Origin of the sequence: Rhodococcus sp. BP-261 (genome assembly GCF_019835205.1) — a bacterium.
Lineage (GTDB): Bacteria > Actinomycetota > Actinomycetes > Mycobacteriales > Mycobacteriaceae > Rhodococcoides > Rhodococcoides kyotonensis_B.
In genome coordinates this window covers 1-161,993 of sequence record NZ_JABUCO010000009.1, presented here as the reverse complement: position 1 = coordinate 161,993, position 161,993 = coordinate 1, and the positions used below count along the sequence as shown (strand labels likewise).

Genomic DNA, 161,993 nt, shown 5'->3' with positions numbered 1-161,993 from the left:
ACGCCAGCAGGATCAGGATCGAGGTGACCAGAATGTTCCAGGTGAAGATCGGCATCCGGAACATCGTCATTCCCGGCGCCCGCAGACAGATCACCGTGGTGATCATGTTCACGCCACCCAAAATGGTACCCAGACCAGCAACCGCCAGACCCATGATCCACAGATCCGCACCCACACCCGGCGAATGCAACGCCGACGTGAGCGGGGTGTACGCAGTCCAGCCGAAGTCCGCCGCGCCACCGGGGGTGATGAACCCGGCCGTGGTGATCAACGCACCGAACAGATACAACCAATACGAGAACGCATTCAACCGCGGGAACGCCACATCCGGGGCGCCGATCTGCAACGGCAGAATGTAATTGGCGAACCCGAACACGATCGGCGTCGCATACAACAGCAACATGATCGTGCCGTGCATGGTGAACAACTGGTTGTACTGCTCGTTCGACAGGAACTGCATCCCCGGCACAGCCAACTCGGCGCGCATCAACAACGCCATCAACCCGCCGACCAAGAAGAACGCGATCGACGTCGCGATGTACATGATCCCCAACACCTTGGGATCAGTCGTCGTCACCGCCTTGTGAATGAAAGAACCCTTCGGTCCCATCCGCGGCGGAAACGGCCGTGCCGCTTCCACCGCGGGAGTCGGCCTAGGCGCTAGGGCAGTCACTGATCCTCCTGAAGATGCGTCCCGTCGGCGAGCATGCGAGGGCACGTCCGGGTGTCTTGCGCTACGTCGAATCGTAGACCTTGACTCGGCGCCTCGCCTCACCGGTCCTACCGAGTGTCGTACTCGAACGTCGCACCTGCCCGGAAGCGCGGCCGGATAGGGTGTGACGGCATCCGACTCCCGTTAGGAATTTCACGAGTTGTCCAGACAGTCGTTTCGGTCAGTCCCTGCTTCACTTCCGGCTCATCGCATCACCGCACTCGCGCTCGCGGTCGGTGTTGCACTGACCGTCACGGCATGCTCGGGCACCTCCGAGTCCGAGGACAACGCGTCGACCATCGTGCGTAGTACGACCAACATCGCGGGGGCAGGCGTCGTCGGAAACAATCGTCCGACGACCGGGCTGTGCCCCGCGACCGCGCCGCTCGACCCGACGGGCATCGAAGGTTCGGTGCGACCTGTCGGCCACAGCGAAGGAATCAGCGAGATCCCGGCGGACCCCATGCGCATCGTCGTGTTGGACGCGGCCGCACTGGACGCCACCTGCGCGCTGGGAGTGTGGGAACGCGTCGTCGGCGCGTCGACGCTGGATCCGGACTTCCGCGGTGACGGAGACCAGGAGTTGTATCTCGGTACCGGAATTGCCGAGATCCCCGGCGTCGGAACGGTCGACTCACCGGATCTGGATGCCATCGCCGGGCTGAACCCCGATCTGATCATCGGCGCCGACTCGCTGGGCACAGAGACCTACCGATCGTTGAGCGGGATCGCGCCGACGGTCTTCACCTCGTCGGATTCCGGGTGGAAGGGCACGTTTCTGCAGTCCGCAGCCGCGCTCGGACGTGGACAGACCGGTTTCGACGAGCTGGCGCGCTTCACCGCCGACGCCGAACAGGTCGGGCGCGATGTGAACGCCACCCAGACCCAAGCATCGGTCGTCCGATTCCTGCCCGACTCGATCGTCACCGACGGCCCGTCGTCGTTCGCGTCCGAGGTGCTCGCCGAGGTCGGCGTCGGCCGGCCGCCGTCACAGCAGGACGCCGAGAACACGGTGCCCGCCGACGATCTGTCCGCAGTCGAGGGCGACATCGTCTACGCCCGATTCGACGGAGACGACGGCGAGTCGTTCGGCACCGACGTGATGGACGGGGACGGCTGGAAGGACCTCGGCGCCGCGAAGGACGGTCGAGTGTTCGTCGTCGACGACACCGTCTGGTCGAGCAGCGGCATTGTCGCGGCTCGCGCGATGCTTGCGGATGTGACGAACTCGTTGAACGCGTACGTTTCCTGATATGCCGATCCCCGAGTTCGTCCTCGCCCTGCGCAGTCGGATCGGTACGTCGCCTCTGTGGCTGTCGGGGGTCAGCGCGGTGGTCCTCGACGCCGACGGACGAATCCTGCTGACGCGTCGCCGCGACAACGGGCTCTGGGCCATCGTGTCCGGCATCCTCGAACCCGGTGAAGAACCCGGGCCCGCCGCGCTGCGCGAGATCGCCGAGGAGACGGGCCTGGGCGCCGAACTCGTCCGACTCACGAGCGTCGACGTCACCGAGAAGATCACCTACCCGAACGGCGACGTCGCCCAATACCTGGACCTCACCTTCCTCGCCCGCCACACCGACGGCGAAGCCCGCGTCGCCGACGACGAGAACCTTGCGGTCGGCTGGTTCGACGTCGACGCATTGCCCGACGACCTGACCGACACCTCGCGGCTGCGAATCTCCAAGGCGCTCAGCGGGTCTGCGGAAGCCTGGTTTCGGCGCTAGCCCCCACCCCGCCCGGACCGAGGGCGTCCCCTGCTCACTCCGAGTGACCGAAGGCGCCCCTCGCTGGCATCCCGCGCCCAGCCCGCCCGGACCGAGGGCGTCCCTTGCTCACTCGAAGTGACCGAAGGCGCCCCTCGCTGGCATCCCGCCCCCACCCCGGCCGGACCGAGGGCGTCCCTTGCTCACTCCGAGTGACCGAACGTGACATTCGGTCGGTACGTGCGGCGGAAATGTGATATCACTTTAGTATCACTACGACGCAGGGAGACCGAAATGTCCACACCCACGACCGTCGCCGAGAAGCCGACGGGCACCCCCACGACGACGATTGCCGAACGCCCCGGTTGGGATCTGCCCGGTTGGTGGATGCTCGGGGCCGGCACCCTTCTCTTCCTCGGAAGCATCGCCGTGTTCGTTCCTGCAATCCTGTCCGAATCGATCCCGGGGGTCATCGGCAGCGTCGTGATCTTTCTGGTGGCGCTGACGGCATTGATGGGTCTCACCCTGGTGCAGCCGAATCAGGCTCGGGTGCTGCAACTTCTGGGCAGTTCGTACAGCGGAACGCTCCGCACGCCTGGGCTGCGATGGACGAACCCGTTGACCATCCGTAGAGCGATCTCCACCCGTATCCGCAATCACGAGACGGGTCAGTCGAAGGTCAACGATGCCGACGGCAACCCGATCGAGATATCGGCGATCGTCGTCTGGCAGGTGGCGGACACCGCATTGGCATCGTTCCAGGTCGACGACTACGAAGAATTCGTGGCCGTGCAGACCGAATCGGCGGTGCGGCACATCGCCGGCAGCTATCCGTACGACGCCGAAGGTCGAATGTCGTTGCGCGAGAACGCAGACGAGATCACGGCGGCGATGTCCGAGGAGGTGCACGCCCGGGTCAGGTCGGCAGGCGTCGAGGTCGTCGAGACGCGTATCAACCGTCTCGCCTATGCACCGGAGATCGCCCAGGCGATGTTGCGACGTCAGCAGGCCGGCGCCGTCATCGCAGCCCGTCAGCAGATCGTCGAGGGCGCCGTCGGAATGGTCGACATGGCGCTGTCGCGACTGGAGGAGAAGCACGTCGTCGAACTCGACGAGGAGCGAAAGGCCACGATGGTGTCGAACTTGCTCGTCGTCCTCTGCAGCGACCGGGATACTCAGCCCGTGGTGAACACCGGATCGCTCTACCAGTGACCCATGGCAGTCGAACGTAAGAAGCTGTTGCTGCGGCTGGACCCGGCGGTGCACGACGCACTGGCCCGCTGGGCCGCCGACGACCTCCGCAGCACCAACGCACAGATCGAGTTCCTGCTTCGTCGAGCGTTGACGGAGCAGGGACGAATGCCGAAGGACGCGGAGAAGATACGCAAACAGGGACGACCCCCGGGCTCGTGACGGCCCGGGGGTCGTCCCCGTCGCGACAACTACCGGAGGATCAGAAGTCCCAGTCTTCGTCTTCGGTGTTGACTGCCTTGCCGATGACGTACGACGAGCCGGATCCGGAGAAGAAGTCGTGGTTCTCGTCGGCATTCGGCGACAGCGCCGACAGGATCGCCGGGTTGACGTCGGTCTCGTCCTTCGGGAACAGACCCTCGTAGCCCAGGTTCATGAGCGCCTTGTTGGCGTTGTACCGCAGGAACTTCTTGACGTCCTCGGTGAGACCGATCTCGTCGTAGAGGTCCTGGGTGTACTCGACCTCGTTGTCGTACAGCTCGAACAGCAGCTCGAACGTGTACGCCTTCAGGTCCTCGCGCTCTGCCTCGGTGAGCTTTTCGAGTCCGCGCTGGTACTTGTATCCGATGTAGTACCCGTGCACTGCCTCGTCACGGATGATCAGACGGATCAGGTCTGCCGTGTTGGTCAGCTTTGCGCGCGACGACCAGTACATCGGCAGGTAGAAGCCCGAGTAGAACAGGAACGACTCGAGCAGCGTCGACGCGACCTTGCGCTTCAGTGGGTCGTCGCCCTTGTAGTAGTCGAGAACGATCTCTGCCTTGCGCTGCAGGTTCGAGTTCTCCTCGGACCAGCGGAACGCGTCGTCGATGTCGCGCGTGGAGCACAGCGTCGAGAAGATCGAGCTGTAGCTCTTGGCGTGCACCGACTCCATGAACGCGATGTTCGTGTAGACGGCCTCTTCGTGCGGGGTGACGGCGTCGGGAATGAGGCTGACGGCGCCGACCGTGCCCTGAATGGTGTCCAGCAACGTCAGGCCGGTGAACACCCGCATCGTCAACTGCTTCTCGGTAGCGGTCAGCGTCTGCCACGACGGGATGTCGTTCGAGACCGGGACCTTCTCGGGAAGCCAGAAGTTGCTGGTCAGCCGCTCCCAGACTTCCGCGTCCTTGTCGTCCGGGACGCGGTTCCAGTTGATCGCGGAGACGCGGTCGATGAGCTTGATCTTCGCCCCGTCCGCAGGCGAATGCGGTGCTGCTGTCATGAAATGTCCTTGCGTCGGTTCGACTCAGTCTAGATCAGTGAGCACTGCTCACTACAGCATGCAGCTGACGCAACCCTCCACCTCGGTGCCCTCGAGGGCCATCTGACGCAGACGGATGTAGTACAGCGTCTTGATCCCCTTGCGCCACGCGTAGATCTGCGCCTTGTTGATATCGCGGGTCGTCGCGGTGTCCTTGAAGAACAGCGTCAACGACAGTCCCTGATCGACGTGCTGCGTCGCCGCGGCGTACGTGTCGATGATCTTCTCGTAGCCGATCTCGTACGCATCCTGGTAGTAGTCCAGGTTGTCGTTGGTCAGGTACGGCGCCGGGTAGTAGACGCGACCGATCTTGCCTTCCTTGCGGATCTCGATCTTCGACGCCACGGGGTGAATCGACGACGTCGAGTTGTTGATGTACGAGATCGACCCCGTCGGCGGGACGGCTTGCAGGTTCTGGTTGTAGATGCCGTACTCCTGCACCGACTTCTTCAGCGCGGTCCAGTCGTCCTGCGTCGGGATGTGTACCTCGGCGTCGGCGAACAGCTTGGCGACGCGCGCCGTGCTCGGCTCCCACACCTGATCGGTGTACTTGTCGAAGAATTCACCCGACGCGTACTTGGACTGCGGGAAGCCCTTGAAGTACGACCCTCGATCCTTGGCGAGCTGATTCGACGCCTGGATCGCGTGGAACAGCACCGTGTAGAAGTAGATGTTCGTGAAATCGATGCCCTCGGTCGAGCCGTAGTAGATGCGCTCTCGAGCGAGGTATCCGTGCAGGTTCATCTGGCCGAGACCGATGGCGTGAGAGTCGTTGTTGCCCTGCTCGATCGACGGCACCGAGTAGATGTGCGTCTGATCGGAGACGGCCGTCAATCCGCGTATCGCGACGGCGATCGTCTTGCCGAAGTCGGGCGAATCCATCGTCTTCGCGATGTTCAGCGAGCCGAGGTTGCACGAAATGTCCTTGCCGACATGGCTGTACGACAAATCGTCGTTGAACAGCGACGGCGTCGAGACCTGCAGGATCTCCGAGCACAGGTTCGAGTGCGTGATCTTGCCCTCGATCGGGTTCGCCCGGTTCACGGTGTCCTCGAACATGATGTACGGGTAGCCGGATTCGAACTGCAGCTCGGCGAGCGTCTGGAAGAATTCGCGTGCCTTGATCTTGGTCTTGCGAATTCGCCTGTCGTCGACCATCTCGTAGTACTTCTCGGTGACGTTGATGTCGGCGAACGGGACGCCGTAGATGCGCTCGACGTCGTACGGCGAGAACAGGTACATCTCTTCGTTCTTCTTCGCCAGCTCGAACGTGATGTCCGGGATGACGATTCCGAGCGACAGCGTCTTGATACGGATCTTCTCGTCGGCGTTCTCACGCTTGGTGTCGAGGAACTTGTAGACGTCGGGGTGATGGGCGTGCAGGTACACCGCACCCGCTCCCTGACGCGCACCGAGCTGGTTGGCGTACGAGAACGAGTCCTCGAGCAGCTTCATGATCGGGATGACGCCGGAGCTCTGGTTCTCGATGCGCTTGATCGGCGCGCCGGCCTCGCGAATATTGCTCAGCAGCAACGCAACTCCGCCTCCGCGCTTGGACAGCTGCAGAGCCGAGTTGATCGAACGACCGATGGACTCCATGTTGTCCTCGATGCGCAGCAGGAAGCACGACACGGGTTCTCCGCGCTGCTTCTTTCCCGAGTTCAGGAACGTCGGCGTGGCCGGCTGGAACCGACCGGCGATGATCTCGTCGACGAGATCGGTTGCGAGAGCTTCGTCGCCGGCGGCAAGCGTCAGCGCGACCATGCACACACGATCCTCGAAACGCTCGAGGTAGCGCTTACCGTCGAACGTCTTCAGCGTGTACGACGTGTAGTACTTGAACGCACCCAGGAACGTCGGGAACCGGAACTTCTTCGAGTACGCGTGGTTGATGAGGAACTTCACGAACTCGCGCGAGTACTGGTCGAGCACCTCGGGCTCGTAGTAGTTCTCCTCGACGAGGTAGTCGAGCTTCTCGTCGAGGTCGTGGAAGAACACCGTGTTCTGGTTGACGTGCTGCAGGAAGTACTGGTTGGCCGCTTCGCGGTCCTTGTCGAACTGAATTTCGCCGTTGGGTCCGTACAAATTCAGCATCGCGTTCAGCGCGTGATAGTCCAGGTCGCTCGCCGACCGATCGGCCTTGACGGGTGCTGCCTCTGTGATGGTCGGTGCCACGGCGATCGCTCCAGTTCCTCGTGTGTTCCGGTGTGTGACTAGTGAATTTGTTCTGCGCGGCGGGACTCGCGTTCCCAGAAGTCCTCGAGCCCATCGCGTACTCGGTGAACATCCTCGGGCGTGCCCATCAGCTCGAATCGGTAGAGATACGGAACTGCGCACTTCTGTGAAATGACGTCGCCTGCAAAGCAGAACGAGTCACCGAAGTTGGTGTTGCCCGCTGCGATGACCGCTCTGATCAGAGATCGGTTGTGCTTCTGGTTGAGAAACTTGATGACCTGCTTGGGAACGTAATTGGTGTCACGTCCCAGGTACGTCATTCCCCCGCCATAGGTGGGCACGATCAGCACGTACGGCTGATCCACCACGAAGTTCTCAGGATGATGCAGGGGAATCCGACTGGCCGGAAGACCGAGCTTGACGACGAATCGGTGCGTGTTCTCGGACGCACTCGAGAAGTACACGATCGGATGCGTCGACCGGGGAGTGAGAGCGGAAGTCACACCTGCTCATCTCCATTTTCTGTTCAAGCAACGCTCGCGCTGAGCGCCTTGATGCGGTCGGGGCGGAAGCCCGACCAGTGCTCGTCACCGGCGACGACGACGGGAGCCTGCAGGTAGCCCAGCGCCATGACGTAGTCACGGGCCTCGGGGTCCTGCGAGATGTCGACGACGGTGTACTCGATGCCCTCTTTGTCGAGGGCGCGGTAGGTGGCATTGCACTGAACGCAGGCGGGCTTGGTGTAGACGGTGATGCTCATGAGGGGTCCCTTCTCCCTGGCCGAAATCGCGGTAAGTGTCCGAGATGTCGATATGCGCTGCGTGTTCTGTCGAGCGTTCGAGCCGACGCGTTCGTCTTCGAACTCGTCGACTTGCCCAGACCCGTGAACGTTCACAATTTCCGCGATCTCGGCAGGAGTTCCACCCGCTGCACAAGCCCATCGCCCGGTGGGATCAGCGGCTTGTCGCGTTGTGGCCTCTCGACGGTTCAAACACTACACCTAGTGGCCGACATATACCTACAACACGAGATGTTGCGAACAACATTGATGAAATTCCTGGTCATAGCCCTACGCATCTCGGAACGTCGTGGTCACGTCAGCGTGTCGCAGATCACAGGCTCGCGGTGACGTCGAACACAGAAGACGACGACTGCCGCCCGCCGTCGGCACGCAAGCCGACACGCCACACACAAAGGGTGAAAACTGCCTTCTCTCCGTCCGCACCGTCTCACTGGAGTGCCCCGAGCTCACCCGGCCCGAAACGTGCGAGACCCCCGAACTTCGCGAGTTCGGGGGTCCGGCAGAGGAAGCCCATTCAGCGCTGACGCGCTTCCACGTCTCAGCGCTGACGCGCTTTGAAGCGAGGCTCCTTCTTGTTGATGACGAACACCTTGCCGTGACGTCGCACGACCTGGGCGCCCGGCTTGTCTTTCAGCGATTTCAGCGAGTTGCGTACCTTCATGCGACAACCCTACCTGAAAACGATTGTCGTTATGCGCTGACCAGTTCGTTCGACGCCTTGACGAGCTCGGTGACGACCGTGGAGATCTGACCGGCCACCTCGGCGTTCTCCCGTGGGTGTCCCGTACCGAACTTGTCGATGGTGCCGCCGATGGTGAGTTCGACGTCCTCGAGCACCTTGCCGCCTGCGATGCCGACAGCCTTGCGGGCGTCGTCGTGCGCCCACTTCGCGCCGTTGCCACTGGGGGACGCGCTGATGACGGCAACAGGCTTGCCGACGACGGCACCCGCGCCGTACGGGCGCGACAGCCAGTCGATGGCGTTCTTCAGAACGGCAGGGATCGTGCCATTGTACTCGGGCGTCACCAACAGGAATGCAGTGGACTTCTCGGCGGCGGCGCGCAGCTCGAGAGCAGCGGCGGGAACTTTGCCGTCGACGTCGATGTCCTCGTTGTAGAACGGAACCTCGGCCAGGCCGGAGTAGACGACCACCTCGGCGCCCTCGGGGGCCAGCGATGCCGCGGTCTCGGCGATCTGCTTGTTGACGGAGTCGGCGCGGAGGCTTCCGACAAGTGCGAGTACCTGAGCGTTGCTCATGACGATCTTCCTTCGATGTATGGGTGAAAGCCGGTGTTCGATCAATTCCTACCACTCAACCGGACCGCGGTCCACTTTCATTCCCAACCGGGTAGACTGTCCGTTGTGACCGACTTCATGCTCCCCATCGCAGGCGAGGAGACCGAGCGCTGCGACGCGGCCCGCAACCGACGCCTTCTGCTGGATGCAGCTGCAGAGATGGTCGCGACCGTCGGCGCCGACGCGGTGACCATGGACGGCCTCGCCGCCAAGGCCGGTGTGGGCAAGGGCACAGTCTTCCGGCGGTTCGGAAGCCGATCGGGCCTGATGCAGGCACTCCTGGACCACACCGAGAAGGATCTGCAGGCCGCGTTTCTGTTCGGCCCTCCCCCACTCGGCCCCGGGGCCGATCCCATCGACCGCCTCGTGGCCTTCGGCCGCGCTCGCCTGGATTTCGTCCATGTTCAGGGCGAGGTGATGCGAGCGGCGGAGAATTCCCCGGGACTGCGCTATTCCGCGCCTGCCCACATGGTCAACTACACCCACGTGCTGAATCTGTTGCGCGCGGCGGGCGTCGACGGCGATCTCGAACTTCTCGCGTACGCATTGTTGACCCCGCTCGAGGCGACTCTCGTACTCCACCAGTTCCGCGACCTCGGAATGTCCATGGAACGCCTCGCCGACGGATGGGAAGCATTGGTGCGGAGGGCTACTCGCAACTGACGTGGTTCAGGAGAGTCGTGCGACGGCGTCGGCAGCCCGTCGTAGAGCAACTCCGTAGGAGGGTCCGTGACCGGCGGCATGCACGGCGAGTGGATGCAGCTGATGCAGTGGTACGCGCTGTTTCCAACCGTCCCGCAGCGGGTGCACCGACCGATATCCGTCGACGATGTCGTCCAGCAACGGCGCACCGAACAACGGGAGCATCGCGAGATCGGTCTCGCGGTGGCCGCCGTGCGCGGCCGGGTCGATCATGACGACACCCGATGCGGTCCACACGACGTTTCCCGTCCACAGGTCGCCGTGAATGCGCGCGGGCGGGTCGGCGTCGTCGAACACCCCGTCGGCCACCGGACCGCACGCGCGCTCGACGTCGGCCGCGTCCGAGGTGGAGATGTTGCCCGCGTCGACCGCGGTTCGGAGGAACGGAAGAACACGTTCGGCGATGTAGAACGCACCCCACGAGGGATGTTCGACGCTGGACATCGGCCGAGCGCCGATGAACATCTGACCCGTGAAACCCTCCGGCGGACAACCGAACTGACGCGCGCCTGCATCGTGTGCGCCGGCAAGCTCGGCTCCGAACCTGCGGGCGGCGTCGCCGGTGGGCGACGTCGGAATCAGCCGTTCCAGTTCGATGTGAGTTCGATCGACGTCCAGGACGTCCACCACGGTTGCTCCCCCGTCGCGAAGCCACTGCAAGCCAGCGGCTTCCGCAGCGAAGAAATCCGGGTGTGCACTGCGATCGGTCTTCGAATACGTATCGGCAGACATCGCGCACCAGCCTACCGACCGCCTTAGGATGGCCCGATGGCCCTTCTCCGTTCCGAGCTGCGTACGCGTATCCAACGCGAATTGGCAGTCCAGTCCACCATCGATCCCGCCACCGAGATCACCCGACGCGTCGACTTCCTCAAGGCGTACCTCCGGTCGACGCCCGCTAAGGGCTTCGTTCTCGGGATCAGCGGCGGCCAGGACAGCACCCTCACGGGCAAGCTGTGTCAGCGAGCCGCAGCAGAGCTGCGCAACGAGGGGGCAGAGGCCGAGTTCCTCGCCGTCCGACTGCCCTACGGGGTACAAGCCGACGAAGCCGACGCCGAGGTCTCGTTGAAGTTCATCGATCCCGACCGCACGGTCACGGTCAACATCAAGGACGCTGCCGACGCGTCGGCGGTGGCCGCGGCACGGGCGTTGGGCACCGAGGCGACACGAGACTTCGTGCGCGGCAACATCAAGGCCCGCGAGCGCATGGTGGCGCAGTACGCGCTGGCCGGGGAGCTCGGCTACGTCGTCGTCGGTACCGACCATGCAGCCGAAGCAATCACCGGATTCTTCACCAAGTTCGGCGACGGCGGCGTCGACATCACTCCGTTGACGGGGCTGTCCAAGCGTCAGGGCGCGGCATTGCTGCGCGAACTCGGAGCGCCCGAGAGTACGTGGAAGAAAGTACCGACTGCCGATCTGGAGGACGACCGCCCGGCCCTGCCCGACGAGGAAGCCCTCGGCGTCACGTACACCCAGATCGACGACTACCTCGAAGGCAAGGAGGTCGACGACGACGTCGCCGAGAAGCTCGAGCGAATGTTCTTGAACACCCGGCACAAACGAGCCGTACCGGTCACACCCTTCGACGACTGGTGGACCACCGAGAACTGAACCGTTCGGACCGAGCTCTCTAGCCCCCCGCGAACGGCGGCAGGACATCCACCCTGTCGCCGAACGTGGCGGTCTCCTCGCGCGTGAGGTCGTCACCGACGAGAAACGCCGAGACGCGCAGCACATCCGCCATGACGTCGCCGTGCCGGTGTGCCACAGCCGCTTTCAGCTCTGCGATCGTGCTGCCCGGCTGCAGATCGAACGTCTCTTTCGCGCATCCCGCCTTGTCGGCTGCTCCTGCGAAGTACCGAACCTCAACCACCGATCGCTCCCATGCTTCTGGCCGGCGGCACGAAATCGTCCGCATCTATTCCATGGCCCGCCCACTTGTTCCACATTGCACCGCGCCACAGATCTGCGATGTCCTCGTCCGACGCTCCCCCGCGCAGCGCCGCACGCAGGTCGGTTTCGGAATCGCTGAACAGGCATGACCGGACAGTTCCTTCCGCGGTGAGACGCGTGCGGTCGCACTCCGAGCAGAACGAGCGGGTGACCGACGCGATGATTCCGACGGTGTCGGAAGTGCCGTCGACAGCCCACTCCTCGGCAGGCGCCGACGGATCCTCACGGCCCACCTCGCGCAGATCGAATCGGGCGGACAGAACGTCGAGCAATCGAGCCGCGTCGAGCATGCGCGAACGTGCCCACTCGTGATCGGCGTCGAGCGGCATCTGCTCGATGAAACGGAGCCGGACTCCCTCGTTCAGACACCATTCGAGCAAATCGGCTGCACCATGCAGTGTTTCGGGCATGAGCACCGCGTTCACCTTGACCGGCGTCAGGCCTGCCCGCTTCGCGGCGCGGATTCCCGCGAGAACCGACGGAAGCCGATCGCGTCGAGTCAGCTCCGCGAAATGTGCTCGGTCGATCGAATCGAGCGACACGTTGACGCGGTGCAATCCGGCGGCGGCAAGGCGCTCGGCACGGTGTTCGAGGCCGACCGCATTGGTGGTCATCGCAAGCGGAACGCCGGGTGCACGGGCGGAGGTCTGCGCGAGTATGTCCGCGAGATCGGCGCGCATCAACGGCTCGCCGCCGGTGAACCGCACTTCCTCGACGCCGAGGCGGGCGACGGCGATACCGACCAGACGCGCGATCTCCTCGGCCGAGAGCAAGTCGGGCGCCGGGATCGGTGGCAGGCCTTCCTCCGGCATGCAATACGTGCAGCGCAGCGAGCATTTCTCCGTGATGGACACGCGAAGATCGCGAGCCACACGCCCGAAACGGTCCAACAAACCAGGGACGTTCGGTCGATCGTCGGTAGTCGGAACCGCGGTGTTCTTCACCGAAGGGATGCCGAGCCCGACGACGCTGCTGACGGTCATGCACACCTTCTTTCCACGCAGACGTGGTCGTCGAAACTTCTTCCAGTATGCCGTTCCCTTCGGAGCCTCGACGATCGCTCCCCCTAACGGGGTCGTTCCTGCAGGCTCCACTCCCGGCAGAATGGGGTCGTTCCTGCAGGCTCTACTCCCGGCACCATAGGGTCGTTCCTGCAGGCTCCACTCCCGGCCTAGGATCGGTCACATGACGAAATGTGTTGCTCGGACTGCCAGGACGTGTCCGGCGTGAGCGCGGCCTCGGTCGAGGACCACGCAGCCCACGTCCGCGAACTGTTGCAACCGATGACGAATCGGACCGCCGAATCGGTCACCGTCGCCGACGCGGTCGGCCGCGTCGCGCACACCGACGTCGCGTCGCCGGTGGATCTGCCACTGTTCGAGAACTCTCAGATGGACGGGTACGCCGTACGTGCTGCCGACATCGCCTCGGTGCCCGCGGTTCTGCGCGTCGTCGGCACCGTCGCGGCGGGCGGTGCGCACGATCGCACTCTTCAGCCCGGTACCGCGCTGAAGATCATGACGGGCGCTCCCGTTCCCGACGGCGCCGACGCGATCGTGCCCGTCGAGAACACGACGAGTGACGGCGACGACGTCACCATCAACGTGTCACGTGAGGCCGGCGAGTACATCCGTCAGCAGGGCAGCGACGTCCGCCGAGGAATGGTGCTGGTACGCGCGGGACAACTGCTCGCGCCCCGGCACGTCGCCGTCCTCGCCGCCGTCGGACTGTCGCACGTCGACGTGGTCTCGCGGCCGCGCGTCGCGGTGATCACCACCGGAGCCGAACTCGTCGACGCAGGCAGCGACCTGCAGCCCGGACAGATCTACGACTCCAACGGAATCACGCTCGCAGCGCACCTTCGCGCGAACGGTGCCGACGTCGTCGCGGTCCTGCGCAGTTCCGACGACCCCGAGGTGTTCCGAGGTGTTCTGGCGAGCGCCGTCACCGCAGCCGATCTCGTCATCACGTCCGGCGGCGTCTCGAAGGGCGATTTCGAGGTCGTCAAGGACGCACTCGAGCCCATGGGCGGCACGTTCGGATCCGTACGCATGCAACCCGGCGGACCACAGGGCACAGCCGTCGTCGACGGTGTACCGGTGCTGAACTTCCCGGGAAATCCGGTCAGCACCGTCGTCTCGTTCGTGGTGTTCGCGCGCGACATCGTCCGCGAGGCGGCCGGACTGTCGCCGCTCCCGAAACACACCGTGCCACTGAAGAATTCGATCGACTCGATCCGGGGAAAGAGACAGTTCCTCCGCGGCAGCGTGCAGGACGGTCATGTCTCGCTCGTCGCAGGACCGGGCTCACACCTCGTCGCCGCGATGGCATGGGCGGACGTGCTCGTCGACGTCCCCGCCGACGTCACTGCCCTCGATGCGGGCACCGAGGTATCGGTGGTGGCATTGTGAGCGGCTTCTCTCACCTCGACTCCGAGGGCCGGGCACGCATGGTCGACGTCTCGTCGAAGTCCGACACCACCCGAATCGCCGTCGCCGCAGGAGAATTGGCGACGACGGCAGAAGTCGTCGCTCTCGTACGCGCCGACGGTATGCCCAAGGCCGACGTGCTCGCCACCGCGCGCATCGCCGGGATCTCGGGCGCGAAGAAGACCTCCGAGCTCATTCCGCTGTGCCATCAGCTGGCGTTGTCGTCCGTCGATGTCCGGTTCGGGTTCACCGACACCACCATCACCGTCGAGGCCACCGCCAAGACGAAGGGGGCGACCGGCGTGGAGATGGAGGCTCTGACCGCTGTCGCCGTCGCCGGGCTCACGCTGCACGACATGGTGAAAGCCGTCGACCCCGCCGCGACGATGAACGGCGTCCGACTACTGACGAAGGAAGGCGGCAAACGCGGCCGTTGGTCGCGCGACGACGCGGCAGTCGCGACGTCGGAACCGGCAGGGCCGCGGTCGGCCGTCGTTCTGGTCGCATCGACCGGCGGCGCGCGCGGAACCCGCGAGGACACGACCGGCCCGGCGATCGCACGATGGCTGTCCGAGCGCGACTTCACCGTGCGCGGACCGTTGGTCTATGCCGACGCCGACATCGCAGCCGGCCTCGACGACGCCTTGTCGACGCGGCCCTCGCTGATCGTCAGCACCGGGGGTACCGGAGTGTCGCCCACGGACGCGACACCCGAGGCCACCGCGGCCGTTCTCGACCGCGAGCTTCCCGGCGTTGCCGACGCCATTCGGTCGAAGGGCACCCACGTCACCCCGCACGCGAATCTCAGCCGAGGGCTCGCAGGCCTGGCCGGGTCGACCGTCGTCGTCAACCTCCCGGGATCCCCGGGTGGCGTGAAAGACGGTCTCGCAGTACTGGATCCGATCGTCGACCACCTGCTGGCTCAGGTAGCGGGCGGCGGTCTCCACGACGACACAGAAGGACAGTGAAGTTCATGCTCGCCAGGATCTCGTCCGAACCGCTCGACGCCGCGGCCGTCGAAGCCGCCGTGTCCGGCCCGGAACACGGAGCCGTCGTCGTCTTCTCCGGGGTGGTGCGTGACCACGATGGCGGACAATCGGTCTCGGCACTCGAGTACCAGGCGCATCCCGACGCGGAGAAATTCCTCGAACGATGCTGCGCGGCAGTCGCATCGGAGTCCGGGCTACCCGTGGCCGCGGTACATCGAGTCGGCGATCTCGTCGTCGGCGACATCGCGCTCGTGGCCGCGGTTGCGTCCGCGCATCGCGCCGAGGCCTTCGCCACCTGTGCGACGCTCGTCGAGCGCATCAAATCCGAGGTGCCGATCTGGAAGCGTCAGCAGTTCGCCGCGGGCACGTCCGAATGGGTCGGACTGTAGGTCAGTTCTGCGACGTGTATCGATGCACCGGCAGCATCGCCGACGCATCGGTCGCGTCGCCGGGCCTGCGGACGCAATCGAGGAAACGCACCTCGGCGTACTCGGCGTCGATGTCGGTGCCGATCAGCACGATCCGCGTTGCCTCGACCTCACCCGGATCCCATCGCGCCGAATTCAGTCGGATATGTCGTCCGACCGTGTTCAGCACGTACTTGCCGCGGTACCCGTCGACATCGAAGTGCACGAAACCCTTGCTCCGATAGACGTCACCCGACGGATTCTCCAGTAACTCGACGAACCGACGAGGATCCATCGGCTCGTCGCTGAACAACGTCGTGGTCGAATAGCCGGCGTGGAGATGCGACGAGTGGTCGTCCTCCTCGTACAGAAGCTCGTCGAACGACAGCTGACGAGCCGCGGTGCGGTCGACGGTCCGTTCGGGAACGTCGAACAACAGTTGCGCGTCGACGCGTCCGTGTGCGGTCTCGAGGATCGGCACCTCCCCGACGATGTCGCGCACCACGTCTCGCACGACCGCACGCTCTGCGCTGTCCAGGCGGTCGATCTTGTTGAGCACCACCAGATCTGCGAGTCGGAGATGGTGGTCGATCTCGGGGTGCGACCGACGAGTGCCGGCGAACTCGACTCCGTCGACGACACCGACCAGGCCACCGTAGACGATGCGACGGTTCTCGCTGGCCAGGACGAGGCGGATCAGGTTTCTCGGCTCCGCGAGACCACTGGCCTCGACGACGATGACGTCGATGTTCGACGCGCTGCTCGCCAAGGCGTCGAACATCGTGTCCATCTCCGCCGCGTCGACGGCGCAGCACAGACACCCGTTGCCGAGGGACACCATCGAGTCGACCTGACCCGCGACCATCATGGAATCGATGTTGATCGACCCGAAGTCGTTGACCACCACGCCGATTCGGATCCCGCGGTTGTTGCGCAGCAGGTGATTGAGCAGCGTCGTCTTCCCTGAACCGAGAAAGCCCGAAACGAGAACGACGGGGATCTGACGGTCTTCTCGCGCGCGTGCCACGCACGAAGACGCTACTCGGGTGCCAGTATCTGCTGGAGCAGACCCTGAGCGAAGGTGGAGACGGCACCGACGTTGTCCTCGGTCACGAGGTCGGTCAGCCCGTCGACGCCGGCGGAATCGATGTAGGGCGCGATCCCGGCGAGCACTCGCGACAGCGCGCTCTCGCCGACGGTGGCACCCGCGGACGGAGACGCGGTCGTCGACGGAGACACCGACGCTGCCGGGCTTTTCGCGACGACGTCGGGTGTCTCGGACTCCAGCGACGACTCGGCGGATCCGGCGTCGGGACCGAGCAGATAATCGATGACGCCCGTCGACAGTGCGATCGCGTGCTTCAGCTGCCCCTCCGAGCTTTCGAGCACCGACGCGTCGTCCGGGTCGGAGCCGTTGCCCATCTCGACGAACACCAGCGGAACGCTCGTCAGGGCGGGTCCCGCGACGTCGGAGCGCTCCTGGATGCCGTCGACCGCTCCGGCGTAGTTCGCGGGCGAGAAACCGGCCCTGGTGTACGCGTCGCGCATCGCGTTCGACGCCGCGCGACCACCCGCGGACTGCGCGGCGTTCGCCGCCGCGTCGGGAATCGGCAGCGTCGGAACGATGAGGTGGAATCCGCGCTTGCCCGGATCGGATCCGGTGGACGTGGAGTCGGCGTGGATGCTGACGGCGACGTCGGCTCCGGACGCGCTGGCCGCTCTCGCTCGGTCGTCGACGCATCCGCCCCATCCGGAATCGTCGTCACGCGACAGAACGACGGTCGCTCCGAGGCTTTCGAGGCTCGACTGCACCAGCTTCGCCACGTTCCAGTTGATGGTGTGCTCGGCGACGCCGTTCACCGTCGTCATACCGGTCGTCTGGCAATCCTTCGTACCGCCGCGGCCGTCGTCGACCTGCTTGCCGAGATTCTCGCTGTGGCTCGTTCCCTGGCGCCCGGGGTCGAGGAACACAGTCTTGCCTGCCAATTCGGTGCCGGTGGCGGGTTCGGCAGCGGCAACGCCCGGTGCCAGAAGCGCAGCGGCGACCACGCCCGCGGACCACACGCCGAGCAGCGCAGTTCTCTTCATCGCGATGTGGACCCATCGACCGTCGCCGATGAGCCGCTCCCCTTCCGGATTCGAACCTCGACAGCCACTGCGGCGAACATGGGCAACAGCAGGCACTTGCGCACCAAGTGAAACAGACGTGCGGAAGCCACACCAGCCCGCCGAGTTTCGATGACCGATCGTGAGCATGCCGTGACCGAACTGTTGTCGAGGTTCCTCCGATCTCGACACGGGCGGAGTGACCCGAGCGGTAGAACGACTACATGACGTTCGTGATCCTCCAGCAGTGCTGCAACGACGCGTCGTGCACCGATGTCTGTCCCGTCGACTGCATTCATCCAACTCCCGACGAACCGGAATTCATGACGTCGGACATGCTGCACATCGAACCCGACGTCTGCATCGACTGCGGCGCGTGTGTCGACGAATGCCCGGTCGACGCGATTCGGGCCGATCACGAACTCGACGCCACCCAGGGTCGGTATCTCGATCTGAATGCCGACTGGTTCGAGTTGCACCCGTCGGGAGCCCGTGTCTACGACGAACCACGGAACTGGGCGGGAGTGGATTTCTCCGGCCGACGCGTCGCCGTCGTCGGTACCGGGCCTGCCGCGTTCTATGCGGCGACGGAATTGGCCGGCATTCGCGGCATCGAAGTCGAGATGTACGACCGACTTCTGACGCCGTACGGCCTCGTACGTTCGGGCGTCGCTCCCGATCATCCGGGCACGAAGGCCGTGACGGACCTCTTCCGCAGCGTTGCGGGCCGGAAATCCGTGCGGCTACACCTCGGCGTGGAGATCGGTTCCGATCTCACCCATGACGACCTGATCGCCCACCACGACGCCGTTCTGTACGCGACCGGAGCCGCCGACGACCGCACCCTCGGGATTGCGGGCGAAGAACTGTCGGGCAGCCATTCGGCCCGCGAGTTCGTCGCCTGGTACAACGGCCATCCCGAGTACGCAGATCGCACCTACGATCTGAGTTCGCCCCGTGCCGTGGTGGTCGGCAACGGCAATGTCGCCCTCGACGTCGCCCGAATCCTGTTGGCACCCATCACGGAACTGGAGAAGACCGACATCGCCGATCACGCACTGGAGGCGTTGCGTTCGAGTGCCGTTCGCGAGGTCGTCGTCGTCGGACGACGAGGTCCCTCGCATGCCGCGTACACCGGGCCCGAGTTGCTCGAGATCATGGCATCGCCGTGGATCGACCTCCACACGCCCGAGAACGACGTCACCACGGACGAGGCGACGAGGACTGCGATCGACGCCGGTTCCGCAGAAGCGACGACGGTGATGAAAGTGGCTCTAGCACGGGAGATAGCTGCTCGCCCGACATCGGACCCGGTCGACGAGGCGAAGAAACGGCTGATTCTTCGGTTCGGGTTGTCTCCCGCCGAGATCCTCGGGGACGAATCCGTCTCCGCCATCCGGTTCGTGCGTGCGACGTCGACCGTGCACGACGACGGAACGGTCACGACCGAACCGACCGGCGAGGAGGAAACGATCGACACCGGTCTCGTGCTTCGCTCGGTGGGATATCGAGGCCGCGCTGTCGAATCGGTACCTTTCGACCACACCCGAGGAATCATTCCGAATCGAGACGGACGTGTGATCGACGACGACGGATCGACGGTCCCGGGCGTCTACGTCACCGGGTGGATCAAAAGAGGACCGTCGGGTGTCATCGGGACCAACAGAAAGTGCGCCGCGCATACCGTCGCCGCCATTCTCGAAGACATTGCCGCGGAATCCATTCCGCGCGCCCCGCACGGACGCGTCGAACTCGATGCGATACTCGCCGAGAAATGCCCTGACGCGCTGGATTTCTCGGACTGGTCGCGAATCGACGAAGCGGAAAGAAACGCGGGCGCAGAGCACGGCCGCCCACGCATCAAGTACGTCGGAGTCGACGACTTACGTTCTGCCGTCGTGCGCGACCGTACCGATCGTTACTGATTCGCAATTGTTCCGTTCCGCGATCTTGCTATTTCGGATCGCGCGTCGGAAAGAAAAGCGTTCTGATGGAGACCGTGCATGGATTATTCGGGATCGCAGTCGTATAGTCGTTTCGTTCGCACCGACGCACCCCGAAAACATCATTGGAGAACTTCGGAAATGGCCAAGAAAGTCTATGTTCAACTCGTCGACGATATCGATGACAAGCCCATCGAGTCGGGCGGCGAACACATTGCATTCTCCGTCAACGGCGTCGACTACGAAATCGACCTGAGCGACAAGAACGCGAAAGAATTTCACCGCAAACTGAACTACTACATCGATCACTCGGCGCGGGTCGGTGGAAAACGAACCAAGAAGTCCGTCGGGACGGCGACTGCGGGCGGTAAACGCGACGCCAATCAGACCAAGGCAATTCGAGAATGGGCGAAAGCGAACGGCTACGCGATCTCGGCGCGAGGCCGAATTCCAGCCGACGTCGAGCACGCTTTCGACGCAGCGCACTGACGTAGCCACCCGACTCGGGTCGGACTCGGAGGCGTCGACGACAGGGGTGCGGGATCGCCGACGTCTCTGCAGTGCGAGACGAGCGTGAAAAACCAGAAAAGGGAGTCACCTCGCGGTGACTCCCTTTTCGGTGAAGCTTGTGTTCGAGTGGAGCTAAGGGGACTCGAACCCCTGACCCCCACACTGCCAGTGTGGTGCGCTACCAGCTGCGCCATAGCCCCGTACTTCGCTCCCGCACCGCAGTGCGTTTGCTTGAACGAAGTTACACCATGCCGACTTGGAGCTACAAATCAGCTGGTCGGAGCCGCGGTCGCCGTCAGCCGATCGACTCGACCCAGCCGGAGTCCCGGAGCGCGTCGACGAGCGAACCGTCGACGAGTACGCCCGGGGTCCCCGCAGCCCCGGTTGCCGCCAGAGCTTCACGGGCACCGTCGGCGTCGGCTGCCGCCTGCTCGGCCATCGCGCCCGACGTGATGCACTCGGCCGTGACATCCGATGCGCCGCTGCGACGCGCGAGATCGGCGAGTTCGGAATCGGACCGGTCCGAGTCCGCGTTCTCCTCGGGCTGGAAATCCGCCGCGAAAAGCCCGGAATGGAACGCCGAATAGACAACCGCGTTCTCCGAAGCAGCAACGCACTGCGACGCGGCCGCTGCGCGGCTCGAATAGTTGCCACTCGCCGACACCGCGTCGAGGCCCGGCAGAACGACCATGTGATAGCGGACGGCGACGGCGCCGTCGTCGATCTTCTGCGCGAGTTCCTGACCGTGCTTGATCTCGAGCTGGCCGCAGAACGGACACATCGGGTCCTCGAAGAGATCGACCGTCGTGGTCGCGCCCGGCCGTGCGAGCTGAACGACCCCGCCGTCCTGCACCGTCAGCGCGACGTCGGCGTTCTTGACGGAACCGTATCCGTCGTTGCGTGGTTCGTCTCCGCCGCGCTGCCACAGGATCGCGACGACGACAACGATCACCACGACGACGAGCGCGACGCCCGCCAGAATGTAGGTGGACGTGCTGGAGGTGGGTTGCGGCGTGTGCTTGACGCTGGACGGTCTGTTCTGACTCACAGTCCGAATAGTACGGATCTACATGCGTCGACGACTCGTCACGACGCGCGTTCGGCCGGTTTCGATCGATCCAGGGTGTCGGGAACGCACATCCACCACACCGCCGCGACGAACAGAATCACGCCGGACATGACGAAAGCCGCTCCGTACGAATAATGTTCGACGACGGCGCCTGCAATCACCGGACCGAGAATCGCGCCGACGTCCGCCACCATCTGGAAGGTCGACAGCACGGGACCACCGCGCGCCTTCGAACCGATGATGTCGGCGACCGACGCCTGCTGCGGCGGCGTCATCGCTCCGGATCCGACGCCCGCCACGAACGATGCGATCATGAACGGGACGATGTGCTCGGTCAGACCGATGGCCGCTGTGCCTGCCGCCGAGACGACGAGGCCGAGTACGACGAACGGCTTCCGTCCGCGTACGTCCGACAGACGACCCGACCCGATCAGGACGAGCGCGTTGCCGACCGCGAACACCGCGAGCGCGATCGCAGCCACGGCAGCGGACCGGTCGAGTATTTCGATGACGAACAATGGAATGAGCGCGACACGTACACCGAAGACCGCCCACCCCGTGGCGAAGTTCGACGAGAGCGCGGCTCGGTACGCGGGCACCTTCAACGCAGCCCGCAGAGACATCACCGGCACGGACGAGTCGTGTTCGTCTTGTCGTCCGGCGTCCTTTCCGAGACTGAAGAAGACGACCGCCGCGGCGACGACGAGGGCGACGGCATAGACGACGAACGGCACGCGCAGACCGAAGTCGACGAGAGCACCGCCGACCAGCGGGCCCCCGATCGACCCCATCAGGAAGCTCGTCGCGTACATGCCCGAGACCCGGCCACGGCTCTGCGGTGGACTCATACGAATCAACAGGCCGAGCGCCGACACCGAGAACATCGTCGATCCGATACCGCCCAGGCCACGGAAGATCAAGAGCTGCCAGTAGGTCTGAGCGACCGCGCACGCACCCGTGGACGCGGCGACGATGAGCAGGCCCGTCAGGTAGACGGGCCGCTCGCCGAGTTTCTGCACGAGTGCTCCACTCGCGGGCGCGAACACCAATCGCATCGCGGCGAACGTGCTGATGACCGCCGACGCCGCGACGACGCCGACACCGAACTCGGTAGCGAACTGCGGCAACGCAGGCGAGACGATGCCGAATCCCAGCGCGATGACGAAGCTCGCCGAGACGAGGACCCAGATCTCGGAGGGAAGTCGATCCGTGCGTTCCGAAGAGCTCGAAGGGTTCGAACTCGTCACGATTCCTTCAGAGCCTGCGACACGAGTTCTTTCGCGGCGGACTGAACTTCGGCCAGGTGCTTCTCACCGTGGAAGGACTCTGCGTAGATCTTGTACACGTCCTCGGTCCCCGACGGTCGCGCCGCGAACCACGCATTCTCCGTCGTCACCTTCAATCCGCCGATCGCCGCTCCGTTGCCGGGCGCTGCGGTCAGGGTGGCGGTGATCGTCTCGCCGGCGAGACTGGTCGCGGTGACCTGGTCGGGAGACAGCGCGGCCAGAACTGCTTTCTGCTCGCGAGTAGCGGGCGCGTCGACGCGCGCGTACGCCGGATTGCCGTACTGCGCGGTGAAATCGCCGTAGCGCTGCGACGGGGTCTTGCCGGTGACCGCGGTGATCTCCGACGCCAGCAGCGCGAGGATGATTCCGTCCTTGTCGGTGGTCCAGACACTGCCGTCGGTGCGCAGGAACGACGCTCCGGCGCTCTCCTCGCCACCGAAACCGAGGTCGCCGGTCACGAGCCCGGACACGAACCACTTGAAGCCGACCGGGACCTCGATCAACGACCGGCCGAGCCCCTGGACGACGCGATCGATCATGGACGACGACACCAGCGTCTTGCCGACCTTCGTCGCGGGCGACCAGCCCGGCCGGTGGGTGAACAGGTAGTCGATGGCAACGGCGAGGTAGTGGTTGGGGTTCATCAGACCACCGTCGGGTGTGACGATCCCGTGGCGGTCGGAGTCGGCGTCGTTACCCGTCGCGATGTCGTAGCTGTCGCGCGCCGCGATCAGCGACGCCATCGCGTTCGGCGACGAGCAGTCCATGCGAATCTTGCCGTCGGTGTCGAGCGTCATGAACCGGAAGCTGGCGTCGACGAGCGGATTGACCACGGTGAGGTCGAGGTTGTGACGTTCGGCGATCGCGGTCCAGTAGTCGACGCTGGCACCGCCCAACGGATCGGCCCCGATGCGCACGCCCGCAGCCCGAATGGCGTCGAGATCGACGACGCCCGGCAGATCGTCGACGTAGCTACCGAGGTAGTCGTACTCGCCCACCGTCGTACGCAGCGCCGTGGCGAGCGATACTCGCTTCACTCCGGCCAGATCGTTCTTCAGCAGTGCGTTCGCACGTTCCGCGATGACCTTGGTCGCGTCGCTGTCGGCCGGGCCGCCGTGCGGAGGGTTGTACTTGAACCCACCGTCGCGCGGCGGGTTGTGCGATGGGGTGACGACGATGCCGTCGGCCTGAGCCGACGGCCCGGATGCGTTGTGTCGCAGGATCGCATGACTGACCGCGGGCGTCGGTGTGTATCCCTGCCCGGAATCGACGAGAACCGAGACATCGTTGGCGGCAAGCACTTCCAAGGCCGTCGTCCATGCAGGTTCGGACAGCGCGTGGGTGTCGCGGCCGATGAACAACGGGCCGGTGATGCCCTGCGATGCCCGGTACTCGACGATCGCCTGTGTCGTCGCGAGAATGTGGGCCTCGTTGAATGCGCCGTCCAGGCTGGAACCGCGGTGTCCCGAGGTACCGAAGACGACCTGTTGACCCGGATCGGACACGTCGGGCGTGCGCGAGTAGTACGCCGTCACCAGGTGCGGAAGGTCGACGAGATCCTCCGGTAGGGCCACGGTTCCTGCTCTGTCGTGCGCCACGATGCGCCTCCCTCTGCCTTGCTCGATTCGCCTGCGGTCAACACTAGTTGCCCGCACCGACTTTCTCGTGGCTGGCGTCCCGAGAGCGGAGCGGCTACTTCGGAGGGCGCGGGAGGAAGTAGCTGGTCCGCTGTTGGTACTCCTCGTATCCAGGCCGCTGCGACATGCTTTTCTCCAACAACCGAGCACCGGTTGCGAAGACGAGGAAGTACGTCATGGCCACGGGTGACAGCACCGTGACGACGCCCGGCCACGCCGATGCCGCGATCAGGTAGATGCCCCACCACACGCACGCGTCGCCGAAATAGTTGGGGTGACGCGTCCACGACCAGAGACCGCGGTCCATGATCTTGCCCTTGTTCGACGGGTCGGCCTTGAACGCCTTCAGTTGCGCGTCGCCCGTGGCCTCGAACGTGAGCCCGACGGTCCAGAGGACGATTCCGACGAGTGCAACGACCACGACCGAGCCGTGTGCCGCCGAGGACACCTGGATCGGCAGCGACACGAACCACAACGCGAGGGCTTGGGTCAGATAGATCTTGCGCAGCGCATACAGGGTGCGGTTGCCGGACGCCTTCGACAACATCTCCTCGTACCGCGGGTCCTCGCCCTTCCCGCGTGAGCGCTGGAACATGTGCGACGCCAGTCGCAGTCCCCAGAGTGCGACGACGGCAGCCAGCACGAGCCGGCGCCACAGCTCACCCGTGCCGACCGCAGCCGCGACGGCCGCGATGAGCACGAAGCCGGCGCCCCACGTCACGTCGACGACGTTGTGCCGACCGATGCGGGACCCGATCACCGCAGTCACGATCATCAGCACCGCGGTCGCAGCAGCACTGCTCAGCGCGACGACCAGGAAATCGGACCATTCGAACGACGTCACGGTCTCGCGCCCACCCACTGTGGGCGCACCATGTCGATGCCGACGTGCCCACGCTCATCCGGTCGCACCGCGAGAATCTGGTCGACGCCCATGCGACCGTCCCGGAACGCCATGCCGCCGCCGACGAGGTAGAGGCGCCAGACCCGGGCGACCTCCTCCCCCACGAGCGCGACGACGTCGTCCCAGCGAGCCTCGAACCGTTCGGTCCACACGTCGACGGTGCGAACGTAGTGTTCCCGCATCGCGTGGACGTCGCGTACCTCGAGTCCGGATTCCTCGATCATCGCGACCGTTCGTCCCACCGGTCGCATGTACATGTCCGGTGCGATGAACGATTCGATGAATGCGCCGCCTCCGGGGTTGTCCCCCTCCTTGCGCGACATCTGCTGCACGAGCACACGTCCGCCGGGTCGGACATTGGAGAACAGCGCAGCCGCGTACGTCGGATAATTCTTCTCGCCGACGTGCTCACCCATCTCGATCGACGCGACGGCGTCGAACGGGCCGTCCGGGATCTCGCGGTAGTCCTGAATCCTGATCTCGACACGGTCCTGCAGTCCGCGGTTCGCGATGCGCTTGTCCACGAACGCTTTCTGCTCCCGTGAAATCGTGACGCCGACGACGCGTGCGTCGTAGTGCTCGGCGGCATGCAGACTCAGTGACCCCCAACCACATCCGACGTCGAGGAACCGCTGCCCCGGTGCGGCGTCGAGCCCGATCTTGCGACAGACCAGATCGAGCTTGTCCCGCTGGGCGTCGTCGAGGGTGTAGTCCGGTGCATCGGACGTCCAGTAGCCGGACGAGTACGCCATGTGCGAGTCGAGAACCAACTCGTAGAAGTCGTTCGACAGGTCGTAGTGGTGACTGATCGCGGCCCGGTCGCGCAGCAACGAGTGCAGTCGCCCCTTGACGACGGCCTGCGAGCGTGGGGGTGCGAGCGGCTTTCCCAGCGCGCCCAGGTCTTTCGCGAGCTTCGCCAGCTTCACCAGCGCCGCAGGCGTGGGACGCACAGCCGTCAGATCACGCGAACGCACTTCGGACCACACGTGATCCAGCGCGTCGGCGATACTGCCGTCGACGTCGAGTTCCCCGGTGACGTACGCCTGCGCGGCCCCGAGTTCCCCTGGGCTCCACAGCAATCGACGCAGGACGCTCGGACTGTTCACGCGAACGTGCGGAGCGCTCTCCGGACCCGCGACGCTGCCGTCCCACGCCTCGAGGTGAACGGGAAGCTCGCCCCCCACGAACGGCGCGAGAAGGTCGGCCAGACGTGGCGCGACGCCGGTCGGTGCAGTGGTGTTCATTCGCCTCTCCTTCGATCGAGCACGACTTGTTGGACGTCGAGGTACCCCGACCGGAAGCCTGCCTCGGAATAGCACAGATAGAAATGCCACATTCGGGCGAACACGCTGTCGAATCCGAGTTCGGCGACGTGCTCGGACTTGCGGCCGAACGCTCGATCCCAGTGACGCAACGTGCGAGCGTAGTGATCCCCCATCGACAATCGTTCGCGCACACGCAAGCTCGTGTGCTGCTCGGTCACCTCCTCGATCGCCCGGATCGACGGCAGGAATCCGCCAGGGAAGATGTACTTGTGCACCCACGTGTAGGTGTTCCTGGTGGCGAGCATGCGATCGTGCGGCATCGTGATCGCCTGAATGGCGACGCGTCCGCCCGGCGCGAGAACGCGGTCGATCGTCCGAAAGTACGTGCCCCAGTACTGATGTCCGACGGCCTCGATCATCTCGACCGACACGACCGCGTCGTATTCTCCGTCGACGAGCCGGTAGTCGAGCAGATCCACCTGAACACGCTCGGCACATCCGGCCGCTGCGATGCGCTTGTCCGCCAGGTCTTTCTGTTCGGTCGACAGCGTGACCGACCGCACCGTCGCGCCGCGCCGAGCTGCACGGATCGCGAGTTCGCCCCACCCCGTGCCGATCTCCAGCACACGGGTTCCTTCGCCCACTCCGGCCTTGTCCAGTAGCCGATCGATCTTGCGACGTTGGGCGTCGGCGAGCGATTCCCCGTCGTCGACGGTCCCGGTCGAAGCGAAGAGCGCACTCGAGTACGTCATCGTGTCGTCGAGGAACAACTCGAACAGATCGTTGGACAGGTCGTAGTGCCGCGAGATGTTCGACCGCGTGTTCTTCGTCGTATTGCGCTCGGTGCGTGGCGGTTTCGCAACGTACAGTCCTCGGAGCCGCTGCAGTGACGTCGGAATCAGGGTGGCCATGCGCGTCGCGAAGACCTCGAGAACGGCAGTGAGATCCTCGGCGTCCCAGTCCCCCGCCATGTACGCCTCGCCGAACCCGATGAGTCCACTGTCTCCGACACGGGCCGCGAAGTCCGCGGACCGCCGGATCGTCATCAGCGGCGATTCCGCGGTACCACCACCGATCAGCGTGCCGTTCTCCAGAAGGACCCTGATCGGAAGGCGGTTCACCGCACGGCGGAACAGAGCATCCGCGATGGGCCCGGCAACCGTGGCCTTCACCCCGGCAGGGGCACACGCGATCCCAGGCCACACGTCGCGGTCGATGTTCGAGACGTGTCGCGTCAGCGTTGTCGTCATCCGATTGCCTTTCCTACTGTCGAAACACGCGGGCGTGGACGGATGGGAAGTCCCCTCGCCCACAGACGAATTCCTTGAAGTCGTATCTGCATCACCACCCGCAGCGGCGCGAGCGGTACCGCGACTGCGGATTTCACGGCTGCACGGGTATCTGCTTCACGACGCGAGCCCGAAACGGTGGCGACGAAGGGCGGCGACCCCTCTCGCTCGAGCACGATCGACAGCCGAAGCGCGTCGTCGGGTTCGGGGAGCCGCATCCGATACTCACCGTCGACGTCGTTGAACGGGGACACGTAGAACTCCTTGCGCGTACGCGCACGGCCGGTGGAGTCCGTGTGGAGCAGGTATGCGTACCGTTCGCCGTACGTGTTGTGCACTTCGGCGACGACACACTTCACGTTCCCCTCCGGGTCGTGGCACCAGAACACACTGAGCGGGTTGAAGGTGTGCCCGAGCACTCGGGCGTTGGCCAACATCGTGATTCGTCCGCCGCGTAGATCGATGTCGTGTTCGGCGAGGAACGCGTCGATGTTCGCGCGGATGGACTTCGTCGGGTCGCCGATGTGGTCGCGGGGATCGAACACGGCCAGAGGCCGCGCCATCCGATGCAAGCGAGGCAGGTCGTCGAGGTCGACGAACCAGCTGTAGCTCCGGTATCGAAACCTGTTCCGAAGCGGCGCTGTCCGTACGTGCTCGATCGTGGTCGAGTAGATGGCGTTCGACGCCGTCACGTCCATCGTCCGCCGAGCCGTTCCGCCGCCGAGAGCCCCGATCTCGCGCCGTCCTCGTGGAAACCCCAGCCGTGGTAGGCACCCGCGAACGCGACGGTGTCGCTGTCCAGTTCGGGAAGCCGTCGCTGCGCCGCACGAGATTCCGGCGTGTACTGCGGATGCTCGTAGGTCATCTCGTCCACCACCTTCCGAGGATCGACGAGATGAGATCCGCCCAACGTCACCAGGTATCGACGCGGTCCGCCGAGTCGCTGCAGTCGAGTCATGTCGTAGCTGACCAGCACGGTGTCCGGTGCGGCACCACAATCGGGAATTCGGTAGTTCCACGACGCACGCGCCCGCTCCGTCGTCGGCAGTACCGATTCGTCGGAATGCAGTTGAGTTCGGTTGACCGAATAGGGCATGGCGCCGAGCACCGCGTGTTCGAGCGCAGTGGGCTCGGCCAGGATCTTCAGGGCCTGCTGCGGATGCACCGCCACGACCGCCGCGTCGAACCGTCGTAGCTCGTCACCGTCGTCCCTGATGTCGACGCCGTCGTCGTGGCGATACACGGCTCGAACCGGCGTGGAGACGCGGATCTCGTCGATGCGCTCCGCCACTCGCCGTACGTATTCGACCGATCCGCCGGTGACCGTCCTCCACACCGGCGACCCGGAGACGCTGAGCATTCCGTGGTGGTCGAGGAACGAGAACAGATAACGCGCGGGATAGTTCAGTGCGGTGACCGGGTCACACGACCACACGGCCGACACCAACGGCGCCATGAAGTGCGACGTGAAGTAGTCGGAGAACTCGGTGCGGCGGAGAAACCGGTCGAGCGTCTCGTCACGGTCCGGCGAATCGGACTGCAGCACAGCCGTCGCCTCGCGGTGGAATCGCTTGACCTCCACGAGCATTCCGAGATACCGCGGGCGCGTCGCCGTGCGCACCGACGGCAGAATCCCGCGGAGTCCCTGTCCGCCCGAGTATTCGAGGCCGCAGCCGTCGCATCTGATCGACATGCTCATGTCCGACTCCTGCGTCGGCACCTCGAGTTCGGCGAACAACCGCAGCAGCGTGGGGTACGTGCGGTCGTTGTGCACGATGAAGCCGGTGTCCACTGCGGTCGGCCCGTCCGGACCGTCGACCATGTGCGTGTCCGCGTGCCCGCCGAGCCGAGAGTCGGCCTCGAACAACGTCACTCGCGCCGATTTGGACAACACGTACGCAGCGGTCAGTCCCGCCACGCCGCTACCGACGACGGCGATGGAACGAGTGGTCATCGCGTCGCCTCGTCACGGTCCGTCGTCGACCGTCCGGCGGCGGCCATGACGAACTCCTGCGTGATGCGCACCCATCGGCGCGCACCGCGAATCATGAAGTGCCCACCCGGCATCGACACGAATCGGGCGTCGACACCCCGCTCGGCGGCAGCCTCGGTTTCGCGGCGCGCCCGCACCGGGTCGGTCCACGTGTCGTCGGCGCCGTGCACGACGCGCACGACCTGGTTCGCTCGCATCGCGTTCAGCTCACCTCCGTCGGGCCACCAGGGCGCCAACGCGACCACGCCACTCACCAGAGGATCGTCGGCGACGGCGGCAGCCGTCCGGCCGCCCATGGAATGGCCGACGACCACGACGTGAACGTCCGGGTGATCACGGTGAATCTCCCGAAGTGCCCACCGCGCGTCCTGGACGGGGCTCTGCTCCACCCCGTTCCATCCGCGGAATCGGTACTGGAGTTGAGCGACGACGACGCCCTCGGACCGGCCTGCCCGTCGAAGCGCGCACGTGAACTGCCACATGCGAATTCCCGACAGATGCCACGGACGACTGCGCCTGACGCTCGTCACCTTGCCGCCGTGCAGAACCAGTACGACACACGTCACCGGTGTCGATGACTTCGGTGACGGACCCGTCCACAATCTCGGTCGTGGGCTGTTGCTCATATCCGCTATTCGGCACCGAGGCGGCCCCGGGTTGGATTCTGTACCGATGTGACGTGGGATACGTCCGTGAAGACGCACAACGAACCCCTACGGACGAAAAAGCCGGGCCGGTGAGCTTTCGCTCTCCGGCCCGGCTGTTTCAGTGGAGCTGCCGGGAATCGAACCCGGGTCCTCCGCTGTATCGGCAGGGCTTCTCCGTGTGCAGTTTGCTATGTCTCTACTTGGATCTCCCGATCTCGCAAACAAGTCAGGATGACGATCCCAGCCACTGTTTGATGTTCCTCACCACTCCGTAGCCGAGTGATTCGGTAAGCCCTCTAGCTGATGCCAGTACCCGGACCGAGGGCGAATCCGGACTGACAGACACGCAGTCGCTACTTAGGCAGCGAGTGCGTAGTCGCGCTGATTGGAATCGGCGCTTATATGTTTGCGATGACGCTTACGGTGGTCTCTCGCCTGCACCGACACGCTTCCCCTGACTCAACATACAGAGTCGAAACCGTTCAGCCCCGTACGTCCCCAGCACCTTGCTCGGGCTGTTCAGTGTAACAAGCGACCCACGAAGAATCATCCCGATATCTCCGCGTGGCCTTCGTCTCCGGTCAGGCCCGGTCGATGTCGCCGACGACCCGAGCCAACATGCGTCCGGTCAGCACCTTGCGGAGCGGGAAGGACCCGTACCAGACCGCCCGGCCGGCGAGACCGCGGGGAAAGTAGTCGATGCGCTGCTCCACACGCGTTCCCCCTCCTGCCGAGGTCGCGCGGTAACGGAGCCATGCGGTGCCTGCGATCCGCGCGGTCGAACGCAACCGAACGTCGTCGGATCCGTCGTCGTCGAGCCGCCAGCCTCTCGTGTCGTCGGAGTGGATCACGTCCCCCAGCCTGCGACGAATGACGCTGGGTTCCGATCCGAGGAACGCACCCTTGACGTCCGAATAGACGACCTCCCCCGCCCAGTGCGGGTCCGACGGGAGCGGATCCGCGGGAGCGGTGACCGTATCCGCCCACGACGACTCCGTCTCCCCTTCCTCGATGTTGCGCAACGCAAGGCGAACGGACTCGCGGTAGGGCGTGAGACCTCCCTCCGGCCGGTCGACGACGTCGTCGATGTCGTGTTCGTGTGCCACGGCGTCGTACTGGAGCGACTCGATGAGGGGCATCGCGAGTCCACGCGGCATCGGGGTCACCAAGCCGATCCAATGCCCGGCGAGCCGCGGGGTGAGTACCGGTAGAACCAGGATGCGTCGCTGGCGAAGCCCCGCGACGTCGGCGTAGATGTTCATCATCTCGCCGTACTCCATGACATCCGGTCCTCCGACGTCGTACGCACGACTCTGCGGCAGCTTCGCCTCGGCAGCGCCGAGGAGATAGTGCAGCACGTCCCGTACCGCGATCGGCTGAATTCGGTTGTGCACCCAGCGAGGTGTCGTCATGACCGGGAGGCGGTTCGTCAGGTGCCGGATCATCTCGAACGACGCCGAACCCGACCCGATGACGACGCCTGCCTGCAGCACGAGCGTCGGCGTCGGGGACTCCATGAGAATTCGGCCGACTTCTGCGCGCGACTCCAGATGTGGAGACAGATCGCCGCTCTGCGGATGCAACCCGCCGAGATAGACGATGCGGCCGACGCCCGCATCGGCGGCCACCGCCGCGACGTTCTCCGCGCTTTCCCGTTCGGTTTTCGCGAAGTCGTCGTGACCTGACGTCCCCATGGAGTGCACGAGGTAGTAGACGACGTCGACGTCGGCGAACGCCGACTTCAGCGAATCACGGTCTCCGAGATCGCCTTGCGCGACCTCGACCTTCTCGGCCCACGGGACGCCACGAAGCTTGTCGGGGTTACGGGCCAGAACTCGCACCGTGTAGCCGGCGTCGAGCAGTCGTGGGGCGAGCCGGCCACCCAGATAGCCCGTCGCACCGGTGACGAGAACTCTGGATGGTCGTGGGGTCTGTTCGGCGGTCATTGCGGGTCGATACCCTCGCCGAGCCCGGTTCAACCGGGCGTGCGCGCCGCGGCACTAGGCGACGGCGATCAGCCCGACCGCCCCGAGAGCCAACAGCATTCCGGCCTGCTGCAACCGACCGACGCGCTCGCCGAGCATGACCATCGCGAGCATGACGGTCGCCGCCGGGTACAGCGACGCGATGACGCTGACGAGCGACAGCAAACCACCTTGATAGGCGTACAGCAGTGCGGCATTCGCGACGACGTCGAGCACACCGACGAATGCGGCCAACTTCAACACGCTGCCGTGGGGCAGGACGAAGTGACGGGACGCCACGGCGACGCACCAGACGACCGCGGTGGCCGACGCCCGCGACGCCGCGAGCGGCCACAGGCCAGTACCGTCCTCGATCTGGTGGAGACAGATGAACGCGATCGCGAACGTCACCCCGGACCCGATCGTCAACCATGCGACCGAACGGGTGAACTTCATCTCGCGGCCGCCCGCCACCTCGCCGGTGGTTTCGTCGGGCGACTCCTTGCTGACGAGAACGACGGCGACGAGCGCCAACGCGATTCCGACGAAGGCGAGCGCGCCGGGTCGCTCGCCGATGGCGAATCCGGCGACGACGGGAATGCCCGCGACGAGCACCGCGGTCAACGGCGACACGACGGCCATGGGCCCGGTCGCGAGTGCCAGGTAGAACCACCAGACGGCCAGTGCACCCGCGACGCCCGACGCGAGACCCCACAGGATCGGCGTCCACGAGATCGTCCCTCCGACGAACGGCGCGATCAGGAGGACGACGACGAGCGAGAACGGGTACGAGACGATGACGACCCGGAGAGCTGCCACTCGCCTGGACGCGACACCGCCGACGAAATCACTGACCCCGTATCCGACAGCTGCGACCAGAGCGAGCAGAACGGCGGTCAGCGCATACCTTTGATGCGACGCCCGAGCTCGCGGGTCACTTCGCGCTCGGCGGTACGACGCGCCAGATCCTGACGCTTGTCGTAGTCCTGCTTACCCTTGGCCAACGCCAGTTCGACCTTCACCTTGCCGTCGGAGAAGTACATCGACAGCGGCACGAGGGTGAGACTGCCTTCCTTGACCTTGCCGACGAGGCGTTCGATCTCACGCTTGTGCAGCAACAGCTTCCGGGTGCGACGCGGGGCGTGGTTGGTCCAGCTGCCCTGCGTGTACTCGGGGATGTGCAGCCCGCGGAGCCAGATCTCGCCGTCGTCGACCGTCGCGAACGCATCCGCGAGCGACGCCTTGCCCTCTCGCAGACTCTTCACCTCGGTGCCGACCAGCGCGATGCCGGCCTCGTAGACATCGAGAATCGAATAGTTGTGTCGCGCCTTACGATTGGTCGCGATGGCCTTACGGCCCTTTTCCTTCACTGCAGGGCCCTTTCCTTCCGAGCGCCGTCTAGGTCGTGCACGCGTCGTGCACAACCGCTCCAGCATAGAACTGCACGGCAAGTGGATTTACTCCCGCACGTACAAGCGCAGGGTGATGTACGCCGTGACCGCTGCCATGCCGACGCCGACGAGTACCAGGAAGGGCGAGACGAGCAGTACGTCACTGTTGGAGATACGGGCGAGGATGTTGGCGTCGTACACCTCGGAGAGCACGTCGTCGATGAAGAGGTTCTTGGCGGTGAACAGTCCGGCGATGGCAAGCACCGATCCGATCAACGCGGCGACGACGGCTTCCAGCAGGAACGGCAGCTGCGTGTACCAGCGGGTCGCGCCGACGAGCCGCATGATGCCGACTTCGGTGCGCCTGGTGAACGCGGCGATCTGCACCATGTTGGCGATCAGAAGAATCGCGGCGATGGCCTGCACGACCGCGATCGCGAACGCCGCGTTGCGCACACCGTTGAGGACACTGAACAACCGCTCGACGAGGTCGCGCTGGTTGAGAACGCTCTGCACGCCGGGCCTGCTGCCGAAGTTGTCGTTGATGACGCCGAAGCGTTCGGGGTCGTTGAGCTTGACCTTGAACGACGCCGGGAAGCTGTCCGGACTGACCAACTCCGCGAGTTCGGGCTGATCCTTGAACACGCGCTCGGTGGCGTCCTTCACCGCGTCGTCGCGGTTCAGGTACTGCACGGTCTCGACCGACGGCGTCTGCTCCAGATCGGACCGCAGCGTACGGCAGGTGTCCTGCGCGCAGTCGGGGTCGCCCGACGAGATGTCGTCGGTCAGAAAGATCTGTACCTCGACGCGGTCCAGGAAGATCTGCTGGGTCTTCCCTGCCATCTGCACCACGAGCAGTCCCCCGCCGAACAACCCCAGCGAGATCGCGGTCGTCAGGATCATGGCAATGGTCATGGTGATGTTGCGGCGAAGTCCGGTCAGAACCTCACTGGTGATGAAACTGGCGCGCATCGCGGTATCGGGCCCTTCGGTAGTGCAGAACGAGAATGTCGGCGGGAGTCGGTCCTACGTCTCTACCTGCCGACGCCGTAGACGCCGCGGGCCTCGTCGCGCACCACTCGTCCGTTGTCCAACTCGACGACACGTCGACGCATCGAGTCCACGATGTGGTTGTCGTGGGTTGCCATCAACACCGTCGTACCGGTGCGGTTGATGCGTTCGAGCAGCATCATGATGTCCTGGCTCGTATCCGGGTCGAGGTTTCCGGTCGGCTCGTCGGCGAGCAGGACCAACGGGCGGTTGACGAACGCGCGTGCGATGGCAACACGCTGCTGTTCTCCGCCGGACAGTTCCGTGGGAAGCCGGTCGGATTTGCCGCCGAGACCGACCAGATCGAGCACCTCGGGGACCGTACGTTTGATCACCGAGCGGGGCTTGCCGATCACCTCGAGCGCGAAGGCCACGTTCTCGACGACCGTCTTCTTCTGCAGCAACCGGAAGTCCTGGAACACGCACCCCATGCTCTGGCGCAGACGAGGGACGCGGCGCGACGACAGTCGATTCACGTGGAAATCGGCGACGTGGATGTCACCCGACGTCGGCGTCTCTTCCTTGAGCAGCAGCCGCATGAACGTGGACTTGCCCGAACCGGACGGACCGATGAGAAAGACGAACTCGCCCTTGTCCACGGATACGGTCACGTCGTCCAGAGCAGGCCTGGTCGACGTCTTGTAGGACTTGGACAGTTTCGTCGTGCTGATCACGGGTCGCCAGTGTAGCCCCTACCGGCCGGTAACCGTCCCAGGCTCACTCAGGGCGTGCCCGTCGCGCTCGGCGGCGCAGGTAGCAGCGATCGCAGCTCCGGCGGCACCGTCATTCCGGGGAGATAGGTGGGGGCGGTGGTCGTCGACGTACCCGTGTCGCTGGTGCCCGTTCCCGGCGCGCCAGGAACCCCTGACGTCGTGGTGGGCACGTCCGTCGGCGTCGGAGAGACCGTCGTCGTCGGGGCGGGCGGAGTCGTCGTCGTGTACTGCTCGGTGTACTCCTGCTGGGCGCTCGGTCCGGGACTCACCAGCCCGGGGTCGACGGCCGTCGGTCCTGCGGCCGGCGCGTCGTTGCCCTCCTGCAGTTGGTTGTAGAGCAGGCCCGTCAACACGAAACACAGTGACAGAATCGCCGTCGACGTCCGGATGCGGCCGAACAGTTTCGCCGGCGGCCGCCAGGCTCGCCACGACGACCGCTCCTCGGGCTCGGCGATAGGGTTCTCGGTCACAACGGCTCACCTTCGTTACGACTGCGCCCTTCGGCCGCCACCCCTGCCGTCGACACGTCGGGTGTGACGCGAATGCCTTCCGGCTGCAGCGCGGCGGCGACGCGGACGCGTAGTTCACGGCCGACCTGGAACTGTTTGCCCGGCAGTGTTCGGGCCACGAGACGGACGTTGACCTGATCGACCTCGATGCTCTCCACACCCATGACCGTCGGCTCGTCGAGCAACAACGGCCGCAGGTTCGAGTCCTCGTAGGCGGCGTGCCCGACGCGTCGGAGCACCTCGTTGACACGGTTGAGGTCGGCGACCGACGGCACCGGGACGTCGACGACGGCCCGGGCCCAGTCCTTCGACAGGTTGATGGCCTTCACGATCTGCCCGTTGGGAACGGTGATGACCTCGCCGTCGACGCTACGGATCCGCGTGACGCGCAGCGTGACGTCCTCGACCGTGCCGACGGCGTCCTCCGCCGACCCCGTGACCGCGATCTGCACGACGTCACCGAACCCGTACTGCCGCTCGGTGATGATGAAGAAGCCCGCGAGAATGTCCTGCACGATGCGCTGCGCACCGAAGCCGAGCGCCGCACCGAGGACCGTCGCCGGAGCTACGAGTCCGGTGACAGCGAAGCCGAGTCGCCGAAGCACCTCGATCGTGACGAGGATGTAGACGATCGTCACGGCGACCCACGTGATCACCTGCGCGAGAGCGTGCCGATGCTTGGCCGCCTCGGTACGCACGAGCGCGTCGCTGTGCTGATAGTTGGCGTCGATCCGAGACGTGATGCGCGAACCGAGCCAGGAGATGAACCGGGCCAGCAGCACGCCGCCCAGAACGAACAGCACTATTTCGAGCCCACGAAGACGCAGGTAGAGCGGAACGCCGAAGTCGAGTGCCGAGTTCACCGGGGTGACCTACTCTTCGCCGCGCATCCGCCAGCGGATGCCGGATTCGAGGAAACCGTCGATGTCGCCGTCGAGGACGCTGGACGGGTTGTTGACCTCGTACTCGGTCCGCAGATCCTTGACCATCTGGTACGGATGCAGCACGTAGGACCGCATCTGGTTGCCCCAGGAGCTGCCGCCGTCGCCTTTGAGGGCATCCATCTCGGCGCGCTCTTCCTTGCGCTTGACCTCGAGCAGTTTGGCCTGGAGGACGCGCATCGCGGACACCTTGTTCTGCAACTGCGACTTCTCGTTCTGGCAGGTGACGACGATGCCGGTCGGAATGTGCGTCAGGCGCACCGCCGAGTCGGTCGTGTTGACCGACTGTCCGCCCGGTCCACTGGATCGGTAGACGTCGACGCGAATGTCGCCTTCCGGGACGTCGATGTGATCGGTCGTCTCGACGACGGGAAGTACCTCGACCTCGGCGAAGGACGTCTGACGCCGACCCTGGTTGTCGAACGGGCTGATGCGAACGAGGCGGTGCGTGCCCTGTTCCACCGACAGCGTTCCGTACGTGTAGGGCGCCTTGACCGCGAAGGTCGCGCTCTTGATGCCTGCTTCTTCCGCGTACGACGTGTCGTACACCTCGACGCCGTAGCCGTGCTTCTCCGCCCAGCGGATGTACATACGCATCAGCATCTCGGCCCAGTCGGCCGCGTCGATCCCGCCTGCACCGGACCGGATGTTGACGAGCGCGTCGCGCTGGTCGTACTCACCGGACAGAAGAGTCCGCACCTCGGCCGCCGCGATGTCCTCGCGCAGCGACGCGCGCTCGGTGTCCGCGTCGGCAAGGGCCGACGCCTGCGCGTCGCCCTCCTCGCCCTCCGCGAGTTCGTACAGAACCGGCATGTCCTCCAGCCGTTGACGAAGCTCTTCGACGCGACGCAACTCGGCCTGCGCATGCGACAGCTGACTGGTCACCTGCTGCGCGTGTTCCTGGTCGTTCCAGAGGTCCGGAGACGCGGCCTGGTGTTCGAGTTCGTCGATCCGGCGACGCAGTTCCTCGACATCGAGCACCGACTCGATGGTGGTGAGGGTGATGTCGAGTTCGTTCAGATCTGCGGAGACGTCAGGATGCACGAGATACAAGGTTACCGGCACACCGATCGTGGTCGAACTCGAGTCGTGGTCACTGCTGGTTCCGGCCCGGGACGGGGTGACGATGCGACTGTCACCCTGTCTAGGCTCTCCTGGTGACCTTCTCCGCCGCTGACCTGCAACTCGCTCTGTCCCTCGCCGACCAGGCCGACGTCATCACCCGCGATCGATTTCTCGCGCTGGACCTGAAGGTCGACGACAAGCCCGACCTCAGCCCGGTCAGCGACGCCGATCTCGCGGTCGAGCGGCACGTGCGCGCCGTGCTGGCCGAACAGCGCCCGGACGACGCCGTCCTCGGTGAGGAGTTCGGCGGCGACGCGGTCTTCGAGGGCAGGCAGTGGGTCGTCGATCCCATCGACGGCACCAAGAACTTCGTACGAGGAGTGCCGATCTGGGCGACGCTCATCGCACTACTCGAGGACGGCGTGCCGGTCGTCGGAGTGATCAGCGCCCCAGCCCTGAACCGGCGGTGGTGGGCCGCCGACTCCATGGGCGCGTTCACGTCGTACGACGGCGGCGACGCCCGCGCGATCACGACGTCGTCCGTGCGTGACTTGAGTTCTGCGAGTTTGAGTTTCGCGAGCCTCAGCGGTTGGAAGGACCGCGGAATCCGTGAGCAGTTCGTCGCTCTGACCGACACCGTGTGGAGGACGCGAGGGTACGGCGACTTCTTCTCCTACTGCCTCCTCGCCGAGGGCACGCTGGACATCGCCGCCGAGCCCGAGGTCTCACTGTGGGACCTGGCCCCACTCGACGTTCTCGTCCGCGAGGCGGGCGGGCGTTTCACCGGTCTCGACGGCACCGCCGGACCGCACGGCGGCAGCGCGGTCGCGACGAACGGACTGCTGCACGACGAGGTCCTGGCCGCGCTGCAGCACGGCTGACGCTCAGAACAGAGCCGCGATCACGAGGGCGACGAGCGGAGTGACGCCCTGCGTGACCGCCGCTCGGAAGTACGTGCGTCCGCCCGTCGCCAGAACGACGGCCGCGCCGACGATGCTCAGGCACGCGAAGATCACGACGGCGTGGCCTGCAGATCCTCCGACGATCAGGCCGCCGACGATGCCGAGTGCGAGGAAGAGGTTGTAGAAGCCCTGGTTGAAGGCCATCGGCCGGACGGTGTCGGCGTCGGCCTGGCTGGCGACTCCGAACCGCTTCCACACCGTGGGCCTGGTCCAGACGACGCTTTCCATGACGAAGATGGCGGCGTGGAGCACGGCCGCGAGTGCGGCAAAGATCTGGGCAAGTATCGGCACGGTACGAAATCGTGCCATATCGGCGTTGACGTGCGCGGATGTTCCCGTTCTTACCGGGGAGTAGACAGCTATCTTACTCGGGAGTAAGGTTGGCGGAGTCCGAGCCCGACACCGAGAAACAGCTGGTGATCATGAGCAAGCAAGACAGTGTGATCGAGACGAAGCGCAAGACGCCTCGCGACACATCCGCAATCGGCCTGAACCCGATCAAGCGAGATGCCATCGGCACCGCCATGCGCGTGCTCACGGCCATCACCGGATCGGAACTGGCGGAGAAGTACAAGATCCGGCAGACCATCGATCGCGTCACGTACGAGGGCACCAAGTCCGGGTTCAAGACACTCGGCGCGGCCACGCGTACCTTCGCGAAGGTCACCGGCGGCGGCAAGCCCAAGCGCCTCGACGACGCCGCGGTCAAGAACCTCGACTACTTCGACCTGACGCCCGACGACGAGCAGCGCATGATCGTCGAGACGGTCAAGGAATTCGCCGACGAGATCCTGCGCCCTGCCGCGCACGACGCCGACGCCTCCGCGTCGTCACCCGAGGATCTGGTTCGCCGTAGCGCCGAGCTGGGCATCACGCTCATCAACGTTCCCGAGGAGCTCGACGGCGCCGCCAGTGAGCGTGGCGCGGTGACCAACGCGCTCGTCGCCGAGGCCCTCGCACACGGCGACATGGGTCTCGCGCTTCCGATTCTCGCTCCGAGCGGCGTCGCAATTGCATTGACGCAGTGGGGAACCGACGCTCAGCAGCAGACCTACCTCCCGGCGTTCGTCGGCGAGAAGGTCCCGAACGCGGCGGTCGTCGTCAACGAACCTCGCGCACTCTTCGATCCGTTCTCGTTGCAGACCAAGGCTGTTCGCTCCCCCAGCGGATACAAGCTCAACGGAGTCAAGAGCGTCGTGCCTGCCGCGGGCTCGTCCGAATTGTTCGTGGTGGCTGCCGAGCTCGACGGACGGCCGTCGTTCTTCATCGTCGAATCGGATTCCAAAGGCCTTGTCGTCGAGGCGGATCCGAGCATGGGTCTGCGCGCCGCAGGACTCGGACGGCTGCATCTGACCGATGTCGCCGTTCCCGAATCGGCCCTGTTGGGTGGCGGTGACGCCGACCAGCGCGCGCTCGATTACGCCGACGCCATCAGCCTAGCTCGGCTCGGCTGGTCCTCTCTCGCCGTCGGCATCGGCCAGGCAGTCCTCGACTACGTGATCCCTTACGTCAACGAGCGCGTGGCATTCGGCGAACCGATCAGCAACCGACAGGCGGTCGCGTTCATGGTCGCGAACATCGCGATCGAGGTGGACGGTCTGCGTCTGGTCACGCTGCGTGGCGCATCGCGGGCGGAGCAGGGCAAGTCGTTCGCCCGTGAGGCCGCACTCGCACGACGCCTTGCATCCGAGAAGGGAATGCAGATCGGCTCCGACGGAGTGCAGTTGCTGGGCGGCCACGGTTTCACCAAGGAGCATCCGGTGGAGCGTTGGTACCGCGATCTCCGCGCCGTCGGCGTTGCCGAGGGCATCGTACTCATCTGATTCGTCTCAACGCGCGAACGAAAGACTCGAGGACACACGATGATCAATCTCGAACTCCCCAAGAAGCTTCGGGCACAGGCGAATCAGGCGCACCAGGTCGCAGCCGAGATCTTCCGGCCCATCTCCCGTAAGTACGACCTGGCCGAGCACGCCTATCCTGTCGAGCTGGACACGATGGCGTCCATGGTCGAGGGCATGTCCGACGCGGGCAACGAGATCGGCGGGGCCGCAGGCGGACGCGAGAAGGACAGCGAATCCGCCCCGAAGCCGAGCAAGACGGCAAATGCAAACGGCGGCAACATGTCCGCACTCGTCAACGTCATCGAAACATGCTGGGGCGACGTGGGCCTGACGCTGTCCATCCCCTACCAGGGCCTCGGTAACTCGGCGATCGCTGCAGTGTCCACCGACGAACAGCTCGAGCGGTTCGGCAAGGTGTGGGCGTCCATGGCGATCACCGAACCCAGCTTCGGTTCGGATTCGGCCGCCGTCACCACCACCGCCGAGCTCGACGGCGACGAATGGGTGCTCAACGGCGAGAAGATCTACGTCACCGCCGGCGAACGCTCCACCCACATCGTCGTCTGGGCCAGCGTCGACAGGTCCAAGGGCCGCGCGGCGATCAAGTCGTTCGTCGTCCCGCGGGACGCTCCTGGTCTGAGCGTCGCGCGACTCGAGCACAAGCTGGGCATCAAGGCGTCCGACACCGCCGCACTGCTGCTGGAGAACTGCCGTATCCCGAAGGACAACCTGCTCGGATCGGCCGAGGTCAACACCGAGAAGGGCTTCGCGGGCGTCATGCAGACGTTCGACAACACGCGCCCGCTCGTCGCAGGCATGGCGATCGGTGTCGCGCGTGCGGCCCTGGAGGAGCTCCGGTCCATTCTCGACGAGGCCGGTGTCGAGATCTCGTACACGACCCCCGCGTACAACCAGCACGCAGCGGCAGCCGAATTCCTGCGTCTCGAAGCCGACTGGGAGGCGTCGCACCTTCTTGCCCTGCGCGCCGCCTGGATGGCGGACAACAAGGAGCCCAACTCTCTGCAGGCGTCCATGGCGAAGGCCAAGGCGGGACGGTCGGCCACCGAGATCACGCTCAAGGCCGTCGAACTCGCCGGCAGCTACGGCTACTCCGAACGACTTCTGCTCGAGAAGTGGAGTCGCGATGCCAAGATCCTCGACATCTTCGAAGGCACGCAGCAGATTCAGCAGCTGATCGTCGCCCGTCGCGTACTCGGTAAAACGTCCGCCGAATTGAAGTAGCAGAACCGACCGACGAGAGCCCGCTGCATTCGTGCCGCGGGCTCTCGTCGTTTCTCCGAAGTTTTTTTCTCGGCCGTGTCGAAAGCGCAGCATTCCGTTCGTCTTACATCATGTAAGCCGAGAGAAACGACCGAGGAGACACCATGAAGTACATGCTGCTGATCAACGCACCGAGCGCCGACTTCGACAACGGCTGCACGCCGGAGGACTGGATCCAGTTCGGCAAGGAGATGCAGGACGAAGGCGTCTTCGTCACCGGATACTCGCTGGCCGATCTGACGAGCGCCACCACCGTTCGGGTCGACGACGACGGACGCCGCAGCATCACCGACGGGCCGTTCGCCGAAACACGCGAAGTACTCGGTGGTTTCGAGGTCATCGACGTCCCCGACCTCGACGCGGCCCTCGACTGGGCCGCTCGGTGCCCCGGTTCGCAGGGCGGCGGGACCGTCGTCGTACGCCCGATCGCCGAGTACTGACCTCGTGCGGCGCACGGGCGTGGACAATTCCCTGGACGCGGTGTTCCGCGAAGAACACGGCAGACTGTTGGCCACACTCGTGCGTCGTTACGGCGATCTCGACCTCGCCGAGGATGTGGCGTCGGACGCGATCGAAGCCGCCCTGGTGCACTGGCCGGTCGACGGCGTCCCGAAAGCTCCCGGCGCCTGGCTTCTGACGACGGCAAGGCGTCGAGCCGTCGATCGTCTTCGTCGGGACTCGACCTACGCGTCGAAGCTGGCCTTGCTGCATGTGGATCGCGACCGGGCGGAGTACTCGTCGCCGCCAGACGTGACCGACGCCGAATTTCCCGACGACCGTCTGCAGATGTTCTTCACGTGCGCGCACCCGGCGTTGGGACCCGACGACCGCGTCGCCCTGACGTTGCGGTGCCTGGCAGGGTTCACGACGCACGAGGTCGCGCGAGCGTTTCTCGTCAGTTCGACTACCGCAGGTCAGCGAATAACGAGGGCGAAGAAGAAGATTCGCGACGCGCGCATCCCCTTCCGAGTCCCCGGCGTCGACGAGTTGCCCCACCGCCTCCCCGGGGTGCTGCAGGTCGTCTATTCCATCTTCACCGAGGGGTACGCCGCATCGACCGGTGACGATCTGATGCGCACCGACCTCGCCGACGAGGCGATACGCCTCGGCCGCATTCTTCGCGCGCTGCTACCGAGTCAGCGCGAGACGACCGGGTTGCTGGCATTGATGCTGCTGACCCATGCACGGCGTGCCGCTCGCACCGGCCCGGGCGGTGCCATCGAGATGCTGGAGGAACAGGATCGCACGCTGTGGGACCAGGCCATGATCGACGAAGGGACTGCTCTCGTCGTCGAGGCACTGTCCGGGGATACCCCTGGGCCGTATGCCGTGCAGGCCGCCATCGCTGCGCTGCACGACGAGGCACGCACCCCCGACGACGTCGACTGGCCACAGATCGTCGCCCTGTACGGCGTACTGTCCGTCGTCGCACCGTCTCCTGTCGTCTCGCTGGGCCGTGCGGTGGCCGTCGCGATGCGCGACGGGCCCGAGGTAGGACTTGCACTACTCGACGACATCGCCGATGAGCCGATGCTGGCGAACTACTTTCCGTACGCCGCAGCCCGTGGCGACCTGCTGCTGCGGTCGGGCCGGAACGCCGAGGCTGCCGCAGAGTTCCGACGGGCTCTCGACCTGGCCGGCTCGAACCCGGAACGAGATCTGATGCGACGGCGGATCATCGACGCACGATCCGCAGAGGGCTGAACCCCATTCGCGCTTTCCACCCGAGCTTTGTGATCGTTCACTACCATCGTTTCTCGACGAACACTGCTGGATCACCGGAACGTTCTCGGGGGAGACGATCATGTCGGTACGACACAGAGTCGAACGCCACCGCACACTGACGCACATCGTCGACAGTCTGGGCGCGGTACGCGTGATGAACCGCTCGGGGCTCCTCCCGTTCCCCCGAATCGATCAGGGGATCGCGTCTCTCCGAGCCGTGCGCAAGTACGGGCCGTTCGCCGGTCCTGTTCACGCGCATGCACACTCGGACACCGATGCCGACACCGTCGCGCTGATCGACGAGGCGGGCAGCCTCACATATGCGGACCTCGAACGTATGTCGAATGCGCTCGTCCGAGGGTGGCGCGCCGACGGTATCGGAGCCGGGTCGGTCATGGGTGCCATGGCGCGTAACCACCGACTCCTGGTCACGACGATGCTCGCGGCGGCCAAGGGAGGCGTCCGGCTCGTCATGATGAACACCGGCTTCGCCGCCCCGCAGCTGGCCGACGTGGCAGCCAGGGAGCAGGTCGGCGCATTCGTCTTCGACGAGGAATTCTCGGACGTCGCCGCCGCCCTCTCCCCCGCAGTCACCACATATCTCGCATGGACCGACACGGCGAGCCCGCGCTTGCGGACGCTGGCGTCGATCATCGAGCGAGAATCGACCGCGGCAGTGCCGGCACCCAAGATCCAGGGGGGATTCGTACTGCTGACCAGCGGAACGACGGGCGCGCCGAAGGGGGCTCCTCGGGATCACACGTCGCCGCTGGCGTCGGCGCAGTTCCTCGATCGAGTGCCGTTGCGCCGCAACAAGACCATGGTGATGGCGGCACCGATCTTCCACGGCACCGGTTTGTCCCAGTTCGCGCTCGCACTCGCGCTGGCCGACACCGTCGTGATGCATCGCAAGTTCGATCCGAAGAACACCGTCGAACTGCTCGCACAGCACAAGGCGGACACGCTCGTGCTGGTACCCACGATGTTGCAGCGCATCGTCGACCTCGGTCCGGACGTTCTCGATCGGTTCGACACATCCGCTCTGCGCGTCATCTTCGCGGCGGGCTCGTCGATTTCACCGGATCTGTCGCGTCGGACCGCCCGCGCCTTCGGCCCGGTGTTGCACAACCTGTACGGATCGACCGAAGTCGCCGTGGCGACGGTCGCCACACCCGACGAGCTCGAGCAGGCTCCCGGCACGGCGGGCCGACCACCGGTGACGTGCCGCGTTCAATTGTTCGATCACGACGACACACCCGTGACGACCGCAGGAACCGTGGGACGCATCTTCGTCTCCAGTGGCCTCAGCTTCTCCGGTTACACCGACGGACGAGACAAGGAACGCATCGACGGGATGCTGTCGACCGGTGACCTCGGACATTTCGACGAAGGCGGTCTGCTCTTCGTCGACGGGCGTGACGACGACATGATCGTGTCCGGCGGCGAGAACGTCTACCCGATCGAGGTGGAGAACCTACTGGCCGACCGCGACGACGTCGTCGAGGCCGCCGTCGTCGGTGTCGCGGATCCCGACTTCGGACACCGCCTCCGGGCGTACGTCGTGCCCACGCCCGCGTCCCATCGAGATCCCGACGACATCAAGACCTACGTGAAGGCACATCTCGCGCGGCACAAGGTCCCTCGTGACGTCGTGTTCGTCGACGACCTACCGCGCAACGCCACCGGCAAGGTCCTCCGACGTCTACTTTCCGACCCTGACTAGCCCGCAGGCGTCGACTGGGCCGAGAATGGTTGGCGGAGTATCGGGTACACGTGCGTCGAATGCTCGACGGGTAGCGGAGGAGAAGTGACCATGTCCGAATGGACGAAGAAGATAAAGGACGAGGCCAGGGGTCTGATCGCCGAGGCCGAGCAGGAGCTGACCGCACTCGAGGGTGCCGACACCGTCGACCTGACAGCCGACGAGACCGATGCCGATTCCGACGCGGTCGACACCGACACGTCCGAGAAGAACTAGATCTTCACCGCTGCCAGAAGGGCGGCGACGTAAGCGTCGCCCTTCTGCTGCTCCAGAATCCGGCTGTCCTTCTGCGCGTCACCGGTGCGGCGGTTCGCCGGTCACCCGGTGATCCGCATAGTTGAAGCCCTCGCGAACCAGTCGTGCGAGGTGCCCGTCGACGATCCGGTACACGACGCGTCGGCCGTCCCTGGTCGTCTCGACCATTCCGGTGAAGCGCAATTTCGCGAGATGCTGACTGACCGCTGTCCGCGATGCACCGGTAGCCTCTGTCAGAGTCGACACGTCGGACGGGTCGTGCGACAGAATCCACAGCAGGTGAAGCCGTGTGGGATCGGCCAACATGCGGAAGATGTCACTGGCGGATTCCAGCCGGACGCGGTCCGGGTTCGTCCCGTGGTCGAGACTCGGACTTCGAGTCGGCACCGATTCGGTCATCGCCACCTCCCTCACTCGACCTCCACAGCAACGAGGCTGCAATCGTCGCCAGTGTAGCGAGCACGGCCGAGATCGCCGTCGAGACCGATTGTCCCGCTGCCGCACCGACCCACCCGACGATCGGGTAGGTCAGAAGAAAGCACGCATGTGACAGCGAGAACTGAGCCGTGAACAGCGCTGTCAGCTCGTCGTCGGCGGCGCAGCGACGGATCACGCGGGCCGTCGGAGTGCCTATTGCCGACGCCGCTGCTCCCGCAGCCACCCACAGGACGGCGAGACAGATCCAGGCGGTCGGGCCGGTGGTGACGACGACAGCGAAGATCGCCGTACAGGCGGTCGTCAGCGCTGCTACCGCGCATCCCGTCAGCATGACGGTGCGGTCCGAGACCCGCTTCAGCAGACGGGGAAGGCATACTGCAACGGCGATGGAGCCTGCGCCGAAGCAGCCGAACAGCAGCGCTACCTGATCCGAAGACCCACCGAGCCGCGCACGGACGTACACGACCGTGTCGACGACGACGACACTCGTCACCGCGGCCGCGACGAGGTTCATCGCTGCCACTCCCCGCAACGGTGCTCGAGTCGCGAAGTTGCGTGTGCCCGACGTGATTCGCGTGCGAAACGGCACCGGGTCGACCGATCTCATCGACGGTAGCCGGGCGCTCAGGACCATACTCATCGACGCGACGAAGCCGGCAGCCGTTCCGACGAACAGCACGTGGTACGAAACCACGGTCAGCAGAGCTGCCGCGACCATCGGACTGACGATCGACTCGAGGTCGTACGCGAGCCGGGACAGTGACAATGCCTTCGTGTACGCGACGTCCTCCCTCAGTAGCGCGGGAATGGTCGACTGGAACGCAGGAGTGAACGTCGCCGACGCGGACTGCAGGACGAACACGAGCGCGTAGATCTGCCAGGGATGGTCGACGAACGGAAGTACGAGCACGGTCGCCGCACGCACCGCGTCGGCGGCGACCAGAACCGTCGTACGGTTCACGCGTGCGGTCAGGGCCGACGCGACGGGTGACACCGCGACGTAGGCGACCATCTTGACGGCCAAGGCCGTGCCGAGGACGGCACCCGCGTCGGATCCGGCGAGGTCGAATGCCGCGAGTCCGAGTGCAACCGTCGTCAGCCCGGTACCGATCAGAGCCAGGATCTGGGCGGTGAACAGGCGTCGGAACCGCGAGTCGGCAAGAGGCACGACGTTAGACTAGCCAATTATGTGCGCACATGAGCACGCATTTGACCGCCCGAAAACGAACAAGACCGACACTCGTAAGAGTGCCGGTCTTGTCGGTGGTAGCGGGGACAGGATTTGAACCTGCGACCTCTGGGTTATGAGCCCAGCGAGCTACCGAGCTGCTCCACCCCGCGTTGCGAACGCAAAGTTACAGGACGGTGTCGAGGATAAGCAAATTCGCGGCCCGGGCCTGCTTCCCGATCGCCGACGGCGCAGAACAGCCTCGATTCATCGTCGAAAATGCACAGAAATGGGTGCGCTGCATCACGGTTTACCGGTGATCTGCGTCACATCACAACGGTGTAACGAAGCGGAAACGAATCCGTCGCAACCCGGATCGACCTGCGCGAACGCCGTTCTTTGTCTCAACATGTGGACAAGGCAGCCACCAAATCTCTGTGTGACGTCACCAGATTACTGGACTACCTTCACGATCGGTCCTAGAAACCAGGGCCGAAACCGCCCCCGCCGCTGCGACTCTCTGCCCCGCGGGGACCGGTTCCCCGATTGGCACGGGGGCAGAGGCGCGATAAGTACGAACCCGTGACCGTTCGTACACCGACGCGAGACACATCGATCGATGTTCGTCTTACGAGATGCGCAGGCTAGCGCGGAGAGGATTCACCCGCATGACCACACACACATCATTCGGCAAGCGTGCTTTGGGATGGGCTGCCGTGACCGGCGCCGTCGTTGCGATTCCCCTCGGCGTCTCCATGGGCACCGCGAACGCTGCCGGGCACAACTGGGATGGCGTCGCACAGTGCGAGAGCGGCGGCAACTGGAGCATCAACACCGGAAACGGCTACTACGGCGGTCTGCAGTTCACGCAGAGCACCTGGGAGGCCAACGGCGGCTCGGGATCACCCGCAGGCGCATCGAAGGCCGAGCAGATCCGCGTCGCCGAGAACGTCCTCGCGACCCAGGGCGTCGGCGCATGGCCCGTCTGCGGTCAGCACTTGACCAGTGGCGAGTCCACGTCCGTTGCACCGGCGGCCGCGATCGAGGAAGCCCCCGTCCAGGAGGCGCCCGCACCCGTCGGCCCGGCAGTCGAGGCACCCGCAGCACCGCAGCTGCCGGTCGCACCCGAATACCAGGCGACCGCTCAGCAGTACATCGATCACGCCACCGCTGTCGCACAGCACGGCTTCGACCAGGCCTCGGCACTGGCGAGCCAGTACGGGCTCAGCGCGCAGTTCGATCAGGCAGTCGCCGCCGCACAGCCGGCGCTGGCTTCGTTCGGCCGGTAACACGTTCGGCCGACATCTTCTCGGCTGACCGCAGTTCGGATCGCGTCGACGATCCGACGACGAAGCGGCGCCGTCACTGTGGAAGACAGTGACGGCGCCGCTTCGGTTTTCGCAATTCAGTTGTCGTGTTCGGTTGCAGCTCAGTGAATTACCGAGCTTCCCGGGCGCAGAGTCAGCGGCCGTTCTGGTACGCGTCGATCGCCTGCTGAAGCGCCTCGAACGCGGTACCCAACCGTCCCAGATCACCACTCTGCTGAGCGGAGCGCACCTCGGTCAACGCAGCGTCGAGTCGTTGCACCGCATCGGAGTTCGGCGGCTGACTCTGCGTCGGCGCGTTGGCAGGCGGTGGAGTGGTCGCCTGCGTGCCCGACTGTGTCGGCTCCTCCTCCGTGGACTGCGGATTCGACGCGTCACCACCCGGTGCGGTCGCCGCGGAGCCGGTGCCGGAACCGAACACCTGGTCGAGCGCCTCGGACAGCGTCGCCGCATACCCGACGCGCACGCCTCCCCCGGCTCCCGGTTCCCGGTAACTGACGAGCACTCTCGTCAACTGCGGGAACGTGGACGTCGACGCAGTGTTGCGTTCGGTGTACAGCGGTTCGACGTACAGGATTCCGCCGTCTGCGATCGGCAGAGTCAACAGATTTCCGTACTGGATGTTGTTGGACTGCTGCAACAGAGTTCGGTCCGATGCCACACGAGAGTCCGATGTCATCGAGTTCTGCGCCTGCTGCGGACCCTGTGTCTGCGTGTCCGTCGGTAGCTGCAACACCGTGAACTTGCCGTAGTTCTCCGGGTCGGATCGCACCGAGATGTACGCGGACAGCAACTGTCGGTTGAAGCCGACCATCGCGCTCGTCAACCGGAACGACGGTTCACCGGTCTCCGGATCACCGATCAGCACGTAGTAGGGCGGCTGATTCAGATCCGTTCCACCGTCGACCGTCGGGTCGCTCGGGACGGACCAGAACGCGTTGTTGGTGAAGAATTCGTTGGGGTCGTCGACGTGATACTTGGCGAGCATCTCGCGCTGGACCTTGAACAGGTCTTCCGGGTAACGGAAGTGGGACCGCAGATCGTCCGGGATCTCCGACGACGGCTTGACCGAGTCGGGGAACACTCCCATCCACGCGTTCAGCACCGGATCCTTGTCGTCGACCTGGTAGAGCGTGACGGTTCCGTCGTAGGCGTCGACCGTGGCCTTCACCGAGTTGCGGATGTAGGACACCTCTTCCTTCGGAAGCGGGCGACCGGTAGTGGGTTCCAAGCTGTCGACGGTCAGGCCGTCCAACGACGCGCGCTGCGCGTACGGGTAGTCCTTCAACGTGGTGTAGCCGTCGACGATCCACACGATCTTGCCGTCGACCACTGCCGGGTAGGAGTCGCTGTCCGTCGTCAACCAGGGAGCGACCTTCTGTACACGCTCACGTGGATCGCGGTTGAACAGAATCTTCGAATTGTCGCCGATCGCACCCGAGAACAGGATGTTTCGTTCGGCGTACTTCGCAGCGAACGCCAACCGGTTGAACCAGTTGCCCACCGACACGCCACCCGCACCGGTGTAGGTGTAGCGAGAGGTGTCGGTGTCGTATTCACGGTCCTCGCCCTCGCCGCCGGTGCCGACGATCGCGTAGTCGGGATCCGACTGTGCGATGACCTCGCCGTAGTAGATGCGCGGTTGATCGACGGGGATGACCTGTTCGGTTCCCTGCGACGCGATGTCACTGACGGTGTAGATCGGGTAACCGCTGTTGCTGTTGGCGCCCTCGGCCGTCGGATCCTGCACGGCCGCGTTCACGCGGTTCGCCGGAGCAGCGACGAAGCCGTTGCCGTGGGTGTACACCGTGTGCTTGTTGATCCAGTCGGTCTGGTTGCCCGTCAGGCTCTCGGGCGACAGCTCACGAGCCGCGACGATGTAATCCTGCAGCTGGCCGTCGATTTCGTACCGGTCGACGTCGAGCGTCGCCGGGAAGCCGAAGAAGTTCTTCAGCTGCTGCTGCTGAGTGAACGTGCGAGACAACACGTTCGGGTCGAGGAGCCGGGTGTTCGCGATCGTCGTGATGTCGGCTTGACTCTCGCGTGGGTTCTGGGAACCCTCTCCCGAGTAGGCCTGGTATTCGACGACGTCGTCACCGATGCCGTACGCGTCCCGCGTCGCGGCGATGTTCCGCTCGATGTAGGCGCTTTCCTTCTCCGCCGCGTTGGGGCGCACCGAGAACTGCTCCATCAGCAGCGGGAAGATGGCACCGACGAGGATCGACGACAGCACGAGCAACGCCGTCGCCAACGCGGGGACGCGTAGATCACGCAGGAAGATCGCAGCGAAAAACGCTGCAGCACAGATCAATGCGATCGCCAGCAGAATCAGCTTGGCCGGCAGGACCGCGTTGATGTCGGTGAAGCCTGCGCCGGTGAACGTCGGTTCCTTACGGCTGCTCGACAGCAACGAGTAGCGGTCCAGCCAGTAGGCGATGGCCTTGAACAGAACGAAGGCGCCCGCCAGGACTGCGAGCTGTACGCGCGCAGCACGCGTCAGTGCACCTTCGCGTCCCGCGAGGCGGATTCCGCCGAAGACGTACTGCGTCAACAGATTGGCGAAGAACGCGATGAGTGTCGCGACGAACAACCAGTTCAGCACGAAGCGGTAGAACGGCAGATCGAACGAGTAGAAGCTGACGTCGAGACCGAACTGCGGATCGACGCGACCGAAGTCGCCGCCGTGCAGAAACAGTTGCACGACAACCCAATTGGTCTGCGCGATCAAACCGGAGATGACGCCGAACGCGACCGGGATTCCGATTCCGAACAGACGAAGCCTGCTCATGACGGTGGTCCGGTACCGAGCGATCGGATCGTTCGGGCCTGCAACGGGTACGAACACCGGGCGATTGCGATACGCCAGCAGCAGTGCCAGGAACACGACACCGCCGACGAGCACGCCGACGATCAGGAACAACAACGCCCGGGTGACCAGCATCGTCGTGTACACCTGGCGGAAGTCGACTTCCCCGAACCACAGCCAGTTCGTATAGGTGTCGATGAGGCGCGGACCGACAAGCAGCAACGCTGCGAGGACCAATGCCAATACGAGCAGAATCCGGCTCCGCCGCGACAACGACGGTAGACCGGTGGGGGCCCTCATGCCCACGTGCCACACTCCAACTTCGGGCGATACAGCGTGTACCGCAGATGGCTTCGGCGACGCACAACGTGCGTCGCCTGTCCGATTTGTGAACCACTGTACGGAACCGCTCGGTCGCCCGGCCACACCCGTCCTGTCGGCAGTGGCCGGGGGACGTCGATCGGCACGTCGATGCGAGGATGAGCAGGTGAGCGATTTCGACGACCACCGATTCGACGGCAGTGACATGGACATGAGCCCCGACGAGCTCGAGGCGGCACTCGCGCGTTGTGCGCGCGAGGTCGCGGATTTCGTCGACGCCGAGGGGTGGGGCCAATCTCCGCAGATCTTCGCCCTCGTGCCGACGTCCGTCCTCGCCGCGGCGGAGCCGGGCCTGCTCGACGACATCGCCGACGGCTCGGCGTTGACGCCGATCCAGCAGCACTCGCTTCCCGAGGACATCGAGGGCGGTTCACCCGCGCTCGAGGAATTTCTCGCCACCACCAGCTGGCCCGACGGCGTCGTCGGCTGCGCGCTCGTTCAGGAGATCGTCGTGCTGCCGCCGACGGCGGAGTCCGACCTCGACGAGGCGTTGACGCCGTTGCTCGCCGATCGCGACGCAGCCGACGAGGCCGCCCGGTTGACTGCACACGCGCATCCCGAACGGAAGGACGGCCGTCTGATCGCGGCCGTCGTCAAGGACGGTCCGTCGTTGGCACTGCTGCAGATGCAGCCCGACGACGACGCAGACCCGTTCGGTGCCGCCGAGTTGCTCACCTACGAGGATCTGGCGCCGAACATCGTGCAGGCCCTGTACGCGACTTTCGACAACGAATCCGATGACTGACGACGCCGCCTGATTCGCAAGCGGTCAGCTGCACGACGGCGCGTCGCCGCCCGCTCCGATCGATTCGAGCGCGTCGATCGCGCCGTCGAGTGAGTCGACCTTCACCAGACGCAGACCGTCGGGCGTGTTCGCACTGGCCTCGTCGCAGTTCTGCGACGGCACCAGGAATGTCGTCGCACCCGCATCACGCGCGGCGATCAACTTGTACGGAATGCCTCCGATGGGTCCGACCGCCCCGTCATCGGCGATCGTGCCGGTGCCGGCGACGAACTCACCGTTGCTCAGCTCCCCCGGACTCAGCTTGTCGACGACGGCGAGGCTGAACATCAAGCCCGCCGAGGGCCCGCCGACGTCGGCGAGGTTGAACGTGACGTCGAACGGAACGTCGGGTTCCTCGGTCGGTGTCACACCGAGGTACCCCTTCTCGGCGTCGTCGGGCCGGGCGCCCAACGTGACGGACTCGTCGCGTTCGACTCCGTCGGTGGACACCCGCACGACGATCACGTCGCCCGGAGAGTGGGCGCTGACGACGTCGCGCACCCCCGTGACGGTGTCGATCGGAGCGCCGTCGATCGACACCACACGGTCGCCCTCGTTCAGCAAGCCCGAGGCAGGACCGTCGGGCGCCACGGTTCCGACGGTCAGCACCACCGGATAGCCCAGGTGTCGCAGTGCGGCGAGTTCGGCGCTGTCCTCGGATTGTTCGAAGTCCGCCTGGTTGCTCTGCTGAACCTCTTCCTTCGACTTGTCCGGCGGGTACACCTCTTCGCGAGGAACGAGGCCCTGCCGTCCGCTCGCCCAGAAGCCGAACGCCTCGAAGATGTTCAACTGGTCGCGGACCGCCACGGTCGTCATGTTCAGATGCCCGGTGGTGGGGTCGACGTCGGTGCCGTCGATCTGTACGACCGGGCGACCGTCCGCGTCGCCGAGAGTGTTGTAGGTGGGTCCCGGGCCGAGCGCAGCGAACGGGACGGTGACGACGGTTCCTGCGACGCCGAGTACGACGACCGGCACGAGAGCGGCCACGAGAGTGGCGATCCTACGATTCACCCGACAAAGACTAGAACCGATGTCTGTGCAGCGGATGTGAGACCCCTCCCACTGGCGTGCCAGGCGGTGTTTCGCAGCGGCAATCGTGTTCGCCGTCAGCGTGAGAACCAGCGGTGCCACCGGCCTGCATGCCTTGTACCGTTGAACCATGAGCAATTTCGGTTTTCAGGGCCCCGACGACGATCCGGACAAGAAGAAGGATCAGGGCGGAGACGGCGGCCAGGCCGGCATGCCGGGCGGCTTCGGCTTCGGTGCCGAAGGCTTCGACCCCGCCGCGCTGGGCCAGATGCTCACACAGTTCGGTCAGATGCTGAGCGGCATGGGCACCGCGGGTTCCGCGGGCGCGGGCCCGGTGAACTACGACCTGGCCACCCAGCTCGCCCGACAGCAGATCGGCACGGTGTCTCCCGTGTCGGCCGGCAAGACCGACGCGATCGCCGACGCGGCACATCTCGCCGAGCTCTGGCTCGACGGATCGACGACGCTTCCCGCGGGTGCGTCGCGCACCGTTGCCTGGACGCCGGGCGACTGGCTCGACAACACCATCGACACCTGGAAGCGTCTGTGCGACCCGGTGGCAGCCCAGATCTCGAGCATGTGGACGTCCGGAATGCCCGCCGAGGCGCAGCAGATGGCCGGTCCCATGATGGGCATGCTGACGCAGATGGGCGGAATGGCGTTCGGGTCGCAGCTCGGCCAGGCGCTCGGGCAGCTGTCGAAAGAGGTTCTGACCTCGACCGACATCGGAATTCCGCTCGGGCCCAGCGGTGTCGCCGCGTTGCTTCCCGACGCCATCGCGAGTTTCACCGACGGGCTGGAGCAGCCCGAACGCGAAGTCCTCGTCTTCCTTGCCGCACGTGAAGCCGCCCACCAGCGTCTCTACAGCCACGTTCCGTGGCTGCGTCAACGGGTGCTCGCGACCGTCGAGGAGTACGCGCGTGGCATCAAGATGGACTTCTCGGCGATCGAGGAAGCGGCGTCCGGACTGGATCCGGCGTCGCTGACGGACCCGTCGAAGATCGAGGAGATTCTCCAGCAGGGTGCGTTCGAACCGCAGACCACCCCGGAGCAGAAGCTGGCACTCGAACGTCTGGAGACCATGCTCGCCCTCGTCGAGGGATGGGTCGAGGTCGTCGTCGCGGACGCTCTCGGCGAACGACTCCCCGGTGCCGTGGCGCTGGGCGAGACGATCCGCCGCAGGCGCGCGTCCGGCGGTCCGGCCGAGCAGACGTTCGCGACACTCATCGGCCTCGAACTGCGTCCTCGTCGCGTTCGTGAAGCCAGCGAACTGTGGCGCCGACTGACTGCAGCGGCAGGCATCGACGGACGCGACGGCGTGTGGGCCCACCCGGACCTGCTTCCGACGTCGTCCGACCTCGACGATCCGGCATCGTTCATCGACGGTGTCGTCGGCGGCGGAACCAGCGAGTTCGACGATCCCATCGCGATGCTGAAGGCGACGGAGGAGCAGGAACGCTCCGAACGCGACAAGCGCGACGGCGGCGACGAACAGGCCTGATCGCAGGAAGAAGAGGGGTGGATCCGACGTTGTCGGATCCACCCCTCTTTTTCGATGGAATGCCAGGTCAGCGGGTTGGCTGCCTGTGGACAACTCGTGTCGTAGGGCGGAAACGCCGAGCACCACCGTGTCATCGTTCTTTCATGTCCATAGGTGCACTCGTGCGCAGACCGAAACTGCGTGTCGGCGCGTTCGTCCTCCGAGACGGCTCCATCCGGCTCGGGCTGAATCCCGATCGCTCGTACGTGCTCACGGCTCTTCCCACCGTGCCGCCCGACGTCGTCCTCGACGTTCTGTCCCGCCTCGACGGCAAAGCCTCGCGAGCGAACATCGTCTGGTACGCCGGAACGCGGGGAATGTCCGCGCCCACGACATCCACGCTTCTGGCCGACCTCGCCGAGTTCGGGCTTCTCGTCGACTGCGCGACAACCCCCGAACCTCGAGTGTCGACACTGCACATCGTGGGACGTGGCCCGCTCGCCGACGCCGTCCAGCACGGTCTCACCGCGTCGACGATCGCCGTGACACGATCGTCGAACCCTCCTCGTCGTCTTCTGCGCTACGACGAGGGCCACTGGCAGAACGATCTCGTCGTGCTCGCGGACGATCTCGTGGCGGACCCGCAGACGATCACGGCGCTGGCTGCGACGCGCACCCCCCATCTGCAGATTCGGTTGCGCGACGGGGTCGGGATCGTCGGGCCGTTCGTCCTACCCGGAGTATCGACGTGCCTCCGCTGTCTGGAACTCACCCGCAGCGCGTTGGATCCGCAGTGGCCCTACGTGTCGGCGCAGCTGCTCGGACGCACGGGAGACGCGAGCGGACCGACCGTTCTCGCCACCGCGGCGTTCGCGTTGGCTCAGATCGACGCCTGCACGAAGCGTGACTCGACGCCGATGATCGACACGACGCTCGAGATCGACCTCGCGTCGAACCGTACGACGACGCGGCGATGGTCCCGCCACCCCAGGTGCGACTGCGCGCACGAATGACGGGCGTTCGTCCGAGTGCCGGCGCTCTTACCTGCACTATGGGCGAGATGGTCGTCCGTCAGCCATGATGGGTACGTGCCAGACATTCCTCGTCGGGGATCAGCCCGAACCGCCAAGCTCGCTCGAATCCCCATCGGTATCGCAGGACGGGCCGCGGTCGGTTTCGGCAAGAAGCTCGCCGGTGGCAATCGCGAGGAGATCGACTCGGATCTCGCGGCCAAGGCCGCCGAACAACTGTTCTCGGTTCTCGGCGAACTCAAGGGCGGCGCAATGAAGTTCGGCCAGGCGCTGAGCGTCATGGAGGCGGCCGTTCCGGAGGAGTTCGCCGAGCCGTATCGGGAAGCACTGACCAAGCTTCAGTCGTCCGCGCCGCCACTGCCGGCAGCCAAGGTTCATCGCATGCTCGATCGCCAGCTGGGCACGGCCTGGCGATCACGGTTCGAGTCGTTCGACGACACCCCTGTCGCATCGGCGAGTATCGGGCAGGTCCACCGCGCGGTGTGGACGGACGGTCGCGATGTCGCCGTCAAGATTCAATACCCGGGCGCCGACGACGCACTGCGCGCGGATCTGAAGACGATGTCACGTTTCGCGAGCACCTTCAGCGCGATCTTCACCGGCGCCGACGTCAAGCCCGTGCTCGACGAGCTGATCGCACGGACCGAGGACGAGCTCGACTATCGCATCGAGGCCGACAGTCAGCGCGCATTCGCGAAAGAGTTCGCCGACGACCCACAGTTCGCGATTCCCCGTGTCGTCGCGAGTGCTCCGAAGGTGCTCGTCAGCGAATGGATGACGGGTACCCCCCTGTCGTCGATCATCGCGTCGGGAACCGCCGACCAGCGCAACGACGCAGGCGCCCTGCTCGCGCTGTTCGCGTTCGCTGCGCCGGCTCGCGCCGGTCTGCTGCACGCGGACCCGCATCCAGGGAATTTCATGTTGCTGCCCGACGGACGCCTCGGCGTCATCGACTTCGGAGCTACGGCGCCGATGCCGAACGGGCTACCTCCCGTTCTGGGCAGGATGGTGCGACTCGCACGCGAGGAACGGTTCGACGAATTGGTCGCACTGTGCGTGGAGAGCGGATTCGTCATTCCCGGCCGGACGGTCACCGCGAAGGAGATCGCGGACTATCTGCGCCCGTTCACGGACCCGATCCGCACGGATTCCTTCCACTTCACTCGGTCGTGGCTACAGAAAGCGGCGGGAACAGCAGCCGACTTCGACAGCGCGCAGTTCCGAACGGCGCGAGCTCTGAACATGCCCGCCGAACACATCATGATCTTCCGGGTACTCGGAGGTCTCGTCGGCATCTGTGCGCAGCTCGACGCGTACGCCCCCTACATGGCCATCCTGACGGAATGGATGCCCGGCTTCACCGACGACGTCTGATCTTCCCGATCGTCGTCGAAAAGCCGGGCATCACAAGTGGACTCGCATCACGCAACCTGCTGATCGGCCCTGTTCTTACGGGGGCGGCCACGCGGGCGTTTGCGTGCGATGACGACACCCTGATCGAGGATCTCGCCTCCCCACACGCCCCACGGCTCGGCCCGATCGAGGGCCGCGCTCAAACAGGTCCGGCGGATCGGGCAGTCGGCACACAGTGCCTTGGCCTGCTCGAGTTCCCCCGGGGTTTCGGCGAACCACAGGTCGGGATCCGCCGCTCGGCACGGAACGGCCATCTCGTCGGCGGGGCGTGTTCCGCGCTGCGCGCCCATGGTCAGCGACGTGATCGAAACCGTTGTCGCGGTGGTGTTCTCGGTCTCGAATCGGCATGTCGTCCGGATCGTGGCGGTTGACACGTCGGTCTCCTCTACTTTTCGTGCGGCGTATTCACGGTTTCTGAAACTGGTGCGAACCCGGAGGCCGAACGTTCGAATCCGAGGGGACTCATCGAACGAAAAAGGCCACGGTCCGCGTCTGCGGGTCCGTGGCCTGTGGTGGCTGAATCGACGTGGTCTACCGAGAATGCTCTCGATATCTGTCGATCACGGACGCGCTGTATGCGCGGCGGAGACGTGTAGCTGGAATTGCGCTTTTCGCTGCTGCTGCGGTGCCGGCGAACGCGGCGGTGCCTACGACAGCCGTGCTGGCTGCTGCGGGTGCGACGCGACCGGACGCGAGGAGGTGGGCGGAATCCTGAACCATCCACGTGGACAGGTCAGCAGCGACAACGCCTGCGTACTGGGCAACGATCGAATTCTTCACGATTCTCCACCTCCTCATCTCGACTCGACACGGACACACTGCATGCTCGCGGCTTCCCGTGAGCGGTGAAAACAGACTAAACCCCGTGATCGACACCGCACAAGTTATTTTCTACCTGCGGTTTCGTGTCATCGAGGCACCACTTCGACTACCTGGTCGACGATTCCCGGACGACGGCGAGAACGTCCTCTCCGAACCGCTCCAACTTCTTGGCACCGATACCCGGAATGGCGACGAGCCCACGGTCGTCCTGCGGCTGCTGCTCCGCGATGGCCGTGAGCGTCGTATCGCTGAAGACGACGTACGCCGGGACCTTCATCTCGCGCGATTTGTCGAGACGCCACGACTTCAACGCGTCGAGAAGCGCGATGTCGACGTCGGACGGGTGTGACTCGCACCGCCCGAGCATGGTGGCGCCCGTTCCGATCAACGGCTTACCGCACAGGCGGCACTTGGGGCCGGACTTCTTGGCTGCAGGCGCTGCGATGCGCGACGCGGGCGAGTCGTCCGGAATCAACCCGTTGAGGAACCGCGACCTGCGCCTCGACTTGCGGCCACCCTGGTTGCGTGCCAGTGCCCACGACAGCTGCAGGTGCTCACGAGCGCGGGTGACGCCGACATAGAGGAGTCGACGCTCTTCCTCGACGGCCGCCTCGTTGTCGGCGCTGGGGTCGTTGCCGAGCGCGTGCGTGATGGGCAGCGTGCCGTCCGCGAGCCCGACGAGGAACACCGCGTCCCATTCGAGGCCCTTGGCCGCGTGGAGCGATGCCAACGTCACGCCCTGCACGACGGGTGGGTGACGCGCCTCGGCACGAGCGGCGAGCTCGTGCAGCAGACGACCGAGATCGAGCTCGGGGTCCTGACCGATCAACTCCTCGGTGACCTGCACGAGACCGCCGAGTGACGCCCACTTCTCCCGCGCTTGGGCACCGGTCGGCTCCGTGGCCGTCAACCCGAGCGGCGCGAGCACGGCACGCACCAGCGACGGCAGGCCTGCACCCGACTTCGATTCCTCGGGTAGGTCGTCGCGGCCGGACGCAGTGCGCAATGCCGAAATACCTTGGCGTACTTCGGGTCTGTTGAAGAAGCCTTCCCCGCCGCGAACCTGGTACGGAATACCCGCGTCGGTCAACGCCTGCTCGTGCACCTCGGATTGCGCGTTGATGCGATACAGCACGGCGATCTCGGCGGGTTCGACGCCTTTGGCGATCAAGCGCTTGATCGCCCGGGCGACGCCGTCTGCTTCGGCGGGTTCGTCGTCGTACTCGGTGAACTCCGGCTCCGGACCCGGGGGCCGCTGACCGATCAATTGCAGTCGCGTTCCGGCGATACGTCCCCGCGCGGCACCGATGACCCGGTTGGCCAGCGATACGACTTCCGGCGTCGAACGATAGTCACGTTCGAGGCGTACGACCGTCGCATCCGGGAAGCGACGCGAGAAGTCGAGGAGGTAGCGCGGCGTCGCACCCGTGAACGAGTAGATGGTCTGATTGGCGTCTCCGACGACGGTCAGGTCGTCACGCTCCCCCAACCACGCGTCGAGGACACGCTGCTGCAACGGCGTCACGTCCTGGTATTCGTCGACCACGAAGCACCGGTAGCGCTCGCGGAACTCGTCGGCGACCGCGGAGTGCTCTTCCAGTGCGGCAGCGGTGTGGAGCAGTAGGTCGTCGAAGTCGAGCAGGAAGCCGTCGTCACCGCGCGTCTTCAGGTCCTCGTACCCCGCATACACCGACGCGACCTTGCCCGCGTCCATGGGAACTTCACGTCGTACGCGGGCCGCGATGGCCGCGTAGTCCTCCGGCGCGACGAGCGAGCCTTTGGCCCACTCGATTTCGCCCGCCAGGTCACGCACCGCGTCCGTCGACGTCGACACGCCCGCGCGGTGCGCGGCCTGGGAGACCAGCGCGAATTTCCGATCGAGCAGCTGCCATCCCGTGTCTCCGACGACCTGAGGCCAGAAGTACTTCAGTTGCCGAAGCGCCGCCGCGTGGAACGTGCGGGCCTGAACCGGCGGTCCTTCTCCGCCGACACCGAGCTCACGCAGACGCCCACGCATCTCTCCTGCAGCACGGGCAGTGAACGTCACTGCCAGTACCTGGCCTGCGGAAACGTGGCCCGCGGACACCAGATGCGCGATGCGCCTCGTGATGGTGCGCGTCTTGCCTGTTCCGGCACCTGCAAGTACGCACACGGGCCCACGCGGTGCCGAGACCGCAGCGGACTGTTCGGGATCCAACCCGGCGAGCATCGAGTCCACTGGCATGCCGACCATCATGTCAGGGGGTGCCGACAACACCCGCGACCGGTCGAGCGGCGTCGACCGCGACGGAACAACCACCACGGTCGCCGTGTTGACTGGTGGCGTGACTACTACCGAGAACGCCGCAGCACTGACCATGTACTCCACCACGTGGTGCGGATACTGCCGCAGATTGAAGACGCAACTCGACGAGGCAGGAATCGCCTACGACGAGATCGACATCGAGCAGGATCCCGCGGCCGCGGAGTTCGTCGGCAGTGTCAACGGCGGGAACCATGTCGTCCCGACCGTCAAGTTCGCCGACGGTTCGACCGCTACCAACCCGTCGTTGGCCGCCGTCAAGCAGGCGCTGTCTCTCTGATTCCAACGCGTACGCCGTCGTCGCCCGCCTACGCGGCGGCGGCCCAGGCTTCGAGCATTCCTCGGGCGATCGAGATCGAGCCGGGCAGCAGCAGTCGGGAGTCCGCGTCGGCGGCCCAGTCTCCGAGTTTCAGTGCGGCCTGGACCTCTGCACGGTCGAACCAGAACGCCTCGGCGATCTCGCCGTCGACGAACTCGAGAGGCTCGTCGGGATCGCCGATCGCGGAGAAGCCCACCATGATCGATCGCGGGAACGGCCAGGGCTGACTGCCGAGATACGTGATGTCGGACACCGTGATTCCGACCTCTTCCTTGATCTCGCGCGCAACGCAGGTTTCCAGAGACTCGCCCGCCTCGACGAAACCCGCCAACACCGAGAAACGACGCTCGGGCCATGCGGGCGCGCGGGCGAGCAGGACCCGGTCCGCACCGTCGTGCACCAGACAGATGACCGCCGGGTCGGTGCGAGGAAACTCCTCGTGTCCGTTCGACGTGCTCGTGCGTGACCATCCCGCGGCCGACGGCGTCGTGGCGGCGCCGTCGAGCGCGCTGAAACTCGCCCCCGCGTGCCAATTCAGGATCGCGAGCGCGCTCGTCAGAATCGACAGTTCGGTCGCGTCGAGGTACTCCGCGAAGCTACGCAAGTCTGCCAGCTTCCCGGTGAGAACGCCGACGCGCTTGGCCCACAGATGGCGATCCTCGTGAATGCCGAGGAACACCGCGTCGAGTGCAGGTTCCGCCGAGATATCGGTGGCCGGCGTGTAGACGATGCCGGACTCGTCGACGCGCAGCTGACCGCGGTGATCGATTTCGATCACACGCGCGGTCGGCCAGCCTGCACGCAGCGCCGCGGTGTCTCTACGTAGTTCTTCCGCTCGATGCAACGGAGAACGGGACAGCAGCGGAGGCTGGGAAAGCTCGAAACGTGGCACGGTGAAGACACTATCGCGGACGGGCGACGTGCCGGCTTCGTGCGTCGTCACTCCCCCACACGTCGGATGTACAGCAACCGGTCCGTGGCTTCGACCGCGTCGACTTCCGGAGATCCGACGCGGAACAGTTTGCCGCCGCGTACCACTCCCAGCACGATGTCGGTGAGATGTCGAGGTGAGCCCCCGACCTCGTCGCGTTCGACCTCGCGCTCGGCGATGGCGAAGCCTGCCTCGGGCGTCAGCAGATCCTCGATCATCTCGACGACGCTCGGCGTCGACGTCGCGATACCCAGCAGTCGACCTGCTGTCTCCGACGAGATGACGACCGAGTCGGCGCCGGACTGCCGCAGCAGATGTGTGTTCTCGGCTTCACGAATGGCGACGACGATCTTCGCTTTCGGCGCGATCTCACGCGCGGTCAACGTCACGAGCACCGCGGTGTCGTCTCGGTTGGTGGCCACGATGATGGCCGCCGCATGTTGTGCGCCGGTGAGGCGCAACACATCCGATTTGGTCGCGGAACCGTGCACGGTCACAAGACCCATGTTCGACGCGGAGTCCAGGACCGCCTGATCGGTGTCGACGACGACGATGTCCGACGCGGCGACGCCGTCGCCGAGCATCGCGTCGACGGCGGTGCGGCCCTTGGTTCCGAAACCGATGACCACGGTGTGATTGCGCACGGTGCGCCTCCATCGCTGAATTTTGAATGCCTGTCGAGACCGCTCGGTCAGAACCGCGAGCGTCGTGCCGACCAACAAGATGAGGAAGAAGATTCGAAGCGGGGTGATGACCAGGATGTTCACCAGACGCGCCGACGGCGCGATCGGGGTGATGTCGCCGTAGCCGGTGGTCGACAACGACACCGTCGCGTAGTACAGCGCATCGAGGAACGACAGCTCGTTGTCCTGCGCGTCACGGTATCCGTCACGGTCGAGATACACGATCAGCGCGGCGACGAGCAGCGCGGCGAGCGCGATCAGGATGCGGCGATAGATGGCGCGCCACGGGCTGCTCTGCAGTTCGGGAACCCGAAGAACACCGACGAGCGCGAAATCCGGCCGCTCCGTCAAGGTGTCACCGGCGCTCAAGCGAGCACGCAATCTACCTGCCACGTCGCCTACCTAGTACGAGACTGTCCACGGCTGGCAGCGTAGCCCTCTTCTGCCGTACCGCGACGCCAGGCGCGACGAAACACCGTCGCGGACTTCGTGGACCGTGACGATGTGGCACGGTGTACCCCATGACACAGGACAAGAGCAGGGCACCTGCCGCGCGTCTCGCGGTGCTGCTGGGCGGAGCCGGGGTACTTCATTTCGCGACGCCGTCGTTCTTCGACATGCAGGTACCGTCCTTCCTGCCCGGTGAGGCTCGCACGTACACCTACGTGTCCGGCGTCGCGGAACTCGGTGTCGCTGCGGCACTGGCGGTCCCGCGTACGCGTCGTGTCGGCGGCACGCTCGCGGCCGCACTCTTCGTCGCCGTGTTCCCGGCCAATCTCGACCTCGCCCGCCGCCACGTGCTCAGCCGCACCGCGTCCCCTGCCGTCAAAGCTGCACTGCTCGCGCGGCTTCCTCTGCAGATTCCGTTGGTGACCGAGGCGTTGAAGGTGAGGCGTCGCGCTTCGTAGCGAATCATGGGGCGTCCGAATCGAACCGGACATCGGTCGGTCCCTCGATGAGTGCCGCCAACGCGTCGGCGTCGGGCAGCTCTGCGGGCGCCACGGTGCGGCCGCTGCGCACGTAGTGGAACGCGGCGCGCACTTTTTCCAATGGAACCGGTTCGGCGGACACCGCGGACATCAGTTCGGCCCAGGCAATGCGGTACGCCGCAAGCTGCATCACCACCGACTTCTCCTCCTTCGGAGTCGGCTCGGCGCCCGTCTTCCAGTCGACGACGGTCCAACCGCCGTCGGAATCGGCGAACACGGCGTCGATCCGGCCCCGCAGAACCGTTCCGGCGACCGAGGTCTCGAAGGGCACCTCGACTTCGACGGGACTGCGCAGAGACCAGTCCGAGTCGAGGAAGGCCTGCTGCAGGGTCTCGAGATCGACGTCCGTCGCAGCGCCCGTGTCCGCTGATCCGGGCAGTTCGTCGAGGTCGAGGAGCCGCGTCGCGCCGAATCTCCGCTCGATCCACGCGTGGAACGCCGTACCTCTGCGCGCCAATGGGTTCGGCGGGAACGGCAACGGACGACGCAAGCGCGACGCCAAAGCATCGGGATCGGCCGCGAGATCGACCAACTGACTGACCGACAAATTCTCCGGCAGCGCAACGGTCACAGTGGATCCGGCCCGTTCCGCTCGTTCGGCCAACAGAGCGTCCACGTCCGCCGCCCATTGCTCGGGATCGGCGTCGTGGTCATTCTGTGGCTTTTCGTCCTGCGGCTCGTCGTTCTGCTGCTCGCTCGTCCCGTCGGCACGACCGCGCAACGCCGCGAGTACGGCCCGGGCGCCGTTCTCCACCGCTGCCCGTCGCGCTCCGAGTGGGTCGCGCGGCCATGGCGCCGAATGTGGTTCGGCGGCAAGCGGATTGTCCACTCCGTCGTCGGGCGCGTCGGCCCACCGGTCGACGACCGCCACCGGAGCCGACTCGGTGTGCGCTCGCTCGTCGACCAACTCTTTCAGCTCGACCAGGAAGGGCGACGGTCCGCGCGGTTTGGTGGCGCTCTCGTCCCAGTGATGCGCCGACACGAACAGTGCACGCTCGGTGCGCGTGAGCGCGACGTAGAACAGACGTCTGTCCTCGGCGAGCCGGCGTCGCGCGAGCGCCTCCTTGTGGCGGTCGACGGCGTCCTGCAGGTCCTTGCGGTTGTGCAGGTCCTCCAGCTCCAGGACGGGGACACCTTCGGACATTCGGCCGTCCTCCTGGACGACGGACCTGTCACCGCGTAGCGACGGGGGAAGTTCGGCGAGCGCGCCGAGCCAGGTCGCCGACGCCGTCGTCGACGGGAACACTCCGGTTGCGACGTGCGGAACGGCCACCACCTCCCACTCGAGGCCCTTGGCCGAGTGCACCGTCAGCACCTGGACACGATGCGGCGCCACCTCGACCTCGCCCGGCGCCAACCCGTCCTCGACCGTCTCTGCAGCACCGAGGAAGGACAGGAACCCGGTGACGGTAGCCGTCGGATTGTCGGCGTAGTCGGCCACGACGCCGGCGAACTCGTCGAGGTGTTCGCGCCCGACCCCGCCGACCACGCCCGCCGCGGTACGCGCCTGCGCCTCGACACCGATGCCCATGGCTCGCTCGATGTCGGCCACCAGTTCGGTGAGCGGCTGGCCGATACGTTCGCGCAGCGAATGCACCTCGGCGGCCAGCGCTGTGATCCTGCGGTACCCGACCTCCGAATAATGCTCTGCCGGCCCGGGGTCCGCGATCGCGTCGGCGAGACCGGCTTCCTCAGATTGTTCACCGGGAAGCGAACTTTCGAGCGCGGCGTCGAGTGCGGCCCGATCGTCGACGCGTCCCGACGCGCCGAAACCACCTGCGATGGACAGTCGCTTCGCCCGCCGCGCCAACTGGCGTAGGTCGGCCGCACCGATCCGCCAGCGCGACCCGGTGAGGACACGCATCGCTGCGCTGCCCGCCATCGGATCGGCGACCAGTCGAAGCATCGCGGTGACGTCGGCGATCTCGGGTATGTGCAGTAGCCCACCGAGTCCGACGACCTCGACGGGGAGGCCACGGGACCGCAGCACCTCCGCGATCGGCTCGGCGTCGGCGTTGCGTCGAACGAGGACGGCCGCAGTGGGCGGAGGTCGGTCCTCGTCACGCGCACGTCGGTACTCGTCGGCGATCCGATCGGCGACCCATTCGCGTTCGGTCAGCACGGTGTCGGTGACGGCGAGGCGGACGTCACCCGGTGTTGCGCCCGGACGTGCTCGCAGCGTCGGGACCGGAACTCCCGTGCGCCTCAGCGGTTCGGTGATGTGATTGGCCAGTTCGAGCGCCTCGGGCGGGTTACGCCAGCTCGTGAGCAGCTCGAGCCGCGGCGCAGGCGTTCCGTCGGCGAGTGGGAAGTCGGTCGCGAAACGCGGCAGATTGGCTGCCGACGCACCACGCCATCCGTAGATCGACTGCATGGGATCGCCGACGGCCGTCAACGCGAGCGTCGGATCCGATCCGCCGCCGAACAGCGACGACAGCAGCACGCGTTGAGCGTGCCCGGTGTCCTGGTACTCGTCGAGCAGAACGAGTCGGAACCGTTCGCGTTCGGCTCGGCCGACCGGGGCGTGGTCGGCGGCCACACGCGCGGCGAGCGACATCTGGCTGCCGAAGTCCAGCGCGCCCTCGCGCCTGAGTGTCTGCGCGAGCCGCTCGACCAGTGGGAGCAACGCGATCCGATCGTGTTGCGCGGCAAGGATGTCGAGCAGCGCCTTCGACGGGCCACCGCGCTGCTTGGGGCCCGCGGGCAGACCGTGCACGAGTTTGTCCAGGTCGGTGTGCGCCTCGCGAAGATCGTCGGGATCGACGAGGTGTTCGGCGAGCTGACCGGACAGAGCCAGTACGGCTTCGGTGATCGACGTCGGGTTGCGATCGGTGTCGAGGTCACCGTCCCACGTGCTGACGACACGATGGGCCAGCTGCCACAGCTCGGTCTCGGACAGCAGTGTGGCCGACGGTTCGATCGGCAGCAGCAGGCCGTGTTCGGTCAGGAGTCGGCCCGCGTACGAGTGGTAGGTGCTGACCTCCGGCTCACCGGTCAGAATGCGCTCACGCAGGTGCAGACTCGGGTCGAGGGCACGGACGACATCCGATCCGGCAAGGCGGTTCAGCCGCGCACGAATACGAGTGGTCAACTGCTGTGCGGCCTTTCGTGTGAACGTCAGGCCGAGCACGCTGTCGGGGTCGACGAATTCGTTGGCCACCATCCACACGACGCGTGCAGCCATCGTCTCGGTCTTGCCGGCGCCCGCTCCGGCGACGACGAGGGTCGGACCCGAGGGCGCGGAGATGACCGCGGCTTGCTCGGCGGTCGGGGGATGTTTCTGACCGAGCGCACGGGCCAGCTCGATCGGATCGATGCGGGGTTCCGGTCGTTCCTGCCGCTTCTTCGGCGCGGATCGGGTGGTCAACTGTCGGTCACCTGCCTTCCGGTCTCGTGCGCGGGACAGCTCGACTTGACCGGGCAGTGCCTGCACCCGTCGTTGACGAAGGCCCTGAACGTGGGGCCCTTCGTCGCGGCGGCCGCGGCGTGCACGATGTCACGCCATTCCTCCAGCGTCTCGGGACTCGGCGGTTCCTGCATCCGCTGTGTCGCGCCGTCCTTGTTGTGCGGCTTGGCCACGTAGACGAGGCGTGCGCCTCCCGGTTGTGCTGCGGGCTCCCCCTCGATGGCACCGGCCGCAGCCGCGACCTGGTAGGTCGCGAGCTGATTGTGGCTCCGCGCATCTTCTTTCGACAGAGCACTCTTGGCCGTCTTGACGTCGATGATCACCGGCCTGCCGTCGGCGTCGTGCTCGAGACGGTCGATACGGCCACGTAACGCCACCGCCGGTTCGTCGTCCGTCCGTGCAGGCAGTACTCCCTGCACCGTCACTTCGACGCCGGCTTCGGTCAGTTCTCCCCTGGTGCCGCGCAGCCATGCTTCGAACGTCTCGAGCATCGTGGCGGTTCGATCGAGCTCCCGCCGCGAGAACCACTGCGACCCGAGATCCACGGCATCCCACGCTGTTTCGAGGGCACGTCGGACCTGATCTGGTGGCATGTTGCCGGCGACCGCCTGCACGAGCGTGTGCACGAGCGTTCCCGTCACGGCATGGGTGTTGGCACCGTCGTTGCCTCCGTGACGATCGAGCATCCACCGCAGCGGGCACGTCGTCAGCTGCTCGACCGTCGACGGCGACAGCGGAACCGGTCCGTCGTCGACGGTCCACAGCGGCGCATCGGTGCTGACATCCGCAAGCCCGAACCACTCGTCGGGGTGAGCTCCCTTGACCCCCGCGTCGGCGAGGCGCGCCAGTTGCGCCGCGGCGCGATGCCATTTCGCGGAATCCTGTTCTGCGACAACGGAATCACACACGACGCTGCGCAGTTCGGCCACCAACATGGGCAGCGCGAGCACCCGCTCGTTCGACTCCTTGTCCTGTGCGTGCGTCGACCAGTCGTCGGCGTCCTGGGAGCCCTGCTCGTCGGCGTCGCCCGCCACGAGCTCGTCGACGAACCGGGATCGGACGAGATCCGCGTCGCCGGTGCTCGAATCGACCGCCGAGACGATCAGGATGGATCGAGCGCGGCTGCACGCCACCATGAACAGCTTGCGTTCCTCCGCGAGCAACGGTGCCGTACGAGACAGTCTGCCGTCGATCAACGACGCGGCGTCGGCGATTCCCGACGTGAGGTCGACGAGCGACTCGGTACCGAGGAGACTGCCTCGGGCCCGCAGCCCGGGCCACAGCCCCTCCTGCACACCGGGGACCGCGACGAGTTCCCATTCCCGTCCCGCGGCCGAGTGCGCACTGAGGACGGTGACGGCGTCGGTTGCGGCCGCCGCCGAGATGCGGGTGCCCGGGATCTGCTGCTGGGTGATGTAGTCGACGAATCCGGCGAGCCGCGCCTGGGGCAACCGGTCGACGTAGGACGCAGCGGCGTCGAACAGTGCGACGACGGCGTCGAGATCCCGATCCGCCTGCGCACCCGCAGAGCCGCCCCACGCCGACACCGATGCCCACCGCCGTTCCAGACCGGTGCCCTGCCATGCCGCCCACAGCACGTCCTCGACGCCGCGCCCACGTCGAGCGACGGCAGCGGCCTTCCGTACCACCGACAGGACTCGACGCAGCGGCGCCGACTCGACGTTCGAGAGCTCGGACACCCACGCCGAATCCGACTGTGGCGCATCGCCTTCCGAGCGCCGGGACCCGGCGTCGACGATGACCGCCCGCAGGAGTTCCGACGAGTCGCGTTCGCCGCCCGCGGCCAACTCGATTCGCCGGACGCCACGGCGCAGCCGACGCAGCGCAACAGGATCGGCGCCGCCGATCGGACCGGACAGCAACGCGAGCGCGTCCTCACCGTCGAACGAGTCGTCGACCATGGACCGCAGCACCAACAGCAGACCCACGGCACCGTGCTGCCGATGCAGCGGCAGTTCCGACGCCGGGGTCACGACGGGAACACCCGCCGCCTGCAGTGCTCGTCGCAGCGGTGCGACGACCCTGGGAACCGACCGCACGACGACGGCCATCTCCGACCACGGCATGCCGTCGACCAGATGGGCGCGCCGCATGACGTCGGCGATGGCAGTGGCCTCCTTGGCCGCCGACGCGTGCACCCGAACGAGCGCCTTGGCCTCGCCGAAACGCGGTGCGCCGACTGCCTCCGCACCTCGATGACGCGCGAGACCCGGAAGTCGGCCCGCGATGGAGTGAGCGATCTTCGCAACGACGGGATCGCTACGAAAGTTGTGCGTCAGCACCACTCGGCGAGCATCCCCCGGCTCGGCCAGATCCGCGACGAACGACGGGTCGGCACCGCGGAACGTGAAGACCGATTGGTCGGGGTCGCCCGCGACGACGGTGGAGTCGGTGTTGCTGCCGATGGCCCGAATCAAGTGCGCCGCTTGTGGATCGAGATGCTGCGCGTCGTCGACGACGAGGTGCCTGATGCGGGCGCGCTCGGATTGCAACAGCTCCGGGTCGGTCGCGAAGGCCATCAGCGCGCTGCCGATGAGCTCCGCGGCGTCGAGCCCGGGCGCCGACGCCCCTGCTGCCTCCATTCCGACGGCACCGCGCAGCAACATGGCCTGCTCGTAGCGCGCCGCGAACTTGCCGACGGCGACCCATTCCTCGCGTCCGTGCTTTCGGCCGAGTTTGACGAGGTCCTCCGGGCCGATACCCCGTTCGGCCGAGCGCAGCATCAGATCGCGGACCGCCGTGGCGAAACCCGACATGCCGAGTGCAGGGCGCAACCTCTCCGGCCAGTCGGCAGCACCGTCGTCGATGTCTCCTCGCAGCATCTCGCGGACCACGGCGTCCTGCTCGGCGCCGGTGAGGAGCCGAGGAGGTGGGTTGCCGTAGATGGCCGCCTGCAGACGCAGGACGGCGAACGCGTACGAGTGGACGGTGCGCACCAACGGTTCACGCGTCGCTCGCATTGGAAGTTCGCCGGCGAACAGTCCCGCGGTGATCTGCTCGCGCATCCGGACCGAAGCCCGTTTCGACTGCGTCAGCACGAGCACCGATTCCGGGTCGCCGTCCGCGATGCGGGACACCGCGTAATCGGCCATCAACGAGGTCTTGCCGGTGCCGGGACCGCCGAGCACCTGCCACGGACGCCACGCCGCACCTCCGTCGGCTGCGGCTTCGGCGGCATCCGAGAAACTGGTCAACAACCGCTGGGCGTCGCCCGACCACGTGCGACGAGCCTGCGCGACGCGAGGCGCCCGCACGAGCGTCGCCCCGCCCTGCCTGTCACCGCCCTGCCTGTCACCGCCGCGTCCGTCCATGGAAGAAGATTGGATCACGCCCCACCGACACACTCGCATCCCGTGACCGTCCGACCCGGCGCCCTGCGATCGCATCGATGCGGCAGACTGAACCGGTGCCCCAGCTGAACCTTCACACGTACGGGCCGGTCGACGGGCCCGAGATCCTTGCCGTGCACGGCATGACCGGACACGGCGCCCGCTGGCGTGACCTCGCCGAGAATCATCTGCCCGAGGCCCGATTCCTCGCCCCGGACCTGATCGGCCACGGCCGATCGCCGTCGACTCCGCCGTGGGACATCGCCGCGCAGATCGGTGCACTGCGAACGCTCGTCGAGAACCACGCGCGTGGACCGGTCCTGGTCGTCGGCCATTCGTACGGCGGCGCGCTGGCCGTGCATCTGGCGGCGACGCATCCCGAGCTCGTGCGAGGGCTCGTTCTTCTCGACCCGGCGATCGAGATCGACCCGAACGACCTGCTCGAGGTCGCCGAGCTCACCGCCAAGTATCCCGACTACACCGATGCCGACGAGGCGAAGTCGGAGAAGATCAACGGCGCGTGGGCGGACGTTCCCGTCGAACTTCTGGATCGCGAGATCGAGGAGCATCTCGAACGGGCCGACAACGGCCGCGTCAAGTGGCGCATGTCGACGGCGGCGATCGTCGCGTCGTGGGGTGAGCTCGCGCGGCCGCTCGTCGTGCCCCCGGCGGGTACGAGGACCGTCGTCGTGCAGGCGATGCGCGTACAGCCACCGTACGTGACCGACCAGTTCAAGAAGGCGCTCGATGCACAGCTGGGTGACGACCTGACGATCGTCGAACTCGACTGCGATCACATGGTTCCTCAGGCCAAGCCCGCCGACGTCGCCGATCTGGTGCGTGAGCTGTTGTAGATGGCGCGCATCACGGACGAGCAGGTCGAGACCGTGCGATCGCTGGTCGCATCCATTCCCCCGGGCCACGTCGCGACGTACGGGGACATCTGCGCGGCCGCCGGGCTGTCCAGCCCGCGCATCGTGGGCTGGATCATGCAAACGGACTCTGCGGACCTTCCGTGGCATCGAGTGCTGTCGGCCAGCGGAAAGCCGGCCGCGCACCTGGCCACGCGGCAGCTCGAACAATTGCGCGCCGAGGGCATCCTGGCTCGGGACGGTCGAGTGGACCTGAAAGCAATCCGCTTCCCGTTCACCGACTAACCTCGTCAGGTATGGATCTCGGACAGTTCGACCCGCGGTCGACCGCGAAGTACGCCCTGAAGAAGGCAAGTCCGTTCGTCGCCGCTGCCGGTCTGGTCGTCGACGAGGTGTCGGGTACACGCGTCGTCGGCCACATCGAGCTGTCCGAGGAGCACTTCACCCCCTGGGGCGTCGTGCACGGCGGCGTCTACACGACGGCCGTCGAGAGCGCCGCCAGCATCGGTGCGAGCGAGGCCGTGAAGGAACGAGGCGAGTTCGCCGTCGGCGTGCACAACGGAACCGATTTCCTGCGCGCCAGCAAGGGCGGACGCGTCGACGTCGTCGCGGAACCGTTGCAGCAGGGCCGCGTTCAACAGTTGTGGCTGGTGACCGTCACGGCTTCGGACAGCGGCAAGACCATCGCGCGCGGTCAGGTTCGACTGCAGAACGTGCCGCTTCCGACGTGACCTCACACCCGGTCGGGTCGTCCCGGCAGGCGCAACTCCCGGATACCGGCTCGTTCCTGCAGGCTCCACTCCCCGATTTCGACGCCGTCGTACTCGCCGGCGGGTCGGCTCGGCGCATGGGAGGCATCGACAAACCCGGTCTCGGTGTCGGCGGGATGCCCCTCGTGCACAGGGCCGTCGAGGCCGTCGGAGACGCACGACGGATCGTCGTCGTGGGTCCTCACCGCGACGATCTCGCCGACGACGTCCTCCAGACACGCGAGGAGCCTGTCCGCTCCGGACCCGTCGCAGCCATCGCCGCGGGGCTGCAAGCACTGTCGCGGTCCACGGCCGACATCGTCGTGGTCATCGCGGCCGACCTTCCGTTCGTCGACACCCGCGCCATCACCACTCTTGTTGCAGCCGTGGGTGATTCACCCGTCGTGTTCGCGACGGACGACGCCGGAAGGACACAGTATCTCTTCGGCGCGTGGGCACGTTCGACACTGAACCACAAGATAAACGCACTCGAAGACGTTGCAGGACAGCCTGTTCGCTCCCTCCTCCCGGACGATTACCGCACCGTCGCCGTCCCCGGTACCGACGACTGCGATACACCGGACGACGTGCGCCGAGCACGGGAACGCACCGCCCTCCACGCGTCGGGCATCGAGGCATCACGGGCGAGGATTCGAGAACGGTTGTCGCCCATTGCGGTACGCCACGTACCTCCGGTGGAGGCCGAGGGAGGTGTCCTCGCCGACGCCCTCGTCGCTGCCGGTGCGCTCCCCCACGTCGACACGTCCGCGATGGACGGCTACGCGGTGGCAGGCGACGAGCCGTGGACGGTGCGAGGCGAGGTTGCCTTCGCGGGAACGTCGGATCTCGAAGACATGCACGACGGCGACGCCGTTCGCATCGCAACCGGAGCGCGGGTTCCCGACGGCGCCACCGCCGTCGTGCGGGACGAGCACGTCGTCGTCGGCGACGACGGGCTCCTGCGTCGACGTCCCGACGCACCGGTGCGGAACGACGCACGCCGACGCGGTGAGGACTGGCGACCGGGGACCGAACTGGTCTCTGCGGGAACGACCGTCTCGGCCGCCGTGGTATCGGTCGCTCTCAGCGCCGAGGTGGGCAACCTGCCGGTTCGCGGGCCGGTTCGTGCCCGAACCGTGTTCAGCGGGAACGAGATCCGCGCCGAGGGTCCACTCGACCCCGGTCAGACCCGTGACAGCATCGGCCCGGTCCTTCCGCGCTACCTTCGTTCGTGCTGCGTCGACACGGCGGACTCCGTGCACCTCCACGACACACCTGCCGCGTTCGACGAACTACTCGCCGACGCGTCGGACGTGGACCTGCTGGTCGTCGTCGGCGCGACAGGCGGCGGCGCGGCGGATCAACTCAGGTCTGCGTTGAACCGGGCGTCAGCGGAGACCATCGTGAGCCGGGTCCCCATCCGCCCCGGCGGATCTCAGATCACGGCGGTCCTGCCGAACGGGGTCGTCGTGCTCGGGCTGCCCGGCAATCCATTGGCGGCCGTCAGCACCCTGATGATGACGGCACCCGCGATCGTCGACGCGTTGACCGGCAGGATACCCACCACGCCGTGGCTCGGCTTCCTCACCAACGCTGCCGACGTCGCGTCCGACAGTGCGCGCATCGTTCCCGTCTCGCGCGATGGGGTGGGATGGCGCGCGGACACCGCCGTGCGCACCGCACACCTGCTTCACCTCGTGGGTCACGACGCGTTGGCGGTCGTCCCGCCGCATGTCAGCCCCGACGACCCCGTGGAGCTACTTCCGCTGTTTCGGTAGGAATCGAATCGTGGAGAACCGCTGCACCGGCACGGAATCGGTCGACGACGAGATCGACGATCACAGCGTGGACGCCGAGCGGATCGGCGACGCCGTCGCTGCCCGCGTCGACGAGCCTGGAGTGGAACAGCCCGCGTGCCAGCAGGTACGACGCCACGAAGACTCTCCTGTGGCCGTCTCGACGGAGCTCGGCGACTACGTCGGGCACCGCGGGCTGTGCGGTTGCGACGTACCCGATACGCACCGGCACCTGCGCGAGGTCGGCCAGCATCGCCGCCGCACGACGGTGGTCCCGTAGTGCTCGCTGGTCGGACGATCCCGCCGCGGCGAACACGATGGCGTCGCCGTCGTTCCAGCCCACTGCGCGCAGCCGCTCGAGCATGACCTGCGCGAACACCGGATCGGGACCGAGTGCACGCGTGACCGTCACCCGCGAGTGCTCGCTGTCGGCAACCTCGCGGGGAACGTCGGTGTGCACGTGATAGCCGGAGGCCAGGAACGCAGGTACCACGACAGCGGGAGCCGTGAGACCTCTCAGCACTTCGGACGGAGACGGACCGAGCACGTCGACGAACGCGACGCGCGTCTCGCCGACCTCGCGGCCGACCGCGTCGGCCAGTTCGGCGACCATCTCGACGCCGCGGGGATTGCGGGTTCCGTGCGCGACCAGCACGAGCGTCGGGTTCTTCACGTTCATCTAGTACTTGCTCCCCTCGGGAACTCGAATCGGTGGTGCGGAGGGGATGTGCGACCGGTCGTCGACGGCGACGTCGGCGGGATCGATCGCGAGGCGATATCCCCTCTTGACCACGGTTTGAATGGTCTTCGGTGCGCCCAGTGACGACCGGAGCCGTGTCATCGCGGTCTCGACGGCGTGGGTGTCGTCGCCACCGCCGGGCAGCGACGCCAGCAGTTCGTCGCGGGACACGACCTGCCCCGGCCTACGGGCCAGTGTCTTCACCAGGGCCATCCCGGCGGGTGAGATCGATCGCACGACGCCGTCGACGACGACGCATCGACCCCGGATACTGATCGAATGACCGCCCGCCTGCATCGGCCGCGCACGGCGCGGGAGTTCCTCGGCGATATGTCTGGCCAGTGCACCCAGGCGAGCGCGCGCCGGCTGCGTCGTCGCCACCTTCAGATGTTCGAGCGGCGCCGCCGTCACCGGACCCACGCACACGGGCAGAACCCGGGTGCGCAGCGAGTGCAGCAGCGGTTCGAGCACACCGTTCTCGTCCGCCCGCATCAGCAGCGACGCCACGGCAGGTGCACTCGTGAAGCTGACGGCGTCGAGATCGCCGACGAGCACCGCCTCGATCATCCGGTCCATCGGCGTGCCGTCGTCGGGGGCGGTCCACCGATACACCGGCACGGGCACGACGTCCGCGCCTGCGTCGCGCAGCGCCTCGCAGAAGTCCGGCACCGGTTCCCATTCGGTTGTCGCACCGTGCAATTGAACGGCGACACGCTTACCCGCGACGCCTTCGTCGAGTAGGTGTTCGAGCACCTCCGCCGACGACTCCGATGCGGGCGACCATTCCTCGCGGAGGTCGGCCGCTCGGATGGCACCCATGGCCTTCGGTCCACGAGCCAACAGCCTCGACGACGCGAGTGCCCGCCCCAGGCTTTCTGCCCTACCCCATCCGTCGGCGGCCTCGACCCATCCACGGAATCCGATTCCGGTCGTGGCGACGGTGATGTCCGGTGGCTCGGCGATGATGCTGTCGGTGACGCGTTCGAGTTCTGCGTCGTCGGCGAGCGGGATGATGCGGATCGCCGGAGCGTGCATCACCGATGCGCCTCGGCGCTCCAGCAACGTCGCGAACTCCTCGGCACGACGCGACGCGGTGACCCCGACGGCAAACCCTGCCAGAGGCGTAGCAGCCTCGGCGGCTTGGCTCATGTCGTCGCGCCCCGCACGAAGATCACACCGTCGACCACCTTTGTCTCGAACGAGCCGAGGCCGACCGACTCGTCGTCGAGGCAACGGCCGTCGACGAGCGAGAACACCTGCTTGAGCAGCGGCGACGCCACGGTCGGCTCCCCGGCGCGGTCACCGACCAGGCCACGGGACATGACCGCGGCGCGGCCGAACGGATCGATGTTCCCGACGGCGTACACGTCACCTCCGGGGAGAACGAACAGTGCAGCCTGCACGCCTCCTCGCAGCAGCACCGCAACGCCTCGGCCGGGAACCAGGGTGTCGATCGCGGCCGCTGCCGTCCATTCGCGAGCGGCGTGTGTGCCGGCCGAGACGGCCCGGTCCGTGCTGGTTCGAGTATCGATGACAGTCATTCGAGTACCTCCTGGTGCTATTGCACGTTGCCGATGTTTCTTCGTCGTTAAGCAGCCATTACTGCGGTGTGCACATGCGTCACGCGCCGACTCGGGGCATTCCCATCAACACGGGAACCTTGCGCTGACCACTGTCGTCGAACGAAATGGTCTGGTCCGCCTCGTCGGGTGCGTTGACGAACGAGACGAACCGGCTCAGCTTCTCCTCGTCCTCGAGGACGCCCGCCCACTCGTCCTTGTATCCCGCGACGTGGCGTTCCATGTCGGCCTCCAACTCGGCGCCGATTCCGAGGCTGTCCTCGACGACGACCGCCTTCAGATGGTCGAGCCCACCGTCGAGGGATTCGAGCCACGGGGCGGTGCGCTGCAGTCGGTCCGCGGTGCGCACGTAGAACATGAGGTACCGATCGATGTAGCTGACGAGCGTCGCGTCGTCGAGGTTCGACGCCAACAGCTGCGCGTGCTTGGGCGACTGTCCACCGTTGCCACCGACGTACAGGTTCCAGCCGCCCTCGGTCGCGATGACGCCGACGTCCTTGCCCCGCGCCTCGGCGCATTCGCGTGCGCAGCCGGACACACCGAACTTGATCTTGTGCGGGGAACGCAGTCCGCGGTAACGATTTTCGAGGTCGACGGCCATGCCGACCGAGTCCTGCACGCCGTAGCGGCACCAGCTCGACCCGACGCAACTCTTCACCGTCCGCAGCGACTTGCCGTACGCCTGGCCGGATTCCATCCCCGCGTCGACGAGTCGTTTCCAGATCGCCGGAAGCTGTTCGACGCGTGCGCCGAACAGGTCGATCCGCTGACCACCGGTGACCTTCGTGTACAGACCGAAATCGCGGGCGACCTCGCCGATGACGATGAGCTGTTCGGGCGTGCACTCGCCACCGGGCATGCGCGGCACCACCGAGTAGGTCCCGTTCTTCTGAATGTTGGCGAGGAAGTGGTCGTTGGTGTCCTGCAGCGACGCCTGCTCCCCGTCGAGAATGTGGTCCGACGACGTCGACGCGAGAATCGATGCGACGACGGGCTTGCAGATGTCGCAGCCGGTTCCCGTGCCGTACTTCGCGACGAGGGAGGAGAAGGTTCGCGTGTTCGTGGCACGGACGATCTCGAACAGCTCGGCGCGCGACTGAGAGAAGTGCTCGCACAACGACTTCGACAACACGACGCCCGACGCCGCGAGCAGCTGCTTGATCGACGGGAGGCAGCCGCCGCACGTCGTGCCTGCCGTCGTGCAACTCTTGACCGAGGCGAGGTCGCAGGCGCCGCCCTCGATAGCACCGCAGATCGCACCCTTCGTCACCCCGTTGCACGAGCAGATCTCGGCGTCGTCGGGCAGTGCACCGATGCCTACGGACTCGGCCGCGGGCGAGATCAGCGACCCGGGATCGCCCGGGAGTTCGCGTCCGACAAGCGGTCTCAGAAGTGAATATGCCGTCGCATCGCCGACGAGGATGCCGCCGAGCAGCGTCTTGGCGTCGTCGGACACGACGAGTTTCGCGTACGTACCCTTCGGTGCGTCGCTGAACACGACTTCGAGCGCACCGGGCGTCGCGGCCATCGCGTCACCGAAGCTGGCGACGTCGACGCCCATGAGCTTGAGCTTGGTGGACATGTCGGCACCCGGGAATTCGGCTGCGCCCCCGAGCAACCGGTCGGCGACGACCTCGGCCGTCGAGTATCCGGGTGCGACGAGACCGTAGCATCGACCCTCGACGGCAGCGCACTCACCGATCGCGTAGACGTCGGGATCCGCTGTGCGGCAACCGGTGTCGACCATGATGCCGCCACGTTCGCCGACCTCGAGACCACAATCGCGTGCCAGCTGATCCTGAGGCCGCACACCTGCCGAGAACACCACGAGGGCGGCGTCGATGACCGTGCCGTCGGACAACTCCACCGACAGTCCGGCGCTGTCGTTCTCGGCTATGGACGACGTACCGACTCCCGTGTGCACGTGCAGTCCGAGATCGGTGACGAGACGCGCCAGCAGTGCGCCGCCACCCTCGTCGACCTGCAACGGCATGAGCCGTGGTGCGAACTCGACGACGTGCGGCGTCATGCCCATCTTCTTCAGTGCATTCGCGGCTTCGAGCCCCAGGAGGCCACCGCCCACGACGATGCCGACGGCTCCCGGCCCGGCAGCGTCGGCGCGAGCGCGAATGCGGTCGAGGTCGTCGAGCGTGCGGTAGACGAAGCACCCGTCCAGGTCGTGGCCGGAGATCGGCGGTACGAACGGGTAGGACCCCGTCGCGAAGACCAGGGCGTCGTAGTCGACGGTGTCGCCGAGCGACGTCGTCACGGTCTTCGCCGCACGGTCGATACTGTCGGCGCGCACTCCGAGCCGCATCTCTACGGCCGTGTCACCGAGATAGTCGTTGCCCGCGAGTGCGAGCTCCTTGTGATCCCAGCTACCGACGTAGGACGACAGACCGACACGGTCGTAGGCCGGCAACGCCTCCTCGCACAGAACGGTGATCTTCCAGTCGGCGGCCTCGTCACGCGCACGCAGCGCTTCGACGAACCGGTGACCGACCATTCCGTGTCCAACAACCACCGCGTTCTTCACGAGAGGTCCTTTCGATGTGTCGAGTTCGAGAGTCATACCGCTGCAGCCGAATTCGCGGGGCGCTTGCGCAGGTAGACCGCCCAGGTGACGCCGCAGCAGAGGACGTAGAAGGCCAGGAAGACCCAGAAGGCGGTCGTCGCCGATTTCGCCTCACCCGAGTACGACGCGCGGAGAACGAGATTGATACCGACACCGCCCAGAGCGCCGATGGCACCGGCGATTCCGATGAGCGCACCGGACATCCTGCGGGACCAGTGCTGCTGCTCTTCGATCGTCGTTCCCTGCAGTTCGACCGACTTGGCGGCGAAGATGGCAGGGATCATCTTGTAGACCGAGCCGTTTCCTAGGCCGGACAGCAGGAACAGCAGGATGAATCCGACGACGAACAGCGCCATCATCGTTCCGCTCGCAGCGCCCGCGGTGTTGTCGTCCCACGTACTCGCGGCGACGAGGATGCCGGTCGAGAAGACCATGGCGACGAACGTGTACAGCGTGATCTTCCCGCCGCCGATCTTGTCGGCGAGTTTGCCACCGAACGGACGCGAGATCGAGCCGAGAAGCGGCCCGAGAAACGCGATCTGGGCTGCGTGCAGCGACGCCTGTGCCTGCTGCGCGGCCGTCGCGGGTGCGCCGTCGGTAAGCCCTGCCAGGAAGTTGATCTGCAGAACCTGACCGAACGCGAAGCTGAAGCCGATGAACGATCCGAACGTGCCGATGTAGAGGAACGCGATCCACCACGAGTCGGAGAAGCGCAGCACGTCGATCATGGAGCGACCGTTGGTCTTCTGGTTCTCCAGGTTGTCCATGAACAGAGCCGCGCCGACCGCGGCGATCGCGATGAACACGAGATACACGGCACAGACGATCTCGGGCGCGGTGTTGCCGACGGTTGCGATGACGAGCAGACCGATCAACTGGATGACGGGTACGCCGATGTTGCCACCGCCCGCGTTGAGGCCGAGCGCCCATCCCTTCTCACGCTGCGGGTAGAACGCGTTGATGTTGGTCATCGAGGACGCGAAGTTGCCGCCACCGAGTCCTGCGAACGCGGCGACGATCATGTACGTGGTGTACGACGCCGGATTCAGCATGAAGTACATCGTCAGCACCGTCGGGACGAGGAGCACGAGAGCGCTGAAGATCGTCCAGTTACGTCCGCCGAACTTGGCCGTCGCGAACGTGTAGGGAATGCGCAGAATGCCGCCGACGAGCGTCGGGACTGCGACCAGGAAGAACTTGCCCGCCGCGTCGATGCCGTACACCGACACCGGCATGAACAGCACCATGACCGACCAGATGGACCAGATCGAGAAGCCGACGTGCTCGGCGACGACCGACCAGATCAGATTCCGCTTCGCGATGTCTTTGCCGCCGGCCTCCCACGCCTCGATGTCCTCGGAGTTCCAGTAGCTGATGCGATGATTCTTCGACACCGGAACCGTGCCCGGTTTCGGCACTGCAGACGAAACAGCGTCGGCGGGGACAGTACCGGTTGGCAATGCCTCGGGGGTGCTTGTCACGTAGGCCTCCTGATCGGGTGTGTGCACCGAATCTAGGAAAGCCATGTTGCGCGGGCGCTGCCCGCGATGACCTCGCGATTAACTTGGTCTCACGTTCGACAGAAGCCGAACGTGAGATAGACCGCGACTTTCCGTCACCAGGTGTCCTCGAGCATCCGAGGCCTGCAGCAGAAGTAACCGGCGACGAGCAGCACGGCGACACAGACGGTCAGCACGAGGACGGGCACGCCCCATCCCCCGGACAGAGAATGCAGCAGACCGAACGACAGCGGGCCCATCGACGAGACGACGTAGCCGAGGCCCTGCGTGAAGCCGGACAGTCCCGACGAGCCTGCCGGGGTGCGGGTGCGCAGGTTCATCAGCGTCAACGACATCGGGAACGTCAAGGTGCCGAGACCGAGCAGACAGACCCAGACGACGGTGCCCGACGCCGGCGACCAGTGCAGACCGGCGAATCCGACGAGGTAGAACACGGCAGCCACGACGACGAGTCCGTACGGGTTGCGCAGACGCGCGCACAGCGACGGCGCACCGAGCGACGTGACGAGACCCATGGCACCGAACGCGGCGACGGATGCGCCTGCCGCAGCCTCGCCGATACCGGCGTCGGTCAACAGCGTCGGGAGCCAGGTGAGCATTGCGTAGGTGATGAACGAGGTCATCGCGAACATGCCGACCATTCCCCAGGCGAGCGACGAACGCCAGATGCGTCCCGTCGACTCCTCGTGGACCGCGGCCGACCCTTCTTCCCCCGACACGTCCGCCACGTCCCTGCCCCGACGCGCGAGAACGACTCCCAGCCACGGCACGGCCGCCGCGAGCCCGACGACGGCCCAGACTCCGATCGAGATGCGCCAGCCGTGTGCATTCGCGACCGGAACGGCGAGCAATGGAGGAGCCAGCGTGCTGATCTGCATCGCGCAGATGTACATCGTGCTGACGACGGCGAGCCGGTCGGAGAAGTATCGCTTGACGAGCGGCGGGATGACGACGTTGCCGATTCCCATGCCCGCCAACGCGAGAGCGGACAGAACCAGCAACGACACGGTACCGGGCGCGAACGCGCGCACGGCCATGCCCACCGTCGTCATCGTCATCGCGATCAGTGCAGCGCGCTCGAGTCCGGTGCGCTTCGCGATCACGGGAGTGAGCAGACCGAACACGGCGAACATCGCCGGCGGCAACATTCCCACGAGACCGATGACTCCGGACCCGAAGTGCAGATCGTCACCGATACGACCGAACAAAGGGCTGATACTCGTGACGGCCGCGCGCAGCGTCAGCGCCGAGACGATGATCGCCGCGAACACCAGAATTCGGCCACGAAGGAGTCGGGTCGATTCGGAGTGTTCGGAGGTCTCGGTGACGACGGCGCTGGTACCCACGCGTTGAATCATAGGATGACCGGATCATCGGCCGCAAAGCGTTAAACTAGCGGCCGATCGCGCAGAACCCGGGGCGCGAAGACCGACGGGGAGTCCAACGTGCAGCAGGTACAGCGTTCCAGCCTGATCTCTCAGGTGACGGCGCAGCTCCGTGACGAGATCGTCTCGAAGCGATGGCCTGTCGGGTCACGGATACCGACCGAGCCCGAGCTGTGCGAGATGACCGGAACGGGGCGCAACACTGTCCGCGAAGCCGTTCAGGCGCTCGTGCACGCAGGGATGGTCGAGCGTAGGCAGGGATCGGGGACGTTCGTCCTGGCCACCTCGGACCTCGGCGGCACTCTCGGAAAGTACTTCGCCGACGCTCTCGACCGCGACGTCACCGAGCTCCGACGCGCTCTCGAGGTCACCGCGGCGATGCTCGCCGCCGAACGCCGCGACGACGAGGACATCCGCGCGTTGACAGAAGCGCTCGCGAACCGGAACGAATCGATGAGCGGCGGCGTCACCGTCGAGGCGATCGCCGTCGACGCGCTGTTTCACCGTGCCATCGTCGCGGCCAGCCACAACGCCGTCTATCTGGAGTTCTACGACTCTCTGCTTCCGGTCATCCAGCAGGCCATGCTGCATCACCTCGTCGCACACGACCTGAACTACGACGCCGAACACATCGCCCTGGTCGACGCGATCGTCGACGGCGACGCCGATCGGGCGGGTCAGGCCGCCCAGGTGCTGTTCGACGAGCTCGTCCGCGAGGCCTGAACTCCCGTCGGCGAACCTAGAGCAACAGCCGAACGAGGTCGGCGCTGCGCGCCAGACCGGGAAACGCCTCGGGCGTCGACCGCGCGTGCAGTGCGTGCACCGCGAAGCGGAAGATCAACGCACGCAGCAGCATCTGCGGCCACTCGGGCAAGTCCTCCCAGCGACCGACCAGAGCATCGTCCGCACCGCCCCACGAGATCGCGTCGACGACGGACACCGCCGCCGCCCACGCCGCCGGTCGCCAGTACGGAGTGATGTCGGTGATGCCGGGGGCGTCGCTGCCCTCGAACAGAACCGTGCCGAACAGGTCGCCGTGGACCAGCTGATCCGGCGATTCGACGGGTTTTCGCAGGCTCGCGAGCTGTTTGATCAACTCCAGACTCTTTTTGCCGTCGTCGGAGGTCACTTCGGGCGCGCCTGCCCCGCGCGCGGCACGCAGTGGAACCGCCTCCCACGCGGCACGGTCGGCGACCGCGAAGACGTCGACGTCGGCCCACGGCGCGACCGGGAGCTGCGACAGGAACCGCGGCCTGTCCAGCTGAGCCGTCGCGGCGTGCAGGCGAACCGACACCGAGACGACCTCGTCGTGCCGCGGCTCGGGTGAACCCTCGATGAACGTGTCCGCGCGCCAACTGCTGACCACGTAACGCCCGTCGGTGGATCGCACCGGCCGGGCGAGTCGAACCCCGTCGACCACCAAGTTCTCGCGCACCTTGGCCGACCACGCCGCACGGGCGTGGTCGGCAACGGGCGACAGCACGACGTCGCCGAGCCTCCAACCACCGTCCCAGTCGGCCCCGAGCGGGATGGGAGGCACGTCGCGCAGCCCGAACGTGGAGATCACGTGCTGAGGGGGTTCCACAGAGCTCACGTCCGTCACGCTACCGTCGACCGCCCGCACCCCGGCGCAGGCGCGCGACGCACGAACCTCACGAGTAATCGACCCCACTCAGTACTGCGGCAGACTCGGATCCACCTGTGCTGCCCACGCGACGATTCCGCCCTGGAGGTGGACTGCGTCGCCGAAACCCGCCTCGTGCAGCACCGCGAGTGCCTCGGCCGAGCGGATACCGGTCTTGCAGTGCAGCACGATCCGACGGTTCTGCGGCAGCTCGGCCAGTGCCTCACCCGACAGAATCCGGCCCTTGGGCACGAGTGTTGCGCCGTCGATATGCGCGATGTCCCATTCGACCGGCTCGCGTACGTCGATGAGCGCCACGTCGTCGGAGCCCTTCATCAGCGCGGCCAGTTCCGCCGGGGTGATCGTCGAGCCGTCCGCGGCAGCCGCGGCCTCGTCGGACACGACCCCGCAGAACGCGTCGTAATCGACCAGTTCGGTGATCGGTGTTCGGTCCGGATCGCGTTGCACCCGTAACGTCCGGTAGTTCATCGACAGGGCGTCGTAGATCATCAACCGACCGAGCAGCGACTCACCGATGCCGGTGACGAGTTTGATCGCTTCGGTCACCATGACCGAGCCGACCGACGCGCACAGCACGCCGAGAACACCGCCCTCGGCGCAGGACGGCACCATACCGGGGGGCGGCGCCTCGGGATACAGATCCCGGTAGTTCAGGCCGACGCCACCGGGTGCGTCCTCCCAGAACACCGACACCTGACCTTCGAACCGGTAGATCGAGCCCCACACGTACGGCTTGTGCGCGAGGACCGCCGCGTCGTTGACGAGGTACCGGGTCGCGAAATTGTCCGTGCCGTCGAGGATCAGGTCGTACTGTTCGAACAACGCCACGGCGTTCGTTCGATCGAGTCGGAACTCGTGCAGCCGGACGTCGACGCCGTCGTTGATCTCGCGTATCGACTCGGCCGCGCTCTGCGCCTTCGATCGGCCCACGTCGGACCGACCGTGGATGACCTGACGCTGAAGGTTGGACATCTCGACGACGTCGTCGTCGACGATGCCCAGCGTGCCGACGCCTGCCGCAGCCAGATAGAGCAGTGCGGGCGAGCCGAGGCCACCCGCACCGATGACCAGCACACGGGCGTTACGGAGTCGACGCTGACCGAGAGTGCCGACGTCGGGAATGATGAGGTGCCTGCTGTAGCGCGCGACGTCCTCGTGGGACAGCGGCGCCGACGGCTCCACCAGCGGGGGCAGCTGGACCATGTCGTTCGTTCTCTCTTTCAGCGCGAGCGTCGACCAGGTCAGCTACGCGGGTAGGGCCACGGATTGAACCGGCAGGTCTTGCCGTCCATCGGCACGACGCCTTCCGGATCGAGCCGGGCGATGTCGTCGTTGGCGGTTCCGAAGGTCTGCTGCATCATCACCGGCGCCAACCCTCCCTCGGTCTCGCACGGCTGGTGCTGCTGATAGCCGATGGCGTGGCCGACCTCGTGATTGATCTGATACTGACGATACGAGCCGATGTCGCCCTGGAACGCGATGGCACCGCGCACCCAACGCGGCTCGTTCAGCACGACACGTCCGATCCCGGGGTTGTAGCAGGAGACCTCGAGCTGGATGTCGTACCCACACGCCTGCCGGATGCTCATCTGCGATGTCAGCGAGATGCGGAAGTCCGGTTCACCCGAATCCACACGACGGAAGGCGAATCTCGGATCGTTGGTCCAGCTCTTCGGGTTGGCGAGCGTCTGATCGACGAGACGGCCGAACGACTCGTCGCCTCCGAAACCGACGGTGTCGACCCCGTCCTCCACCTCGACCGTGTAGGTGAACACGCGCTCGGTACCTTGACCGACCTGCGGCGTCGTTCCCGCAACGGTGTGCCACGTGCCCGCGCCCTGCACGGCGAACGGGCCGCCGTCGGGCAGATCGCCCGACGGAATCGAGTCCGCGAAGTTGCCGTCCGCGGCCGGCGGAACACCGATGACGTCGGTCGAACCGGTCGTGTCGGTGCTCAGCGCGCCGAACCCGGGATCGGCGGACTGATTCGTACCACCCGCCGTGGTCGTCGCCGGATCACCGGTACGAACGGCATCGAACACGACCAAGGCCGTCACGACCAGAAGAATCGGAATGGCGTACGCACGCCAGCCGTACACCGACGCGAACTTGCCGAGCTTGCTCTGCTTCTTCGCCTGACGTTCCGGGCGCGGCGACCGTGTGCGGGGCTTGCGCGGCTCGGTACGCGTCGTGGGATCCCATTGCGCACGCAACGGCTGATGGGAACCACGCGAACCCACGTCGCGCGGAAAATCGTCCGGGCCACCGTCGTCGAACTCACGGCGCATGTCGCGCTCGGCGCGGCGCGCTCGGCCACCGACAGTCGAGTACTGCCGGTCTCGTTCGGTGTCACGGGAGTCGTCGGCGCTCGATCTGTTCCTTCCGCTGCGCCGCGGCCCACCTCGGTCAGTCACCACGCCAGAATCTCACAGTCGTCGACATCCTCTGTTCGCCGCGCCGAAATCAGTGACACGGAACAACCGACCGGTCTCCAAACCGACCGGCAGGTCGCGGCGTCGGCAACCGAAGATCCGGGCGTCGGCGGACGACCCGCGGGCGGTCGTATCGGACGTACCGTTGCCGGGAGGTATCGTTGCCACGATCTGCACTACCCGAATTCGAGACGACACCATCTCGGCCCAGGGTCCCCCACAACGGGTGCAGAGACGAATGCGGATGGGATCGAGCACTATGACTGAAATCGCGGATCGGACGTCCACGGACCGTCCGGCCCCCACGGCCGGCCGTCGCAGCGCGCGGCTGCCCCGCGATGCGCGACGCGCACAACTCCTGGCGGCAGCGAGCGAGGTATTCGTGACCCGCGGCTATCACGCGTCGGGAATGGACGAGATCGCCGAGTGCGCGGGCGTCAGCAAGCCCGTCCTCTACCAGCATTTCCCCGGCAAGCTCGAGCTCTACCTCGCGGTCCTGCAGAGCTACGTCGACACGCTGATCTCCGGGGTCCGTCAGGCGCTGCGCTCGACGACGGACAACCGCAAGCGTGTCCGGGCGGCCGTACTCGCCTATTACGACTTCGTGGACACGGACTCCCAGGGCTTCCGTCTGGTCTTCGAGTCGGACCTCATGGGCGAACCTCAGGTCAGCGCACGCGTCGAACAGGCAACCGAAGCGTGCGTGGACGCGGTCTTCGACCTCGTCGCCCACGACTCCGGCCTCGATCCGTACCGAGCACGCGTACTGGCGGTCGGCCTCGTCGGCGCAAGCCAGTTCACGGCGCGCTACTGGCTCGAAGCGGACCGGCCCATCTCGAAAGAAGACGCAGTGGACACGACGGTCTCGCTGGCGTGGGGCGGTCTGTCGCACGTGCCGTTGCAGTCTCCGTAGTTCGACTCCGCCCGAGTACCCGCAGACGACCGAGGCCCCGTATCGATTCGATACGGGGCCTCGCGTTCGTCCACGACGTCTAGGTGGCGAATCCGACCTTGCGAGCGTCGGCGGGGCCGATCTCGACGTAGGCGACCTTCGAGGTGTGGATCAAAAACTTGCGGCCCTTCTCGTCGACGAGCGACAGCACGCCGTCCTTGCCCTCGAGCGCCGTGGCGACGAGCGCTTCGACCTCGTCGGGCGACTGAGCGCTGTTCACCACGAGCTCGCGAGAGCTTTCCGACACACCGATCTTGACCTCCACGGCCAACCTCCGAACTCCTAGAGAAACTTCAGCTGCTTCGCCCAGGCTAGTGCAGCCGGACCGACCCACGCGCGCGACGGGCACGTGCTGTCAGCGAACACGCGCACGGCCGCACGACGAGAGAACTCAGACGAGGCCGAGGACCTTCATGCGTTCGGCGTGCTGCTCCTGCATGCGGTCGAACAGCGCAGCCACGCCGTTCAGATCTCCCGACGCCGTGATGACGAGATCGGTCAGTTCCTCGCGCTGGGCCAGCACGTACTGCGCCTGGGTGATCGCTTCACCCAGCAACCGCCTGCCCCACAGCATCAGTCGCGCCTTGTCCTGCGAGCTGGCTTTCACTCGCGTCGAGACCTCGTGGACGACGAACTCCGAGTGTCCCGTTTCGGCGAGCACCTCACGGACCGTCGTCGCCACTGCCGGGTCGAGGGTATGCGCGATCTCGCGGTAGAAGTCGGCGGCCAACCCGTCGCCGACGTGCGCCTTGACCAGCGTTTCCATCCAGGTCGACGGGTTCGTCGAGGCGTGATACTCGTCCAGCGCGCGAACGTACGGGTCCATGGCGGTGTAGACGTCGATGCCGCGATCGGACAGCGCCTGCACGAGGGTCTCGAAGTGGTTCATCTCGGCGGCGGCCATGCTCGCGAGTGCGACGCGTCCCTGCATCGTGGGTGCCATGCGTGCGTCCTCTGCCAGACGGTAGAACGCCGAGATCTCGCCGTACGCCAGCACAGCCAGCAGCTCGGCGACACCGGGATGGTCGTACGCGATCCGAGGTTCGTCGGTATCGCTCCCGACCGTTGTCGACGGGTCGGTGGTCACGGCGTCTGGCGAGTGGGCTCCCATGACGGCAATCTTAAGGCTCGGACGCGCCCGTCACATGTGTCGTTCGGGCATGCGAAAGCTCACACCGTCCTGCCACGTCGACGCGATGGTCGGACGCCTCGATACCCGCTTCGCGGGCTCGGCAAGTTACCATGGTCATCGGATCGACGCGCGGACCGAAGACACGGACCGATTTTCACCGCGAAGATTCACGACAATGTGTGCGCACCCGCCCCGGGTCGCTCCGACTGCTTCGCCGATCGTGTGTCTATTTCCGACACGGCTGAGGCTCGCTGCGACATCACATCGGGACGAGGGCATCGACTTCGGCCGGCAATAGGCCTGTGCCCTTCTTCGTGCGTACGTGTGACCACGAGGAAGGCCAGAACCCTGAGCAAGATCATCGTCGACCAAGAAGCCGAGACCGGCGACACCACGTTGTCCGCACAACTCGACGACACACACGTTCCGCCCACGTTCGCCGAACTGGGAGTTCGCGACGACATCGTCCGCTCCTTGAAAGAGATCGGCATCGAGCGCACCTTCGCGATCCAGGAGTTGACGCTCCCGCTCGCGCTCGCAGGCGACGACCTCATCGGCCAGGCACGCACCGGCATGGGCAAGACGTTCGGATTCGGCGTGCCGTTGCTGCACCGCGTCGCGACCACCGACTCCGGTACGACGCCGCTGGACGGCACTCCCCGAGCTCTGGTCATCGTGCCGACGCGCGAGCTGTGCATCCAGGTCAGCGCCGACCTCGCCAACGCGTCGAAGCACCTGAAGTCGTCGAACGGGCCGGTGAAGATCCTGTCGATCTACGGCGGCAAGCCGTACGAGACGCAGATCAGCGCGCTGCAGAAGGGCGTCGACGTCGTCGTCGGCACGCCGGGACGACTCCTCGACCTCGCGAAGCAGGGCCACCTGATTCTCGGCAAGATCGGAGTCCTCGTACTCGACGAGGCCGACGAGATGCTGGACCTCGGCTTCCTACCCGACATCGAACGCATCCTCGGCATGGTCCCCGACGGACCGTCGGCGGGGTCGACCCACGCGGGCCGTCAGACGATGCTGTTCTCCGCCACGATGCCCGGCCCGATCATCACCCTGGCACGCACGTTCCTGACGCAGCCGACGCACATCCGCGCCGAAGAGGCCGAGTCGTCCGCCGTGCACGACCGCACCACCCAGCACATCTACCGCGCCCACGCTCTCGACAAGGTCGAGATGGTGTCCAAGGTCCTGCAGGCGAACGGCCGCGGCGCGACGATGATCTTCGTCCGCACCAAGCGCACCGCGCAGAAGGTCGCCGACGAGTTGCTCGAGCGTGGCTTCGCCGTCGGCGCCGTCCACGGAGACCTCGGCCAGATCCAGCGCGAGAAGGCACTGAAGAAGTTCCGGAGCGGCAGCATCGACGTGCTCGTCGCCACCGACGTCGCCGCGCGCGGTATCGACATCGACGACGTCACCCACGTCATCAACTACCAGTGCCCCGAGGACGAGAAGACCTACGTCCACCGCATCGGTCGCACCGGCCGCGCCGGACGCACCGGCATCGCGGTGACCCTCGTCGACTGGGACGACATCCCCCGCTGGCAGGCCATCGACAAGGCGCTCGACCTCGGCACGCCCGACCCGATCGAGACGTACTCGAGCTCGCCTCACCTCTTCGACGACCTCGACATCCCCACGGACGTCACCGGTTCGATCAAGAAGACGCCGGAACCGAAGGTCGAGGCGTCCGACGCAGGTACCGCCGAGAACGACGACGCAGCCGAATCGAAGCCGCGTCGTACCCGCAACCGGACGCGCACGAGGGCAGGCAAGCCCACTGCTCGCCGCGCGGACGCAGGCGAGACCGCCGACAACGGCTCGGAGAGCGCTCCCGCCGACGCCGGCACCGAGGCTGCCCCGCGACGACGCCGCCGTCGTCGCCGCTCCCCCGCGTCGGCCGCACCCGCGCAGACCGCGTCGGAGTAGTCTCTCTCTTCGTGCTGGCACCGGAACGTCGACGGCGATCGGATCTCGTCGCGGCGGCGGTGATCCTCGTCGTCGTGGTGCTCGGACTCGCCGTCGTCTGGCTCAGGAGCGACGCACACGGAACGACGGACACCGTCGCGACGTCGCCGCTCCCCCAGACCGACACCGCGACAGCGGTGCCGACGGCATTGACCGAGCTCTGGCGCGCCCAGAGTCCCGTCACCCGATCACCGATCGTCACCGGCGCCGCCGTCGTCACCGGGGACGGCGGCACCGTGGAGGGACACGACCCCGCCACGGGTGACGTCGCGTGGTCCTACGAGCGTGACCGAGCGTTGTGCGACGTGACCGATGCCTGGAACACGGCGGTCGCGATCTACTCCGACGATCGCGGTTGCTCACAGGTCACCGAGCTCGACGGTGCGACCGGCATGCGGAAGGCACAGCGCACCTCCGATGCCGACGCCGCAGTTCGGACCACCGACGACGGCACGTATCTGACCTCGCGGGGTGACACCCGCATGGAACTGTGGCGGTCGGATCTCGTGCGCACACTCGAGTACGGTCGCGTCGATGCTCCGGTCAATCCGAACTCCCAACCGCGCACCGGTTGCACATTGCTGTCGTCGGCGTCGAACTCCTCGCGAGTCGCAGTGCTCGAACGGTGCCCCGGCGAGGACGCCGCACGTCTGACGATGCTGAACCCGGCACCGAAGGATGCGCAGCAGCCGGAGGTATACGGCTCGTCCGTCGTCGCAGCGCTCACCGGCCCCGAGGGCGAGATCGACGGCGCCACCGTGTTGGTCGCGTCGGGAGACCGTGTTGCACTTGCCATTCCGGCGTCGCCAGGCGAGCCCGCGCGGGTCGCGATCTTCGACGGCACCGCGCAACAACTGTCCGAATTCGACCTGTCCGACGCCGTCGCGGGCCCGGGTGCGTTTCCGAACGACGACACCGTCGTCAAGGCAGCATCGGTGTTCGCGTGGTGGACCGGAACCGCCACGGTCGCGCTGGGACTCGGCGACCTGTCACCCGTCTGGTCGCTGCCGTCCGCGCTCGGCCCGGGAGCGGTCATGCCAGGCAAGCTTCTCGTGCCCGTTCCCGACGGCATCGCAGTACTGGACCCCGGCACCGGTTCGCCGGGCAGCACCATTCCGGTGGATCGGGCCGGCTACACGGGAATGGTCGGTATCGCGGTCGTCGGCGACGTCGTCGTCGAGCAACGCGGAGAGACCGTCGTCGCGCTGAGCGCCCCTCAGTCGCCCGCGGCCGGCGAATAGGTCTCGAGTTCCGACCCGTTCCAGTAGGCCAGCAGATTCGCGGCGAGTTCGCGATACGCCTGCGCGCCCTTGCTCTTCCGTCCCGACAGAACGGTCGCGCCCGACGCCGTGGCTTCGGCGAAACGGACCGTCCTCGGAATCGGCGGCGCCAGAACCGGCAGCGAGTACCGATCGGACACGTCACCGAGAATGTCACGGCTGTGCGTGGTGCGAGCATCGAACAGAGTAGGAAGAGCGCCGAGCAGAGCGAGGTCGGGATTGGTGATCTGCTGGACGTCCGACACGGTCCGCAACAGCTGGCCGACACCGCGATGGGCGAGCGTCTCGCACTGCAGCGGCACCAGAACCGAATGCGCAGCCGTCAAACCGTTCAGAGTGAGCACCCCGAGCGACGGCGGACAGTCGATCACGACGACGTCGAAATCGTCCTGCACCGACGCCAACGCCCGCTTCAGCGCGTACTCCCTCCCGGCTCGCATCAACAACAGCGCCTCCGCGCCCGCGAGGTCGATGGTGGCCGGCAGCAGGACGATGCCCTCGTCGGTCTCGACGACCGCGTCGGACAGCGGCGTGTCACCGGTGAGGACGTCGTGCACCGACGTCTCGAGCTTGTCCGGGTTGTGCCCCAACGAGAAGGTGAGACAGCCTTGGGGATCGAGGTCGATCACCAAGACCCGCTGATCGAGCGCGTGCAGTGCCGCCGCAAGTGATGCCACTGTCGTGGTCTTCGCGACGCCACCCTTCTGATTCGCAACCGCCAGTACAGTCGTCACAGCGTTAGATCCTCGCCTACATCGGCGCTGGTGGCCAGACAAGACGACCGTGGGCGCGTCGCACACCCTTCGAGTCCGGATGGTCGACGCGCCCACAGTGCAGATTCACGACGTGTCAGTGCATGATCACCGGTGCTGCCGAGTCTTTGCCCTCGGACGGGGTGACCTTCTTACGCGGCAGGAAGAACGCGGGGACGAACGTCAGAACGACCAGCACGAGTGCCACGGTGAACGTCGTCGCGAAACCGTCCGCCGAGATGCTCAGCGCCTCGACCGGCGATGTCGCCGACTCGACGCCCTTGAGCTGGTTGGTCAACACGACGGACATGACGGCCGTACCGATGGAACCGCACGTCTGCTGGACGATGTTCATCAGCGTCGATCCGCGAGCCACGCTGTGGTCGGTGAGCGTCTGCAGCGCCGCTGTCATGATCGGCATCATCGTCGAGCCGAGGCCCATGCCCATCACGAACAGCCCGCCGAGCAGCAGGACGTAGGACGTGTCCGGCCCGACCTGTGTGAACACGGCCATACCCGCGGTCACGAAGACCAGTCCGACGAGCACGATCTTTCCCGGGCCGATGCGGTCCGCAAGCGTGCCCGCGATCGGCATGGTCAGCATCGCGCCGAGGCCCTGCGGCGCAAGGAGCAGACCTGCTGCCAACGTGGTCTCGCCGCGAATCTGCAGGAAGTAGCTGGGGAACAACAGGCCGGCGCCCATGAACGCGGTGATGAAGAACAGCGTCGTGACGACTGCGATGGTGAGCGCACGGTTTCGGAACAGTCGCAGATCGATCAACGGGTGCTCGGTGCGCAGAGCATGGAAGACGAACAGCACGATGAGCACTGCACCGACGATGGCCGGGACGAGAACTCGCGTCGCGAACACCGTCTCGGTCTCGGGGATCGACGACACACCGAACAGGAACAGGGCGAGACCCGGCGACAGCATCAGCATGCCCAGGAAGTCGAACGACTCCGACGGTGTCGGTGCGTCCTGCGGCAGAATCACGACGGCGGCGATGAGCGCGACGATGCCGATCGGCACGTTGATCAGGAAGATCCAATGCCAGCTGGCCGCCTCGAGAAGCCAACCACCCAGGATCGGACCACTGATCGGGCCGAGCAGCATCGGCACGCCGAGGACGGCCATGACACGGCCGATGCGCTCCGGGCCCGCTGCACGCGTCATGATCGTCATACCGAGCGGCATCAGCATGCCGCCACCGAGACCCTGGAGCACGCGGAACACGATCAGCGACGTGATGTCCCACGCGAAACTGCACAGGACGGACCCGAGCACGAACAACACGAGCGCAGTGATGTAGAGACGCTTCGTTCCGAACCTGTCCGCAGCCCATCCGGTCAACGGAATGACCGTTGCGAGGGCGAGCGTGTAGCCCGTCATGGTCCACGCGACGGTCGCGTACGTCGCGTCGAACACGTCCATGAACGTCGGCACCGCGACACTGACGACGGTGACGTCGAGAATCGACATGATCGCGCCGAGCACGACGACGCCCGCGACCTTCAACACGGCCGAGTCGAGCTTCTCCGGCTCGGCTGCACCCGGTGGCGATGATCCTGGCTGCGTCATGGGCATCCGTCCTTCTTTTCTTCGCGAGCACGCCGTGCACGCGTCCACTGTGATTCGCGCGCCGCGACATCGAGCATCGGGCGACGAGACGATCGGTCGAACCGTCGGCTGCGTTGACGGGGTTCGAGACGTCCTCACCCGCGTGGAACGGGCGAGAGTGCACGCGTTCCGGCCGACGGGAGACAGTATCGCGTTATCGAGCCGACCACTCAATTCATTTAGCGACCGGATCGGGCCGGACGGCTGTGAGACCGGACACGACGTCCCGTTCGTCCGATTCGGTCGAGCCGGACGCGAAAGCCACAGTGCCGCACGGCACTATATGAGCATGAGCGCAACAGCCAGCGGTGACCACGGACGTGTCGTTCTGCTCCGGCACGGCGAGACCGAATGGGCGACGACCGGGCGTCACACCGGCACGACGGACGTCCCGCTCACGGCCGTCGGCGAGGAACAGGCGGTCGCGGCGGGCACGTTGCTCGGCGAACTCGACCTACGCGATCCGCTCGTGCTGAGCAGCCCACGCGAGCGTGCTCGGCGGACCGCGCAGCTGGCAGGCCTCGACATCGATCGACCGTGGGATGCACTGGCCGAGTGGGACTACGGCGACTACGAGGGCATGACCACGCCGGAGATCCGACAGAACGTGCCGCACTGGACGGTCTGGACCCATCCGTGCCCGAACGGCGAGACGATGGACGAAATCGGCACCCGCGCAGACCTCGTTCTGTCGGTGGCCCTGTCGGCTCTGCCGGAACGTGACGTCGTCCTCGTCGGGCACGGTCACTTCTCCCGAGCACTGCTCACCCGATGGACCGAACTACCCGTGTCCGAGGGCAAACGATTCGCCATGTCCCCCGCCGCGTACTCGGTTCTCGGATTCGAGCACTCGTACCGGCAGATCGCCGTCCACAACATTCACCCGTCCGTCCGGACCGGCAGGCGTGCGAGCTAGCTCTCGTCGTCGTCCTGGCCGTACTCGGCCGCCATCCATCTCGACGACGGCGGACTGAACAGCAGCACGAGAATCGACAGCACACCTGCACCGAGCAGCGCCCCGTACAGCGGCTGGTGTGAATCCGTCAACAGCGCCCACACGACGGGCAGCAGCAGCAACTGAACGACGAGCGCGATGGCACGCCCCCACCGCTTGCCCGCGATCAGCGCGACGCCGGCCGCGAGCACCGCAGCGCCGACGACCGCGAACCACCCGGCAGTTCCGTACCCGTTCGCCGTGGTCCGGTCCGACCCCTCGACGGCACGAACCACGTACACGACCGCGGCGACGAGCGCGACGATTCCCTCCACGGCGACGAGCACTCCCGCGGATCGAAACGTCACGGGGGGCACCTGAGGCAGCGAAGGCGTCGACACTCGGCCAGGATAAACGGCGCGTTCCTGCAGGCTCCACTCCTGCCCCTCATCCGGTCGTTCCTGCAGGCTCCACTCCTGCCCCTCATCCGGTCGTTCCTGCAGGCTCCACTCCTGCCCCTTTTCCGGTCGTTCCTGCAGGCTCCACTCCTGCCCCCCGATGCCGGTGCCGATAGGCTCGGTCCCCGTGCGCGCGCTCCTGATCGTCAACCCCAATGCGACCTCGACCACCCCCGCGGCTCGTGACCTCTTGGCACACGCGTTGTCGAGTCGTGTTCGCGTCACCGTCGCCCATACGACGCATCGCGACCACGCAGCCGAGCTGGCATCCCAGGCCCGTGACGACGGAATGGGTCTGGTGATCGTCCACGGCGGCGACGGAACCGTCAACGAAGTGGTCAACGGCATGCTCGGAGTTCCCCTCCCGGCGTCGATGAAATCGGTCACCATCGGTGCGATACCGCCGCTCGCCGTCGTCCCCGGGGGCAGCGCGAACGTGTTCGCCCGCTCGCTCGGCATTCCGTCGGATCCGGTGGCGGCCACGAACCAGTTGATCGACCTGTTGTCGGCACGGTCGAGGCGCACCATCGGACTCGGACATTGCGACAACCGCTGGTTCACGTTCAACGCTGGACTCGGCCTCGACGCGGACGTCTGCCGTGCGATCGATGCGAGCCGCAAGGACGGCAGGCCGGTGTCGCCGAGCCGATACGTCCGAGCGTCTGTGCGCGAGTTCTTTCGTAACAAGAATCACGAACCGACGCTGACCGTCGACATTCCGGGTCACGATTCGGTAACAGGAGTTCATTACGCTTTCGTTTCCAACTCGAGCCCGTGGACTTACCTCAGCGAACGGCCTGTGCACACCAACCCCGGCACCTCGTTCGAGACCGGACTCGGCCTGTTCGCGATGCGGACGACCAGGGTGTTCCCCAGCCTGAACGTGTCGAGACAGCTTCTGTCGGCCACGTCGGAACCCAAGTCCCGCAAGCTGTTTCGACACGACGACGTTCCTCGCGTCCGCATCACGTCGTCCAAACCGATCGGACTGCAGATGGACGGCGACTATCTCGGCGAGCGCACGGAAGCGGAATTCTTCTCCACACCGTCGGCGTTGGAAGTGGTGGCTCCGAGACCCCGGTGACACCTGCCCGATCGGGTAGTTACGTACCCGTAAGGCAGGGCTCGTCCCAACGCCTGAGGCCTGTCTTGCTGGGGAAATCTCAGCAGAATCACCTCCATCGGGGTACAAAGGAGCGCAGGAGGCTTAAGCGAGCCTAACAGAGTGAGCTTGACCACGGACGCACGGCTATCTCTTGACTTCCCCTAAGTTCGTGAAAGCATTCACAAGCAACAGTGCGGAAACATTCGATACGCACTCGTGAACTACAGAGAAACTATGGCGCTACGGCGCCCGGTAAGGAGCAGAGGATGGACTGGCGCCACAAGGCCATTTGTCGCGACGAAGACCCGGAACTCTTTTTCCCCGTGGGAAACAGCGGCCCGGCTCTCGCGCAGATCGCTGATGCCAAGGTCGTCTGCACGCGTTGCCCAGTCACCGCAGAGTGCCTCTCGTGGGCACTCGAGTCCGGCCAGGACGCAGGCGTGTGGGGTGGAATGAGCGAGGACGAGCGTCGCGCACTGAAGCGGCGTAATGCACGTACGCGTGCACGCAGCTCCGTCTAGCAACGGATTCCGACGCTCGCATCGGACGAGCTGATTCGGAGAAAGAACCCGGCTCAGGGGGAGCCGGGTTCTTCTGCGTTCGGGGGCCACGTCCGTCGGGTCGGCAGGATGCCCGCCCCGCGTGGCGGGCGCGTCAGGGAGTGCGGGGGCGGCGACCGAGCGGAACACGAAGGGACGCATCGGTTCCCCCGCCCTGCGCGGGATGGAGGCCGAGAGAGCCGTTCAGTTCGACGGACACCAACGTTCGGACGATCTGAAGACCGAGCCCTTCGGACCGCTCGAGCGAGAAGCCGGTAGGCAAGCCCTGCCCGTCGTCGTGGATGACGACGTCGAGCCACCTGGCCGACCGGTCGGCGGTGATCAGCACCGTTCCTGCGGTACCTGCCTCGAAACCGTGCTCCATCGCGTTCTGCACGAGCTCGGTCAACACCATCACCAACGGCGTCGCGCGTTCGGCGGAGAAGACGCCCAGCTTGCCTGTCCGCTTCACCCGAACTCGCGGATCGACGGTGCCCACGTCGAGCATGATCGGGACGAGGCGGTCGACGATCTCGTCGAGATCGACCTCTTCGTCCACCGACATGGACAGCATCTCGTGGACGACGGCGATCGACGTGACGCGTCGGACCGACTCGCTCAGTGCGACCCGAGCCTCCTCGTTCTCGGTGCGACGCGACTGCAGCCGCAGCAGCGCGGCGACGGTCTGCAGGTTGTTCTTCACCCGGTGATGGATCTCCCGGATGGTCGCGTCCTTGCTGAGCAGCGCCCGGTCCCGACGCTTCACCTCGGTGACGTCGCGCACGAGGACGATTGCCCCGACCGAGCGGCCGTGAGGTCGCAGCGACAGCGTTCTGATCAACACCGTGGCGCCGCGTGCGTCGACTTCCATCCGGTGGCCGACGCTCGCCGTCGGAGTCGCCCGAATGTGGTCGGCGGCTTCCTGCGAGTCGAACGGATCGGTGATCAGCGAACGCGTCACCGACGCCAGGTCACGGCCCGACAGTTCCGTCGACAAACCCATTCGGTGATATGCAGACAGCGCATTCGGGCTCGCGTAGACGACGCGTCCCTCGGTGTCGAGACGGATGAAGCCGTCACCTGCGCGAGGCGACGAATTGACGTCCGTGCGCTCGACCGGCGTCGGGAACGTGCCGTCGCCGATCATGCGGCACAGATCGTCCGCGCTGTCGCGGTAGGCGATCTCGAGCGCGCTGGGTGGACGCTGCTGCGTGGGATTCACGTCGCGGGTCAGCACGGCGATGACGTGTTCGCCGCATCGAACGGGCACGCTGTCCGACCCCGCGACCTCGCCGCGGACGATCTCGCGGCTCACGAGAGAGTCGATGACCGTCGGATGCTGGGATTCGGATACGACGGCGCCGACCATGTCCTCGGTGAACGCCGTCGGGGCGGTGGTCGGCCTGCACTGTGCCACACACAGCACCTTGGCGCCGGGCGCGCCCTCGACGTCGTCGGTGCCGACCCACAGCAACAGGTCGGCGAAGGACAGGTCGGCGAGCAGTTGCCACTCCCCGACCACCCGCTGCAGATGGTCGACGGCTTCACCCGGCAGATCGGTGTGCTCGGCCAGCAGGTCGCTCAGCGTGGACACGGTGTCGGCTTCGGATGTGTCAGGCCACGACGGCGATGAGGTCACCCTGCTGGATGACGTCACCGACCTCGACGCCGATCGTCGTGACCGTTCCCGACGTCTCGGCCAGCACCGGAATCTCCATCTTCATCGATTCGAGGACGACGAGGGTGTCCCCGACCGCGACCGTGTCGCCCTCGGCTACGACGATCTGAAAGACGGTCGACACCATCTCTGCGCGCACGTCCTCGGCCATGACTCTCCCTCTCGTTCGTCGCGCTCCACGGCACCCGCGGACGCACACCCGATCACACGTGAAAGACTGTAGTGAATCTACGAGAGGAGCTACACATGGGTAAGCGTGGACGTAAGAAGCGCAGCCGCAAGGGCAACGCAGCAAACCACGGCAAGCGTCCCAACAGCTGACGCGAGCGCCGAGACACGAAAGGCCGGGAAGCACATGGCTTCCCGGCCTTTCTCGTGTTCGTCGGTCCTCTACTCGCTCTCGGACTGCTTGATCAGCACGGTCCGACGGATCTCGATGCTCAGGCGTTCGCGGAGCCCGGACGGCGCCTGCTCACCGCCGCACTTACGCCCGATCAGGCTCTTGACCTTCTCCTCGATCCCGTACGCGGCCAAGCACGACCCGCACTCGTCGAGGTGACGCTTCAGGCGGTGCTTGGTGCCTTCGTCGCATTCGTTGTCCAGCATGAGCCACACGTCGGCGATGACTGCGGAGCAGTCCAACTTCTCGAACTCGCTGTTCGCCGCGTCGGCGTCCGGTGTCCTGTCCGCATCCGATGTCACCGCGAAACCTCCTGCTCGTGCACGTCCACCGCTCCGCCTCGATTGAATCCGCGCTCACGGGCCACGCCTGCGAGCAGACCTCTGAGTTGCTTGCGGCCTCTGTGCAACCGCGACATCACCGTTCCGATGGGCGTGCCCATGATCTCGGCGATCTCCTTGTACGGGAATCCCTCGACGTCGGCGTAGTACACCGCCATCCGGAACTCTTCGGGAAGCGATTGCAGCGCTTCCTTGATGTCGTCGTCGGGCAACGAGTCGAGCGCCTCGACCTCGGCCGAACGCAGTCCCGTCGACGAGTGTTCGGCGGTCGCGGCCAACTGCCAATCGGTGATCTCGTCCGTCGGGTACTGCGCAGGTTGCCGCTGTTTCTTCCGGTACGAGTTGATGTAGGTGTTGGTCAGAATTCGGTACAGCCAGGCCTTGAGGTTCGTGCCCTCGCGGAACGACCGGAACGCGGAATAGGCCTTGATGTAGGTCTCTTGGACCAGGTCCTCCGCGTCGGCCGGACTTCTCGTCATCCGCAGTGCGGCACCGTACAACTGGTCCAGCATCGGGAGCGCATCACGTTCGAAGCGTTCCGTCAGTTCGGTCTCCGATTCAGCCGCCGCCTGAGCTGTGCGCTCGACTTCCTCCACGCTGATCCCTTCGGTAGCCATGTCCTTCCAGGCTACCGCGGGCGATGTCAGGTCCTTCACGTAGATCGCGCTGCCGTCGGTGGCAGCGCGGACGGGGCGCTCGGTCGTCGATACAGCCACAGCGTCTCCCTTCCTGCTCGTTCGGTACTCGAACCACAAGAACATCGCGACAGCCCCGCCTGTTCCCGGGTCTGTCGAACGAACCCCCGTCGATACAGTGACGCCATGTCCGCAGCGTCCACACCAGCGATCGCCGTCCTTCGCAAGCAGAAGGTCGTTCACGAGGTACACACCTACGATCACGACCCGCGATCGGAGTCGTACGGAACCGAGGCCGCCGACGTCCTCGGCGCCCGGCTGGGCGTCGGCAAGGCCCAGATCTTCAAGACCCTGGTGATCAGAAAACACGACGGGGCCCTGGCTGTCGCCGTCCTCCCCGTCACGACGACTCTTTCCCTGAAAGCCGCCGCCGCAGCTCTCGGCGCGCGCAAGGCCGCGATGGCCGAACGCGCCGAAGCGGAGCGTTCCACCGGCTACGTGTTCGGTGGGATCTCGCCCCTCGGCCAGAAGCGAGCGCTGGCGACCGTCGTCGACGAGTCCGCGCTCGGGTGGGACCGGGTGCTCTGCAGCGGCGGGCGTCGTGGACTCGAGATCGAGCTCGATCCTCACGACCTGGTGCGACTCACTCACGCCGTGACGGCGCCCATCGGGGCGGGCTGAAGCTCCATGCGCAAAGATGGGCAGGTGAGCAATTGGACAGCGCCGACCGCGACCACCCCAGTCCACGCGACCGTCACCCTGCCCGGATCCAAGTCCATCACCAACCGTGCATTGATCATCTCGGCTCTGGCCGAGGGTTCCTCGTCGGTGGCGGGCACGCTGCGCAGCCGCGACACCGACCTGATGATCACCGCGCTGCGCGACCTCGGGGTCGGCATCGACATCGATGCCGACGACCCGACATCGCTGACGGTCACGCCCGCTCCCCTGCACGCCGCGACCATCGACTGCGGCCTCGCAGGTACGGTCATGCGCTTCGTTCCGCCGCTCGCCGCACTCGCCACGGGCGCCGTCGCGTTCGATGGTGACGAGCAGGCCCGTTCCCGGCCCCTGGACACGATCCTGGGCGCTTTGCGGACACTGGGCGCCCGGGTGGACGGGAACGCGCTCCCCTTCACCGTGACGGGCTCTGGACGCCTCGTAGGCGGTCCCGTCGAGATCGACGCGTCAGGCTCCTCGCAGTTCGTCTCCGGCCTGATGCTGTCCGCCGCGGCGTTCGAGGACGGCGTCACCATCCGTCACGTCGGCAAGCCGGTCCCGTCGATGCCGCACATCGACATGACCGTCGAGATGCTGCAGCGCGCGGGTGTCCGGGTGGACACTCCCGCCGACAGCCGCGACGCCGACACCTGGCGAGTGCATCCGGGACCGATTCGAGCGGTCGACTGGGTTGTCGAACCCGATCTGTCGAACGCCACCCCGTTCCTCGCCGCAGCCGCCGTGACGGGAGGCGAAGTGCGCGTGCCGCATTGGCCGTCGTCGACGACCCAGCCGGGTGATGCGATCCGCGACATTCTCACGTCGATGGGCGCCGAGGTCACACTGGACGACGGCACCCTGGTGGTTCGTGGGCCACGGACGTTGCGCGGGATCGACGTCGATCTGCACGACGTCGGCGAATTGACCCCGACCGTCGCAGCGCTGGCCGCACTCGCGGACGGCCGCTCCACGCTGCGCGGAATCGCGCACCTGCGCGGCCACGAGACCGATCGTCTCGCCGCCCTGGTGATGGAAATCAATCGTCTCGGCGGCACTGCAGTCGAGACCGACGACGGCCTGGAGATCACGCCCGCGCCGCTGCACCAGGGAGTGTGGCGCGCCTATGCCGATCACCGAATGGCAACGGCCGGAGCCATTCTCGGCCTCGTGGTCGACGGTGTCGAGGTGGACGACATCGACACGACGTCGAAGACGCTCCCCGGCTTCGCACTCCTGTGGGACGAGATGCTCGCGGGCACGCCCGGACGCGTTGGGTCGTCGTCCTGAGTCGCCGTCGGTACGACGAGTCGGATGTGCGGATTCGTCCTGGCAAGAGTTCACGGCCCAGGACGAAGACGCGACCCGAGCACGCCGACGCGGAATCGGCGATGGTGGTCTCGGTCGACCGTGGCCGATGGGGATGCGTACTCGGCGGCGATCCGGACAGGCCCGTCGTGACGATGCGGGCGCGTGAACTGGGCCGCACTCCTATTGTCGTCGGCGACGACGTCGACATCGTCGGAGATCTGTCCGGCAAGGTCGACACCTTGGCACGCATCGTGCGGGTGTCCGAACGGCGAACGGTGTTGCGCCGCACCGCCGACGACACCGACCCGTACGAGCGCGTGGTCGTCGCGAACGCCGAACAGCTGCTCATCGTCTCGGCGCTGGCCGATCCGCCCCCGCGCACGGGGTTCGTCGAACGGGCGCTCGTGGCCGCCTACGTCGGCGGACTGAATCCGATCCTCTGCCTGACCAAGAGCGATCTGGCCGATCCGACCGAGTTCGCGGCGGCGTTCGCCGATCTCGACGTCCCGGTGGTACTGGCCGGCCAGAGCGAAGACCTCGGCGAACTGACCGGCGTTCTCGCCGGCACGGTCACGGCGTTGATCGGGCACTCCGGCGTCGGCAAATCGACGATGGTCAACAGGCTCGTGCCCGACGCGCATCGCGCCACCGGTGTCGTGTCCGGCGTCGGCAAGGGCCGTCACACGTCGACGCAGTCGGTCGCGTTGCCACTACCCGGTGGCGGCTGGGTCATCGACACGCCCGGTATCCGGTCCTTCGGCCTTGCTCACATCGCGCCGGAGGACGTCGTGGCGGCGTTCTCCGACCTCGCGGAGACCATCGACGACTGCCCACGCGGATGCACTCACCTCGGCCCGCCCGCGGATCCCGAGTGCGCGCTCGACACGTTGACCGGCGACGCTGCCCGACGCGTCCGCGCCGTCCGATCGCTGCTGGAAGCCGTCCGGACCAACGACGCCTGGTAGACGCACGTGCGCGCGAATGTACAGCGGGCTGTACATTCGCACGCACGTGCGCCGAAGGCGCCTACTTCGAGAGCTTCGCGATCAGACCGCGAATCCCCTTGTTCTTCTTCGATTCCTGGATCGCGGTACGCAGTCCGCGACGCTTGCCGGTCTCGGGGTCGACGGTGAGCAGACCGCCGGTCGCGCCCGCGAACTTCTTCTCCGACGCGGTTTCCGGTGCGTCGTCGGCCGTCGCCTTGAGGTACTTGTTCGGCAGCGAGAGCTTCGCGATGGTGCGCCACGACAGCAGGTACTGCTTACCGAGAGATCCTGTGGTGTACGGCAAGTCGTACTTCTCGGCCAGTTCGAGAACACGGAACTTGATCTCGCGCAGGCGGTTGCTCGGCAGGTCGGGGAACAAGTGGTGCTCGATCTGGTAGCAGAGGTTCCCGCTCATGAACTCCATGACGGGCCCTGCTTCGAAGTTGGCGCTGCCGAGCATCTGACGCAGGTACCACTGCCCCTGCGTTTCGTTCTCCATGTCCTTCTTGGTGAACTTCTCGGCGCCGTCGGGGAAATGCCCGCAGAAGATGACGGTATTGGTCCACACGTTGCGAATCATGTTCGCGACGATGTTGGCCGTCAGCGTGCTCTTCCAGGCCGGACCTGTGACTGCCGGGTAGATGACGTAATCCTTGGCGATCTGGCGGCCGATCTTCGCCAGCACCTCGGCACGCTTCTGCTCGAACTCTTCACGAGGAACGCGCCCCTTGGCGACCTTGCCGAGCTCGAGGTGCTGAGCGGCGACGCCGTACTCGAAGAACAGCTGCAGCAGCAGGTTGTAGACCGGGTTGCCCAGGTTGAACGGCTTCCACCGCTGGTCCCGGGTGACGCGCAGCAGACCGTAGCCCACGTCGTCGTCCATGCCGAGAACGTTCGTGTACTTGTGGTGGATGTAGTTGTGCGTCTGCTTCCAGTGCGCGGACGGACCGGTGTTGTCCCACTCCCACGAGGTCGAGTGGATCTCCGGATCGTTCATCCAGTCCCACTGCCCGTGCATCACGTTGTGGCCGAGTTCCATGTTCTCGATGATCTTCGCGACCCCGAGCATGCCCGTGCCCAGCAACCAGGCGGGACGCTTACGGCTGGCGAAAAGCACAGCGCGACCGCCGATTTCGAGCGTCCGCTGCAGACGAATGGTGTTGCGGATGTACCGCGCATCCTTCTCGCCGCGCGATGCCTCGATGTCACGCCGGATCGCGTCGAGCTCGACGCCGAGAGCTTCGACGTCGGCATCGGTCAGATGGGCGTATTCCTTGATATCCGAAATCGCCACGGGTTACGGCCCTCCTGGCAGTCGTCGGTGTGCACGTCGTGCACGCTTCTTTCGACTACCGTACCGTAACTTACGCCTCCGTAGGTTACGAGTCCGTAGGTGTGAGTGAGCTCACCGGTCGACCGCCCTTGGACGCACGGCGCAACGCACGTGCCTGTCGCTTCGCTTCCTTCTTCGCGTGTCGCAACTGCACACGCGCCTCGGCGATCGCCGATCGCAGGCCACGCCGCTTCCCTGTCAGCGGATCGATCGTCAGCGCGTGGACGACCGGAGTATCACCGGTGCGGAAGCGCCGTTCCGAACTCGTCTCGGGCGCATTGTCCGACGTCGCCCGCAGCCAGGAGTCCGGCAACGACAACTTGTGGATGGTGCGCAACGCGAGCAGGTACTGCTTGCCCAGCGACCCCGTCGTGTACGGAAGGTCGTACTTCTCGCACAGCGCGTGCACCTTCTCGGCGATCTCCGCGTAGCGATTGCTCGGCAGGTCCGGGAACATGTGGTGCTCGATCTGGTAGCAGAGGTTGCCGCTCATGAACGCCATGACCTTGCCCGCGTCGAAGTTGGCGCTGCCGAGCATCTGACGCAGATAGAACTCGGCGCGTGTCTCGGACTCGAACTGACCCATCGTGAACTTCTCGGCGCCGTCGGGAAAGTGACCGCAGAAGATGACCGCGTACGCCCACAGGTTGCGGACGAGGTTGGCGGTGGTGTTAGCCGTCAACGTGCTCTTCCAGGCGGGCCCCGACAGAGCGGGAAACAGCACGAAATCCTTGCCGACCTGACGAATGATTTTCGCCCAGAACGCTCGGTTCGACGGCGACTGCCAGTACGGCAGGTCCATCTCGCCGTCCATCTCCTTCTGCTGGCTGCAATCGTGGATGGCGATGCCCCACTCGAAGGTGGCTGCCAGCACGATGTTGGCGAACGGCTGCAGAAGGTTGATCGGCCGCCAGGCTTCGTCGCGCGTCATGCGCAGGATGCCGAAGCCGATGTCGTCGTCCATTCCGACGATGTTGGTGTACGTGTGGTGCGAGTAGTTGTGCGCGCGCTTCCACTGTTCGGACGGACCGGTCTGATCCCACTCCCACGACACCGAATGAATTTCCGGGTCGTTCATCCAGTCCCACTGCCCGTGCATCACGTTGTGGCCGAGTTCCATGTTCTCGACGATCTTCGCGACGCTGAGCATCGCCGTTCCGACGAGCCACGCCGGCCGATACTTGCTGCCCAACAACACGATTCGCCCGCCGACCTCGAGGCAGCGCTGCAGTTTGATCGTCCGCCGAATGTACGACGCGTCCCTCTCGCCCCGGCTGTCCTCGATGTCACGGCGTACCGCGTCGAGTTCGCGACCGAAGGCTTCGAGATCTTCCTCGGTCAGGTGGGCGAATTCCTTGATGTCCGTGATGGCCATCGTGGTCCTCCGAAAGTCATGGGCGGTGCCCGAAGTACAGATTTCGCGACAAGCGCCGACCGCAAGCCTAACCGACGATGCTGAGAAGTCGGTGTGTGAAGTCACACGCTAGAGCTCGAGCGTGCAGTCCCCCGCCGCGGCCGAGATGCACGTCTGGATCCGATCGCCTTCACCGTGTTCCTTGCCGGACCGTAGATCGATGACGTGTCCCTCGATCAGCGGAACCACGCAGGTCTGGCAGATGCCCATGCGGCAGCCGAACGGCATCTGGACGCCCAGCTTCTCGCCTGCCTCCAGCAGGGTGGTGGCCCCGTCGACCTCGGCCGAACGATCGGACTTCGAGAACGTGACGGTTCCACCTTTGCCCGAGGTGTCGGCGCGGGCGATCTCGAACCGCTCCAGGTGCAGCTTGTCCTCGATCCCTTCCTGCTTCCAGACGCGCTCGATCTCCTCGAGCAGCGCCGACGGGCCGCACGCCCACGTCTCGCGCGAACGCCAATCCGGGTACAACTCGTCGAGGGACGCCAGGGCGAACTTGCCGTCCGACCGGGTCAACTGCACGTGCGAAACGAACTGTGGGTGCCCGTCGGCGATGCTCGCGAGCTCGTCCGCGAACATGACCTCGTCCTCGGTCGGCGCGGAATGAATGTGGACGGTGTCCGGCATGTCGCCGTGCCGGTCCATCGACCGCAGCATCGACATGATCGGCGTGATCCCGCTGCCTGCCGTCAGGAACAGGATCTTCTCGGGCGGCGGCGTCGGGAGCGCGAAATTGCCTTTGGGAGCGGCCAATCGGACGATCGTCCCCTGCGGTACCCCGCCGACGAGATGGCTCGACAGGAAGCCCTCGGGCATCGCCTTGACCGTGATCGAGATCAGTTTCTCTTGCCAGTTGGGAGGCGACGTCAGCGAGTACGAACGCCAGTGCCACCGTCCGTCGAGATGCAGGCCGATGCCGATGTACTGTCCCGGCTGATAGTCGAAGTTGAAGCCCCATCCGGGCTGGATCACGAGCGTCACCGCGGTCGCGGTTTCCTGCTTGACCTCGACGACGCGTCCGCGCAACTCGCGGGCCGACCACAGCGGGTTCGCCAAGTGCAGGTAGTCGTCGGGAAGCAACGGGGTGGTGATCCTGGTGAACGCGCCACGCAGCATGTTCAGTTTCGGCCGCTTCGGTGCGGACACGTCCGCAGCCGGAGCTTCCAGCCACTTCTTGAGGTTCATCCGGGGGTTCATCTCCTCGATCGCGACGATGCGGCAGACCGCGCACGCCGCCCTGCCGTCGTACAGGTTACGCTACCGTAGGTTACCTGGAGGTAGACGACTGTGTCACAGCCGTGCGAGGTCACAACAGTTCGAAGTCACAGCAGTTCGAGCAGAAACGGCAACTCCTGGGTCGCGTACCACGCCAGGCTGTGGTCCTCGGCGTCTCCGAGCACGAACTCCGCGTCGGGATCACCCATGTCGGCCGCGTCGATCACCCCGACTGCCTTCTCGACGGCGGGTTCTGCGGCCTCGAGATCCATGTGCACCGACGCGACCTGATTCAGCCTCAGCGGCTCTTTCAAACGCACGACGGCGTCGTCCAGATCGGGGCGCAGCGTTGGATCGTCCACGTCGGCAGCGATGACGGCTCGACGGTGAACGACACCCCCGTCGACGACGCCGTCCTCGGCCTCGTCGTCGCGCGACGCGGCGATCAAGCGCAGCGACGCCCGTGCCGCCTCGTTCATGGCGACTTCGGCCAGTTCCTCGTCGTCACCCGACGAATACGCCTCGCGCAGTGTCGGAGTCACCGCGAACGCCGTTCGGCTCACCGGATGCAACTCCTCGTCGGCAACCAGCGTCCTCAACATCGAGACCGTCGCCGGTACATACACCCTCACGCGTTCTTTCCTCACACTCTCGACTCGTTGCTTGCATCGATCAACTCTTCGAGCGACTCCAGAATCAGAGCCGTCACGACGTCGACGTCGGGCATCGCCCCGCGGTCGGCGTTCAGCCCGTAGAAGACGTTGCCGTCGTAGGACGTCAGCCCGATGCTCAGCGCCTGATTCTCGAACAGCGGTGACACCGGGAACATTTCGAGCATCCGCGCGCCGCCGACGTACAGCGGGAACTGCGGTCCCGGCGCATTGGTGATGATCAGGTTGAACAAGCGCTGCGACAACCTGCTGCCCGCGCGTGCACCCATCGCGTGCAGACTGGCCGGAGCGAAGCCGGAAATGCGCATCAGGGTGTGAGCCGTGACGCCGGGCGACTGCTTCTCGTGAGCTTCCGTCGCATGCGCGATGTGCGACAGCCGGACGACGGCGTTGGGCTCCCCCACCGGCAGATCCACCAGGAACGACGACACCTCGCTGCGCTGCGATTCCACAGCGGACAGCACGGCGTCCGACTCGTGTTCACCGGTCGGTCCGTCGGTGTACTCGTCGTACGCTGCCCGCGCAGCCGACACGTACACCGACATCGGGACCATGGCACGCACCGTCGACGACGCGGTGACCGGTTCCCCGCGCGAGAGCAGCCAGTTACGCAATGCGCCGGTCACGACGGCGAGCACCACGTCGTTGATGGAGCAGTCGAACCTCGTGTGGATCTTGCGGTAGTCCGACAGTTCCGTCTTGGCGACGGCGAAGCGACGGTTGCGCGAGATGGGCGCGTTCAGTGGACTCGACGGTGCGACCTGCGCCGCGGTACGCACGGCCGACAGGACCTTGCCCGTCGCCTGGACAGCCTCGCTCGCGACGCCTGCGAACCCTCGCGCGACACCCTTGATCATCTCGATGCCTTCGCTGGGCCGCACGATCATCTCGGTGATCGCGTCCAACACGAGCGCCGATTCCTTCGGCTCGCTCGCGGGCATCCACAGCTCCTCGGCCATCGGGGGCGGACTCTTGCTCGCGTCGAGAATGACCTGCCCGATCTCGAGCGCCTTCTCGCCGTCGACGAGAGCCGAATGCGACTTCGTGAAGATGGCGAACCGATTCTTCGACAACCCTTCGACCAGATACATCTCCCACAGCGGCCGTGTCCGATCCAACGGGCGCGACGTCAGCCGTGCGACCAGGTCGTGAAGCTGTTCGTCGGATCCCGGTTTGGGCAGTGCAGAGCGGCGGATGTGATAGGTGATGTCGAAATCCGGATCGTCCACCCACACCGGGCGCGCGAGTCCGAATGCCACTTCGCGCACCTTCTGTCGGTAGCGCGGCACCAGAATCAACCGCTGCTCGACGAGCGACAGCAAGCTCTCGTAACTGAACCCCGAACGCGGCGTTCGGAACACCGCCAGCGATCCGAGATGCATCGGGGTACTGCTCGCTTCGAGAAAATAGAACGACGCATCCTGCGTGGTCAGCCTTGTCGCCATCGCGTACCCCGGTCTCCCCGTTCCTGCTCGCTCCGTCACGCGACTCGATCCGAGCCTGCGATCCGTCCCCTCGAACTTAGATGAAGCAGAACGCTACAGCCATTCATGCGCGCGACGCGTGAGGCGTGGGGAACCGAGCGTGTATCGGTTTCGTCATACATCTTCGACGGGCAAGACCGTAGGAGCGAAGGACGTGGCGTATGGAGGCGACCGAAGCCAGGCGACAGAGCAGATTGGTGCGCCCGGCGCAGCCGTACGAACCGCCCGCCGTCGAGCGCAGCACGGCAACGCCGGCCGCGCCGTGTCGAGTCGAATTGCGGCGCAACACCATTCGGTCGAGCTCGGCCGTGAAGCGACGTCACCCGTTCCCCCGCAGCCTCGGAGCACATCCCGCGGCCGCACCCACGACGGTAGCCCCCAACCCCGCTCGCGACGTCCCCGACGACATCCGCCGAGGTGTCGATCATGCATTGCGACTGCTGTTGGAGGTACTCGATCGACGCAGAACCGCCGACCAGTTGCGCAGTCTGTTCGCGCCGGCCGTCATCGAATCGATAAGAACGATCGTCAGGAACGGGCCTCCCGGGCACGGTCTCGGTATCGCATCGCTCCGGACCGTTCATTCCCGTCCGGCGTCCGAGAACTCCGTGGAGATCTTCGCGACGTACGCGCGTGGGCCTCGCGTATTCGCGCTCGCGGCCCGGATCGACGTTCGATCCGGGCCGCGAGGAGACACACCGACGGTGACGTCGTTGCGGGTCTGCTAGGTGTCAGCGTTTCTTCTTCGACCGAGCAGGCTTGGACGTCTTGGCCTGCGCGCGCGCAGCCTCACGGCGCTCACGACGCGTACCTTGCGCCGTCTCGTCGGCCTTGCCGCCGCGTGCAGCACTCCCGTTACCGTCCGTCGCGCTCGACCGACGCACCTCTGTGCCGCCGCCCTCGTCCGGACCGGTGTAGGTCAACCCTCCCGAGGGCCGATCCTCCAGCCCCTTCGCACGTAGCGCGGTCGGCGCGGGCGCGCCCGCAGGCTGCGCAGCCCGCTCCTGCGTCGGCAACGGCTTCGGCGCCTCCGCCTTACGGGTGGTGACGGCAGGCTGCTGGGCGGTGGGCTGTTGCTGCGCGCCGGACCCGATCGGCGACGCCAGGCCGGGCGCCACTGCGAGCCCAGCGCTCGCGGCCGGTCCCGCCGGGGCAGGAGTGGCTTCCACCTGCAGGTTGAACAGGAAGCCGACCGACTCCTCCTTCAGTCCCTCCAACATGCCCTGGAACATGTCGTATCCCTCGCGCTGGTACTCGACGAGCGGATCGCGCTGAGCCATCGCGCGGAGTCCGATGCCCTCCTTGAGGTAATCCATCTCGTAGAGGTGCTCGCGCCACTTACGGTCCAGGACCGACAGCAGGACGCGGCGCTCGAGCTCGCGCATCCCGTTCTCGCCCGCGATCTCCTCGATCTCGGCCTCACGCTTGGTGTACGCAGCGCGGGCGTCGGTGAGCAACGCGTCGAGCAGCTCCTCGCGAGTCAGGTCGCTCTTCTCGCCGAATTCGTTCTCGTGCGTCAGTTCCTTGTGGTCGACGCCGACCGGGTACAGCGTCTTCAACGCCGTCCACAGCTGTTCGAGATCCCAGTCCTCGACGTACCCCTCGGCGGTGGCGCCATTTACGTAGGCCGTGATCACGTCGGTGATCATGCCTTCGACCTGGCCCTCCATGTCCGCACCTTCGAGGATGCGGCGGCGCTCGTCGTAGATGACGGTGCGCTGCTGGTTCATGACCTCGTCGTACTTGAGGACGTTCTTGCGGATCTCGAAGTTCTGCTGCTCGACCTGGGTCTGCGCGCTCTTGATGGCCTTGGAGACCATCTTGGCCTCGATCGGGACGTCGTCGGGCAGGTTGAGTCGCGTCATGATCGACTCGAGCGCAGCGCCGTTGAACCGTCGCATCAACTCGTCGCCGAGCGACAGGTAGAACCGGGACTCGCCCGGGTCTCCCTGACGACCGGAACGACCGCGGAGCTGATTGTCGATGCGGCGCGAGTCGTGCCGCTCGGTGCCGAGCACGTAGAGGCCGCCTGCCTCGCGAACGGTTTCGGCGTCTTCCTTGACCTGCGTCTTCACGTTCTCCAGCGCGGCATCCCACGCGGCCTGGTACTCCTCCGGGTTCTCCACCGGGTCGAGGCCCTGCTTACGCAGTTGGATGTCGGTGATGATGTCGGGGTTTCCACCGAGCACGACGTCCGTACCGCGGCCTGCCATGTTGGTGGCCACGGTCACTGCCCCGAGACGACCGGCCTCGGCGACGATGGTCGCTTCCTGCTCGTGGAACTTCGCGTTCAGAACGCTGTGCACGACGCCGCGCTTGGTGAACTGCTTCGACAGATACTCCGAACGCTCGACGCTCGTCGTACCGATCAGGACCGGCTGGCCCTTCTCGTGACGCTCGACGACGTCGGACACGACCGCGTCGAACTTCGCTTCCTCGGTTTTGTAGATGAGGTCACCGTTGTCGACACGAACCATGGGCCGGTTGGTCGGAATCGGGATGACGCCCAGTCCGTAGGTCTGGTGCAGCTCGGCGGCTTCGGTCTGTGCCGTACCGGTCATTCCCGAGAGCTTGTCGTACAGACGGAAGTAGTTCTGCAGTGTGATCGTGGCGAGAGTCTGGTTCTCGGCCTTGATCTCCACCTTCTCCTTGGCCTCGATGGCCTGGTGCATGCCCTCGTTGTAGCGGCGACCGACGAGAATACGACCGGTGAACTCGTCGACGATGATGACCTCGCCGTCGCGGACGATGTAGTCCTTGTCCTTCGTGTACAGCTCCTTCGCCTTGATGGCGTTGTTCAGGTAGCTGACGAGCGGAGAATTGGCGGCCTCGTAGAGGTTGTCGATGCCGAGCTGGTCCTCGACGAGCTCCACGCCCGACTCGTGCACACCGACCGTGCGCTTCTTGATGTCCACCTCGTAGTGGACGTCCTTCTTCAGCAGCGGCGCTATACGCGCGAACTCGCTGTACCACTTCGACGACGCGTCGGCCGGGCCCGAGATGATGAGCGGCGTGCGCGCCTCGTCGATGAGGATCGAGTCGACCTCGTCGACGATGGCGAAGTTGTGACCGCGCTGCACCAGGTCGTCGAGCGAGTGCGTCATGTTGTCGCGCAGGTAGTCGAAGCCGAACTCGTTGTTCGTTCCGTACGTGATGTCCGCGGCGTAGGCGGTGCGACGCTCGGCCGGGGTCATTCCGGACAGAATCACGTCGGTCTGCAGGCCGAGGAACCGGTGGACGCGTCCCATCCACTCGGAGTCACGCTTGGCGAGGTAGTCGTTGACCGTGACGACGTGTACGCCGTCACCGGCGAGTCCGTTGAGGTAGGCCGGCAGGACACAGGTGAGTGTCTTTCCCTCACCGGTCTTCATTTCCGCGACGTTGCCGAAGTGCAGCGCTGCACCGCCCATGACCTGTACGTCGAAGTGCCGCTGCGACAGCACGCGCCACGACGCCTCACGCGCGACGGCGAAGGCCTCGGGGAGCAGCTCGTCGAGCGACTCGCCGCCCGCGTACCGCTTCTTGAACTCGTCGGTCTTGGCGCGCAGTTCGTCGTCGGACAAGCCCTCGACGTCCGGGGACAGGGTGGACACGTGATCAGCGATGTTCTTGAGTCGCTTGACCATGCGACCTTCACCAACACGGAGCAGCTTGGAAAACGACAGCGAAGGCACGGGCTTTCTCGTCCTCGATCCTCGGTTAACGGATATCGGTTGTCAGGGCGTCACAGGCGTCGGGAGCACGACCGTACTCACGCCGACAGCGCGAGTCGACCGCGACCCGACGCGTCCATGGTAGGCGCTGCCGCGGTGAGCGTAGAAGACCCACCGGGACGAAACGGGTCCGACCTGGGATTTCTCCCAGGTCGGACCCGTTGTAGGCAGTGGTTACGAACCTCAGGTCAGCCTGATCAATCCGTAATCGAACGCATGCCTGCGGTACACGACCGACGGTCGGTCGGTGGCACTGTCGTGGAACAGGAAGAAGTCGTGACCCACCAATTCCATTTCGTAGAGAGCGTCGTCGACGGACATGGGGGCGGCGGAGTGCACCTTGGTCCTGACGATCTGACCGGGACCGCTCGGCTCGTCCTCGAACGAATCGAGGGGAATGTTCGGATCGATCGCCAGTGAGTCGTCCTCGGCGAGTTCTGCGGTGGCCTCGGCAACCGAGACCGGAGTCTTCTCACCGTAGTGAACTTTGCGACGGTCCTTGGTCCGGCGCAGGCGACTTTCGAGTTTGGACGTCACCGATTCCAGTGCGGCATAGAAACTGTCGGCACAGGCTTCTGCACGGACTACCGGCCCCTTGCCCTTCGCGGTGATTTCCACGCGCTGACAGGCCTTACGTTGGCGGCGGTTACGTTCGTGCTGGAGTTCGACGTCGAACAGGTAGATAGAGGGGTCGAAGCGTTCGAGCCGGGCGAGTTTCTCGGAGACGTAGACCCGGAAGTGATCCGGGATCTCGACGTTGCGGCCTTTGACCACGACGTCGGCATTGTTGGTGCTGGACTCGTCCGAAGGCTCCTCGTCGAAGAACACAGAAGCTTGTGAAGGGGTCGTCACGCGTACCTCCCGATATCGGTCGCGCCGCCGGTGCGACGCGGCAAGTGCTCATGCCGACTGGGGAACCAACCGGCACCATTTTCTGCCGCATCACCTCCACACGAGAGAAGTCGCATCCGCCTTCGAAGGGCGTGTCCACGACGCTAGTCGGTCATCCGCTCGTGTGCCACTGTTCACCGAATTTGGGTAGCGGTGCGTGTCGCGAAACCGTGCGTTCGCGCCGCGTCACACCGCGGCCACCACCAGCACACCGTCGACTCGGACACCGAAATCGTGTAGGACACAGACCGATTCGGCGGCCGTCGAACCAGTTGTCAGGACATCATCGACGACGAGGACCGTGACGTCACGCGACGCGGCCTCGAACGTCCGGCGCGTCGACGCTGGAGGCACCATCAAGATTCGGCCCGCGACGTTGGCCTGCCTCTCGGCAGCACCGAGCCCCACCGAATCGCGCACCCCCCTGCCCATCCGCAACGAACGCGGAACCGACACCGGCTCGGGTTCCAGCATCGTCGCGGCAACTCGTGCGAACCGCTCGACGTGATCGCCGCCGCGCATTCGCGCGGCCCGCGACCGCGACGGGGCGGGCACGAGTGCAAGCGCCGCGAACTCGGGCGGGTCCAACTCACCCAGCATCCGCAGATGGGACACCGCGCGTGCCGTCGCCCGCCCCAGTGGCTGTGCGAGGTCGTGCCGATTGCGTTCCTTCAACGCCAGCACGGCACCGCGAAACGGGCCCGCATACGGGCCGAGCGCCCAGCACGGCACTCCGACGTCGACACGCGGCCGTACCGAGACAGGCGGACGCGTCACCGCGCCTTCACACCGAGCGCACCACGCCTCACCAGCGACGTCACAGCCTCCGCACTCGTTCGGCAACACCAGATCCAGAAGAGATCGCATGGCCGCGGAGTATGACCGCCGGGTCCGACAGGATCGGGTCAGCCAGGAAGGATCGGCGTCGCCTTCACGCCGGCGAGACCGGAGACTTCACGCCAGTACCGATCTCCCGCCGGGTCGTTGTTGTCCAGCTCGAACACCGCACGAGAGTCCGCGACGAACTCGTTCGACGGCGACGCGTCGACCGACAGCACCGGTGCCGTGAGGTTGCGGCTCGGCAGGGCGTCGAGTCTGGATCCGTCGGTCGTCACCTGCACGACGGGGACGTCCGTCGCGATGCGCACGATGACGATCGCGTCGCCGGTGCTCCAGTCGAGAGCGAGTGCGTCGCTGCCGAGACCGTTGGCCACGGCGCGCGGTGACGTCAGGGAGTACAGACCGTTCTCCTGCCGGACGACGGTCGCGACGTACACCAACCCGTCGACGATCATCGCGGCGCGGACGCCGTCACGCGACAGTCTCAGATCCGTGATGCGGGAGCCGAGCGCGGTGACCGCTCCCGCGTCCACCGGAACGACAGATACCTGCCCGGTGGCCGGATCACGAGCTGCGCGAATGACATTCGTCCCGTCGATGACAGCCCACACGGCGTTGTTGTCGGCACCCCACGTCGGTCGTGTGATCGACTGCCCCTCCGCCACGGGGAACGCGCCACTGTCGTACCCACCGATCATCAAGGCCGACGAAGGCTCCGGCGCCGGGCGCCCGGTGTCGGCGACACCCGCGACCAACGTCCCGTCGGTGGACAAGGCGACCGTCCGCAGATTCACCACCGATCCGAAATAGCCTGGCACGGGCGTCGTTCCGGTGTCTTCCACCGACACCAGTCGCCCACCGACGACGGCGTGCAGTCCGACCTCGTCCTCGGGCGCACCGAGCGGATCGAAATCGGCGACGTCGAGGGTCGTCCACCCGTCGGGCTTGGAATTGTCGAGCGGCTGACCGTCCGCCAGCAGCACGTACGGACCGGAGATCTCGGCCGAGGCGAGAGTCCAGATGACCTGTGCGGCAAGCAGTTCGCGATTCTTCGCGTCCATCGCCTGAAGACCGCCGAAATCGATACGCACACCGCCGGATCCGACGCCGACCTGGCCGGTTCGACCGTCGGCCTTGGTGATCGGGCCGCGCACGCCGACCTCGTCGGCCAGCTCGTTGGACACGGCAGGCTCCAGCGTCGACTTGGGCCCGTCGATCAACAGCTGCACGAGCTGATTGGCCGTCTGATCGGACGACCCGGTCAGCCATCGCACGTCGGGAACCAGCTCCGAGCCGAGCGGATCGACGAAGTAAAGCGACTTCCGTTGGTACGCACTGAAGAACTGGGACCTGTCGATGAGCACACCGGGTGGCAGCTCGTCGATGCGCCACTCGCCGTCGACCTTGACCATCTTGATCGTCGAGTCGACCGTCCCCGCGCCGGCTTGATAATCACCGCCTGGAGCCAACAGACCGACCGTGTTCGACCGAAGCGTGTACTCGGCTTCGTCGTCGGTACGAGGACCGTAGAGGAGGTCGATCTTGTCCGCGACAACGGTTTTCGCGCCGTCGTCCCAACCGTTCGACGCATTCGAGGTCAGGAATTGGCGCGCCGCCTGATGTCGGTTCCCGGAACTTGCACTCGCAGCGATGAAGTCACGTACGAGACGGTCCGGTTCCCGGCCTGCGGCAGGAGGCGGTGGCGTCGTCGTCTCGGCACCGGCCGCGCTGAGCGACCCGATCGCCTGCGGAGTGGACGATTCGGGAAGACTCGCGCATCCGACGACGAGGGCAAGGACGCTGCACAGCACCATGACCGGTGCTATTCCACGACGATTCACGCATCTCCTTCGTTGCCGTGCGCATCGGGCGAGGAGTCCGACGCGCGGGGCACGGTCAACGCTTTCGTCGCACTGTCCACCTTGGGGACTGCCACTGCGCGGGTGATCTGTTCCTGCGGCAGCGGCTGTCCCTGGCTGTACGGCTTCGTGCTCGGTTTGAGCGGGAGCGGGCTCCCGATGACCTTGTGTCCTCGGACGAGCGGCAAGGTCAGCCGGAAGCATGCTCCTTCGCCGAGCGCGCCCCATGCCTCCAGCTTGCCATCGTGCAACCGGGCGTCCTCGACACTGATGGCGAGACCGAGACCGGTGCCTCCCGAACGACGCACGCGCGACGGGTCCGAACGCCAGAACCGGTTGAAGACCAGCTTCTCCTCGCCCGGCCTGAGCCCGATGCCCTGATCACGAACGACGAATGCGGCAGCGTCCGAATTGGCTCGCAGCCGCAACAGAACCGGCTTTCCCTCGCCGTGGTCCACTGCGTTCGCCAGCAGATTGCGCAAAATGCGCTCCACACGCCTCGGGTCGACCTCGGCGATGACGGCCTCGTCCGGCATGTCGACGATCAACTCGGTTCCGCTCTCCTTCGCCAGATGGCGAACGGTCGACACCGCGGCCCTCGCACACATCCTGAGGTCGAGTTGTTCGGCGGCGAGCTCGGCGACACCGGCGTCGTGACGGCTGATCTCGAGCAAGTCGCCGAGCAGTGTCTCGAACCGATCGAGTTCGTTGACGAGAAGTTCCGACGACCTCCTCAGCGCCGGATCCATGTCGGCGCTGCCGTCGTGGATGAGGTCGGCGGCCATGCGCACCGTCGTCAGCGGTGTGCGCAGCTCGTGACTGACGTCGGATGTGAAGCGGCGCTGCAGATTACCGAACTCTTCGAGTTGGGTGATCTGCTTGGACAGACTCTCCGCCATCTCGTTGAACGACATCGCGAGCCGCGCCATGTCGTCCTCGCCGCGCACCGGCATTCGTTCCTTCAGCCTGCCGTCCGCGAAGCGCACTGCGATGCGCGACGCCGACCGAATGGGAATGACCACCTGCCGCGCGACGAGCATCGCGATCGCGGCGAGCAGAACCAACAGAACGACGGCGCCGATCAGCAGCGTGCCACGCACGAGCGACAACGTGCGTTCCTCGCTGCCGAGTGGAAACACGAGGTAGAGCTCCAGTGTGGAGATGTCGGACGCCGTGGGAGTCCCGAGGATGAGCGCCGGGCCGGAATATCCACCCTGCTCGGGGTCGGTGACCGTCGCGAACTGATAGCTGATCTGGCCGCTCGTGACGAAGTTGCGCAGGCTCTGCGGAATCTGATCCGCGGGTCCGACGGACGCGTCGGCGCGCACGCTGTCGCCTTCGACGACGAGGACCGGGTCGAACGTTCCCGCCGATCCCGACGCCTGACCTGCATCGATGTCTCTACTCGTCAGCTGAGCGCGCGCACGTTCGAGGCGCAGATCGAGACCCGTCGAGTCGTCGGCGCCCGCCAACGATCCTTCGACGGTCATGCGGCTCCGATCGAGCTCCTCGGTGGCCGCAGTGATCTTGGCTTCCAGCAGACGATCGGTGATCTGGCTGGTCAGCACCATTCCGAGGATGGTGATGACGACCAGGGACAGCGTCAGTGTCGACACGACCACACGTAGCTGCAGCGATCTGCGCCAGACGTGACCGAGCGAGGTGCTCACCGAGCGAAACCAACGCAGGAGCGGCGAGAACGTTCCGTTGATTCGTCGCCGCGAGTGAGAGAACCAGATCACGGCGGTCCGGCCTTGTAGCCGACCCCTCTCACGGTCAGCACAACCTCGGGGTTCTCCGGATCCTTCTCGACCTTGGCGCGCAGACGCTGAACGTGCACGTTGACCAGCCGGGTATCGGCTGCGTGACGGTAACCCCACACCTGTTCGAGCAACACTTCGCGAGTGAACACCTGGCGCGGCTTGCGCGCAAGTGCCACCAGGAGGTCGAACTCGAGCGGTGTCAGCGACACCAGTTCTTCACCACGGCTCACCTTGTGCGCGGGGACGTCGATGACGATGTCCGCGATGGACAGCAGCTCGGCAGGCTCGTCCTCGGTACGACGCAGGCGTGCGCGAACGCGAGCGACGAGCTCCTTCGGCTTGAACGGCTTCATGATGTAGTCGTCGGCACCCGATTCGAGTCCGAGGACGACGTCGACGGTGTCGGTCTTCGCCGTCAGCATCACGATCGGTACACCCGAGTCGGCGCGCAGCACGCGGCACACGTCGATCCCGTTCATCCCGGGAAGCATCAGATCGAGCAGAACCAGATCGGGCCGGTTCTCCCGGACTGCGGACAGCGCTTGCGTGCCGTCACCGACCACGAACGGTTCGAAACCCTCGCCGCGAAGGACGATGGTCAGCATTTCGGCGAGAGCCGAATCGTCGTCGACTACAAGAATCCGAGGCTTCATGGTCCTATGTTGTCACTTTCCCGCTGTCAGGTGGCTCATTGAACACGTCGGCGGCGAGTCGATCCGGATCGACGTCGGGCCCGACGACCTCCCACCGGGACGCCCAGTTCGATGCGGCGAGCCCGCCGTACACCGCCGACGTCCGGCTCTGCAGAGATCCGTCTCGTTCGTAGGCATCGCGCGTGCGCGAGATGTCCTCGCTCTCGCGTGACGCCGCACGTTCGGCCGCCAACTCGACGGGGACGTCGAGCAGAATCTGCACGTCGGGAACCGGCAAGCCGAAGCGATCGAATTCGAGCGCACGAATCCACTCGACCGCGTCACCGTCGGCGCTCTCCGACAACCTCGCGGCCGTGTATGCGGCATTGGACGCGACGTACCGATCGAGCAGCACGATATCGTTGCGTGACAACGCTTTTCGCAGATCCTTCGCTGCATACTTCCGGTCGAGAGCGAACAGCAGGGCCATCGCATGCACGCTCTGTGCGGTATCGCCGTGCCGACCCCGCAACGCTTCCGCAGCCAGGTCCGCGTGGATGGAGTAGTCGTAGCGCGGAAACCCGATGCGGATCACGTCGAGGTCGTCGCGCTCCCACGCCGAGACGAGCCGACGGGCGAGCGTGTTCTTGCCCGCGCCGTCGACTCCCTCGATGACGATCAGTTTTCCCATGTGCCGAGCGACGTCAGTAGCGGTAGTGCTCGGGCTTGTACGGACCCTCGACGTCGACGCCGATGTACTCCGCCTGCTCCTTGGTCAGCTTGGTGAGGGTGCCACCGAGAGCCTCGACGTGGATGCGCGCGACCTTCTCGTCGAGGTGCTTGGGCAGCCGGTAGACCTCGTTGTCGTACTCGTCGGGCTTGGTCCACAGCTCGATCTGCGCGATGACCTGGTTCGAGAAGCTGTTGCTCATCACGAACGAGGGGTGGCCGGTCGCGTTGCCGAGATTGAGCAGACGGCCCTCGGACAGCACGATGATCGACTTGCCGCTGTCGAAGATCCATTGATCGACCTGAGGCTTGATGTTGAGGCGCGTCGCACCCGAGCGTTCGAGGCCTGCCATGTCGATCTCGTTGTCGAAGTGGCCGATGTTGCCCAGGATCGCCTGGTCCTTCATCCCCTTCATGTGCTCGAGGGTGATGATGTCCTTGTTGCCGGTGGACGTGATGACGATGTCCGCCTGGCCGATCCCCTGCTCGACGGTGACGACGTCGAAGCCGTCCATCAACGCCTGGAGAGCGTTGATCGGGTCGACTTCGGTGACCTGGACGCGGGCTCCCTGGCCTGCGAGCGACTCGGCGCAGCCCTTGCCCACGTCGCCGTATCCCGCGATGAGAACCTTCTTGCCACCGATGAGCACGTCGGTGCCGCGGTTGATGCCGTCGATCAGAGAGTGGCGGGTGCCGTACTTGTTGTCGAACTTGCTCTTGGTGACCGAGTCGTTGACGTTGATCGCCGGGAACGCGAGCTCACCGGCCGCCGCGAACTGGTACAGGCGGAGCACACCGGTGGTGGTCTCCTCGGTCACGCCCTTGACCGACTCGGCGATCTCGGTCCACTTGGACGTCGAGGCCTCGAGCGAACGGCCGAGCAGACGGAGGAAGACCTTGTACTCGTCGGAGTCGTGGTCCTCGTCGATCGGAGGAACGACGCCTGCCTTCTCGAACTGGGCACCGCGCAGCACCAGCATCGTGGCGTCGCCGCCGTCGTCGAGAATCATGTTCGCAGGCGCGTCGGGCCAGGTCAGCATCTGCTCGGCTGCCCACCAGTACTCTTCGAGCGTCTCGCCCTTCCAGGCGAAAACCGGGACTCCGGAGGGAGATTCGGGTGTTCCGTTCGGGCCGACGACGATGGCGGCCGCCGCGTGATCCTGGGTCGAGAAGATGTTGCACGACGCCCAGCGCACCTCGGCACCGAGCGAGACGAGCGTCTCGATCAGCACGGCAGTCTGGATGGTCATGTGCAGCGAGCCCGAAATACGTGCGCCCTTCAACGGCTGCACGTCGGCGTATTCGCGACGCAACGCCATCAAACCGGGCATCTCGTGCTCGGCGAGGCGAATTTCCTTGCGGCCGTATTCGGCGAGCGACAGGTCCGCGACCTTGAAGTCGATGCCACCGAGGACGTCCGCGGTGAGTGCCGATCCTGTTGCCGAACCCTCGTTCGGCGTTACTGAGGTCGTCATCTTGCCTCTCCTGGTTGCGTGAAGTTCCATCGGCAAGGCTATCCGGTCGGGTTCGGTGCGCGTCGTCCCACCTGCCCGCCGGTCTATGCTGCCCGATTCGTCCCGATGTCGTGCTTCGCCAGGATCTTCTCGCGTCGGCGAGGCAGGATGTTCGTGCGCGTGACGTCGCCGTCGTAGTGCGCCAGCACCCGAGGGTCCATCACGCGACGCCACAGCGGCGGCGCGAGCGCGAGCAGCACCATCGTGGCATACCCGGCAGGCAGCTGCGGCGCTTCGTCACAGGCACGCAGCGTCTGATACCGCTTGGCGGGGTTGGCGTGGTGGTCGCTGTGTCGCTGCAGGTGATACAGAAAGATGTTGGTGCACAGTCGATCGCTGTTCCAGCTGTGGCGCGCGGACGTCCGTACATAGCGTCCTCGGGCGTTCTTCTCACGCAGCAGTCCGTAGTGCTCGACGTAGTTGATGACTTCCAACAGCAGAAATCCGACGACGGCCTGCACCGCCAGGTACGGCAGAATCCCCGGGCCGAACACCAGCGCCAGGACGGCGAACAGGGCCAGGGACATCAGCCACGAATGAACCAGATTGTTGCGGATACTCCAGGTGCGCAGGCCGAGACGGGCGAGCCGTTGCTTCTCGAGCGACCATCCCGACCGTAGGCCGCCGATCACGCTGCGCGGTAGAAACGTGTAGACGTCCTCGCCGAAGCGCGCCGTCGCCGGATCCTCGGGGGTGGCGACACGCACGTGGTGGCCCCGGTTGTGCTCGACGAAGAAGTGTCCGTAGAACGTCTGCGTCAGCGCGACCTTCGCCAGCCATCGCTCGTGCTGCTCGATGCGGTGGCCCAGCTCGTGGGCTGCATTGATGCCGGTGCCCGCGACGAGACCGACGGTGACGGCCAGGCCGACCTTGTCGACGACGGTCAGCCCGCCGAACGCCCACATCCAGCAGGCGACGAGCAGCGTGACGAACTGAACCGGCAGGAACAGGTAGGTGCACCAGCGGTAGTACCGGTCCTGTTCCATCGACTCGATGTCGTCGTCGGACGGATTGTGACCGTCCTCGCCTGCGAGGGCATCGATGATCGGAATGACGACGAAGAAGATCATCACGCCGCTCCACCAGAAGATCGGCATGCCCGTCCACATCACGAGCTGTGACGGAAGAAGCGCCGACGCGGGAGCGAGTAGGCCGAGCATCCACAGGTACCGTTTCACGCCTCGGCGCCGACGGAGCGATGCACTCGGCACCTCGTGTTCGACTGAAACGCTGCTGGTGGGTGCATCCACGGATGCACCCACCTGGCCGACCCCACCCAACGCGAACCCCCTCGTTATCCGACTCAAGGTTGGTTCGGGAAGCTTATAACAACCGTACGACCGGCTGGAAGCGCGACGATCCGTCCCGTCATCCGGTTCTCGACCTACTCGCGCGCCGCCTGAGCGATCGATTGCTCGCGCTCACGGATCGTCTTCTCGGCGTTACGCCTGCTGTACAGGAAGTAGATCGCGACGCCGATCGCCATCCAGACGAGGAATCGGATCCACGTCTCGACGGACAGATTGATCATGAGCCACAGGCATGCAACGACCGCGAGAATCGGAATGACGGGCATCAACGGAACCTTGAATCCGCGCGGAAGATCCGGGCGGGTTCGACGCAGGACGATCACTCCGATGGACACGAGCACGAATGCGAAGAGCGTTCCGATGTTGACCATCTCTTCGAGCGTGCCGATCGGGAAGAACGCGGCGAGAACGGCCACGACGAACCCGACCAGCAAGGTGATACGGACGGGGGTTCCGCGTCGGCCGGTCCGCGCGAGCCCACGGGGAGCAAGACCGTCACGCGACATGGCGAACAGCACACGCGTCTGTCCGAGCATGAGCACCATGACGACGGTCGTCAGGCCGGCGAGCGCTCCGAACGAGATGATGTTCTTCGCCCACGTGAGGCCGTTCAGTTCGAATGCGGTTGCCAGCGTCGAGGAATCGCCCGCCAGTTCGGTGTACTTGACCATGCCGGTCAGGACCAGGGTGACCGCGACGTACAGAACGGTGACGATCGCGAGCGAACCGAGGATGCCTCGTGGGAGGGCCTTCTGCGGCTGCTTCGTCTCCTCTGCGGTGGTGGCGACGACGTCGAAACCGATGAACGCGAAGAAGACGAGGCTGGCGGCGGCGAGCAAGCCGTACCAGCCGAACGTGCTTCCACCGGCCCCGGTGACGAACGAGAACAGAGACTGGTGAATACCCTCACCCGTCGATCCGGGCTCGGACGGCGGGATGTACGGCGAATAGTTGTCGGTCTTGATGTAGAACGCACCGACGACGACCACGAGAAGCACGACCGCGACCTTGATGGCGGTGATGACGAAGGACACTCGCGAGGAGAGCTTGGTACCGGTGGCCAGCAGCGCGGTGATGATCAGCACGATGAGCAGTGCGCCCCAGTCGAAGTTCAGCGACCCGATCTCGATCGTCGGCGACGCGGATCCGAGAACCTCGCCGAGGTACAGCGACCATCCCTTGGCGACGACCGAGGACGCCAGCGCGAACTCGAGGATGAGGTCCCATCCGATGATCCACGCGATGAACTCGCCGAATGTGGCGTAGGAGAACGTGTACGCGCTGCCCGCCACGGGAACCGTCGACGCGAACTCGGCGTAGCACAAGGCAGCAAGACCGCACGCGACAGCGGCCAGCACGAACGCGAGAGACACCGACGGACCGGCGACGTTGCCCGCGGTGCGCGCGGTCAGGGTGAAGATGCCCGCACCGATGACGACCGCGACACCGAACACGGTCAGGTCCCAGGACGTGAGGTCCTTCCGGAGCTTGGTGTCCGGTTCGTCGGTGTCGCGCATCGACTGCTCGACCGACTTCGTCCGGAAGATCCCGGAACGGCGTGCCGGCTGCTTCGAGTTGCCGGCGCCCTCTTCATGCATGTGTTCCACCTGTCGACAATTCTGCTTGGCGCAGACTCATGTGTTGTGCATCTCGTACGCTAGCCGACTGTGGCGCTGAACACTTCTGCCGCGCCCCACCGGGCATGCACCGCAACCACCGGATCCGCCGCCGGTACCCATACCGACGCGCCGCGTTCGAGGATCAACTCCGTGTTCCCGTCGTCGAGCGCGACGCGACCGTCGGTGCACAAGACTATCTGGGGTCCTGCGCTGTCCAGCTTCACCGAGCTTCCGTCGGCCAGCGTCGACCTGGACAGAGCGAACTCCGGGGCCGGAGTGTCGTAGCGCACGGGCAGTTCGACCGAATCGAGGGCCGGATCGAGCACGGTCACCTCGGCCGGCTCGAAGTCCAGTACGCGCAGCAATTCCGGTACGTCGACGTGCTTGGGCGTCAGACCGCCTCGAAGTACGTTGTCGGAGTTGGCCATGATCTCCACACCGGTACCCGACAGGTACGCGTGCAGGTTGCCCGCAGCGAGGAAAAGACCCTGCCCCGGGTTCAGGGTGACACGGTTCAACAGCATCGCCGCGAGAACACCCGCGTCGCCCGGATAGGACTCACCGAGCTCGAGCAACGTCCTGGCCTCGGCGACGAACTTGCCCCCATCCTCCTGCGCGCGCGTCGACAGGTACTGGACCAGACCATCGGCCACGAGGGGCAGCAACGCATCGAGCGCGGGGCCGGGCAGGGTGATCCACGACGTGAACACGGTGCGCAGTCCGGCTTGATCGGGCTGGTCGGCGAGCAGCGAACGGTAGACGGACAGCGCCTCGACACCGAGCGCATCCATGAACTCCACGGTCTGCCGTGGGCACCGGAAGCCTGCGAGCGCATGGAATTCGGTCAACGCCACGATCAGCTCGGGCTTGTGGCTGGCGTCGCGATAGTTGCGGACCGGCGAATCGATCGGGACGCGCAGTTCTTCCTCGCGCGCGAAGCCTTCCTTCGCTTGCGCGGCGCTCGGGTGGGCCTGCAGCGACAGGGGCTCGTCCGCCGCGAGCAGCTTGAGCAGGAACGGCAGCCGTCCCTCGTACGTCTCCGCGGTATCGGCGCCCAGCTCGCGTACCGGGTCCTCGTCGATTCGCGTCAGCAGCGACTGTTTCGACGAACCGTCGCCGACGTGTGCCGGATCGGCGGGATGGGCACCGAGCCAGATCTCCGCTTCCGGATGTTCCGACGGCACCGTGTGCCCGCGCAGCTCCGCGAGCGACGTCCGCGACCCCCACGCATACGACCTGACTGCCCCGTGCAGGAAATGCACTACCTACCGCCCATCACATGTAGATACGCGGCGGCCATTTCCAACCGCGTCGCCAACAACGTCATAGCTCCCAGTTCGCCCAGGTTCACGGCTTCGATGTCGGGCGTCCGGTCCTCCGGCACTCGCCGACCGGCTTCGGAGTACCCGGACGTCCGCGGATCGAACATCGTGGTGTCCGCGGACAACACGAGCGCGTCCGGGACTGCTGCGGTCCGCCGTTCCGTCAGCGCGACCGCGTCCGGCGGGGAGCACACCACCACCCGTACCGGTGGCTGGGGTCGCGGCCCGTCCAGTTGCTCGTCGTGGAACAACGGGTCGTACGACGCGCCACTGTCGGTGGCGGCAGACCGTCCGGCAGCGACGGCGGCGAACACGACGTCGCCGAGTTCTCCCGTGGCGCTCACGACGCCCGCTGCTCGGAACAACACCTCGCCGGCGTGACGGGCGATCTCGACCGCCACTGGACTGGATCCGGTCAGTACCACCCGCGCCCCCGAAATTCGCGCCGCCAGGGACTTCGCAGGGTTGTGGAACACCTCGTGCGTCGGGTGATTCCGCGCCGCTTCTGCGTCGAGGAGATCGGCCACGACGTCGAGGTCGGGCAGCAACTGCCGGTAGGCACCGTCGGCGAGAGTGCCGAGGACTGCGATACCCGCAGCCAGATAACGCATGATCGTATTGTGTTCTCGCACTGCGATTTTCGGTGGAACGAACACTGCTCGACCTGCAGCCGCCGACCGCAACGGCCCTTCGTCCGGCGTCACGAGCACGGTCTCGGCACCGCGTCGCACCGCGGCCGCCGTCGACTCCGCGAGCCTCGGGTCTCCCGCATCGTCACCGCTGACGAGCACGACGTCCAAGGGCCCCACCCATGGCGGTGTCCCTGGTGCGTGCACGAGCGGAACTCCGATTCGCGAGCCGAGAGCGGCGACGAGAACGGATGCCGCCCGTCCGGCTCTACCGTCGCCGCAGACGAACACGACGCTGCGGGGACGCAGATCGCGCAGCCGATCGGACACCGATTCGACGACGGCGGTCGAGGTGGCCCGAGCCTGAGCTCCCGCCAGGGCTGCGCTACGAAGAACACCGTCGACGTCGGCGGCGACCAGAGCGTCGGAGTCGTCGAGATCGAACAGGGGCGACGCGGCAGTCATGATCCGTCGACACCGTCCTCTCCTCGTCGAACTCGCTCGTTCACTCTTTCGGTCCGATCTACTCGTTCACTATTCCAGTCAGGCTCGCACCACGCCGAGTATCTCGGAGGTCAATGCGTCGACCTCCTCGCTCGTGCGGGCTTCGACGTTCAGCCGCAGCAGTGGCTCGGTGTTTGACGCACGGAGATTGAACCAGGCACCGTCTTTCAGGTCGACGGTGACGCCGTCCAAGCGATCGACTGCGCTGGTGCGATCGGCGAACGCGTCGAGCACAGCGGCGGTTCGTTCGGCTGCGTCGGCGACCGTCGAGTTGATCTCGCCCGACGCCGCGTACGTCTCGTAGGACTGCATCAGCTCCGACAGGGGACGGTCCTGCGAGCCCAGCGCGGCCAGCACGTGCAGCGCGGCAAGCATGCCGGAATCCGCACCCCAGAAATCGCGGAAATAGTAGTGCGCCGAGTGCTCGCCACCGAAGATCGCTCCGGTTTCGGCCATCTGCTGCTTGATGAACGAGTGGCCGACGCGGGTGCGTACGGGCGTGCCACCGAGCTCGGTGACCAGTTCCGGCACAGCGCGCGACGTGATCAGGTTGTGGATGACCGTCGCGCCGGGCTCCTTGGCGAGCTCGCGTTCGGCAACGAGCGACGTCACCGCGGACGGAGACACCGGATCGCCCTTCTCGTCGACGACGAAGCACCGGTCCGCGTCACCGTCGAACGCGAGTCCGATGTCGGCGCCCGTCTCGACGACGAACTTCTGCAGATCCTTCAGGTTCTCGGGATCGAGCGGGTTGGCTTCGTGGTTCGGGAAGGTTCCGTCGAGCTCGAAGTACAGCGGTTCGACGGTGACGGGCAGCGACCCCAGAACCGCTGGAACCGTGTGTCCGCCCATGCCGTTGGCAGCGTCGACCGCGATCTTGACGCCGGACACCTTCGTCAGGTCGACCAGTTCACGCACGAACGCCGCGTACTCGTCGAGAACGTCGCGCTCCGATATCGTTCCCGGCTCACCTTCGTAGGCGGGGATGCCGTCGACCAGTTCGGCTTTGATCTTGTCCAGGCCGCTGTCCTGACCGACGGGCTTCGCGCCGGCTCGGCACAACTTGATGCCGTTGTACTGCGCGGGATTGTGGCTGGCGGTGAACATCGCACCGGGGCACTCCAGAAGACCGGATGCGAAGTACAGCTGGTCCGTCGACGCCAGTCCGATCAGGACGACATCCAATCCCTGCGCGGTGACGCCCTCGGCGAACGCCCGTGACAATTCGGGAGACGAAGGACGCATGTCGTGGCCGACGACGACGCGGTCGGTCGAGCCGTCCCGCACCAATCTGGCGAATGCTGCACCGACGTCACGTACGAACTCGACGTCGATCTGCTCACCCACCACCCCTCGCACGTCGTAAGCCTTGATGACCGCGTTGACGGACTCGGTAGTTCGTGCCACGAACGACTCCTCGTGATGTGGGTGGGGCGAACGGTCCAGAATTGGATGCGACGATCGAACTCGATCTAAACATCGAACTCGATCACGAATCTTCCACAACCGGGCGAACGGGGCGCGTCGAACTCACCGAGTTGTGATCGAAAGTATGCGAAACACGCTCGCGCAGAACAACTGGCGGCGAGCAGAGACGCAGCGAAGTCAGGTCAGGACGTCGGGTCCGGCAGTACGCGCAGATGTCCGCGGCGACCCGTGCGCGCGGGCGGCGGCGTCGGTCGATCCTCGGAGTCCTCTCGACGAGCATGGCGCCCCTCGGACTGAGTGCTCACCTCGTCCGTACGCGGGCGATCGCCGCGGCCGGCCTCGCGGACGGCCTCGGCGAGAGCGGTCAGATCGTCCTCGTCGGGCGAGGTGGAGGAGTAACCGCCCTCGTAGCGGACGAGCTCCCAGCCCTTCGGAGCCGTCGTGGTCGAGGCATGCACTTCACACAGGTCCCACGAATGCGGCTCGTCCACGGTGGCGAGAGGTCCGACGACCGCGGTCGAATCGGAGTAGACATACGTGAGCGTCGCAACGGCCGAACGACTACACCCCGGTCGGCAGCATCCACGCAGTGATCTCACATGCGAGAGACTACCTCCCCCGCTCCGGCCGACCCCTCGACACACCGCGAATCACCGAAGATAACCTCACGGTATGGCCAGAACGGGTTCCGGACACACATCACGATCCGCCGAACGACGCGGTCGCGGGATCCGCGGACCGATTATCCCCCCGGATCTGCCGGGCCATCGCACACGCGCCGACCGCTTCGATCGTGCCGTGCTCGAGGCGTTCGCACGCATCGACCACCGACTGCACGAACGCCTCGAACGTCTCGACATCGCGGTCGACGAGGTCCCGAAGATAAGAGCGATCGACCCGGACTCGATCGATTGGCCACCGGAGGTGGTGGCAGAGGGGCCGGTTCCGCTGTCGCGGCTGGTGCCCGCAGGAATAGACCGGCGCGGAGAGACGACACGCGCCCGGATCGTTCTTTTTCGACGCCCACTCGAACGTCGCGCCCAGCACCCCGAGGATCTAGAGGATCTGCTCTACGAGGTGTTGGTCGAACAGGTCGCAACCTACCTCGGCGTCGAACCCGAGGTCGTCGACCCGGAATTCGACGACGACATGTAGGCCCCGCCGACGGTCGGCGGCTGATCAGACGATGCCGCGCTTGAGCCTTCTACGCTCGCGCTCGGACAGTCCACCCCAGATTCCGAAGCGCTCGTCGTTCGCCAGCGCGTATTCGAGGCACTCGCCCTTGACCTCACAGCCGAGGCAGATGCGCTTCGCCTCGCGAGTGGATCCACCCTTCTCCGGGAAGAACGCTTCGGGATCGGTCTGAGCGCACAGTGCACGCTCCTGCCACTGATCCTCGATCTCCTCGAACATCTGATCGAAGCCGGCGATCAGACTCAGAAGCGGCTTCTCCGGTGCGCGCGACGAGATCTCGTCACCGTCGAAGTCGACGAGGTCGTCGTCGCCTCCGTCTTCGGCTCCGTCATCGTCAATCGAATCGGTTGCCGCAGAATCGCTTTCGTCGATCACCGCGGCCGCGAGATACGCGGCGCCCGCGTCGACCGGCGTCACGTCCGGCGACGGAGCCACGGACACCGAGGTGGCGTCCGCACCTGCGTCGGCGGTCGTGCCGATCGAGATGTCGATCATGTTGTCGTCGCAGCCGCGTGATGCTGCGCCTGCTTCGGAATCGGTCTGCGGCGCGTGGTTGACTGCGCTGAGGTGAGCACCGGTTTCGCCCCGTGTTTCACGTGTCACGTGCTGGTCGTACATCGCTTCCGCCTCCTCACCTTCGAATAGCGCAGAAAATTCGGTCGGTTCCGAATACCTTGCCCCGCGCCGGTATTCGCTGCCACCCAACGAACCCTCGACCTTTACTACACGTCCCGACGCGATGCCGCCACATGGGAACGCGTGTTCGAATCCAGGGCCACTCCAACGAAATTCGTCGAACGATCGTGGAATGACATACATGTGATTAGACACGCCGGACACCGCTGCGGTCAAGCTGATCGACGATATTCCAATACCATCTTCGGCTCGAATTCGGCACCCTCCCCGAATCGGCGAGCGTCGTCAGCGTGTCGCAGGTGTTCGCGCGTGGAGCGAGCGCCGGACTCGATCCACGAGGCACTCGCCTACCCACGGTTCACGCGCACGGCCTAGGCTTCGACCTTGTGAAAGTTACTGTCTTGGTCGGAGGCGTGGGCGGAGCCCGGTTCTTGCAGGGTGTGAAATCCCTTCTCGGGGAGGACGACGAGATCACCGCGATCGTCAATGTCGGTGACGACGTGTGGATGCACGGGTTGCGCATCTGCCCCGATCTGGACACGTGCATGTACACGCTCGGCGGCGGGATCGACACCGAGCGCGGATGGGGCCGCGTCGCGGAAACGTGGCATGCACGAGACGAACTCGCCGCCTATGGAGCCGACCCGGATTGGTTCGGCCTCGGTGACCGTGACATCGCGACGCATCTCATCAGGTCCAGAATGTTGCGCACCGGATACCCGTTGTCGGCCGTCACCGAAGCTCTCTGCAACAGATGGAAGCCGGGGTTGCGTCTACTGCCGGTGACCGACGACCGAAGCGAGACGCACGTCGTCGTCACCGATCCCGAGGATCCGAGCGGTGAATCGCACCGCGCAATTCACTTCCAGGAGTGGTGGGTTCGCTACCGCGCACAGATCGAGACACACAGCTTCGCGCACATCGGGGCCGAACAGGCAAGTCCCGCACCGGGAGTGCTCGAGGCGATCGCCGACGCGGATGCCGTGATCCTCGCGCCGTCGAATCCCGTCGTGAGCGTCGGAGCGATTCTCGCGGTGCCCGGCATTCGCAGCGCGTTGCGCACGACGGCTGCGAAAGTAGTCGGCCTGTCCCCCATCGTCGACGACAAACCGCTGCGCGGAATGGCCGACGAATGCTTGTCCGTGATCGACGTCGAGACCACCGCGGAAGCCGTCGGAAAGTATTACGGTGCACGGTCGGACACGGGAATCCTCGACGGCTGGTTGATTCACTCGACCGACACGGCAACGATTCCAGGCGTCGACGTCCGCAGTGTTCCACTGTTGATGACCGATCCCGAGACGACCGCACGGATGGCTGCAGCCGCCTTGCACTGCGCGGGGGTGGACCTGTGAATTCTTCAGTGCCGCAGGACCATTCACCAGGCGGCCGCATCGAGGTCATCCCGGTACCGGGTCTTCCCGAGTTCCGACCGGGCGACGACCTCGCGGGCGCGATCGCCCGCAGCGCCCCCTGGCTTCGCGACGGCGACGTCCTTGTCGTGACGAGCAAGGTGTTCTCCAAGGTCGAGGGCCGACTGGTCGACGCGCCGATCGATCCGGACGAGAGGGACGCCGCCCGACGCCGCCTCGTCGATCAGGAAGCAGTACGCGTCGTCGCACGCAAGGGCCGCACGCTCATCACCGAGAACCGACTCGGGATCGTGCAGGCGGCGTCGGGAATCGACGGATCGAACGTCGATCGCGCGGAACTCGCTCTGCTGCCTGAGAATCCGGATGCGAGTGCGGCAGCGTTGAGATCCGCACTCGTCGGCTCGCTCGGTGTGACCGTCGCCGTCGTCGTCACCGACACGATGGGTAGGGCGTGGCGCATCGGTCAGACCGACGTCGCGATCGGAGCCGCCGGACTCGCCGTCGTCCACGCGTACGCGGGCGCCGAGGACAGCCAAGGGAACGAACTCGTCGTCACCGAAGTGGCGGTCGCCGACGAGATCGCCGCAGCCGGAGACCTCGTCAAGGGCAAGCTCGGTTCGGTCCCGGTCGCCGTCGTTCGCGGTCTCGCACCCATGGACGACGGTTCCGTCGCACGTGACCTCGTCAGACCGGGCGAGGAGGACCTGTTCTGGCTCGGTACCGCCGAGTCGATCGACAAGGGCAGGCGCGACGCACTGCTGCTGCGTCGTTCGGTCCGGTCGTTCACCGACGAGCCCGTGAACGCCGACGACATCAGAGATGCCGTCGGCGACGCGTTGACCGCACCCGCACCGCATCACACGCATCCCGTTCGCTTCGTGTGGGTGCGAACGCCCGCGCTTCGTGCCCGGTTGCTCGGCGAGATGAAGGAGAAGTGGAAGCAGGATCTACGCGCCGACGGGTGGTCCGAGGAGCGCATCGAGACGCGCACCTCCCGCGGAGACATCCTGTTCGACGCTCCGGAATTGGTCATTCCGTTCTGTGTGCCGGACGGTGCGCACTCCTATCCCGACGAACGCCGCACCCGCGCCGAGGACACCATGTTCACGGTCGCGGTCGGTGCGGCCGTGCAGGGACTTCTGGTCTCGCTCGCGGTCCGCGGCCTCGGAAGCTGCTGGGTCGGCTCGACCATCTTCGCCTCCGACCTCGTCCGTACCGAGCTGGGTCTGCGGGCGGACTGGAAAGCCATGGGCGCCATCGCGATCGGGCATCCACAGGAGGAACTGACACCGCGCGACCCCCGCACGCCCGGAAACGAACTGATGGAGATCTGACGTGTCCGTCACCGATGAGGCTCTCGCACTGCACGATTCGGCAGTCGACGTACTGAACGCATGGAACACCGAGGCGTGGCACGAGGATTCGCTCCGTCACACGATGCTCGCGTTCCTTGCCAGCAATCCGAACGGGTGCATGCGCGCCAACGAGGCGGGACACATCACCGCCTCGTCGTTGGTGCTGGACGCGTCGGGAAAGAACGTTCTGCTGACGCTGCATCCGCGAGTCGGACGGTGGATCCAGCTCGGCGGTCACTGCGAGGAGTCGGACAGCTCCGTCGTCGACGCGGCGCTACGGGAGGCACGCGAAGAGTCCGGTATCGGCGATCTGGACATCGACGCGCACTTGCTCTCCGCGCACACACATCCCATCACGTGCTCGCTGGGGAAGCCGACGCGTCACCTCGACCTGCGATTCCTGGTGCGCGCGCCGGAAGGTGCTCGGGCGGTGCGCAGCGAGGAGTCGACCGATCTGCGGTGGTGGCCGGTCGACGCTCTCCCCGAGTCCGCCGAGGCGGACACGATCGCCCATCTCGTCGGACTCGCGGAGAAACGTTAGACGTCGGTGGAGAACCTGACTCCACCGTCGGGGAGCTTTACGCCCGGCCACACCCTGGCGCCGCGCAGTAGCTCGCAGCGTGCGCCGATGTCGGCACCGTCGCCGATGACACCGTCTCGCACGAGCGCGCGAGGTCCGATGCGGGCACCGAAACCGATGATGGATCGCTCCACGACCGCACCGGCTTCGACCACTGCGCCGTCGAAGACGACCGCGCCGTCCAGGCGGGCACCCGCTCCGACCTCCGCGCCGCGGCCGACGACCGTGCCACCGATCAGCAACGCACCGGGTGCGACGCCTGCGCTCGGGTGCACGAGCGATTCCCCGCGCGTACCGGTGAGCGCGGGCGACGGCGCGATGCCGCGCACGAGATCCGAGGAGCCTTTGACGAAGTCCTCGGGCGTTCCCATGTCACGCCAGTACGCGGTGTCGACGTGCCCGTAGACGCGCTTGTCCTCGGCGAGCAGTGCTGGGAAGACCTCACGCTCGACCGACACGGGACGGTCGTGCGGAATCTTCTCGATGATCTCGCGACGGAAGACGTAGCAGCCGGCGTTGATCTGATCGGTCGGCGGATCCTGAGTTTTCTCGAGGAACGCCGTGACGCGGCCGTCCTCGTCCGTCGGGACGCAACCGAACGCACGAGGATCACCGACGCGAACGAGATGGAGCGTCACATCGGCTTCGGTGCGCTGGTGAGTGTCCAACACTGCGGTGAGGTCGGTGCCGCCCAGGACGTCGCCGTTGAACACCATGACGTTGTCCGCACGGAGGCGAGGCAGCACGTTCCTGATGCCACCGCCGGTTCCCATCGGTTCCGTTTCGGTGACGTACTCGATCTCCATGCCGAGCGACGAGCCGTCCCCGAAATGCTCTTCGAAGACTTCGGCTTTGAACGACGTGCCGAGCACGACGTGGTCGATACCCGCATCTTTGATGCGAGCCAACAGATGGTGCAGGAACGGCAGACCTGCCGTGGGAAGCATGGGCTTCGGAGCCGACAGGGTCAGCGGCCGAAGCCGAGTCCCCTTGCCGCCTACCAGGATAACGGCGTCAGTGTTACTTCCCGCCTCAGCTGACATCATCGGCCTCTCTCTTGTCGTCGATCTGTCGCTGTCGAAGTGCCGCAGCCACAACCACCTTCGAGCGCACGGCCAATCCGGCGCGTAGCGCCCATCGTAGGGGAGCTTGCCACAGATGCGGGTTACGATCTGCCTGAAATCGATAAGCGCTCGCGTGGTGCGCCGGGAGCATCAACTCCGGATGTCTGCCTGCTGCATGGCCTTTGGAATGGGTGACTTCCACGCTCGGCACATATACATTCAGCCATCCGGCCGTTCCGAGCCGGTCGCCCAGGTCGACGTCCTCCATATACATGAAATAACGGGAATCGAACCCGTTCACGGAGTCGAATGCGGCGCGTCTGAGCAGAAGGCACGAGCCGGACAGCCAGCCCACTGTTCGCTCGGTCACAGCTTCGTTGTCCTGTCGGTACTGCTGCGTCCACGGATTCCCGGCCCAGATCTTTCCGAGCAACGCATGCCCCGCACCCGACGTCAGGTTCGGCACCGCGCGTGCGGACGGGTAGCGGCTGCCGTCGGGTTCGCGAATCAGCGGGCCGAGCGCACCGGCCCGCGGCCAGCGCTCCGCGGCCTCGAGCAGACCGTCGAGCGCACCGGGGTGCCACTTGACGTCCGGGTTGACGACGGCGATGAACTCGACACTGTCGTCGATCTCCGCGACGGCACGATTGACCGCTCCGCCGTAGCCCAGATTCGCGCCGGTCCGGAACAGCCTGGCGTGCGGGTACTTGACCGCAGCGGCTTCGGGACTGCCGTCGGTCGAGCCGTTGTCGGCCATGATGACCAGCGGTTTCTCGTCCGTTGCCGTGTCCAGGGACTCGAGGAACTGGTCCAGGTATTTACCGGGCGAATAGGTCACCGTCACGACGGCCAGCTTGGAACTCACGCGGCAAGACTAGCGGTAGCTCCGTGTCAGGCCCGGGCGCCGACCGCGCGGAGAGCGTCGTCCAGAGCGTCACGCCAGTCGCGGAGCGGTGTCAGCCCTGCCCGCTCCCATTCCGCCCCGGACAGCACGGAGTAGCTGGGCCGCGGAGCCGGACGGACGAACTCGGCGCTCGAACACGGCCTCACACGGTCGGGGTCGGCTCCGACGCCTGCGAAGACCGCGCGTGCCAGGTCGTACCACGTCGCCGTGCCCGAGTTGGTGAGATGGAGGATCGGCCCGGCCGGGCGCGGCGCCGTCGCCAGTTCGAGCAGTCCGCCGGCCAGGTCACGTGCGTAGGTGGGTGATCCGGTCTGATCGTCTACGACGGTCACCGTCTCGCGCTCGCGTTCCAGACGTCGCATCGTCGACACGAAGTCCGCGCCGTCGCCGGTGTACACCCAGGCGGTACGAACGACGGACGCCGACGGCAACGCGCGCAGGACGGCATGCTCCCCCGCGAGCTTCGTTCGGCCGTAGGCGCTGCGGGGTCCGGTGGCGGCGTCGGTCTCGTACGGGGCGTCGGCGCTCCCGTCGAACACGTAATCGGTGGACACGTGAATCAGCGTCGCCGATGCCCGCGCGCAGGCCTCCGCGAGATTTCTCGGCCCGTGCGCGTTGACGGCGAGTGCGCGCTCGAAGTCCGTCTCGGCGGCGTCGACGGCGGTGTACGCCGCGCAGTTGACGACCACCGACCCGGGTTCGACGGCGTCGGCTACTGACGTCGCGTCGGTGATGTCCAGGTCGCCGCTGGTCACCCCGATCACGCGATCGACATCACTGCGATCGCCTGCGAGGGCCACCACCTGACGTCCCAACTGTCCCCCGGCACCGGTCACAAGGATGTTCACCACAGTTGCAAAGTGTGGCACGCCGTCGCTGCCTGAGCGAAGCAGTGAGATTTCACAAGTAGCCTGGTTCCTCGGGACGACGGAGGAAACGCCGAACGAAAGAGGTCACCAGGTGTCACGAGAGTCAGATGCGTCGGGGAGAGATCCACGCTCCCGTGTGCGACGCAGCGAGCCTCGTGGACGCGGTGAATCTCGAGGACGCGGTGAATCTCGAGTGCGCGGTGAATCCCGCAGGCGCAGCGATGCAGGCGAGCCCGGTGCGCCCGGTGCGCCCGGACGCCCCGACTCACGCGCCGAACGGGTACGCAGGCCTCGGCGCGACGCCGCCCCACTCTCGGGGACCACAGGGGCGAGCAGGCTCAAACCGCCACAGGTTCTCGTCGCCGCCGTGTCGGTCGTGGTCCTCGTGGTCACCGGATTCGCGTGGCGCAGCGTCGACAGCCTTCGATCGAACATCGCGTCCGCGGGCGCTCTCGGCCTCGGCGGCGGCGCGGACGGCGCCGTCGACATTCTGATGGTCGGCACCGACAGCCGCACCGACGCGCACGGCAACGCGTTGTCGCAGAGCGAGCTCGACTCCTTGCGTGCAGGCGAGGAGGTGGCGTCGAACACCGACACGATCGTGCTGATCCGCGTCCCCAACGACGGCTCGTCGGCCACGGCGATCTCGATACCGCGTGACTCCTACGTCGAGGTGCCCGGTATCGGCAAGTCGAAGATCAACGCCGCGTACGGTGCGACGAAGGAGAACAAGCGCCTGGAACTGGTGAATCAGGGCGTGTCCGACTCCGACGCGGAGACCCAGTCCACCGAAGCCGGCCGCGAGGCACTGATCGAGTCGGTGGCCGACCTGACCGGCATCACCGTCGACCATTACGCGGAGGTCGGTCTGCTCGGGTTCGTTCTTCTCACCGATGCCGTGGGCGGCGTCGACGTCTGTTTGAACGCGCCCGTCGACGAACCGATGTCCGGTGCGAATTTCCCTGCGGGAGAACAGACCCTGTCCGGCTCCGATGCACTGAGCTTCGTCCGCCAGCGGCACGGTCTGCCCCGCGGCGACCTCGATCGCATCGTGCGGCAACAGGTGTTCATGGCCTCGCTGGTGCGCAGCGTGCTGAGCGCGAAGACGCTCAGCAACCCGTCCAAGTTGGGTCAGCTGAGCGCCGCGGTGCAGCGGTCGGTCGTCCTCGACTCCGATTGGGACATACTGCAATTCGCGACGCGGCTGCAGGACCTCGCCGGTGGCAAGGTCAAGTTCGAGACCATCCCCGCCGTCGACATCAACGGCTCGACCGAGTACGGCGAGTCCATCGTCGAGGTCGATCCCGCCGCCGTGAAGAAGTACGTCGAAGGACTGCTCGACGGCACCGCGGACGAGCCGGAGTCGACGACGGAACCCGAAGCGCCCCAGATCGATCCGTCGTCGGTGACCGTCGACGTCGCCAACGACAGCGGCATAGACGGACTCGCCAACGGCGTCGCGAGTTCGCTCGGATCGCTGGGCTACGGCAACGGAACCGTCGGCAACTACGAGGGAACATCGGTGTCCACCAGCACGGTTCAGGCCGCCGACCCCGACAGCGACGCCGCGAAGGCGGTGTCGGCCGCGCTCGGCGGGATCGACATCACCTCCGACGACACGCTGACCGACGACACCGTCCGAGTCGTCCTGGCGTCGGACTACTCGGGCCCCGGCGCGGGCGGATCCACGACGACGACCACGACGACCGACCAGCTCGCCGCGTCGGGCGGTGAATCGCCTGCTCCCCCGATCGATGCGGGCTCGACCGGCCCCGCCTGCGTGAACTGAGCCGATCGCACCGTCTCCGATAGGGTGGCACTCGTGGCTGCGACTCTGACCGAGAAACTGCTCGACCCGATTCTCCGCACGGATCCCGCGGGTCCGCGCGTGACGTTCTACGACGACGCGACCGGTGAGCGCATCGAGGTCTCCGCGGTCACGCTGGCGAACTGGGCGGCCAAGACCGCCAATCTGCTTCGTGACGAGATCGGGCTGCAGCCGGGTGCGAAGGTCAGCGTGTTGTTGCCTGCTCATTGGCAGACTGCGGCCGTGCTGCTCGGTGCATGGTGGGCAGGCGCCGAGGTGGTACTCACTGCCGATCCCGACGCGGAAGTTGCTCTCGTACACGGTAACCGGGTCGACGACGCCGGCGACATCCCGGAGATTCTCGCGCTGTCCCTCGATGCTTTCGGCAAGCCGGTCGCCGATCTTCCCGTCGGCGTCACCGACTATGCGACGTCGGTACGCGTCCACGGCGATCAGTTCCGTCCGTCGGGTGACGGCCCGGCCCTGGCCGGCCGGCCGGTCGACGAGGTCCTCGCTGCAGCTCGTGCTCGGGCAGAAACACATTCGCTCGCGGTAGGCGACCGCGTGCTGTCGTCGCTGTCGTGGGGCACGCCCGACGAGCTGATCGACGGTCTGCTGTCGGTGCTGGTCGCCGGGGCGTCGCTCGTGCAGGTCTCGAACCCGGACTCCTCGAAGCTCGAACGGCGCACTGCCACCGAGAAAGTCACGAAGACTCTGGGCTAGAACCTCGGGGGCTTGCCTTTGTACCCACCGTCGCCCAGCCCGGCTTCGATTTCGTACTTGTTCGACGCGCCGGGATGCCTGACCTCTTCGACGAGGTATCGGACTGCGAACAGCACCCCGTAGCGCGCCCACTGGTCGGCGTGGACACTCTCGTGACGCAACACCGCGCGCGAGGTGTTGGTGCGCGTCAGATAGACCCCGCCGATCGTTGTTCCGCCGCGGCCGAATCCACCGCGCATGCCCGACGCGACGAACAGACGGTGGTCGTCGTCGAACGCGATCTTCCCGCGCCACAGGCGGGCATAGCCGAGCGCGACGTAGGTCGCGACGAGCGATCCGATGCTGCCGCGTGATGCGCTCCGCACCCGTGCGTGCATAGTTGGCCTCCGTTGCGACTGTTCACGCACAGGCGCGCAGCGCAGCTATCCCAGCAGCTTCGCGCGTAGCGCTTCGTCCTTCTCCAGGACCATCTGTTCGAGACCGGCCTGGAACTGCTCGATGCGCGCGCGCAGCGCCGGATCGCTCGCGCCGAGGATGCGCGCGGCAAGCAGTCCGGCGTTGCGCGCACCGCCGATCGACACCGTCGCCACCGGGATGCCCGCGGGCATCTGGACGATCGACAGCAGTGAATCCATTCCGTCCAGGTACTTCAACGGAACGGGAACACCGATGACCGGCAACGGCGTCGCCGACGCGACCATGCCGGGCAGATGCGCAGCACCGCCTGCGCCCGCGATGATGACCTGCAGGCCACGCGAGGCAGCGCTCGTCGCGTAGTCGTGCATGCGCTGGGGCGTGCGGTGCGCCGACACGACGCCGACCTCGAATCGAATATCGAACTCGGCCAACGCTTCTGCGGCGGCCTCCATGACCGGCCAGTCGGAGTCGCTGCCCATGATCAGGCCGACCTGCGGGCCCTGTCCTGCGTCAGTCATTGCTGTGGGGATCCCATCCGTCGGTCCATACGGCGTGCGACATCCAGTGCGCCGCACGCTCTGCCTTCTCGCGCACTGCGGCAACGTATTCGGCGTCGCTCAGGCTGCCCTTCGCCGCTCCGAGCACGTTGACGTGTCCGATCTTGCGGTCCTTGCGTTCGCCCTTGCCGTACAGGTGCACCTTGGCGTCGGGCATGCGTGCGAACAGGTGGTGCAGGCGTTCGTCCATCGACATCTCGGGCGCCTCGGGAGCGCCGAGAATGTTGGCCATGACGGTGACCGGGGCCAACGGCGTCGTGTCGCCGAGCGGGTAGTCGAGCACGGCTCGCAGGTGCTGCTCGAACTGCGATGTGCGGCAACCGTCCATGCTCCAGTGCCCGGAATTGTGGGGGCGCATCGCGAGTTCGTTGACGAGGATCTTGCCGTCCTTCGTCTCGAACAGCTCGACCGCCATGGCGCCGACGACGCCGAGTTCCGCGGCCAGCCCGAGCGCGAGCCGCTCGGCGTCGAGTGCAACGTCCTCGTCGAGCGCGGGCGCGGGCGCGATGACGACGGCGCACTGCCCGTCCCGCTGCACCGTCTCGACGACGGGCCAGGCGGCACCTTGACCGAACGGCGACCGTCCGACCATCGCCGAAAGCTCACGGGCGAGATCGACCTTCTCCTCGACCATCAGCGGAACGCCGAGGTCGAGCTGCCGCTGCACGATCTGTTCGGCTTCGTCCGAGTCCGCCGGCATCCAGACGCCGCGGCCGTCGTATCCGCCGCGGATGGACTTGATGACGACGGGCCAGCCGTGTTCGTCACCGAACTTCGTCACGTCACCGGCCCACGTGATCTCCGCGAACGCGGGCATGGGGGCGCCCAGCTCACCGAGCTTGCGACGCATCTTCAACTTGTCCTGCGCGTAGATCAACGCCGTCGGCGGCGGCTGCACGTTGACACCCTCGGCGACGAGTGCGTCGAGGTGCTCGGTCGGAACGTGCTCGTGGTCGAACGTCAACGCGTTGGATCCGGTCGCGGCCGATCGCAACGCGTTCAAGTCGTCGTGATGGCCGAGAACGACGTCGGCGCTGACCTGGGCCGCCGGCTCGTCGGCACCGGCCGACAGAACGCGCAGAGTCTGGCCGAGTTCGATCGCAGCCTGATGCGTCATGCGCGCGAGCTGTCCCCCGCCGATCATCGTGACGACGGGCATACCGGTCGTCGACGAGCGTGGAGGAGTGGGGCGCGGAGATTGACCAGTCACGGCTTCCTATCGTGTCATGCGAGCGGTGTCCGGCAGGCACCAGTCCCCCGCGACTCTCTGAGAGATCGCTGATGATCTGCGCGCCGGTTCGCTCGAATCGCACTACGTTTCGTAGACTCCTTCGTTGTGCCTCTGATCGACAATGTGATTCATCGCCTGCCCGGACCGGTTCGGGACCTCGCGATTCGTCACAGCGAACTCATCAAGTTCGCCATCGTCGGCGGTACCACCATGGTCTTCGACCTGGCGATCTTCTACTCGCTCAGTCTGACGATCCTCGAGCCCAAACCCGTGGTCGCCAAGGTCATCTCCGGCGTCATGGCGACCATTCTCAGCTACATCCTCAACCGTGAGTGGGCGTTCAAGAACCGCGGCGGTCGCGAACGTCATCACGAGGCACTTCTGTTCTTCGCGATCAGCGGTATCGGTGTGATCCTCGCCGCTGCACCGCTCTTCATCGCCAACAATCTCTTCGACATTCGCGAAGGTCACACCAGCCTGACGATGCTGGTCATTCTCGACTTCGTGCTCAACTACATCATCGGCAACCTGTTGCAGATGGCCTTCCGCTTCTGGGCACTGCGAAAGTTCGCGTTTCCGGACGAGAACGCTCGCGGCGCGGCCGCCGGGTCCACCGACTACGACCCGACGCCCGAGGAAGCAGCCGAGGAACAACTCGGCCACAGCTGAGCCACCGCTAACGCGGCTCCCTCACCTGAGTCGGCCCGCTGCGCATCACCGACTCGCGAAACGCCGGGAGAAACACCGAGAACAGCGCCGGCTTGCGCCGCTGCAGTTCGAGTCGCCCTCCGTCTGCTTCGACGAGCGCACGCGCCAACGCCAATCCGACGCCGGTCGAACCGGCACCCGAGAAGCCACGGTCGAAGATGTGCGGCGCGAGTTCGTCGCTGACGCCTGCCCCTTCGTCGGACACCTCGACGCACACCAGCGGCTCGCGCCTGCGTTCGGCAGTCTCGAGTGCCGGGACGAGCCGTACCGCCACCGTGCAGGTGCCACCGCCGTGGGACAGCGCGTTGTCGACGAGCACCGACACCGCTTCGCGGAGACGAGATCCGGTCACCGATGCCGTCAGTTCTGCGTCACCCTTGAGTACGAGAGTGCGACCCACGTCGTCGAAGTTCGGTTGCCACTCCCCGACCACGCCGGAAAGTTCGGCGATGACGGGGACCTCCTGTGCGCCGGGCGCACCGTCGCTGCGGGACGAACGGACCAGTTCGTCGATCGCCAAGGTGAGCCGGTCGACCTGAGCCATCGCTTCCTCGGCCTCGCCGACGACGTCGGGGTCGTGGTGCGTCGACAGCTCGTCGAGGCGCAGCCGCACCGCCGTCAGACGACTGCGTAGCTGGTGCGACACGTCGGCCACGAGCGCATGCTCGCGCTGAAGCCTGCCCGCGATCTCGACTGTCGCCGCGTCGAGCACGTCGGACACGCGATCGAGTTCGGCGATGCCGTGCCGCGTCGAATCGGGACGGAAGTCGCCCTCGGCGAGGCGAGCCGCGCGGCCCGCGACGTCACGTAGCGGGTCGGACAAGCGTTTCGCTGTCAGCACGGCGATGGCAGTGCCGGTCAGGATCGAGGCCAACACGAGAAGACCGACCGCGCCGACGGCTTGCTTCTGCAGCGTTCGCATGTCGTCCGACGGCACTTCGAGGCGCAACGAACCGGACGTTCCCATCGACAGCGACTCGACGAGCGGACGCGGGACGAACGACTCACCGATGTCGACGCGCGACGCCGCGTCCTGAGGCGTCGGATACACGACGACGAGCCGGCCACCCTGCGGGATGGCCAGACGCAGCGAGCCGATGTCGAGCTCACCCTGGACCATGCCGGTGTCTGCTTCCTGAGACAGGATTTCCGACGCCATCCTGTCCAGTCGGCGCTGCAGGTCGTCGCGAGTGAAATCCTCGACCCACAGCCACGCGGTGTACATCAGGGGCAGACCGAGCAGAAGGGCCGTGATGATGACGACGGCCAGGATCGACTGCAGTATGCGGCGACGCATGTGCTTCTTCTAGTCGTTGTTGATGCGGAACCCGACGCCACGGACCGTGGCGATTCGACGCTCTGCAACGGGCCCTTCGTCGCCGATCTTCCGGCGTAGCCACGACATGTGCATGTCGAGAGTCTTCGAGCCGCGCAGTTCGGCGTCGCCCCACACCTCGCGCAGGATGGTCTCGCGGGAGACGACCTGACCCGCATGGTCGAGCAGAACCTTCAGCAGTTCGTATTCCTTGTTGGCGAGCGAGATCTCGGTGCCGCCCACGAGAACGCGTCGGGCAGCCGGCTCGAGCCTGATCGATCCGACCTCGACAGGCGAGTCCTCGCCGGGGCCGCGTCGGCGCAGCAGTGCCCGGACTCGGGCCATCAATTCCGCGAGCCGGAAAGGCTTTCCGACGTAATCGTCGGCGCCCGCGTCGAGCCCCACGACGAAGTCGACCTCGTCCGTACGCGCGGTGAGCATGAGCACCGCGAGTTCGGATTTGTTCGCGCGCACCTGACGGCACACTTCCAGACCGTCCATGCCGGGCAGACCGAGGTCGAGGATCAACAGGTCGTAGTTGCCGTCGAGTGCTCGTTGCAACGCGGCAGGACCGGTCTGCTCGACCGTCACCGTGTAGCCCTCACGGGTGAGGGCGCGCGAGAGCGGGGCCGCGATAGCTTCGTCGTCTTCTGCCAAGAGCACATCGGTCACGAATGCAAGCCTACGGTTCGATTCTGTGAGAACGGTGTATTCCGGCGAACGGGACGAGGGGGCTATCGGCGTCGCCCCGCACGCCACCCGCGCTTGACAGCCCCGTCGACATCGTCGCCGTCGTTCGGCTCGTCGGCGTACACGGCATCGCGCCGGACCTCCAGTGAGTCGAACACCTGCTGGTAGAGCAGGGAGTGCACACGCTGCACCTGTGGGATGTCGTCGAACTCCAGTGGGTCGTCGGACGCGGAGGCAATGATGAGGGTGCCTGTTCCGAGCATGCGGTCGACCAGCCCGTGACGGAACTGCACGTTGCTGATGCGACCCATCGGAATGTCGATGCCCGAGTGGGTGATGACGCCCTGCCGCACCAGAACTCGGCGATCGGTGACGATGAAGTGCGTGCACTGCCAGCTGATCAGCGGAGCGACGGATCTCCAGCCGACGACGATCACCCAGATCACCGCGGTGACGATCGATGCGACGGTCGCAGCGGTTCCGTCGAGACGTGCCGAGATGACGCCGATCGCGAACCCTGCAACAGCGGTGACGGCGATGAACGTGAGAGCGGGCAGAACCAGCATCTTCCAGTGAGGGTGGTGATGCAGCAGCAATTCTTCCTCGTCGGCCAGCGCATCCTGCGGGTAGCCCATCGCTCTCACTCCTCGGGTGATTTCTCGTCCTTGTGAGGCGATCCTTCCACGAGTTCGGGCCCGTCGGTCTCCGGCGCAGGCGGCGACGCGGTCGACTTCTCGGGTTCGGGCGGCGGCCCGCTCGAGACGAGGACGTCGACCCACCTGGTGGCCGGGTCGATGTCGACCAACAACGCTTTGGCCATCAGCGTCAGCGGGATCGCGAGGATCGCGCCCAGGGGTCCGAGCACCCACGACCAGAAGACCAACGACAAGAACGTCAACGTCACCGACAGCCCGACGGCGTCGCCGACGAATTTCGGTTGGATGATCGACTGGATCACGACGTTGACGACGCTGTAGACCACGATGACGGCGATCATCAGCTTCGGCCCGCCCTGCAGGAGTCCGATCAGCGCGGGCGGGATGAGTCCGATGACGAAACCGATGTTCGGGATGTAGTTCGTGATGAACGCGAGCAGGCCCCAGAGAACCGGGAGCGGTATGCCCATCGCCCACAGCGCGCCCGTGTCGATGACGGCGACGATGAGTCCGAAGACCGTCGACACGACGAGATACGTACGGGTTCCGGACGAGAACCTGCGGAACGCGTCGGCGATGTCCGGACGCGTGCGCAGCAGTATCGCTGTCCGCGGAGTGTACGAACTGGCGTCGACCGCCATGAACAGCAGAAGGACGAGCACGAACAACAGGTTCGAGAAGATCGACAACGCCCCGGTCAGAATGCCGTCGACCAACCCGAAAATGGTCGACGCGTCCAGCTTCGACAGCAGGTCGTGAATCTGATCCTGACCGATGCCGTTGTCCGACAACAACTTCTGCACGTCCGCGACCAGACCGTCGAAGTCGTCGGCGTAGGTCGGGAGCAACGTGGCGAGCCGCGCGGTCGAGAACACCAACGACAGGACGAGGATGCCGAGGATCGCGTACACGACGAGAATCGCCAGCACGGTCGCGATCCAGTTCGGCACCCCTGTGCGACGCAGCCACTCGGGAAGCGGATGGACGACGACGGTGAGCATCAGGGCGAGGAAGGTCGGCCCGACGACCCCCGCGAACGCGCGAGTTCCCGCGACGGCGACGACGAGCGCCGCGATACCGAGCAACACGATGACTCCGCGCGGCATCGACCACGTCGGCGATTGCGGCTGTGCCATGACTCCCCCCGGGGCACTCGAGAAACGCAGCACCGACAGACGCTGCTCCAGGCGGCCGGTCCGCACTCAGTGTCGCCGCACCCTCTCGCCGCACACATCATCCGGTACGGATGATGTGTGCTCTAGCCCGCTGCTCGAGAATGGGAGACAACTTCGAAAGGGGCGAAGCACATGAGCGAACAAATCAAGACCGAAGGAGCCAGGCCCAGGGGCAACCACCAGGCTGCCGCAACAGGGGGATCGATCGCGGCGGCCATCATTCTGCTGACGGTCGGAGTTCTGTCCATCTTCCAGGGCATAGCCGCCATCGCGAAGGACGACCTGCTGGTCGTCGGATACAACTACACCTACGAGTTCGACATCTCGACGTGGGGCTGGATCCACCTGGTCGTGGGCGTCCTGCTTCTGCTGGCCGGTATCGGATTGATGTCCGGTGCGACGTGGGCACGGTTCGCCGCGATCGTGATCGCATCGCTGTCGATCATCGCCAACTTCCTGTGGCTGCCGTACTACCCGCTGTGGTCCATCCTCATCATCGCCATCGACCTGGTCGTGATCTGGGCGGTCGCCACCTGGGAGCCGGCGCGAGCCCAGACACTCTAGGAGTCGATCTTTCGTCAGTCGGACTCGATGGCACGGAGATGCGTCACGTCGCCCGCGGCGACGGGTACCGGTTTGCCGGTCTCGTCGTCGCGGACGACTATGCGCCCTTGCTGATCGACGTCGACCGCCTCGCCGAGTATCTGCTTGTCACCCGGAAGTTCCACGCGGACGCGACGGCCCACGGTGTCGCACCGTTCGCGATAGCGGCTCGCGAGGTGGTCGGTGTTCCAGCCCGAGTTCTTCCACGAATCGACCTCGGCGCCGATACCCCGCAGAATCGCACGCAGGAGGGTGTCGCGGTCCGTCACGGCAGCGTTCTCCAAGGCGAGGGACGTGGCGGTCGGGACCGGCAGCTCTTCCTGCGTCATCGAAACGTTCAGACCGATACCGACCACGATGGCAGGTGTCTGCCCGTGGACGGCCACCTCCGCCAGAATGCCCGCGACCTTACGGCCACCTACGAGAACGTCGTTGGGCCATTTCAACGCCGCGTCGACGGCCGCGACAGTACGCAACGCGTCGACGACGGCAACTCCGGTCAGAAGCGGCAGCCACCCGAGAATCGACGGGTCGATGCCTGGGAATTTCACGAGAACCGACATCAACAATTGTGAACGCGGTGGACCCGAGAACGACCTGGAGTGCCTGCCGCGACCGGTCGCCTGATGCTCGGCGACGAGTGCCGTCCGGTCCGCGAGGCCGGCCGCATTCGCGATCAGATCGGCGTTCGTCGACCCCGTCTCATCCACCACATCGAGCCTCGACCAGGAAGCTTGCGGTCCGTCGACGAGAGCGCGCCGAAGTGCCGAGACGTCGAGTGGGGGTCGATCGAGATTGGTCCACATGATTCAAGAGCATATTGCCCCGTCGAACCCGTCGATTTTCGTACTCGTCGGTAGCCTGCCGGAAGTGCATCGAACGCGCCCCTCGGTCGGGATGCACATCACAGCCGTGGTTAAAGTGTTTGCCCATGACCAGTGTCCAGGATTCGACTGCGCAGGGTTCGGCCGCCACGCCCGACATTCACACGACGGCGGGCAAGCTCGCCGACCTGCGTAGCCGCCGCGAAGCAGCGATGGCACCGTCCGGCGAAGCCGCGATCGAGAAGGTGCACGCCAAAGGCAAGCTGACCGCCCGCGAGCGCATCCTCGCGCTGCTCGACGAGGGCTCGTTCGTCGAAATGGATGCGTTGGCCCGCCACCGCTCCCAGAACTTCGGCCTCGCCGACAACCGCCCCTTCGGCGACGGCGTCGTCACCGGCTACGGCACCATCGACGGCCGCGACGTCTGCGTCTTCTCCCAGGACGTCACCGTCTTCGGCGGCTCCCTCGGTGAAATCTACGGCGAGAAGATCGTCAAGGTCATGGACCTGGCCATCAAGACCGGCCGCCCGCTCATCGGCATCAACGAAGGCGCAGGCGCCCGCATCCAGGAAGGCGTCGTCTCCCTCGGGTTGTACGGCGAAATCTTCCACCGCAACGTCCAAGCCTCCGGCGTCATCCCCCAGATCTCACTGGTCATGGGCGCCGCCGCCGGCGGACACGTCTACTCCCCCGCCCTGACCGACTTCGTCGTCATGGTCGATCAAACCTCCCAGATGTTCGTCACCGGCCCCGACGTCATCAAAACCGTCACCGGCGAAAACGTCACCATGGAAGAACTCGGCGGCGCCCACACCCACATGGAGAAGTCCGGTGTCGCGCACTACGTCGCCTCCGGTGAACAGGACGCACTCGACTACGTCCGCGACATCCTGTCCTACCTGCCGAGCAACAACCGCGCCGAAGCTCCCCGCTTGGCCCCCTCGGACCCGATCATCGGCGGCATCGAGGACAACCTCACCGCCGAAGACCTCGAACTCGACACCCTGATCCCGGATTCGCCGAACACCCCGTACGACATGCACGAGGTCATCCGCCGCATCCTCGACGACGAATTCCTCGAAGTCCAAGAAGGCCGCGCCCGCAACATCATCGTCGGCTTCGGACGCGTCGACGGCCGCTCGGTGGGTATCGTCGCCAACCAGCCCACCCAGTTCGCCGGCACCCTCGACATCGACGCCTCCGAGAAAGCCGCACGCTTCGTCCGCACCTGCGATGCGTTCAACGTCCCCATCATCACCCTCGTCGACGTCCCCGGCTTCCTCCCCGGCACCGGGCAGGAGTTCAACGGCATCATCCGCCGCGGAGCGAAACTGCTCTACGCCTACGGTGAAGCGACGGTCGGAAAGATCACCGTCATCACCCGCAAAGCCTACGGCGGCGCTTACGACGTCATGGGCTCCAAGCACATGGGCGCCGACGTCAACCTCGCCTGGCCCACCGCACAGATCGCCGTCATGGGCGCCTCCGGCGCCGTCGGCTTCGTCTACCGCAAACAGCTCCTCGATGCGGCGAAGAACGGCGAAGATGTCGACGCGCTGCGCCTGAAGCTGCAGCAGGAATACGAAGACACCCTCGTCAACCCGTACGTCGCCGCCGAACGCGGCTACCTCGACGCCGTCATCCCACCGAGCCACACCCGCGGTCAGATCGTCTCCGCACTGCGTCTGCTCGAACGCAAACAAGTCACCCTGCCCCCCAAGAAGCACGGAAACATCCCGCTATGAGCGAGAACACCACAGAGGCCACCGATGCACAGGCTGTACAGGAGGTGCAGGCGGCTATCCGCGTCGTGAAGGGCAATCCTTCCGATCAGGAGATCGCAGCGCTCGTGACGGTTCTGGCCGCGGCCGCCGGGTCGTCGACACCACCGGCGGACACTCGTCCGCGCGAGCTGTGGGGCACGCCCGCGTCGATGCATCGGACGTTCGGACCGTTCTCTCCGTACTCGTACGCGGCGTCGCAGCGGTACTGACCTCAGTGACGCGTTTCGTACTGGCATCGGCGTCGCCCGCACGCCTGGAGGTACTCCGGCATGCGGGCGTCGAGCCGGTCGTCCGTGTGTCGGGCGTCGACGAAGATGCGCTGACGGCCGAGCTCGGTGACGATCCTGCACCCGACGACGTCGTGGTGACGTTGGCGCGCGCGAAAGCCGAGGCCGTCCTCGAGGAATTCGACGACGCCGTCGTCGTGGGTTGCGACTCGATGCTGTCCATCGGCGGGGTTCTGTACGGCAAGCCGCACACCGTCGACGTCGCTCGTGAGCGCTGGGCGCTCATGGCAGGCAAGTCCGGTGATCTGCTCACCGGCCACGCCGTCGTGCGCGTCTCCGGTGGTCGTGTGGTCGCGGTCGCTGCCGAATGCAGCTCCACGACAATCCATTTCGCCGAACCGTCGGCCGGGGATCTGGAGGCCTATCTGGCGACCGGAGAACCGTTGTCGGTCGCGGGGGCTTTCACGCTGGACGGGCTCGGCGGTTGGTTCGTCGACCGGATCGAGGGAGATCCGTCCAGCGTCATCGGTATCGGTCTGCCGCTCGTCCGTCGGCTGCTCACCGAAGTAGGAACGTCGCTGGCCGACATCTGGTCGTCAGCCGACCAGTAGCCCACTGAGCTCGCGTGCCCATTCCTCGGCCTGCGCCTTGGGCTTGACGTTGGAGCTGCTGTCGTGACGCGCGTGCTCGTGCACCTGCTCGGCTCCGAGTTCGACCAGCTTCTCCGCGATGATCTCGCCGCCGCGGTTGAAGGTGTCCTCGTACACGCGGTCTCCGAGACCGAACAGGGCGAAGCGGAGACCCTTCAGGTCCGGCGCGTCCTCGTCGAGCGCCTCGTAGAACGGCACGGCTCCCGTCGGCAGTTCACCGTCGCCGTAGGTCGAGCAGATGATGACGTGGAAGTCGTTCACGTCGATGTCCGAGACCTCGTACTCGAGCATGTCCCGAACCTCCGCGTCGTGGTCCGACAGGACCTCCGCGATCTTGTCCGCGACTTCCTCTGCTGTTCCGGTCTCAGAACCGAACAACACGACTACTGCCATGTTCCAACCCCTTCTCGAGCGCACTAGCTTCATCCACAGCGGAATCGGTGGACAAGCATAGCCTCACCAGAACTCGGGAGTCAGCTCCCATCGATGGCATTCTGCGTCGACCAACGCGCGCAGATGTGAGCGCGTCGGAAAGCGGTCGGGATCGAGACCGGTGACGCACAACGTGGCGCGCTCGCCCGAGGTGTTCCACCAGACGCTCACGCCGCCCTTGGTTCGACGCAGCAACTCTGCGGTGGTGTTCTGGGTGATGGATCGCATCGCGACCGACCGTGCGTCGACGTCGCCGATTCTGCGCAGCATCTCCCCTCGCGACCCGAGATTGGAGCACAGACACAGCGGCGCGGTTCCCGACGCTGCCGCCTTCTCGACGATCGCGTCGGGCAGCATCTGCATCAGCGGCTTGGTGAGGTCGAACGTCGATCGGGTCGCGTCGGACAACGTGGTGAACGCCGCCTTGCTGTCCCGGCGAATGGGCCCGAGATCGGTGCGCCATCCTGCGCCTCCGTCGACGTGGATGGACACACCGGACGTGGCGTTGGCGCGTACGTCTCCCGGGACCCGTGTACTGACCGGGAGGGCCACCTTGACCGTCTCGGACTCGTCGACGCGGCCGCTGGACGTCAGAATCCCGAGAGCGACTGCTACGAGCAGACTGTTGGCGCTACCGCCGACCGCTCGGGCCGCTTCGTTCCATCGAGCGGTATCGCAGTCCACGACGACGGTGCTCGGAACGAACGGCCCCGTGATAGATGTCGCAACCGCAGACACGGTCGTCCGGGCGACCGCGGTGTTGCGCTTGTTCTTCGTGAAGTCTCGCGCAGTCCGTCCGACAGCTCGGACTGCACCCGTCGCCGCCGCGGCGATCTGACCGACCGCGTCACGGACATCGTGTGTACCCGCGTGGTCCCAGGCCGTCCGGAAGTCGTCGGGCTCGTCCGGGCCCGCAAGCGCCGCGATGGCCGACGACGTCAGCGCACCCCCGTCACCCACGACGTGCGATGCCACGAGCGACACGACGCTCCCGCCGTCGTCCAGCCTCGCGGTGGCGAGCTGCCACACCGGGCCGTTCACCGGATCGAGCCGGACCGCCGCGCGCTGCTGCATCCACTCGGTGACGTCGGCTCCGGCGACGACCGCGGAATCGACGAGCAGCGGTAGCGACGGAGCGTCCGCACGCACCCACTTGTCACGCGCACCGGGAACCGAGACGCGGTGGACGGTCCGGTTGATCGGGCCCGAATCGAGGCGCAACCACATCTCGTTCAGCGCTGCGTCGGCGACAGGTCGATCGAACCGCCACACGATCTGATTGACGACAGGTACGTCGAGAACGCATTCCATACGGAGGAACAGATCGTCGTCGTAGGTGAGTCGGTTCACGCGAAAAAGATTAGCGTCGATACCACGACACCGCTCGGCCGGCGCGTGCGTTCACCCAAAGACATGCTGGCCGTTGGCCTTACACCCAGCTCGCGCACATGCTGATAGGTTGCGAGGCGCGTCGGCACACTGCCGCACCACCGCGCGCCGGCCGAAGGGATACGTCGATGAGGTTCGTCCTGCCGTTCACCGGAAGTCGTGGTGACGTGCAACCGGGTCTCGCGCTCGGCATCGAACTGGCGGACCGCGGTCACGACGTCGTCTTCGGCGCGCCGCCCAACCTCTTGGCCTTCGCGACCGCGGCGTCGTCACGCGTGTCAGCCGGACCGGGCCGAATCACGGTGCGCGCGTTCGGCCCCGACACCAAAGCGGTACTCGAATCCGAATTGGTGCGGGTGCGCTTGAAGTCGCGCAATCCCCGTGTGCGGTTCGCCGCACTGGCCGAACTGGCCAACCTCGGCTGGGACGAGATGGTGTCGGAGCTCGCGGAGATGTCCGGCGGCGCCGACGCCCTCGTCACCGGGACTCTCGGCCAAGAGATGACGTTCAATATGGCTGAGGCGCTGGGTGTTCCGTTCCTGGCGTTGCACTACTGCCCCGTCAGACGCAACGGCTCGATGTCGGTTGCACCCGGCAGGCACCTGCCCTCCGTCGTCAACAAGGCGACGTGGTCGCTGCTGGAGACGATGCGGTGGCGGTCGATGCGTCGGCGCGAGAACGCACAGCGCACGGCGCTCGGCCTCCCCGACGCGACGCAGGCATTGCCGGAGCGCATCGCGGCGTACGGCGGCATCGAGATACAGGCGTACGACGGAGCGCTGTTCCCCGGTCTCGCCGAGGAATGGGGTCCGACGCGGCCGTTCGTCGGATTCCTCGAATTGTCCTCGCGACAAGCGTCTCTCGGTGCCGACGTCGGTGAGGAATCACCGCTGCGCCGCTGGATCGACGCAGGCCCTCCCCCGCTGTACGTCGGGTTCGGGAGCATGCCCGTGCCCGATCCCGCGTCGTTGGTCGATCTCGTCGCCGACGCGTGTGACCGCACCGGACAGCGCGCGCTGATCAGCTCGGGGTGGAGCGCCCTCGACGAGAGCATCGACGACGGATCGCCGGTCGCCATCGTCGGGCCTGTCGACCACGCATCCGTGTTTCCATTGTGCCGTGCGGCGATTCATCACGGCGGGGCCGGCACGACCGCGGCGAGCATCCGCGCGGGCCTGCCGACGATGGTGTGCTGGTTCAGCGCGGATCAGCCTTTCTGGGGTGCAGCTCTCGTCCGGCTTGGCGCAGGAGTGTCCTCCAAGTTCTCGCGCCTCGACTGCCGCGAACTCACCGAGGCGATCCACTCGTTACTCACCGACGACACGGTCTCGGCAGCCGGCGCCCTTGCGGCCGAAGCGATTCCGGCCCAGCAGGCACTGAGCACGGCTGCCGACCTCGTCGAGTCCGCCGCCGACGGGAGCAGCTCGATCACCAGAACCGGCAGGTGATCTTCCACCGCCGGAGAACGTCGGCGACGATTTCGCGCATCTGCTCGTCGCTCGTCATCCGATCGGGATCCATCCCGTGCACCGTGATCGTCACGGAATCCGCCGTTTCGGTGGCCCACGCCGTCGAGCCGCCACCGAGCGTCCTGGCGAAGGCGGCGTCGGCACCGTGGAACGTCGCGCGCGCCGCGACGCTGCGCGCACGGATTCCTCCCAGTGTCGTCACGTCGTCCGGCAGCCGACCGAGACTGGAGCACAACCCTTCCGAACCGTCGGACGGCTGCCGCAGGCGCGACACGACGACATCGGGAAGCATCTGAACGAGCGGAAGCGGTATCGCCGCGGCAGTGGAACCACCTTCTCCCGCGGCCTGACGCGCTGCGAAGTCGACGAACGCCGTCTTGCTCGCCTTCCTGATCCGCGTCAGATCACGGTCCTCGGCGCTCGCGACGGGCACCGACACCGGCACGATCTTCGTCGAGTTGGCCGACACGTCGTCGATGTCGCGGGTGCTGTACGGGAGAGACCATCGCAGCTCGTCGCCCGGCTGCGCTCGTCCTGCGGCTTCCGACACGGCGGTCAGGACACCGATCAAGAGCGAGTTGGAGGTCCCACCCCACTCGGCGGCGGCCGCATTCCACTCGGCAGCAGGACATTCGACGACGACGTACGGCGGGCTCCACGCTTCGATGTTGGCTTCGACATCGCTGCGACGCGGCTTCTCGCGCGCAGGCGCGGGCGGCGTCGCGTCCCCACCCCGTACGGTCGACACGAGCTTCGACGCCGCCCACGACGCGATCGGCTTCATCTGCGCCACGGAGTCGGAGACGTCGTCGACGATCCCTCGGACGACGGATGGCTCGACGCCCAGGTCGGCGGAGGACACGCTCGCAGTATCGCGATTCGCCTGCCGGACGGCGGCGATCGTCGCAGCGCCGTCCGCAACCATGTGCGAGCACACGAGCGAGACGACCGTTCCGCCGCCGACGACGGGTGCCGTGGACAACTGCCACCCCAGTCCACGTTCGGGATCGATGTCCTCGCTGATCCGTTGCTCCGCCCAGCACCGAATGACACTCGGGTCGATCGGAACGGAGGCACGGTCGATCGGCAGCGCGTCCGCCGACGCCGTCCACCGATGTCGCGCAGTGGGCAGAACCGGTGCGCTCACCGTGCGCGACAGCAGCCCCGCAGACAGATTCCGGTGGAACGAATCCAACGCGGCGCTCGGTAGTCGATCTTGAAACCACCACACCAACTGATTGAAGACTGGATTACCGATTCCGTGATGCATTCTGAGGAATAGGTGATCGGCGAATCCGATTCGAGTCATCGGCAAAATGTACTACAGCGTCTCGCCGAAATGTCTCCGGAGATTTCGTCGCGCGAATAACGCGCGCCCGGATATCACGTCGCAGACATACAATTCGGAGCTGCGCATCGGATGGATCGGTGGTCCGCGGAATTATGTGACAGGTCCTCGCACCGAAGACCTCGGAAGGTGACCCTCGACTCTGCGATCGGCGAAATTTACTGTCCGTTAACCTGTTTCGGACTGCCGAAAGCGCTTCGTGGGCGGCTGCACCACTCGCTGGAAGGGTCAAGCTTTTCGTTCCGTGACGAACAACACTCTCGTGCGATGCGAATTATGCACCCGCTCGACTTAGTGTGTTCGTGGATCGCACGTCGTGAACGCCGATTGTTCACGGCTGATTCGTGCACGTCGATTGATGAAGAACCGCATTCGGCCGCGTCGGGGCGAATCGAATGCGTATCGACGAATACGACAGGCTTTCGGACCACCGCCACGCTTTCAGACCACTGCCACGCTTTCAGACCACTGCCAGCGACGACTGGCCTAGCTCGGAATTGGACGACACCCGATGGAATACACCGAACTGGCCGATTACCCGTTGCCCGCCGGGCGACTGAGCGAATGGGTTCCCCGAGTGGTCGACGAGGCCGCGTGGCGTCAGGACGATCGCGGCATGTCCTTCACCCACGAAGACCACGCGGGCCGCGGCAACGACGGCTCGTGGATCGGCACGGTGTTCGAGATCCACCGTCGCTACGATGTCGAGGCCGTCAGGCGCACCATCGTCGCGTACATCGATCGGCACGAAGCGTTCCGCACACGCGTCGAGCGCAACGCCGATTCCGGGGCGTGGCATCGCTACACGGTTCCCGTCGGTGCAGTGACGGTCGCCGATCGTCACGACGAGAAGCCGAAGTCCGAGACGCAGGTCTTCGAGCACCTCGAGTCCTGGTTCAGAGACGTCGTCTCGCCCACGACGTGGCCGCACTTCGTGCTGGCGACGGTCGTACCGGAACCGCACGTCGCAGCCAGCGCGCCTCAGCAGGACAAGTTCCTCGTGATCTTCGCCGCCGATCATTCGGTGATGGACGCGTACAGCCAGATCTACGCCATCAACGAAATCGACCGCCTGTACGCACAGGCGTTGGACGGCACCGAGCACAACCTTCCCGCCGTCGGCAGCTACGTCGACTTCTCGGCGAGCGAGCGTCTGCTCGGAGAGTCACTGACCGCCGAGCACGACGCGGTCCTGGCGTGGGAGCGTTTCCTCGCAGCCGAAAACGGCCGCTTCCCGTCCTTCCCGCTACCCCTGGGCTCCGGCTCCGCCCCCACGAACCTCGCGACGCGCCAGAGCAGCGTCTCGTCGTGGTTGCTGACCACCGCGCAGGTCGAGAAATTCAACGCGGTCTGCAAGGCGGCGGGCCACAACATGCAGTCCGGTGTCCTCGCCGCACTCGCACTCGTCGGCGCACGATTGAGCGGCAACGACAAGTTCCGCACGATCATGCCCATGCACACCAGGTCGGAGGAGCAGTGGGCTGCGAGCGTCGGCTGGTACGTCGGCATCCTGCCCATGCAGATCGACCTCGGCGACGCCGGAACGTTCGCCGAAGCGCTCGACTGTGCAGCGCGAGCAGGAAAGGAACACCGAGGTCTCGCGTCGGTCCCGTACTCGCGTGTCGCGTCGTTGCTGACGTCCACCGAGGTCCCGCGCTTCGTCGTCTCGTACATCGACCTGCGCTTCCTCCCCGACGCCGAGGAGTGGCAGGAGCGCAAGGGTCGCGCACTCCGTAGCGAGTGCCACGCCGAGGACGAGGTCTACTTCTGGGTCAACCGCACCCTCCAGGGTCTGAACATCTCGACGCGTTTCCCGAGCGGAGACATCGCGGCCACCAACGTCCACCGGTTCATCGCCGAATTCGTCTCGGTCCTGATGGCGGTCATCGAAGAGCCGACACACGAACTCGACGCGATGGTCGAGACCGTCGGAGCAGTCGGCGACTGAGTCGTCGCACCCAACCGACCAGCCACCAGGAGGAGAGAACGCACGCATGATCATCACCGCGATGAGCAACTGGAAGCCCGCACCCGGACTGCTACTGGAGTGGCATCCGACGCCGGAGGCTCTGGCTGCGGCGGGATCGGCGCCCGTTCACCCGGCGCCTCCGTCGTTCCTCCAGGAAGACCACCTGCGTGCGGTCGCCGCGGCAGCGGCGCGCGGCGACGATCATCATGCGTACACCGGTGTAGCCACCGAGATCGACGGCGTCCTCGACCGCGACGCGCTCTCTCGCGCACTGTCCGAGTACGTGCTGCGGCACGAGCTACTTCGATGCTGGTTCGACGTCGAGGACGGCGCCGTGACGCGCCGTCTGGGTTCCTCGGACGTCGCGTCGTTCGCGCCGTCGGAAGCGGGCACGTTCGAGACGGACGCCGAGTTCCAAACCTACGTCCGGGCCCGGTTCGGCTGCGAGGCAACGCCTTTCGAATGGCCCGGTTTCGTCGTCGGCGCGGTCGAGCGCGCAGGCAGCTTCACGCTCTACTACGCGGCCGATCACGCGTTCACCGACGGCGGTTCGCAGGCGCTCGTGATCAGCGAACTCGCCGATCTGTACGCACTCGAGATCGGCGAATCGGTTCCTGCACCGGCCGAGGCGGGAAGTCACCTCGACTACGCAGTCGACGAACGTGCTCGCGCAGCGCACTACGGTCCGACGTCGCCGGAGATTCTCGCGTGGAAGGAGATCTTCGCGAAGAACGCGGGCAAGATGCCACGATTCCCACTCGATCTCGGCCTCGCGGACGGCGAACGCGGACCGGTCAGGATCGTCGAGCGGTATCTGCTCGATGCCGACGCCACGGCAGCCCTCGACCGGGCGTGCAAATCCGCGGGAGCTCGCATCAGCAGCGGCGTGTTCGCTGCAGTCGCGATCACGGATTACGAACTCGCCGGAGTACGGGACTATTTCGGCATCACGGTACTCAGCACGCGCCATCTCGGTGACTACGGCCAGTCGCAGGGGTGGTTCGTGAACTTCGCACCTGTCGCGTTTCCCGTCGGCGACGCGTCCACGTTCGCCGACGTCGCGGTTCGAGCCCACGATGCGTTCGAGAAGTCCAAGCAGATCGCCGCCGCCCCGGTGCACGCGGTGCTCGGCGCTCTCGCGGCCGACGGAACCCTGGGCAGCGAGCTCGCCGTGAGTCCGAACATGCTGTCGTACATCGACTTCCGGTGGTTCCCCGGCGTCGGACGTTCCGCCGACGCCCGAGCCGAGCACTTCACCGGCGAAGGCACCACGGCGAACGCGTCCATGTGGATCAACCGCGACGCCGATCACTTCTATCTGTGCGCGCAGGTTCCGGACAATCCCGTAGCGGCGGCATCCGTCGAGCGCTACCACGCACACCTGCAGACGGTGTTCGACAGCATCGCGCGAGACGGCGATTACACGATCACGGTGCCCGAGGGCGTGGCGGCCGTCGCGGGGCGCTGAGCAATGCGCGTCACGTCGATCACCGAATACGTCGGAGCTGCAGGCACATACCTCGAGTGGCCGGTGTCGATCGGCGATGGAATGCACTCCGACGTCGCACCGTCGTTCAATCAGAGTTTCCATCTGTCGGCCGCGCTCGGGACCGGCACCGAGGACACGACGACGGTGTGGATCGCCGTCGCTTTCGACGTGCCGGGACGCATCGACGTCGACGCGTTGTCCTGGGCGTTCGAGCAATTCGTCGAACGACACCCGGCTCTACGCACGTCGTTCTTCGCCGACGACACGGGAGTTCGACGTCGCGTCCACGCCCCGTCCGAGGTCGAGGCCGGTCACCCGCAGCGGACGCCGATGCTCGACCCGTCGGAGCTCAGCACGCACGTTCGTGCGCGCATGAACGCCCTGTGCCACCCGTCCCGCAGCCCGTCGTATTCGCTTGCCGCCGTAGACCGTCCCGATACGTCGACGATTCTGTGCGGATTCGATCACGCTCATGTCGATGCCATGTCGATGACCGTGGCCGCCGAGGAGATCGCAGCGCTCTACGCATCCCGGCGTACCGGGCGGCCGCATGCACTCGAAACGGTGGGCAGTTTCGTCGAGTACTGCCGTGGTGAAGCCGACACGCCCGCAGCCGATCTCGCGGATCCGCGCGTCGCCGACTGGGCCCGGTTCGTCGACGAGTGCGGCGGCACCACGCCTGCGTTCCCGTTCGATCTCGGTGTGCCGCTGGGGCAGTCCGCACCACAGGCCACCGCCGTGCACACCATCGCGTCCGCTGACCGGGCCGAGCGTTTCGAGGCCGGCTGCCGTGACCTCGGCGCAGGAATGTTCACTGGTGTCGTCGCTGCGCTGGCGCAGGCGTCGTCGAACATCGGCGGCCCGAAGCGCTTTCCGCTTCTCTTCCCACTGCACACGCGTCGAGACCCGCAGTGGGCCCGAGCCGTCGGCTGGTTCACGACGAACGCACCCATGACCGTCACGGTAGGGGCCGATTTCGACGAAACGGTCACGAACGCCCACGCGTCGTTCCGCGCCGCGCTTCCCCTCGCGGCGGTACCGATCCCCCGCGTTCTCGAGGCTCTGGGCCAGAAGTTCCGTCGTACCCGCAACGACGTGTTCATGGTGTCCTACATCGACTATCGCGGCGTGCCGGGCGCAGATTGCGCACGCTCGAACGCGCACCACATCAGCAACGTCACGACGGCCGACGACGCACAGTTCTGGGTGTCGCGTACGAGCAACGGTCTGTCGCTCCGTTCACGATTCCCCGACACTCCCGAAGCCAGGCGCGTCGTCGAGAACGTCGCGACCGAACTCGCCCAGGTGCTCGCTGCACATGCCGTCACCACTGCCGACGTGGACGAACTCTCACTAGTCGGACCGACAGCCTAGGATCGAGAAGAGACAGTTCGGTTCCGATGACCCGTAGGAGCGAAGAAGACGTGCCCGTAGCAGCAGACCCCACCCCGACGTTCGGCGACTATGCGCACCCGGACCGCCTCGTGTCGACTCAGTGGTTGAACGCCCACATCGGCACGCCCGGTCTCAAGGTCGTCGAATCCGACGAAGATGTTCTTCTGTACGACGTCGGCCACATCCCCGGGGCCGTCAAGATCGACTGGCACGTCGACCTCAACGACCCGGTCACCCGCGACTACATCGACGCCGAGCAGTTCGCGGCGCTCATGAGCCGCAAGGGCATCTCGCGCGACGACACGGTCGTCATCTACGGCGACAAGAGCAATTGGTGGGCCGCATACGCACTCTGGGTCTTCACCTTGTTCGGCCACGAGGACGTTCGCCTGCTCGACGGTGGTCGTGACGCCTGGCTCGCCGAGAACCGCGAGACCACTCTCGACGTCCCCGAATACCCGGCCACCGACTACCCGGTCTCCCCGCGCAACGACGCTCCGATTCGCGCGTTCGCTTCCGACGTGTTGTCGAGCCTGGGAACCGTTCCTCTCGTCGACGTGCGGTCGCCACAGGAGTACACCGGTGAGCGCACCCACATGCCCGACTACCCAGAAGAAGGCGCGCTGCGCGGTGGCCACATCCCGACCGCCGTCAGCATTCCGTGGGCCAAGGCTGCAGCCGGTGACGGCCGCTTCCGCAGCCGCGCAGAGCTGGACGACATCTACTCCGACGTCGTGACGCAGGACGAAGTCATCGCGTACTGCCGTATCGGTGAGCGTTCCAGCCACACCTGGTTCGTGTTGACGCACCTGCTCGGCCACGAGAACGTGCGCAACTACGACGGCTCGTGGACCGAATGGGGCAACGCCGTGCGCGTGCCCATCGCCCGGGGCGACGAGCCCGGCGACGCACCTACGACGTCCTAGAACGAACTGCTGGAACGAGAGCCTGAAGTCATGTCGGATCTACCCGAATCGTTGGCCGAGATCGTCGAGGATTTCTCGGCGGTCGACGGTCAGGACAAACTGCAGCTGCTGCTCGAGTTCAGCCGTGAGCTTCCGCCGCTGCCTGCCCACCTGGAGCAGGCGGCGATGGAGCCGGTACCCGAGTGTCAATCCCCGTTGTTCCTGTCCGTCGACGCCGACGACCGTGACAGCGTCAAGCTGCATTTCAGTGCGCCCCCCGAAGCGCCCACGACGCGAGGATTCGCGTCGATCCTTCATCAGGGCCTCGACGGGCACAGCGCGAGAGAGATCATCGACGTTCCCGACGACTTCTATCTCGCGCTCGGACTGGGCGACGCCGTCAGTCCACTCAGGCTGCGCGGGATGTCGGCGATGTTGACGCGCATCAAACGGCACCTGAAGTAGCAAAGCCGTGTGCAGGACGACCCCGTGTACTGTTCGGGGTCGTCTTGATCGATACACCTGCCGATCTGTATGCTCGTCGGCGGTTCCGTGTCCAGCACAGTCTTCCGTGGCACTGCTCATCTGTGGCTCTGCCTCGTCGGTGCACTCGTAGTGAGAGTTGAGTTTTCGTCGGATGGAGTTCACCGAGCTGGCGGATTACGCCATTCCCGCCGGAACCATCACCGAGTGGATCCCCAGCGTGGGTCCGCACGCAACCACTCCTGCACTTGCCGGATGGCGGCCGGACGACCGTCCGACGTCGTACGTCCACGAGGCACACCTCCGCACCAGCCTCGCGAGCCCCAGGCGTGGACGGGAGAGCTGGCTCGGTGCCGCATTCGAGATGCCAGGCCCACTGAACAAGCCTGCGTTCCGTCGGGCCGTGCTGGCGTGGATCGACCGCCACGAGTCGATGCGGTCGCACGCGTCCATCGACGAGGAACAAGGAACGCTTTCGCGCGTCACCGCGGCCAAGGGTGCCGTCGACATCTGGCAGGTCGAGCAGGAGCCGTGCCAGCAGTCGAGCGAGGTCTTCGAGCACCTGCACTATCTGTTCGACGAATACACCTCCCCACTCGCCTGGCCTGCCTATGCGTTCGTGACGCTCGAGCCCCTGCCGTCGGACGGCGCATCCGGCACCGAGGGCAAGGTCGTCGTTTTCTTCGCCGCGGATCACTCGATCATCGACGGCCTGTCGACGGTCCTCGTCGCACACGAGATCACCGCGCTGTACACGGAAGCCACGGGCGGCCCGCCCGCTGCCTTGTTCGAGACGGGCAGCTACCTGGACTTCGGCGTGTCCGAGCGCAAGGTGCATGCGGAACTCGAGCACACGCACGATGCCGTCGTCACCTGGAGGCGGTTTCTCGACGAGGGGCACGGCGAGCTGCCGGCGTTCCCGCTCGACATCGGTGAGCCGAACAGCATCACGAGCCCGCAAGGAGGTCTCTCGGCGTGGATTCTCGACGCCGAACGCGCCGACGCGTTCTCGGTGGCGTGCCGCAAGACCGGGCACAGTTTGTTCTCGGGCTTGCTCGCGTCGCTCGCGGTGGCGAGCGCAGAACTGTCCGGTGAGACCGAGTTCCGAACCATCACTCCGGTGCACACGCGAGACCAGCCCGAGTGGGTGTCGTCGCTCGGATGGTTCGTCGGGCTGTGCCCGCTCTCGATCGACATCGCCGACGCCGACTCCTTCGGTGCCGTCGTCGCACAGGCGACCGAACAGGTGACGACGACGAAGCCGATCGCGCGTGTGCCACTCGATCGCGTCTTCCGCGCTCTCGGCACGTCGGCGACGCCTCGTTTCGTCGTGTCGTTCATGGACGTGCGCTTCGCTCCGATGGCCGAGCACTGGCACGACTGGAATGCACGAGCGCTGCGTAGCAAGCAGTACGAACACAATGTGTACATCTGGATCAACCGGACGCCCCGCGGCGTGAACATCGCTGCTCGCTACCCCAACACGGAGTTGGCGACGGCGAACGTTCACCGGTACGTCGGTGCACTTCGGCGCGTTGTCGACGAAGTGGTCGACACCGGCACGGCTTCCCTGCCCACCCGAGCAGGGCCCATTGCTACCAATCAGTAGCGTTCGTCGGGATTTTTGGGGAGCTTCCCGATAACCGCCATCCAGTTTCGGATGCAGGAGTGTCTGTGCTTACACTCCGAAGAGACGTCCGTACATCGTGTCGCAGTGATCTTCGCTCGAACAACTTGAAACCACAGGAGGCTCAGTGCCCAGCCATGCCAGTGCGCGTATCACCAAGGTGCTTGTCGCGAACCGCGGCGAGATCGCAGTCCGGGTGATCAGGGCTGCAGCGGACGCCGGCCTCACCAGTGTCGCTGTCTACGCTGAACCCGACGCGAACGCACCCTTCGTGCGCTTGGCAGACGAGGCCTTCGCCCTGGGCGGGCAGACCTCCGCCGAGTCCTACCTCGTCATCGACAAGATTCTCGACGCCGCCAAGAAGTCCGGCGCCGACGCCATCCACCCCGGCTACGGCTTCCTGTCCGAGAACGCCGAGTTCGCTCAGGCCGTCATCGACGCAGGCCTGATCTGGATCGGACCGTCACCGCAGTCCATCCGCGACCTCGGCGACAAGGTCACCGCACGCCACATCGCCACCCGCGCCAAAGCCCCCTCCGTTCCCGGTACCGCCGAGCCGGTCAAGGACGCCCAGGAAATCCTCGACTTCGCCGACGAGCACGGCCTGCCGATCGCCATCAAAGCCGCCTTCGGTGGCGGCGGGCGCGGCATGAAAGTCGCCCGCACCCGCGAAGAAATCCCCGAGTTGTTCGACTCCGCCGTCCGTGAAGCCGTCGCCGCGTTCGGCCGCGGGG

At 65.8% G+C, this 161,993-nt stretch carries 153 protein-coding genes, 2 tRNA genes and 1 other RNA gene; 60 read left to right on the top strand and 96 right to left on the bottom strand.

The window, feature by feature from the left end; translation table 11 throughout:
• The coding region (locus HQ354_RS13040; protein WP_222634746.1) for a cbb3-type cytochrome c oxidase subunit I at positions 1–673 on the bottom strand (673 nt) is incomplete at its 3' end.
• A 199-nt stretch (positions 674–872) separates the two neighbouring features.
• On the opposite strand from HQ354_RS13040, the gene HQ354_RS13035 reads away from it, so the two are divergent.
• The 4 genes from HQ354_RS13035 (at position 873) to HQ354_RS13020 (ending at position 3,831) form a co-directional block, all read left to right on the top strand.
• Positions 873–1,964: an ABC transporter substrate-binding protein gene (locus HQ354_RS13035; RefSeq protein ID WP_068421288.1), complete on the top strand. Its 1,092-nt coding sequence runs from the start codon at positions 873–875 to the stop codon at positions 1,962–1,964.
• A 1-nt stretch (position 1,965) separates the two neighbouring features.
• The gene (locus tag HQ354_RS13030) at positions 1,966–2,439 is read left to right on the top strand and encodes an NUDIX domain-containing protein (protein ID WP_068421289.1); all 474 of its coding nucleotides are present in this window, start codon (positions 1,966–1,968) and stop codon (positions 2,437–2,439) included.
• Positions 2,440–2,712: 273 nt separating this feature from the next.
• Positions 2,713–3,630: an SPFH domain-containing protein gene (locus tag HQ354_RS13025; RefSeq protein WP_068421292.1), complete on the top strand. Its 918-nt coding sequence runs from the start codon at positions 2,713–2,715 to the stop codon at positions 3,628–3,630.
• A gap of 3 nt (positions 3,631–3,633) precedes the next feature.
• Positions 3,634–3,831 carry a hypothetical protein gene (locus tag HQ354_RS13020; RefSeq protein ID WP_068421296.1) on the top strand — a complete coding sequence of 66 codons (198 nt, stop codon included), beginning with the start codon at positions 3,634–3,636 and terminating at the stop codon, positions 3,829–3,831.
• A gap of 40 nt (positions 3,832–3,871) precedes the next feature.
• Here the strand turns inward: HQ354_RS13020 and nrdF are convergent, their stop codons facing one another.
• From nrdF to HQ354_RS12990, 6 genes are all read right to left on the bottom strand, one after another.
• Positions 3,872–4,873: a class 1b ribonucleoside-diphosphate reductase subunit beta gene (gene nrdF / locus HQ354_RS13015; protein ID WP_068421299.1), complete on the bottom strand. Its 1,002-nt coding sequence runs from the start codon at positions 4,871–4,873 to the stop codon at positions 3,872–3,874.
• Positions 4,874–4,924: 51 nt separating this feature from the next.
• Entirely contained in the window at positions 4,925–7,087 is a 2,163-nt protein-coding gene (gene nrdE / locus HQ354_RS13010; protein WP_068421301.1) for a class 1b ribonucleoside-diphosphate reductase subunit alpha, read from the bottom strand.
• Between the two features lie 38 nt (positions 7,088–7,125).
• Positions 7,126–7,590 carry a class Ib ribonucleoside-diphosphate reductase assembly flavoprotein NrdI gene (gene nrdI / locus HQ354_RS13005; protein ID WP_243636881.1) on the bottom strand — a complete coding sequence of 155 codons (465 nt, stop codon included), beginning with the start codon at positions 7,588–7,590 and terminating at the stop codon, positions 7,126–7,128.
• Between the two features lie 23 nt (positions 7,591–7,613).
• A complete protein-coding gene (locus HQ354_RS13000) occupies positions 7,614–7,847 on the bottom strand; it encodes a redoxin NrdH (RefSeq protein WP_068421582.1) in 234 nt (77 codons plus the stop codon).
• A gap of 580 nt (positions 7,848–8,427) precedes the next feature.
• Positions 8,428–8,550: a type B 50S ribosomal protein L36 gene (ykgO, locus tag HQ354_RS12995; protein WP_068421304.1), complete on the bottom strand. Its 123-nt coding sequence runs from the start codon at positions 8,548–8,550 to the stop codon at positions 8,428–8,430.
• A 29-nt stretch (positions 8,551–8,579) separates the two neighbouring features.
• On the bottom strand, positions 8,580–9,146 hold the full coding sequence (locus tag HQ354_RS12990; protein ID WP_068421306.1) for an NAD(P)H-dependent oxidoreductase: 567 nt from the start codon (positions 9,144–9,146) through the stop codon (positions 8,580–8,582).
• A 105-nt stretch (positions 9,147–9,251) separates the two neighbouring features.
• Here HQ354_RS12990 and HQ354_RS12985 point away from each other — a divergent pair, with 105 nt between their 5' ends.
• Positions 9,252–9,848, top strand: coding sequence for a TetR/AcrR family transcriptional regulator (locus HQ354_RS12985; protein ID WP_068421585.1), 597 nt, complete (start codon positions 9,252–9,254; stop codon positions 9,846–9,848).
• Between the two features lie 6 nt (positions 9,849–9,854).
• On the opposite strand, the gene HQ354_RS12980 is transcribed toward HQ354_RS12985, so the two are convergent.
• Complete coding sequence (locus tag HQ354_RS12980) at positions 9,855–10,619, bottom strand: fructosamine kinase family protein (protein ID WP_068421310.1); 765 nt, start codon at positions 10,617–10,619, stop codon at positions 9,855–9,857.
• Positions 10,620–10,655: 36 nt separating this feature from the next.
• Between HQ354_RS12980 and nadE the strand changes: the two genes are divergently transcribed.
• Positions 10,656–11,501 carry an ammonia-dependent NAD(+) synthetase gene (nadE, locus tag HQ354_RS12975; protein WP_068421313.1) on the top strand — a complete coding sequence of 282 codons (846 nt, stop codon included), beginning with the start codon at positions 10,656–10,658 and terminating at the stop codon, positions 11,499–11,501.
• 19 nt (positions 11,502–11,520) lie between these two features.
• Here the strand turns inward: nadE and HQ354_RS12970 are convergent, their stop codons facing one another.
• Entirely contained in the window at positions 11,521–11,763 is a 243-nt protein-coding gene (locus HQ354_RS12970; RefSeq protein WP_068421316.1) for a MoaD/ThiS family protein, read from the bottom strand.
• Positions 11,756–12,826 carry a GTP 3',8-cyclase MoaA gene (moaA, locus tag HQ354_RS12965; RefSeq protein ID WP_068421319.1) on the bottom strand — a complete coding sequence of 357 codons (1,071 nt, stop codon included), beginning with the start codon at positions 12,824–12,826 and terminating at the stop codon, positions 11,756–11,758. Before moaA ends, HQ354_RS12970 begins: the two co-directional genes overlap by 8 nt.
• Before the next feature lie 243 nt (positions 12,827–13,069).
• Between moaA and glp the strand changes: the two genes are divergently transcribed.
• The 3 genes from glp to HQ354_RS12950 are packed head-to-tail and all read left to right on the top strand — an operon-like array spanning position 13,070 to position 15,650.
• Positions 13,070–14,254, top strand: coding sequence for a gephyrin-like molybdotransferase Glp (glp, locus tag HQ354_RS12960; RefSeq protein ID WP_254303385.1), 1,185 nt, complete (start codon positions 13,070–13,072; stop codon positions 14,252–14,254).
• Complete coding sequence (gene moaCB, locus HQ354_RS12955) at positions 14,251–15,240, top strand: bifunctional molybdenum cofactor biosynthesis protein MoaC/MoaB (RefSeq protein ID WP_222634747.1); 990 nt, start codon at positions 14,251–14,253, stop codon at positions 15,238–15,240. Before glp ends, moaCB begins: the two co-directional genes overlap by 4 nt.
• 5 nt (positions 15,241–15,245) lie before the next feature.
• Complete coding sequence (locus tag HQ354_RS12950; protein WP_068421587.1) at positions 15,246–15,650, top strand: molybdenum cofactor biosynthesis protein MoaE; 405 nt, start codon at positions 15,246–15,248, stop codon at positions 15,648–15,650.
• A 1-nt stretch (position 15,651) separates the two neighbouring features.
• Here the strand turns inward: HQ354_RS12950 and HQ354_RS12945 are convergent, their stop codons facing one another.
• Both HQ354_RS12945 and HQ354_RS12940 read right to left on the bottom strand, forming a co-directional pair.
• Complete coding sequence (locus tag HQ354_RS12945; protein WP_068421327.1) at positions 15,652–16,695, bottom strand: GTP-binding protein; 1,044 nt, start codon at positions 16,693–16,695, stop codon at positions 15,652–15,654.
• 11 nt (positions 16,696–16,706) lie between these two features.
• A complete protein-coding gene (locus tag HQ354_RS12940) occupies positions 16,707–17,756 on the bottom strand; it encodes an N-acetylmuramoyl-L-alanine amidase (protein ID WP_222634748.1) in 1,050 nt (349 codons plus the stop codon).
• Between the two features lie 242 nt (positions 17,757–17,998).
• Here HQ354_RS12940 and HQ354_RS12935 point away from each other — a divergent pair, with 242 nt between their 5' ends.
• Together HQ354_RS12935 and HQ354_RS12930 are read left to right on the top strand one after the other, a co-directional pair.
• A complete protein-coding gene (locus HQ354_RS12935) occupies positions 17,999–19,699 on the top strand; it encodes an FAD-dependent oxidoreductase (protein ID WP_222634749.1) in 1,701 nt (566 codons plus the stop codon).
• 159 nt (positions 19,700–19,858) lie between these two features.
• On the top strand, positions 19,859–20,206 hold the full coding sequence (locus tag HQ354_RS12930) for an Lsr2 family protein (RefSeq protein WP_222634750.1): 348 nt from the start codon (positions 19,859–19,861) through the stop codon (positions 20,204–20,206).
• Positions 20,207–20,354: 148 nt separating this feature from the next.
• On the opposite strand, the gene HQ354_RS12925 is transcribed toward HQ354_RS12930, so the two are convergent.
• The 19 genes from HQ354_RS12925 to prfB form a co-directional block, all read right to left on the bottom strand.
• Positions 20,355–20,427, bottom strand: a tRNA-Ala gene (locus tag HQ354_RS12925).
• A 95-nt stretch (positions 20,428–20,522) separates the two neighbouring features.
• Entirely contained in the window at positions 20,523–21,275 is a 753-nt protein-coding gene (locus tag HQ354_RS12920) for a thioredoxin domain-containing protein (protein ID WP_222634751.1), read from the bottom strand.
• A gap of 38 nt (positions 21,276–21,313) precedes the next feature.
• Positions 21,314–22,543 (bottom strand): MFS transporter, encoded by a 1,230-nt coding sequence (locus tag HQ354_RS12915; RefSeq protein WP_222634752.1) that lies wholly within the window; start codon positions 22,541–22,543, stop codon positions 21,314–21,316.
• Positions 22,540–24,180 (bottom strand): phosphoglucomutase (alpha-D-glucose-1,6-bisphosphate-dependent), encoded by a 1,641-nt coding sequence (gene pgm, locus HQ354_RS12910; RefSeq protein ID WP_222634753.1) that lies wholly within the window; start codon positions 24,178–24,180, stop codon positions 22,540–22,542. The genes HQ354_RS12915 and pgm overlap by 4 nt, the downstream gene beginning before the upstream one ends.
• Before the next feature lie 94 nt (positions 24,181–24,274).
• Positions 24,275–25,063: a DUF1295 domain-containing protein gene (locus HQ354_RS12905; protein WP_222634754.1), complete on the bottom strand. Its 789-nt coding sequence runs from the start codon at positions 25,061–25,063 to the stop codon at positions 24,275–24,277.
• Positions 25,060–26,367 carry a cyclopropane-fatty-acyl-phospholipid synthase family protein gene (locus tag HQ354_RS12900; RefSeq protein ID WP_167675812.1) on the bottom strand — a complete coding sequence of 436 codons (1,308 nt, stop codon included), beginning with the start codon at positions 26,365–26,367 and terminating at the stop codon, positions 25,060–25,062. The genes HQ354_RS12905 and HQ354_RS12900 overlap by 4 nt, the downstream gene beginning before the upstream one ends.
• Entirely contained in the window at positions 26,364–27,638 is a 1,275-nt protein-coding gene (locus HQ354_RS12895; protein WP_222634755.1) for a cyclopropane-fatty-acyl-phospholipid synthase family protein, read from the bottom strand. Before HQ354_RS12895 ends, HQ354_RS12900 begins: the two co-directional genes overlap by 4 nt.
• Complete coding sequence (locus HQ354_RS12890) at positions 27,635–28,375, bottom strand: DUF1365 domain-containing protein (RefSeq protein ID WP_222634756.1); 741 nt, start codon at positions 28,373–28,375, stop codon at positions 27,635–27,637. Before HQ354_RS12890 ends, HQ354_RS12895 begins: the two co-directional genes overlap by 4 nt.
• Positions 28,366–29,631 carry an NAD(P)/FAD-dependent oxidoreductase gene (locus tag HQ354_RS12885; RefSeq protein ID WP_222634757.1) on the bottom strand — a complete coding sequence of 422 codons (1,266 nt, stop codon included), beginning with the start codon at positions 29,629–29,631 and terminating at the stop codon, positions 28,366–28,368. Before HQ354_RS12885 ends, HQ354_RS12890 begins: the two co-directional genes overlap by 10 nt.
• Positions 29,628–30,296 (bottom strand): alpha/beta fold hydrolase, encoded by a 669-nt coding sequence (locus HQ354_RS12880; RefSeq protein ID WP_222634758.1) that lies wholly within the window; start codon positions 30,294–30,296, stop codon positions 29,628–29,630. Before HQ354_RS12880 ends, HQ354_RS12885 begins: the two co-directional genes overlap by 4 nt.
• 140 nt (positions 30,297–30,436) lie before the next feature.
• Positions 30,437–30,807: a transfer-messenger RNA gene (gene ssrA / locus HQ354_RS12875) on the bottom strand.
• A 91-nt stretch (positions 30,808–30,898) separates the two neighbouring features.
• Positions 30,899–32,263, bottom strand: coding sequence for an SDR family NAD(P)-dependent oxidoreductase (locus tag HQ354_RS12870; protein ID WP_222634759.1), 1,365 nt, complete (start codon positions 32,261–32,263; stop codon positions 30,899–30,901).
• Positions 32,264–32,317: 54 nt separating this feature from the next.
• Positions 32,318–33,169, bottom strand: a complete 852-nt coding sequence (locus HQ354_RS12865; RefSeq protein ID WP_222634798.1) for a DMT family transporter — start codon at positions 33,167–33,169, stop codon at positions 32,318–32,320.
• A gap of 8 nt (positions 33,170–33,177) precedes the next feature.
• Positions 33,178–33,651, bottom strand: coding sequence for an SsrA-binding protein SmpB (smpB, locus tag HQ354_RS12860; protein ID WP_068421367.1), 474 nt, complete (start codon positions 33,649–33,651; stop codon positions 33,178–33,180).
• An 87-nt stretch (positions 33,652–33,738) separates the two neighbouring features.
• Positions 33,739–34,644 carry a permease-like cell division protein FtsX gene (gene ftsX / locus HQ354_RS12855; protein WP_068421369.1) on the bottom strand — a complete coding sequence of 302 codons (906 nt, stop codon included), beginning with the start codon at positions 34,642–34,644 and terminating at the stop codon, positions 33,739–33,741.
• Positions 34,645–34,706: 62 nt separating this feature from the next.
• Positions 34,707–35,396 (bottom strand): cell division ATP-binding protein FtsE, encoded by a 690-nt coding sequence (ftsE, locus tag HQ354_RS12850; protein ID WP_068421371.1) that lies wholly within the window; start codon positions 35,394–35,396, stop codon positions 34,707–34,709.
• A 47-nt stretch (positions 35,397–35,443) separates the two neighbouring features.
• Positions 35,444–35,905 (bottom strand): hypothetical protein, encoded by a 462-nt coding sequence (locus HQ354_RS12845; protein WP_222634760.1) that lies wholly within the window; start codon positions 35,903–35,905, stop codon positions 35,444–35,446.
• The gene (locus HQ354_RS12840) at positions 35,902–36,807 is read right to left on the bottom strand and encodes a mechanosensitive ion channel family protein (protein WP_068421377.1); all 906 of its coding nucleotides are present in this window, start codon (positions 36,805–36,807) and stop codon (positions 35,902–35,904) included. Before HQ354_RS12840 ends, HQ354_RS12845 begins: the two co-directional genes overlap by 4 nt.
• Positions 36,808–36,816: 9 nt before the next feature.
• Positions 36,817–37,929 (bottom strand): peptide chain release factor 2, encoded by a 1,113-nt coding sequence (prfB, locus tag HQ354_RS12835; RefSeq protein ID WP_068421593.1) that lies wholly within the window; start codon positions 37,927–37,929, stop codon positions 36,817–36,819.
• A gap of 113 nt (positions 37,930–38,042) precedes the next feature.
• On the opposite strand from prfB, the gene hisN reads away from it, so the two are divergent.
• Entirely contained in the window at positions 38,043–38,831 is a 789-nt protein-coding gene (gene hisN / locus HQ354_RS12830) for a histidinol-phosphatase (protein WP_068421380.1), read from the top strand.
• Positions 38,832–38,834: 3 nt separating this feature from the next.
• On the opposite strand, the gene HQ354_RS12825 is transcribed toward hisN, so the two are convergent.
• Positions 38,835–39,203 (bottom strand): DUF1304 domain-containing protein, encoded by a 369-nt coding sequence (locus HQ354_RS12825; protein WP_222634761.1) that lies wholly within the window; start codon positions 39,201–39,203, stop codon positions 38,835–38,837.
• Positions 39,204–39,328: 125 nt separating this feature from the next.
• Between HQ354_RS12825 and HQ354_RS12820 the strand changes: the two genes are divergently transcribed.
• From HQ354_RS12820 to HQ354_RS12795, 6 genes are all read left to right on the top strand, one after another.
• Entirely contained in the window at positions 39,329–40,735 is a 1,407-nt protein-coding gene (locus HQ354_RS12820; protein WP_222634799.1) for an acyl-CoA dehydrogenase family protein, read from the top strand.
• A 39-nt stretch (positions 40,736–40,774) separates the two neighbouring features.
• A complete protein-coding gene (locus HQ354_RS12815; protein WP_068421383.1) occupies positions 40,775–41,998 on the top strand; it encodes an acyl-CoA dehydrogenase family protein in 1,224 nt (407 codons plus the stop codon).
• 143 nt (positions 41,999–42,141) lie between these two features.
• The gene (locus tag HQ354_RS12810) at positions 42,142–42,477 is read left to right on the top strand and encodes a YciI family protein (RefSeq protein ID WP_068421386.1); all 336 of its coding nucleotides are present in this window, start codon (positions 42,142–42,144) and stop codon (positions 42,475–42,477) included.
• A 19-nt stretch (positions 42,478–42,496) separates the two neighbouring features.
• Complete coding sequence (locus HQ354_RS12805; RefSeq protein ID WP_308115191.1) at positions 42,497–43,741, top strand: RNA polymerase sigma factor; 1,245 nt, start codon at positions 42,497–42,499, stop codon at positions 43,739–43,741.
• Positions 43,742–43,841: 100 nt separating this feature from the next.
• A complete protein-coding gene (locus HQ354_RS12800) occupies positions 43,842–45,485 on the top strand; it encodes an acyl-CoA synthetase (RefSeq protein ID WP_068421392.1) in 1,644 nt (547 codons plus the stop codon).
• A gap of 90 nt (positions 45,486–45,575) precedes the next feature.
• Positions 45,576–45,740, top strand: coding sequence for a hypothetical protein (locus HQ354_RS12795; RefSeq protein ID WP_165839602.1), 165 nt, complete (start codon positions 45,576–45,578; stop codon positions 45,738–45,740).
• Between the two features lie 78 nt (positions 45,741–45,818).
• Here the strand turns inward: HQ354_RS12795 and HQ354_RS12790 are convergent, their stop codons facing one another.
• The 3 genes from HQ354_RS12790 to HQ354_RS12780 form a co-directional block, all read right to left on the bottom strand.
• Positions 45,819–46,178 carry a metalloregulator ArsR/SmtB family transcription factor gene (locus HQ354_RS12790; protein WP_084423537.1) on the bottom strand — a complete coding sequence of 120 codons (360 nt, stop codon included), beginning with the start codon at positions 46,176–46,178 and terminating at the stop codon, positions 45,819–45,821.
• Positions 46,096–47,385 (bottom strand): MFS transporter, encoded by a 1,290-nt coding sequence (locus HQ354_RS12785; RefSeq protein WP_222634763.1) that lies wholly within the window; start codon positions 47,383–47,385, stop codon positions 46,096–46,098. Before HQ354_RS12785 ends, HQ354_RS12790 begins: the two co-directional genes overlap by 83 nt.
• Positions 47,386–47,481: 96 nt before the next feature.
• Positions 47,482–47,558, bottom strand: a tRNA-Met gene (locus HQ354_RS12780).
• 495 nt (positions 47,559–48,053) lie between these two features.
• On the opposite strand from HQ354_RS12780, the gene HQ354_RS25910 reads away from it, so the two are divergent.
• On the top strand, positions 48,054–48,674 hold the full coding sequence (locus HQ354_RS25910) for a transglycosylase family protein (RefSeq protein ID WP_068421400.1): 621 nt from the start codon (positions 48,054–48,056) through the stop codon (positions 48,672–48,674).
• A 172-nt stretch (positions 48,675–48,846) separates the two neighbouring features.
• Here the strand turns inward: HQ354_RS25910 and HQ354_RS12770 are convergent, their stop codons facing one another.
• A complete protein-coding gene (locus HQ354_RS12770; protein ID WP_174551345.1) occupies positions 48,847–51,822 on the bottom strand; it encodes a UPF0182 family protein in 2,976 nt (991 codons plus the stop codon).
• Positions 51,823–52,042: 220 nt separating this feature from the next.
• On the opposite strand from HQ354_RS12770, the gene HQ354_RS12765 reads away from it, so the two are divergent.
• On the top strand, positions 52,043–52,642 hold the full coding sequence (locus HQ354_RS12765) for a PPA1309 family protein (protein ID WP_068421609.1): 600 nt from the start codon (positions 52,043–52,045) through the stop codon (positions 52,640–52,642).
• A gap of 24 nt (positions 52,643–52,666) precedes the next feature.
• Here HQ354_RS12765 and HQ354_RS12760 read toward each other — a convergent pair whose 3' ends face one another.
• Positions 52,667–53,692, bottom strand: a complete 1,026-nt coding sequence (locus tag HQ354_RS12760) for a PDZ domain-containing protein (protein WP_068421402.1) — start codon at positions 53,690–53,692, stop codon at positions 52,667–52,669.
• A 148-nt stretch (positions 53,693–53,840) separates the two neighbouring features.
• On the opposite strand from HQ354_RS12760, the gene HQ354_RS12755 reads away from it, so the two are divergent.
• From HQ354_RS12755 to HQ354_RS12745, 3 genes are all read left to right on the top strand, one after another.
• Positions 53,841–55,211 carry a zinc-dependent metalloprotease gene (locus HQ354_RS12755; protein WP_167675830.1) on the top strand — a complete coding sequence of 457 codons (1,371 nt, stop codon included), beginning with the start codon at positions 53,841–53,843 and terminating at the stop codon, positions 55,209–55,211.
• Positions 55,212–55,354: 143 nt separating this feature from the next.
• Positions 55,355–56,203, top strand: a complete 849-nt coding sequence (locus tag HQ354_RS12750) for a hypothetical protein (protein ID WP_222634764.1) — start codon at positions 55,355–55,357, stop codon at positions 56,201–56,203.
• Positions 56,204–56,278: 75 nt separating this feature from the next.
• Positions 56,279–57,595, top strand: a complete 1,317-nt coding sequence (locus HQ354_RS12745; RefSeq protein WP_068421411.1) for an AarF/ABC1/UbiB kinase family protein — start codon at positions 56,279–56,281, stop codon at positions 57,593–57,595.
• A gap of 47 nt (positions 57,596–57,642) precedes the next feature.
• On the opposite strand, the gene HQ354_RS12740 is transcribed toward HQ354_RS12745, so the two are convergent.
• The 3 genes from HQ354_RS12740 to HQ354_RS12730 all read right to left on the bottom strand — a co-directional run bounded on the left by HQ354_RS12740 (position 57,643) and on the right by HQ354_RS12730 (position 60,689).
• A complete protein-coding gene (locus tag HQ354_RS12740; protein ID WP_114331607.1) occupies positions 57,643–57,924 on the bottom strand; it encodes a WhiB family transcriptional regulator in 282 nt (93 codons plus the stop codon).
• A gap of 241 nt (positions 57,925–58,165) precedes the next feature.
• Positions 58,166–58,414, bottom strand: coding sequence for a hypothetical protein (locus tag HQ354_RS12735; RefSeq protein ID WP_068421417.1), 249 nt, complete (start codon positions 58,412–58,414; stop codon positions 58,166–58,168).
• Positions 58,415–58,562: 148 nt separating this feature from the next.
• On the bottom strand, positions 58,563–60,689 hold the full coding sequence (locus HQ354_RS12730) for an ATP-dependent DNA helicase UvrD2 (protein WP_068421420.1): 2,127 nt from the start codon (positions 60,687–60,689) through the stop codon (positions 58,563–58,565).
• Positions 60,690–60,813: 124 nt separating this feature from the next.
• On the opposite strand from HQ354_RS12730, the gene HQ354_RS12725 reads away from it, so the two are divergent.
• Positions 60,814–61,038, top strand: coding sequence for a mycoredoxin (locus tag HQ354_RS12725; RefSeq protein WP_114331608.1), 225 nt, complete (start codon positions 60,814–60,816; stop codon positions 61,036–61,038).
• Between the two features lie 28 nt (positions 61,039–61,066).
• Here the strand turns inward: HQ354_RS12725 and nudC are convergent, their stop codons facing one another.
• Both nudC and HQ354_RS12715 read right to left on the bottom strand, forming a co-directional pair.
• Positions 61,067–61,969, bottom strand: coding sequence for an NAD(+) diphosphatase (gene nudC / locus HQ354_RS12720; RefSeq protein WP_114331609.1), 903 nt, complete (start codon positions 61,967–61,969; stop codon positions 61,067–61,069).
• Between the two features lie 47 nt (positions 61,970–62,016).
• Positions 62,017–63,084 carry a TrkA family potassium uptake protein gene (locus HQ354_RS12715; protein ID WP_068421423.1) on the bottom strand — a complete coding sequence of 356 codons (1,068 nt, stop codon included), beginning with the start codon at positions 63,082–63,084 and terminating at the stop codon, positions 62,017–62,019.
• A 128-nt stretch (positions 63,085–63,212) separates the two neighbouring features.
• On the opposite strand from HQ354_RS12715, the gene HQ354_RS12710 reads away from it, so the two are divergent.
• Positions 63,213–63,599, top strand: coding sequence for a hypothetical protein (locus HQ354_RS12710; protein WP_222634765.1), 387 nt, complete (start codon positions 63,213–63,215; stop codon positions 63,597–63,599).
• A gap of 4 nt (positions 63,600–63,603) precedes the next feature.
• Here the strand turns inward: HQ354_RS12710 and HQ354_RS12705 are convergent, their stop codons facing one another.
• Both HQ354_RS12705 and HQ354_RS12700 read right to left on the bottom strand, forming a co-directional pair.
• On the bottom strand, positions 63,604–67,047 hold the full coding sequence (locus tag HQ354_RS12705) for an ATP-dependent DNA helicase (protein ID WP_261768727.1): 3,444 nt from the start codon (positions 67,045–67,047) through the stop codon (positions 63,604–63,606).
• Positions 67,044–70,418 carry an ATP-dependent DNA helicase gene (locus HQ354_RS12700; protein ID WP_222634767.1) on the bottom strand — a complete coding sequence of 1,125 codons (3,375 nt, stop codon included), beginning with the start codon at positions 70,416–70,418 and terminating at the stop codon, positions 67,044–67,046. Before HQ354_RS12700 ends, HQ354_RS12705 begins: the two co-directional genes overlap by 4 nt.
• 95 nt (positions 70,419–70,513) lie before the next feature.
• On the opposite strand from HQ354_RS12700, the gene HQ354_RS12695 reads away from it, so the two are divergent.
• From HQ354_RS12695 to HQ354_RS12680, 4 genes are read left to right on the top strand one after another with little or no spacing between them, the layout of a single operon-like run.
• Entirely contained in the window at positions 70,514–71,290 is a 777-nt protein-coding gene (locus HQ354_RS12695; RefSeq protein WP_068421432.1) for an alpha/beta fold hydrolase, read from the top strand.
• A complete protein-coding gene (locus HQ354_RS12690; RefSeq protein WP_222634768.1) occupies positions 71,291–71,593 on the top strand; it encodes an MGMT family protein in 303 nt (100 codons plus the stop codon).
• 11 nt (positions 71,594–71,604) lie between these two features.
• A complete protein-coding gene (locus tag HQ354_RS12685; RefSeq protein WP_068421436.1) occupies positions 71,605–72,039 on the top strand; it encodes a PaaI family thioesterase in 435 nt (144 codons plus the stop codon).
• A gap of 56 nt (positions 72,040–72,095) precedes the next feature.
• A complete protein-coding gene (locus HQ354_RS12680; RefSeq protein WP_261768736.1) occupies positions 72,096–73,835 on the top strand; it encodes an NTP transferase domain-containing protein in 1,740 nt (579 codons plus the stop codon).
• Here HQ354_RS12680 and HQ354_RS12675 read toward each other — a convergent pair.
• The 6 genes from HQ354_RS12675 to HQ354_RS12650 all read right to left on the bottom strand — a co-directional run bounded on the left by HQ354_RS12675 (position 73,792) and on the right by HQ354_RS12650 (position 81,625).
• Entirely contained in the window at positions 73,792–74,532 is a 741-nt protein-coding gene (locus HQ354_RS12675) for a sirohydrochlorin chelatase (protein ID WP_222634769.1), read from the bottom strand. The two genes, HQ354_RS12680 and HQ354_RS12675, sit on opposite strands and share 44 nt — an antisense overlap.
• Positions 74,533–75,741 carry a uroporphyrinogen-III synthase gene (locus HQ354_RS12670; protein WP_222634770.1) on the bottom strand — a complete coding sequence of 403 codons (1,209 nt, stop codon included), beginning with the start codon at positions 75,739–75,741 and terminating at the stop codon, positions 74,533–74,535.
• Positions 75,738–76,133 (bottom strand): nitrite reductase small subunit NirD, encoded by a 396-nt coding sequence (gene nirD / locus HQ354_RS12665; protein ID WP_068421438.1) that lies wholly within the window; start codon positions 76,131–76,133, stop codon positions 75,738–75,740. Before nirD ends, HQ354_RS12670 begins: the two co-directional genes overlap by 4 nt.
• Before the next feature lie 79 nt (positions 76,134–76,212).
• Positions 76,213–78,708: a nitrite reductase large subunit NirB gene (gene nirB / locus HQ354_RS12660; RefSeq protein WP_374107338.1), complete on the bottom strand. Its 2,496-nt coding sequence runs from the start codon at positions 78,706–78,708 to the stop codon at positions 76,213–76,215.
• A 32-nt stretch (positions 78,709–78,740) separates the two neighbouring features.
• Complete coding sequence (locus tag HQ354_RS12655) at positions 78,741–80,165, bottom strand: NarK/NasA family nitrate transporter (RefSeq protein WP_068421442.1); 1,425 nt, start codon at positions 80,163–80,165, stop codon at positions 78,741–78,743.
• Positions 80,166–80,362: 197 nt separating this feature from the next.
• The gene (locus HQ354_RS12650) at positions 80,363–81,625 is read right to left on the bottom strand and encodes an MFS transporter (protein ID WP_174551348.1); all 1,263 of its coding nucleotides are present in this window, start codon (positions 81,623–81,625) and stop codon (positions 80,363–80,365) included.
• Between the two features lie 87 nt (positions 81,626–81,712).
• Here HQ354_RS12650 and HQ354_RS12645 point away from each other — a divergent pair, with 87 nt between their 5' ends.
• Positions 81,713–82,375, top strand: a complete 663-nt coding sequence (locus HQ354_RS12645; RefSeq protein ID WP_068421445.1) for a FadR/GntR family transcriptional regulator — start codon at positions 81,713–81,715, stop codon at positions 82,373–82,375.
• A 16-nt stretch (positions 82,376–82,391) separates the two neighbouring features.
• Here HQ354_RS12645 and HQ354_RS12640 read toward each other — a convergent pair whose 3' ends face one another.
• The 3 genes from HQ354_RS12640 to HQ354_RS12630 form a co-directional block, all read right to left on the bottom strand.
• Positions 82,392–83,246 carry a TIGR02569 family protein gene (locus HQ354_RS12640; protein ID WP_222636257.1) on the bottom strand — a complete coding sequence of 285 codons (855 nt, stop codon included), beginning with the start codon at positions 83,244–83,246 and terminating at the stop codon, positions 82,392–82,394.
• A gap of 78 nt (positions 83,247–83,324) precedes the next feature.
• Positions 83,325–84,500, bottom strand: a complete 1,176-nt coding sequence (gene moeZ / locus HQ354_RS12635; protein WP_222634773.1) for an adenylyltransferase/sulfurtransferase MoeZ — start codon at positions 84,498–84,500, stop codon at positions 83,325–83,327.
• 38 nt (positions 84,501–84,538) lie between these two features.
• The gene (locus HQ354_RS12630; protein ID WP_114331613.1) at positions 84,539–85,711 is read right to left on the bottom strand and encodes a DUF3152 domain-containing protein; all 1,173 of its coding nucleotides are present in this window, start codon (positions 85,709–85,711) and stop codon (positions 84,539–84,541) included.
• 277 nt (positions 85,712–85,988) lie between these two features.
• Between HQ354_RS12630 and HQ354_RS12625 the strand changes: the two genes are divergently transcribed.
• Positions 85,989–86,642 (top strand): TetR/AcrR family transcriptional regulator, encoded by a 654-nt coding sequence (locus HQ354_RS12625; protein WP_114331570.1) that lies wholly within the window; start codon positions 85,989–85,991, stop codon positions 86,640–86,642.
• 79 nt (positions 86,643–86,721) lie between these two features.
• Here the strand turns inward: HQ354_RS12625 and HQ354_RS12620 are convergent, their stop codons facing one another.
• Both HQ354_RS12620 and HQ354_RS12615 read right to left on the bottom strand, forming a co-directional pair.
• Positions 86,722–86,946 carry a DUF3107 domain-containing protein gene (locus HQ354_RS12620; protein WP_068421457.1) on the bottom strand — a complete coding sequence of 75 codons (225 nt, stop codon included), beginning with the start codon at positions 86,944–86,946 and terminating at the stop codon, positions 86,722–86,724.
• Positions 86,947–87,072: 126 nt separating this feature from the next.
• Positions 87,073–87,792, bottom strand: a complete 720-nt coding sequence (locus HQ354_RS12615) for a ferritin-like fold-containing protein (RefSeq protein WP_068421460.1) — start codon at positions 87,790–87,792, stop codon at positions 87,073–87,075.
• Positions 87,793–88,137: 345 nt separating this feature from the next.
• Here HQ354_RS12615 and HQ354_RS12610 point away from each other — a divergent pair, with 345 nt between their 5' ends.
• Complete coding sequence (locus HQ354_RS12610) at positions 88,138–89,748, top strand: DEAD/DEAH box helicase (RefSeq protein ID WP_222634774.1); 1,611 nt, start codon at positions 88,138–88,140, stop codon at positions 89,746–89,748.
• Positions 89,749–89,759: 11 nt separating this feature from the next.
• Complete coding sequence (locus HQ354_RS12605) at positions 89,760–91,028, top strand: hypothetical protein (RefSeq protein WP_222634775.1); 1,269 nt, start codon at positions 89,760–89,762, stop codon at positions 91,026–91,028.
• On the opposite strand, the gene HQ354_RS12600 is transcribed toward HQ354_RS12605, so the two are convergent.
• Both HQ354_RS12600 and HQ354_RS12595 read right to left on the bottom strand, forming a co-directional pair.
• Entirely contained in the window at positions 91,004–91,801 is a 798-nt protein-coding gene (locus HQ354_RS12600; protein ID WP_068421465.1) for a ParA family protein, read from the bottom strand. The genes HQ354_RS12605 and HQ354_RS12600 overlap by 25 nt on opposite strands.
• Positions 91,802–91,916: 115 nt before the next feature.
• Positions 91,917–93,398, bottom strand: a complete 1,482-nt coding sequence (locus HQ354_RS12595; RefSeq protein ID WP_068421628.1) for a DHA2 family efflux MFS transporter permease subunit — start codon at positions 93,396–93,398, stop codon at positions 91,917–91,919.
• Between the two features lie 328 nt (positions 93,399–93,726).
• On the opposite strand from HQ354_RS12595, the gene HQ354_RS12590 reads away from it, so the two are divergent.
• Positions 93,727–94,353: an acid phosphatase gene (locus HQ354_RS12590; RefSeq protein ID WP_068421629.1), complete on the top strand. Its 627-nt coding sequence runs from the start codon at positions 93,727–93,729 to the stop codon at positions 94,351–94,353.
• Here the strand turns inward: HQ354_RS12590 and HQ354_RS12585 are convergent.
• A complete protein-coding gene (locus HQ354_RS12585) occupies positions 94,350–94,772 on the bottom strand; it encodes a hypothetical protein (RefSeq protein ID WP_068421469.1) in 423 nt (140 codons plus the stop codon). The two genes, HQ354_RS12590 and HQ354_RS12585, sit on opposite strands and share 4 nt — an antisense overlap.
• Before the next feature lie 184 nt (positions 94,773–94,956).
• Between HQ354_RS12585 and HQ354_RS12580 the strand changes: the two genes are divergently transcribed.
• Together HQ354_RS12580 and HQ354_RS12575 are read left to right on the top strand one after the other, a co-directional pair.
• Positions 94,957–95,913, top strand: a complete 957-nt coding sequence (locus HQ354_RS12580) for a diacylglycerol kinase family protein (RefSeq protein WP_222634776.1) — start codon at positions 94,957–94,959, stop codon at positions 95,911–95,913.
• 287 nt (positions 95,914–96,200) lie between these two features.
• Positions 96,201–96,455, top strand: a complete 255-nt coding sequence (locus tag HQ354_RS12575; protein WP_026347946.1) for a WhiB family transcriptional regulator — start codon at positions 96,201–96,203, stop codon at positions 96,453–96,455.
• 133 nt (positions 96,456–96,588) lie between these two features.
• Here the strand turns inward: HQ354_RS12575 and HQ354_RS12570 are convergent, their stop codons facing one another.
• Both HQ354_RS12570 and HQ354_RS12565 read right to left on the bottom strand, forming a co-directional pair.
• On the bottom strand, positions 96,589–98,067 hold the full coding sequence (locus HQ354_RS12570; RefSeq protein ID WP_222634777.1) for a sensor histidine kinase: 1,479 nt from the start codon (positions 98,065–98,067) through the stop codon (positions 96,589–96,591).
• Positions 98,068–98,086: 19 nt separating this feature from the next.
• Positions 98,087–98,302 carry a biotin/lipoyl-binding carrier protein gene (locus tag HQ354_RS12565; protein WP_068421475.1) on the bottom strand — a complete coding sequence of 72 codons (216 nt, stop codon included), beginning with the start codon at positions 98,300–98,302 and terminating at the stop codon, positions 98,087–98,089.
• Positions 98,303–98,397: 95 nt separating this feature from the next.
• Between HQ354_RS12565 and HQ354_RS26015 the strand changes: the two genes are divergently transcribed.
• Positions 98,398–98,472: a 50S ribosomal protein bL37 gene (locus HQ354_RS26015; RefSeq protein ID WP_110293457.1), complete on the top strand. Its 75-nt coding sequence runs from the start codon at positions 98,398–98,400 to the stop codon at positions 98,470–98,472.
• Positions 98,473–98,541: 69 nt separating this feature from the next.
• Here HQ354_RS26015 and rsrA read toward each other — a convergent pair whose 3' ends face one another.
• Both rsrA and HQ354_RS12555 read right to left on the bottom strand, forming a co-directional pair.
• Entirely contained in the window at positions 98,542–98,853 is a 312-nt protein-coding gene (rsrA, locus tag HQ354_RS12560; protein WP_114331574.1) for a mycothiol system anti-sigma-R factor, read from the bottom strand.
• Positions 98,850–99,509 (bottom strand): sigma-70 family RNA polymerase sigma factor, encoded by a 660-nt coding sequence (locus HQ354_RS12555; protein WP_222634800.1) that lies wholly within the window; start codon positions 99,507–99,509, stop codon positions 98,850–98,852. Before HQ354_RS12555 ends, rsrA begins: the two co-directional genes overlap by 4 nt.
• 204 nt (positions 99,510–99,713) lie before the next feature.
• Between HQ354_RS12555 and ybaK the strand changes: the two genes are divergently transcribed.
• Genes ybaK through rsgA form a run of 3 tightly spaced genes read left to right on the top strand, consistent with a single transcriptional unit; the run spans position 99,714 to position 102,520 of the window.
• Positions 99,714–100,208, top strand: coding sequence for a Cys-tRNA(Pro) deacylase (gene ybaK / locus HQ354_RS12550; protein WP_222634778.1), 495 nt, complete (start codon positions 99,714–99,716; stop codon positions 100,206–100,208).
• A 6-nt stretch (positions 100,209–100,214) separates the two neighbouring features.
• On the top strand, positions 100,215–101,534 hold the full coding sequence (aroA, locus tag HQ354_RS12545) for a 3-phosphoshikimate 1-carboxyvinyltransferase (RefSeq protein WP_222634779.1): 1,320 nt from the start codon (positions 100,215–100,217) through the stop codon (positions 101,532–101,534).
• Positions 101,483–102,520: a ribosome small subunit-dependent GTPase A gene (gene rsgA / locus HQ354_RS12540; RefSeq protein WP_371828782.1), complete on the top strand. Its 1,038-nt coding sequence runs from the start codon at positions 101,483–101,485 to the stop codon at positions 102,518–102,520. The genes aroA and rsgA overlap by 52 nt, the downstream gene beginning before the upstream one ends.
• Before the next feature lie 61 nt (positions 102,521–102,581).
• Here rsgA and HQ354_RS12535 read toward each other — a convergent pair whose 3' ends face one another.
• The 5 genes from HQ354_RS12535 to HQ354_RS12515 form a co-directional block, all read right to left on the bottom strand.
• The gene (locus HQ354_RS12535) at positions 102,582–103,835 is read right to left on the bottom strand and encodes a fatty acid desaturase (RefSeq protein ID WP_222634780.1); all 1,254 of its coding nucleotides are present in this window, start codon (positions 103,833–103,835) and stop codon (positions 102,582–102,584) included.
• An 85-nt stretch (positions 103,836–103,920) separates the two neighbouring features.
• On the bottom strand, positions 103,921–105,249 hold the full coding sequence (locus HQ354_RS12530) for an acyl-CoA desaturase (protein ID WP_222634781.1): 1,329 nt from the start codon (positions 105,247–105,249) through the stop codon (positions 103,921–103,923).
• Between the two features lie 108 nt (positions 105,250–105,357).
• Positions 105,358–106,473 carry a ferredoxin reductase gene (locus HQ354_RS12525; protein ID WP_222634782.1) on the bottom strand — a complete coding sequence of 372 codons (1,116 nt, stop codon included), beginning with the start codon at positions 106,471–106,473 and terminating at the stop codon, positions 105,358–105,360.
• Positions 106,474–106,610: 137 nt separating this feature from the next.
• Positions 106,611–107,135 carry a hypothetical protein gene (locus tag HQ354_RS12520; RefSeq protein ID WP_374107337.1) on the bottom strand — a complete coding sequence of 175 codons (525 nt, stop codon included), beginning with the start codon at positions 107,133–107,135 and terminating at the stop codon, positions 106,611–106,613.
• A gap of 11 nt (positions 107,136–107,146) precedes the next feature.
• Positions 107,147–108,619 (bottom strand): wax ester/triacylglycerol synthase family O-acyltransferase, encoded by a 1,473-nt coding sequence (locus HQ354_RS12515; protein WP_068421495.1) that lies wholly within the window; start codon positions 108,617–108,619, stop codon positions 107,147–107,149.
• Positions 108,620–108,819: 200 nt separating this feature from the next.
• On the opposite strand from HQ354_RS12515, the gene HQ354_RS12510 reads away from it, so the two are divergent.
• Positions 108,820–109,386 (top strand): Rv3235 family protein, encoded by a 567-nt coding sequence (locus HQ354_RS12510; RefSeq protein ID WP_068421498.1) that lies wholly within the window; start codon positions 108,820–108,822, stop codon positions 109,384–109,386.
• A 3-nt stretch (positions 109,387–109,389) separates the two neighbouring features.
• Here HQ354_RS12510 and secA read toward each other — a convergent pair whose 3' ends face one another.
• From secA to HQ354_RS12440, 14 genes are all read right to left on the bottom strand, one after another.
• A complete protein-coding gene (secA, locus tag HQ354_RS12505; RefSeq protein WP_374107336.1) occupies positions 109,390–112,284 on the bottom strand; it encodes a preprotein translocase subunit SecA in 2,895 nt (964 codons plus the stop codon).
• Between the two features lie 270 nt (positions 112,285–112,554).
• Positions 112,555–113,223: a ribosome hibernation-promoting factor, HPF/YfiA family gene (hpf, locus tag HQ354_RS12500; protein WP_068421504.1), complete on the bottom strand. Its 669-nt coding sequence runs from the start codon at positions 113,221–113,223 to the stop codon at positions 112,555–112,557.
• A gap of 225 nt (positions 113,224–113,448) precedes the next feature.
• On the bottom strand, positions 113,449–114,129 hold the full coding sequence (locus tag HQ354_RS12495) for a ComF family protein (protein ID WP_222634784.1): 681 nt from the start codon (positions 114,127–114,129) through the stop codon (positions 113,449–113,451).
• A 38-nt stretch (positions 114,130–114,167) separates the two neighbouring features.
• Positions 114,168–115,916 carry an MtrAB system accessory lipoprotein LpqB gene (gene lpqB, locus HQ354_RS12490; protein ID WP_222634802.1) on the bottom strand — a complete coding sequence of 583 codons (1,749 nt, stop codon included), beginning with the start codon at positions 115,914–115,916 and terminating at the stop codon, positions 114,168–114,170.
• A gap of 23 nt (positions 115,917–115,939) precedes the next feature.
• Positions 115,940–117,703, bottom strand: coding sequence for an MtrAB system histidine kinase MtrB (gene mtrB, locus HQ354_RS12485; protein ID WP_068421510.1), 1,764 nt, complete (start codon positions 117,701–117,703; stop codon positions 115,940–115,942).
• Entirely contained in the window at positions 117,700–118,377 is a 678-nt protein-coding gene (mtrA, locus tag HQ354_RS12480; RefSeq protein WP_068421513.1) for an MtrAB system response regulator MtrA, read from the bottom strand. The genes mtrB and mtrA overlap by 4 nt, the downstream gene beginning before the upstream one ends.
• Positions 118,378–118,381: 4 nt before the next feature.
• Positions 118,382–119,047: a dTMP kinase gene (locus HQ354_RS12475; RefSeq protein WP_167675851.1), complete on the bottom strand. Its 666-nt coding sequence runs from the start codon at positions 119,045–119,047 to the stop codon at positions 118,382–118,384.
• Between the two features lie 13 nt (positions 119,048–119,060).
• The gene (ahcY, locus tag HQ354_RS12470) at positions 119,061–120,560 is read right to left on the bottom strand and encodes an adenosylhomocysteinase (RefSeq protein WP_167675853.1); all 1,500 of its coding nucleotides are present in this window, start codon (positions 120,558–120,560) and stop codon (positions 119,061–119,063) included.
• An 83-nt stretch (positions 120,561–120,643) separates the two neighbouring features.
• Positions 120,644–121,759: an alkane 1-monooxygenase gene (locus HQ354_RS12465; RefSeq protein WP_167675880.1), complete on the bottom strand. Its 1,116-nt coding sequence runs from the start codon at positions 121,757–121,759 to the stop codon at positions 120,644–120,646.
• 224 nt (positions 121,760–121,983) lie between these two features.
• A complete protein-coding gene (locus HQ354_RS12460) occupies positions 121,984–123,507 on the bottom strand; it encodes an amino acid permease (protein WP_068421642.1) in 1,524 nt (507 codons plus the stop codon).
• Positions 123,508–123,566: 59 nt separating this feature from the next.
• Complete coding sequence (gene manA / locus HQ354_RS12455) at positions 123,567–124,790, bottom strand: mannose-6-phosphate isomerase, class I (protein ID WP_167675855.1); 1,224 nt, start codon at positions 124,788–124,790, stop codon at positions 123,567–123,569.
• Positions 124,790–125,944, bottom strand: coding sequence for a tobH protein (locus HQ354_RS12450; RefSeq protein WP_167675857.1), 1,155 nt, complete (start codon positions 125,942–125,944; stop codon positions 124,790–124,792). Before HQ354_RS12450 ends, manA begins: the two co-directional genes overlap by 1 nt.
• 78 nt (positions 125,945–126,022) lie before the next feature.
• The gene (locus HQ354_RS12445) at positions 126,023–127,390 is read right to left on the bottom strand and encodes a phosphomannomutase/phosphoglucomutase (RefSeq protein WP_068421524.1); all 1,368 of its coding nucleotides are present in this window, start codon (positions 127,388–127,390) and stop codon (positions 126,023–126,025) included.
• Positions 127,391–127,593: 203 nt separating this feature from the next.
• Entirely contained in the window at positions 127,594–128,010 is a 417-nt protein-coding gene (locus HQ354_RS12440) for a DUF3499 domain-containing protein (protein ID WP_174551350.1), read from the bottom strand.
• A 73-nt stretch (positions 128,011–128,083) separates the two neighbouring features.
• On the opposite strand from HQ354_RS12440, the gene HQ354_RS12435 reads away from it, so the two are divergent.
• On the top strand, positions 128,084–128,566 hold the full coding sequence (locus HQ354_RS12435) for a metallopeptidase family protein (protein WP_068421527.1): 483 nt from the start codon (positions 128,084–128,086) through the stop codon (positions 128,564–128,566).
• A 24-nt stretch (positions 128,567–128,590) separates the two neighbouring features.
• On the opposite strand, the gene HQ354_RS12430 is transcribed toward HQ354_RS12435, so the two are convergent.
• The gene (locus tag HQ354_RS12430; RefSeq protein WP_222634804.1) at positions 128,591–128,824 is read right to left on the bottom strand and encodes a WhiB family transcriptional regulator; all 234 of its coding nucleotides are present in this window, start codon (positions 128,822–128,824) and stop codon (positions 128,591–128,593) included.
• 803 nt (positions 128,825–129,627) lie between these two features.
• Between HQ354_RS12430 and cofD the strand changes: the two genes are divergently transcribed.
• The 3 genes from cofD (at position 129,628) to HQ354_RS12415 (ending at position 132,510) form a co-directional block, all read left to right on the top strand.
• A complete protein-coding gene (cofD, locus tag HQ354_RS12425) occupies positions 129,628–130,596 on the top strand; it encodes a 2-phospho-L-lactate transferase (protein ID WP_167675859.1) in 969 nt (322 codons plus the stop codon).
• Complete coding sequence (locus tag HQ354_RS12420; RefSeq protein WP_222634785.1) at positions 130,593–131,948, top strand: coenzyme F420-0:L-glutamate ligase; 1,356 nt, start codon at positions 130,593–130,595, stop codon at positions 131,946–131,948. Before cofD ends, HQ354_RS12420 begins: the two co-directional genes overlap by 4 nt.
• 103 nt (positions 131,949–132,051) lie before the next feature.
• The gene (locus HQ354_RS12415) at positions 132,052–132,510 is read left to right on the top strand and encodes an NUDIX hydrolase (RefSeq protein ID WP_084423551.1); all 459 of its coding nucleotides are present in this window, start codon (positions 132,052–132,054) and stop codon (positions 132,508–132,510) included.
• On the opposite strand, the gene HQ354_RS12410 is transcribed toward HQ354_RS12415, so the two are convergent.
• The 3 genes from HQ354_RS12410 to rfbD are packed head-to-tail and all read right to left on the bottom strand — an operon-like array spanning position 132,507 to position 135,368.
• On the bottom strand, positions 132,507–133,592 hold the full coding sequence (locus HQ354_RS12410) for a sugar phosphate nucleotidyltransferase (RefSeq protein ID WP_068421652.1): 1,086 nt from the start codon (positions 133,590–133,592) through the stop codon (positions 132,507–132,509). The two genes, HQ354_RS12415 and HQ354_RS12410, sit on opposite strands and share 4 nt — an antisense overlap.
• Positions 133,582–134,478 (bottom strand): glycosyltransferase family 2 protein, encoded by an 897-nt coding sequence (locus tag HQ354_RS12405; protein WP_222634786.1) that lies wholly within the window; start codon positions 134,476–134,478, stop codon positions 133,582–133,584. Before HQ354_RS12405 ends, HQ354_RS12410 begins: the two co-directional genes overlap by 11 nt.
• Positions 134,479–134,504: 26 nt before the next feature.
• Positions 134,505–135,368, bottom strand: coding sequence for a dTDP-4-dehydrorhamnose reductase (rfbD, locus tag HQ354_RS12400; RefSeq protein WP_222634787.1), 864 nt, complete (start codon positions 135,366–135,368; stop codon positions 134,505–134,507).
• A 385-nt stretch (positions 135,369–135,753) separates the two neighbouring features.
• Here rfbD and HQ354_RS12395 point away from each other — a divergent pair, with 385 nt between their 5' ends.
• Both HQ354_RS12395 and HQ354_RS12390 read left to right on the top strand, forming a co-directional pair.
• Positions 135,754–137,175, top strand: coding sequence for an LCP family protein (locus tag HQ354_RS12395; protein ID WP_068421545.1), 1,422 nt, complete (start codon positions 135,754–135,756; stop codon positions 137,173–137,175).
• 33 nt (positions 137,176–137,208) lie between these two features.
• Positions 137,209–137,916: a TIGR03089 family protein gene (locus tag HQ354_RS12390; RefSeq protein WP_222634788.1), complete on the top strand. Its 708-nt coding sequence runs from the start codon at positions 137,209–137,211 to the stop codon at positions 137,914–137,916.
• On the opposite strand, the gene HQ354_RS12385 is transcribed toward HQ354_RS12390, so the two are convergent.
• The 3 genes from HQ354_RS12385 to HQ354_RS12375 are packed head-to-tail and all read right to left on the bottom strand — an operon-like array spanning position 137,913 to position 140,100.
• A complete protein-coding gene (locus HQ354_RS12385) occupies positions 137,913–138,293 on the bottom strand; it encodes a hypothetical protein (protein WP_222634789.1) in 381 nt (126 codons plus the stop codon). The genes HQ354_RS12390 and HQ354_RS12385 overlap by 4 nt on opposite strands.
• A gap of 45 nt (positions 138,294–138,338) precedes the next feature.
• A complete protein-coding gene (gene purE, locus HQ354_RS12380; RefSeq protein WP_222634790.1) occupies positions 138,339–138,851 on the bottom strand; it encodes a 5-(carboxyamino)imidazole ribonucleotide mutase in 513 nt (170 codons plus the stop codon).
• Positions 138,844–140,100 (bottom strand): 5-(carboxyamino)imidazole ribonucleotide synthase, encoded by a 1,257-nt coding sequence (locus HQ354_RS12375; RefSeq protein WP_222634791.1) that lies wholly within the window; start codon positions 140,098–140,100, stop codon positions 138,844–138,846. Before HQ354_RS12375 ends, purE begins: the two co-directional genes overlap by 8 nt.
• Before the next feature lie 126 nt (positions 140,101–140,226).
• On the opposite strand from HQ354_RS12375, the gene HQ354_RS12370 reads away from it, so the two are divergent.
• Positions 140,227–140,790, top strand: a complete 564-nt coding sequence (locus tag HQ354_RS12370; RefSeq protein ID WP_068421556.1) for a GtrA family protein — start codon at positions 140,227–140,229, stop codon at positions 140,788–140,790.
• Between the two features lie 7 nt (positions 140,791–140,797).
• Here HQ354_RS12370 and HQ354_RS12365 read toward each other — a convergent pair whose 3' ends face one another.
• From HQ354_RS12365 to HQ354_RS12350, 4 genes are all read right to left on the bottom strand, one after another.
• Positions 140,798–142,126, bottom strand: a complete 1,329-nt coding sequence (locus HQ354_RS12365; protein WP_222634792.1) for an ATP-binding protein — start codon at positions 142,124–142,126, stop codon at positions 140,798–140,800.
• A 9-nt stretch (positions 142,127–142,135) separates the two neighbouring features.
• Positions 142,136–142,816, bottom strand: a complete 681-nt coding sequence (locus tag HQ354_RS12360; protein ID WP_068421561.1) for a response regulator transcription factor — start codon at positions 142,814–142,816, stop codon at positions 142,136–142,138.
• Between the two features lie 62 nt (positions 142,817–142,878).
• The gene (locus HQ354_RS12355; RefSeq protein WP_068421564.1) at positions 142,879–143,469 is read right to left on the bottom strand and encodes a PH domain-containing protein; all 591 of its coding nucleotides are present in this window, start codon (positions 143,467–143,469) and stop codon (positions 142,879–142,881) included.
• Positions 143,470–143,474: 5 nt separating this feature from the next.
• Positions 143,475–144,626: an AI-2E family transporter gene (locus HQ354_RS12350; protein ID WP_068421567.1), complete on the bottom strand. Its 1,152-nt coding sequence runs from the start codon at positions 144,624–144,626 to the stop codon at positions 143,475–143,477.
• A 171-nt stretch (positions 144,627–144,797) separates the two neighbouring features.
• Between HQ354_RS12350 and HQ354_RS12345 the strand changes: the two genes are divergently transcribed.
• The gene (locus tag HQ354_RS12345) at positions 144,798–145,229 is read left to right on the top strand and encodes a hypothetical protein (protein ID WP_068421572.1); all 432 of its coding nucleotides are present in this window, start codon (positions 144,798–144,800) and stop codon (positions 145,227–145,229) included.
• A 14-nt stretch (positions 145,230–145,243) separates the two neighbouring features.
• Here the strand turns inward: HQ354_RS12345 and HQ354_RS12340 are convergent, their stop codons facing one another.
• The gene (locus HQ354_RS12340; protein WP_068421575.1) at positions 145,244–146,074 is read right to left on the bottom strand and encodes a biotin--[acetyl-CoA-carboxylase] ligase; all 831 of its coding nucleotides are present in this window, start codon (positions 146,072–146,074) and stop codon (positions 145,244–145,246) included.
• 125 nt (positions 146,075–146,199) lie between these two features.
• On the opposite strand from HQ354_RS12340, the gene HQ354_RS12335 reads away from it, so the two are divergent.
• From HQ354_RS12335 to HQ354_RS12325, 3 genes are read left to right on the top strand one after another with little or no spacing between them, the layout of a single operon-like run.
• Positions 146,200–147,837, top strand: coding sequence for an acyl-CoA carboxylase subunit beta (locus HQ354_RS12335; RefSeq protein ID WP_222634793.1), 1,638 nt, complete (start codon positions 146,200–146,202; stop codon positions 147,835–147,837).
• Positions 147,834–148,085: an acyl-CoA carboxylase subunit epsilon gene (locus HQ354_RS12330; RefSeq protein ID WP_114332798.1), complete on the top strand. Its 252-nt coding sequence runs from the start codon at positions 147,834–147,836 to the stop codon at positions 148,083–148,085. Before HQ354_RS12335 ends, HQ354_RS12330 begins: the two co-directional genes overlap by 4 nt.
• A gap of 5 nt (positions 148,086–148,090) precedes the next feature.
• Positions 148,091–148,714, top strand: coding sequence for a nucleoside triphosphate pyrophosphatase (locus tag HQ354_RS12325; RefSeq protein ID WP_068429534.1), 624 nt, complete (start codon positions 148,091–148,093; stop codon positions 148,712–148,714).
• Here the strand turns inward: HQ354_RS12325 and HQ354_RS12320 are convergent.
• Positions 148,700–149,146, bottom strand: a complete 447-nt coding sequence (locus tag HQ354_RS12320) for a flavodoxin domain-containing protein (protein WP_068429536.1) — start codon at positions 149,144–149,146, stop codon at positions 148,700–148,702. The genes HQ354_RS12325 and HQ354_RS12320 overlap by 15 nt on opposite strands.
• Positions 149,147–149,209: 63 nt before the next feature.
• Positions 149,210–150,535: a hypothetical protein gene (locus tag HQ354_RS12315; RefSeq protein WP_222634794.1), complete on the bottom strand. Its 1,326-nt coding sequence runs from the start codon at positions 150,533–150,535 to the stop codon at positions 149,210–149,212.
• Between the two features lie 167 nt (positions 150,536–150,702).
• On the opposite strand from HQ354_RS12315, the gene HQ354_RS12310 reads away from it, so the two are divergent.
• Entirely contained in the window at positions 150,703–152,022 is a 1,320-nt protein-coding gene (locus HQ354_RS12310; RefSeq protein ID WP_222634795.1) for a glycosyltransferase, read from the top strand.
• Here the strand turns inward: HQ354_RS12310 and HQ354_RS12305 are convergent.
• Entirely contained in the window at positions 152,003–153,352 is a 1,350-nt protein-coding gene (locus tag HQ354_RS12305; RefSeq protein WP_222634796.1) for a hypothetical protein, read from the bottom strand. The genes HQ354_RS12310 and HQ354_RS12305 overlap by 20 nt on opposite strands.
• Before the next feature lie 550 nt (positions 153,353–153,902).
• On the opposite strand from HQ354_RS12305, the gene HQ354_RS12300 reads away from it, so the two are divergent.
• From HQ354_RS12300 to HQ354_RS12270, 7 genes are all read left to right on the top strand, one after another.
• The gene (locus HQ354_RS12300; RefSeq protein WP_068429540.1) at positions 153,903–155,339 is read left to right on the top strand and encodes a condensation domain-containing protein; all 1,437 of its coding nucleotides are present in this window, start codon (positions 153,903–153,905) and stop codon (positions 155,337–155,339) included.
• Positions 155,340–155,385: 46 nt separating this feature from the next.
• Positions 155,386–156,828 carry a condensation domain-containing protein gene (locus HQ354_RS12295; protein ID WP_068429541.1) on the top strand — a complete coding sequence of 481 codons (1,443 nt, stop codon included), beginning with the start codon at positions 155,386–155,388 and terminating at the stop codon, positions 156,826–156,828.
• A gap of 3 nt (positions 156,829–156,831) precedes the next feature.
• The gene (locus HQ354_RS12290; RefSeq protein ID WP_222634797.1) at positions 156,832–158,223 is read left to right on the top strand and encodes a condensation domain-containing protein; all 1,392 of its coding nucleotides are present in this window, start codon (positions 156,832–156,834) and stop codon (positions 158,221–158,223) included.
• Positions 158,224–158,273: 50 nt separating this feature from the next.
• Complete coding sequence (locus HQ354_RS12285; RefSeq protein ID WP_068429548.1) at positions 158,274–159,170, top strand: sulfurtransferase; 897 nt, start codon at positions 158,274–158,276, stop codon at positions 159,168–159,170.
• 30 nt (positions 159,171–159,200) lie between these two features.
• A complete protein-coding gene (locus tag HQ354_RS12280; RefSeq protein ID WP_068429544.1) occupies positions 159,201–159,614 on the top strand; it encodes a SufE family protein in 414 nt (137 codons plus the stop codon).
• Between the two features lie 172 nt (positions 159,615–159,786).
• On the top strand, positions 159,787–161,241 hold the full coding sequence (locus HQ354_RS12275; RefSeq protein WP_068429546.1) for a condensation domain-containing protein: 1,455 nt from the start codon (positions 159,787–159,789) through the stop codon (positions 161,239–161,241).
• Positions 161,242–161,386: 145 nt separating this feature from the next.
• A partial coding sequence (locus tag HQ354_RS12270; protein ID WP_308115192.1) for a biotin carboxylase N-terminal domain-containing protein occupies positions 161,387–161,993 on the top strand: 607 nt, incomplete at its 3' end.

Coding starts and splice junctions, on each gene's coding strand:
- HQ354_RS13030 (WP_068421289.1), top strand. CDS start 1,966: ATGCCGATCCCCGAGTTCGTCCTCGCCCTGCGCAGTCGGATCGGTACG.
- HQ354_RS13025 (WP_068421292.1), top strand. CDS start 2,713: ATGTCCACACCCACGACCGTCGCCGAGAAGCCGACGGGCACCCCCACG.
- HQ354_RS13020 (WP_068421296.1), top strand. CDS start 3,634: ATGGCAGTCGAACGTAAGAAGCTGTTGCTGCGGCTGGACCCGGCGGTG.
- nrdF (WP_068421299.1), bottom strand. CDS start 4,873: ATGACAGCAGCACCGCATTCGCCTGCGGACGGGGCGAAGATCAAGCTC.
- HQ354_RS13000 (WP_068421582.1), bottom strand. CDS start 7,847: ATGAGCATCACCGTCTACACCAAGCCCGCCTGCGTTCAGTGCAATGCC.
- ykgO (WP_068421304.1), bottom strand. CDS start 8,550: ATGAAGGTACGCAACTCGCTGAAATCGCTGAAAGACAAGCCGGGCGCC.
- HQ354_RS12990 (WP_068421306.1), bottom strand. CDS start 9,146: ATGAGCAACGCTCAGGTACTCGCACTTGTCGGAAGCCTCCGCGCCGAC.
- HQ354_RS12980 (WP_068421310.1), bottom strand. CDS start 10,619: ATGTCTGCCGATACGTATTCGAAGACCGATCGCAGTGCACACCCGGAT.
- nadE (WP_068421313.1), top strand. CDS start 10,656: ATGGCCCTTCTCCGTTCCGAGCTGCGTACGCGTATCCAACGCGAATTG.
- moaA (WP_068421319.1), bottom strand. CDS start 12,826: ATGACCGTCAGCAGCGTCGTCGGGCTCGGCATCCCTTCGGTGAAGAAC.
- HQ354_RS12950 (WP_068421587.1), top strand. CDS start 15,246: ATGCTCGCCAGGATCTCGTCCGAACCGCTCGACGCCGCGGCCGTCGAA.
- HQ354_RS12940 (WP_222634748.1), bottom strand. CDS start 17,756: ATGAAGAGAACTGCGCTGCTCGGCGTGTGGTCCGCGGGCGTGGTCGCC.
- HQ354_RS12935 (WP_222634749.1), top strand. CDS start 17,999: ATGACGTTCGTGATCCTCCAGCAGTGCTGCAACGACGCGTCGTGCACC.
- HQ354_RS12930 (WP_222634750.1), top strand. CDS start 19,859: ATGGCCAAGAAAGTCTATGTTCAACTCGTCGACGATATCGATGACAAG.
- HQ354_RS12900 (WP_167675812.1), bottom strand. CDS start 26,367: ATGAACACCACTGCACCGACCGGCGTCGCGCCACGTCTGGCCGACCTT.
- HQ354_RS12895 (WP_222634755.1), bottom strand. CDS start 27,638: ATGACGACAACGCTGACGCGACACGTCTCGAACATCGACCGCGACGTG.
- HQ354_RS12890 (WP_222634756.1), bottom strand. CDS start 28,375: ATGGACGTGACGGCGTCGAACGCCATCTACTCGACCACGATCGAGCAC.
- HQ354_RS12885 (WP_222634757.1), bottom strand. CDS start 29,631: ATGACCACTCGTTCCATCGCCGTCGTCGGTAGCGGCGTGGCGGGACTG.
- HQ354_RS12880 (WP_222634758.1), bottom strand. CDS start 30,296: ATGAGCAACAGCCCACGACCGAGATTGTGGACGGGTCCGTCACCGAAG.
- HQ354_RS12870 (WP_222634759.1), bottom strand. CDS start 32,263: ATGACCGCCGAACAGACCCCACGACCATCCAGAGTTCTCGTCACCGGT.
- ftsX (WP_068421369.1), bottom strand. CDS start 34,644: ATGCGCGCCAGTTTCATCACCAGTGAGGTTCTGACCGGACTTCGCCGC.
- HQ354_RS12815 (WP_068421383.1), top strand. CDS start 40,775: ATGATCAATCTCGAACTCCCCAAGAAGCTTCGGGCACAGGCGAATCAG.
- HQ354_RS12810 (WP_068421386.1), top strand. CDS start 42,142: ATGAAGTACATGCTGCTGATCAACGCACCGAGCGCCGACTTCGACAAC.
- HQ354_RS12800 (WP_068421392.1), top strand. CDS start 43,842: ATGTCGGTACGACACAGAGTCGAACGCCACCGCACACTGACGCACATC.
- HQ354_RS12795 (WP_165839602.1), top strand. CDS start 45,576: ATGTCCGAATGGACGAAGAAGATAAAGGACGAGGCCAGGGGTCTGATC.
- HQ354_RS12790 (WP_084423537.1), bottom strand. CDS start 46,178: ATGACCGAATCGGTGCCGACTCGAAGTCCGAGTCTCGACCACGGGACG.
- HQ354_RS25910 (WP_068421400.1), top strand. CDS start 48,054: ATGACCACACACACATCATTCGGCAAGCGTGCTTTGGGATGGGCTGCC.
- HQ354_RS12765 (WP_068421609.1), top strand. CDS start 52,043: ATGGACATGAGCCCCGACGAGCTCGAGGCGGCACTCGCGCGTTGTGCG.
- HQ354_RS12755 (WP_167675830.1), top strand. CDS start 53,841: ATGAGCAATTTCGGTTTTCAGGGCCCCGACGACGATCCGGACAAGAAG.
- HQ354_RS12750 (WP_222634764.1), top strand. CDS start 55,355: ATGTCCATAGGTGCACTCGTGCGCAGACCGAAACTGCGTGTCGGCGCG.
- HQ354_RS12740 (WP_114331607.1), bottom strand. CDS start 57,924: ATGGGCGCGCAGCGCGGAACACGCCCCGCCGACGAGATGGCCGTTCCG.
- HQ354_RS12730 (WP_068421420.1), bottom strand. CDS start 60,689: ATGGTCGGCATGCCAGTGGACTCGATGCTCGCCGGGTTGGATCCCGAA.
- HQ354_RS12725 (WP_114331608.1), top strand. CDS start 60,814: ATGTACTCCACCACGTGGTGCGGATACTGCCGCAGATTGAAGACGCAA.
- HQ354_RS12710 (WP_222634765.1), top strand. CDS start 63,213: ATGACACAGGACAAGAGCAGGGCACCTGCCGCGCGTCTCGCGGTGCTG.
- HQ354_RS12700 (WP_222634767.1), bottom strand. CDS start 70,418: ATGGACGGACGCGGCGGTGACAGGCAGGGCGGTGACAGGCAGGGCGGG.
- HQ354_RS12690 (WP_222634768.1), top strand. CDS start 71,291: ATGGCGCGCATCACGGACGAGCAGGTCGAGACCGTGCGATCGCTGGTC.
- HQ354_RS12685 (WP_068421436.1), top strand. CDS start 71,605: ATGGATCTCGGACAGTTCGACCCGCGGTCGACCGCGAAGTACGCCCTG.
- HQ354_RS12675 (WP_222634769.1), bottom strand. CDS start 74,532: ATGAACGTGAAGAACCCGACGCTCGTGCTGGTCGCGCACGGAACCCGC.
- HQ354_RS12670 (WP_222634770.1), bottom strand. CDS start 75,741: ATGAGCCAAGCCGCCGAGGCTGCTACGCCTCTGGCAGGGTTTGCCGTC.
- nirD (WP_068421438.1), bottom strand. CDS start 76,133: ATGACTGTCATCGATACTCGAACCAGCACGGACCGGGCCGTCTCGGCC.
- HQ354_RS12650 (WP_174551348.1), bottom strand. CDS start 81,625: ATGATTCAACGCGTGGGTACCAGCGCCGTCGTCACCGAGACCTCCGAA.
- moeZ (WP_222634773.1), bottom strand. CDS start 84,500: ATGGTCCAGCTGCCCCCGCTGGTGGAGCCGTCGGCGCCGCTGTCCCAC.
- HQ354_RS12625 (WP_114331570.1), top strand. CDS start 85,989: ATGACTGAAATCGCGGATCGGACGTCCACGGACCGTCCGGCCCCCACG.
- HQ354_RS12615 (WP_068421460.1), bottom strand. CDS start 87,792: ATGGGAGCCCACTCGCCAGACGCCGTGACCACCGACCCGTCGACAACG.
- HQ354_RS12595 (WP_068421628.1), bottom strand. CDS start 93,398: ATGACGCAGCCAGGATCATCGCCACCGGGTGCAGCCGAGCCGGAGAAG.
- HQ354_RS12590 (WP_068421629.1), top strand. CDS start 93,727: ATGAGCGCAACAGCCAGCGGTGACCACGGACGTGTCGTTCTGCTCCGG.
- HQ354_RS12575 (WP_026347946.1), top strand. CDS start 96,201: ATGGACTGGCGCCACAAGGCCATTTGTCGCGACGAAGACCCGGAACTC.
- HQ354_RS12565 (WP_068421475.1), bottom strand. CDS start 98,302: ATGGCCGAGGACGTGCGCGCAGAGATGGTGTCGACCGTCTTTCAGATC.
- HQ354_RS12555 (WP_222634800.1), bottom strand. CDS start 99,509: ATGGCTACCGAAGGGATCAGCGTGGAGGAAGTCGAGCGCACAGCTCAG.
- ybaK (WP_222634778.1), top strand. CDS start 99,714: ATGTCCGCAGCGTCCACACCAGCGATCGCCGTCCTTCGCAAGCAGAAG.
- aroA (WP_222634779.1), top strand. CDS start 100,215: ATGCGCAAAGATGGGCAGGTGAGCAATTGGACAGCGCCGACCGCGACC.
- HQ354_RS12530 (WP_222634781.1), bottom strand. CDS start 105,249: ATGGCCATCACGGACATCAAGGAATTCGCCCACCTGACCGAGGAAGAT.
- HQ354_RS12525 (WP_222634782.1), bottom strand. CDS start 106,473: ATGAACCTCAAGAAGTGGCTGGAAGCTCCGGCTGCGGACGTGTCCGCA.
- HQ354_RS12515 (WP_068421495.1), bottom strand. CDS start 108,619: ATGGCGACAAGGCTGACCACGCAGGATGCGTCGTTCTATTTTCTCGAA.
- HQ354_RS12510 (WP_068421498.1), top strand. CDS start 108,820: ATGGAGGCGACCGAAGCCAGGCGACAGAGCAGATTGGTGCGCCCGGCG.
- secA (WP_374107336.1), bottom strand. CDS start 112,284: ATGGTCAAGCGACTCAAGAACATCGCTGATCACGTGTCCACCCTGTCC.
- HQ354_RS12495 (WP_222634784.1), bottom strand. CDS start 114,129: ATGCGATCTCTTCTGGATCTGGTGTTGCCGAACGAGTGCGGAGGCTGT.
- lpqB (WP_222634802.1), bottom strand. CDS start 115,916: ATGGTGCTGTGCAGCGTCCTTGCCCTCGTCGTCGGATGCGCGAGTCTT.
- mtrA (WP_068421513.1), bottom strand. CDS start 118,377: ATGAAGCCTCGGATTCTTGTAGTCGACGACGATTCGGCTCTCGCCGAA.
- HQ354_RS12475 (WP_167675851.1), bottom strand. CDS start 119,047: ATGGGAAAACTGATCGTCATCGAGGGAGTCGACGGCGCGGGCAAGAAC.
- ahcY (WP_167675853.1), bottom strand. CDS start 120,560: ATGACGACCTCAGTAACGCCGAACGAGGGTTCGGCAACAGGATCGGCA.
- HQ354_RS12465 (WP_167675880.1), bottom strand. CDS start 121,759: ATGCTCGGCCTACTCGCTCCCGCGTCGGCGCTTCTTCCGTCACAGCTC.
- HQ354_RS12460 (WP_068421642.1), bottom strand. CDS start 123,507: ATGCATGAAGAGGGCGCCGGCAACTCGAAGCAGCCGGCACGCCGTTCC.
- HQ354_RS12450 (WP_167675857.1), bottom strand. CDS start 125,944: ATGACTGCCGCGTCGCCCCTGTTCGATCTCGACGACTCCGACGCTCTG.
- HQ354_RS12435 (WP_068421527.1), top strand. CDS start 128,084: ATGGCCAGAACGGGTTCCGGACACACATCACGATCCGCCGAACGACGC.
- HQ354_RS12430 (WP_222634804.1), bottom strand. CDS start 128,824: ATGTTCGAGGAGATCGAGGATCAGTGGCAGGAGCGTGCACTGTGCGCT.
- HQ354_RS12415 (WP_084423551.1), top strand. CDS start 132,052: ATGCTCGCGTTCCTTGCCAGCAATCCGAACGGGTGCATGCGCGCCAAC.
- HQ354_RS12410 (WP_068421652.1), bottom strand. CDS start 133,592: ATGTCAGCTGAGGCGGGAAGTAACACTGACGCCGTTATCCTGGTAGGC.
- HQ354_RS12385 (WP_222634789.1), bottom strand. CDS start 138,293: ATGCACGCACGGGTGCGGAGCGCATCACGCGGCAGCATCGGATCGCTC.
- purE (WP_222634790.1), bottom strand. CDS start 138,851: ATGACTGACGCAGGACAGGGCCCGCAGGTCGGCCTGATCATGGGCAGC.
- HQ354_RS12365 (WP_222634792.1), bottom strand. CDS start 142,126: ATGCGTCGCCGCATACTGCAGTCGATCCTGGCCGTCGTCATCATCACG.
- HQ354_RS12355 (WP_068421564.1), bottom strand. CDS start 143,469: ATGGGCTACCCGCAGGATGCGCTGGCCGACGAGGAAGAATTGCTGCTG.
- HQ354_RS12350 (WP_068421567.1), bottom strand. CDS start 144,626: ATGGCACAGCCGCAATCGCCGACGTGGTCGATGCCGCGCGGAGTCATC.
- HQ354_RS12345 (WP_068421572.1), top strand. CDS start 144,798: ATGAGCGAACAAATCAAGACCGAAGGAGCCAGGCCCAGGGGCAACCAC.
- HQ354_RS12340 (WP_068421575.1), bottom strand. CDS start 146,074: ATGTGGACCAATCTCGATCGACCCCCACTCGACGTCTCGGCACTTCGG.
- HQ354_RS12335 (WP_222634793.1), top strand. CDS start 146,200: ATGACCAGTGTCCAGGATTCGACTGCGCAGGGTTCGGCCGCCACGCCC.
- HQ354_RS12330 (WP_114332798.1), top strand. CDS start 147,834: ATGAGCGAGAACACCACAGAGGCCACCGATGCACAGGCTGTACAGGAG.
- HQ354_RS12320 (WP_068429536.1), bottom strand. CDS start 149,146: ATGGCAGTAGTCGTGTTGTTCGGTTCTGAGACCGGAACAGCAGAGGAA.
- HQ354_RS12310 (WP_222634795.1), top strand. CDS start 150,703: ATGAGGTTCGTCCTGCCGTTCACCGGAAGTCGTGGTGACGTGCAACCG.
- HQ354_RS12305 (WP_222634796.1), bottom strand. CDS start 153,352: ATGACTCGAATCGGATTCGCCGATCACCTATTCCTCAGAATGCATCAC.
- HQ354_RS12300 (WP_068429540.1), top strand. CDS start 153,903: ATGGAATACACCGAACTGGCCGATTACCCGTTGCCCGCCGGGCGACTG.
- HQ354_RS12295 (WP_068429541.1), top strand. CDS start 155,386: ATGATCATCACCGCGATGAGCAACTGGAAGCCCGCACCCGGACTGCTA.
- HQ354_RS12290 (WP_222634797.1), top strand. CDS start 156,832: ATGCGCGTCACGTCGATCACCGAATACGTCGGAGCTGCAGGCACATAC.
- HQ354_RS12280 (WP_068429544.1), top strand. CDS start 159,201: ATGTCGGATCTACCCGAATCGTTGGCCGAGATCGTCGAGGATTTCTCG.
- HQ354_RS12275 (WP_068429546.1), top strand. CDS start 159,787: ATGGAGTTCACCGAGCTGGCGGATTACGCCATTCCCGCCGGAACCATC.